Here is a 215,253-nt window from a genome sequence, read left to right as displayed (position 1 = left end):
CCGAGATCTACACCATACACTGTTCGTCGGCAGCGTCAGATGTGTATAAGAGACAGAGGTACGCTGTTGCACCTGTGGGAGCGAGCCTGCTCGCGAAGCTTTTTATGGCTTGCGCGGGCTTAAAACCATCTGCGCCGGCACTGTGCGCAAGATCTGCTTCTCGATCTGCAGATCAAAATCAGGATCGAGCTTCTTGACTCGCTTGCTCAGCAAGGTCGCCAGCCACGGGTAATCCGCGGTGCGCGGTGCCTGAATGCTGACGGCGCATTCGTAATTCACCACATCGGCGGCGATCGCATCGAGTTGTCGTTGCAGCTTGTGAATATCGCCGATGTTCAACGCAACGGTGGTGCTTTCGGCGGTCGGGTCGATGACCTTGGCTTTCGGCCTGGCTTCGGCAGCCAGCAGCGCGGCCTCAGCCTTTTCCAACTCGGCCTTGCGCGCTTCGGTGATCGCGCCATTGACGCCGCCGGTCAGCGCGGGCGCTTTGGGCATCAGGGCGCGAGCACGGCTTAATGCAGTGGCGGCAGCGTTGACATCGCCTTTCTGCAGGACGATCTGGCTGCGGCGCAGGTACGCCTCGGCCAGCTGCCGCTGGTATTGCTCAAGGGATTGATCATTGGGGGTTGCGGCCTGCAACGCGGCCAACTGGTCTTCGGCGGTGGCCAGTTCGCTGCTGGCCAGGCTTTGCTCCAGCTGTGCGATGGCCGTAGCCCGCGCATCCGGGACTTCAGCCACCGGCGGCGTGCTTTGGCAGGCGCCCAGCAGCACGGAAAATGCGACAAGGAGCAGATAACGGGAGGCGAACGGCTTCATTCCTGCGACTCTCTAATTGCGCAAAAAGCGGCCAAGTCTACACCCCACGACGGGGCAGAACAAAACTCAACAGAAACAGCGCGGCTGCCGTCACCACGATCGACGGCCCCGCCGGGGTGTCCTTGAACCACGACAACGCCAGCCCGCCGCACACCGCGAGCATGCCCAGCAGGCTCGCGCCCAGCGCCATCTGCTCCGGCGAACGGGCGTGACGCTGTGCCGCAGCCGCCGGGATGATCAGCAGCGAAGTGATCAGCAGCACCCCGACGATTTTCATCGCCACGGCGATCACCACCGCGATCAACAGCATCAGCGCCAAGCGCAAACCCGCAACCGGCAAGCCTTCGACCCGCGCCAGTTCTTCGTGCACGGTGACCGCCAGCAGCGGCCGCCACAGCGTCACCAGCAACACCAGCACCGCCGCGGTGCCACCGAGAATCCACGCCAGGTCGCTCGGACTGATCGCCAGCAAGTCGCCAAACAGATAGGCCATCAGGTCGATCCGCACTTCATGCATGAAGCTTAGTACCACCAGGCCGAGAGAGAGCGTGCTCGGTGCAAGAATTCCCAACAGCGTGTCGGACGCCAGCGGCTGACGCTGTTGCAGCGTCACCAAGAGCACCGCCAGCAGCAGGCAACCGACCGTCACCGCCACCGTCGGGCTGACGTCCAGCAAAAAGCCCAGCGCCACGCCGAGCAGTGCGGCGTGGGACAGGGTATCGCCGAAATAGGCCATGCGCCGCCACACCACAAACGAGCCGAGCGGTCCGGCCACCAGCGCCAGCGCCAGACCTGCAAGCAGGGCATACAAAAGAAAATCAGCCATGCTTGCAGCCGTCTCCATGAACATGAGGTTGCCCGCCGAGCGGGCCTTTGACCACCGAACCGTGCAGGTCGTGGGCGTGGTCGTGATGGTGGTGATAGATCGCCAGACTCGGCGCGTTCTTGCCGAACAGCTCGACGAATGCCGGGTCGCCGCTGACCTGCTCGGGGTGCCCGGAGCAGCAGACGTGGCGGTTGAGGCAGACCACCTGATCGGTGGTGCTCATCACCAGATGCAAATCGTGCGACACCATCAGCACGCCGCAACCGTGGCGGTCGCGCAGCCGGGTGATCAGGCTGTACAGCTCGGCCTGCCCGGCCACGTCGACGCCCTGCACCGGCTCATCGAGCACCAGCAGCTCAGGCTCACGCAGCAGTGCCCGAGCCAGCAGCACGCGCTGCATTTCGCCGCCGGAAACGCTCTGCACCGGGCTGTCGATCACGTGTTCGGCGCCGACTTCCTTCAACGCGGCCAGGGCACGCGAACGATCGACGCCAGGCACCAGGCGCAGGAAGCGCAGCACTGACAGCGGCAGGGTCGGGTCGACATGCAGTTTCTGCGGCATGTAACCGACGCGCAGCTTCGGCTTGCGCCAGACGCTGCCGCTGTTTGGCTTCAACAGCCCGAGCACGGCGCGTACCAGCGTGGTCTTGCCAGCGCCGTTGGGGCCGATCAGGGTGACGATCTGCCCCGGCTCGACGCTCAGCTCGATGTTGTCCAGCACGGTCTGCCCGGCAAACGTGACGGCGACCTGCTCCAGACGGATCAGCGCGTTGCTCATCAGGCCCCCTGGCAACCGGCGCACAGACCAACCACTTCGACGGTCTGCGCTTCGACGATGAAACCGACGTCTCTGGCGCTGCTGATGATCGCGTCGCTGATCACTTTTTGCTCAAGTTCGATGGCGGCGTGGCACTCGCGGCAGATCAGGAACTGGCCCTGATGCGCGTGTTCAGGATGCACGCAGCCAACGAAGGCGTTGAGCGACGAGATGCGATGGACCAGGCCGTTTTCCAGCAGGAAATCCAGTGCGCGGTACACGGTAGGCGGCGCGGCGCGGCGGCCGTCCTGCTCGCTGAGCACCGCAAGGATGTCGTAGGCACCCAGTGGCTTGTGACTCTGCCAGACCAGTTCCAGCACGCGGCGGCGCAGGGCAGTCAGACGCAAACCTTTCTGCGCGCACAAGGTATCGGCCTCGGACAGAGCGCTGTGCACGCAATGGGAGTGGTCGTGGGGACGGCTGGCAATCGGTGTAATAGGCATGAGCGGCGACGAGATTTGCTGGAGACGTTATTATGTTACCCGTTCTCGCTTCCTTGAGTGGTCATCGTGTCCCGACTTTTTTCTGTTTTTGTGGCTTTTGTTGCCAGTTTTGTGCTGATCGGTACGGCTCAGGCCGAGGTCAAAGTGCTCACCAGCATCAAACCGTTGCAGTTGATTGCCGCTGCCGTGCAGGATGGCGTGGCGATTCCCGAGGTGCTGCTGCCGCCGGGGGCCTCGCCGCACAATTACGCCTTGCGCCCGTCCGACGTACGGAAGGTGCAGTCGGTCGATCTGCTCTACTGGATCGGCCCGGACATGGAAGGCTTCCTGCCGCGCGTACTCGGCGGTCGCAGCCTGCCGAGCGTCGCGGTGCAGGATCTGCCAGGCCTGAAGCTGAGGCATTTCGGCGCGGACAACCATTCCCATGCCGAAGAAGCCGACGAGCATGATCACGATCATCGCCCCGGCTCGCTGGACGCGCACTTGTGGTTGTCACCGGTCAATGCGCGGGTGATCGCCGACAAAATGGCCGCCGACCTCAGCGCCGCCGACCCGGCCAATGCCCAGCGTTATCAGAGCAATGCCAAAGCCTTCGATGAACGTCTGGATGCGCTGGATCAGCGCTTGAAGAAGCGCCTGGCCAATGTCGAAGGCAAGCCGTACTTCGTCTTTCATGAGGCGTTTGATTATTTCGAAGACGCTTACGGCCTGAAGCACGCGGGCGTGTTCGCGGTGGCCGCGGAAGTACAGCCCGGCGCCCAGCATGTCGCGGCGATGCGCAAGCGTTTGCAGGACGTAGGCAAGACCTGTGTGTTCAGCGAGCCACCGTTGCGTCCCCGTCTGGCGGAAACGCTGGTGGCTGGCCTGCCGGTGAAGCTGGCGGAACTGGATGCGTTGGGCGGGTACACCCCGGCGACAGCTCAGGGGTATGAGCAGGTGCTGGAAAAACTCGGCAATGATCTGGCGGGATGCCTGGAATCGTTGTAACAACACAAAACCTGTGGGAGCGAGCCTGCTCGCGAAAGCGGTGGGTCAGTCAGCAAAAATGCTGAACGGGCCGCCGCCTTCGCGAGCAGGCTCGCTCCCACAGGTTCGTGTTTGCTTGGCGAATCTACTCAGAGGGCGAAGGGCAACGGTGTATTGACCTTCTGCCGCTGCGCCAGGCGCTGCTCGAACTCCTGCGGATCGTGAATCAACACATCCTGCCCGGCGAACTGCTCGGCGGCGATCAGGCGTGACAGCCAGAACCGCACACAAGCGACACGCAGCATCGTTGGCCACAATTCGGCTTCCGCCGCCGTGAACGGCCGCAGCGCCGCATAGGCACCGAGAAACGCACGCGCACGCGGGCCATCGATCACGCCCTCCTCGTCCGAACACCAGTCATTCAAGGCAATTGCCACGTCGTACAGCATCGGCCCCGAGCAGGCGTTGTAGAAGTCGATCAGCCCGGTCAGGTGGGTGCCTTCGAACATGGCGTTGTCGCGGAACAGGTCGGCGTGAATGTTCGCCCGAGGCAGCGCGAGGATCTTGTCTTTGCGCTCGGTGATCTCATCCAGCGCCTTTTGCAGCAAGGCACGCGGCTCATCGCTCAGGTGCGAGAGAAATTCAGTGCCCTCCTCCAGCATCCAGTCCAGACCACGATCGGTCTTGCGCTTGATCATGCGTTCGCCCTGAGTCGCCAGGTGCAGATGCGCCTGCAACTCGCCCACTTGCGCGCAATGCTGGGCGTTGGCGACTTTGATGTGCTTGCCGGACAGGCGCGGTTGCAGCAGCGCCGGTTTGCCTTTGAGCTCACGCAGGGCCAAGCCGTCGGTGGTGCGCAGGGCGTAAGGCACCGGCAGTTCGGCTTCGTGCAGCACGTCGAGCAGGTCGATGAAGAACGGCATCTCTTGCACCGGGCCGCGCTCGACCAGGGTCAGGACAAACTCGCCCTGCTCCAGACTGATGAAGAAATTGGTGTTTTCGCTGCCGGCGGCGATCCCCTGGAAATCAAGCAGGCGGCCGAGCCCGTAAGGGGCGAGAAAGGTTTCCAGCTCGGGCCGAGCCAGGGGAGTGAACACAGACATGTCTTAACTGCCAGTACGGGCGCCGCAGCGGCGGCGCCGGGTGAATTAAAAACCTACTTCCATTCGAATATCTTCCATGACGGGATCAGCATATCCGGCTGATCCGAACGGATGAAATTGGCATCCGTCCCGTCGGCGCGCACCAGAAAGTACGGCGGCGCGCCCTTTGGCGTGACTTTGATCGCATAGAGGAAACCGTTCTGGCGGTACTCCTGAATGGTCTTGTCGCCCTCCGTGCGGATAGTGACCTCGGGGTCGCCGCCCGGCGCATCATCCGCCGCCATCGCGGCCAGTGGTGAGACAGCGATCAACCCGACCAGCAGCAAGCGATTTAACGTACGCATGATAACCTTGTCCCTTTGTCGTCAACGGTCCCGCTATTCTAGCCCCGGACCCGCCGAAAAGGTTGATCCTGCTCATGAGCCAAGCCCCCCTCGTCCTGGTGGACGGTTCGTCTTACCTGTACCGCGCCTTTCATGCACTGCCGCCACTGACCACGTCCAAAGGCCTGCCGACCGGTGCGGTCAAAGGCGTGCTGAACATGCTCAAGAGTCTGCGCAAGCAGTACCCGGACAGCCCCTTCGCCGTAGTGTTCGACGCCAAGGGCGGGACATTTCGCGATGAGATGTACGCCGAATACAAGGCCAACCGGCCAAGCATGCCCGACGACATGCGCGTGCAGATCGAGCCGCTGCACCAGAGCGTGATCGCCCTCGGCTTCCCGCTGCTGTGCGTCGACGGCGTCGAGGCCGACGATGTGATCGGCACCCTCGCCCGCAGCAGCGCGGCGGCCGATCGCCCGGTGATCATCTCCACCGGTGACAAGGACATGGCGCAACTGGTCGATGGCCACATTACCTTGGTCAACACCATGTCCGGTAGCTCGATGGATGTGGAGGGCGTTAAGGAGAAATTTGGCGTCGCACCGGAGCAGATCATCGATTATCTCGCGCTGATGGGCGACTCGTCCGACAACATCCCGGGCGTGCCTGGCATCGGCCCGAAGACGGCGTCCGGCCTGCTGGTCGGCGTCAACGGCGGCCTGACCGAGCTGTACGCCAACCTCGACATCGTGCCGACCCTGCCGATCCGTGGCGCAAAAACCTTGCCGGCCAAGCTCGAAGAGCACCGGGAGATGGCTTTCCTGTCCTATCAACTGGCGACCATCAAGGTCGACGTGCCACTGGATATCGGCCTCGATGATCTGCAGATGGGCCAGGAGGATCCGGCCAAACTCTACGAGCTGTACACCCTGCTGGAATTCAAGAGCTGGCTCAATGATCTGGATCGCGATGCCAAGCGTCTGGAACTGAGCGCGGCGGCCGAACCTGCGCCGGCGGGCGATCTGTTCAGCGCCCCGCAAGCCGAGGCACCTGTTGCTCCTGTCGAGGCCGCATACGAAACCATCCTCGATCAAGCCCGCTTCGACGTCTGGCTGGAAAAACTGCGCAACGCCAAACTGATCGCCTTCGACACCGAGACCACCGGCATCGACGCGCAGCAGGCGCAACTGGTTGGCCTGTCGTTCGCCGTACAGGCCAACGAAGCCGCGTACATCCCGCTGACCCATTCCTACATCGGCGTGCCGGAGCAGCTGGATCGCGACACCGTGCTGCGCGCACTCAAGCCGATTCTGGAAGACCCGAGCAAACTCAAGGTCGGCCAGCACGCCAAGTTCGACATGAACATTCTGGCCAACTGCGCCATTGGCGGCGATCAGAGTGAAGGCATCAGCGTGCGCGGCATCGCCTTCGACACCATGCTCGAGTCCTACGTGCTCAATTCCACCGCGACCCGTCACGACATGGACAGCCTCGCGCAGAAGTACCTTGACCACACCACGGTGAGCTTCCAGGACATCGCCGGCAAAGGTGCCAAGCAACTGACCTTCGACCAGATCGCCTTGGAACAGGCCGGGCCGTACGCCGCCGAAGACGCCGACATCACCCTGCGCCTGCATCAAACGCTGTTCGACAAGCTCAGCGCGATTCCGAGCCTGGCCGGCGTGCTGACCGACATTGAGATCCCGCTGGTGCCAGTGCTGGCGCGCATCGAACGCCAGGGCGCGTTCGTCGATGCCGAGTTGCTGGGCATTCAGAGCATCGAGCTGGGCAACAAAATGGTCGCGCTGGAGCGTGAGGCCTTCGAAATTGCCGGGGAGGAATTCAACCTCGGATCGCCGAAGCAGCTGGGCGTGATTCTTTATGAAAAGCTCGGCCTGCCGGTGCTGAAGAAAACCGCCAAAGGCCAGCCGTCCACCGCTGAAGAAGTGTTGGCGAAACTCGCCGAAGACGATCACCGCTTGCCGAAGGTGCTGATGGAGCACCGCTCGATGAGCAAGCTGAAAAGCACCTACACCGATCGCCTGCCGGAGCAGATCAACCCGCGCACCGGGCGCATCCACACCTCGTATCACCAGGCTGTGGCCTCGACCGGGCGCCTGTCCTCCAGTGATCCGAACCTGCAGAACATTCCGGTGCGCACTGCCGAAGGCCGACGCATTCGTCAGGCGTTCGTCGCACCCAAAGGCTACAAACTGCTGGCGGCGGACTATTCGCAGATCGAACTGCGGATCATGGCGCACCTGTCCCGTGACGAAGGCCTGATGAACGCCTTCCGCAACAATCTCGACGTGCACACTGCAACCGCTGCCGAAGTATTCAAGGTCGAGCTTGATCAAGTGACATCCGACCAGCGTCGCAGCGCCAAGGCGATCAACTTCGGCCTGATCTACGGCATGGGCGCGCAGAAGCTCGGCAAGGACATCGGCGTCGACACCAAGACCGCCAAGGCTTACATCGACACCTACTTCGCCCGTTATCCAGGCGTGCGCGAATACATGGAGCGTACCCGCGCGCAAGCGGCGGATCAGGGTTACGTCGAAACCTTCTTCGGGCGTCGCCTGTATTTGCCGGAGATCAACTCGAACAAGCCGCAGGAACGCGCCGCCGCTGAACGCACGGCGATCAACGCGCCGATGCAGGGCACGGCCGCGGACATCATTAAGAAAGCCATGGTGGCTGTGGATAACTGGCTGGCGACGTCGGGTCTGGACGCGCGGGTCATCCTGCAAGTGCACGACGAACTGGTGCTGGAGGTTCGCGAGGATCTGGTCGAGCAGGTCAGCGCCGAAATTCGTACGCACATGAGCGAAGCGGCGAACCTGGATGTGCCGCTGCTGGTGGAAGTTGGCGTGGGCAACAACTGGGATGAGGCGCACTGAGTCATTGTTGCGCAACCGTCGCCGCGACCTACCGTCGCGGCAACTGCCGGGAATCCGGCTTAGATCGAAAGGCGCTTGAGGCTATTCCAAAGCTTTTTGAAAAAAATCTGAACTAATCTGTCGATCGAACACTCAGAGGTACTGAATGGCTGGTGAAGCCCTTCGATGCTCCTATGTTGTGTTAAGTGTTGGCAGATATCTGAACCCCGCCCTAGCGGTTCGGAACTTGAACCCCGGAATTTCTCCCTCCCCAATGAAATCCGGGGCTTTTTTTGCCAAAAAATCGGCTGTAGCGCGGCCATGCTGCGTTAAAAGCATCGCTAAAAATGCTCATTTAGGTCCCCTAAACTCCGCTTTTTAGCGCTACTTTTGCCTTGCCTGGCCACACTACAGCCAATTTTTCCCCATTCTGAATTTACTCGGCAGCGGCCTCGGCGCCTTTGTCTGCCAGTTCCATCCAGTCGGCCAACACAGTGTAGGCCTCTTCCAGGCCCATGCGTTTTGGTGCGGAGAACAACTGGATGGTGATCGAGTCGCCCCAGCCTTTGCGGATTTCCGACTGTACTTTCAGCAGGGTGTTCTTGGCTGCGCCGTAGGTGAGCTTGTCGGCCTTGGTCAGCAGGATGTGCATCGGCATGCCGGCGGCGACGGCCCAGTCGAGCATCAGCAGGTCGAAGTCGGTCATCGGATGGCGGATGTCCATCATCAGAATCAGACCTTTCAAACTCTCCCGACCACCGAGGTAAGCCTCGAGGTGGCGCTGCCAGTGTTGCTTGAGCGGGATCGGTACTTTTGCATAACCGTAGCCCGGCAGGTCGACCAGACGGCGATCATCGTCTAGCTTGAAGAAGTTCAACAGCTGTGTGCGACCCGGAGTTTTCGAGGTGCGCGCCAGGCTGGCGTGAGTCAGGGTGTTCAGCGCGCTGGATTTGCCAGCGTTGGAACGACCGGCAAACGCCACTTCGAAGCCTTCGTCGTCTGGGCATTGATCGACTTTGGCGGCACTGAGCATGAACGTGGACTGTTGGCACAGGCCGAGGATGGGATTCTTGAGTTGCATGGGATTTCCGATGTGGGCGGCGCCGGGATTGGGCGCGGAACGCGGTGTCGCTTCCGTTTCAGTGACGCCAGTATATAATGCCGCAGATTTTGTGTGTGCTTTGTCCCAGCGAAGGATGAAGTTCACGAGAGCGACAGACTTTGATTGCGCATTAGAACGCAGAACGCTCTCAACCCTGAAAAGGTCGTTTTATGACGAAATGGCTGCTGGCTGCCGGAGTCTTGATGCCGCTTTACAGCGCACAGGCTACACAGGATCCGGAAGCTGTGTACAACCGTGTTTGTGGTGCCTGTCATTCCGGCCAACTACCCATGGCGCCCGCAAGAGGCGATCAGGAAGCTTGGACGCCGAGGTTGGCGAAAGGTATGGGGACGCTGGTGCAACACGTGACCCAGGGTTTCAAGGCGATGCCGCCGCGTGGTTTGTGCATGGACTGCAGTGCCGAGGATTACCAGGCCATCATCCTTTGGATGAGCGAGAGTAAGCCCGGTCCATAACTTAACCCTTAGCCGTAGTTGGATTAGCTGATGAACAAATTGATCGTGAGTCTGCTGTTGACCGTGGGAATTTCAGGTGTCGCCCATGCTGCCGGCGATGCCGCAGCAGGCCAGGCCAAAGCTGCCGTGTGCGGAGCCTGCCATGGCCCGGACGGCAACAGCATGGCGCCAAACTTTCCGAAACTGGCAGGTCAAGGTGAACGCTACCTCGACAAGCAATTGCACGACATCAAGTCGGGCAAGCGCGTGGTGCTGGAAATGACCGGGCTGCTGACCAACCTGAATGACCAGGATCTGGCCGACATCGCTGCGTACTTCGCCAGCCAGAAAGGCAGCGTCGGCGCCGCCGATCCGAAGATCGTCGCTCGCGGTGAAGCGCTGTTCCGTGGCGGCAATCTGGAAAAAGGTCTGCCAGCCTGCACCGGCTGCCACTCGCCGAACGGCTCCGGCAATGCCGCCGCAGGCTTCCCACACTTGGGTGGCCAGCACGCTCAATACATCGCCAAGCAACTGACCGATTTCCGCAAGGAAGACGGCGGTCGCGCCAACGACGGCGACGCAATGACCATGCGCACCATCGCACGCAAGCTGAGCGACGAAGACATCGCTGCGGTTTCCAGCTACATCCAGGGCCTGCACTGAGGCCCTGATTCGAGTGTTGCACGAGGCGCGTAACGCCGGTCACGTTAACGCTCGATTAATCCTTCGCAGCAAGTATAAAAAGGGTGGCTTTGGCCGCCCTTTTTTGTGGCCGCTGCCGTTACACTACAGCACTCATGCCCGCCAGGATCTGTGTCGAAACAGGTCGAGCGAGGCGACCCAAATTGTTCAGGAGTAAAGCATGCGTAATCTGATCATCAGCGCCGCCCTCGTCGCTGCCAGCCTGTTCGGCGTCACCGCCCAGGCCGCTGAAGCCCCTGCCGCCCCTTACGTCGAACTGGCCAACCCGGTGCCGGTGGCAAAGCCTGGCAAAATCGAAGTGGTCGAGCTGTTCTGGTACGGCTGCCCGCATTGCTACGCTTTTGAGCCAGTGATCAATCCATGGGTTGAAAAACTGCCGTCCGACGTCAACTTCGTGCGCATTCCCGCCATGTTCGGCGGCCCATGGGACGCTCACGGCCAGATGTTCCTGACTCTGGAAGCCATGGGTGTCGAGCACCAGGTGCACAACGCCGTGTTCAACGCGATCCAGAAAGAACACAAGAAGCTCACCGACAAGAACGACATGGCTGACTTCCTCGCCACTCAAGGCGTGGACAAGGACAAGTTCCTCGCCACTTTCGACTCGTTCGCTATCAAAGGCCAGATCGTCAAGGCCCGTGAGCTGGCGAAGAAGTACGAAATCACTGGCGTGCCAACCATGATCGTCAATGGTAAATACCGCTTCGACATCGGCTCTGCCGGTGGTGCCGAGCAAGCCCTGAAACTGGCTGACGATCTGGTCGCCAAAGAGCGAGCGGCTAACAAGGCTGCTGCCAACTAAGCGCGGCATTCGCCATGCGCCGCTGGAAGTCCGAACGCATCGTTGGCCTGCATGATCCGCAGGTCAACGAGCATCATCTGGCGTCTACGGGCCTGCCCGCAGACCAGCGTCTGCGCTTGCTCAGTTTCAACATTCAGGTCGGCATCAGCACCGAGCGCTATCGGCATTACCTGACCCGCAGCTGGCAGCATCTGCTGCCCCACACCGGGCGTTCCGGCAATCTGCAGAAGATCGGTGACCTGCTCGGCGACTTCGATCTGGTCGCGCTGCAGGAAGCCGATGGCGGCAGCCTGCGCTCGGGCTACGTCAATCAGGTCGAACATCTGGCCCACCTCGGCGCCTTTCCCTACTGGTATCAACAACTCAATCGCAACCTCGGTCGACTGGCCCAGCACAGCAACGGCGTGCTCAGTCGCCTGAAGCCGTGGGCGATCGAGGATCACCCGCTGCCCGGCCCGAAAGGTCGCGGCGCGATCCTGCTGCGCTTCGGCGAAGGTCCGGAAGCGCTGGTGGTGGTGATGATGCACCTGGCCCTCGGCGCGCGGACGCGCAGCCTGCAACTGGCCTACATTCGTGATTTGATCAGCGGTTACAAGCATCAGGTGCTGATGGGCGACATGAATACCCATGCCAGCGATCTGCTCGAACACTCGCCGTTACGCGATCTCGGCCTGCTGGCCCCGCAGGTGGAAGCGACCTTCCCCAGCTGGCGCCCACAGCGTTGCCTTGATCATATTCTGCTCAGCCCGACCCTGACCCTGGAAAAGGTCGAGGTGCTGGCCCAGCCCATTTCCGATCACCTGCCGGTCGCGGTGGAAATTCGTCTGCCGGGTTCGCTCACGGCCGACGCATTGCCCGCGTTGAGCCCTGCCCCTCGCGGAACCTGTGAATGAGCGACGACGCCCAGCGCTGGAAAGAGAAGTACCTCAAGAGCATCGAACAGCAGGAAAAGCTCGAACGCCGCTGGGCCGCGCGACTCGACCTGCTGCGGCGCGGTCTGGTGCGCAGCACGCTGGCGGCCGAGGGCACCGACAAGGTCGTCGATCAGTGCATGAAGGAAATGCGCGAAGTCGTGCGCACCGATGACATGGACGCCGGCCTCGCCGCCCTGCTGCCGCGTCTGGAAAAAGCCGTGCTCGACTCCGAGCAGCGCCGTGAGACCCGCATTGATCAGGTCAGCACCGCGCTCACCGCGCTGGTCACCCAGTTGCAGGCCCTGCAACTGCCGCGCGAAGTCGCGCAACCGCTGAAGAAATTCGCCAAGCAACTGGACAGCCGCGTCGGTCAGGCACGGGAAATGCCGCTGCTGCTGAGCGAACTCAGTGGCTTGCAGGGCAAGGCCTTGAGTCAGTTGGAAACGCCAGCCGAGCCTGGCCGGCCGGGGCTGTTGCAGCGTTTGTTTGGCAGCCGTGACGGTGAGGAAGCCGTTGCACCGGCGGCCGACATACCAGCCACACCAGTGCCGCAACCGGTCGAAGCCCGGCAACCTGAACCGGAGCCTGCGCAATCGGCACCGGTGGCCAACGCGGAGCCAGCAATCGCAGCGCCCGAGACCGTCATCGAGGCGCCCGCCCAGACGCCGCCTGATGAGCCGCAAGTCGTTGCGTTCGCTGCGCCTGTGGTCGTCGTTGAAGCCGAGCCAGTGCAGGTTGAACCAGCCGCTGACGCCGAGATGACCGTCGCTGCGCCAGCAACCGAGGCGTTCAACCCCGATGAACTGATCCACCCCGGCGATACGTCGCCGCTGATCCTCGATAGCCTGCCCCTGCCCGAACCGATTGCTCAGGCCTTGGCCGCCATCGACCCGGAGCAGCCGGAACACGACATCCTCTTCGCTCTGCCGGATTCCCCGGAGCCGTCCTACAGCTCCGTAGCCAGACATATCGAAGACACGCTGATCGGCCTGCTCGACGACCTGACCCTGCCCGAGCGCCACCGGCCGCAAGCCGAAGCCATGCGCGAGCGGCTCAAACACGGGTTGAACTGGTACGAACTGTTGCCGATCCTCGACGATCTCGCGACTTTGATGCTGGCGATTACCGATAGCGGTCAGCACGAATTCGAAGCCTATCTGCAACAGCTCAACGAACGCCTTGAAGCGTTTCAGAGCAACCTGCAAGCGGCCAGCGAGGGGCATGCCGACAACAGCTCGGCGGCGCGGGCCATGGACACGCAGATTCGCGAGCAGGTCGACGGCTTGCAGAGCAGCGTCCAGCAAGCGGCGGACCTCGACGACCTCAAGCATGTGCTGGAGAATCATCTGGAAGGCCTGCTGGGAACGATGGACCAGCACCAGAAGCAGCGCGACGCCCGCGAACAGGAAGTCGCCGCCAGGCTGAAGAGCCTGTCGGAGCGGGTCGCGCATATGGAGCAGGAAGCCTTGGGTTTCCGCGAACACCTTGAGGAACAGCGGCAGAAAGCCCTGATCGATCCGTTGACCGGCCTGCCTAACCGCGCGGCGTGGAGTGAACGCCTCGAGCATGAAATCCAGCAATGGCAGCAGCACGGCAACACCCTTAGCCTGGCCATGCTTGACCTTGATCACTTCAAGCGGATCAACGACAGCTACGGCCATCTGGCCGGCGACAAAGTGCTGAAGATCATCGCCACGGTATTGCGCAAACGCCTGCGCGGCTCGGATTTCATCGCCCGTTTTGGTGGTGAAGAGTTCGTGCTGTTGCTGCCCGCGACGCCGCCAGCGGTGGGCGCGAAACTGCTGGAAACCCTGCGCGCGGCGATCGAAGCCTGCCCGTTTCACTTCAAGGGCGAGCGAGTGACCATCACCATATCGATGGGGCTGGCCTCGTTCAGGGTGGGAGAACATAGCGATCTGGTGCTGAAAAGAGCCGATCAGGCGCTGTACAGGGCAAAAAACGCCGGGCGCAACCGAGTGGAGCTCGGCTAAGGCAATTGTTCCATTTTGTTTAAATCCGCCCGCTGGCGGACTCTGGGCAAATCTGTACGTTACACTGTTGCATTATCGTCTTTTGCGTATCGTCCTCTGCCATGAAATTCCTTGCCCTTGTTGCTTCGCTGCTCGTCCTCGCCGGTTGCGCCAGCGGCCCGCGTTACGACACCAGCCACCCTTCGGCCAATTACGACAGCCGCATCCAGTTCGTTGTGGTGCATTACACCTCGGCGTCGCTGGAGCGTTCGCTGCAACTGCTGACCCATGGCGACGTCAGTAGCCATTACCTGATCGGCGATGACAAGAACGCCACCGTGTACAAGCTGATGGACGAAAACCAGCGCGCCTGGCACGCCGGCGAAAGTCAGTGGCAGGGCCGTACCTGGCTGAACTCCAGTTCCATCGGCATCGAAATCGTCAATCCCGGCTACAAGGACACCCCGACCGGGCGCCTGTGGTATCCGTACAGCGAAGCGCAGATCCAGTCGTTGATCACCCTGCTCAAGGACATCAGCAAACGCAACGGCATCAGCCCGCGGCACATCATCGGTCACAGCGACATCGCGCCGTTGCGCAAGCTTGATCCGGGGCCACTGTTCCCCTGGAAACGTCTCGCCGCCGAAGGCCTTGGCCTGTGGCCGAACGAGCAAGCGGTGGCGCGTCAGCAGGCTATTTTTGACAGCAACCCGTTGCCGGAGATCGGCTGGTTCCAGGCGCAACTCGCGCGTCTGGGTTACGACACGCCGCAGACTGGCGAACTGGACGTCGCCACGCGCCATGTCCTCGCCGCGTTCCAGATGCATTACCGCCCTGCCCGCTTCGACGGCACCCCGGATGCACAAACCGCAGCACTTCTGCTGGTTCTCAATCAGACAAAATAATGACGCCCGCCCGACGGTCAGGGCGAAATCGCAATCAGCAGCTATAACTCATGGTAATTCTTCGGAAAATCCCTGATGGCTGCGACCCGAGAGACGCTGCGTAGCTGGTTTTATCGCCCTGTTTTTTTGGCGATGATCGCGGCTGTCCTCAGCGCCAGCCTGCTGATCGCCGGCGGTATGTTCGCGGCGATGCGCCAGATGGAAATGCGCGAGAGCCAGGAAATGAACGCCCAAGGCGAGCGCTTCCTCGCGCGCCTCGAACAATTGTTCGGCCAGTTGCGCGAAAGTCTCGACGACCTTGAAGCCCAGCCGTTGCGCGGCTGCGACGAAGAAATGATCGCGACCCTGCAGCAAGTCACCTTCAACTACCGCTTCGTCTACGAAGCCGCGTACATGGACGCCTCGCGGTTCTGCTCCAACCGTCCGCGCCAGGAAGGTCTGTCGTTGGTGCGCGCGCCGGACATTCAGGGTCCGACCTACAGCTATTGGCTGAACACCACCACCGAACCCGATGAAAACCGCGCGGCGCTGATGCTCGGTCGCGGTAACTTTCGTGTCGCTACCTCGCGCGGGCATTTGACCGACATGGTCGATCTGTCACCCGGCAGCAGCCTGCTGGTGGTACTCGATCACGGCACTCGCGCGATTCCGGTGCTCGGCACCGCACAGGCCTGGCCACCGACCGAACCCTGGCCACCGAAGAGCCCTAATGCGCTGCAAGTCACGCAAACGCGGCTGATCTATCGCATGCCCACCGACAACCCGGAATATCAATTGGTGCTGATTACGCCGCGCACGGGCATGCACGTCCCGGCGGTGTGGTGGTGGCTGTTGCCGGTGTGCCTGATCGCCGGGGCCGTTGTCGGCTTTCTGACCTTGCTACTGGTGCGTCAGCGCCAGTCGCTGGATGCCGAGCTGCACGGGGCGATCCGCCGGGGTGAGTTGCAGGTGCTGTATCAGCCGATCTTCGATCTCGACAGCCGCAACTGCGTCGGCGCCGAAGCGCTGCTGCGCTGGCGGCGCCCGGACGGCACGCTGACCAGCCCCGACCTGTTTATTCCCATGGCGGAGAACACCGGGCAGATCAGGCAGATGACCGACTTCGTGTTGCAGCGTCTGCTCGAACAACTGGGGCAGTTACTGCGCGCCAATCCGCAGCTGTATATCTCGGTGAACCTCGCGGCCTGCGATGTCATGGTGCCGCGCATCGGCCAGGTCATGGCGCGGCTGCTCGCGCTGCACCGTGTCGCCGCGCGGCAGATAGCCTTCGAAGTCACTGAGCGGGGCCTGATTGATGTGGTGGTGGCGCGGGAAAACCTGCAAGCCTTGCGCGACGTCGGCCATCAGGTGCTGATCGATGATTTCGGCACCGGCTATTGCAGCCTCGCCTATCTGCAGACCTTGCCGGTGGACTGCCTGAAGATCGATAAGGCGTTCATCGATGCGCTCGGCCATGACGCGGCGAGCAGCGGCGTCGCTCCGCACATCATTCACATGGCGCAGGCGCTGGATCTGAAAGTGATTGCCGAAGGCATCGAGCTGGAATCCCAAGCCGCACTGCTCAGCAGTGAGGGGGTCAAGTTCGGTCAGGGCTGGCTGTTCGCCCACGCACTGAGCGCCGTGCAGTTCATCGAACTGATCACCCGTGGACGACGCCTGGCCGGACGGCGTATGGATGATGAAGCCTAGACGGCCAGCGCCATGTAGAACTGGGTGCCCTGCCCCGGCCGCGAATAAACGCCCATGCGCCCGCCGTGCAACTGGACGATTTCCTTGCACAGCGCCAGGCCAAGCCCGGCACCGCCCTTCTTGCGTCCAACTTGCACGAACGGTTCGAAGATCCGCCCCTGCTGGCCGTAGGCAATGCCCTCGCCATTGTCTTCGACGCTGATGATGACCCGCTCGCCATGGCGGCGTGCCTGCAAACGGATCTGCCCGTCGCGGGCGGTGTGCCGCAGGGCGTTGTCGATCAAGTTGTCGAGGACGCGATCAAGTTGCGCCTGATCAGCCTGCAACCTCGGCAGCGGCCCTTGAATCTCGACGTTCAGCGCAACACCTTTGGCCGCAGCCACGTCAGCAAAGCGCAGCTGCGCCTGCTCCAGCAAGTCTTCAATGGAACATGGCGCCAGGGTGAGTTTCTGTAGACCGTTCTGGTAGCGCGAGAAATTCAGCAAGTCGTTGATCAACTGCATCAGACGCTGCATTTCTTCGTTGACCGTATCCAGCAGGTCAGCTTCGCGCGATTCCGCCGGGAACTTGGCCCGCTCGCGAAACAGCCCGAAGGCCATGTGCATGCCGGTGACCGGCGTGCGCAGCTCGTGGGAAGCGCGCAAGACAAACTCACTGCGCACGCGCTCGAACGCGCGTTGCTCGGTGACATCGTGCAGCACCATCACCGCGCCGAGAATATGCCCCTGGGTATGACTGACCGGCGTCAGGCTGTAGGTCAGCAGGCGCGATTCGCCATCGACTTCGATACTCAGATCTTCCGGCGCGCGCTCCAGCGTGCCGCCGCGCAGGACCAATTGCAGTTGTGCATCCAGTTCCGGGCGGCCGAGCGCGGTGCCCAAGCCTTGGCCGAGCCGGTCGTCTTCCCAGCCCAACTGGCGCTGAGCCACCGGGTTGAGGTGTTCGAGCTGGCCTTGGCGGTCGATCATCAGCAAGCCGTCGTCGATGCTGTCGAGCACCGCTTGCAAGCGCTGCTGACCGGCCAACAGTTCGTCGACATTCATCGCCTGGTGTTCGCGCAACGCCTCGGCCATCAGGCCGAAGCGTCGCGACAGCAGGTTGACTTCCATGGCCGTGGAAATCGGCAGGGTCACGTCATAGTTGCCCTGGCCGATGTTGTCGGCAGCCTTGGCCAGCGCTTCGATCGGCGCGCCGAAGCGTCGGGCGATGCCTTGGGCGGTGACGAAACCGATGATCAGCACCGCCAGCCCGACCAGGCCAAGCAGCCCAGCAATCAGCAACGCGCGTTCACGGGCAGCGTGCTGGACCGCGTTAATGGTTTCCAGCGCATGTTTGTGCTCAGCAATCAGGCCATTACGAAGAATGTTGAAGCGCTCGCGGAAATCCGCGGTGGTACTGGCGTTCTTCGCCGCTTCGGCGGTCACGTCGAATGAGGCGAGGAAGTTCAGGTAATCGGCCTTGGCCTGGCGGAAACCGTAAGGCTGGTCATCGCCCTCCTGCTGCTGAGCGATGCCTTGGTCGAGCAACTCGAAGTAGTGCTGCCTGGACGCTTCGAACGCAACGGGATCAGGCTTTTCGGCGAGCATGATGATCAATTGATCACCGAGGGTCTGGCGCAGCTTGAGGCCCAGATCCAGGGTGACGAAGTTGCTGCGCACCAGCGCTTCCTGTGACCCGGCCATCTGCATCACGCTGACCAGCCCGAGCAAGAGCCCGAGCAAGGCCACAGTGATCAACGCAGAAATGCTCAGGAACAGGCGCGTGCGCAGCTTGATCGCCAGTTTCATCGCGCAGTGCTCACAGGTTGTACTGCTTGCGTTTGCGATACAGGGTCGAGGCGTCGATGCCGAGGGTTTTCGCCGCTTGGTCCAGGGTGCCGGCGGTGGCCAGCACCGCGCCGATGTGCGCTTTCTCCAGCTCGTCCAAGCTCAGCGCCGCGCCGACCCGTGGCGCGTTGTTGGCCGGTTGTTCGGCCATGCCCAGGTGGCTGATTTCCACGCGTTCCTGCGGGCAGATGATGCTCGCTCGCTCGACCACGTTGCGCAGTTCGCGAATATTGCCCGGCCAGCGATAACCGAGCAGCGCTTCGCGCGCCTCATCGCTGAAGCCGCGCGCCGGACGCGCGTACTCTTTGACGAAACGCGCAAGGAAACGATCGGCGAGGGTCAGGATGTCTTCGGCGCGCTCGCGCAATGGCGGTAGATGCAGGGTGATGACGTTGAGGCGATAGAGCAGGTCTTCACGGAAACGTCCGTCGCGGACCATGTCTTCGAGATTGAGGTTGGTGGCGGCGAGGATGCGCACATCGGCGCGGCGAGTGACCGGATCGCCGACCCGCTCGTATTCCTTGTCCTGGATGAAGCGCAGCAACTTGGGTTGCAAAGTCAGCGGAAAGTCGCCGATCTCGTCGAGAAACAGCGTACCGCCGTCCGCCTGGTTGACCCGACCCAAAGTACTCTCGCTGGCGCCGGTGAACGCGCCACGGCTGTGGCCAAACAGCTCGCTTTCCATCAGCTCGGCAGTCAGCGACGGGCAGTTGATAGTGACGCAGGATTTCTTCTCGCGCTTGCTCCAGCCGTGAATCGCACGGGCCAGTTCACCTTTACCCGTGCCGGACTCGCCAAGGATAAGAATGTTGGCGTCGGTGCTTGCGACCTGCCGGGCCGTTTCCAGCACGACTTTCATCGCCGGGCTGTGGGAATCGAGACCGTCTTTCGGTTTGCGGATCTCGCCTTCCAGCGCTTCAAGGCGCGCGGAGAGCTGGCGTACTTCCAGCTGCTTGGCGGTGGCCAGGCGCAGTTGATCAGGGCTGCACGGCTTGACCAGATAATCGGCGGCGCCAGCCTGAATGGCATCAACCGCGGTGTCGACCGCCGAGTGGGCGGTGACGATCACTACGCGCATCCACGGCGCCTGAATGCGCATCTGCGCGAGGACGTCGAGACCGTTGTCCTCGCCCAGGCGCAAATCAAGGAAGCACAGATCGAAGACCTGACGTTGCAGCAAAGCATCGGCCTGGGCTGCGCTATTGGCGGTGGCTACCGTATAGCCTTCGTCTTCGAGGCAATAACGAAACGTACGCAGGATGGCGGATTCATCGTCCACCAGCAGAATGCGGCCTTGTTGCTCAGTGGCAGATTCCATTTTTCCTACGCTCCATAGTGATTAGTCTTGGGTTAGTCCCGGAAAAATCGGGCAAGTTGCATGGTTGATTCTGAACGATACCAGCCATAGGAGGGTAGCTCTCTACTGCCATAACGGCCAATTCATTGATTTCGTTGGGTTTTAAAACATTCTGCGTTTTGCAGGGCAGATCCTGCGTCCTCTTCTGACATCTGCGTACCGGTAGCAATTCCATATCATCGAAATTTCCCACGAAATAATCGTGCATTGCGCACGACCGCAGAAGAGCCATCGTGCAGGATGCGTCTTAGGAAATTTCTCAACCACGTATAACTCATTGTTTTCATTGGTTTTTTCACAGATGAAAAAACTGGCATGCAGGCTGCAATACCTCACTCAGCCCGGGCAGAACAGCACTGCCCCAACCGAACAAGCGTGAGGAACACAGGATGACTCGCCCAATCGCCGCCCAAGTACGTATTTCGCCACTGCAGATCCAGCAAGGTCTGTTCGGTGTACTGGCGTTGCTGATCACCCTGATCGTTTGCCAGCAGTACATGAGCTGGGAAAACAGCCGCAAACCCGAGCCACTGATTTCGATGCAGCACAGCACTCAAACGCACTTCAGTGCCGTGAGCAGCAGCCAGGTTGAAAACGCTTCGATGCACATGATCGATGTCGACCAGCCGCAACCGCTGGATCAATTGCCACGGGAAGAGCGCTGGGTTTTCTAAGCCTTTGAATACATTCGGGCGCGTAGCGCCGGAAACCGGAAACACCCCTAAATAGAGAAGTAAGGAGAATCACCATGTTGAGCTGGGCAATTACATTCTTGATCATTGCCATCATCGCCGCCGTTCTGGGCTTCGGTGGTATCGCGGGCACCGCCACGGGTATCGCCAAGATTCTCTTTGTCGTGTTCCTGGTGATGTTCATCGCTTCCTTCTTCTTTGGCCGTCGCGGCCGAGGTTAACGATGATCGGTCTCAAGACATTGGCCGCCGCCCTGCTTCTGGGCGGCAGTGCCATGGCCATGGCGGCCAATGACGGCCAGACCCGGGTCAACGAACTGCTCGCCTCCGACGCGCAGTACCGTGAAACCTGGGAAGGCGTGATCAAAAAGGAAGAGCGCGTACCGGAATGGGTGATCAACCTGTCCGGCACCTCCGAACAACAGATGGATGCCGTTACGGAAGATGGCGATCAGTATCTGGTCGGCCCGCTCTGCGAGAGTCAGGACAAGTGTCTGAATCACCGTTTGATCGTGGCCTTCAGCTTCGACAAGGATGACGCCTACGCCATGCTGGTCGATGTGCCGGAAGGTCTGCCGCAGGACAAGTCGCCGACGCGACACGCGACTTATCGCTTCTTCGGCAAACCTGATCAGGGCATGCAGGATCTGCTGATGGAAACCCTGAAGAAAGATCCGAAGTGGTACTGACGCAGGATGCGCAACGGTTTCGAACACGAAAGCAGCGCCCCGCTGCTTTCCATTGCACCGCCCGATGAGGGTCGGTGCATGACCAGGGGGCCGGGATGTTCTGACTGATACAGGGTCGGAGTGACCTACGGGTACAGGGAGTACCTGCGCAAGGGCCGGGTCAGGGTAAAAGCTGCGCCGCAGGTTCGTCGACCCGGTGGTCTGACGAATCTGCGCTGGGCTTTGAATCCGCTAAAACATTGATCCAGCACGCCAAATTCCTTTTTTCAATCGTCGACACTGCGAGGAAAACATTTCGCGGTGTTTCCTGGCGACCGTATATCGATAAAGATCGCGCTCGTTCCGTGTGACTTCTAGTCTTGCGATTCAGACTTTTTCCGGAAATTTCCGCCGGTTTTGCCTGTGCGAAATTTAACCAGCCCACGCTGTAACGGCCGGTTCACGGCACTTATGCCGGCACAAATGTCACAATCGAACCGCTTGGGACGCCAGTTTCAAATGAAAAAGCTCATGCCGATTAGGCATAGGGTAGGCGTTTACGGCATTAGACGGCGCCACCTTGCATCGGAATAGTTGCGCCTTTTTTCGCCCGCCGAAGAGCCGTAAACAAGCGCTTCGGGGCACCTTATACGGAGGCAGATGCACAGACTTTTCCGCTGATGAGCGTTCCAGTTCCTGCATGTGCCTGAGTCAAACGCAAGTAAGGGTAAAGATAATGAAGAAGGCAAAAATCAGCCTCGCCTGGCAGATCCTCATCGGTCTGATTCTGGGGATTGCAATTGGTGCGTTGCTCAACCACTTCAGTGCTGAAAAGGCCTGGTGGATCAGCAATGTCCTGCAACCGGCAGGCGATATCTTTATCCGTCTGATCAAGATGATCGTGATCCCGATCGTCATTTCCTCGCTGATCGTCGGCATCGCTGGCGTCGGCGACGCCAAGAAACTCGGGCGTATCGGCCTGAAGACGATCATCTATTTCGAGATCGTCACCACCATCGCCATCGTTGTCGGCCTGGTGCTGGCCAACGTGTTCCATCCGGGCACCGGCATCGACATGAGCACCCTGGGCACGGTGGATATCTCCAAGTACCAGGCGACCGCCGCCGAAGTGCAGCATGAACATGCATTCATCGAAACCATCCTCAACCTGATCCCGTCGAACATCTTCGCGGCCATGGCTCGCGGCGAAATGCTGCCGATCATCTTCTTCTCCGTGCTGTTCGGTCTCGGCCTGTCGAGCCTGCAGTCGGACCTGCGCGAGCCGCTGGTGAAGATGTTCCAGGGCGTTTCGGAAAGCATGTTCAAAGTCACCCACATGATCATGAACTACGCCCCGATCGGCGTATTCGCACTGATCGCGGTGACCGTGGCCAACTTCGGCTTCGCCTCGCTGCTGCCGCTGGCGAAACTGGTGATCCTGGTTTACGTCGCCATCGCCTTCTTCGCCTTCGTCGTGCTGGGCCTGATCGCCAAGCTGTTCGGCTTCTCGGTGCTCAAGCTGATGCGCATCTTCAAGGATGAGCTGGTGCTGGCCTACTCCACCGCCTCCTCGGAAACCGTGCTGCCACGTGTCATCGAGAAGATGGAAGCCTACGGCGCGCCGAAAGCCATCTGCAGCTTTGTGGTACCGACCGGTTACTCGTTCAACCTCGACGGCTCGACCCTGTACCAGTCGATTGCGGCGATCTTCATTGCCCAGCTGTATGGCATTGACCTGTCGATCAGCCAGCAACTGCTGCTGGTGTTGACGCTGATGGTCACCTCCAAAGGCATCGCCGGCGTACCGGGCGTGTCCTTTGTAGTGCTGCTGGCGACTCTGGGCAGCGTCGGCATCCCGCTTGAAGGCCTGGCGTTCATCGCCGGTGTCGACCGCATCATGGACATGGCCCGTACCGCACTGAACGTGATCGGTAATGCTCTGGCGGTGCTGGTCATCGCGCGCTGGGAAGGCATGTACGACGACGCCAAGGGCGAGCGCTACTGGAACTCCCTGCCGCACTGGCGCAGCAAGGAAAAACTGCCGGCTGGCGAAATTTCCAAGAACTGATGCAAAACCCTGTGGGAGCGAGCCTGCTCGCGAAGACGGTGTATCAATCTACAGAGATATTGAATGTGCCGGCCTCTTCGCGAGCAGGCTCGCTCCCACAGTGATTGATGCACGCCCCACCAACGAACCCCGGACCAATCCGGGGTTTGTCGTTTCTGGCGACCCCGCTATCATTCGCCGCATTCTTCGGGGGATTTGACTGATGCTTAATGGCCTGTGGCTTGGCTTCTTCATCGTTGCAGCCGTGTCGGCGCTGGCGCAGTGGCTGATCGGCGGCAACGCCGGGATCTTCGCGGCGATGGTGGAAAGCATTTTCGCCATGGCCAAGCTATCGGTCGAAGTCATGGTGCTGCTGTTCGGCACCCTCACCCTGTGGCTGGGCTTTCTGCGCATCGCCGAGAAAGCCGGAATCGTCGAGTGGCTGGCCAAGGTCCTCGGCCCGCTGTTTCTGCGGCTGATGCCGGAAGTCCCGCCCGGCCACCCTGCCCTTGGCCTGATCACGCTGAATTTCGCCGCCAACGGCCTCGGCCTGGACAACGCCGCCACGCCGATTGGCCTGAAAGCCATGAAAGCGTTGCAGGAGCTCAATCCCAGCGCCACCATCGCCAGCAACGCGCAGATCCTCTTTCTGGTGCTCAACGCCTCGTCGCTGACCCTGCTGCCCGTGACCATCTTCATGTACCGCGCCCAGCAAGGCGCGCCGGATCCGACGCTGGTGTTCCTGCCGATTCTGCTGGCGACCAGTTGCTCGACTATCGTCGGTTTTCTCTCCGTAGCTTTCATGCAACGCCTGCGCATCTGGGACCCGGTGGTGCTCGCCTATCTGCTGCCCGGCGCGCTGATCCTTGGCGGCTTCATGGCGCTGCTCGGCACGCTTTCCGCGACAGCGCTGGCGGGATTATCGTCGATCCTCGGCAATCTCACGCTGTTCGGCCTGATCATGCTGTTTCTGCTGATCGGCGCGCTGCGCAAGGTCAAGGTGTACGAAGCGTTCGTCGAAGGCGCGAAAGAAGGCTTCGATGTGGCGAAGAACCTCTTGCCGTATCTGGTCGCGATGCTGTGTGCGGTTGGCGTGCTGCGCGCCTCTGGTGCGCTGGATTTCGGCCTGGACGGTATTCGTCATCTGGTCGAATGGGCCGGCTGGGACACGCGCTTCGTCGATGCGCTGCCTACGGCGATGGTCAAACCGTTCTCCGGCAGCGCCGCGCGGGCGATGCTCATCGAGACCATGCAGACTTCCGGCGTCGACAGCTTCCCGGCGCTGGTCGCGGCGACGGTGCAGGGCAGTACCGAAACCACGTTCTATGTGCTGGCGGTGTACTTCGGCGCGGTGGGGATTCAACGCGCACGGCACGCGGTGGGGTGTGCGTTGCTGGCCGAGTTTGCCGGAGTGGTGGGCGCTATCGGCGTCTGCTACTGGTTCTTTGGTTGAGCAAAATTCCCATGTGGGAGCGAGCCTGCTCGCGAAGACGGAGTGTCAGTCAACGCTTAAGTGACTGATACACCGCTTTCGCGAGCAGGCTCGCTCCCACAGGAGTTGTGGTGTGTCAGCGCGGTTGCGGGGCCAGTTTCTGCCCTTGCTCCACGGCCCAGGCCACAACCTTGGCCGTAAGGCGATCACTGGCCTGGCCAAACCCGGCAACCACCGCTGGCACCTGCACATCATTCAACGACTGGCGTTCTTCAAAACGGCGGCGGGCGAGGATGCGCTGGTCATAGCCGCGCACCAGCAACGCATCGACCCGCACCACAACGCCGGCCTGGGTGCCCTGATATTCGGTCTGAAACGCCTGCAAACTGCCGCCCAGTTCCAGATCCGCCTGGAAGTTGCTGTCGTCGGTGCTCAGCAGCGTCACCCGACCATCCCGCGCGAAGCCATCGAGCAGGCGATTGCGCAGCAGCACCGGCGCCGGATCACTCCAGCGCGAGCCTTTGTAGCTGCTGATCACATCGCCCTGCGGGATCACGGCAATGCTCGGCCGGTTCAGTGCTTCGCTGGCCTGCAACTTATTCAAGCGCAGCGACCACGACTGCGTCGCCGCCGGGCTGGCCGAGGCGGGCGCTTGCGCGGCGGGCAGGCGGTAGACGTCCGAAGGTTCCGACTTGGGCAAGATCGAGCACGCGCCGATCAGGGTCAGGCCAGCGCCGAGCAGGGCGATTCGAGTCAGCTTCATGGGGTGAATTCCTTGTTCTTGTCGCTGCCCAGCAGGTAGCCGCTGGGGTTGGCCTCAAGGCGTTGGGAAATGGCGCGCAGCGAGGTCAGCGTCTCGCGCAGTTCGCGAATCGCCGGGGCCAGACCGTTTAGGCCTTGCATGCCGTTATCCAGCGAATTCTGGTTTTTGCTGAGCAAGCCGTTGATGGTCACGCTGCTTTGCTCCAGCGACTTCATCGCCTGCTCGGCGCTGCCCAGGGCCTGTTTGCCCTGATCGTTGAGCAGGCCGTTGGCGTTGCGCATCAGCAGTGAAGTCTGCTCAAGCATGCTGCCGGCCTGTTTGCCGACGGTCGCCAGTTGCTGCATGGCTTGTTTGATGTCGCCGCGCTGGTCGTTGATGGTGCCCGTGGTCTGTTCCAGATGGGCAAGGGTCTTGCTCACGCGCTCGACGTTTTCCGCGGAGAACATGTTGTTGGCGTTTTGCAGCAGGGCGCTGATGCCGGTCATCAAGTCGCTGCTGTCGTTGAGCAGACGTGAGATAGGCGAGGGCGAGGCGACCAGAGTTGGCAGCTTGCCGTCATGCCCGCGCAGTTTCGGGCTCTCGGGTGTGCCGCCGCTGAGCTGGATGATCGAGGTGCCGGTGATGCCGGTCAGCGCCAGTTTGGCCTGGGTGTCTTCCTTGACCGGCGTGTCGCCCGCCAGACGAATCCGCGCCAGCACCCGGCGCGGGTCCTGCGGGTCGAGGCGCAGGCTGACCACGTCTCCGACCTTGATCCCGCTGTACTGCACCGAGCTGCCCTTGGACAGACCGCTGACCGCCTCGTTGAACACCACTTCGTAATCCTTGAACTCGGTGTCGACGCTGGACTTTGCCAGAAACAGGCCGAAGAGCAGGGCGCCGGCCACGACGATCACCGTGAACAGGCCGATCAACACATGATGGGCTCGGGTTTCCATATCAGACCTCGTTGAGCTGTTTGGCGGCGTCCAGCGCCGAGCGGCCGCGCGGGCCGTGGAAGTATTCGTGAATCCACGCGTCGGCGGTTTCAGAGACGTCGTCGATAGGGCCGGCAACCAGCACTTTCTTTTGCGCCAGCACCGCCACGCGATCGGTGATGGTGTACAGCGTGTCGAGGTCGTGGGTGACCAGAAACACACTCAGACCCAACGCATCACGCAGGGTCAGGATCAATTGATCGAACTGCGCCGCGCCAATCGGATCGAGGCCGGCGGTGGGTTCGTCGAGAAACAGAATGTCCGGATCCAGCGCCAGGGCCCGCGCCAACGCCGCGCGCTTGATCATGCCGCCGGACAGCGACGCCGGGTATTTGTCCGCCGCCGACAACGGCAGCCCGGCCAGCGCCAGTTTCACCGCCGCCAGATGCTCGGCGTCGTGACGGCTGAGGCCGGCGTGTTCGATAAGCGGCAGGGCGACATTCTCGGTCACGGTCAGCGAGGAAAACAGCGCGCCTTTCTGGAACAACACACCAAAGCGCCTTTCGATCAATGAGCGTTCATGCTCGGGCAGATTCGGCAGGTTCTGGCCGAAGACCTTGACCATGCCTTCGCTGGGCCGATTCAGCCCGACGATGCTGCGCAGCAGCACCGATTTACCGGTACCGGAGCCACCGACCACGGCGAGAATTTCGCCCTTGTACACGTCCAGATCAAGGTTTTCGTGCACGCTTTGCGGACCGAAGCGATTGCACAGGCCACGGACTTCGATCACCGCCTCCGAGGGCGCGCGGGGTAGACGACTCACCAGCCCATCTCCATGAAAAACAGCGCAGCCACCGCATCAAGTACGATCACCACGAAAATCGACTGGACCACGCTGGAGGTGGTGTGCGCGCCGACCGATTCGGCGCTGCCGCTGACCTTGAAACCTTCCAGGCAACCGATCGCCGCAATCAGGAAGGCGAAGATCGGCGCCTTCACCAGCCCGACCAGAAAATGCTGAATGCCGATGTCCGATTGCAGCAGCGAGAGGAACATCGCCGGCGAGATGTCCAGCGACACTGCGCAGACCACACCGCCGCCGACGATCCCCGAGAGCATCGCCAGAAACGTCAGCATCGGCAGCGCCACCAGCAGCGCCAGCACGCGCGGCACCACCAGCAATTCGATCGGGTCGAGGCCAAGGGTGCGGATCGCGTCGATTTCTTCGTTGGCCTTCATCGAGCCGATCTGTGCGGTAAAAGCACTGGCGGTGCGCCCGGCCATCAGGATCGCCGTGAGCAGCACGCCGAATTCGCGCAGGAACGAGAAGCCGACCAGGTCCACGGTGAAAATCGTCGCGCCGAAACTGGCCAGCACTGTGGCGCCAAGAAACGCCACCACCGCACCGACCAGAAACGTCAGCAAGGCCACGATCGGCGCAGCGTCGAGGCCGGTCTGCTCGATGTGCGCGATCATCGGCGTAATGCGCCAGCGCTTGGGCCGCAACAGACCACGGGCGATGACTTCGAGAATCAGGCCGACGAAGCCGAGCAGTTGCAGCGTGTCGGTCCAGACCTTGTCCACTGCGCGGCCGATGCGCGTCAGCAGTTGCACGCTGACGCTGACTTCCGGCTCCTTGATCGGCACACAGAAATCGCTCAGCGAGCAATACACGGTTTGCAGCAAGGCGCGGTCGGCAGTTGAAAGGGTGCAATCGGGGTGTTCGGCGGTTTTGCCCAAGCGCTCGGAACCGAGCAGCTCGACCAGCAACGACGCGCCAGCGGTGTCGAGGGCTCCGAGGCCGTTCAGATCGATGGAAGTGTTGGCGTCGTACTGGCCGCGGAGCTTTTCGCTCAGATGCTTGAGCGCAGTGTAGTGGGCGAGCGTCCAGTCGCCGCTGACCCGCAGACGGGCAGGGCTGAGCGCGGTGTCCAGATGGGCACTGCCGGGGGTTGGGCTGCTGGTCATAAGCTCCGTGCTTGTACGGCCGTTACGAGATCCTACGTAATAGCACGAACCGGATTACTTTTCTTTGGCCGGTGTGCTGTCGGTAATTGCGAAACGCAGCACGCCGATCAACTGCCCGTCCTCGGTCAACACCCGCACCTGCCATTTGCCCGCCGGGTTGCCGGGGAAGTTCTGCTTGTGCGTCCACGCCCTGTAGCCTTCCTTGCGCCCGCCATGGATGTCGAGGGCGATGCGGTCGACCTCTTTGCCGTTGAAGGTCCAGACGTGATAAATCCGCTCGTCGAGACCGCGCGGCGCGTTGATCGCAGTGTAGGCGTAGAGCCCGCCGCTGCGGATCTGCTCGGCGCTGACGGTATCGAGGCTGGCGCCGGGGGTGCGATCCTGCAGCTGCGTGCTGATCGCTACGTCGGTCATCCACAGCGTTGCCGGCGGCACCCACGAACGCAGCGCCCAACCGACGCCGCCGATGCCGACTGTGATGAACAGAATCGCCAGGGCATTGCGCACCGTGCGGATCGGGAAGATCGACGCCAGGCTCGGGAACGACAGCAGCACGGCAATCCCCAGCGCCCATTTGAAACTCTGCGCGGTGGTCAGGTGCATGATCACCGGCAACGCAGTGAGCAGGGCGGCGAACAGGGTCAGGGTGTGCAGCGCGAGAAACGCCCAGCGCCGTGGCGCCAGCCATTTGTAATACAGCGGATCGACGATAGAGATCAGTGCAGCAACGCTGAGCAGCCCCGTGAAGACAAACTGGCCGCTGTTCCACGTGGTGGTGATGAAGAAGAACGGCAGGACGAAAAACAGGCTTTCCTGATGGATCATCTGCGTCGCATAACGCAGCAGCGGCTGGGGAATCTCGCGCTTGAAGATCCGTGTGAACAGCCCGGTCAGGGTGTTTTCCAGCATCAGCCAGATCCAGCTGAGCAGCATGATCACCGTGATCCAGCTGGCCAGCCCCTGTTGGCGATCGACGAGGATGAAACTGCCGACCCCGGAGATGAAACCACCCGCCGCGATCACCCCGGGGTAGCGCTTCATCAGCTCGAGAATGCGCTGGATAAGGAGGGTCAGTTTTGGCATTTTGGCGGTTCACGACGATATGAGGAAAATCCCGGAAAGGTTAACGCTGCATGCCCCCTGTGGCGAGGGGATTTATCCCCGATCGGCGGCGCAGCCGTCGTAGATCCTGCAAGCGAATTTTGTCTGGCTATACCGAGCTGCCCTTATTGGGGCTGCTGCGCAGCCCATCAGGGATAAATCCCCTCGCCACAAGTGCTCACTCATCACAGGGTTAATGGCTTCCGGCAATTTTGTGGCGGCGATGCAGGCGCCAGCCGATCACGATCAGCAGCAACAACCCGATTCCACCAGCGACCAGCCACAACACCTGATCATCACTGATCAAAGGCTTCTCGATCCGGATATACCCCGGCTGCAGCAACAGCTCGCGCATCGCCTTGTTCGCCGCTTCCAGCGTCACCCCTTGCAGCTCCCGCGCGGGATTGGCAAAGCGGCCATCCTGATAGTCGGCCAGCGCGCTCCAGTAATAGTCCGCCAGTGCGCTGTTGCCCTGCACGGCCCAGGCCTGGTGGGCGATGGCGGCTTGTTTGATGCGGGCGAAGGTGCTCGGGTCGAGGCCGTTTTTCAGCAGGTCGGCCTTGAGGTCATCGAGTACCTGGATGGCTTCGTCGACGTCGTCGCGATCCAGGTCAGCGTTGAGGCTCATGAAGCCGACACCACCGAACACTTCGCGCTCGGCCCACGGCCCGTACGACAAGCCATGGTTGAGACGAATCTGCCGGTACAGCGCCCAGTCGAGGTAATCCTTGAGAATGTCGAACGTCTGGTCGTACTGATCGTCGAGCACCGGTTCCGGCACCAGCCAGTGCAGCTTGGCGCTGTCGCCGATAAAGCCACGGGTAAGGGTGCGTTCATGGGCGGCGCTGGTGCGGATGTCCGGCAGCGCGCGGTGTTCGGTGGGCTCGACCGGCTCCAGCTCACCCCAGGTACGCTCGAGATAGGCCGGCAGCAGTTTGTCGAGTTCGCCGACGACGATCAGGGTCATGTTGTTCGGCGCGTACCAGGCCTTGCGCACCGTCTCCAATTGCTCTTGGGTCAGATGGCCGACCTCGGCGCGCTGTGGGCATTTCAGACCCAACTCGACAGCCAGCTGATTGCTCGCAGTATGGCCGAGGTCCTGACGGTCGAGGAAACGTTGCAGCCTGGTGTAATGCCCGCCGTCCTCACGCTCGACCACCCGTTTCGCCGCGTTGATTGCGTTGTCGTCGATGCGTGTCTGGGTCAGCAGCGCGAGCAGCAGGTCAAGCACCTTGCGCTGGTTTTTCGCCGGGGCTTCGATGACGAACGTGGTGTCGGCATTGCTGGTGAACGCATTCCAGTCCCCGCCCAGCGCCTGCATGCGTTCTTCCAGACCGCCTTCGCCGGTGGCGTCGATACCGCTGAACAGCAGGTGTTCGAGCAAATGCGGCAGCTCTTTTTCATCGCAGTCGAAGTCATCGAGGCCAACGCCGACCACCAGCCGGATCGCCACATGCCCACGCTCGGTGCCGGGCTTGAGCATCAGTTGCAAACCGTTGGGCAGCGCATAGCCTTCGACCTGAAAGCGATCCAGGGCAAAGGCGGGCAGGGAACCGAGCAACAGACAGGCGAACAACAGGCAACGCATAACAGGCTTCCATACGGCTGATTTGGAGATCCGTGTCGTCAGTCAGGCCCCATCGCTGGCAAGCCAGCTCCCACAAGGATCTGCGGCGCTCACAAAACCCTGTGGGAGCTGGCTTGCCAGCGATGACGGTCTCAAGGCTGAACCACTGTAACTGACTGGCCCCAGCCCCAGACGTTCAAGGCGAATGCGTAATGTCGGCCATGTCATCCACCGCCAGCGCGCCGGTGTCCGCCGTTTCCAGCACGACATAGGCGCTGCTGCAGAACAACGAATTGAGCCGTTTCATGTCGGCGATCAATTCCAGATGCAGCGAGCTGGTCTCAAGGCTCTGCACGATCTTGCGTTGCAAACGGCTGACATGCGCATGGGCCAGACGCCGTTCCTGCGCACGAAAGCGGCGTTTCTCGCGCAACAACTGCCGCGCGCTTTCGCGGTCGCCGCTGAGAAACACCGACAGGCCCAGGCGCAGGTTGGCGATCAGTTGCTGTTGCAGCCCGGCAAGATCTTCCAGGCCCTCTTCGGAAAACGAACGGCGCTGCGACGTCTTCTGCTGCTGGATCTTGCGCAGCATTCGCTCGATCAGGTCGGCGGCGAGTTTGAGGTTGATCGCCAGTTCGATGATCTCGGCCCAGCGCCGACTGTCGTGCTCGCCGAGATCCTCGCGGGGCATCTGCGCCAGATACAGCTTGATCGCGCTGTACAGCGCCTCGACGTCGTCGGTCAGGCGGCGCATTTCCTGAGTGACGGCGGTCTGCTTGCCGCGCAGCACATCGAGGGAGGCATCGAGCATGTTGTCGAGCAGATCGCCCATGCGCAGGGTTTCCCGCGCGGCATTGGCCAGCGCCAGGCTCGGCGTGACCAGCGCGGTCGGGTCGAGATGGCGCGGCTTGGCGGCGCCGTTGACCTCCGGCCGCTCCGGCAGCAGCCACGCACAAAGCCGCGCCATCGGCCCGACGCTGGGCAGCAGGATCAGGCAGCGCGCGGTGTTGTAGAGCAGATGGAAGCCGATGACCATTTCCTGCGGGCTGAAATCAAGGCTGTCGATCCAGTGCACCAGCGGGTCGAGCACCGGGATGATCAGCAGCAAACCGATCAATTTGTACAACAGACTGCCCAGCGCAACCTGGCGGCCGGCAGCGTTCTGCATGCTGGTGCTCATGAACGCGAGAATGCCGCTGCCGATGTTGGCGCCGATCACCAGACCGATCGCCACCGGCAGGCTGATCACCGCAGCCCCGGCCAGCGTGGCGGTGAGCAGCACGGCGGCGAGGCTGGAGTAGGAAATCATCGCGAACAGTGCGCCGACCAGGGCGTCTAGAAGGATGTCGCCGGTCAGCGAGGCAAAAATCACCTTCACCCCTTGCGCGTGCGTAATCGGCGCGGCGGCCTCGACGATCAATTGCAGGGCGAGAATGATCAGCCCCAGCCCGATCGACACCCGGCCCATTTGCCCGAGCCGCGTCTGTTTGCGCGACAGAAAGAAAATCACCCCGAGGAAAATCAGCAGCGGCGACAGCCACGACAGATCGAGGGTCAGCACCCGCGCCATCAACGCGGTACCGACATCGGCGCCCAGCATGGTCGCCAGCGCCGGGGTCAGCGCCATCAAACCCTGCCCGACAAACGAAGTGACCAGCATCGCCGTAGCGTTGCTGCTCTGCACCATTGCGGTGACGAGAATACCGGCGATGAACGCCAGCCATTTCTTCGACATGTTCTGGCCGATGACATGTCGCAGATTGGTGCCATAAACCCGCAGGATGCCGGTTCGGACGATGTGCGTGCCCCAGATCAACAGGGCGACGGCGGACAGCAGATTGAGCAGGGTGAGCATGCAGACCCCCTGTAGTAGCAGCGCCCCAGAGGGGCAAGTGGACGGCACCGCGCGGTTTCTACGTTTTTGATACTTAAGCTGTAGTTGGCGAACGGTCTCGGCGCCAGCATTGCACAGCTAAAGAGTGGATTGAAACAAAAGTGTCATCAAAACGGCTTCACTCACATCGCTGAAACCGACACAGATACCTGTAGGAGTGAGCCTGCTCGCGATAAGGTCATCAGCTTCAACATCATCGTCGTCTGAGAGACCGCTATCGCGAGCAGGCTCACTCCTACGGGTTTGACCGTGCAGGATCAGCTTGTGGCGACTTTTCATGCCCCGCTTCGATCCCGACCCACACTAATATCAATCAAATATTTTGCAGTCCTCGGATCTTCCCTGTCACAGCTTGCGTAGCACTTGATCAAGAGCAGTAAGCTGTACTTTCCCGGTACGTACAAATCAATGCCCACAGGTTGATCGAAGAGTTTGGCCTGTAGTCGCCCGCGCTTGGCAGCGGAGTCAACGTTGAACCAATCATTGTCTTCCAAAGGCTCAATCTTCCACCCCCGCGATTTGAGGATATTTTGCGTAGCAATCAATCGATCCAGAGCTTCTGCAAACGGCAAGGTTTCTGTCATCGGCGATGTCGTCAGTGTCGAGACTTTCTGACTCGCATAAGTAACAGCACCGAACACGGTCGGGGGAAGTTTGAAACCATGAACGGGGTCGTCGAACTCAATGATCGTCGGGCTGCTAATCCATGTAGAGCCGGGACGAGGGGAATCCGTCGGGTCATGGGGATCACCAGGATAGATTGCCGTTTTGTCTTCAACCGAGAAGGTTGAGTCTTTGATCACCTGTTCGTAAGGTTTTCCAATATGAACGCATAGGGTCGTGGCGCCCCATGGCCACGCCATGACACCACCCAGCAAAATCGTAGCGGCGCCCATCGACAGCCAATGCTTACCTGCCAAAGCCGTCGACTTCCTCTGAGACGATTGAAAACGGTCAATCACTGAAGTGATCTTCACCAAAACCCACATCAATCAAATATTTGGCCGTATCAGGATTTCGTTCGTCGCAACGTGCGTAGCATTTGATGTGGAGGAACAGGCTGTACTTATGCGGAATCAACAGAATGACACCGTCCAACTGGTCAAAAAGTTTGGCTTGAAGGCGCACCTTGTCTTCTTGAGTTTCAGTCTTGAGCCAATCATTCCCTTCAACAGCTTCTGGCGACCAGCCTGCCTTTTTGAACGTCTGCTGCAGCACTCCCAGCAGATTCACTGCTTGCTCGAAAGGTAACGTTTCCAGCATTGGTGAGGTAGAAAGGGTGATCGCTTTGAAATCAGACCAGCCAATCGCACCGAATTTTGTAACGGGCAACGTGAACCCGTGTTGTTCGTCATCGAATGTGATGACCACTGGACTACTGATCCAAGTCGAACTTGGGTGAGGTGGATCACCGGGATAGATGGCAGTTTTATCCGTCACAGGAAATGATGAGTCGCGCACGACATCGTCATATGTTTTTCCAATGTGGAAAGAAATTTGTTGCGGACCTCTTCCGAAATACAATGTTAGCGCGATAGCTCCCAATACGGCGGCAGCAGCAACGTAGAAACTGCGTCTATGAATCACTTAACCCCCCCGCCAGCTGCAATTTCTTGGATAGATTGCTCAAGTTTTGCGCGAGAGGACGGCTGTTTAAGCAGTTCGTTAAATTGAGTGGCAGCGCGCAGTACGAACTCCATTCGCTGATCCTTATCGGCAAGGTTAGCCAGCGGATTGCTGCCAAACGCGACTTTTCGACTGTCGGGCGCTTTACATTGGCTAGCGAGAGTAAGCTGGATCTCCTCGGCAGCACCTGGCAACAATCCGGTCACAACAGAAATCACGTCACCGCCATGTGTGCCTCGCATCAACAGGGCAAAGTGGGTTTCGTCGTACATCGCCGGCTGAAGGATGTTGACTTGTTCATGGAGCGCCATTTGTTCAACGCTACCTGAAATGTTCCCTTGATCAATGGCTTTGAAGGTCGCGTAAATCTCAGGATTATCACGGCCAAACTCTACCTTCTCAGCAATCGGCCACATTACATCCTTCCCAATGCCACGCCGGCTTCTCAAACACTTTTCCATTTCCTTGTACCCCCGCACAATGAAAAACCGGTGCAACGGATAAACATCGAGAAACAGCGACGTATTACCCAGCGCCAACATCTCATACACATAGTCCAGTTGCTGCTGAACCACTGAGCGTGGGTTGTCGCCGAAGGTGATGTCCTCCGTCGGCATCGGATTGGCTGCCCGAGCCTTGGCCAACTCCTGCTCTGCCTCGGGATTGGTCTTGCTGAACTTGAATCCAAAGCCTTCGAACAGAGTTTCCGATGGTGCGGTTCGCAGCTTTTCCTGTGCCGCCTTCTGTGCAGCGATGGCGGTTTGCAGTTTGGTGGCGTGGATCAGCCCACACCCCACCTGCTTCGAAGCAAACGCCGCCAACCCCGCCCACTGAAAACGGTTATCCGCCAGCCACAATTGCGCGTACGCGGCGTTGATTTTGCGGTTGCGGGCCTGGGGGTCGGCGATGAGGACGCCGCCGGGGGCGACCCAGTCTTCGGCTTCTTTCTGGAAGCGGCGCCACAGGCAGTTGCAGGTCAGCAGCGGGACTTCGACGCGGGTTTTCGGGTTGGGACCGGCGGTGCTGGTTTCCCGTTTACAAGCGGGCAGCTCACAGGTGCTGTCCCAAAGTTTTTTCATGTCCAGGTCGTCTGGAGCGATGCATTGTCCGGTCATTGTTTCTTCCTTGAAGCTCAGGCGGTCCAGCGAACGATGGCGAGATCGGGCTGCAGGGTGGCGACGCTCTGGGTCATGCCCTGCGCATTGGTCAGGCCTGTGACGATACGGCCTTCGGCGGTTTCGATTTCATAACCCTGTTCGGCGATGGGTTCGCCATTGCCGACGCTGACTGCTTTGAATTCGACCAAGGGTTGGCCGATGATCGGCAACGGTGGAACGAACGGAGCAGGGGTGTGCGAGCTGCCGATAATCACATTACCTGAACCACCAATCACGACGCCGCCATGACTGGCGGTGCTGTCGAGGGTCATGGCGTTCTTGCCATTGATGAACACGGTGGACGAAAAGGCACCGCTGAGCGCTTGGCCGCAGGTGCATTTGTCGCCCAGGCGAGCGGCGGCGAGGCCGTTGAAGAAAACGTCGCCGGAACCGCTGGCAATCGGGTTGGTACCGTGGCCGGGAATCGGGCAAGTGGTCGGGTCCGTGACGCGCGCGGCGGGTTTTCCAGACATGAACGTTCCTTGTTTGTCGTTGAGGCGAGCGGGGGACGCTAACGAGCGAAGGTCGATGAGTCAACCTTTTCGGCCCGTTTCGAATGGATGCGATATGCCTCTGTGGGAGCGAGCCTGCTCGCGAAAGCGGTGCGTCAGACAGCCTCTTTTTTCGACCGATGTGACGCCTTCGCGAGCAGGCTCGCTCCCACAGGTTGTGTGTCTGATCCAAGAGAGGATAAACACGGATTGCGCAGGAGTGTTTATGCACACGCCGTGTTACGCGGCGACAGGCTACAAATCCTTGCGCCGTTGCCTACGGCTACGCCAGAATCCGCCGGCTTGTGCGCTTTGGGGCTGGTCTCTATCGTTTTGCTGGCCACTGCTCATCAGTGGTCGGGATTAGTAGCCCGGGTTGCTAGTTATTGTGCGCAAGCATCTTTGCGTCAGGTTATGCCTGATCCTGATGGTGGTTGTGCGCAGGGCACCTTCGGGTGCGCCGGAAAGCTAGCTCCCCGGTCTACTAACCTGCGTTCAGCCGCCTCCCTTCTTTTAGTAGAGAACGGCAGTGGCTTCATTCTATGTAGCAGCTGAACATGAAAAAGATAACGCCAGATCCACCGGTCGATGATCTTCCTCACCCTGAACTAGAAGCGCAAAGACTCAAACAAGCCGCCGACCGCGCCCTCGATTTCTACCTCTGTCCCGGTCTCAAACAAGACCCCGGCGCCGCGCGCAAGCCCAGCACCATTTTTCTCGTCGATCCGGCTGTGGATAACGAAACGCTGCTGGTGCACGCCTGCGAATCTTTGGCGTCGGCGAGCATCATGGCCAGTGATCTGGCCGGGTTTATTGATGGACCGCAGCGCAATTCACTGCTGGGGATCCAGCAAGTCATCATGTTGGGTGAGCTGGCCGTCAACCGCGTCCTCGACAACCTCGTTCCTCCTGCCTGAACGCAGAAACAAATGTAGGAGTGAGCCTGCTCGCGATAGGGCCATCAGCTTCAACATCATCGTTGGCTGACAGACCGCTATCGCGAGCAGGCTCACTCCTACAAGGGGTGTTGCCTGAAGACTACCGGGTTATTGCCCCGGCACATCCTTGCGCAGTTTCACCGGATCCTGCTGTTTCTTTTTCCGGGCCATCGCGCCGCGCAGTTTGATGTTGATCGCTTCCACCGCCAGCGAGAACGCCATGGCGAAGTAGACGTAGCCTTTTGGCACATGCACGTCGAACGATTCGGCGATCAGCACGGTACCGACCACCAGCAGGAAGGACAGGGCGAGCATTTTCAGCGACGGGTGCTTGTCGATGAATTCGCTGATCTTGCCCGACGCCAGCATCATCACCAGCACTGCCACGACGATCGCCGCGACCATGACCGGAACGTGGGAGACCATGCCGACGGCGGTGATCACCGAGTCCAGCGAGAAGACGATATCGATGATCGCGATCTGGATGATGGTGTAGAGGAAGTTGCCGCCCTTGCCCGATGGCGCGTCGTCGCTTTCATCTTCACCTTCCAGCGCGTGGTACATCTCCTGCGAGCTTTTCCACAGCAGGAACAGGCCACCGAAGAACAGGATCAGGTCGCGACCGGAGATGCCCTGGCCGAACACTTCGAACAGGTCGGCAGTGAGGCGCATGACCCAGGTGATCGACAGCAGCAACAGGATCCGCGTGACCATGGCCAGGCCAAGACCGAAGATCCGCGTGCGCTGCTGCATGTGTTTGGGCATGCGGCTGACCAGGATCGAAATCATGATGATGTTATCGATACCGAGGACGATTTCCAGGGCGGTCAGGGTAAAGAAGGCAACCCAGATTTCGGGGTTGGTCAGCCAATCCATGTGTATTCCTTTGAGCAATTGTTGAACCGAAAAAGGTCCGGGCTTCAAACCGCGAAGCCAGGACCCGTAACGGTGAGTCTTGGGCTTATAGAGTGCTGAACATCGGGAAAGTCCCCAACAGCAGTGCAGCAATCAGAATGCAGATACACACCAGGATCGCCCATTTCAGGGTGAAACGCTGGTGATCACCGAAATCGATGCCAGCCAGCGCCACCAACAGATAGGTCGACGGCACCAACGGGCTCAGCAAGTGGACGGGCTGGCCGACGATCGAGGCACGGGCCATTTCCACCGCAGTGATCCCATAGTGGCTGGCCGCTTCGGTCAGCACCGGCAATACACCGTAATAGAACGCATCGTTGGACATGAAGAAGGTGAACGGCATGCTCACCAGCGCCGTAATCACCGCCAGGTACGGGCCGAGGAAATCCGGAATCACCGCCAACAGGCTCTTCGACATCGCATCGACCATGCCGGTGCCCGACAGGATACCGGTGAAGATACCGGCCGCAAAGATCAGCCCGACCACTGCCAGCACGCTGCCGGAATGCGCGGCGACGCGATCCTTCTGCATTTGCAGGCATGGGTAGTTGACGATCATGGCAATACTGAAGGCCACCATGAACAGCACCGGCAGCGGCAACAGGCCGCCGATCAGTGTGCACATCAGGCCGAAAGTCAGTGCGGCGTTGAACCAGATCAGCTTCGGACGGCGTGCGTCAGGGAATTGCGAGACGCTGATTTCACTGTGATCGATCTCGTCGCCGACCAGATGCAGCTCGCCGAGACGGGCGCGTTCACGCTTGCCGTAGAAGTAGGCAATCACCAGGATCGCCACGACACCGGCGGCCATGGCCGGGATCATCGGTACGAAAATGTCCGACGGGTCGACATGCAGGGCACTCGCCGCGCGGGCGGTCGGGCCGCCCCACGGGGTCATGTTCATCACGCCACCGGCGAGGATGATCAGACCGGCCATGATCCGCGGGCTCATGCCGATGCGGCTGTACAGCGGCAGCATGGCGGCCACACAGATCATGTAAGTGGTCGCGCCGTCACCATCGAGGGAAACGACGAGCGCCAGAACGGCGGTACCGACCGAAACTTTCAACGGGTCGCCCTTGACCAGTTTGAGGATCTTGCGCACGGCCGGGTCGAACAGGCCGGAGTCGATCATCAGGGCGAAATACAGAATGGCGAACATCAACATCACGCCGGTCGGCGCCAGTTTGGTGATGCCTTCAAGCATCATCGGGCCGATCTTCGGCGCGAAACCACCGAACAGCGCGAACAGGATCGGGATGATGATCAGGGCGATCAGCGCGGACAGGCGCTTGGTCATGATCAGGAACATGAACGTGATGACCATGGCGAAGCCAAGGAAAGTCAGCATGGGAATACTCCAGGCGTAGCGCGGCTAATGGAATGAGCGGATCGGGCGGGATCAGCGCAGAACGGGAGGCGCGAGGCGTACGGGCGGAGTGACCAGCAGGAAGCGGGAGAAACGGCGGGTTGCAGAAGACATCAGAATCACCATTGTTGTTGTTAATTGGGCCGGGCCTGTGGAAAAAACACAGGGCTTGGGCCAACCGGTCTGTTGCCGGGAGTGGGGCGATCCTAATCGGGGAAGCTTTCAGCTACCTTTCGGGCGCGAAAGCGATGAATGAATGGTCAACCGGCGGTCGGATGCAACGACAGCCAATGAATACGGGACCAGTAGCGATGCGGATAAACGGACAGACAGCGCTGGCTGGCGGTCTGGACACATCCGTTATCAGTTCAGCGCAAGTAACTGGTTAAAAAATCGACAGATCCAGCGGCCGCACCGCGCCCATCCAGATCGCGTGTTCGGTGTGGTCAAGCAAGTCATCGCCAGTCTCCGGATGCAGGAATACCACCAGGCCCTTGCGGTTGAGCGCCAGCCATGGCAGCACTTCGCCGATCAGCTCGGGACCGAAAGCCAGTTGGCAGCTCCAGTCGGGGTGCGGCCCCACCGGGCGTTCGTGCACGCGGCCCATTTTCAGCGCAAACAACTGCGCGGCCTGTTCGCACAAGGCCCGCGCCTGGTCGATGGTTTGCGCGTCGAAATAGACATGGGCGTGATAGCCCTTGATCCCTTGCATCGTGTCGCCTCTCAATCGGTTCGAACCCTTGGCTGTTTCCACCGTCACAGGTCATATAGGACAACTATAAGGAAAACAGCCATGAAAAATGCCGAGACCCCAGTGGTCAAAGTGGTGCTTTATGGTGCCATGGCCAGCCTGGGCGGTGCATTGATGGCTGAATTGCTCCGTCGCCAACATGAAGTCATCGCCATTCTCGACGATCTCACCGCACTCGCGCCGCGTCCGGGGTTGCGCACCAAGACCGGCGATCTGTTCGATGCCGAGCGGGTCAATCAGAGCGTCGCCGGCAGTTCGGCGGTGATCTGCCTGCTGGACGCTCCGGGGTTGCCGTTCAGCAGCGACCACGTTGAGCGCTCGGTGACGCTGGGGCCGGTGGAACAAGTGCTGGCAGTCGACGCCTTGGTCGAAGGTTTGCAACTGGCCAGCGTGCCGCGCCTGTTTCTGGTCGGTAACTTCGGTGTGCTCGACGAGCCAGAAAATGACGAGCGTCTGCAACGTCACGCTGCCGAAGAAATTCTCGAGGCGGTACAAAGCAGCTCACTGCGCTGGACCTTGGTCAATGCGCCCCATGGCGTGGCCGGGTTGACCATCGAGCACTTCAGTCAGGTCGGCGGCAATCTCGAACCGGGGCTGGCCGAACCGCTGGAGCGATTGAACCGTGTCGCGGTGGGGATTGCCGATGAGCTGCGGTTGAATCTGCATGTGGGGCAGCATGTGAATTTTGTGGCGGCTTCTGATTCGTAAAAGATCGTCCGAAGGCTCGGGCCGCGATCGGATGATCTTTTGCTCTTCACACCGCAATCGAGGGCAGGGCCAGACCATTAAGCGATTCGGCACTGCTGGCCTGTTCCGCCATTAACCAATCAACAAATTCCTGAATCAACGCACCCCGACGCTTGCGTTGCGGCAACACCACGTAATACCCCAGCCGCGACAGCGTAGTTTCTGCCAGCGGCCGGCACAGCAAACCCTGCACCAGCAAGTTATCCACAAGGTGCCGCCAGCCAATCGCCACGCCTTGTCCGCCAATCGCCGCTTGAATCAGCAAGGTGTAATTGTCGAAGCGCAATTGCCCCGGCGCTGGCGGCGTAGTCAGGCCCAATTGACGAAACAAGCCACTCCAGTCGAACCAGTTGCTGCTGTTTTCCCCACGCAGATGCAACAGCGGAAATTCCAGCAATGCCTGCGCGGGCAACGGCAGTGACCGGTCCTTGAGCAGCAGCGGGCTGCACACCGGGAACACTTCTTCGCTGAACAGCCAGTGGCTCTCGCCCTGCTTGAATCGACCATCGCCAAACAGGATCGCCACGTCGATGTCGGTGCGCAGCATGTTGTGGTTGCGCTCGCTGGTGACCAGGCTGACATCGATGTGCGGATTGGCCTCGTGAAAGCGGTGCAGGCGCGGCATCAGCCAATAAGCGGCGAAAGCGAAATCCGTGGCCACTTGCAGCACTTCATGTTGCTGCTGCCTGCTGATTGCGCTCAATCCGGCGTCGATATTCTGCAAACCGAGGGTAACTTGCTCGAACAACAGGGCGCCAACCTCTGTCAACTCGATACCCCGGTAAATCCGGTCGAACAGGCGCGTACCGAGCTGCTCTTCCAGACGTTTCATTTGCTGGCTGATCGCCGGCTGCGTGGTGCCAAGCTCCACCGCAGCAGCGGTAAAACTGCGATGGCGCGCCGCCGCTTCAAAAGCGCGCAGCAGATCGAGGGAGAGGTCACCGAGGGCGTCATACATAAGCTGTACTTATCCTAGTCATTGTCCGGCGCGGGCTTTACCGGAACAGGCATGGAATCCATGCTCGATCGCAGCACTCTCGCATAAATATTCAACATGGAATGCCGCGATCACATGAAGCGCAAGAACATTCTTTTCATCATGGCCGATCAAATGGCCGCGCCAATGTTGCCGTTCTACGGCCCATCGCCGATCAAACTGCCGAATCTGTCCCGCCTCGCCGCCCAAGGCGTGGTGTTCGATGCTGCTTACTGCAACAGCCCGCTGTGCGCGCCGTCGCGCTTCACCCTGGTCAGTGGCCAGTTGCCGAGCAAAATCGGCGCCTACGACAACGCCGCTGATTTCCCCGCCGACATTCCAACTTACGCGCATTACCTGCGGCGTCTCGGCTACCGCACCGCGCTGTCCGGCAAAATGCACTTCTGCGGGCCGGACCAGTTGCACGGTTATGAAGAACGCTTGACCAGCGACATCTACCCGGCCGATTACGGTTGGGCGGTGAACTGGGACGAGCCGGACGTAAGGCCGAGCTGGTATCACAACATGTCTTCGGTATTGCAGGCCGGGCCGTGCGTGCGCACCAATCAGCTGGATTTCGACGAAGAGGTGGTGTTCAAGGCGCAGCAATACCTGTTCGATCACATCCGCGAGGACGGCGACCAGCCGTTCTGCCTGACTGTGTCGATGACCCACCCGCACGATCCGTACACGATTCCCAAGGCTTTCTGGGATCTGTATGACGATGCTGATATTCCGTTGCCTACAGCCTTGAACCAGGACGATCTCGATCCGCACTCGCAACGTCTGCTCAAGGTTTACGACCTGTGGGACAAGCCGCTGCCTGTGGATAAAATCCGCGATGCCCGTCGCGCCTACTTCGGCGCTTGCAGCTATATCGATGCCAATGTCGGCAAACTTGTGCAAACACTTGAGGAAACCGGGCTGATCGATGACACCATCATCGTCTTCTCCGGTGACCATGGCGACATGCTCGGCGAGAAGGGCCTCTGGTACAAAATGCACTGGTTCGAGATGGCCGCGCGAGTGCCGCTGCTGATCAGCGCCCCGGGACAATTCGAGGCCGGCCGAGTCAGCGCCGCCGTATCCACCGCCGACCTGCTGCCGACCTTCGTGGATCTGGCCGGCGGCACGCTTGAGCCCGGCTTGCCACTGGACGGTCGTTCGTTGCTGCCGCACCTGCAAGGGCAGGGCGGGCATGACGAGGTGTTCGGCGAATACATGGCCGAAGGCACTGTCAGCCCGCTGATGATGATTCGCCGGGGCGCCTACAAATTTATCTACAGCGAAAGCGACCCGTGCCTACTCTTCGATGTGGATAACGATCCGCGCGAAGAAGAGGAACTGAGCCAATCGCCGCAACATCGTCAGCTGTTCGAAGACTTTCTCGCTGAAGCGCGGGCCAAGTGGGACATTCCGGCGATCCACCGGGACGTACTGGCCAGCCAGCGCCGACGCCGTTTCGTCGCCGATGCGTTAACCATCGGCAAGCTGAAGAGCTGGGACCACCAGCCGCTGGTCGATGCCAGTCAGCAGTACATGCGCAACCACATCGACCTTGATGATCTGGAGCGCAAGGCCCGTTATCCACAACCCTGCCAAAACCAATAACGTTAAGGGGAAGTCCATGCGCAAGTTATCCACAGCTGTCACCGTTGGCCTGATCGCATTGAGCAGCGCCTCGGCCTTCGCCGAGCAAAGTTGCGAAACCGTGAAGATGGCCGATCCGGGCTGGAGCGACATCGCCGCGACCAATGCCATCACCGGATTTCTGCTCGACGGCATGGGCTACAAGGCCAAGGTCGACACCCTCGCGGTGCCGATCACCTTCGGCGGCTTGAAGGATGGCCAGGTGGACGTGTTCCTCGGCAACTGGATGCCGGCGCAGCAGGGCTTCTATGACAAGTTCGTCGCCACAGGCGATGTGACGCAATTGGCCAAAAACCTCGAAGGCACCGAATTCACTCTCGCCGTCCCCGACTATGTCTGGGAGGCGGGTGTGCATGATTTTGCCGACCTGAACAAATTCGCCGACAAGTTCGACAAGAAAATCTACGGCATCGGATCAGGCGCGCCGGCGAACATTTCGTTGCAGGAGATCATCAAGAAGAATGACTTCAACATGGGCCAGTGGAAGCTGATCGAGTCCAGCGAACAGGCGATGCTCGCCGAAGTGTCGCGGGCGGTGAAGAAACAGAAATTCGTCACCTTCCTCGGCTGGACCCCACACCCGATGAACGTGCAGCTGAAAATGCGTTACCTCAAGGGCGGCGAAAAATACTTCGGCGACACTGGCAACGTTTTCACCCTGACCCGCAAGGGCTACGCCGAGGCCTGCCCGAATGTGGGCAAGTTGCTGACCAATCTGGCGTTCACCCAGGACATGGAGAACAGCATCATGGCCGAGGTGGTGAACAAGAAGGTCAGCAATGCCGAAGCGGCGAAGGCGTGGATCAAAGCCAATCCGGCGGTGCTGGACAAGTGGCTGGATGGGGTGAAGACCGTGGATGGCAAGGATGCGCTGGCGGCGGTGAAGGCCAAACTGTAATGCTATCTGACTGTCGACCACATACCTGTGGCGAGGGGATTTATCCCCGATCGGCTGCGAAGCAGTCGCAAGATCCGTGAACTCGATATACCTGACTCACCGAGAACTCTGGGTTTGGGGCCGCTTCGCGGCCCATCGGGGATAAATCCCCTCGCCACAATGATTGCTGTGTCCTGATAGGCTTGCCTGCCCCCCCCAACCGCGAGGACCCATGGCCTTACCCAGCCGCCATTCACTGTTTCCTTTCCTGAGCTGGTTGCCACGGCAAACCCGCGCCAGCGTCGGGCGGGACCTGATCGTCGGCCTCAGCGGTGCGATACTCGCCTTACCCCAGTCGATTGCCTACGCACTGATTGCCGGGCTGCCACCGGAATACGGGCTGTATGCGGCGATCATCCCGGTATTGATCGCGTGCCTGTGGGGTTCGTCATGGCATCTGATCTGCGGCCCGACGGCGGCGATTTCGATCGTGCTGTACGCCAGCGTCAGCCCGCTCGCGGTGCCGGCGTCCGAGGACTACATCACCCTGATCCTGCTGCTGACGTTCCTTGCCGGGATTTTCCAGTGGCTGCTCGGTTTGCTGCGCTTCGGCGCGCTGGTGAATTTCGTTTCGCATTCGGTGGTGCTCGGCTTCACCCTCGGTGCCGCCGTGGTGATCGCCATCGGGCAATTGCCCAATCTGCTCGGGCTGGAGTTGCCGGCCAACACCACGGCGCTCGCCAGCCTGATGGACCTGCTGCGACATCTGGGGGCTGTGGATACGCCTTCGCTGATGCTCGGCGTCGCCACGGTAATCGTCGGCATGACCCTGAAAAAACTTCTGCCGCGCTGGCCGACGCTGTTGCTCACGCTGGTGCTGGCCAGTCTGCTGGTGTGGATCTGGCCAGCGATGTTCGGCCATGTGCATCTGGTCAGCGCTTTCGTCGGACGCCTGCCGCCGCTGAGCGCCTTGCCGCTGGATCTTGAAGTGGTCTTGCGCCTGCTGCCAAGCGCCGTGGCGGTGGGCATGCTCGGGCTGGTCACCAGTCTCTCGATCGCCCGTTCGATATCGGCGCGCTCGCAACAGTTGCTCGACGCCAATCAGGAAGTCCGCGCACAGGGTCTGTCGAATATCGTCGGTGCGTTCTTTTCCGGGTCGCTGTCCGCCGGATCGTTTACCCGCTCGGGATTGAGTTATGAGGCGGGTGCCTGCTCGCCACTGGCCGGAGTGTTCTCGGCGCTCTGGGTGGCGCTGTTTGCGGTGTTCGGCGCGGGGCTGATCGCGCATATTCCGATCCCCGCCATGGCAGGCAGCATCCTGTTGATCGCCTGGGGTCTGGTCGACCACCGGGGCATTCGCGCTTTGCTGCGGGTCAGCCGCGCCGAGTTCGTGGTGATGGCCCTGACCTGCCTCGCGACCTTGCTGCTGGAATTGCAGACGGCGATCTACGCCGGGGTGCTGGCGTCGCTGTTTTTCTACCTCAAGCGCACCTCGCAACCACGGGTGCAGCATTGGCGCGACGGTGACGACGATGTGCTGCGGGTGGGCGGTTCGATCTTTTTCGGCGCCAGCCATTACCTGCAGGTACGCCTGCAACGCCTGCATGGCGCGCGGGTGGTGATCGAGGCGCAACAGATCAACTTCATCGATTATTCGGGGGTGGAGATGCTGCACCAGGAAGCGCGGCGCCTGCTCGGCCAGGGTCGCAGCCTGACCTTGCGCCGGGCGCGGCCGCCGGTGGTGGAGGAGTTGCGCAAACTGGAAGGGGCGGAGAAGTGCCCAATCAGGTTTGAGGATTGAGCTGATATCGGTGGTGATGCGATTTGCGAGCAGGCTCGCTCCCACATTGATCGCATTTCAATGTGGGAGCAACGCTTAAAGGGCCAGTTGGCGGCGCAGCTCGGCGAGTACCGGCGCGGTATCCGGGCGTATGCCGCGCCACAGCCAGAATGCCTCGGCCGCCTGTTCGGCAAGCATGCCCAGACCATCCATCGCCAGCGCCGCGCCGTGCTCAGTGGCCCAGCGACAGAACGCGGTCGGTTCCTTGCCGTACATCATGTCGTAGCACAAGGTCTGGCCCGGCTCGATCAGGCTTGGCGCAATCGGCGGCACGTCGCCGGTCAGGCTGGCCGAAGTGGCGTTGATGATCACGTCCACCGGCTCGCGCAGCCAGTCGAAACCACTGGCCGACACCGGCCCCAGATCGCCGAACAATTCCGCCAGCAGTTCCGCCTTGTCCACCGTGCGATTGGCGATGATCACCGAGGCCGGTTTCTCCGCCAGCAAAGGCTCCAGCGCACCGCGTACAGCGCCACCGGCGCCGAGCAAGAGGATGCGCTTGCCGGTCAGGCTGAAACCGGCATTGACCGTCAGATCGCGGACCAGTCCTGCGCCATCGGTGTTGTCGCCGAGCAGCGAACCGTCGTCCAGTTTGCTCAAGGTGTTCACCGCACCGGCGCGCTGCGCGCGGGCGGTCAGGCTGTTGGCCAGCCGGTAAGCGTCTTCCTTGAACGGCACCGTCACGTTGGCGCCGCGGCCTTCGCGAAAGAACGCCGTGGCGCAGCCGGTAAAATCATCCAGCGGCGCGAGCAGCGTGCTGTAGTCGAGGCGTTGGCCGGTCTGTTCGGCGAACAACTGGTGAATCATCGGCGACTTGCTGTGGCCGATCGGGTTACCAAAAACAACGTAACGATCCATCACCCGTCCTCAGGCCTCGGCCAGCCAGTCGCGATCCTGCAGGAAGTACTCGGTCAGGCGCGCTTCTGCGCTGCCCGGCTCGGCCTTCCAGTCATAACCCCAGCGCACTTGCGGCGGCAGCGACATCAGGATCGATTCGGTGCGGCCACCCGACTGCAAGCCGAACAGCGTGCCACGGTCGTAAACCAGGTTGAATTCGACGTAGCGGCCACGACGGAATTCCTGGAATTCGCGTTGCTGGGCGGTGAAGGCGTCGTTCTTGCGCCGTTGCACGATCGGCAGGTAGGCCTCGATGTAGGCATCGCCGATGGCGCGCATGAAGGCGAAGCTGGTGTCGAAATCCCACTCGTTCAGATCATCGAAGAACAGACCGCCAATGCCGCGCGGCTCATGGCGATGCTTGATGTGGAAGTAGGTGTCGCACCAGGCCTTGTAGCGCGGATATACATCCGCACCAAACGGCGCACAGGCTTGCTCGGCGACGCGGTGCCAGTGAATGCAATCTTCCTCAACGCCGTAATACGGGGTCAGGTCGAAACCGCCGCCGAACCACCAGACCGGTTCTTCACCTTCTTTTTCAGCAATGAAAAAACGCACGTTGGCGTGGGAGGTCGGCACATGCGGGTTGTGCGGGTGGATCACCAGCGACACGCCGAGCGCCTCGAAGCCACGCCCGGCCAGTTCCGGCCGATGGGCGCTGGCCGAGGGCGGCAGGCCGCTGCCGAACACGTGGGAAAAATTGACGCCGCCCTTTTCGATCAGCGTGCCGTTGTCCAGCACGCGGGTGCGCCCGCCACCGCCCGCCGGCCGGGTCCAGGCGTCTTCGACGAAGCATTTGCCGCCGTCTTCGGTTTCCAGTGCAGCGCAGATGCGGTCTTGCAGATCGAGCAGATAGGCCTTTACGGCGTCGGTGCGGGTCGTCATGGCTTCACCTTGAATCGGGCGGCGCCCGGGCAGGCGGGCGGCGCAAATGGGCGCACAGCATACCATCGCAGACCGGCGCGCCGCAGTTGACGAAGATCAAGCAGGGGAGTTGGATAGAGGGCTTAGCAACGACCCAAGGAGAGCAGGCAGATGGCAAAGCGTATCCAGTTCCGCGCCCACGGCGGTCCCGAAGTGCTCGAATATGTTGACTACGAACCCGCTGCGCCCGGGCCGAATCAGGTGCGCGTGGCCAACCAGTCGATCGGCCTGAATTTCATCGACACCTATTACCGCAGCGGCCTCTACGCGCCACCGGCGTTGCCGTCCGGCCTGGGTTCGGAAGGCGCCGGCACGGTCGAAGCGGTGGGCAGCGAAGTCACCCGGTTCAAGGTCGGCGATCGCGTGGCATACGGCAGCGGCCCGCTCGGCGCCTACAGCCAGCTGCATGTTCTGCCGCAGGACAATCTCGTTCACCTGCCCGATGAAATCAGTTTCGAAACTGCCGCCGGGGTCATGCTCAAGGGCCTGACCGTGCAATACCTGTTGCGCCAGACCTACCAGCTGCAGGGCGGTGAAACCATCCTGTTCCACGCCGCAGCCGGCGGCGTCGGCTCGCTGGCCTGCCAATGGGCCAAAGCGCTGGGCGTGAAGCTGATCGGCACCGTCAGCTCGAAGGAAAAAGCAGAACTGGCCAAGGCCAACGGCGCCTGGGCGACCATCGACTACAGCCATGAAAACGTTGCCGAGCGCGTGCTGGCGCTGACTGACGGCAAGAAAGTCCCGGTGGTGTATGACGGCGTCGGCAAGGACACTTGGCTCACATCCCTGGACAGCGTCGCACCTCGGGGCCTGGTCGTGAGTTTCGGCAATGCTTCGGGCGCGGTCGACGGCGTCAATCTGGGCATTCTCGCCGCAAAGGGTTCGCTCTACGTCACCCGGCCTACGCTGGCGACCTACGCCAACAACGCCGAGAACCTGCAACGCATGGCCGACGAGCTGTTCGAGATGATCATCAGCGGCAAGCTGAAGGTCGACATCAAGCAGCGCCATGCACTGGCGGATGCGGCGAAAGCACAAACCGAACTGTCGGCACGGCGCACGACCGGTTCCACAATTCTGCTGCCATAACACCTCAAGTTGATACTCGGCGAACTCCTCCATGAGTTCGCCGAGCATCTTGCGGCTATATCAAGTACATCTTGCGGTGAAGTTTCTTCGCCGCTGGCCTACGACCGGCAAACTTCCTGCGCAACTTCTTCGATTCATATACGAGCCATTTCTCAGCCCACTCTTCAATCACTGGCGGATCAATACTGACGGTTAAAAACATCACGATACTCCGGCTGATGCGCGTTCATGTTCACAGGCTGATCCAGGGCCATCAGGATTTGCCGCCATTCGGCGGATAACAGCCAATAATCGCCCCGGGCGCGCTGCTCGATATGCATGGCGTGCGAGGCGATCGGTGTCAGGCCGAAACGCTGAAACAGTTGTCGCTGTGGCGATCTGCACAAGGCCGTCACCCCCTGATATCCGCGATCGATCGCCCATTCCGCAGCGGTGGCGAGCAGGCCATTGATCGACACCGGCCGGTGCTGCTGGGAATGGGTAATCAAGCGACTGAATTCGACATGCCGTGCCAATGCCACAGTGGGAGACACATGATGCTGCGCCAGTGAAGCCCATTCGAAGGGCGCCGGAGTTGCCCGCAGCACCGCAATAAGCTGATCACGCTGATACAACAGAAAGTGCGTGCTGCGTGAGGTGATCGCCAGTCGGGTTTCCAGCGCCCGGGCTCTGGAGGTGAGCATGTAATGCTGCAATCGCAGGCGAAACTGTCGATTGATGAAGCGTTCAAATTCCCCGGCATCCGATCCTGCCTCAAGAATGGCTACACGATAGTCGGCCTGTTGATTCTTGAGTGTCTCCTGAAAGCCCTGCAGATAATCCTTGAGGTGTAAATCCGTAATATCCATTACTTCTCCGCAGCCATTAATATTTCGAAGTTGCTTCAAGCACATTGAAAGAATGGATGCTTTTGGAAATATCGCCACTGCACGTGTTCTGATAAACATGTGGGAAAACTTACAGAAATTTCAGACTCGAAGATTCGTCTGACGCTCGCAAGAACAATGGCAACAGATAGGCTTTAACTAGCTGCAGAAAGAATCGCAGGCATGCGCAGAACTCCTCGTCGACGCCGAGGAGTCCGCAAAAAAATAAAAAGAATGGCGTCAGTCAGGACGAACGACGTTACCGGTGGCGAGGTCGCGGATCACGCTGGGATTCTTGCGCCCGCCAAGGCTGCCGCCGAGCACCAGATCGACCTGACCACGGAAATACTGCTCGATGCGCAAACGCGTGCGCGCCGGCGGTCGCCCCTGGGGGTTGGCCGATGTGGAAATCAATGGCCCGACCAGCGAGCACAGGTCGCGCACCTGCGGGTGATCGCTGACCCGCAGCGCCACGGTGTCATGCACGCCTGTGACCCATTCCGGCAACAGGTTCTGGTGCGGCACCAGCCAGGTGTTCGGCCCAGGCCAGGTGCTGGCCATGCGGTCGATCCAGTCCTGCGGGAAGTCCTCGAACAGGAAATCGAACTGGCGGATATTGTCGGCGACCAGGATCAGCCCTTTGCTCACCGAGCGATTCTTGATCGCCAGCAAGCGGTCCACTGCGTCTTCGTTCCACGGGTCGCAACCCAGCCCCCAGACGGCTTCCGTTGGATAGGCAATCACCGCGCCGGCGCGAACTTCACGCGCGGCTTGTTGCACACGCCAACTGTTGACCATGAAAAAACTCTCCACAAACAGGTTTCGCGCAGTTTACCGATCTTCATCGTAAAACCTAGCTCGACCGCGCCAGCCAGCGACCGTTTTCGCATACCGCACGGCCTTCGATTTCCAGCTCGGTCAACGTTGCCAGCACTTTCGGCAACGCCCAGCCACAGCTCGCGGCCAAGGCCTCGCTGGTGTGCGGCGCCGCGTGTAGCAGCGCCAGCAACGGGTGATCGGCCTGCGCCGCCGCTGTGGATAACAACGGCTGCTGCCAGCCGCGCAGGGCTTCGAGGATATGTTCGATAGTCTCCACCAACACCGCCCCGTCGCGAATCAACTGGTGACAACCGCGCGCGCCGGGGTGATGGATCGAGCCCGGAATCGCATAAACCTCGCGCCCTTGCTCTGCCGCCAGCCGCGCGGTAATCAACGAACCGCTGGCAACGCTGGCCTCGACCACCAGCACGCCGAGAGACAACCCGCTGATGATGCGGTTGCGCCGGGGGAAGTTGCTCGGGCTCGGCCCGGCGTCCAACGGAAACTCCGAGAGCACCGCGCTGCCCGAGGCGATCATCGCCTCGGCCAGGCGTTTATTGCGTTGTGGATAAAAATTTTCCAGCCCCGTGCCGAGCACACCCACGGTCAAGCCGCCAACATCCAGAGCAGCCTGATGGGCAGCGGCATCGATGCCCAGCGCCAGACCACTGTTGATGACAAAACCGGCCCCGGCCAGACTGCGGGAAAACGCCGCCGCCGTATCCATGCCCGGGCGCGAAGCGCGGCGGCTGCCGACCATCGCCAGTTGCGGTTTTTCCAGAATCGATGGATCGCCCGCGACGAATAACAGCGGCGGCGGATCGGCAATTTGCGCCAGCAACGCTGGGTAATCCGCTTGATCCCACATCAGCAAATGTTGATCGGGACGCTCTAGCCAGCGCATTGCGTGGCTGGCGCCGTCGCGCACCGTTGGACAACGCCGTGCTTCGGCACAGGCCGCCGGCAACCCGAGTGAGCGCCAGGCACTGGCCGGCGCGCTGAGGGCTTTGGACGCCGAGCCGAAGGCTTCGAGCAACTTGGCAAAACGCTTGGGACCGATATCCGGCATGCGGTGCAGGCGCAGACGCGCCTCCAGTTCCGCCGGGGAAATGGCCGTACTGACAGACAACATGAATGGATCATCCTTGATCGTTCTATGCTCCGAACCATTCGGAACAAGTTGTGGATAACTCTGTTGGTAACTTGTTAAGCAAGCTTACGGATTTCGCACCTTGTCGAGCACCGCCAGCGAGCGTGAAGCATTGAGGACCAGGCCGTAACTGAGTTTGTCGTAGGTGCGGAACACCATCAGCAGGCCGGCGCGTTCATCGGGAATTTTCAGCGGTTGGCCGGTGATCCGATCACGCACCGTTTCGCCGGTTTTCATCACCGCCAGAACATTGCCTTCGGCCAGACCGTCACGTTTGCCTTTGTTCAGCGTAACCACATCCATCACACCGATCTGCGTAACGCCGCGTGGCACGTCAATGATCAGCCCGTCGATGGAACGCTTCGGCGCGCTGGGCATGAAAGTCGAATTGATCGAACGTTCTTCACCGCCGAACAAGCGGTCACCGAGGCGCACTTCCTGGGTGGTGCGTTGCAGGGCGAGGGTGGCGACGTCGCCTTCGGTGGCAACAACCTCGCCGCCGCCGATATCGTCGGCGTTGATGCCGAGGAATTCCTTGGTCTGCGGGTCGGTGTAGACCTTGCCCTGGCGGAAGATGCCGTACACCGGTTGCTCCGGATCGAAATGGCCACGGGCGAAGATGCGGTCACCGGTACCGCTGAGCACCCGTTCGGCATCGCCGGCGACGATGTACGGGGCCTTGTCGAAGTCTTCGGCCTTGTCGACGATACGGTTGCTCAGCAGAAAGCTGTTGATCGATTTCAGCGGAATGCTCGGAATCGCCTCGGCCACCGGGCTGGTGCGAATCCGTGGCGAGAGCTTGATGGTACCGCGCGACTCGCCACGATGGACGGTCAGTTGCGGCTGGCCGTTGACGTAGCTGAGGGTCAGCGTGTCGCCAGGATAGATCAGGTTGGGGTTTTCGATCTGCGGGTTGGCCCGCCACAGTTGTGGCCACTGCCAGGGCTCGCGCAGGTATTTGCCGGAAATGTCCCAGAGCGTGTCCCCGGAAACCACCGTGTATTGCTGTGGAAAACCATCCCTGAGTTGCACTTGCCCTTGCGCGGCGCCAGCCGAAGCCAGAAGCAGCAGGGCGAGTAGTGTTTTCCTCATGCGGTGAATCCCTTTATCATGTGCATTCGCGTGAATCGTCAGAGCCCCCGTGGCTCGCTTCTGTTTTTCAGAAGCTACGCTTCACAACGGTAGCCTGCATCTTCGGACCCGCCAGGCCATCGACCCGACTTTACTCAACGTGTGCAGCAATCGAAGCCTATGGCCATTTTAAACATCCTCGAATTTCCGGACCCGCGTCTGCGCACTATCGCCAAACCAGTGGCTGTAGTGGACGACGAAGTGCGTCAGTTGGTCGACGACATGTTTGAAACAATGTATGAAGCGCCGGGCATCGGCCTCGCCGCGACCCAGGTCAACGTGCACAAACGTATCGTCGTGATGGACCTGTCCGAAGACCGTACCGAGCCACGGGTGTTCATCAACCCCGAGTTCGAACCGCTGACCGACGAGATGGACCAGTATCAGGAAGGCTGCCTCTCGGTACCGGGCTTCTACGAAAACGTCGACCGCCCGCAGAAGGTCAAAATCAAGGCGCTGGACCGCGACGGCAAGCCCTATGAGCTGATTGCCGAAGGCCTGCTCGCGGTGTGCATCCAGCACGAATGCGACCACCTCAACGGCAAATTGTTCGTCGATTACCTGTCCACGCTCAAACGCGACCGGATCAAGAAGAAGCTGGAAAAGCTGCACCGCCAGAACGCTTGATGCCCCTCTTCAAAGGCTTGCTGCGGCAAGCCTTTTTCTTTTTATGAGACGCCCTTCATGACTGAGCCACTGCGCATTGTTTTTGCCGGCACCCCGGAATTCGCCGCCGAACACCTCAAGGCCCTGCTGAGCAGCCCGTACGAGATCGTCGCGGTCTACACCCAGCCGGATCGGCCGGCCGGCCGTGGGCAAAAACTCATGCCAAGCCCGGTCAAACAACTGGCCCTGGAAAATAATATCCAGGTGTTGCAGCCGCCGACCTTGCGCAATGCCGACGCTCAGGCGGAGCTGGCCGCGCTGAAGCCGGATTTGATGGTGGTGGTCGCCTACGGTCTGATTCTGCCGCAAGTGGTGCTGGATATTCCGCGTCTCGGTTGCATCAACAGTCATGCATCGCTGCTGCCGCGCTGGCGCGGTGCGGCGCCGATCCAGCGCGCGGTCGAACACGGCGATGCCGAAAGCGGTGTGACCGTGATGCGCATGGAAGCCGGTCTCGACACCGGGCCGATGCTGCTCAAGGTCGTCACCCCGATCAGCGCCGATGACACTGGCGGCACCCTGCATGATCGCCTCGCCGAGATGGGTCCGCCCGCTGTGGTGCAGGCGATTGCCGGTCTGGCTGCCGGCACCCTGCAAGGTGAGGTGCAGAACGACGAGCTCGCCACTTACGCGCACAAACTCAACAAAGACGAAGCACGCATCGACTGGAGCCGTCCGGCGGTGGAGCTGGAACGTCTGGTGCGCGCCTTCAATCCATGGCCCATCACCCACAGCACGCTCAATGGCGAAGCGTTGAAAGTGCTGGCCGCGACCGTGGCCGACGGCAATGGCGCTCCGGGTGAAATCCTCAGCGCCAGCAAGGACGGCCTGATTGTCGCCTGCGGTACACAAGCGCTGTGTCTGACCCGCCTGCAATTGCCCGGCGGCAAGGCGCTGAACTTCAGCGACCTGTTCAACAGCCGCCGCGAGAAATTCGCCGTCGGCAGCGTGCTCGGCGCTGCGGTGGAAGCGCAATGAATCCGCGTCTGGCCGCCGCCAAGGCTCTCGCTGCCGTACTCAGCGGCAAGGCTTCGCTGAACAGCTCCCTGCCGACGCAACTGGACAAGGTCGAGGATCGCGATCGCGGTTTCACTCAGGACCTGGCCTTCGGCACCGCACGCTGGCAGCCACGCCTGTCGGCACTGGCGGAAAAACTCCTGCAGAAACCTTTCAAAGCCGCCGACGCTGATGTCGAGGCGTTGCTGCTGGTTGGTCTGTATCAACTGCTCTACACCCGCGTACCGGCCCATGCCGCGATCGGCGAAACCGTCGGTTGTGCCGACAAGCTGAAAAAGCCCTGGGCCAAAGGTCTGCTCAACGCCGTGCTGCGCAATGCCCAGCGCGAAAGCGAGACGATCTTCGCCGAACTGGAGCGCGACCCGGTGGTGCGCACGGCCCACCCGCGCTGGCTGCAAAAATCCCTAAAGGCCTTCTGGCCGCAACAGTGGGAAGCCATCTGCGCAGCGAACAACGCGCATCCGCCAATGATCCTGCGGGTCAACCGCCGTCATCACAGCCGCGATGCTTATCTTGCGTTGCTGGGCGAAGCCGGGATCGCCGCGACACCGTGCGTTTACAGCCGCGACGGCATCATCCTCGAAGCGGCTGCCGACGTGCGCAGTCTGCCGGGGTTCGCCGAAGGCTGGATCAGCGTGCAGGACGAAGCCGCGCAACTGGCCGCCGACTTGCTCGATCTGGCGCCGGGCCAGCGGGTGCTCGACGCCTGCTGCGCCCCCGGCGGCAAGACCTGCCACATCCTTGAAGCCGAACCGGCCTTGGCCGCGGTGGTGGCGGTGGATCTGGAGGCCAAGCGTCTGGTGCGGGTGAAGGAAAACCTCGAGCGCCTCGGCCTCGACGCTGAACTGATCGCCGCCGACGGTCGCGATATCGACAAATGGTGGGACGGCAAACCGTTCCAGCGCATCCTCCTCGATGCGCCATGCTCGGCCACCGGGGTAATTCGTCGCCATCCGGACATCAAGCTAACCCGCCAGCCCGACGACATCGTCGCGCTCGCGCAACTGCAAGGCGAACTGCTCGACGCCATGTGGAAAACCCTCGAAGTCGGCGGCATCCTGCTCTACGCCACCTGCTCGACGCTGCCGACCGAGAACACCGAAGTCATCGCTGCGTTTCTCGAACGCACGCCCGGCGCGCGGGAACTCGATCTGGCCACCGCGGCCGGCATCAAGCAGCCCCATGGTCGCCAGTTGCTGGCCCAGCAGGGCGGGCATGACGGCTTCTACTACGCCAAGCTGATCAAGATCGCCGCCGCGCGCGGCTAAACGGATTCATGGAGTGACTGGATGAAAATCATCATCCTCGGTGCGGGACAGGTCGGCGGTTCGCTGGCCGAACATCTGGCCAGCGAGGCCAACGACATTACTGTGGTCGACACCGATGGCGAGCGCCTGCGCGACCTCGGCGACCGCCTCGACATCCGCACCGTGCAGGGCCGGGGCTCGCTGCCGTCGGTGCTGCGCCAGGCCGGTGCCGACGACGCCGACATGCTGGTCGCGGTGACCAACAGCGACGAGACCAACATGGTCGCCTGCCAGGTCGCGCACACGCTGTTCCACACGCCGACCAAAATCGCCCGGGTGCGCGAAGCGTCGTACCTCAATCGCGAGGAACAGCTGTTCCAGAACGAAGCGATTCCGGTCGACGTGCTGATCAGCCCCGAGCAGGTCGTGACCAATTACATCAAGCGCCTGATCCAGCACCCCGGCGCCTTGCAGGTGATCGACTTCGCCGAAGGCGCGGCGCAACTGGTGGCGGTGCGCGCTTATTACGGCGGGCCGCTGGTCGGTCAGCAACTGCGCCAGTTGCGCGAGCACATGCCGAACGTCGAAACCCGCGTCGCGGCGATCTTCCGCCGTGACCGGCCGATCCTGCCTCAGGGCGACACGGTGATCGAAGCCGATGACGAAGTGTTCTTCATCGCCGCCCGCGAAGACATTCGCGCGGTGATGAGCGAAATGCGCCGCCTCGACGAAACCTACAAACGCATCGTCATCGCCGGTGGCGGACAGATCGGCGAGCGCCTGGCCGAGGCCATCGAAAGCCGTTATCAGGTGAAGATCATCGAGATGAGCCCGGCGCGCTGCCGCTACCTCTCCGACACCCTCGACAGCACCGTGGTGTTGCAGGGCAGTGCCTCGGACCGCGATCTGCTGCTGGAAGAGAACATCGCCGACGCCGATATCTTCCTCGCCCTGACCAACGATGACGAAGCCAACATCATGTCGTCGCTGCTGGCCAAACGGCTGGGGGCGAAGAAGGTCATGACGATCATCAACAACCCGGCCTACGTCGACCTGATCCAGGGCGGCGACATCGACATCGCCATCAGCCCGCAACTGGCAACCATCGGCACCTTGCTCGCCCATGTGCGCCGCGGCGATATCGTCAGCGTGCACTCACTGCGCCGCGGCGCGGCGGAAGCGATCGAGGCGATTGCCCACGGTGATGCGAAATCGAGCAAGGTCATCGGCAAGCCGATCGAGAAGATCGGCCTGCCACCGGGCACCACCATCGGCGCGGTGATCCGCAACGAGAAAGTGATCATCGCCCACGACGACACGGTGATCGAAGCGGGCGACCACGTGATTCTGTTCCTTGTGGATAAAAAGCATATTCGCGATGTGGAGAAACTGTTTCATGTGGGGTTGAGCTTTTTCTGACCTGAAAACAACGTTGCCCGTAATTGCCCCTTCGCGAGCAGGCTCGCTCCCACAGTGGAATGCATTCCAAAGGTGGGAGCGAGCCTGCTCGCGAAAGCGGTCTGACAGACTTGCAGGTTCTCTGACGAACAATAGAAAGGAATCCGCCAATGCTCGAATCCCTGGAAAAAATGCTCGCCAAGGGTGTGGATAACGCTCTGTTGCGCTTCGGTCTGGGCAAGGGTTATCTGGACTTGGGCGAAAACGCCAAGGCTGCCGAGCATTTTCAGCGTTGTGTCGCGTTCGATCCGAAATACTCGGCGGCGTGGAAGCTGCTGGGCAAGGCGCAGCTGGCGCTAGGCGATCACGCCGCTGCGCGTCAGGCCTGGGAACAGGGCCTCGAAGCGGCCCGCGCTCATGGGGACAAACAGGCCGAGAAGGAGATGACAGTGTTTCTGAGGAGGCTCGAGCGGCAGACGCCTTGAGCTACAGATAGCGCAAAGCGTCTGCATTTACCGTCACCACATGGAGGCGGCTCAGTACCAGCGCGCCTCGCCCGGCGGACGCTTCTTGAAGCGTTTCATGCTCCACATGTACTGGCTCGGATACGCCGCGACGTAACGCTCGACCACTTTGCTCATCGCCGCGCAGGACTCGGCGGTATCGGTGCTGTACATGGCTTCTGGCGCAGCTTCGAGAATGACTTTGTAGCCCGAGCCGTCAGGCAGGCGCAGGGCATGCAGGAACACACCGACCGCTTTGCCGCCGGCCAGCATGTTCGGCACGAATTTGCTGGTCAGCGCCTGAGTGGCGAAGAACGGCACGAAAATCCCGGCGGATTCGGCCGGTTCCGGGTCGGCGGGGATGCCCACGGCACCGCCCTTACGCACTTCCTTGATGACGCTGAGAATGCCTTCCTTGGTCGACGCCGCGACCTTGTTGCCCAGCTGCACGCGCTGTTTGCGCAGCAATTCATCCACTGCCTTGAGCTTCGGCGGACGGTAGAAAATGATCGGTTTGCACTGGCTGCAATAGAAGTGGTTGAGCACTTCCCAGTTGCCGAGGTGGCTGGTGATGCCGACCACGCCTTTGCCCGAGGCCAGCGCGTCTTTCAACACATCGAGGCCTTCAACTTCACGGACCAGATCGATCGAGCGCTGCGCCGGCCAGATCCACGCGCAGGCGCTTTCGGTCAGCGACTTGCCGATGTCCTTCAGACTCTGCCCGACCAGACGCTCACGTTCGGCCGCATCCATCTGGGGAAAACACTTGGACAGATTGATCCGCACCACGTCGCGGGAACGGTTGGGGGTTTTCCACATGATCCAGCCGATCGCCGAACCCACGGCCTGCACGGCTCGCCATGGCAGCAGGGCAAACAGCCGCAGAGCGCCTACCAGCAAGGCGCCTTTAAACTTTTCCACAGGTCACTCCTGATCTTTGTGCTGTGCGCAAGGCGGGCATTCTAACCGGCGTTGGCAAGCTGCGCGTAGCGGTCGCAATCCTGGGTGTGATCCATGACCATGCCCGAGGCCTGCATCAGCGCGTAGCAAATGGTCGGACCGACGAAGGTGAAGCCGGCTTTTTTCAGCGCCTTGCTCATCGCCAGCGCTTCGGGGGTGATCGCCGGGACTTCGCTGCGATCCTTGAAATGATTGATGATCGGTTGCTCGCCAACAAACGACCACAGAAATGCCACCGGATCCTCCAGCGCCAGCCACGCCTGGGCATTGCGCCGCGCGGCGTTGAGTTTCAGGCGATTGCGAATGATGCCCGGGTCGAGCATGAGCTCGTCGATTTCGGCATCGCTCATCTGCGCCACGCGCTGCACATCGAAGCCGAACAACACCTCGCGATAGCGCTCACGTTTGCGCAGCACCGTGATCCACGACAACCCGGCCTGGAACCCTTCGAGCAAAAGCAACTCGAACAAACCCTGCGCATCGCGCAGCGGCGTGCCCCACTCCTGATCGTGATAAGCCATGTACAGCGGATCTTCGGTACACCAAAAGCAGCGTGGCATAAGGCTCCAGGGGGCGTGCGCAGCAACGAATCGGGTATACTCCCGCTCTTTAAATCGCAGCCCAAGAAACAGGTGAATTTCGTGAGCCAGCCTACGCCAGCCGTGCGTACCTTCCAAGACTTGATCCTCGCGCTCCAGCAATACTGGGCCGAGCAAGGTTGTGTGGTACTTCAGCCCTACGATATGGAAGTAGGCGCCGGCACTTTCCACACCGCGACCTTCCTGCGCGCCATCGGCCCGGAAACCTGGAACGCCGCGTACGTGCAGCCAAGCCGCCGTCCGACTGACGGCCGTTACGGCGAAAACCCGAACCGTCTGCAGCACTACTACCAGTTCCAGGTCGTGCTCAAGCCGAACCCGGACAACTTCCAGGAACTTTACCTGGGCTCGCTCAAGCATGTCGGCCTCGACCCGCTGGTGCACGACATCCGCTTCGTCGAAGACAACTGGGAATCGCCGACCCTCGGCGCCTGGGGTCTGGGCTGGGAAGTCTGGCTCAACGGCATGGAAGTCACCCAGTTCACCTACTTCCAGCAAGCGGGCGGCATCGAGTGCTACCCGGTGACCGGCGAGATCACCTACGGTCTCGAGCGTCTGGCGATGTACCTGCAAGGCGTCGATTCGGTCTACGATCTGGTCTGGGCTGACGGCCCGTTCGGCAAAGTCACCTATGGCGATGTGTTCCACCAGAACGAAGTGGAGCAGTCCACCTACAACTTCGAACACGCCAACGTCGACAAACTGTTCGAGCTGTTCGACTTCTATGAAAGCGAAGCCAAGCGCCTGATCGAACTCGACCAGCAGCTGCCGTTGCCGAGCTACGAAATGGTGCTGAAGGCGTCGCACACCTTCAACCTGCTGGATGCGCGCCGGGCGATCTCGGTGACCGCGCGTCAGCAATACATTCTGCGCGTACGCACCCTGGCGCGTTCCGTTGCGCAAGCCTACCTGCTGGCCCGCGCCAAGCTGGGCTTCCCGATGGCGACCCCGGACCTGCGTGATGAAGTACTGGCCAAGCTGGAGGCTGCACAATGAGTGCGCAAGATTTTCTGGTTGAACTGGGCACCGAAGAACTGCCACCCAAAGCCCTGAACACTTTGGCTGATGCGTTCCTCGCCGGTATCGACAAGGGCCTGCAAGCCGCCGGCCTGAGCTACGAAAGCAAAACCGTGTATGCCGCGCCACGTCGTCTGGCCGTGCTGATCACTGCGCTGGCCACTCAGCAGCCGGATCGCAGCATCAACCTCGATGGCCCGCCACGTCAGGCCGCGTTCGACGCTGATGGCAATCCGACTCAGGCCGCCCTGGGCTTCGCCAAGAAGTGCGGCGTCGAGCTGAGCGAAATCGACCAGAGCGGTCCGAAACTGCGCTACAGCCAGAACATCGCCGGCAAGCCGACCGCGAGCCTGCTGCCGACCATCGTCGAAGATTCGCTGAACGACCTGCCGATCCCGAAACGCATGCGTTGGGGTGCGCGCAAGGAAGAATTCGTGCGTCCGACCCAGTGGCTGGTGATGCTGCTTGGTGACCAGGTCATCGATTGCACGATCCTCGCGCAGAAGGCTGGCCGTGAATCTCGTGGTCACCGTTTCCACCATCCGCAAGCCGTACGCATCGGTTCGCCGTCGAGCTACCTCGCCGACCTGCGTGCCGCTTACGTATTGGCCGATGCCAACGAGCGTCGCGAGATCATCAGCAAGCGCACCGAAGAGCTGGCCACTCGTCAGGAAGGCACGGCGATCGTGCCACCGGCGCTGCTCGACGAAGTGACCGCACTGGTCGAATGGCCGGTGCCACTGGTGTGCTCGTTTGAAGAACGCTTCCTCGACGTGCCGCAGGAAGCGCTGATCACCACCATGCAGGACAACCAGAAGTATTTCTGCCTGCTGGATGCCGACGGCAAGTTGCTGCCACGTTTCATTACCGTGGCCAACATCGAAAGCAAAGACCCGCAGCAGATCATCGCCGGTAACGAGAAAGTGGTTCGCCCACGCCTGACCGACGCCGAGTTCTTCTTCAAGCAGGACAAGAAGCAGAAGCTTGAAGACTTCAACCTGCGCCTGCAGAACGTGGTGTTCCAGGAAAAACTCGGCAGCGTCTACGACAAGGCCGAGCGCGTATCGAAACTGGCCGCGTACATAGCCGCACGTATCGGCGGCAACGCCTCGTGGGCTGCCCGCGCGGGCCTGCTGTCGAAGTGCGACCTGGCAACCGAAATGGTCGGCGAGTTCCCGGAGATGCAAGGTGTCGCCGGTTACTACTACGCCCTCAATGACGGCGAGCCGCAGGACGTCGCGCTGGCCTTGAACGAGCAGTACATGCCACGCGGTGCCGGTGCCGAATTGCCGGCGACCCTGACCGGTGCAGCCGTCGCCATCGCCGACAAGCTCGACACTCTGGTCGGCATCTTCGGTATCGGCATGCTGCCAACCGGCAGCAAAGACCCGTATGCCCTGCGCCGTGCAGCACTGGGCGTGCTGCGGATCCTGATCGAGAAACAACTGGATCTGGACCTGAACGACGCCGTGGCTTTCGCGGTGAATGCGTTCGGCGGCAAGGTCAAGGCTGCCGGCCTCAACGAAGCCGTGCTGGAATTCATCTTCGACCGTCTGCGTGCGCGTTATGAAGATGAAGGCGTCGACGTCGCCACTTACCTGTCGGTACGTGCGCTCAAGCCGGGCTCGGCGCTGGACTTCGACCAGCGTGTGCAGGCGGTGCAGGCCTTCCGCAAACTGCCGGAAGCGGCAGCGCTGGCGGCGGTGAACAAGCGTGTGTCGAACCTGTTGAGCAAGGTCGAAGGCTCGGTGCCGACCGTGGTCGAAGCCAAGTATTTCGACAACGCCAACGAGTTCTCGCTGTATTCGGCAATCCAGCAAGCGGATCAAGCGGTGCAGCCAATGGCCGCGGCGCGTCAGTACAACGAATCGCTGGCACGCCTGGCGGCACTGCGCGAGCCGGTCGATGCGTTTTTCGACGCAGTGATGGTCAATGCCGACGATGCCAATGTGCGGGCCAACCGTTACGCGCTGCTGGCGCGTCTGCGTGGGCTGTTCCTCGGTGTTGCCGACATTTCGCTGCTGGGTTGAGGGATTGCTGTTGAAACTGCTGATTCTCGATCGTGACGGCGTGATCAATTATGACTCCGATGCCTACATCAAGTCGGTGGAGGAGTGGATTCCGCTGCCCGGCTCGATCGAAGCGATTGCGCAGTTGAGCAAGGCCGGCTGGACGGTGGCGGTGGCCACCAACCAGTCGGGCATTGCTCGCGGCTATTACGACCTCGCCACCCTCGAGGCCATGCACGCGCGCCTGCGCGAGCTGGTCGCGGAGCAGGGCGGTGAAGTTGGCTTGATCGTGTATTGCCCGCATGGCCCGGATGAGGGTTGCGATTGCCGCAAACCGAAACCAGGAATGTTGAAAACCATTGCCGAGCATTACACGGTGCCGTTGACCAACGTCTGGTTCGTCGGCGACAGCCTTGGTGACCTGGAGGCCGCCAAAGCCGTCGATTCACAGCCAGTTTTGGTGAAGACCGGGAAAGGCGAGAAGACTCAGGGCAAAACCCTGCCGGTTGGCACTCTGATTTTTGACGATCTGGCGGCGATTGCCGCAGAACTTATCCACAACTAGAGTACTTCTGAATTTCCTGGCCAAGGATTGCTCGGGAGTGCGCTTGAACAGTCGGGGCATTGCCCCGTAACGGTAACCGTCGCCATGTCGATACTGCGGGCCTTCAGAATCTTTGTTTTTTATCTGCTGCTGGGCACAACAGCGTTGCTGTGGTGCAGCCTGAGCTTTTTCATCGCGCCGTTTCTGTCCTTCAAGGCGCGCTATCGTTTCATCAACGTGTACTGGTGCCGTTGCGCCCTGTGGCTGACCAAGGTTTTCCTCGGCATCCGCTACGAAATCAAAGGCGCGGAAAACGTGCCGGACCGGCCCTGCGTGATTCAATCGAACCACCAGAGCACATGGGAGACGTTCTTTCTCTCCGCTTATTTCTCGCCATTGAGCCAAGTGCTCAAGCGCGAACTGCTGTACGTGCCGTTCTTCGGCTGGGCCATGGCCATGCTGCGCCCGATCGCCATTGATCGCGACAACCCGAAAGCCGCGCTCAAACAGGTCGCGGCCAAAGGGGACGAGCTGCTCAAGGACAACGTCTGGGTGCTGATCTTTCCCGAAGGGACACGAGTCCCGTACGGCACCGTTGGGAAGTTCTCCCGCAGTGGCAGCGCGTTGGCTGTGAATGCGGCGCTTCCGGTGCTGCCGATTGCACACAATGCCGGCAAATTCTGGCCAAAAATCGGCTGGGGCAAACAGGCCGGAGTGATCACCGTGGTCATCGGCGAACCGATGTATGCCGAAGGCAGCGGGCCGCGCGCCATCGCTGATCTGAATGACCGTGTGCAGGCGTGGAACGAGAAAACCCAGCGCGATATGGGCTCGCTGCCACCGACGCCACCGGCACCGGCCGCGCGTGATCAACTTGCTGTCTGAATTTTGTGGATAACCTGTGTACGCTTTTGCTTCGAAAGTCCGTAATCGTTTTCTAACTTATTGATTTTAATAGATATTTATAAATCAATAAGTTGAACGAAATCCGTGCATAAGTTTTATTCGGATGTAAAAAAATCGGCTGTTATAGCCGGTTTTTTTGTGCCCGTTCATTCAGCAATCAGCGGCAACTCGATGCGGAATGTGGTTCCCGCATCGACCACGCTGCGACATTCGATCGTACCGCCATGATGATCGATAACGGCTTTAACCATCGACAGACCCAGACCCACGCCGTCGATGCCCTGAGCCGAGGAGAAACGCCGGTACTGACTGAACAGGTCAGGCAGTTCATCGGCAGCAATCCCCTTGCCCTGATCCGTCAACTCGCAACGCAGCCACGGCCCGTGACAACTGACCTTCAGTTGCACAGTGGTGTCTGCCGGGCTGTACTTGATCGCGTTCTCCAGCAGGTTGAACAGGGCGCGCGTCAGCAATCCCTGATCGGCCAGAAGCAGCCGCTCCTGACATTCTTCATCGACTTGATTCAGCAGTTCGATATGTTTCTGCTGCGCGATAGGCAAGGCCTGATCCAGCACGTCCAAAACCAGCATCGCGAATAACGTCGGGCGGAACTGGTACGTCTCGGACTCAGCTCGCGCCAACAGGACGAAACCATCGGTCAGATCCAGCGCGCGGCGCACTTGACGCTCGATCTGCTCGAACAATGGCGCATCAGCGCCCGCCTGATGGCGATGCACATCGAGCAAGGCGAGGATGGCCGAATGTGGCGCGCGCAGATCATGGGAGAGAAAGCGCAGCAGAACGCCGCGCTGCTCCTCGGCCGCACGCTCGGCACTCAAGTCAGTCAGGCTGAGCAACCAGCCGATTGGCGTATCGCCATCGACCGGCAGCAGCGCCGCTCTTTCCAAGCGCAGGCTGCGTTCCTTGTGATCGCGAAATTCCAGCAGCGGCAGGGTGGCCAGCGGCGGTCGCGGCGCTGTGGATAATTCCGGATAGCCGAGCCGCGCCAGTTGCTCGAGTACTTCAACGCCCACCAGCGGATCCTCGAACAACTCGCGCGCCTTGCGATTGCCCAGCAGGATCTTGCCCTGCGGATCACTGATCAGCGTCGCTACCGGCAGGTATTCCAGGCCATCGGCAATGAACCGCCGGGTGTCGCGGGTGCGGCTCATGGCTTGTTCGAGCGCCATGATCTGGCCTTGCAACTGATCGGCACCGGTGAAGCGGGTCCGGCGTCGTTCCGGGAAGACTTTCGGCTCACTGTCCAGGCGCGCCAGCTCCCAACCGAAGTAGGTCAGCACCACGCTCAGGCGTCGCCAGTTCCAGATCAGGTAACCGAACAACATCCCCAAGGCTGCTAGCGTTGGCGACCACCAATAGCGGACTTCGGCCAGCAGGGCGCTGGCGATCAGCGCACAGGCCATACCGACCAAGGTTACCCACAGCGCCCAACGCGGGCGCCACAGCAATAATCCCAGCACACCCGCGACCATCGCCACGGACAACAGCGCGCCGGGCGCTGGCGACGGATTGTGCAGATTGATCTGGGCGCGATAAGACAACAAGGCAGTCAGGGGCAACAGCACTAGACTTATCCACAACCACTCGCGCACCAGCCGGCGGAACAAACGCTGGACCTGACTCGGCTCACGACTTTCACGTCGGCGTTGAGTGTTATGCATGAGGCACAGGGCAGGGCAGTGGGAATGGTTTCATAGGTCTCAGGTCTGAGGCGTAGACCCGAAGAATCATAGCGGACGTCGACCACCGACGGGCTGCTTCTTTCATCGCGGCCGGGGAGTCGCTATTGTCGACATCCCAGCCCCAGCGACAAGGAACACCGCCGATGCGCGTTGCCATTCTGGACGACGAACCCGCCGAACTGCGCCGGGTCGAGCAAACCCTGGAGCAAATGGCCGAAGCTGGCGAACAGCCGTGGTCGCTGCACAGCTTCGAGCGCGGCGAAGACTTGTTGCGCCAGTTGCGTCGGGAGACTTTTGACCTGCTGATCCTCGATTGGCAACTGCCGGACCTCACAGGCCTGGCACTGCTGCGCTGGACCCGCGAACACATGGACGCGCCACCCGCTGCAATCATGCTCACCAGCCGCGACGGCGAAAGCGATATCGTTCAAGCCTTGAATGCCGGGGCTGACGATTATGTCAGCAAGCCGTTTCGCCCGAATGAGTTGAAGGCGAGGGTGGCAGCGGTATTGCGTCGGCATAGCCAACCGCGCAGCGCGGCGGGCGAAGTACAGACGTTCCACGATCTGACTTTCGACGACGCCGAACTGACCGTCACCCGTGAAGGCAAACCGATCCTGATGACCGAACGCGAATACCGCCTGGCGCGCTGCCTGTTCAGCAACCTGGGGCGGCCATTGTCGCGGGATTACCTGTACGAGCGCTTCTGGCCAAACGAGGAGACAACTTCCTCGCGGCCGCTGGATACGCATATATACCGATTGCGTAACAAGCTCGGGCTGACAGCGGATCGGGGTTGGCAGCTGCTGACGATTTATGGGTATGGGTATCGGTTGGAAAGTGTCGGCACTGGGAATGAGTGAGGCAAAAAAACCCCGGCATTGGCCGGGGTTTTTCATGAGCGGGCAGCAATCAGGATCAGAAATCCAGGTTGGAAACCGCCAATGCGTTGCTCTCGATGAAGTCTCGGCGAGGTTCGACCGCATCACCCATCAGGGTGTTGAAGATCTGGTCTGCACCGATGGCGTCTTCGATGGTGACTTTCAGCATGCGTCGCACGCTTGGGTCCATGGTAGTTTCCCAGAGCTGATCAGGGTTCATTTCGCCCAGACCTTTGTAGCGCTGGATGGTGTGGCGCTTGGTGCTTTCGGCCATCAGCCAGTCGAGGGCTTCCTTGAACTCGGTAACGGCTTTCTTGCGTTCGCCACGCTGGATGTACGCGCCTTCGTCGAGCAGGGTGCTCAGTTGCGCGCCCAGGGTGACCACGGTTTTGTAGTCGTTGCTGCCGAAGAAGTCGCGGTTGAAGGTGACATAGTTCGACAGGCCGTGGGAGATCAGTTCGACTTCTGGCAGCCAGACGCCACGTTCACGGTCTTCGCGCAGGCTGGCCTTGTAGACCAGGCCAGACTTCTCGTTGGTGCGCAGGCGAACTTCGTACTGGGCCAGCCACTCTTGCATCGCTGCGTGGTCGCCCAGGGTTTCCAGACTGACGGCCGGCAGATAGATGAAGTGCTCGGTCAGCTCCTGAGGGTATAGGCGCGACAGACGCTTGAGCGTCTTCATGACCATGCGGAAGTCGTTGACCAGACGTTCCAGCGCTTCACCGGAAATGCCCGGGGCTTCTTCGTTCAGGTGCAGGCTTGCATCTTCCAGGGCCGACTGCGTCATGTACTCTTCCATGGCGTCGTCGTCTTTGATGTATTGCTCTTGCTTGCCTTTCTTGACCTTGTACAGCGGTGGCTGGGCGATGTAGATGTAGCCACGCTCGATCAGCTCCGGCAGCTGACGGAAGAAGAAGGTCAGCAGCAGGGTGCGGATGTGCGAACCGTCGACGTCAGCATCGGTCATGATGATGATGTTGTGATAGCGCAACTTGTCGATGTTGTACTCTTCGCGACCGATGCCGCAGCCCAGCGCGGTGATCAGCGTGCCCACTTCCTGGGACGAGATCATCTTGTCGAAACGGGCTTTTTCGACGTTGAGGATCTTACCCTTCAACGGCAGGATCGCCTGGGTCTTGCGGTTACGTCCCTGCTTGGCAGAACCGCCCGCGGAGTCACCCTCCACCAGGTACAGTTCGGACAGCGCCGGGTCTTTTTCCTGGCAATCAGCGAGTTTGCCCGGCAGGCCGGCGATGTCCAGCGCGCCTTTGCGGCGGGTCATCTCACGTGCCTTGCGCGCGGCTTCACGGGCGCGGGCGGCGTCGATCATCTTGCCGACCACCAGCTTGGCTTCGTTCGGATTTTCCAGAAGGAAGTCAGAGAAGTATTTGCCCATCTCCTGCTCGACCGCAGTCTTCACTTCGGAAGACACCAGCTTGTCTTTGGTCTGCGAGCTGAACTTCGGATCCGGCACCTTCACCGAGATGATTGCGGTCAGGCCTTCACGGGCGTCGTCGCCGGTGGTGGCGACTTTGTGCTTCTTCGCCAGGCCTTCCTGCTCGATGTAGTTGTTCAGGTTACGCGTCAGTGCCGAGCGGAAGCCCACCAGGTGGGTGCCACCGTCGCGCTGCGGAATGTTGTTGGTGAAGCACAGCAGGTTCTCGTTGAAGCTGTCGTTCCACTGCAGGGCGATTTCCACGCCGATGCCATCTTCACGCTGGATGTTGAAGTGGAACACCTGGTTGACCGCGGTCTTGTTGGTGTTCAGGTATTCAACGAACGCACGCAGGCCGCCCTCGTACTTGAACAGCTCTTCCTTGCCGCTGCGCTCGTCCTTGAGGACGATGCCGACACCGGAGTTGAGGAAGGACAGTTCACGAATGCGCTTGGCGAGGATGTCCCAGCTGAAGTGAATATTCTTGAAGGTTTCGCTGGAAGCCTTGAAGTGGATCTGGGTACCGGTGGTTTCGCTGTCGCCAACGATGGCCATCGGTGCCTGAGGCACGCCGTGAACGTAAGTCTGTTCCCAGATCTTGCCACTGCGGCGAACAGTCAGGACCAGTTCTTCAGACAGTGCGTTCACTACCGAAACACCTACACCGTGCAGACCGCCGGAAACCTTGTAGGAGTTGTCGTCGAACTTACCGCCAGCGTGGAGGACGGTCATGATGACCTCGGCGGCGGAAACGCCTTCCTCTTTATGCACGTCTACCGGGATGCCACGACCGTTGTCTTTAACGGTGATGGACTCGTCCGGGTGGATGATGATGCTGATGTCGTCGCAATGGCCGGCGAGGGCTTCGTCGATCGAGTTGTCGACCACCTCGAACACCATGTGGTGCAGACCGCTGCCATCATCGGTGTCACCAATGTACATACCGGGACGTTTGCGTACGGCATCCAGGCCTTTCAGCACTTTAATGCTCGTTGAGTCGTACGTATTTTCTTCGCTCAATGCCTTCACTCCCGATGGTCGTGGGTCTGGGTGATACGGCCCTGTTCCACGTGGAACAAAGCGACTGGCGTTTCCGTCTGCCAGCCTTCCCTCAGTAATTCGTGATCTACACAGGTGATGAACACCTGGCAGCGTAAGTCTTCCAGCAAGCGGCACAGCGCGCGACGGTGGCTCTCGTCCAGCTCGGACGGCAAGTCATCCACCAGATAAATACACTGTCCGCGACGGGCCTGACTGACCAGGTGCCCTTGGGCAATCCGTAGTGCACAGACCACAAGCTTCTGCTGACCCCGGGACAGGATGTCCGCGGCATTGTGTGCGCCCAATCTGAGACGCAAATCAGCTCGTTGCGGTCCGGCCTGGGTGTGCCCCATCTGCTGGTCCCGTTGCACGGAACCGGCGAGTACGGCGCTCAATTCGCGGTCCTTGTCCCAGCCTCGGTAATAGCTGAGCGTCAAACCCTCGAGCTCAACCAGTTCGCTCAAGGTCTGTTCGAAGACCGGTTTCAAGGCTGTGATGTAAGCGCGGCGGTATTCATCGATTTCAGCGCTGGCCTGGCACAGTTCCCTGTCCCAAACCGCTTGCGAAACGGCGTCAAGTGTACCATGCCGCAGCCAGGAGTTTCTCTGGCGCAGCGCCTTCTGCAAACGCTGCCAAGTGGCCATGAAACGCGGTTCGACGTGGAACACACCCCAGTCGAGAAACTGCCGGCGAATCTTCGGCGCGCCTTCCAGCAGACGGAAGCTGTCCGGGTTGATCAACTGCAACGGCAGAATTTCCGCCAGCTGCGCAGCGCTACGGGCGTTCTGGCCATCGATGCGAATCTGGAACTCGCCCTGACGGTCGCGAGAAATCCCCAGCGCACTGTGTCCGCCTTCAGCGAGTTCAACCTGACCAAATACAGTACAGGCGAGCTGTTCGTACTGAATGACTGGCAACAGCCGCGTGCTGCGAAACGAACGGGCAAGCCCCAGCAGATGAATGGCTTCCAGAACACTGGTTTTGCCGCTGCCGTTGGCGCCGTAAAGAATGTTGATGCGGGGGGAGGGGGAGAAGGTCACCGGGTGCAGATTGCGCACCGCGGTGACCGAAACACGACTTAACGACATTCAGGATCAGCTGATTACAGACGCATCGGCATGACAACGTAAGCCGAATCGTCATTGTCGGACTCTTGCACCAGCGCACTGCTGTTGGAGTCGGACAGGATCAGGCGAACCTGCTCGGTGGTCATCACGCCCAGCACGTCGAGCAGGTAGCTGACGTTGAAACCGATCTCCAGCGAGCCGCCGTTGTACTCAACGCCCACTTCTTCTTCAGCTTCTTCCTGCTCCGGGTTGTTGGCCTGGATCTTCAACTGACCGCTGGCCAGTTGCAGACGGATACCGCGGTACTTCTCGTTGGACAGAATCGCGGTACGGCTGAACGCTTCACGCAATGCCTGACGATCGCCAAGTACCAGTTTGTCGCCACCTTTCGGCAGTACGCGCTCGTAATCCGGGAATTTACCGTCGACCAGTTTCGAGGTGAAAGTGAACTCGCCCGTGGTGGCGCGGATGTGGTGCTGGCCGAGGACGATGCTGACATTGCCGTCTGGCTCAGTGAGCAGACGCGCCAGTTCGAGGATACCTTTGCGCGGCACGATCACCTGATGACGATCCGGCTGACCGATATCGGCCTGCATCGAGCACATTGCCAGACGGTGACCGTCGGTGGCCACGGCGCGGATCACACCAGCGGAAACTTCCAGCAGCATGCCGTTGAGGTAGTAACGCACGTCCTGCTGGGCCATGGCGAAGCTGGTGCGTTCGATCAAGCGACGCAGTTTGCTTTGCTCCAGGCTGCAGGTCAGCGAGCCCGGGCCTTCTTCAACAGTCGGGAAGTCGTTGGCCGGCAGGGTCGACAGGGTGAAGCGGCTGCGGCCGGCCTTCACCACCAGTTTCTGCTCGTCGACCTTGATATCGATCAGCGCGTCGTTGGGCAGGCTTTTGCAGATGTCCATCAGCTTGCGCGCCGGCACGGTGATCGAGCCCGTTTCGGCCGGCTCTTCGAGTTGCACACGACCGACCAGCTCGACTTCCAGGTCGGTACCGGTCAGCGACAGTTGCTGGCCTTCGACGACCAACAGCACGTTGGACAGTACCGGCAAGGTCTGTCGGCGCTCGACGACGCCTGCGACCAGTTGCAGGGGTTTCAACAGGGCTTCGCGTTGAATGGTGAAATGCATGGTCTAGTCCCTTGCCTTAATAAGCTGCGCTGGTGTTCATCAAGTGGTCAGTGTACGCAGCAGGTTCTTGTAGTCCTCGCGGATGTCCGCGTCGGATTCCTTAAGTTCGTTGATCTTGCGGCAGGCGTGCAGCACGGTGGTGTGGTCGCGGCCGCCAAACACATCGCCGATTTCCGGCAGGCTGTGGTTGGTAAGTTCCTTGGACAACGCCATGGCCACCTGACGCGGACGAGCCACCGAGCGCGAACGGCGCTTGGACAGCAGGTCGGAAATCTTGATCTTGTAATACTCGGCGACGGTGCGCTGGATGTTATCCACAGAGACCAGTTTGTCCTGCAACGCCAGCAAGTCTTTCAGGGATTCGCGGATCAGCTCGATGGTGATGTCGCGGCCCATGAAGTGCGAGTGGGCGATTACGCGTTTCAGCGCACCTTCCAGCTCACGGACGTTGGAGCGAATGCGCTGGGCAATGAAGAATGCGGCATCGTGAGGCAACTCGACTTTGGCCTGATCGGCCTTCTTCATCAGGATCGCCACGCGGGTTTCCAGTTCCGGCGGCTCGACGGCAACCGTCAGGCCCCAACCGAAGCGGGATTTCAGGCGTTCTTCAAGGCCTTCGATTTCTTTCGGGTAGCGGTCACTGGTGAGAATGACCTGCTGACCACCTTCAAGCAACGCGTTGAAGGTGTGGAAAAACTCTTCCTGGGAACGCTCCTTGCGAGCGAAGAACTGAATATCGTCGATCAGCAAGGCGTCCACCGACCGGTAGAAACGCTTGAATTCGTTGATGGCGTTCAGTTGCAACGCCTTGACCATGTCGGCCACAAAGCGCTCGGAATGCAGGTACACGACCTTGGCATTCGGATTCTTCTTTAATAGATGGTTGCCCACCGCGTGCATCAAGTGGGTTTTACCCAGGCCGACGCCACCATAAAGGAAGAGCGGGTTGTAACCGTGCTTGGGATTGTCCGCCACCTGCCAGGCCGCCGCACGGGCGAGCTGGTTGGATTTACCTTCAACGAAGTTTTCGAAGGTGAACGTGCGATTCAGGTAACTGGTGTGCTTGAGCGCACCTTCTACCTGCACGGTGCGCTGCTCCGCGCGAACCGGGGCCTGCTGCGAAGCGGCGCCAGCCATCGGGTCGAAGCTGTCGCGGGAAGGTTCTTCGCTGACTTCAGCGGCCTTCTGTGTGGAACGTTTGGCCGGAGCAGGGGCTGGCGTCGGTGCCGGATTGCTCGCTGGCACATTATTCGCCTGCGCCTGAGCAACCTGCGCGGCCGCCAGCGGCGCATTGGGTGCAGCACGAGGTGCCGAGCTGCGTTTGCTGCCTATTAACAAGGACAGCGCCGGCGTCGAACCATTGCCGTGCTCATCCAGCAGTTCAAGGACGCGGCCCAGGTACTTTTCGTTGACCCAGTCCAACACGAAACGATTCGGTGCGTAGACGCGCAACTCGTCGCCTTCGGCTTCGACCTGTAGTGGACGGATCCAGGTGTTGAATTGTTGGGCAGGCAGCTCTTCGCGCAAAAGCTCCACGCACTGCTGCCAAAGTTCCACTGACACGGATATCCCCTAAGTTGAAAGCCGGTGAGGCAAAAACAAGCGGCCATTGTAGCGGCGAGCGATTCACTTATCCACATGCAGGTAGGTTCGTCACCATCATTTATCAACGCGTTAACGCATTAAAAGGCGACCAACGGCATGTGAATAAGCCCTGTGGATAAACGCCTCTGAGGGCACTGGACAACTGGGGGCTAAACCCGGTGGATAACCAGCCTGTGGATAACAGGCCATTCCACGCACAGCTTATCCGATAGCGCAGCACAGGCTGAACACGGTTTTCCACTGTAGTTGTCATTCTCTGTACATCCCGTGGAATAAGGCTTCATGGCAGTTATCCACAGAAGATGGCGTGCCTAGTTTTTACAAGCTTTACAGAAAAGCTTTAAATAATTCCCTTCTTTATTTCTATATCTGGCTGACAGGCGTTCAAGCTAAAAACCTGCCCGGATCTATTTATAAGGAAACGCTGGTTGGAAATTGACCTGAAGGCTTGCTTTCTCTAGAATCCCCGGTCTCTTAAAACGGGGGCCATTCCGGCCCGTTGTGGACGAACCAGGTAACACGACATGAAACGTACTTTCCAACCAAGCACTATCAAACGCGCTCGTACCCACGGTTTCCGTGCTCGCATGGCTACCAAGAACGGCCGCGCAGTCCTGTCGCGTCGTCGCGCCAAAGGTCGTGCGCGTCTGGCAGTTTGATAATCCGGTACTGGAGGTGAGTCAGGACTTCAGTCGGGAAAAGCGTCTGCTTACCCCCCGGCATTTCAAGGCAGTCTTTGACTCCCCTACCGGCAAGGTTCCGGGGAAAAATCTCCTGCTCCTTGCACGCAACAACGATCTTGATCACCCCCGTCTCGGGCTGGTTATCGGGAAAAAGAGCGTAAAGCTCTCCGTTGAGCGCAATCGCCTCAAACGTCTGATGCGCGAATCGTTCCGTCTGCACCAGGATTCACTGGTCGGCTGGGACATCGTTATCGTCGCGCGCAAAGGTTTGGGTGATGTAGAAAACCCCGAATTGATTCAGCATTTCGGCAAACTCTGGAAGCGTCTGGCACGCAACAAGCCCGTTCCGGCAGTCAAAACCGAAACTGTAGGGGTAGACAGTACCGATGCGTAAACTGGCCCTCGTTCCGATCCAGTTTTATCGCTATGCCATTAGTCCTTTAATGGCCAGCCACTGTCGCTTCTACCCCAGTTGTTCCTGCTACGCGTATGAAGCCATTGAAAATCATGGCCTTCTGCGCGGTGGCTGGCTGACCTTTCGTCGTTTAGGTCGCTGTCATCCGTGGAATCCCGGTGGTTATGACCCGGTTCCACCTGTCCCTACCTCCCGTTCTTCTTCGATGGCCGAGTAATCATGGATATCAAACGCACGATCCTGATCGTCGCCCTGGCAATCGTGTCCTACGTCATGGTTCTTAAATGGAACCAGGATTATGGCCAGGCTGCCCTGCCGACTCAGAATGTTGCTTCCAGTACGACTACATCCGGTTTGCCGGACACCGCCACTGGCACAAATGCTGCCAGTGACGATATTCCGCGCGCCGCCAGCGATACCAGCGCACCTGCCGAAACGCCGGTCGCCGCCAGCAAGGATCTGATTCAGGTCAAGACCGATGTGCTCGATCTGGCGATCGATCCACAGGGTGGCGACGTTGCGCAACTGACTCTGCCTTTGTATCCACGTCGTCAGGATCGTCCTGACGTTCCGTTCCAGCTGTTCGATAACGGCGGCGAACGTGTATATCTGGCGCAAAGCGGTCTGATCGGTACCAACGGCCCGGATGCAAACCCGGCCGGTCGTCCGGTTTATTCCTCGGAGAAGAAGGTTTACCAACTGGCTGACGGTCAGGATCAACTCGTTGTTGACCTGAAATTCAGCAAGGACGGCGTCAACTACATCAAGCGTTTCACCCTGAAACGTGGCTTGTATGACGTCGCTGTCTCCTACATTGTGGATAACCAGAGCGCTCAGCCCTGGAACGGCGCAATGTTTGCCCAGTTGAAGCGCGATGCCAGCGCTGATCCTTCGTCGACCACTGCTACTGGCACCGCGACTTACCTGGGCGCTGCCCTGTGGACAAGTTCCGAGCCGTACAAGAAAGTGTCGATGAAGGACATGGACAAGGCACAGCTCAAGGAAACCGTCACCGGTGGTTGGGTAGCCTGGCTGCAGCACTACTTCGTGACCGCGTGGATTCCGGCCAAGGGCGAAAACAACATCGTCCAGACCCGTAAAGACAGCAAAGGCAACTACATCATTGGTTACACCGGTCCTACTCTGACCGCTGCTCCAGGTGCAAAAGTTGAAACCAGCGCTGTGCTGTACGCAGGTCCGAAAAGCCAGGCTGTGCTGAAAGAGTTGTCCCCAGGTCTGGAACTGACCGTCGACTACGGCATTCTGTGGTTCATTGCCCAGCCGATCTTCTGGCTGCTGCAACACATCCACGCCATTGTCGGTAACTGGGGCTGGTCGATCATCTTCCTGACCATGCTGATCAAAGGGATTTTCTTCCCGCTGTCGGCTGCCAGCTACAAATCGATGGCGCGCATGCGTGCCGTGGCTCCGAAACTGGCTGCGCTGAAAGAGCAACATGGCGATGACCGGCAGAAAATGTCGCAAGCCATGATGGAGCTGTACAAGAAAGAGAAGATCAATCCACTGGGCGGCTGCTTGCCGATCCTCGTGCAGATGCCGGTCTTCCTGTCGCTGTACTGGGTTCTGCTTGAAAGCGTGGAAATGCGCCAGGCGCCGTTCATGCTGTGGATCACTGACCTGTCGATCAAGGATCCGTTCTTCATTCTGCCGATCATCATGGGCGCAACCATGTTCATCCAGCAGCAGTTGAACCCGACTCCTCCGGATCCGATGCAGGCGAAAGTGATGAAAATGATGCCAATCATCTTCACCTTCTTCTTCCTGTGGTTCCCTGCTGGTCTGGTGCTGTACTGGGTTGTGAACAACTGCCTGTCGATTGCACAACAGTGGTACATCACGCGTAAGATCGAAGCGGCGACGAAAAAAGCCGAGGCGTAACTTGCACTGTGGATAACACCACTCAAAACGCCCCCTAGTGGGGCGTTTTGCTATCTGCCACTTTTGTCTGGATGCCGCTTTATGAGCACACCCCGTGAAACCATCGCTGCTGTCGCCACTGCTCAAGGGCGCGGCGGTGTGGGCATCGTCCGTATTTCCGGGCCGTTGGCCAGCGTCGCGGCAAAAGCCATCAGCGGCCGAGAACTGAAACCGCGTTACGCCCATTACGGGCCGTTTTTCAGTGACGATCAGCAAGTGCTGGATGAAGGTCTGGCTTTGTATTTCCCGGGGCCGAACTCGTTTACCGGCGAAGACGTCCTGGAATTGCAGGGCCACGGTGGCCCGATCGTGCTGGACATGTTGCTCAAGCGTTGCCTGGAATTGGGTTGTCGTCTGGCCCGTCCCGGGGAATTCAGCGAGCGCGCTTTCCTCAATGACAAACTCGATCTGGCCCAGGCCGAGGCAATCGCCGATTTGATCGAAGCCAGTTCTGCCCAGGCTGCACGCAATGCGCTGCGTTCATTGCAGGGTGCGTTTTCTCAGCGTGTGCATAACCTGACCGAGCAACTGATCGGTTTGCGTATCTACGTTGAAGCCGCCATCGACTTCCCGGAAGAGGAAATCGACTTTCTCGCCGACGGCCATGTGCTGAGCATGCTCGACAAAGTACGCGATGAGTTATCCACAGTGCTGCGCGAAGCAGGGCAGGGCGCGTTATTGCGTGATGGCATGACGGTGGTGATTGCCGGCCGTCCCAACGCGGGCAAATCCAGCCTGTTGAATGCCTTGGCCGGTCGCGAGGCTGCCATCGTTACCGAGATTGCCGGCACCACGCGGGATATCCTGCGCGAGCATATCCACATCGACGGCATGCCGTTACACGTTGTCGATACCGCAGGCCTGCGTGACACCGATGATCATGTGGAAAAGATCGGTGTTGAACGGGCCTTGAAAGCCATTGGTGAAGCGGATCGGGTTTTACTGGTGGTCGATGCGACCGCACCAGAAGCACTGGATCCTTTTGCCTTATGGCCAGAATTCCTCGAGTCTCGACCGGATCCGGCGAAAGTGACGCTGATTCGTAACAAGTCCGATCTGACCGGTGAAGCGGTTTCTCTGGAAACCAGTGACGACGGCCACGTGACCATCAGTCTCAGCGCCAAATCCGCCGAAGGCCTCGATCTGCTGCGGGACCACCTCAAGGCGTGCATGGGTTACGAGCAGACTTCGGAAAGCAGCTTCAGCGCACGTCGCCGGCATCTGGAAGCACTGCGTCACGCCAGCGCGGCACTGGAACATGGCCGCGCGCAACTGACCCTGGCCGGGGCAGGCGAATTGCTCGCCGAAGATCTGCGCCAGGCTCAGCATTCCCTGGGTGAAATTACCGGGGCGTTCAGCTCTGATGATTTGCTCGGAAGGATTTTCTCCAGCTTCTGCATCGGCAAATAAAAGAAGGGGCTGTGGATAATTCACCCACAGCCCCTTTTTGTTCACCAGTTATAGGACACCGTACCGAGCAGCGTGCGGTCTTCGCCCCAATAGCAACGGCCGGCATCGTTGCATCCCGACACATATTCCTTGTCGAACAGATTCTTCGCGTTCAGATCGACACTCCAGTGTGTGTCGATCTGATATCCAACAGCCGCGTCGACCAATGTAACGTCTCCGGCATCCAGCTTTCCGTATAGAGAAGGCGAAGTGTAGGCAAACGCACTGTCGAAATAGCGCACGCCACCGGCGACATACAAGCCTTTCAAATCACTGTCGAGGAAGCGATATTTCGCCCAGACCGAGGCCTGATTACGCGGCACACCGGTCATTTGATGGCCTTTGACCAGCGATGTCGCTGCATCCTTGGTGATTTTGGCGTCGGTGTAGGTATAAGCCGCCGTGACATTGAGGTTCTGCGTCAGATTGCTGTTGAGTTCCAGTTCCACACCCTTGGCGCGACTTTCGCCCACCTGGCGATAGGTCGAAGTCGTTGCATCGAAATAGGTGTCGTCCTTCTTGCGCAGGTCATACACCGAAGCGGTGAAAGCGGTGTCCCAGCCGATCGGTTCGTACTTCAAGCCCACTTCGTACTGGCTGCTGGTGATCGGATCCAGCGGCGCACCGGCGTTGGAAATTTGCTGCACCGGCACGAACGCCGTGGAATAGCTGACATATGGCGTCATGCCGTTGTCGAACTGATACATCACGCCGCCCTGATAGGTGAACTTCTTGTCCTCGGAGCTGATGTTGCTGCCTCGGGCCACCTTGTCGCGGAAGTCACTGTCGACCCAGTCCTGGCGACCGCCGAGCAGAAACAGCCAGTTGTCGTACTTGCTCTGGATCTGTGCATAAACACCTTTCATCTGCTGCTCAAGCAAAGTGTTCTGCACAGCGATCGGGGTGGTCGGATCACGCAGGTAGACCGGGTTATACACATTGATCGGCCCGACAACGCCGGCATTCCAGTCCTGATTGAACGAGGTGCGATCGTAGCTGGCGCCGAACAGCACGGTGTTTTCCAGCTCGCCTGCCTGGAATTTGCCTTCCAGCTGATTATCCAGCGAATACACCATGGATTTGTTGAAGCGATCATAGGCGGTCACGTTCAACCGCGTGCCGAAACCGGCGTTGTTCAGATTGCCCGGCCAGGTTTCGTGGCGGGTGATACGCGACTGCATGTAGCGCGAGTTCTGGCGGAACTGCCAGTCATCGTTGAACGAGTGGCTGAACTCGTAACCGGTGCTCCAGGTTTCCCGTTCGAAGGTATTCCAGTCCGGGTCACCTAGCATGGTGTCTTTGGATAACTGGCCGTTGGGATTGCTCAGCAATGTGCCGGCGGCCGGCAGGCCAAGCTCCATGTTGGTGTGGTCTTTCTGATAGTTGGCCAGCAGCGTCAGCGTATTGAAATCGTCGAAATTCAGGGTCAGCGAAGGGGCGATATAAATACGGTCGTCAGGCACGTGATCTGTCTGGGTATCGGATTTGCGCCCCAGCATCACCACGCGTCCGAGAACGTTGCCGCTGTCATTGAGCGGGCCGGAGACATCTACGCCGATTTGCCGGCGATTGTTCGAGCCATAGCCCAGTTGCACTTCGCCCTGAGGCGCGGCGGTCGGGCGTTTGCTGACCAGGTTGACCAGACCGCCTGGCGCATTTTCGCCATACAGCAGCGAAGACGGGCCACGGAACACCTCGACCCGCTCAAGTCCGTACGGCTCGGTGCTGGTGTCATAGCGATTGCCCTGCACGCGCAGTCCATCGCGCAACAAACCGTAGCCGTAATCGGTGGCGTTGAAACCACGGATATAGAACAGGTCGCCAGCCAAGCTGTCGCCGGCGGCAAAAGGTGGGGCGAAGATCCCCGGCACGTAGCCGAGTACGTCGGTGAGTGTCTGGGATTTCTGATCCTTGATCCGCTGACCGGTCACCACTGACACCGAACGCGGTGTTTCCGACAGCGGCGTACTGGTTTTCGTACCGATCCGGCTGTTTTGCGCCTTGTAGCCGATGTCGGCGGCGTAATCGAGATTCATTGGATTGCCCAACTGCGCATTGATGTTGGTCGGCGCCAGTTCCAGGGAGTCACCGTTGGGCACGTTCTGCAGAATGTAACTGCCGGGTGCTTGTGGCACTGCCTGTAAACCCGAGCCTTGCAGCAGTTGAGCGAATCCTTGTTCGACGCTGTAGTCACCGTTCAACCCGGCACTGCGCAGGCGGCTGGTCTGTTGCGGCGAGAACGACAGAATCACATTGGCGGCAGCGGCGAACTCGCTCAAGGCACTATCCAGCGGGCCGGCGGCAATGGCGTAGCGCTGGGATGCCGACGCCGCGAAGGCGCTGTTGCTGATCACCAGACAAGACGCAGCGCTGGCCATCAATAAGCTGCATGCAATGCAATGTGGAGAAAAGCGCTGACGGAACGTGGGAAGACGCATGTGTGGATTAGCCCTGAAGGTGGCGAAGAGCCGCGTTTATCGCGATTACCTGTAGGGCCGGGTCAGGGCGAAAAAAGATAACCCTGCTTGAAATTATTTTTCCCCAGGCATTTTTTGATCAAGCGCTATGGCTGATCGAGACCCAGTAACGGCTGAAATAACGCACGTTGATTGGCAACGAGGCCTGAAGGTTGGCCAGCACTGCGTCGGTCGAATCGAGCCGGAAAGTCCCGGAGACCCGCAGATCCCGGGCGCGGCGATCACAATGCAATACACCACTGCGATAGCGTCCCAACTCCGCGATTACGTCGCCCAGGCGCGCGTCGATAACGATTAACTGGCCGTTGATCCAGCCGACGTCTGATGGTTGGAAGGGATGACTGAGGCCGATATGTCGACTATCGAAATCCGCGCCTTCGCCTGCTTTCAGAATGAGCGCAGCAGTGGATGACTGCGCGGGTTGAACGCTGACTCGATCCTCCAGCACGCCGACCCGGGTTGAGTCCGGCATCTGATGCACCGAGAACCGGGTGCCCAAAGCTTGAATCCGCCCGTCGCGGGTTTGCACATAAAACGGCCGCTGATCGCCAAGCTTGCCGGTTTGGATGAGGATTTCACCGGCACGCAGTTGAATCAGGCGTTGCGCTGCGTCGAAAGAAACATCGATGGCCGAGTCGGTGTTGAGCTGGATCTGGCTGCCATCGGCCAGGCTGATGGTGCGACGCTGACCCACACCGGTTTTATAGTCGGCCCAGACGTTGCCCAGGGATGTGTGTCGTTGAACGTTCCAGCCAACGAAACCTGTTCCCGCTGCAAGCAACAGCAGTTTGAGTACCTGGCGTCTTTGTTGGCCGCTATTGAGCGCACGTCGTTTCAGATCCTGCGGCAGCGTACCGAGGTGGCGCTGCAATTGTTCCATCTGGTTCCACGCCGCCAGATGCGCCGGATCGCTGTCTATCCACAGCTGCCAGGCCTTTTGTTCGGCAAGGCTCGGTGGCTGGGTTTGAAACTGCACATACCAGCTGGCGGCAGTTTCGAATACCTGACGATCTGCAGCGGCGGCCATCATGGTTGCGCCATGATGAGGGCGCATTCAGTCAGGGCGCGGATCATGTGTTTTTTTACTGTGGTCAGCGAGACCCTCAATTGCATGGCGATCTGTTGATAAGTCAGTCCGTCGACTTGCGAAAGCATGAAGATCTGCCGTGTGCGCGTGCCCAGGCCGGTCAATGCTTTATCCACAGCAACCAGGGTTTCAATGATCAGCGCTCTGTCTTCTTCGCTGACCATCGTCGGCTCCGGCCGAGCTGCGAGGGCCTGCAGATAAGCGCTTTCAATGGCCCTGCGTCTATAACGATCAATGACCAGCCCGCGTGCAATGGTCGTCAGGTAATCCCTCGGCTCGCGAATATGAGCTGCATTGCGCGCGGCCAGAACTCGCAAAAACGTGTCATGCGCCACATCGGCTGCATCGCAGCCGTTGTGCAGTCTGCCCTTGAGCCAACCATACAGCCACGAATGATGTTGCTCGTAGATTCGCTCGATCGCAGCGGTGTGGGCGGGTAGGGACATGGGGGAAAACTGACGAGTTAATGATAATGGCTATTATTAGCCTCTGTTACGTCCTCTCACAATAGCCTTTTCATTTTCCTGCCCTTGGCTTGCCAAGCGTCACCAATCCTTCGCTGGCGCTTTTTTTGCGTCCGGAAAAAGCCTTGTTGGCGATTTTCTGTGGATTAAGCCCTGTGAATAACTGCCACTGAGGGCAGTTGATAAATGGGGTTGAAAACTGGATATAACCTGACCTGTGGATAACAACCCCATTCATCCACAGGCTTAAACCGGTTATCCAATGGCCTCATTGCCACATGAGCACAGAGTTTTGAATCTCTGTACACTTTGAGAAATAAGGCCTGTAGCGATCTATCCACAGAAAGGTGGTTCAGTAAGAATAAACATAAAAACAAAGGTTTTATAAATTTCTCTCTTTTTTATTCTTTTAACCTCGAGTTCTCCACAGCTGGTTAAATTTTGTGCAAAGGGTTCTTTAGAAAGGGCGAAGTCCCTATACTTGCCGACCAGGTCCAGAAACCTGAGCTCAACTATTTCCTGAATGACCTACTTAAGCAGGCACGAGGTGCGTGGTGGATTTCCCTTCCCGTTTTGAAGTGATCGTCATCGGCGGCGGTCATGCCGGTACCGAGGCAGCACTGGCGTCAGCACGCATGGGGGCAAAAACCCTGTTGCTGACGCATAACGTGGAAACCCTCGGTGCCATGAGTTGCAACCCGGCCATCGGTGGCATCGGCAAAAGCCATCTGGTCAAGGAAATCGATGCCCTCGGAGGCGCGATGGCCATGGCTACCGATAAGGGCGGCATCCAGTTTCGCGTGTTGAACAGCCGCAAGGGTCCGGCCGTACGGGCCACCCGTGCACAAGCCGACCGGATTCTCTACAAGGCAGCTGTTCGCGAAATCCTGGAAAACCAGCCGAACCTGTGGATATTTCAACAGGCTGCTGACGACCTGATCGTCGAACAGGAGCAAGTCCGTGGTGTGGTTACACAGATGGGGCTGCGTTTCTTCGCCGTTTCCGTGGTGTTGACCACCGGTACATTCCTCGGCGGACTTATCCACATCGGTTTGCAGAATTTCTCCGGCGGTCGCGCCGGTGATCCACCGTCTATTGCTCTGGCCCACCGTCTGCGTGAGTTGCCATTGCGTGTCGGGCGTCTGAAAACCGGCACACCGCCGCGTATCGATGGCAAGTCGGTGGATTTCTCGGTGATGACCGAGCAACCGGGCGATACGCCGATTCCGGTGATGTCGTTCATGGGCAACAAGGAACAGCATCCCCGTCAGGTCAGCTGCTGGATCACCCATACCAATGCCCGCACCCACGAAATCATCGCGGCGAACCTCGATCGTTCGCCGATGTATTCCGCTGCCGGTGAAATCGAAGGCGTCGGCCCGCGTTATTGCCCGTCGATTGAAGACAAGATTCATCGCTTTGCCGACAAGGAAAGCCATCAGGTGTTCATCGAACCGGAAGGTCTGACCACCCATGAGCTGTATCCGAACGGAATATCCACAAGCCTGCCGTTCGACGTGCAATTGCAGATCGTGCAATCGATCCGCGGCATGGAAAACGCACACATCGTGCGTCCGGGCTATGCGATTGAGTACGACTACTTCGATCCGCGCGACCTGAAGTACAGCCTGGAAACCAAAGTCATCGGCGGTCTGTTCTTCGCCGGGCAGATCAACGGCACCACCGGTTACGAAGAAGCCGGCGCTCAAGGTCTGCTCGCCGGGGCCAACGCTGCGCTGCGTGCCAAGGGCAAAGAGGCCTGGTGTCCGCGCCGCGATGAAGCGTACATCGGCGTTCTGGTCGACGACCTGATCACCCTCGGCACCCAAGAGCCGTACCGCATGTTCACGTCTCGCGCCGAGTACCGCCTGATTCTGCGTGAAGACAATGCCGACCTGCGTCTGACCGAAAAAGGTCGCGAGCTCGGTCTGGTCGATGACGCGCGCTGGGCGGCCTTCTGCAAGAAACGCGAAAGCATCGAGCTTGAAGAACAGCGCCTGAAAAGCACCTGGGTGCGGCCGAACACCCCGCAGGGCGATGCGATTGCCGAGAAATTCGGCACGCCGCTGACCCACGAATACAACTTGCTCAACCTGTTGAGCCGTCCGGAAATCGATTACGCCGGTCTGGTCGAAGTGACCGGGCAGGGCGCCGAAGATCCACAGGTCGCCGAGCAGGTCGAGATCAAGACCAAATACGCCGGTTACATCGACCGCCAACAGGACGAGATCGCCCGTCTGCGCGCCAGCGAAGACACGAAATTGCCTGTGGATATCGATTACACCAACATCTCCGGTCTGTCCAAGGAGATCCAGAGCAAGCTCGGCGCCACACGTCCCGAAACGCTGGGCCAGGCTTCGCGGATCCCGGGCGTAACCCCGGCGGCGATTTCGCTGTTGATGATTCATTTGAAAAAACGCGGCGCGGGCCGTCAGTTGGAGCAAAGCGCTTGAGTGCCAAGATCACTTCGCAACACGCCGAAGAGTTATCCACAGGAGCCCGCGAGCTCGGTGTCAATCTCAGTCAAACCCAGCACGAATTGCTGCTGGGTTATCTGGCCCTGTTGATCAAATGGAACCAGGCCTACAACCTGACCGCCGTGCGCGATCCGGACGAAATGGTTTCGCGGCATTTGCTCGATAGTCTCAGCGTGATGTCGTTTATCGAAAACGGTCGCTGGCTCGATGTCGGCAGTGGCGGTGGCATGCCTGGTATCCCGCTGGCGATCCTGTACCCGGACTCGCAGGTGACCTGTCTGGACAGCAACGGCAAGAAAACCCGCTTCCTGACTCAGGTCAAACTGGAGCTGAAGCTGGATAACCTGCAAGTTATCCACAGTCGCGTCGAAGCCTTCCAGCCTGCGCAGCCGTTCAACGGGATCATTTCCCGGGCATTCAGCAGCATGGAAAACTTCACCAACTGGACTCGCCACTTGGGCGATGCCGATACACGCTGGCTGGCAATGAAGGGCGTTCATCCGGCCGATGAGCTGGTAGCATTGCCGGCAGATTTCAAACTCGATAGCGAACACGCCCTGGCCGTCCCCGGTTGCCAAGGCCAACGCCATCTGCTGATACTGCGCCGCACGGCATGATTGGGAACACAAGCAAGAATGGCTAAGGTATTCGCGATAGCGAACCAGAAGGGTGGTGTGGGCAAAACCACCACCTGCATCAACCTCGCAGCATCCCTGGTCGCGACCAAGCGCCGGGTGCTGTTGATCGATCTCGATCCACAGGGCAACGCCACCATGGGTAGCGGTGTGGATAAACATGGTCTGGAAAACTCGGTCTACGATCTGCTGATCGGTGAATGCGACCTCGGCCAGGCCATGCACTTCTCCGAGCACGGCGGTTATCAACTGCTGCCGGCCAACCGCGATCTGACCGCGGCCGAAGTGGTGCTGCTGGAAATGCAGATGAAGGAAAGCCGTCTGCGCAGCGCGCTGGCGCCGATCCGGGACAACTACGATTACATTCTGATCGACTGCCCACCGTCGCTGTCGATGCTCACACTCAACGCACTGGTCGCCGCTGACGGGGTGATTATCCCCATGCAATGCGAATACTTTGCGCTGGAAGGTTTGAGCGACCTTGTGGATAACATCAAGCGAATCGCTGAACTGCTCAATCCGAACCTGAAAGTCGAAGGCCTGCTGCGGACCATGTACGACCCGCGCCTGAGCCTGATGAACGATGTTTCGGCGCAGCTCAAGGAACACTTCGGCGATCAGCTGTACGACACGGTGATCCCGCGCAACATTCGCCTGGCCGAAGCACCGAGCTACGGCATGCCGGCGCTGGCTTACGACAAGCAATCGCGTGGCGCCCTGGCCTATCTGGCTCTGGCGGGCGAGATGGTTCGTCGTCAGCGCAAAAATTCACGCATTGCTGCTGCTCAGCCAACTTAAGGAATCCCCATGGCCGTCAAGAAACGAGGTCTCGGACGTGGACTGGATGCACTGCTGAGTGGTCCGACGGTCAGCGCGCTGGAAGAACAAGCCGCGCAGGCCGACACCCGCGAACTGCAACACCTGCCGCTGGACCTGCTGCAGCGCGGCAAATATCAGCCGCGCCGCGACATGGACCCGCAGGCCCTGGAAGAGCTGGCGCAGTCGATCAAGGCTCAGGGCGTGATGCAGCCGATCGTGGTACGCCCGATTGGCGGCGGTCGCTTCGAGATCATTGCCGGTGAACGCCGCTGGCGCGCCAGTCAGCAGGCCGGGCAGGAAACCATCCCGGCGATGGTTCGCGATGTGCCGGATGAAACCGCCATTGCGATTGCGCTGATCGAGAACATCCAGCGTGAAGACCTCAACCCGATCGAAGAAGCCGTCGCCTTGCAGCGCTTGCAGCAGGAATTCCAGCTGACTCAGCAGCAGGTTGCCGAGGCTGTGGGTAAGTCGCGGGTGACTGTGGCTAACCTGTTGCGACTTATTGCACTGCCCGAAGTGATCAAGACCATGCTGTCGCACGGTGACCTGGAAATGGGTCACGCACGTGCCTTGCTCGGTCTGCCGGACAATCAGCAGGTCGAAGGGGCGCGACATGTTGTCGCACGAGGACTGACTGTGCGCCAAACCGAGGCACTGGTTCGCCAGTGGTTGAGTGGCAAACCGGAGCCCGTGGAAGCTGCAAAACCCGACCCGGACATCGCTCGCCTCGAGCAGCGTTTGGCCGAGCGCCTAGGCTCTGCGGTGCAGATTCGCCATGGCAAGAAGGGCAAAGGCCAATTGGTGATTGGTTATAACTCGCTCGACGAGCTTCAAGGTGTGCTCGCACACATCCGCTGAAACATTTCCTCATGTAGCGCGCAGTCGGAAATCACTACCTGACAGTTGAATAGGGGCAGAACCGCCCCTATACTCTGCGCGCATTTTGTCGGCACAAATTATGCCAAGTTATTGAATTTCGGCAGCCGACCATTGGAGAGCAACTGTGATGGAAACCCGCACGCCAAACCGCTTGCCTTTCCATCGCCTGGCGGTTTTTCCGGTGTTGATGGCTCAATTTGTCATTCTGCTCATTGCCGCTTTGGCGCTCTGGCAATGGCATGGAGTCGTTGCCGGATACTCGGGACTTTGCGGAGGCCTGATAGCCTTGCTGCCCAATGTTTATTTCGCTCACAGGGCATTTCGGTTTTCCGGCGCCCGAGCAGCCCAGTCCATCGTCCGGTCTTTTTATGCCGGCGAGGCAGGCAAACTTATTTTGACGGCAGTGCTGTTTGCACTGGTGTTCGCAGGTGTGAAGCCACTGGCGCCGATCGCAGTATTCGGCGTGTTCGTGCTGACGCAGTCGGTCAGCTGGTTCGCTCCCCTGCTGATGAGAACAAGACTTTCGAGACCTTAGGGCGTTTGAGGCAACCATGGCAGAGACAACCGCTTCGGGCTATATCCAGCACCACTTGCAGAACCTGACTTTCGGTCAGCTACCTAACGGCGGCTGGGGCTTTGCCCACACCGCAGCAGAGGCCAAGGAAATGGGCTTCTGGGCTTTCCACGTCGATACCCTCGGCTGGTCGGTCGCGCTGGGTCTGATCTTCGTTCTTCTTTTCCGCATGGCGGCAAAGAAAGCGACGTCGGGTCAGCCGGGTGCCTTGCAGAACTTCGTTGAAGTATTGGTCGAATTCGTCGATGGCAGCGTGAAAGACAGCTTCCATGGCCGTAGCCCGGTGATTGCACCGCTGGCGCTGACCATCTTCGTCTGGGTGTTCCTGATGAACGCCGTCGACCTGGTACCGGTCGACTGGATTCCTCAGCTGGCCATCCTGATCTCCGGCGATGCCCACATCCCGTTCCGCGCCGTGTCGACCACCGACCCGAACGCGACTCTGGGCATGGCGTTCTCGGTGTTCGCACTGATCATTTTCTACAGCATCAAGGTCAAGGGCATCGGCGGCTTCATCGGCGAACTGACCCTGCACCCGTTCGGCAGCAAGAACATCTTCGTTCAGGCCCTGCTGATCCCGGTGAACTTCCTGCTGGAATTCGTCACCCTGATCGCCAAGCCGATCTCTCTGGCTCTGCGTCTGTTCGGCAACATGTATGCCGGCGAGCTGGTGTTCATTCTGATCGCTGTGATGTTCGGCAGCGGCCTGCTCTGGCTCAGCGGCCTGGGCGTTGTTCTGCAGTGGGCGTGGGCAGTGTTCCACATCCTGATCATCACCCTGCAGGCGTTCATCTTCATGATGCTGACCATCGTCTACCTGTCGATGGCGCACGAAGAAAACCATTAAGACCAGTCTCGACTAGTCTGATGTTCCTCCCGGTCAAACGGGAGGGAGCTCCTTGCGGGGCAGCTGAAACGATTTGTTTTACCGCTTTAATCTAAAAAACCTAAACCATACGACGTAAAAGTCGGGAGGAAAGATGGAAACTGTAGTTGGTCTAACCGCTATCGCTGTTGCACTGTTGATCGGCCTGGGCGCACTGGGTACCGCAATTGGTTTCGGCCTGCTGGGCGGCAAGTTCCTGGAAGGCGCAGCGCGTCAGCCAGAAATGGTTCCAATGCTGCAAGTGAAAATGTTCATCGTTGCCGGTCTGCTCGACGCCGTAACCATGATCGGTGTTGGTATCGCTCTGTTCTTCACCTTTGCGAACCCGTTCGTTGGTCAGATCGCTGGCTGATTACTCGGATCTTCCGGGTAATTTGGTGTGATGGACAACGTAACTGCGAGGTGTTGGCGTGAACATTAATGCGACCCTGATTGGCCAGTCCGTTGCGTTCCTGATTTTTGTACTGTTCTGCATGAAGTATGTATGGCCTCCGGTCATCGCTGCTCTGCACGAACGTCAAAAGAAGATCGCTGATGGTCTGGACGCTGCCAGCCGTGCAGCTCGCGACCTGGAGTTGGCCCAAGAGAAAGCGGGTCAGCAACTGCGCGAAGCGAAAGCTCAGGCAGCTGAAATCATCGAGCAAGCCAAGAAACGCGGTAACCAGATCGTCGAAGAGGCTGTTGAAAAAGCCCGTATCGACGCTGACCGTGTGAAGGTTCAGGCTCAAGCCGAGATCGAACAGGAACTGAACAGCGTCAAAGACAAGCTGCGTGCCCAAGTGGGCTTGCTGGCTGTTGGCGGCGCCGAGAAGATCCTGGGTGCCACAATCGATCAAAACGCGCACGCAGAGCTGGTTAACCAACTGGCTGCTGAAATCTAAGCGAGGGCGATCATGGCAGAACTGACCACGTTGGCCCGACCTTACGCTAAGGCGGCCTTCGAGCACGCTCAGGCCCACCAGCAACTGGCCAATTGGTCAGCCATGCTCGGCCTGGCAGCAGCGGTGTCGCAAGACGACACCCTGCAGCGCGTGCTCAAGGCCCCGCGACTGACGAGCGCAGAAAAGGCCGCCACGTTCATTGACGTGTGCGGCGACAAGTTTGATGAAAAGGCACGCAATTTCATCAACGTCGTTGCCGAGAACGACCGTCTCCTGCTTCTGCCGGAGATCGCCGCTCTGTTCGACCTGTACAAGGCCGAACAAGAGAAATCGGTAGACGTTGAAGTAACCAGTGCATTTGCATTGAACCAAGAACAGCAAGACAAACTCGCCAAGGTTCTCAGTGCACGACTCAACCGGGAAGTGCGCCTGCAAGTTGCGGAGGACGCTGCCTTGATTGGTGGTGTCGTGATCCGCGCCGGCGACCTGGTTATCGATGGCTCGATTCGCGGCAAAATCGCGAAACTTGCCGAAGCATTGAAATCTTGAGTTTGAAGGGGCAGCAGAGCAATGCAGCAACTCAATCCTTCCGAAATAAGTGAAATTATCAAGGGCCGCATCGACAAGCTCGATGTGACCTCCCAAGCCCGTAACGAAGGCACTGTCGTCAGCGTATCTGACGGCATCGTGCGGATTCACGGTCTGGCCGACGTCATGTACGGCGAGATGATCGAGTTTCCGGGCGGCGTCTACGGTATGGCCCTCAACCTGGAGCAGGACTCCGTAGGTGCCGTGGTATTGGGCTCCTACCAGTCGCTGGCTGAAGGCATGAGCGCCAAGTGCACCGGCCGCATCCTCGAAGTTCCTGTTGGTAAGGAATTGCTGGGCCGCGTAGTCGATGCTCTGGGTAACCCTGTTGACGGCAAAGGTCCACTGGGCAACACCGAGACCGACGCGGTCGAGAAAGTTGCTCCAGGCGTGATCTGGCGTAAGTCGGTAGACCAGCCTGTACAGACTGGCTACAAGGCTGTCGATGCCATGATCCCTGTCGGCCGTGGCCAGCGTGAGCTGATCATCGGTGACCGTCAGATCGGTAAAACCGCTCTGGCGATCGACGCGATCATCAACCAGAAAGACAGCGGCATTTTCTGCGTCTACGTTGCAATCGGTCAGAAGCAATCGACCATCGCCAACGTGGTTCGCAAGCTGGAAGAAAACGGCGCCCTGGCCAACACGATCATCGTGGCTGCCAGTGCTTCGGAATCTCCTGCGCTGCAATTCCTGGCACCGTACTCCGGTTGCACCATGGGTGAATTCTTCCGCGACCGCGGTGAAGACGCGCTGATCGTTTATGACGATCTGTCCAAGCAGGCAGTGGCTTACCGCCAGATTTCCCTGCTGCTGCGCCGTCCACCAGGCCGTGAAGCTTACCCAGGCGACGTGTTCTATCTCCACTCCCGTCTGCTGGAGCGCGCATCCCGCGTTTCGGAAGAATACGTAGAGAAGTTCACCAACGGCGCAGTGACCGGCAAAACCGGTTCCCTGACTGCACTGCCGATCATCGAAACCCAGGCTGGCGACGTTTCCGCGTTCGTTCCGACCAACGTGATTTCCATCACCGACGGTCAGATCTTCCTGGAATCGGCCATGTTCAACTCGGGCATCCGCCCTGCAGTGAACGCCGGTGTTTCGGTATCCCGTGTGGGTGGTGCCGCTCAGACCAAGATCATCAAGAAGCTCTCCGGTGGTATCCGTACCGCTCTGGCTCAGTACCGTGAACTGGCGGCATTCGCCCAGTTCGCTTCTGACCTGGACGAAGCGACCCGCAAGCAACTTGAGCATGGTCAGCGCGTTACCGAGCTGATGAAGCAGAAGCAATACGCACCAATGTCGATCGCTGACATGGCGCTGTCGCTGTATGCCGCTGAGCGTGGGTTCCTGACTGACATTGAAATCGCCAAGGTCGGCAGCTTCGAACAAGCGCTGATCGCTTTCTTCAACCGCGATCACGCCGATTTGATGGCCAAGATCAACGTTAAAGGTGACTTCAATGACGAAATCGACGCTGGCATGAAAGCCGGTATCGAGAAGTTCAAGGCCACCCAAACCTGGTAAGCCGCAGCGGGAGCCGCGAGGCTCCCGCTTGCTAACCTGATAGGTGTTACATGGCAGGCGCAAAAGAGATTCGCAGTAAGATTGCGAGCATCAAAAGCACGCAAAAGATTACCAGCGCCATGGAAAAAGTGGCGGTCAGCAAAATGCGCAAGGCACAAATGCGCATGGCTGCTAGCCGTCCTTATGCGGAGCGTATCCGCCAGGTAATTGGGCATCTGGCCAACGCCAACCCGGAATACCGCCACCCGTTCATGATCGACCGCGAAATCAAGCGCGTCGGTTATGTCGTCGTGAGCAGTGACCGTGGTCTGTGCGGCGGCTTGAACACCAACCTGTTCAAGGCCCTGGTCAAGGACATGGCGGTAAACCGCGAAAACGGCGTCGAGATTGATCTGTGTGTAGTCGGTAGCAAGGGTGCGGCCTTTTTCCGCAACTTCGGCGGTAACGTCGTTGCAGCTATCAGCCACCTGGGTGAAGAGCCGTCGATCAATGACCTGATCGGCAGCGTCAAGGTGATGCTGGATGCCTACCTGGACGGCCGTATCGACCGCCTGTCCGTGGTGTCCAACAAGTTCATCAACACCATGACGCAACAGCCTACCGTGGAGCAGTTGATTCCACTGGTGGCAACCCCGGATCAGGATCTCAAGCACCACTGGGACTATCTCTACGAACCGGACGCCAAAGAGCTGCTTGACGGCTTGATGGTCCGTTACGTCGAGTCGCAGGTCTACCAGGCGGTGGTCGAGAACAACGCGGCTGAACAGGCTGCGCGGATGATCGCGATGAAGAACGCTACCGACAACGCCGGTGATTTGATCAGCGATTTGCAGCTGATCTACAACAAGGCGCGTCAGGCTGCGATCACCCAAGAGATCTCGGAAATCGTCGGCGGCGCTGCCGCGGTTTAACGGTTCAAATATTCAGAGGATCCAGCTATGAGTAGCGGACGTATCGTTCAAATCATCGGCGCCGTTATCGACGTGGAATTTCCACGCGACAGCGTACCGAGCATCTACAACGCGCTGACTGTACAAAGCGCGGCCGCAACCACCCTGGAAGTTCAGCAGCAGCTGGGCGACGGCGTGGTGCGTACCATTGCGATGGGTTCCACCGAGGGCTTGAAGCGCGGTCTGGAAGTCACCGACTCTGGCGCAGCCATCTCCGTACCGGTCGGTAAAGCGACCCTGGGCCGGATCATGGACGTCCTCGGTAACCCGATCGACGAAGCTGGCCCGATCGACACCGAAGAGCGCTGGGGCATTCACCGCGCAGCACCTTCGTTCGCCGAGCAAGCAGGCGGCAACGACCTGCTGGAAACCGGCATCAAGGTTATCGACCTGGTCTGCCCGTTCGCCAAGGGCGGTAAAGTCGGTCTGTTCGGTGGTGCCGGTGTAGGCAAAACCGTAAACATGATGGAGCTGATCCGTAACATCGCCATCGAGCACAGCGGTTATTCCGTGTTCGCCGGTGTGGGTGAGCGTACTCGTGAGGGTAACGACTTCTACCACGAGATGAAGGACTCCAACGTTCTGGACAAAGTGGCACTGGTTTACGGTCAGATGAACGAGCCGCCGGGAAACCGTCTGCGCGTAGCACTGACTGGCCTGACCATGGCCGAGAAGTTCCGTGACGAAGGTAACGACGTTCTGCTGTTCGTCGACAACATCTATCGTTACACCCTGGCCGGTACTGAAGTATCCGCACTGCTGGGCCGTATGCCTTCGGCAGTAGGTTACCAGCCGACCCTGGCTGAAGAGATGGGCGTTCTGCAGGAACGTATCACTTCGACCAAGGAAGGTTCGATCACCTCGATCCAAGCGGTATACGTACCTGCGGACGACTTGACCGACCCGTCGCCAGCGACCACCTTCGCCCACTTGGACGCCACCGTCGTTCTGTCCCGTGACATCGCTTCCCTGGGTATCTACCCAGCGGTAGATCCACTGGATTCGACTTCGCGCCAGCTGGACCCGAACGTGATCGGTCAGGACCACTACGACACCGCTCGCGGCGTTCAGTATGTTCTGCAGCGTTACAAAGAGCTGAAAGACATCATCGCGATCCTGGGTATGGACGAGCTGTCGGAAGCCGACAAACAGTTGGTTAACCGTGCTCGTAAGATCCAGCGCTTCTTGTCGCAGCCGTTCTTCGTGGCTGAAGTCTTCACCGGTGCTTCGGGTAAATACGTTTCCCTGAAAGACACCATTGCTGGCTTCAAAGGCATCCTCAACGGTGACTACGACCACCTGCCAGAACAAGCGTTCTACATGGTTGGCGGCATCGAAGAAGCGATCGAGAAAGCCAAGAAACTGTAATCCCGGCGCCCGGCAACGGGCGCTAATTTAGGTTGAGGCAATCAGATGGCTATGACAGTCCATTGCGATATCGTCAGCGCGGAAGGGGAAATCTTTTCCGGCCTGGTCGAGATGGTGATTGCGCACGGTGCACTGGGTGATCTTGGTATCGCTCTGGGTCACGCGCCGCTGATCACTAATCTCAAGCCGGGTCCGATCCGCCTGATCAAGCAAGGCGGGGAAGCCGAGGTGTTCTACATCTCCGGTGGTTTCCTCGAGGTTCAGCCGAACATGGTCAAGGTACTTGCCGATACCGTGCAACGTGCCGCCGACCTGGATGAAGCTCAGGCTCAGGCAGCTCTCAAGGCTGCCGAGAATGCCCTGAACGAAAAAGGCGCGGACTTCGATTACGGCGCCGCTGCCACACGTCTGGCCGAGGCTGCAGCCCAGCTGCGCACCGTCCAGCAGATCCGCAAGAAGTTTGGCGGTTAATCCGTCAGCCGCTTGTTGTGCGATTGATAAAAAAGGGTAGCCTCGGCTACCCTTTTTTCTTTTCCGAATTCCCACAAACCGGTCGCAGTTGCTGACCACCCAGGATTGGTAGCAGTCATGTCTCTCGAAATCGTTATCCTCGCGGCCGGTCAAGGCACTCGCATGCGTTCGGCGCTGCCCAAAGTGCTGCACCCGATTGCCGGCAACTCCATGCTCGGCCATGTTATCCACAGCGCTCGGCAACTTGATCCACAGCGCATCCATGTGGTGATCGGTCACGGTGCCGATGTGGTGCGTGAGCGTCTGGCAGCTGATGATCTGAATTTCGTGTTGCAGGACAAGCAACTGGGCACTGGCCATGCCACCGCCCAGGCGGTGCCGTTCATTGACGCCGACACTGTGCTGATTCTTTACGGCGATGTGCCGCTGATTGAAGTCGAAACCCTGCAACGTCTGCTCAAGCATGTCGTGCCGGGCCAGATGGGTTTGCTCACTGTCGAGCTGGATGACCCGACCGGTTACGGCCGCATCGTGCGTGATGCTGACGGCAAGGTCGCGGCAATCGTCGAGCACAAAGACGCCAGCGAAGCGCAACGTGCGATCACCGAAGGCAACACCGGCATCCTCGCTGTGCCGGCCGATCGTCTGGCGGACTGGATGAGTCGCCTGTCGAACAACAATGCGCAGGGCGAGTACTACCTCACCGACGTGATCGAAATGGCGGTCAGCGATGGTTTGGTCGTGGCGACCGAACAACCGCAAGACCCGATGGAAGTGCAGGGCGCCAATGATCGCAAGCAGCTCTCTGAACTGGAGCGTCATTACCAGTTGCGCGCCGGCCGTCGCTTGATGGCTCAGGGCGTGACCCTGCGTGACCCGGCCCGTTTCGATGTGCGCGGCGAAGTGACTGTGGGCCGCGATGTGCTTATCGATATCAACGTGATCCTTGAAGGCAAGGTGATCATTGAAGACGATGTACAGATCGGCCCGAACTGCGTGATCAAGGACAGCACCCTGCGCAAAGGCGTGGTGATCAAGGCCAACAGTCATATCGAAGGCGCCGTTCTCGGTGAAGGCAGCGACGCCGGGCCGTTCGCGCGTTTGCGCCCGGGCACGGTGCTGGATGCGCGCGCTCATGTGGGTAACTTCGTCGAGCTCAAAAACGCCCACATGGGCGAGGGTGCCAAGGCTGGCCATCTGACCTATCTGGGCGATGCCGAGATCGGCGCACGCACCAACATCGGTGCCGGCACCATCACTTGCAACTACGATGGCGCCAACAAGTGGAAAACCGTGTTGGGCGCTGACGTATTCATCGGTTCCAACAACTCGCTGGTTGCGCCTGTGGATATCTCCAACGGTGCAACTACCGCTGCCGGCTCGACCATCACGCAAAATGTGGATAACGCTCAGCTTGCGGTGGGCCGAGCTCGTCAGAAGAACATTGACGGCTGGAAGCGGCCGGAAAAAATCAAAAAATCCTGATTTATCCACAACCACCTGTGGGAGCGAGCCTGCTCGCGAATGCGGTTTGTCAGTAACGTCTTCAGTGGCTGAGACTCCCTTTCGCGAGCGGGCTCGCTCCCACAATCATTCCAATCTTTCTGAATTTTTCTCCCCGCGTCTTGACGGCAACCTTTCGATAGAGTTTCATTGCTTGCGTTATCTTTCGAATCGAAACCTAAGCCGCCATGTCCAAACGCAACACTCCTCAGCGTCGTCATAACATCCTCGCCTTGCTCAACGAGCAGGGCGAAGTCAGTGTGGATGAGCTGGCCAAGCGCTTCGAAACTTCCGAAGTTACGATTCGCAAGGATCTTGCTGCGCTGGAAACCCATGGTCTTTTACTGCGTCGTTACGGCGGTGCGATCACCATGCCGCAAGAGCTGGTCGCAGAAACGGCGCAGAGTATTTCCAAGTACAAGCAGGCGATCGCCCGCGCGGCGGTCAAGCGCATCCGCGAGCACGCGCGCATCATCATCGACAGCGGCAGCACCACCGCCGCGATGATTCCCGAACTAGGCCAGCAACCGGGCCTGGTGGTGATGACCAACTCGCTGCATGTTGCCAACGCCTTGAGCGAACTGGAACACGAGCCGGTGCTGCTGATGACCGGTGGCACCTGGGATCCGCACTCGGAATCCTTTCAGGGCCAGGTCGCCGAGCAGGTACTACGCTCTTACGACTTCGATCAACTGTTCATCGGCGCTGACGGCATCGATCTGGTGCGCGGCACCACCACCTTCAATGAACTGCTCGGCCTCAGCCGGGTGATGGCCGACGTTGCGCGAGAAGTGATCGTCATGGTCGAGGCCGACAAGATCGGTCGCAAGATTCCCAACCTGGAGCTGCCCTGGAGCAGCATCCATACCCTCATTACCGATGATCGCCTGCCCGTCGAGGCACGCGATCAGCTTCAGGCCCGTGGGATCACTTTGATCTGTGCGGCTGTCAGTCAGGAGAAATAACCATGTGTGGCATTGTCGGCGCAGTAGCTGAACGTAATATCACCGCCATCCTTCTTGAAGGCCTGAAGCGCCTCGAATATCGCGGCTATGACAGCGCCGGTGTGGCGGTTTATACCAACGACCAGACCCTGGAGCGCATGCGCCGTCCGGGCAAGGTCAGTGAACTGGAAACCGCGCTGGCCGAACAGCCGCTGGCCGGGCGCCTCGGTATCGCCCACACCCGTTGGGCGACCCATGGCGCGCCGTGCGAGCGCAATGCCCACCCGCATTTTTCCGGTGACATTGCGGTGGTGCACAACGGCATCATCGAGAACCACGAAGCCCTGCGCGAACAGCTGAAAGCGCTGGGCTATGCGTTCAGCTCGGACACCGACACCGAAGTCATCGCGCACCTGCTGACCCACAAGCTCAAGGAACAACCGGACCTGACTGCCGCGCTCAAAGCGACCGTCAAGGAGCTGCATGGCGCCTACGGTCTGGCAGTGATCAACGCACAGCAACCGGATCGTCTGGTCGCCGCGCGCAGTGGCAGCCCATTGGTGATCGGCCTGGGCCTGGGCGAGAATTTCCTCGCTTCCGACCAGTTGGCTCTGCGTCAGGTCACTGACCGCTTCATGTATTTGGAAGAAGGCGATATCGCTGAAATCCGTCGCGACAGCGTGCAGATCTGGGACGTAAACGGCAACGCTGTCGAGCGTCAGACCGTGCAGTACACCGACGGTGCCGAAGCCGCCGACAAGGGCGAGTTCCGCCACTACATGCTCAAGGAAATCCACGAACAACCGGCCGTGGTCCAGCGCACCCTCGAAGGTCGCCTGGGCAACAATCAAGTGCTGGTTGAGGCCTTCGGTCCGCAAGCTGCCGAGCTGTTTGCCAAAGTGCGCAATGTGCAGATCGTCGCCTGCGGCACCAGTTATCACGCCGGCATGGTCGCGCGCTACTGGCTTGAGGAACTGGCCGGCATCCCGTGCCAGGTCGAAGTCGCCAGCGAATTCCGTTATCGCAAAGTGGTGGTGCAGCCAGACACGCTATTCGTGACCATCTCCCAGTCCGGTGAAACCGCTGACACCCTCGCGGCGCTGCGCAATGCCAAGGAACTGGGCTTTCTCGCCAGCCTGGCGATCTGCAACGTCGGCATCAGCTCGCTGGTGCGTGAATCCGATCTGACCCTGTTGACCCAGGCCGGTCGCGAAATCGGCGTGGCTTCGACCAAAGCCTTCACTACGCAACTGGTCGGCCTGTTGCTGCTGACTTTGTCGCTGGGTCAGGTGCGCGGGACTTTGGCCGACGGTGTTGAGGCCACGCTGGTCGAAGAGCTGCGTCGTCTGCCTACCCGCCTCGGCGAAGCATTGGCGATGGACAGCACGGTGGAAAAAATCGCCGAGCTGTTCGCCGAGAAAAACCACACTCTGTTCCTCGGCCGTGGCGCGCAATTCCCGGTCGCGATGGAAGGTGCCTTGAAACTCAAGGAAATCTCCTACATCCACGCCGAGGCCTACCCGGCCGGCGAGCTCAAGCACGGCCCGCTGGCACTTGTGGATAACGACATGCCGGTGGTCACTGTCGCGCCGAACAACGAACTGCTGGAGAAGCTCAAGTCCAACCTGCAGGAAGTCCGCGCCCGTGGCGGCGAGTTGATCGTGTTCGCGGATGAGAAGGCTGCGATGACCAACGGCGAAGGTACCCACGTGGTGCAAATGCCGCACATCCACGACATTCTTTCGCCGATCCTTTATACGATCCCGCTGCAACTGTTGTCGTACTACGTCGCCGTGCTCAAGGGCACCGACGTCGATCAACCGCGCAACCTGGCGAAATCGGTGACCGTGGAATAAGTTATCCACAGATGATCTACGCTTCCCCAATCGCAGCCTCGGCTGCGATTGTCGTATCCGCCGCCGAGGAATCCCATGGACCGCTTTCAGGAAATGCAGATCTTCGTTGTCGTCGCCCAAGAGCAAGGCTTTTCGGCGGCGTCGCGGCGTCTGGGTTTGTCGGCGGCGAGCGTCACCCGGGCGGTGGCGGCGCTGGAGCAGCATATCGGTACGCAGTTGCTGGTGCGTACCACGCGCACTGTGCATCTGACTGAAGCCGGGCAACGTTACTGCGATGACTGCCGGCGGATTCTTGCCGAGGTGCAGGAGGCCGAGGATTCGGCGGCAGGCAGCCATGCCTTGCCGCGCGGGCAGTTGACGATTACTGCGCCGGTGCTGTTCGGCGATCTGTTCGTCACGCCGGTGATGGCCGATTACCTCTGTCGTTACCCGGATGTGTCGATCAACGCGCTGTTGCTGGACCGGGTCGTCAACATGGTCGAGGAGGGCATTGATGTCGCGGTGCGCATCGGTGAGCTGCCGGACAGCAATCAGCATGCGATTCGCGTCGGGGAAGTGCGGCGGGTGATCTGCGCTTCGCCGGGGTTTCTGGCTGAACACGGCCGCCCGGAGCATCCGCAGGCTTTGGCCGGGTTGCCGGTGGTGGCGACATCGGCGATCGGTCAGCAACGCAACTGGCCGTTTCTCGACGGCGGTGAAGCACTCAGTGTGCGCACCGAACCGCGCCTGACCGTCACGGCCAATCAGTCGGCGATCACCGCCGCGCGAAAAGGCCTGGGCCTGACGCGAGTGCTGTCCTATCAAGTAGCGGACAAGGTCGCAGCGGGGGAGCTGGAAATCGTCCTCGCCGAGTTTGAACTGCCGCCGTTGCCGATCCATGTGGTGTATCAGGGCGGGCGCAAGGCACCGGCGCGGATCCGCAGTTTTGTCGACTTCGCCGTGAAGGCGCTGCGTGAGCATCCGGCCTTGAGCGCAGCGGCGTTATTGCACGAGATGAAATAATCGATTGCAGTGGCTGGTTATTCTGTAATTCCGGCAACCCATAGATGATGACTCCATCGGCGCGCTCATCCCCGTAGCGACGTCACTTTTCAGCGGAGTCGTCCATGCAAGCGATCAAACTCTACAACTTCCCCCGTTCCGGCCATGCCCATCGCGTCGAGTTGATGCTGTCGCTGCTGCAACTGCCGACCGAGCTGATCTTCGTCGATCTGGCCAAAGGTGAGCACAAGCAGCCACAGTACCTGGCGATCAACAGCTTTGGCCAAGTGCCGGCGATTGATGACAACGGCGTGGTGCTGGCCGATTCCAATGCGATTCTGGTTTATCTGGCGCAGAAATATGGCAACGGTCGCTGGCTACCGACCGATCCGATGGGCGCAGCGCATGTGCAGCGCTGGTTGTCGGCAGCGGCGGGATCGATTGCATTTGGCCCGGCGGCGGCACGCCTGATCACGGTGTTTGGTGCGCAACTGAATGCCGAGGAAGTCATTGGCCGTGCGCACAACCTGCTCAAGGTCATGGAGCTGGAGCTGGGCAAAACGGCGTATCTGGCGGGCGAAGAGCCGACCATCGCTGACGTGTCTGCCTACAGCTACATTGCCCACGCGCCGGAGGGCAATGTCTCGCTGGATGACTACGCCAACGTTCGCGCCTGGCTGACACGGATCGAAGCGTTGTCGGGTTTTGTCGCGATGCCGCGTACGGTGGCCGGGCTACAGAAAACTGCCTGACGGACGCAGTCGCGGATATTCGCCAAGCCCCGCCGGCTCATCTACCGCTTCACTTGCGCTCTCGCGGGTAACGCCGGCTTGCGTGGCCTGTCCCGCAAGGACACGTCGCGCAATGCGCTCAACCAGTTGCTGACTTGCTTCGCGCCAGTCAATCCAGCGCCATTCGTTGACATCCTTGCTGGCGGGGAACTGGCCGCTGGCCTCGAAGGCCTTGATCAGGTCGGTCAGGCTTTGCGGCTCCTGCAGATCGAAATAAGCCATGAACTCGCCGCCTATTTCACGAAAGGCCGCGATGTCACTTCCCATGGCCGGCAAGCCTCGTTGCATGGCTTCCACCAGAGGCAGGCCGAAGCCTTCGACAAATGATGGAAAGACCAATGAGCTGGCTCGCGTATAAGCATGCTCGAGGCTGGTGTCGCTCAGGTTGTTGAACATGAACAGGCGTCGGTTGAGCTCGGGATGATGCCGTATTCGCGATAGCAACTCGTCGCACTTCCAGCCGATGCGCCCTGCGATGCATAGCCTGGCGCCGGAACCGCCCGCCCAGGCACGCTCGAAAGCATCGAGCAGATACGCATGGTTCTTGCGCGGCTCGATCGTGCTGACCATCAGGAAAACCGGGCCGGGTGCCTCGAACATTTGGTGCAAAGCGGGTTCCACTGCTGCTGCCGAATTGTGCAAGTCCAGCTCGGAGCCCAAATGAAAGTAGTCGAACCAGCGCTTTTCAGCCTGCGCGGGGCCTAGTCGGCGCTGCAGTTCATGGCGCACCTCGTCGCGCACAGTGGCGGAAATGGCCATGTAACCGTCGGCAGTGCGGCACACCCAGTCAAACCACTCACTGAACACTCGCGCGGGCCGGGCTTCGTAGAAATGGGGATGCGTCAGGGGAATGAGGTCATAGATCACCGCAATGATTGCGACGCCTTCGCGCTTGAGCCGTTCGACATGGGGAAAGAAATCCGAATGCCACGACGAGTCCAGCAACACCAGTTGATCATCAGGCTGGTGCTGCAACGGTGAACAGCGCTTGAGTAACTGGAAATGCCGCAGGCGGGTGAACAATCGCAGCGGCACACCAAATACGGCGAATGAGGTCAGGCGATACGCCACATACAGCGCCCTCCGTGTCAGCTTCGACGGGCATTTGGCGTCGCGGCGCTGATGCCATTGCCAGAAGCGATGAGCAAGGCGTTCCAAGCGATCAGCGAATGTCGCGAGGGCGTTGAACACCGGCGTGTTCAGGGGCGCCAGGCGCAAGACCCGATAGAGCTGGCCATTGAGCAATACCACCGGTATGCACTCGCTATCACCAGCACTGGAGGGCAGTTTGTTAATGACATTGCGCACCACCCGCTGAATCCCCGAATTGAGTTTCGGGTGGTTGAATACGTGTGTGCACTCCACCAACAGTCGAGTCATAGCGCGCGCTCCGTGTTCGCCGCTCCTGCGGACACCAAACTCAGGCGCGGAGAGTGATGTGCGAAACTGGCGAGACCCGTGACAAGCAGGCAATTTTTCAAAACCACGACCCCTTGGGCTGATCTTTCGCCATTTCCTACACGCGGTGTAGAAGGGGCTGTCAGACCGAGAGAAAGACCCGGTAGGACAACAGGCGAAACAGTTGTTGTATTTGTTCTGCGATCAATCTGTGCCAATTGCACGACAATTTCAACAGGCCAAACCGTGACCGGTCAGTTCTGGATAGCGTAGACCGATTTATTCACGCGGGACGGTTCCCGAACCCTCGATGGATGTGTTTAGAATGCCCCTTGTCGCGATAATCCGAACGGTGTTTCGGGGTTGCGGCGCAGAGTGAAACTGACCACTAAAACAAGAACTAAGACGTGCCTGATGAAGGACGCGTGCCGGTACTACCGGGCCGATCCAGTGTCTGCTCGTCACAGCATGAAGTTGCCGGTATGGCTGCTTTATCGTGGGATGCCATGAATTTCATTCTTTACTCAGACGTCAACGACAACTCCATCAGCCAGAGTCTTGGTCGTCCCGAATACAGTTATTACTTTGTGCTCAAGGCTTATCGTCCATTGCTGGAAAGCCTCGGTCGTGTGCACGTCGTATCCACGGTGGCAGAAGTCGACCCGCTCTATCGGCGACTGCTCGCCGCTGGCGAAGACAGCGTATTCCTGTCGTTCGCCCCACCGCAGAAAACCCCGGCCGATCTTCATTGCCCGACGATGTGCGTCGTGGCGTGGGAGTTCGATTCGATTCCCGACGAACAGTGGGACAACGACCCACGACAGGACTGGAGGCAAATGCTTGCGCGCCAGGGTCGGGTCATCACGCTGTCGAGCCACACGGCCCGGTCAATCTGGAGAGCCATGGGTGAGGATTTTCCGGTGCTGGTGTTGCCGACAGCGCTATGGGAAAAGTTTTCTGATATTCGTCAGGCGCATGTCCCGACATCGATCAACGCGGGCGCAACCTTGGCGATCAAAGGCTGTATTTTCGATAGCCGCGAACTCGACTTGTCGGCCGATGCGCTGATCCCCGTTCCGTTGACGCCTGAAGAAGAGGCTGCGCTAGCGGCTGAAATAGAAGCCGCGCGTCCACCTCCGCTGACACTGAAGCGCCGTTACGTCATCGCCCGGCACTATCTGCGCCTGTGGGCGCTGGATCTCGGGCGTGACATGGCAGAGCCAGTACCGCGGGTGAAATTCCTGCAGAACTGGTACTGGGAAGGCATCCGGGATCGGATCCCGGACACCCTTCACGTCTGGCTCGAACAGCGCCTGCCGGCTATTTGCGGTGCGCAACCGATCCCGGCCAACGAACCACTACCGCTGAATCTGCCGCCCACCGATGCGATCATCGAAACGCGCGTCGACGGTGTGGTTTACGTCTCGGTGTTCAATCCCAAGGATGGTCGCAAGAACTGGCATCAATTGATCACAGCGTTTTGCTGGGCATTTCGCGAAACGCCGGACGCTACGTTGGTGGTGAAAATCACCCAGAACGACCTGGCCTCTTACTACAATGAACTGATGACATTGCTCGCGCAGTTGAGTCCGTTCGCTTGCCGCGTTGTGGTGATGCACGGGTATCTTGACGATGCGCAGTATGCCGAGCTCTACAAGGCAGCCACTTTTTACGTCAATGCTTCCAGGTGCGAAGGTTTGTGCCTGCCGTTGATGGAATTCATGTCGAGCGGCAAACCGGTGATCGCGCCTGCCCATACGGCCATGGAAGATTACATCGATGAGTCGGTCGCATTCGTGGTCAAGTCCAGTGAAGAGTTGACGATCTGGCCTCAGGACACGCGCATCGTCTACCGCACTCTGCGATACCGGCCGGACTGGGGCTCGCTGAAAAACGCCTACGAAGACAGCTACCGCATGGCGACCACGCAACCGCAGGACTATCAGAAGATGTCGGCCGCCGCGATCGCGCGCATGCACGATTACTGCGCATTCGGCCTGCTGCAAAAGCGCATGGCGGATTTCCTTACCCTGACAACCAATGCCGCTGAAAACGCGCATGTCCTGGATAACGCCTCATGCTGATCATCATTCACTCCGAAACCAATCAGCACACCATTACGCAAAATCTGGGGCGGTCGGAGTACAGCTATTACTTCGTGCTCAAGGAATATCGACCGGTTCTCGAACGAATCGGGCGCGTTATCGAAGTGGCTGACCCATTGACCGAAGTCGATGCGTTGTATGGCGAATGCCTGGCTCGGGGCGAGCCTTGTGTATTCCTCTCGTTTTCCCCACCGCACCGCACTCCAGTCGATCTGGCATGTCCGACGGTGCCAGTGTTCGCCTGGGAATTCAGCACGATCCCGAACGAGCCGTTTGCCGGCGAACCGCTCAATGACTGGCGCAGCGTTTTGCAAGCCTGCGGCGCGGCCATCACGCATTCCAGCTATACAGTCCAGGCGGTCCGCGAAGCCATGTCGGCGGACTACCCGATCTGCGCCATAGCGGCGCCAGTGTGGGATCGCTTCGCCGCGCGAGGCGCGCAGGCGCAAGGTCAATCGCTCGACGAGCCGCTGCGCTTGACTATCAAGGGACTGGTCGCCGACAGCCGCAAGCTCGAGCTTGATGCTTTTGGCCCGCCGCATTTGCGCAGCGGCGAGGGCATTGACTTCGCTGCACCGGTAACCGAGAAGACGTTATGGCTCGACGGCGTGGTTTACACCTCGGTGTTCAATCCCGGCGACGGGCGCAAGAATTGGGAGGACATGCTCAGCGCTTTCTGCGTGAGCTTTCGCGATGTCGAGGACGCCACCCTGGTGCTGAAACTCACGCACTTCGATGCTGAGCAGGCCCTGACCGACATTCTTCATCATTTGTACAAAAACCAGCCCTATCGTTGCCGCATCGTGTTGATTCATGGCTACCTCGCCGATCCTGACTACGAGCGGCTCGTGCAGGCGACCAGTTACGTGGTCAATACTTCCTACGGTGAAGGCCAGTGTTTGCCGCTGATGGAGTTCATGTCTTGCGGCAAGCCTGCAGTGGCGCCTCGAACCACGGCCATGATCGATTACCTGAGCGCTGAAAATGCTTTTCTGATCGAGTCCACCGACGAACTTACAGCCTGGCCACATGACCCGCGCAAAGCGTTTCGCACGCTGCGTTACGTGACCAACTGGGCATCGTTATGCGAGGCCTATCAAGCCAGTTATGGGGTTGCGAAAAATCAGCCGCAACACTATGTGGCAATGTCTGCGCAAGCCGTCGCCAGCCTCCGGGCATTTTGCAGTCAGGCTGTGGCTGAGCAACGTCTGCGGGCATTTCTTGCGCAGTTGTTCGAACACCGTGCCGCTGCTGGAGAAGCCTGCCAAGCATGAACGGCAAGCGCATCATGGACATCGAAGTGCTACGCGCGATCGCAGTGCTTGGGGTGTTGTTCCATCATTTGCAGGGCAGTCTGTTTACCGATCCGGTGCCTTTGCTGAACGCGATCCCTGCCAGCGTACAAACGTGGTGGGGAGTGGACCTGTTTTTCGCCATCTCCGGATTCGTCATCGCTCGCAGCCTGATTCCGCTGCTGCAAGGTTGTACCAATCGCCAGCAACGCTGGCAGCAGACGCGCTATTTCTCGCTGCGACGGGCGTTTCGCCTGTTGTCTTCAGCCTGGCTATGGCTGGCGCTAATGCTGCTGAGCTGCCTGTTTTTCAATCGCTCCGGCGCCTTCGGCACGCTCTCCGCCAACCTCCAGGCCACCCTGGCCGGTGTGTTGCACTATGCCAATTTCCTTTTCGCCGACAGTTTCTTCCATTACGAGTACGGCAGCAGTTTCGTCTACTGGAGCCTGGCGCTGGAGGAACAGTTTTATCTGCTGTTTCCGCTGCTGATTTTGCTGTTTCGCCAGCGGCTGGTCTGGGCATTGCTGGCCTTGGTCGCCGTGCAGATTCTGACGGTGCGCACGCCGTTGCTGATGATGGTGCGCACTGTCGCTCTGGCGCTTGGCGTGCTGTTAGCGATCTGGAGTTCGCAGCCAGGTTATGAACGCTGGCAGCCGACGTTCCTGCGGCGGCCATGGGCAGGGATCACTGCGCTGATTGCCATCGCTTCGGTGCTGAGCTTCATGGCTACCGACCGTTTCACCTTCGCTCCCCATCGCATCGGCTCGATCGCTGTACTCAGTGCGGTGCTGGTCTGGATCGCTTCATACAATCGCGATTACCTGATACCTGCCGGTGCTGTGCAAAGTTTGCTGGTATGGGTCGGCAGTCGGTCGTATGGCATTTACCTGATTCATATTCCGGCTTATCAACTGGTGCGCGAACTGATTTTCCGTCTGCAGAGCAGCGGTTTGCCGGGTCCTTCCGGGCATTCGGTGCTCACGCTGTTGCTGGCGTGCGCACTTATCGTGCTGCTCAGTGAACTGAACTACCGCTTGATCGAAATGCCGATGCGCAACCGCGGCGCCGTGCTGGTCAAACGCCTCGGCACGTCCCGATCCGCCATCCCTTCCTCTGGAGCCATCTCATGCTGAGTCTTTTGAAGAAACTCACGGCGGCGACGCCGGTTACGCCGGTTGCCGAAAAGATCGATCCGTTCATTCTGGGGCTGCATGATGCGATGCTCAGTGGCTGGTTCAATCAGCAGACCGGCGAGCTGTTCAAAGGCTTCCCGGTGAGTGCCGAGGATACGCTGCTCGACGTTGGCTGCGGTGACGGCGGCAACGTGCATTTCTGCGGCATGCGCGGGGCGAAGATCATCATTGCCGACATTGATGCCGCCAAGGTCGAAGCCACCCGCCAGCGTCTGAGCGACACGCCGGCCCGGGACATCGAATGCCACATTACCGACTGCAACCCGCTACCGATCGCCGACGCAACGGCGACGCGTGTGGTCTCCACCGAGGTGATCGAGCATGTTGATGATCCCGCGCAGTTTCTTGCCGAACTGGTGCGTGTCGGCAAGCCGGGCGCTTTGTATCTGCTGAGCGTGCCGCATCCCAGCTCCGAGGACCTGCAAAAGGACATCGCCGCGCCGGAGTATTTCCAGAAACCCAATCACATACGCATTATCAGCGAAGACCAGTTCAAGGCCATGGTCAGCGACGCCGGGCTGGAGATCATCAGCCACAGTAAATATGGCTTCTACTGGTCGATGTGGATGATGTTGTTCTGGGAAGCCAGGGTCGATCTCAGCAACCCCGATCACCCGATGCTCGAGCACTGGGCCAATACTTGGCAAGCGGTGCTGGATTCCCCGCGCGGTGCACAGATCAAGCAGGCGCTGGATGCGGTGGTGGCCAAGAGTCAGGTGATTATCGCGCGCAAGCCAGCGGCATCCCTGTAGGCGCTGCGGCACGCTGCGATCTTTTGATCTGGAGCATTGAAGCAAGATCAAAAGATCGCAGCCTCGTTTCACTCGTCAGCTCCTACACGGTTTTTGTGTAACCTTGCGGCCTGTGGTTTCGGGGATTTTCAAGGTATGCGGTTTATTGTGGGTCTGTTTCTCGGCGTCTTGCTTGCGGGTTGCGAGCAACACGTCGCGCCGCCTCTCGACCAACAACTTTACGTCTGGCAACGGCAATGGACACCTGCCCATGAACCGGCACTGCGTAACAGCCACGACGATTTCTCGACGCTGCGTGTGCTGGCATTGCAGGCCCTTCCTGGCGAGCGCTGGAGCCGGGCGCGGGTTGATCCGGCATTGTTGAAAGCCGATGGTCGCCCTCTGATCGCAGTGATTCGCCTCGATGGTCAGCTGCAGCCACTGGACCAGCAGCAGGTCACCACGCAGATTCTGCAGATCATTGCCGATTGGCAAGCGCAAGGCCTTACGCCGAACGGTATCGAAATCGACCACGATGCCGGCACCGCGCGGCTGCCGGCGTACGCTGAATTCCTCAAACATTTGCGTGCGGCCTTGCCGCCATCGTTGCCTTTGAGCATCACCGCGCTGCCGGCCTGGCTCGATAGCGCGCAGTTGCCGGCGCTGTTGCGAAGCGTCGACAGCAGCGTGCTGCAAGTCCACGCCGTGAGCGATCCGCGACTGGGTCTGTTCGATCCCGGGCAGGCGTTGAAATGGGCCAAGGCCTGGGCACGTATCAGCGACAAACCCTTCTATCTGGCGCTGCCGGCCTACGGCGTTGCGCTGTTGAGCGATGACGGTGGCGCGCCGGTAGTGGAAAGCGAAGTGCAACTGGAGCGCGGCGGGCAGCGCCGGGAATTGCTCGCCGATCCTCTGCAACTCAGCCAACTGAGCCAGACCTTGCGTGAGGATCCGCCCGAGCATCTGGCTGGATTGATCTGGTTTCGCCTGCCGCTGGCCAGCGATCGTCGCGCCTGGAGCCTGACTACTTTGCGCGCAGTGGCTCGCGGCGATGTGCTGAACAGTCAGTTGCGCCTGTCATTCAAAGAGCAGGGCGGTCTCTATGACATCCAGCTCGAAAACCGCGGCAATCTCGACAGCCCGTGGCCTGCGCAAATCACGCTTAAGGCGCAGGGTTGTGCTGGCGCCGATGCGCTCGCCGGTTACTCGTTGCAACAAAGTGCCAATCTGCTTACCTTCACCCGCCTGCGTGACGGTCGCTTGCCGGCGGGCGGACAGCGCGCTGTCGGTTGGGCGCGTTGTGCACATATTGATCAAGGAGGTTCGCATGTTGACCCGTAACTGGCCCCGCCATCTGCTTTGCCTGAGCCTCAGTCTGCCGCTGGGTTCGGCGCTGGCGTGCGGCCCGGACTTCCCGATGCGCCTGCTCGACAACCGCGCGCAGACCCTGGCGGATTTGCCCGAAGGCAGTTTCAGCTTCGAAGTCAGTCGCCTGGGTAAAACCATTGCCGGGCTGAAAAATGTCACTGCTGCGACCCACAACCCCAACGATTATGCCGAAGATAACGCGTCAGAGCTGGCGCGCGAACAGGCTGAGCAGGTGGGCCTGAGCGTCGAGCACTACACTTTGGTCAAGCGCCTGCGCGGGCTCAGCGATGCCCATCAGGCCGAGGAGCAGGGCGCCAGTCTGCCGGCGGAAATCCGCTTGTATGTCGCCGGCGCCGTGGCCTTTGCCACCGGCGATCATCAATTGGCTACGGCATATTTCAACAAGGTGCTGGCGCTGCCGGCAGACCAGCGTCCGTTGCGCAGCACGTGGGCGGCGTATTCCCTCGGGCGCATCGCCTTCGCCATGAGCAACGAGGCGCACGATCGCATCGAAGCGCTGGAAGAAGCGCGCGATGCATTCCGCCAGGCCCGGCAACTGAGCATCGACGGCTTCAGCGATCCACTGGAACTGGGCGTTGCCAGCCTTGGTGAAGAGGCCCGGGTGTTGCGCAGCGCGGGCGACTGGAGCGGCGCCATCGAACTGTACGAAGCACAGAACCTGCACGGTTCGGCCGTCGGTTACACCTCGCTCAAGCAACTGATGAACGAGCTGGCCGAATTGCCGGAATCTCAGCTGGCCAAACTGCTGCAGCAGCCAGCGGTGCAGCAACTGGTCACGGCATCGCTGGTCAGCCGTCAGGGCTGGTCATTTGGTGAGCAGCCGCCGAATGAAAAGAAACTGGTAACTCTGTTGCAGAACAGCACCCGTGGCAGCCTCGACAATGCCGATCGAATGGCGGCGATGAGTTATCAACAGGGCGACTACGCGTCCGCCAAGGCCTTTCTGGTAAACGCCGGGGACGGCGGGCTGGCCTGGTGGCTGCGGGCAAAACTGGCAGTGCGTGACGGCGACACGACTGCCGCTGCCGCCGCCTACGCCAAAGCCGCCCAGGCTTTTCCGCAGAATGAAGACTGGGGCTATCGCCGCACGCCGGACTGGGCGTTTGAAACGGTGCAGCCAAAATGCCGGGTGGAGGGCGAAAGCGCGATCCTGGCGTTGCAGCGCGGCGAATACCTTCAAGCGTTCGTGCAGCTGTATCGCAGCAACAGCCTTTACTGGTTCGATGCCGCCACCGTTGCCGAGCGGGTGCTGACGGTCGATGAGCTCAAGCAGTACGTCGATGAGAACGTGCCGGCGCCGCCGCCATTGACGCAGCAGGAGCGCGACAACTATGTGCCGCTGTCGGTGGCCGCCAATCTGCGCAATCTGCTCGGTCGGCGCTTGCTGCGTGAGGGGCGATACGAGGAAGCGGTCGGTTATTTCGCCAGTGACGATCTGCAGCACAAGGCCCGGCTCTATGGCGAGCAACGGCTCAAGGCCGAGTCGGCGTGGTGGCCGAGCAAACGCGCCAGTGCGTTGTACAACGCCGCGTGGACGGCCCGGGAGTGGGGCATGGACATCCTCGGTTATGAGATGGCGCCTGATTACGCCACCTTCGGCGGCAATTACACGCTGGAGAGCACGAAGCTGGATGTCGGCCCGCTGATCTCCACTGCGGAAGTGCAGCGCCAGCAGGCCAGCGCCGCGCAACCGGATCAGCGTTATCACTATCGTTTCGTCGCCACGGCACTGGCCAGTCGCGCCGCCGATAACCTGCCGCACACCAGTCAGGCGTTTGCTGCGGTGTTGTGCAATGCCGCCGGCTGGAACAGCAGCCTTGAGGACCAGAGCGCGCTGTATCAGCGCTACGTCAAGGAAGGCCCTTATGTGCCGTGGGCGCAAGACTTCGGCAATCAATGCCCGTATCCGGACTTCGAAAATGTCGACAAGCGCTACGTCACCCAAGTGACCGACGCGGTGCGTGCGACGCTGCGGCCGTACAAGTGGCCGGTGCAGATCGGCGCGGTGCTGCTGGTCGCTGTTGCTGCGTTAATGCTGATTACCCGTCGTCAGCGCAAGGTGCGCAAAGGCTAGGCCTGTTGAATAAAACCCAGGCGTACGGCGAAGCCAATCAACAGGCTGCCGAACAGCCATTGCTGAATGCGCTGGGCGGTCGGACTGTGTTGCAGCCAACGGCCTAGGGCCGCGCCGGTCATGGCGACAACACTGTCGAACAGCAGGCCGACGCTGACCAGCACCAGGCCGAGCACGGCGAACTGTGTCAGCACCGGCGCGCCGCCGCTGACGATAAACTGTGGCAATAGCACTGAGCAGAACAGCAACGCCTTGGGATTAAGCAGGTTGGTCAGCAAACCGCGACGGATCGCACCGCGCCACTGGTCTTGGGCAGGCGCCTGCTCTTGGGCTTGCAGGCTCGGCACCAGCGAGCTGCGCAAACACTGGATGCCGATCCACAGCAGATAGGCCGCGCCAGCGATGCGCACCACGTCAAACGTCCACGGCGCCGTTTTGAACAGCGCCGCCAGCCCCAATGCTGCCAGTCCCACGTGGCAGGCGCGGGCGATGGCCAGGCCCAGCGCGGTGGCCAGCGCCGGAGCTCGACCTTGCCGCGCACCGGTTTGCAACAGCAGGATCATGTCCGGTCCCGGCAGTAGCAGGACCACAGCCAGGGTCAGGATAAACAGCCACAGACTTGCCACATCACACCCCCATTCGTTGTTTATATGCTCGCGCCAGTCTAGAGCGAGGGGGCGGGGCAGGTGCTTGCGTAGTCAGCTTCAAACCATGGCGGTTTTGGCATAACCTGCTGGTTTCCAACCGTCAGACTATCGGAATCTGCCAAAGATGAAACTCGACGCCTATGACCGCAAGATTCTCGCCGCGCTGCAGCGCAACGGACGCCTGAGCAATGTCGAGCTGGCAGAAGAAATCGGCCTGTCGGCCTCGCCGTGCCTGCGCCGGGTGCGTATGCTGGAAGAGGCGGGGGTGATTCGAGGCTACCAGGCCAATCTGGATCGCGATGAAGTCGGGCTGGGGCTGACGGTGTTTGTCGGGGTCAAGGTCGAGCGGCACAACGAAGAACGCGCCGAAGCTTTTTATGCCGCTGTTACTGCATTGCCTGAAGTGGTCTCAGCATTTCTGGTGTCCGGCGAATCGGACTTTTTGTTGCAGGTAGTGGTGCCTGATTTGCGCGCTTATGACCGCTTTGTCAGCGGCCATCTGCTCAAGCTTCCGGGTGTGAGCGATATTCGCAGCAACTTTGCCATTCACACGGTGAAAGCGCCGGGGGCGTTGCCGTTGGGCCATCTGCCGCTGTAGACCGGGTGGCGCCATTCGCGAGCAGGCTCGCTCCCACAGGGGGAACGCATTCCAAAGTGGGAGCGAGCCTGCTCGCGAAGACGGCGGAAAGGTTTGGAACCTACATCTGCGTCGCCATCCCCTCGACATTCATCGCTGCCTGACGCAATGCTTCCGAACGCGTCGGGTGCGGATGGCAGGTCAGGGCAATGTCCTCGGCCGAGGCGCTGAACTCCATCGCCACACAGAACTCGCCGATCATCTCGCTCACGCTCGGCCCGACCAGATGCACGCCGAGCACTTCGTCCGTGCGCTCGTCGGCGAGGACTTTGGCAAAGCCTTCTGTTTCGTGATTGATCTTCGCCCGGCTGTTGGCAGTGAAGGGAAACTTGCCGACCTTGTAGGCACGGCCCTCGGCCTTGAGCTGTTCTTCGGTCTGGCCGACGCTGGCCAGTTCCGGTTGGGTGTAGATGACGTTAGGGATCAGCGCGTAATTGACCTCGCCGGCCTTGCCGTGGATCTGCTCGACGCAGGCCATGGCTTCGTCTTCAGCCTTGTGCGCAAGCATCGGCCCGGACGTGACGTCGCCGATCACCCAGACCCCGGCGGCTTCGGTGCGATGTTGCTTGTTGGCGAGCATGCCGCGTTTGTCGGTACTCAGGCCGACGTTCTCCAGCCCCAGGCCTTGGGTGTACGGACGGCGCCCGATGGCCACCAGCACATAGTCGGCTTCGATCAGCTCAGCCGTGCCACCGGCGGCAGGCTCGACGCTAAGCTGCACGCCTGTGGCGGAGCTGGTGGCACTGGTGACCTTCGAGCTCAGTTTGAAGGCGATGCCTTGCTTGCTCAGCGCGCGCTGCAAGGTTTTGCCGGCCTCGCCATCGACGCCGGGGCAGATACGATCAAGGTATTCGACCACGGTGACCTGCGCGCCGAGTCGGCGCCATACCGAACCCAGCTCCAGGCCGATTACCCCGGCACCAATCACTACCAGATGTTTGGGCACTTCACTCAACGACAGCGCGCCGGTGGAATCGAGGATGCGCTGGTTGTCGATCTCGACGCCGGGCAGGGGAGTGGGCTCGGAACCGGTGGCGATGATGATGTCCTTGGCGCTGAGCTCGCTCTTGTTGCCTTGAGCGTCGGTCACCGTCACTTTGCCCGGGCCGTCGATATGGCCCCAACCCTTGATCCAGTCGACTTTATTCTTGCGAAACAGAAACTCGATGCCCTTGGTCAGGCCGGCGACGCTCTCGTCTTTCTGTTTCATCATCTGCGCAAGGTTCAGCGTCGGTTTGACCTCGATGCCGAGATTGGCGAACTCCGTGCCCACCGCAGCGGCGTACAGCTCTGACGCATGCAACAAGGCTTTGGACGGCATGCAGCCGACATTCAGGCAGGTGCCGCCGAGGGTTGCACGTCCTTCGACGCAAGCGGCCTTGAGCCCGAGCTGGCCGGCGCGGATCGCCGCGTTATAACCGCCGGGGCCACCGCCCAGAATCACTACGTCATAGTTGCTCATGCGCTTGCTCCAGATTGCTCGAAGGGGATAGCCAAGATTAGTCGCGATAAAAATTATGTGCGTAATATGAGCTTCGCCGAACATTTCGGTCAAGGCTTCAGGCAAGCGACAGCTGCGGGATTTTTGAATAAGCACAATTGTGTACGAATATTTCACAGTTTGCGTTATATCGTAACGCTATGAACGCGGGGGCCTACATTTTCGGGGTGTTATGCAAGTCGATCTTGAGTTGGACGCCACGCCAGTCACCGGGCTGCCGCGCTTTCAGCAGGCAGCCGTGCAGTCACGCAAATTGCGTCGGTTGGCGTATGGACTCGGCGCAGTGGCGGGGTCGGGCTGGGTGCTGGCGTTTTTCGTCTGCCTGTTTGCGCCGCAGTCCCTGTGGTTGCCGTTGTTGGTCAATCAGGGCGCAGCGTTGCTGGTGCTGGTCGCCGGTCTGCAATCGGCGTGGTGGGTGACGCGCTGGCGCGCGCGGGTGATGCATCCGCCCGCTTCGCAATCGACCGTCGTGGAGGAGGGCGCTGCAGCCGAAGGCTGGTACGAAAGGCTGCTGGAGCGATTGAGTCAGCAGAGCCGCCATCTGCTTGGACAAATCGGTGCGCCGACGTTGTGGCTCGGCGGCTGGGCGTTGCTGGTTCTGCTTGGTATTGAGCAGGTGTGGAATCTCACGTTGCCTGCGGCGGCCTTGGGGCTGGCGGCGAGCATCGGTGCGGCATTGGCGTTGTTGCTGGCGTTTGCCCTGCTGGTGCTGGAACGGCAACTGGCGCAGGAACCGCCGGCGCAATGGCCGGAAGCGGCTGCCCTGGCGCAACTGACCCGGGTGGTGATCATCATTCTGTTGATTGGTGCGCTGTGTCTGTTGTTTGCCAGCGAAAACGCAGTCTGGCCGGTACGCGTGGCGGTGCTCAGCGCAGTCCTGCCAATATTGGTTGCCGGCGAACTGCTGTTGCGCGCGTTACTGTCTGTCTTCAGCCCGCGGCGTGAACAACTGGAACCGACCCTGCTGGCGCGCAGTTTTATCGCCGATATGCTGCGCTGGCCGCCGCAGCCCTGGCTGGCGTTGCAGCATGAAATGCACAATCGGTTCGGCATCGATCTGCGCCAGATCTGGGCCTTCAGTTACATGCGCCGGGCCTTGTTGCCGGTGTTGGCGGTGGTCGCCCTGAGCGGTTGGCTGCTGAGCGGCGTACATGAGATTCCCCTGCAAGGTCGCGGCATCTACGAGCGCTTCGGTAAACCGGTACAGGTTTTCGGCCCGGGTTTGCATGCCGGTTTGCCTTGGCCATTGGGGCGTGTGATTTCCGTTGAAAACGGTGTGGTTCATGAACTGGCAACCAGTGTCGGCGACAAGCCAATCGCCGTGCAGTCCGATTCCGCTGAAGGCCCGGCGCCGCTGACCGCCAACCGTTTGTGGGACGCCAGCCACGTCAACGACAAATCCCAGGTCATCGCCAGCAGCCGCGGCGCGCAACAGGGCCTGCAAATCGTCAACATGGACGTGCGCTTTGTTTATCGCATCGGTTTGAACGACGAGGCGGCACTCGCCGCGACTTATAACAGCGCAGATGTACCGACACTGATTCGCAGCACCGCCAGCCGCATCCTGGTTCACGATTTTGCCTCGCGCACCCTCGACGGTCTGCTCGGCGACGACAGGGCAGGGCTGGCCGAGGAAATCGGTCGCGCAGTACAAAGTGATCTGAACAGATTGAACAGTGGTGTGGAAATCCTCGCCACAGTCGTCGAAGCGATTCATCCACCGGCCGGCGCGGCGAATGCCTATCACAGTGTGCAAGCGGCGCAGATCGGCGCGCAGGCGTTGATCGCTCGCGAACGCGGGGCGGCTGCGCAGGCCACTAACGAGGCGCAGTTGCAGGCGAGCACGGCGCGGGATCAGGCAATGGCCAATGCGCGGGAGATCAACGCCGCTGCGCAAACCGCCGACCTGAAATTCAGCGCCGAACAGAAAGCCTTTGCCAGTGCTGGCCAGGCCTTCGTGCTGGAGCAATATCTCAGCCAGCTCAGTCAGGGCTTGAGTAAAGCCAGGTTGCTGGTGCTCGATCATCGACTCGGCGGCAGCGCAAATGCGCCAACCATTGATCTGCGCACTTTTACGTTGCCGGCTGATCCGTCGCCCGCCCGTACCACCGCTCAACCAGGAGCCACCCATTGAGCCAGTCGCCTGTTCATGACGTTCACGACCACAGCAACCACGACCATGGCCACGGCGGGCATCACCATCATCATGGTCATCACCACCATCACGGCGAGGTGCCAGAAGTCGGACCATTTCCTTGGCGGCGTATGAGCTGGGCTGCGTTGCTGGTGGCGTTTGCCATTGCCGCCGCGAGTCTGGTGCAAGTGCGCTCCGGTGAAGCCACGGTCATCACCCGTTTCGGTAATCCTTCGCGGGTATTGCTTGATCCCGGTTTGAGCTGGCGCTGGCCGGCACCGTTAGAAGCGGCGATCCCGGTGGACTTGCGTCTACGTACCACCTCAAGTGGTTTGCAGGACGTCGGCACCAAGGATGGTTTGCGCATCATCGTTCAGGCCTACGTGGCGTGGCAGGTGCAGGGTGATCCTGAACATGTGCAGCGTTTCATGCGTGCCGTGCAGAATCAGCCGGACGAAGCGGCGCGGCAGATTCGCACCTTTGTCGGCTCAGCGCTGGAGACCACGGCCAGCAGCTTTGACCTGGCCAATCTGGTCAACACTGATGCCAAACAAGTGCGCATCGGCGATTTTGAAACGCAGTTGCGTCAGCAGATCGACCAACAGTTGCTCGCTACATATGGCGTGCGCGTGGTGCAGGTGGGTGTCGAGCGTTTGACTTTGCCATCGGTCACGCTCAGCGCCACGGTCGACCGCATGCGTGCCGAGCGTGAAACCATTGCTACCGAACGCACGGCTGTTGGCAAACGCGAAGCGGCGCAAATCCGTTCCGCCGCCGAGCGCGATGCGCGGATCGTCCAGGCTGATGCGACGGTGAAAGCCGCTGAAATTGAAGCGCGATCGCGAGTCGAGGCTGCGCAGATTTATGGGCGCGCCTACGCCAGCTCGCCGCAGCTTTACAACCTGCTGCGCTCCCTCGATACCCTCGGCACGATTGTCACACCGGACACCAAATTGATTCTGCGCACCGATGCCGCACCTTTCCGCGTATTGGTCGACGGCCCACCGATGCTCGACAACAAAGCCGGATCGCAGCCATGAGCGAAGAAGTTCCACGTGGAACACATGCGTTGAACAGTCCGTGGATCCAGGCCGGACGTCTGACCTTCATCGCCCTGTATGCGATCACTGTGCTGGCGGCGCTGGCATGGGCGTTCTCGAATGTCCGGCAGATTGATCCGCAAAACCGCGCGGTGGTGCTGCACTTCGGCGCGCTCGATCGCGTTCAGAATGCCGGGCTGTTATGGGCGTGGCCGCAACCCTTTGAGCAGGTTGTTCTGTTGCCGGCGGCTGACCGGGTGATCGAGCGTCGAGTGGAAAATCTGTTGCGCAGTGACGAAGCTCTGAAGGCTGATCGGGTAGCGTCCTTCGCCACGCCATTGAGCGATGCACTCGCCGGGTCTGGTTATTTATTGACCGGTGACGCCGGTGTAGTGCAACTGGACGTGCGAGTGTTTTACCAAGTCTCCGATCCGTACGAATTCGTGTTGCAAGGCGAGCATGTGCTGCCAGCACTCGATCGGCTGGTGACGCGCAGCGCCGTGGCCCTGGCCGCCGCGCGAGATCTCGACACCATCCTGGTCGCTCGCCCGGAATTGATCGGCGCCGACAATCAGGCGGCCGAGCGCCGTGAGCGATTGCGCGGTGATCTGCTGCAAGGCATTAACGCGCGTCTCGCTGAACTGAAGGCGAGCGGCCAGGGCATCGGCATCGAGGTGTCGCGGGTGGATGTGCAATCAAGTCTGCCGGAGCCGGCGGTCAGTGCCTTCAATGCGGTTCTGACCGCCAGTCAGCAAGCCGATAAGGCCGTGGCCAATGCGCGGACCGAGGCGGAAAAACTCACTCAGTCGGCCAACGAACAGGCTGACCGCACACTCCAGGTGGCTCACGCGCAGGCGGGCGAGCGTCTTGCAAAAGCCTCGGCCGATACCGCAACCGTTTCGGGTCTGGCCACATCTACCGACCCGCAAATGCTCCTGCGTCTGTATCGCGAACGCCTGCCGAAAATTTTCGGTCAGGCCGGGTCGGTCACCACCGTCAACCCGAAAGACGATTCCCGGTTGATCATTCAAGGAGCCAGTCAATGACGGCGACCACCGCTGCTCCGAGTCTGTTGTCCTCGGCTGAACAACGTCGCGCCGCGCGTCAGTTGACCCTGGCGATGCTTGCGCTCGGGTTGCTGGGTCTGGGTTTGATCTGGCGCTGGATGCTCCCGGAGCAAACCGGTGTCAGCCAGTTGCTGCTCGGTTTCGCCTCGTTGCTGGTAGCGGTTCCGGTGATGCGTTCGGCTTGGTACAGCCTGCGTTACCCGAGCCTGCACGGCATCACCGATCAGTTGATCGCGCTGGCCATGCTCGGTGCCTGGGCGACCGGTGATCTGCTCACTGCGGCGTTGTTGCCGATCATCATGATCTTCGGCCATGTGCTTGAGGAGCGCAGCGTGATCGGCTCCCAGGAAGCGATCAATGCGCTTGGCCAGTTGACCCGCAGCCATGCGCGCAAGCTGCAAGCAGATGGTTCGATCATTGAAGTGGACAACGGCACGCTCAGCGCTGGCGATGTTGTCGAGGTGCGGGCCGGTGATCGGGTGCCGGCGGACGGTCGGGTCTTATCGGGGCAGGCGAGCCTTGATACCGCGTCGATTACCGGTGAGTCGGTTCCGGTGGAAGCGGGCGTCGGCATGCTGGTGTTTGGCGGCGCGATCAACCTCGATGGATTGCTGCGCGTCGAAGTCACCCGCACCGGCGGCGAATCCACCTTGGGCAAAGTCATCGCCCTGATGCAAAACGCCGAGCGCTCGAAACCGCCGATCACGCGATTGCTCGAACGCTATGCCGGCAGCTACATGGTGCTGGTCTTGTTGCTGGCGGCGGTGACCTGGTTCGTCACCCATGATGCACAGGCGATGGTCGCGGTGTTGGTGGCGGCGTGTCCGTGTGCGTTGGTGCTGTCGGCGCCGGCCACGGCGATTGCCGGTGTCGCCGTCGCCGCGCGTCACGGGATTCTGATTCGCAGCTCGGCGTTCCTCGAAGAACTCGCCGATCTGACCTCGCTGGTGGTCGACAAAACCGGCACGCTGACGTACGGCACCTTGCGTTTGCAGTCGATCGACAGCCTGAATGCGGACACCGCCGAAGTGCAGACACTGGCCGCCAGTCTCGGCGCGGCGAGCAGTCATCCGGTGAGCCGGGCACTCGCCGGGATGGCCGATCAGGAAGCCTATTGGCCTCTGACCGACATCCATGAGCGCCAAGGCCTGGGCGTAGTGGCGACGACAGAGAAGGGCGAAGCTGCGCTCGGTCGTCCAGAGTTGTTCGCGCAACTGGGTATCACAACCACCCTTGTTCCTGAGCACGATGGCCCGATCGCCGGGTTGGCCCTGAACGGCGAATTCCTCGCCTGGCTGCTGCTAGCAGACAGCATCAAACCGGAAGCGCGCTTTGCCTTGAACGAGTTACGCGAATTGGGGCTGGGACGCCAACTCCTGTTGACCGGTGATCGTCAGAGCGTTGCCCTGACCCTGGCACAGGAAGTCGGGCTGAACGAAGTCCAGGCGCAAGCGCTTCCGGAGGACAAACTCAATCGCGTGCTCAAGGAAATCGATCACGGCTTTCGTCCGATGGTGGTAGGCGACGGTATCAACGATTCACTCGCGCTCAAGGCCGGCGTGGTCGGCGTGGCAATGGGTGCTGGCGGCGCTGACATTGCCCTGGCGTCGGCGGACATTGTCTTGATCGGCAGCGATTTGCGCCGCCTCGGTACTTGCGTGCGCTTGAGTCGTCAGTGCCGGCGTACATTGCAGGTCAATGTGATCATCGGCCTCGGCTGGACGCTGGCTATCGTGGTCTTCGCGGCGTTCGGCTGGCTTGGTGCGGCCGGGGCGATGATCGCGGCGCTGCTGCATAACCTGAGTACGCTGTTGGTGTTGGGCAACGCCGGACGTTTGCTGCGCTTTCAGGAGCCCTTGCTCAGGCTCGACGCTCAGAATAAATGAAAGAAAATTCATCGAACCGCCGAGTGCGCAGGCAGTCATCTATCGTAAGACGCGTCGTCTGTGGCGTTCAGCCGATGTGCCGATCACGATAGACAAGGCCGATCGAATCGATAGCCTGCTATTTTTCCAGGTTGGTCTACCCTCAGATCAGACGTCTGAAACAAGGGGGGATTTTCCATGCTCGCGCAACTTCCACCGGCCTTACAGAATCTGCAGTTACCGCTTCGCCTGCGACTCTGGGACGGCCACGAGTTCAATCTGGGCCCGACGCCCAGCGTAACCATCGTCGTCAAGGACCCGCAGATGGTTACTCAATTCACCCACCCAAGCCTGGATGCGCTGGGTGCGGCGTTCGTCGAAGGCAAGCTGGAACTGGAGGGCTCGATCAGCGAGGTCATTCGGGTTTGCGACGAGTTGAGCAATGCGCTGCTCGACGAAGACGAAGGCAGTCAGCCGGTGCGTGCGCATCACGACAAAGACACCGATGCCAAAGCCATTTCCTATCACTACGACCTGTCGAATGCGTTCTACCAGCTCTGGCTGGATAGCGACATGGCGTATTCCTGTGCCTATTTCGAAACCGGTAGCGAAACCCTCGAACAGGCGCAGCAAGCCAAATTCCGCCATCTGTGCCGCAAGCTGCGCTTGCAGCCGGGCGAGTATTTGCTGGATGTCGGCTGCGGTTGGGGCGGTCTGGCGCGGTATGCGGCGCGAGAGTTCGGCGTAAAGGTGTTCGGTATTACTTTGAGCAAGGAGCAGTTGGCGCTGGCGCAGGAGCGGGTCAGGGCCGAGGGTCTGGAAGATCAGGTCGAACTGCAATTGCTCGACTATCGCGATCTGCCGCAGGACGGCCGCTTCGACAAGGTTGTCAGCGTCGGCATGTTCGAACACGTTGGTCATGCCAATCTCGCCGAGTATTGCGCAACGCTGTTTGGCGCGGTGAAAGAGGGCGGCCTGGTGATGAACCACGGCATCACCGCCAAACACACCGATGGCCGCCCGGTTGGACGCGGCGCTGGCGACTTTATCGAAAAATACGTGTTCCCCAACGGCGAGTTGCCGCATCTGGCGATGATCTCAGCCGAGATCAGTGAAGCCGGGCTGGAAATCGTCGATGTCGAAAGCTTGCGCCTGCACTACGCGCGCACGCTCGATCACTGGAGTGAGCGACTGGAGGATAACCTCGAAGCTGCGGCGAAACTGGTGCCTGAGCAAGCACTGCGTATCTGGCGTCTGTATCTGGCCGGTTGCGCGTACGCCTTTGCCCGGGGCTGGATCAATCTGCATCAGATCCTCGCCGTGAAAGCGCATCCGGATGGCAGCCACGAACTGCCCTGGACCCGCGACGACATCTACCACCCCTGAAACGGGGCGCTCAGAGTATCGGCGAAATCAGCCGGGCGATCCGCATGCCGACCTGTTGCATGCGGTGGATCTCCCGGCTTTCTTCTTTGGCCACTTCATCGGCCAGGGCGAAATCGTCATTGAGCATGTGTTCCACGGCGGCGGCGAACTGGCTGTCGACGGTCAGCAACATCACTTCGAAATTCAGACGGAACGAGCGATTGTCCAGATTGGCGCTGCCGATGGCGCTGATTTCGCTGTCGATCAGCACCACTTTCTGATGCAGAAAACCCGGACGATAGCGGAACACCCGCACGCCGGCACGCACCGCCTCGAAGGCATACAGGCTGGACGCGGCATAGACGATGCGGTGATCAGGCCGCGACGGCAACAGCAGTCGAACATCGACCCCGCGTAACACTGCCAGCCTCAGCGCGGCGAATACGGCTTCGTCAGGCACGAAGTAAGGGCTGGTGATCCATACCCGCTGCGTCGCTGCGTGAATGGCTTCGACGAAAAACAGCGAGCAGGTTTCATAAGCATCGGCCGGACCGCTGGCAAGCAATTGGCAAAGCACGCCATCCTCCGGATACGCATCCGGAAGGATCAACGGCGGCAGAGTACGAGCAGCCCAGAACCAATCTTCGGCGAACGATTCCTGCATGCAGGCCACCACCGGCCCGCGGACTTTCACGTGGGTGTCACGCCACGGCGCCAATGGTGGCTTCTCACCCATGTATTCATCGCCGACGTTATGCCCGCCGACAAAGCCGACTACGCCATCGACCACAACGATTTTGCGGTGGTTGCGGAAGTTGACTTGAAAGCGGTTGAGCCAGCCGCTGCGCGTGGCAAAGGCTTTGACCTCGACGCCGGCATCACGCAGCGCCTGCACGTAATGATGGGGCAGGGCATGGCTGCCGATGCGGTCGTAGAGCAAATGAATCGACACGCCTTCGGCGGCTTTCTTCAACAGCAAATCACGCAAGCGCTGGCCGAGCCGATCGTCGTGAATGATGAAGAACTGGACCAGCACTGCTTCCCTGGCTTGTTCGATCGCCTGAAATATTGCATCGAAGGTCGCGGTGCCGTTCACCAGCAGTTGCACCTCGTTGTTCGCCAGGCACGGCATGCGCCCCAGTTTCGGCATCGCGCGCAATGAGGCATAGGCACTCGACGCGCGAGCGGCCAGGGCTTCTTCAACCCATGGGCGCCAGTTCAATTCGGAAATGGCCAAGCGCATCTGCTCGTTGGCCTGGCGCCGCGCCTTGATGTAGCCATCGAAGGTGCTGCGACCAAAGACCAGATACGGAATAAGCGTGAGGTAGGGAATGAAGATCAGCGACAATGCCCAGGCGATCGAGCCCTGCGCTGTGCGCACGGTGAGCACCGCATGGATCGCAGCGATCGAACCGAGTGTGTGCAACAGGGCGATCAGATAACCGAAAATGTGCGGTCCGAAAAAATCCATGGGGCAGCCTTGCTCCGTGAGATGCAATGCTTAACAGACCATGTTCTGCGGCGAATGTCTCTATTTAATCGGCGCATGAACCGACACAATCGGCCGGCGTCTAACGGCCACAACTGATCAGGAGTTACTCGATGAACGTTCGTCTGCTGGGTTTGGCGCTGGGCCTGGGTTTGGCATTGCCGGTGGTTGCGCAGGCGCAAATGCTGCAGCCGGGGTTGTGGGAAATGTCTTCGAGCAATCTGAAGGTCGATGATCAGGCCATGGATGTGCAATCGATCCTTGGCCAGATTCAAGGCCAGATCACCCCGCAGCAGCGCGCGGCGCTGGAGAAGAACGGCATCAACATCGGCGGCAAAGGCATCCGCGCTTGCCTGACGCCGCAGCAGGTGGCGACCAACGACATCCCGCTGGCCGATCCGCAATCGGGCTGCAAGCAGCAGATCACCGAGCGCACCGGCAACCAATGGAAATTCCGCTTCAGCTGCCCGAAAGCCCAGGGCACAGGCGTGGCGACATTCCTCAGTGACCGCGAATTCACCACCGTCGCCAATGGCACCTTCAACGCTATCGGCATCAACCAGAAGGGCAGCCTGGAAACCCGGGCAGTCTGGCTGGGTCAGGATTGCGGCACGGTAAAACCCCGCGCTTGAAACCTCTGTGACGCCCACAGTTGGAAGCCATTCTAACTGTGGGAGCGAGCCTGCTCGCGAATAGATCGAAAGCGCACCTCAGGTCATGGCTGACTCAACGCCTTGTACAGCGTATTAAGGTTGTACTCGAACAGCCCGGTAAAAGTGCTCGCAGGCCCGGTGGAAGCCAGTGCATCCGAGTACAGCGTGCCACCGATGTGTGCGCCGCTTTCATCCGCGATCTGCTTGAGCAGACGCGCGTCCTTGATGTTTTCCATGAACACCGCCTTGACCTTGGCCTGGCGAATCTGCGTGATCAGCGCAGCGACTTCGGCGGCGGAGGGTTCGCGTTCGGTGGATAAACCCTGTGGCGCGATAAAGTCGATGCCATAGGCCTGACCCAGATAGCCAAAGGCATCGTGGCTGGTGACGATCTTGCGATTACCCGGCGGCAGCGCGCCGAGTTTGTTTTTGGCTTCGGCGAGCAGGGCATAGATCTGCTTGAGGTAGGTCTGGCTGTTGCGCTCGTAGTCAGCCTTGTTGGCCGGGTCGGCGGCGATCAGCGCCTTGGTGATGTTGGCGACGTACAACTCAGCGTTCGCCAGATTGTGCCAGGCGTGTGGATCCGGAACGGTTTCGCCATCTTCATCGAGCGAACGTGGAATCACCCCGCGACTGGCACTGATCACCGTTGCCTTGCTGTCGGTGCTGGTCACCAGGCGATCCAGCCAAGGTTCGAAACCGAGGCCGTTCTTGATGATTACTTTGGCTTTGAGCAACGCCTTGGCATCGTCCGGTGTCGGCTCGTAGGTGTGCGCATCAGCGTCCGCGCCGACCATGCTGGTGATCTCAACGTGCTCGCCGCCGACCTGATGAACCATGTCGGCAAGGATGCTGAAGCTGGTGACCACCGGCAGTTTTTCGGCGGCTGACAAGGACATCGACAGCATCAGGCTGAACAGCACGAGTAGAGCGCGCATCGGGAAACACCTCATTGGGATGTGAGCAAAGGCGGGCGGCGCAGCAAACCGTGAACCGGTCCGAACACCACCGACAGCAGATAGCCGACCCCCGCGACCAGCACGATGGCCGGGCCGCTGGGCAGCGAGTAGTAGAACGACAGCAGCAAGCCGAGCCACACAGACACGCAGCCCATGACCGCGGCGATGGCGATCAGTAGCGGTAGGCGGCGACTCCAAAATCTCGACGCAGCAGCCGGAAGCATCATCAGGCCGACAACCATAAGTGCGCCGATGGCCTGAAAGCCGATCACCAGATTCAGCACGACCAGAGTCAGGAACACGCCATGAGCCAGTGGTCCGAGACGACTGACCGTGCGCAAGAACAATGGGTCCAGTGTGTCCAGCAGCAGAGGTTTGTAGATCGCCGCCATCGCCATGAGGCTGACCGCCGAGACCCACAGCATGCCGGTCAGCGTCGGTCCATCCACGGCTAGCGCCGAACCGAACAGCAAGTGCAGAAGGTCGAGGCGCTTGCCGGCGATGCCAAGGATCAAAACGCCGCTGGCCAGTGAGATCGGATAGATCGCGGCGAGGCTGGCATCTTCTCTCAACCCCGTTCGCCGGGTGATCCAGGCCGCGAGTCCGGCCATGCTCAGCCCGGCTCCCAAGCCACCGAGGGTGAGTGCGGGAAGACTCAAACCGGCAAACCAGAATCCCAGCGCTGCACCAGGGAGAATGCCGTGGGCGACGGCGTCACCGATCAAGCTCATACGTCTGAGAATCAGAAAAACACCCAAGGGCGCCGTGCTGCACGCCAGCACCAGGCCACCGAGCAGGGCGCGGCGCATGAACACAAATTCGCTGAACGGCTGCCAGAAATGGCTGACGGTGGCGAGCATCAGGCGACCTGCATGTGCGGTGTTGGCTGGATCAGTTCTCTGCTGGTTCCGTACACGCAGTGGCCGTTTTTGATCAGCAGGGTATTCGGAATGTGTTGGCGGACAGCCGCCAGGTCGTGGCAGACGACGACCAGTGTCCGGCCTTCGGCGTGCCAGTGGTGAATGTGCTGCCAGAGCAATTGCTGGCCGAGTTCGTCGAGTGCGGCGTGCGGTTCGTCCAGCAACAGCACCGGGGCGTCAGCAAGGCTCAGTCGCGCGAGCAGGGCACGTTGTAGCTCACCGCCGGACAGGGCCATCAACGGGCGCTGTTCGAGTCCACTCAAATGCCAGTCTTCCAATGCGTTTTTCAGTCGCTGCGTGCGCAGCTGTGTCGAGAGCCGACGGCCCCAGAAACCTGCGGCGATGAGCTCTTCGAGGCTGATTGGAAACTGCCGATCCAAATGTTGCTGTTGCGGCAGAAAGGAAATGCCGCTTTGGCGTGGAACAGCCATTTCCACCTTGCCGGCCAAGGGCTTCTGCAAACCGGCGATGACTTTCAGCAGACTGCTTTTGCCGCAGCCGTTGGCGCCGATGATTGCGGTCAGGCTGGCGCTTTCGAACTCAAGACTCAAAGGCGTCGTCAGCGGTTGGCCGGGTGCGCCCCATACCAAGGATTGGCAGCGGATCATTTTTGCTCCCGTCGCCAGCTGCTTTCGGCGACGGCGTCATGGGCATGCAGGCTTTCGGCGTGGATCACGCGGATGTGGAATTGGTTGATGCCGGGCGTGCGCTGCAGTGCCAGATTGAGGCGGCGCGCGGCGTCTTCACAGAACATAAGGTTTTGCCCATTGGCGAGTGCGAAGGCTTGCTCGTCGGGGCGCTTTACTGCGGTCTGCACGGCGGTGCCGAGGGCTGCTTCAGCGTCATTGATGATCGCGGTCAGCGGTAGCTCGTCGATGAAATTGTCGAGATGCAGGTGCAGTTGCGCATAGCTGCGCTGGCTGTGCGGAGTGGCTACGATCCCTTTGGTTGAGCCAAGCCATGCCAAAACATCTGCGTGTTGCAGAGCCTTGTTGGCGAAATCGTCGACGAATTGCTGCTGGATCAATTGCCTTGCCAAGGCTGCGGAGCATGGGCACGTCGAGGAATAGGGCAGTTCAATTTTTAGTTCCACGTGGAACATTTGCTGTTTCAGGCTCGCTGAAATGGACGCCGGATAGGATTTCCAGCCGGCCAAGGGGCTGACCAACGCGGGTCGTTTCAGCAACAATTCGGTGTGAATATTCAGATACGCGCAGGCGGATAGACCTTGATGGCTTGTCAGAAAACACTTGAGTACCTGATGCAGCAAAGCGGGAGAAAGGCTTCGCTGTTCGAGGGTTTCGAGTGCCAGATACAAGCGCGACATGTGAATACCACGCGCTTCACCATCATCGAGACTCACGCCAGCGTCGACTCTGGCGCTGAGGCATTGGCCTTCAAGCACAACGGGTAGAGCAATCCCACGCATGCCTACCCAGTCGAGGGGCAGTGCCAAGCGTGCAGATTGGGCGGCGATATCCGGGAGAGTAAGAGCATTCATGGTTGAGACCGTCGTATTGATCTCTATTTACGTTACATTATAACAATCCATTCAGCGATGCTTTTTTCATGAAAAGGATTTCACTAGCAGCCCGTCATCCGGCTGCAAGTGAACCTTGCGCTGCTCCCTCCCGAGCTGGAGAAGCGGTTGATGGTTGTCCAGCCGACACGGCGGGTATAGCCAACCCAAGCCTCGCCATCGGAGGCAATACCGGTAAAAAAGGTTAATTGGCCGAAGCGGCTGTTGGTCTGCGCCCAATAGCGATGGTCGTCCTTCTCGAATCCGCGCAGGTAAAGCGTGGTGCCTACCGTATTGACGCTATAGGCATTGCCGTCGACGTCTACACACGCCAGCAGATTAGCGCTGCGTGTGCAGTGCGCCGGCCCCGGCATGTGCGCCTGTGCTTGGCTGGCCAGCGACATGGCAAAGCTCAAAAGCAGGCATTTCAACCCCTTGTTCATTGCGAGTTTCCACGATCGGTGGTGCAGCAATTTGCGAAATCTTCTGTGTCGGACTGGCAAACTTAGGTTGTTATACTATAACATAAATCGCAACCAGCCTGAGCTGCCGATCACAATCGTATGCCTTCTTTGACCCGGTTAAATGAAGCGCAACACGCCAAGCGCACACCTAAAAGCGTAAATCGGCTGCCATTTATGAGGATTATCCAATGTCAGCCAAATTGCCCGTCACCGTACTTTCAGGATTTCTCGGCGCCGGAAAAAGTACACTTTTGAATTACGTACTACGTAACCGAGACGGCTTGCGCGTAGCGGTGATCGTCAACGATATGAGCGAGATCAACATCGATGGCAGTGAAGTCCAGCGCGATGTCAGCCTGAACCGCGCTGAGGAAAAACTCATCGAAATGAGCAATGGCTGTATCTGCTGTACGTTACGTGAAGATTTACTGGAAGAAGTCAGCAAACTTGCCCGTGAGGATCGTTTCGATTACCTGCTCATCGAATCAACCGGCATTTCCGAACCGCTTCCGGTCGCTGAAACCTTCACCTTCCGCGATGAACAGGGGCAAAGCCTCGCCGACATCGCTCGCCTCGATACCATGGTCACCGTGGTCGACGGTGTGAATTTCCTGGTGGATTACCAGGCGGCCGAAAGCCTTGCCTCTCGCGGCGAGATTCTCGGTGAAGAAGACGAGCGCTCCATCACCGATCTGTTGATCGAACAGATCGAGTTCGCCGACGTCCTGCTGATCAGCAAAATCGACATGATCAGCCAGCACGAGCGTGAAGAACTCACCGCCATCCTCAAGCGCCTCAATGCTCAGGCTGAAATCATTCCAATGGTGATGGGCGAAATCCCCCTGGAGAAAATTCTCAACACCGGTCGTTTCGATTTCGAGAAAGCCGCACAAGCCCCGGGATGGCTGCAGGAATTGCGCGGTGAGCACGTCCCGGAAACACAGGAATACGGCATCGCCTCGACGGCCTACCGCGCCCGCCGGCCATTTCACCCGCAACGTTTTTTCAGCTTCATCGATCGGCCTTGGCTGAACGGCAAGCTGCTGCGCTCCAAAGGCTTCTTCTGGCTCGCCAGCAAACCCACCGACGCCGGTAGCTGGTCGCAGGCCGGTGGCTTGATGCGGCATGGATTCGCCGGGCGTTGGTGGCGTTTCGTGCCAAAAAATCAATGGCCCGAAGATCAGGAAAGCGCCCAGGCGATCATGGGAAACTGGATTCCAAGCGTAGGAGATTGCCGCCAGGAGCTGGTTTTCATCGGTCAGAACATAGATTTCCTACAGCTCTCCGCCGAACTCGATGCCTGTCTGCTGACCGACGAAGAAATGGCAACGGGTGTAGAAGGCTGGCGCTTGCTGCCTGATCCATTCGGTCCTTGGCACGAAGAGGCCGCCTGATGCTCGCACTCCAAGATCAGCCGCTGCTGACCCGTCATCAGCACCAGGGCCTGACACCGGAAACGTTGACGCGAATCCTCGAAGACCAGACCAATCTCGCCGTCTGGCAACGTCAGCTGCCCGTGCACATTGCCGATTTTGCGCAATTGGTGCTGTCGCTCAACGAGCCCTTGGCCGAGTCGCTATGTGTGGAATTGCCCGACGAAGATGCCGAACCGGATCTCGCCGGTCTGGCTGCAGGGCTGCATGATCTGCAAGGTTTCGAAGGTTTCATCAGCGACCTCAAATGGCTGATCAGTGCCTTCTCCTGCCTGCTGGGGGCGCGGCGTATTGGCGTGCGTTTGCGTGTGCTGGACAAGGCCATGTGTCCGCGCTTCCACGTCGATCACGTGCCGGTGCGCTTGATCACTACTTACGCTGGCATCGGCAGCCAATGGCTTGAGGAGGGCGCGATGGATCGCCTGCAACTTGGCCAGGCCGATGCCGAACCGCAAGGTGCAGCGTCGATTCGCCAGCTCAACAGCGGCGACGTCGCGTTGCTCAAAGGCGAAAAGTGGCACGGCAATGAAGGCTTCGGCCTGATCCATCGATCGCCGCAACCGGCGCCCGGTGAACGCCGTCTGCTGCTGACCCTCGACTGGCTCGGCTGAAATTCAGGGCTTGCGCCAGGCGCCCTGGCTCTGGCCTTCGCAATACGGCTTGAGATACGCCGCATCAGTGGCCACGCCGTAATAGTGGATATCCTGGCGATAGGGCATATTGGCGACTTGCGCGTTGCTGCACACGCCGAAAGCGCCGCTGGGGCACTGATCGACGTATTGCACCTCGACTATCTGCCCGGCCAGCGTCGGTTGGCAGAAGCCGTCATTGAACAATTTCTGCGGAATCGTCCTGTTCTGCTGACAGACTTTGACGTCGAGCCGTTCGCCCTGTGTGTGCACCACGCAGGCCTGAGCCCACGCTTCACTCGACAGCAGCGCCAACAGCAACGACCATCCCGACCAGCGCATCTTCGATCTCCTCAATAACTGTCCGCAGAAAGTACCCGCCATGTTGCAGAACATTCCGACCCACGTCATCGCCGGTTCGTTGGGCGCCGGCAAGACCAGCCTGATTCGCCAGTTGCTGGCGCAACGGCCTGCGGACGAGCGCTGGGCGGTGCTGATCAACGAGTTCGGCCAGATCGGTCTGGATGCTGCATTGCTGACGAATGACGCCGATGGTATCGCACTGGGTGAGGTGGCCGGGGGCTGTCTGTGTTGCGTCAATGGCGCGCCATTCCAGATCGGCCTCGGCCGCCTGCTGCGAAAGGCCAGGCCGGATCGACTGTTTATCGAGCCATCCGGGCTGGGCCATCCGGGGCAGTTGCTCAAGCAACTCAACGAGGCGCCGTGGCTGGGCGTGCTGGCGGTTCAGCCCTGTGTTCTGGTTTTGGACGCTCAGGCATTGCACGCAGGTAGGGACTTGCCGGACGCCCAGCTGCAAGCGTTGGCCAGCGCGGGGTTGTTGCTGTTGAACAAGGCCGAAGATCTTGATGAAACGGCTCGAGACAGAATCGCCAGCCAGTTGCCGCCCGTCAGGCTGATCTGGACGCAGCAAGCGCAACTGCCTCTGAGCGAGCTGCCGGGGGGGAAAGTAAAAGCAAACGAAGGCGCAGGGCATCTGCCGCTGCCCACTGGATTGGCACAGCTGCCAGCGGTCTGGAGCGATCCGGCCGAACCGATTTGCCTGAGTCAGGCACAGGAGGGTGGGTGGAGCATCGGTTGGCGCTGGCATCCGCGGCAGGTCTTTGATCAAGCTCGCATCGCCGATTGGCTGAGCTCACTCGACTGGAAGCGGGCGAAACTGGTTATCCACAGCACGGATGGCTGGGTTTCGGGGAATGCGCTGGAGCATGCCGGGCTGGAATGGCAGGTAAGTGAATGGCGAAGAGATTCGCGGATCGAGCTGATTTTCAGTGGTCTTGAGGAAGTTGAAGTGCTTCAGGCGGGCCTCGCTGCTTGCCGCAAGCTTTAGGAAGCAAAAGATCGCAGCCTTCGGCAGCTCCTACAGGACTTGGATGTACGCGCCGGTGTTGTGGCGTTTCAAGGCTTCCACTTGGTATGTTCCTGGCGCCACTGGCTCAGCTCGATGACTTCCGCCCGAGGCTTGTGGACTTCGACCACCGGCGGCGTGTCGTCGAACGGCGCAGGGTAGGGCGCCAGTTCAATCTGCGCACTGTGCGCGCCGAACTGGGTGACGGTGCCGTTGTGGCGGCTTTCGCCAGTCACGGTGAACTCGAAGTTGTAGACCCGCGCCAGTCGTCGGCGACCGTTGGCATCCCTGATCAGACCGATCTTTTTCAGCGCGACGTTACCGTCCAGCAATTCCACGCCAACGTTGGTGCAATGTTGCTTGACCCGCTCCAGCGCGCGCTCGCGCAAGCCGTGGTTGTGCCATAGCCAGGCACCAGCGGCGGCGAACAGCATCAGCACGAAGATGTTTTCCAGGGTCAGCATCTACATCGAACTCCAAATGATGGCGTCAGCTTAACTGTCTCGCCGGTCTGTCGTACAGGCTGTGTTTCGTCGCATACTGCGCGGCTTGAATTTCAATCGTTTTACGGAATGACCCGAATGAAACGTACGCCTCATCTGCTCGCCATCCAGTCCCACGTGGTGTTTGGCCACGCCGGCAACAGCGCTGCGGTTTTTCCGATGCAGCGCGTCGGGGTCAATGTCTGGCCGCTCAACACCGTGCAGTTCTCCAACCACACCCAGTATGGTCAGTGGGCCGGTGAAGTGCTGGCGCCGCAGCAGATTCCCGAGCTGATCGAAGGCATCGCCGCAATTGGCGAGCTGGGCAATTGCGACGCGGTGCTGTCCGGCTACCTCGGCAGCGCCGCGCAGGGACGGGCGATTCTCAGCGGTGTGGCGCGGATCAAAGCGGTCAATCCGAAGATGCTGTATCTGTGTGATCCGGTCATGGGTCATCCGGAAAAGGGTTGCAGCGTGCCCACCGAGGTCAGCGATTTCCTTCTTGATGAGGCCGCGGCCGTGGCGGACATCATGTGCCCGAACCAGTTGGAGCTGGACAGTTTTTCCGGGCGCAAGCCGCAGTCGCTGTTCGATTGCCTGGCGATGGCACGGGCGCTGCTGGCGCGCGGACCGAAAGCGGTACTGGTCAAGCATCTGGATTATCCGGGCAAACCGGCGGATGGCTTCGAAATGCTGTTGGTGACCGCCGAGGGCAGCTGGCATCTGCGCCGTCCGTTGCTGGCGTTTCCACGTCAGCCAGTGGGCGTCGGCGATCTGACCTCTGGTCTGTTCCTGGCGCGGGTGTTGCTGGGCGACAGCCTGCTGGCAGCGTTCGAATTCACCGCAGCGGCAGTGCATGAGGTGTTGCTGGAAACCCAGGCATGCGCCAGTTACGAGCTGCAACTGGTGCGGGCGCAGGATCGCATTGCGCATCCGCGGGTGAAGTTCGAGGCTACCGCGATCAGTCTCTGAGACCGGGTCGTCTTTATTCGCGAGCAGGCTCGTTCCCACAGGAAGAATGCATTCCAAATGTGGGAGCGAGCCTGCTCGCGAAAGCGATCAATCAAGGCTGATCAGGCGTCGCCCTTGATCTCCTGATAACGCTTCTCCAGTTCCTGACGAATCTGCCGGCGCTGTTGCGCCTGCATGAAGCGGCGCTTGTCTTCGCTGTTCTGCGGTTGCAGCGGCGGCACGGCGGCCGGTTTGCGCTGGTCATCCACCGCGACCATGGTGAAGAAGCAGCTGTTGGTGTGGCGCACCGAGCGTTCGCGGATGTTTTCGGTGACCACTTTGATGCCGACTTCCATCGACGTGTTGCCGGTGTAGTTGACCGAGGCAAGGAAGGTCACCAGTTCGCCGACATGAATCGGCTCGCGGAAAATCACCTGATCCACCGACAGGGTCACCACGTAGCGCCCGGCATAACGGCTGGCGCAGGCGTAAGCCACTTCGTCGAGGTATTTGAGCAGGGTGCCGCCATGGACATTGCCAGAGAAGTTGGCCATGTCGGGGGTCATCAGTACCGTCATCGACAGCTGGGCGTTTCCGGGTTCCATAACGTTCTCACGGATCAAGGCTGATTGCAGGAAGCGCCTCTGCGGGCACCTGGTGGCTTTTCAAAAAGCACCGTTATCGGGACGCCGCGCGGCGGGCCGCCGTCACGCCGGTAGCGATCTGTTTCCATATATTGCACCGGCTTCCAGAGCGAAGTCGCGGTGTTAACCTGCAAAAGCCCTGTCCAAGGGCAATTCCTACATTAAAAGCGGATTTTTACCCTGCTCGCGCAGAACGTCTGACGTCTGTCCGCGCGCCTCGTCATCAAGGAGCCCACGCCATGCATGCCATCAGTTTTATTCAGGATCTGGCAGTGATCATGCTGGTCGCGGGCGTGGTGACCGTACTGTTTCATCGTTTCAAACAGCCGGTGGTGCTCGGCTATATCGTCGCCGGCTTCATCATCGGCCCGCATACGCCACCGTTCGGCCTGATTCACGACGAAGAAACCATCAAGACCCTGGCCGAACTCGGCGTGATCTTCCTGATGTTCTGCCTCGGCCTGGAGTTCAGCCTGCGCAAGTTGTTCAAGGTTGGGGCAACGGCGTTCATTGCCGCATTTCTCGAAATCATCCTGATGATCTGGATCGGCTACGAAATCGGTCGCTGGTTCGACTGGAACACCATGGATTCGTTGTTCCTCGGCGCGATTCTGGCGATCTCCTCAACCACCATCATCGTCAAAGCGCTGAACGATCTGAAGATGAAGAACGAGCGCTTTGCGCAGTTGATCTTCGGTGTGCTGATTGTCGAGGACATACTTGGCATCGGCATCATCGCGCTGCTGTCGAGCATCGCCGTCAGCGGCACGGTGAGCTCGGGGGAAGTGTTTTCCACGGTCGGCAAGCTGTCGCTGTTCATGATCGTCGCGCTGGTCATCGGCATTCTGTTGGTGCCGCGTCTGCTGGCTTATGTGGCGAAATTCGAAAGCAACGAGATGCTGTTGATCACCGTGCTCGGCCTGTGTTTCGGCTTCTGCCTGCTGGTGGTCAAGCTTGAATACAGCATGGTGCTCGGCGCTTTCCTGATCGGTGCGATCATGGCCGAGTCGAAGCAGTTGTTGAAAATCGAGCAGTTGGTCGAGCCGGTTCGCGACTTGTTCAGTGCGATCTTTTTTGTCGCCATCGGCTTGATGCTCGACCCGCTGATTCTCATCGAATACGCCTGGCCGATCGCGGTGATCACCGTGGCCGTGGTGCTGGGCAAGATGTTGTCCTGCGGCCTCGGTGCGTTTATCGCTGGCAACGACGGACGGACCTCACTGCGGGTCGGCATGGGTCTGTCACAGATTGGCGAATTTTCCTTCATCATCGCCGCGCTGGGCATGACCTTGCAGGTCACCAGCAACTTCCTCTATCCGGTCGCTGTAGCCGTGTCGGTGATCACCACGCTGCTGACGCCGTACCTGATTCGCGCGGCGGATCCGTTGTCGATCAAGCTCTCGGCCGCTGTGCCCAAGCGGCTCGGGCGGGTGCTCGGCATGTATGGCGAATGGTTGCGCAGTATTCAACCGCAGGGCGAGGGTGCGCTGCTGGCGTCGATGATCCGGCGGATCCTGTTGCAGGTCGGGGTCAATCTGGCGCTGGTGATTGCGATCTTCTTTGCCGGCGCATACTTCGCCGAGCGCATGTCGTTGTGGCTGCAGGACTGGATCAGCGATCCGAGCTGGCAGAAGGCATTGATCTGGGGCGGTGCGTTGCTGGTCTCGCTACCGTTCCTGATTGCGGCTTATCGCAAGCTCAAGGCGCTGTCGATGCTGTTGGCGGAGATGGGCGTCAAGCCGGAGATGGCCGGGCGTCACACGCAGCGAGTGCGCCGGGTGATCGCCGAAGTGATCCCGATTCTCTCGCTGCTGGTGATTTTCCTGCTGTTGGCAGCCTTGTCGGCCAGTATCCTGCCGACCAACAAGCTGCTGGTGCTGATCGCCGTCGTCGCGGCCGCCGTAGCGGCGCTGCTGTGGCGCTGGTTCATCCGCGTGCATACGCGGATGCAGGTGGCCTTGCTGGAAACCCTCGACAATCACAAGGAGTCGTCGGGGCATTGACCAGCCGGGGCGTGTGGCGGATCAGCTTTCCAGCCAGACGTCCCGCGCCCAGTGCCACACCGATTCCCAGGTTTCTTCGGCAATCAGTTCTTCTTCGGCCTGCCACAGCACCACGGTGCCGTCTTCTTCGACACAGTAGTAGTCATCGCCGTCCTGACAGATCGGGATCAGGCTGCGATCAACACCCACGTCCCATGCATTGGCCGCCACGTCCGGCAGATAGGTGTGCGATTGCGGATCAGTGACGGTCACCGGCTCGAGGCTGCCATAGACCACATCGCTGACGGTCAGCAAAAATTCTTTGAAGACGAATGGAATGTCGATGAACAGTTGTTCTTCGATTTCCACCAGCAGGTCTTCGTCAGGCAATTCCAAAGGAACCGGTACGGGTTCGTTGGCTTCGCGCAGTTGTTCGATGATTTCTTCCACGTCCGGGATCCTCTTGCTGAATGGCGCGGTTTATATGGGCCGGTTTATACAGTAGCTCGCCATAGATGCAACCGTGAAATGAAAAACCCCGGCCGAGGCCGGGGTTCTGTTACCGCAAGTGAAGCGCAGCAGGGATCAGCCGTTCTGGCGGATACCGGCGACCAGCCAAGGCTGGTTGTCGCCCTGCGGACGTTCCATGTTCCAGCTTTCGCTGAACACTTCGCCCTGATCGAAACGCGAGGTTTTCGACACGCCGGTGAAGGTCAGGGTGGCGATGGTCTTGTCGGCACGATCGTCGACGCCGTCCAGTTGTACCTGCAGGTTGTCGATGTAGGTCGACTGGAAGCCGTCGCCCAGATCCGCACGCTCACGCTTGAGGAACTCAAGCATTTGCGGGGTCACGAACTCGGCGATCTTGTCCATTTCGTTGGCGTCCCAGTGCTGCTGCAGCGACTGGAAGTGGCTGCGCGCAGCTTCAAGGAAGCGCTGTTCGTTGAACCAGGCCGGTGCATTGATCACCGGACGGGCAGCAGCCGGAGCGGCCGAACCACCGAAGATCGAACCCATGGCGGCAGGCTTCTGCTCGAACACTTCACGCTGCATCGGCGCGCCGGCCGGAGCGAATTGCTCCTGCTGCTTGCGACGACGGGCGGCGATGAAGCGGAAGATCACGAACGCGATCAGGGCCATGATCAGGATGTCGAAGATCTGCATGCCCTGGAAGCCGTCGCCCATGAACATCGATGCGAGCAGGCCGCCGGCGGCGATGCCCGCCAGCGGGCCGAGCCAGCGCGAAGCACCGCCGGCCTTGGCCGCGGCGCCAGCAGCACCGGCAGCGCCAGCGGTCGCTGCTGCGCCGCCCACGCCTGGAGAAGAAGGAGCCATCTGGCTGGTCTGGTGCGTCGGCGCAGCGCCGGCGCTTTTGCCACCACCAAAGCGCTTGGCGTTGGCGTCGAGGCTCATCGTCAGGCCGATGCACAACGCCATGGCGATGCTAAGAAAACGTTTCATAAAGGGTATTCCCGTTTTGTGGAGACACGCGCGCCATGTTGCACAGCTGAAGTGTTACTGGCTAGCGAGAGAGTGTTTCGGGCTTTTGCCTGACAGGTCGCGTTCAGCTTGGCGAGGCAATCAGCCGATGTACTTTTGTCTGTAGGAAAAGGCGATAGGTTCAGAGGGATTGATGTACTTGCGCCGCATAACCTGTGGGAGCGAGCAGGCTCGCTCCCACATGGGTTCAGTGCCGGTGGTTAGATCGCTTCCAGCTTGGCATAGCCGAGCATCAGCCACTTGCTGCCTTCGCTGAAGTTCACCTGCACCCGGGCCTGGGCGCCGGAACCTTCGAAGTTGAGGATCACCCCTTCGCCGAAGATCGAGTGACGTACGGCCTGACCGAGCACAAAACCGGTTTCCGGAATCTCGCTGCCGCTGAACAGGCTGCTGCCGCTCATCGACTGGTTGCCGCCGAACGGTCGGCTGACGCTGTTGGACAGGCGCACTTCCTGAATCAGGCCTTTGGGCACTTCGCGGACGAAACGCGACACCTTGTTATAGGTTTCGCTGCCGTACAGGCGCCGGGTTTCCGCGTAGGTCATGACCAGATTCTGCATCGCCCGGGTGATACCGACGTAAGCCAGACGCCGTTCCTCTTCAAGACGCCCCGGTTCTTCCAGGCTCATTTTGTGCGGGAACAGGCCTTCTTCCATGCCCACGAGGAACACGTAAGGGAATTCCAGGCCTTTGGCGCTGTGCAGGGTCATCAGCTGAACGCTGTCTTCGTGCTCGTCAGCCTGAGTGTCGCCGGCCTCCAGCGAAGCGTGGCCGAGGAACGCCGCCAGTGGCGTCAGTTCTTCGTCTTCTTCGGTGTTCTCGAAGTTGCGCGCGGCGCTGACCAGTTCCTCAAGGTTTTCCACCCGGGCCTGGCCTTTTTCGCCTTTTTCCGCTTCGTGATAAGCGATCAGACCGGACTGCTCGATGACGGTTTGCGTCATCAGGTGCAGCGGCATCTCGGCGCACTTGGCAGCGAGGTTCTCGATCAGTTCGATGAACGCACCGAGCGCACTCGCGGCGCGACCGGTCAGACCTTTGTTGGCCACCAGTAGGCGCATCGCTTCCCACATCGACACGTCGCTGTGCCGCGCATGCTCGCGAATGGCCTCGACAGTTTTCTCGCCGATGCCCCGCGCCGGTACGTTGATCACCCGCTCCAGCGCCGCGTCGTTGCCGCGACCCTCAAGCAAACGCAGATACGCCATGGCGTTCTTGATTTCCGCGCGTTCGAAGAAGCGCTGACCGCCATAGATGCGGTACGGGATGCGCTCGCGCAGCAGGGCTTCTTCAAGCACCCGCGACTGGGCGTTGGAGCGGTACAGAATCGCAATATCGCTGCGGGCAAGGCCGGTTTTCAGCGCGCTTTCGATGGTTTCCACCACGTAACGCGCTTCGTCGTGTTCGTTGAACGCGGCGTACAGATTGATCGCTTCGCCGTCGCCACCGTCGGTCCACAGCTCTTTACCGAGACGCCCGGTGTTGTTGGCGATCAGCGCGTTGGCGGCTTTGAGGATACCGGCGGTGGAGCGGTAGTTCTGCTCCAGGCGAATCGTCTCGGAGTCCGGGAAATCGGAAGAGTACTGATGGATGTTCTCGATCTTCGCCCCGCGCCAGCCGTAAATCGACTGGTCGTCGTCGCCGACCACCATCAGGCTGTCGCCGCCTTTGCCGAGCAGGCGCAACCAAGCGTACTGCACGGCGTTGGTGTCCTGGAACTCGTCGACCAGAATATGCCGGAAGCGTTTCTGATAATGCGCCAGCAGGCCCGGGTGATCGCGCCACAGATCGAGGGCGCGCAGCAGCAGTTCGGAGAAATCGATCACGCCAGCCCGCAGGCACGCCGCCTCGTAGGCTTCGTAGATGCCGCGCATGGTGGCCAGGAACAGGTCGCCGCTGGCCTGAATGTGTTGCGGCCGCAGACCTTCGTCTTTCTGGCCGTTGATGAACCACTGCGCCTGTCGCGCCGGCCAGCGTTGCTCGTCCAGGCCCAGCTCGCGGATCACCCGCTTGACCAGACGCTGCTGGTCATCGCTGTCGAGAATCTGGAAGGTCTGGCTCAGGCCCGCTTCCTGCCAATGCGCCCGCAGCAAGCGGTGCGCGAGGCCGTGGAAGGTGCCGACCCACATGCCGGCCGGGTTGATGCCCAGCAACTGCTCGATGCGATGGCGCATCTCGGCAGCGGCCTTGTTGGTGAAGGTCACCGACAGGATGGAGTGAGGCGAGGCGTTTTCGACCTGGATCAACCAGGCGATACGGTGCACCAGCACTCGGGTTTTACCGGAACCGGCGCCGGCCAGGACCAACTGACGACCAACGGGGGCTGCTACGGCCTGGCGTTGGGCATCGTTGAGGGAGTTCAGCAGAAGGGAGAGATCATCGCGCATCGGGGCATTCTAGGGTGCGCCGCAGGCCCGGGCAAACCGTGCGTTGCATTAGCCGATGAAAGTGCTGCCGATGACGACCGGTCGGTCACTGGCTGCAGGCTTCGGCCCGTCTCGCCTGAGGGGTTGCAGCGGTGCGCAAGCGGCGGGAAATTCCCCCTCAATTGTGATCGGCAGCAGTTTGGCATCGGGATCGGCTTGTGTATGCTCCGTCCACGTTTCGGGCGCACGCCCTCCTATAAGAACAAGAACGTTGCCCATGATCCTCAGTGCCGAACTGTCGGGGCCCTCCGTGGACCCCCGGGTGATCCGCAAGCACTATGCCGTCGAAATGGCGGTGGAGCGCACGCGTCTGCTGTATCAGGGCTCGCTGTTGCCCACGCTGTTCATGTTGATCAATGGTCTGGTCTGCGCCGCTTTGCTCTGGAGCCCGCAGCGCTACTTCGTGGTCAGCGTCTGGCTGGTGTGGCTGCTGTCGCTGGTCGCGCTGCGGGTGATTCAGGTGGCCGCGTTCGATTCGGCGATTCCTGATCGTCAGGCCCAGCCGATCTGGTTCCGCATGTTCCTGCTCGGTTCGACCATGACCGGCCTGACGCTGGCCGGAGCCGGCATCGCTCTGGTACCCGCTGACAACTTCATGCAGCAAGCCTGGGTGTTCGGCCTGATCGGCGCGGCAACGCTGTCGGCCAGTGTCGCCTACGCGGTGAGCCTGCCGGCGTTCCTGTCGTTTACCTTGCCGTGCCTGCTGCCAGCGATCGGCTACCTGTTCTGGGGCGGCGACGATCAGGCACGGGGCTGGGGCTGGCTGGGGCTGATCCTGCTCGGTTCGCTGAGTGTGGTGGCATGGCAGGTCAATCGGCTGATCGACCGTGGATTGCTGCGGCGCTTCCAGAATCAGCACCTGATCGAGCATTTGCAGCAAGCGCAAACGCGCAGCGAACAACTCAATCAGGAGCTGGGCAAAGAGATCGAGCAGCGCCGATGTGCCGAGGCGCAATTGCGTGAAGCGCAGGTCGATCTCGAAGATCGCGTCGCCCAGCGCAGCCGCGAACTGGATGCCGCCAATCAGGCCCTGAGCAAAAGCGAAGCGCGCCTGGCGCTGGCGCTCAAGGCCAGTGAACTCGGATTGTGGGACTGGAACCTGCAGACCGACGAAGTCCACCACACGCAGATTCAGGAACTGTTCGGCCTCGCCCCGGAATACGTCACGGCGCTGCTGCGCGACCTCAAGCCGCGACTGCATCCTGAAGATGTGCCGTCACTCAAGTTCGCCCTGGTCGAGCATCTGAAGGGGCGCACCGAGGATTATCAGGTCGAATATCGCCTGCGCCACGGCGACGGTCACTGGGTGTGGATCGAGGACCGTGGTCGCGCCGTAGAGCGCAGCGCCAACGGCCGGGTGATCCGCATGGTCGGCACTCGCCGCGATATCAGCGCCAGTAAAAGTCTCGAAGAACAGCAACGACTGGCGGCCACGGTGTTCGAGGCGGCCAGCGAAGGCATCGTGATTCTCGACCCGGATTACGCGCTGATCGCGATCAACCAGGCTTTCAGCCGGGTCACCGGCTACGAGATCGACGACATGCTCGGGCGCAACGTCGTCGAGTTGCCGTGCAGCCGCGATGCCCGTCGTCACTATGTGGCGATCCGTCATGCGCTGGAGCAGTACGGCAGTTGGCAGGGCGAACTGGTGGAAACCCGCAAGAACGGCGAGCTGTATCCGCAGTGGCTGCAACTCAATGCCGTGCGTGATAGCCGTGGCAATGTCAGCCACATCGTCGGCTTCTTCGCCGATCTCTCGGCGCGGCGGGCCTCGGAAGAGCGCATGCGCTATTTGACCCATTACGACGAGCTCACCGGCCTGGCCAACCGTTCACTGTTCCGCGAACGTCTGCACGAAGCCCATCAGCGGGTGCGCCAGGGCGGGCGCCGCAGTCTGGCGTTGCTGCACATCAATCTCGATCGCTTCAAATTGCTCAATGACAGCCTCGGCCACGAAGTCGCCGATCAGCTTCTGCAGAAGATGGCCCGGCGGCTGGTCAATGCCTTGCCGGAAGCCGACACCATTGCGCGCCTGTCCGGTGACGAATTTGCCGTGCTGTTCGATGCCTACGGCAATCTGTCGAGCCTGGCACGGGTAGCGACGCGGTTGTCGGCCAAGCTGCGGTTGCCGCTGAGCGTTGACGGGCATGAACTGGTGGTCAGCGCTTCGATGGGCATCAGCCTGTTGCCGGACAACGCGCGTGAGATCTCGGCGTTGGTCAGCCAGTCGAACATGGCCATGCAGCATGCCAAACATCTGGGCGGCAACAATTTCCAGTTCTTCACCGACAGCCTGCAAGCCAGCACACTCGAACGTTTGCAGCTGGAAAACCACCTGCGCAGGGCCATTGAAGAACAGCAACTGACGGTGTTCTACCAACCGAAACTGTGCCTGCAAACCGGCCGCATGAATGCCGCTGAAGCGCTGGTGCGCTGGGATCATCCGAGCATGGGCCAGGTGCCGCCGGCGGATTTCATTGGCCTGGCCGAAGAGACCGGTCTGATCGGGCCGATCGGTGAATTCGTCTTGCGTCAGGCGTGTTGGCAAGCGTGCGAATGGCAGCGCCAGGGCCTGGCGCCGATCCGCGTGTCGGTGAACCTGTCGGTGCATCAGCTGCGCCAGGGCAAGCTGGTCAGTCTGGTCCGGCAGGTGCTGGAAGAAACCGGGCTGGCGCCGCACTACCTCGAGCTGGAGCTGACCGAAAGTCATTTGCTCGACAGCGTCGAACACATCATTGCAACGTTCCAGCAACTGCGCGATCTGGGAGTGAAACTGGCGATTGATGATTTCGGTACCGGGTATTCGTCGTTGAGTTACCTCAAGCGCATTCCGGTGGATTACGTGAAGATCGATCAGGCGTTCATTCGCGGCTTGAGCGAGGGCAGTGCGGACGCAGCGATCACTCGCGCGATCATCGCCATGGCCCACGGACTGGCCCTGAAAGTCGTGGCCGAGGGCGTCGAGCGTGAGGATCAGCTGGCATTTCTGCGCGCCGAACACTGCGACGAGGTGCAGGGTTATCTGATCAGCCGGCCGGTAGACGCTGCTTGTCTGGCCGGGCTTTTGCGTGATCAGAAAAACCCGCAGTAAGGGCTACATGCTCCTCAGCGTGCCTGATGCCGGGACATCGAGTTACGCATTGAGCAGGCAAAATGCCCATTCATGTAGTATAACTACAAGCTTGCTACATCCTTGCCCACAAGAAGAGTCCAGCCCCTTGAATCTGCTGCAACACATCGCCCAGTCACGTCACCTGTTACGCAAGTCGGAGCTCAAGGTCGCCGACCACGTGCTGCTTGACCCTGCGGCAGTGATGCACAGTTCCATGGCCGACCTGGCTCACAGCGTCGGCATCAGCGAGCCGACCATCGTGCGTTTCTGCCGCGCGATCGGTTGTTCCGGCTTTCAGGACCTCAAACTGAAACTGGCGCAAAGCCTGGCCGCCGGCGCCAGCTTCGGCCAGTTCGCGATCCACGAAGACGACTCCGTCGCCGACTACAGCCTGAAGATTTTCGACACCACGCTGCACACCCTGATGGAAGTGCGCGAGAAGCTCGACCCGGTCGAGTTGCAGCGCGCGGTGACGCTGATGTCCCAGGCGCAGCGTGTCGAGTTCTACGGCTTCGGTGCTTCCGGTGCGGTGGCCGCGGATGCACAGCACAAGTTCTTCCGCCTGCTGCTGACCGCAGCGGCGTATTCCGATCCGCACATGCAGGCGATGTCGGCTGTGACGCTGAAGCCTACCGATGTGGCGATCTGTATTTCCCAGTCGGGGCGCTCCAAGGATTTGCTGATCACCGCCAACCTCGTTCGCGAAAGCGGGGCGTCGTTGATCACCCTGTGTCCGAGCCAGACGCCGTTGGCCGAACTGTCGACCGTCAATCTAGCGATCGATGTGCACGAAGACACCGAGATCTACACGCCGCTGACCTCGCGAATCGCCCACCTGGTGGTGATCGACGTGCTGGCGATGGGCGTGGCCATGGCGCGCGGGCCGAGCCTGGTCAATCACCTCAAGAGCGTCAAGCGCAGTCTGCGCAGTTTGCGTTTGTCTCCGAAAGCCGTGAAAGCGCTGGACGATTAAGATCAAAAGATCGCAGCCTTCGGCAGCTCCTACATTTGGAATGCGTTCCCTGTAGGAGCTGCCGAAGGCTGCGATCTTTTACTTTTTGACGGAAACTTTCATCAAACCGTCATCCCCCACGCCTATCGTGAAACTCCCGTACTCGCCCTGGGAGACTCGAAATGGCTCAGCCCTACGAAGAACGCAACAGCGCCGCGAAAACCCGTCGTCAGCAGGAAGATCAGCGCCGCATGGAATTTCGCCGCGCAATCGAAGATCGCTTCGAACTTCGCCAGCTTCAGGCTGAGATCGGCGATTTTCCCGAAATTACGCACTGGCAGGCGACGCCCGCAGCTTCCCGTCGAAACGCTCAACCAACGCAATAATCTGCGCCCGCTCGCTGCGGATAAACGCCAGGAAGGCGTGCGCCACCGGTGACAGCCGCTTGGCTTTGGCCTGCACCAGACACCAACTGCGCAGCAGCGGCAACTCTTCGACCGGCAGCTCGACCAGGCCGCCGGTCGCCAGCTCCAGGTTCAGGGCGTGGCGCGTCAACAGCGCCAGGCCCAGACCCGCCACCACGCATTCGCGCTGGGCTTCGGCCGAGGCTACCTCCTGGGTCTGGGTGAAGTGCACGCGCTTTTCCTTGAAATATTCTTCGCAGGCCAGACGTGTGCCAGAACCCGGCTCGCGGATCAGCAGCGTATACGGCTCCAGATCCTGCAAGCGCAACGGGCCCATGTGCGCCAGCGGGTGATCCGGGCGCGCCACGGCGACAATCGGATTGTTGAGGAACGGCAGAAATTCCAGGCCCATGTCCTGCGGCACCATCGACATGATCACCAGATCATCGCGATTGTCCGAGAGGCGGCGAATGACCTGGCCACGGTTGACCACCGTCAGCTGCAAATTGACTTCCGGATGCTGGCGCTTGAACGCGGCGAACAGATGCGGCACGAAATATTTGGCGCTCGATTCCACTGCCAGTTTCAGCTGACCCTGCAGCGAACCCTGCATGTCCGACAGTTGCATATCGAGATTTTCCAGTCGTCCGAAAATGTCGCGGCTGGCGCGCTGAAGCGCTTCGGCCGCCTCGGTCATGTAGAGTTTTTTGCCGACATAGTCGAACAGCGGCTGGCCGATCAGCTCTTCAAGCTGACGAATCTGTAGGCTCACGGCTGGTTGTGTGAGGGACATTTCCTCGGCGGCGCGGCTGTAGGAACGTAAATCACACACCTCATTGAAGATCTGCAACTGACGCAACGTCATACGCATCAATGACTTACGCATTTTATTCAGGCTCTCACGGCACACGGATGTTCCGACTATAAGTGTTTACTTATGCCTGACCCAATTTTTATTCATTTTTGTTAATCCCTCAGCAGCGCTAGTGTGGACCTGCGACTGAATTGAAACATTTGGTCACGCGTCGACCTGGGTCTAGCAGGTCGTGGTGCCACCGGCTCAAGGGAACCTCCAAGTGATAAAAAAGATCCTGATCGCCAACCGTGGTGAGATTGCCGTACGCATCGTACGAGCCTGCGCCGAAATGGGCATTCGCTCGGTTGCGATTTTCTCCGATGCCGATCGCCATGCCTTGCATGTGAAGCGTGCGGACGAGGCCCACAGCGTCGGAGCCGAGCCACTGGCCGGCTACCTGAACCCGCGCAAGCTGGTGAACCTGGCGGTGGAAACCGGCTGCGATGCGCTGCACCCCGGCTACGGTTTCCTGTCGGAAAACGCCGAGCTGGCGGAAATCTGCGCCGAGCGCGGCATCAAATTCATCGGCCCGTCGGCGGAAGTCATCCGGCGCATGGGCGACAAGACCGAAGCGCGGCGCAGCATGATCAAGGCCGGCGTGCCGGTGACGCCCGGCACCGAGGGCAACGTCTCCGGCATCGAAGAAGCCTTGGTTGAGGGCGACCGCATCGGTTACCCGGTAATGCTCAAGGCCACCTCTGGTGGTGGCGGTCGCGGTATCCGTCGCTGCAACAGCCGCGAAGAACTTGAACAGAACTTCCCTCGTGTCATATCGGAAGCCACCAAAGCATTCGGTTCGGCGGAAGTGTTCCTGGAAAAATGCATCGTCAATCCCAAGCACATCGAAGCGCAGATCCTTGGCGACAGCTTCGGCAACGTTGTGCACCTGTTCGAACGTGACTGCTCGATCCAGCGCCGCAATCAGAAGCTGATCGAGATCGCGCCGAGTCCGCAGCTGACCCCGGAACAACGCGCCTACATCGGCGACCTGTCGGTGCGTGCGGCCAAGGCAGTGGGTTATGAGAATGCCGGTACCGTGGAGTTCCTGCTCGCCGAGGGCGAGGTGTACTTCATGGAAATGAACACGCGGGTGCAGGTGGAACACACCATCACCGAAGAAATCACCGGCATCGACATCGTCCGCGAGCAGATTCGCATCGCTTCCGGCCTGCCGCTGTCGGTGAAGCAGGAAGACATTCAGCACCGTGGCTTTGCGTTGCAGTTCCGTATCAACGCTGAAGACCCGAAGAACAACTTCCTGCCGAGCTTCGGCAAGATCACCCGTTACTACGCCCCCGGCGGCCCGGGCGTGCGCACCGACACGGCGATCTACACCGGCTACACCATTCCACCGTTCTACGACTCGATGTGCCTGAAACTGGTGGTCTGGGCGCTGACTTGGGAAGAGGCGATGGACCGTGGTCTGCGGGCGCTGGACGACATGCGTCTGCAGGGCGTGAAGACCACCGCCGCGTACTACCAGGAAATCCTGCGCAACCCGGAATTCCGTAGCGGCCAGTTCAACACCAGCTTCGTTGAAAGCCACCCGGAACTGACCAACTACTCGATCAAGCGCAAACCCGAAGAGCTGGCCCTGGCCATCGCCGCCGCCATCGCCGCCCACGCAGGCCTATGAATGAAGCAGCTGCGAGCTTTCAGCTGCAAGCGGCAAGTAAAAGCAGATTGGCTTTTTCTTGCAGCTCGTAGCTTGAAGCTTGCCGCTATGAGGAGATACCAATGACTAAGAAGATCTTCGTTACCGACACCATCCTGCGCGACGCTCACCAATCGCTGCTCGCCACCCGCATGCGCACCGAAGACATGCTGCCGATCTGCGACAAGCTCGACAAGGTCGGCTACTGGTCGCTGGAATGCTGGGGCGGCGCGACGTTCGACGCCTGTGTGCGCTTTCTCAAGGAAGACCCGTGGGAGCGCCTGCGCCAACTGCGTGCGGCGTTGCCCAACACCCGTCTGCAAATGCTCCTGCGCGGGCAGAATCTGCTCGGCTATCGCCACTACAGCGATGATGTGGTCAAAGCCTTCGTCGCCAAAGCAGCGGTGAACGGCATCGACGTGTTCCGCATTTTCGATGCGATGAACGATGTGCGTAACCTGCGCGTGGCCATCGAAGCGGTGAAGGCTGCCGGCAAACACGCACAGGGCACCATCGCCTATACCACCAGTCCGGTGCACACCATCGAGGCCTTCGTCACCCAGGCCAGGCAAATGGAGTCCATGGGTTGCGACTCGGTGGCGATCAAGGACATGGCCGGTCTGCTGACTCCATACGCCACCGGTGAACTGGTGCGCGCGTTGAAAGCCGAGCAGTCGCTGCCGGTGTTCATCCACTCCCACGACACCGCTGGCCTGGCCGCCATGTGCCAGCTCAAGGCGATCGAAAACGGTGCCGACCACATCGACACCGCGATCTCCAGCTTCGCCTCGGGCACCAGCCACCCGGGCACCGAATCAATGGTCGCTGCGCTCAAGGGCACCGAGTACGACACCGGCCTGAATCTGGAGCTGCTCCAGGAAATCGGCCTGTACTTCTATGCCGTGCGCAAGAAGTACCACCAGTTCGAAAGCGAATTCACCGCCGTCGATACCCGTGTGCAGGTCAACCAGGTGCCGGGCGGGATGATTTCCAACCTCGCCAACCAGTTGAAAGAGCAGGGCGCTCTGAACCGCATGAGCGAAGTGCTCGCAGAAATCCCGCGCGTGCGTGAAGACCTTGGCTTCCCGCCGCTGGTGACTCCAACCTCGCAGATCGTCGGCACCCAGGCATTTTTCAACGTACTGGCCGGCGAGCGCTACAAGACCATCACCAACGAAGTGAAGCTGTATCTGCAGGGCGGCTACGGCAAGGCACCGGGCGTGGTCAATGAAAAACTGCGCCGTCAGGCGATCGGCAGCGAAGACGTCATCGACGTGCGCCCGGCCGATCTGCTCAAGCCGGAAATGACCAAGCTGCGTGCCGATATCGGTGCACTGGCCAAGTCCGAAGAAGACGTACTGACCTTCGCCATGTTCCCGGACATCGGCCGCAAGTTCCTCGAGGAGCGTGCCGCCGGCACCCTCACGCCGGAAGTGCTGTTGCCAATCCCGGAAGCGGGCGCCGTTGCTTCGGCGGGCGGCGAAGGCGTGCCGACCGAGTTCGTCATCGACGTCCACGGCGAGACCTATCGCGTCGATATCACTGGTGTCGGCGTCAAGGCTGAAGGCAAGCGCCACTTCTATCTGTCCATCGACGGCATGCCGGAAGAAGTGGTGTTCGAGCCGCTCAACGAATTCGTTGGCGGCGGCAGCAGCAAACGCAAACAGGCCTCGGCACCAGGCCATGTCAGCACCACCATGCCGGGCAACATCGTCGACGTGCTGGTCAAGGAGGGCGACACCGTCAAGGCTGGCCAGGCGGTACTGATCACCGAAGCGATGAAGATGGAAACCGAAGTCCAGGCCGCCATTGCCGGCAAGGTCACCGCGATTCATGTGGCCAAGGGCGACCGGGTCAACCCGGGCGAAATCCTCATCGAGATCGAAGGCTGAGGTAACAGTCGCGATCCAACGCTTTAAACCTCGGGGGAGCACGTGCTCCCCTTTTTTTTTCTGTGATTTTCGACCTTGTCAGGTCATTGTCTGGGACCACATGTGAGAGCGAGCCTGCTCGCGAATGCGCCAGGTCAGCCAATAGCATCTTTGAATGATGCACCGCTTTCGCGAGCAGGCTCGCTCCCACAGGAGGCGTGCTTGATCCATCAGAACGCCATGCGCCATTGACCCGCTACGCCATACGTTCGGCTGTCATTACCCAGCTCACCTGTTAAACCCACGCCCAGTGTGTGCGCCGCCGAAAGACCAAGGTCGAGCCCCGCATCCACCGACAGTGCGTTCCGATCCAGTGCCGCGCCGGTTACTTCGAAGCGCCTGCCGCCCTTGCGCAGTTGCTGGCGGGTGTCACTGTCGATGTCACCGTAGGTATGTTTCCAGCCTGCGCTCAAGCGCGGGGTCAAATGCATGCCGTTATCCAGCGTATTGACCTGCGCAAGCCGCAGGCCCAAGGTGCTGCTGAAGTTGTCGCGGGTCTGCCCGAAGACTTTCAGCGCCGCATCGCCGCCCTTTTCGTTGTAGCTGTCGCGTTGATAGCGCTGATAGCCGAGGCTGGCGTAGGGCTCGAGGGTTACGCTATCCCGGCCCAGATTGAATCCGGCTTCGGCGAATGCCTGTTGAGTATTGGCGTCGTAGTTTCCCTTAAGACGATCGCTGAAACCCTTGAACGCCACCCTCCGTGTGCTGCTGCCGTCATGGCTGGCGTAGGTCGCGCCGAGACGCAGCGACAGCGGGCCGTCCTGACGCACGGCATAGGCGCCAAGATGCCAGCTATTGAGATCGCCGTCGTACTGGCGGGCATCGAGTTTGGTCTGCGATTTGCCGCCAAGCAGGCCGACATGCCAGTGCTCGTCGAGTCGCCAGTCAGCGCCCACGACCAGCCCTTGCGTGGCATGTCGGAGGATGCCGTCAGCGTCGCGGTCAACCTTGCCACCGTGGCCCAGCGCCTGAATCCACACCCGCCCGGAGTCTTCGCTGCCTGCGGCCTGACGCGGTGAACTGCGCGAGCCGTAGGTCGAGGCGGAATGATTGTCCAGCTGCCGCATCGCCGAAAGCATGCTCGCACTGACGGGTGTGACACTGCTCAGCGTGGCTTTGGCGAGGTTGGCGTTGTTGCCGGCGGCAAGTTGATCGAGCGCGATGGGTGCGGTGGTTTTATCGCTGGTCAGCAGTGCGGCGACGGCCCTGTTGGTGCCGATATCGAAAGCTCGAGTGGAAGCCCCTCGATTATCCAAGCTCTGCGCAATCGAACGAGCACTGCGCGTTCGGGCCAGTTGTTCGAACCCTACATCGTTGCGCACGTAGTGCAGGTTCACCGCGTTTGGCTCATAGGAGAGCGTTGGTGTCATGTAGGCCAGATTGGTGGTGACCTCACCGAACTCGCCATCAATGACGTTTGCAGACAACAGCCGATACTCATTGGTACGAGCGTAGTCGCCCGGTACGCCATAAATCTCGACACGCGCACCTCCCAGGCTCGCGGTGCCCTGAACATGCACGGGATCTGAGCCGCGGTCGGCAGATACGGCGTAAGAAAACACAGCGTCCTGATGGAGCGTCAGATTGCCTTTGATATTGGGAGAGCCGTGTTGCTGGCTGGCAAGCAGGGTTCCTGCGACATATAGCCCCGTCACGTGTCCATAACCGCCAAAAACCGCTCCCGGGTCGACATCGACACCATTGATCGATGCGTAGTTGAGCAGCACGGCGTCGGCTTTGACGTCAGCATCACCCTCGAAAGCGTGACGCAGGGTCCACTGTCCACGTGCGATACGCATGGCTGAGAAATTGCGCGTCTCACCGATCTCGCCGCCTTCTACGGCATTGAACAGCAGCCCGTTCGCACCTTTGCCACCGTCCAGGCGACCGTCCCAACGGGCGCCCTTATTGATCACCAGCAGGTCATCTCCATCGCCCAGTTGCAGGGATACGCCGTCGATATTCTCGAGCGGGCTCGAGACAAAGGAGCGCTGCGTCGTGATCGCCAACATGTCGCGTTCAAACGGGTCGACGAGATCGAATTCCTCATCGCCGGTTTCCTCCACCACGAACTCTGGAAACTCCAGCCCTTCATAAAAGGCCGGACTGAAATCCTCGATCGCAACCGTCGCGCGTATGGCATCGACCGAAGGCGCCTCAGAGGCCTGCCCGGGCGACGGAGAAGTGTGCTCCAGCGGGCCGATGAATTCCTTGATCGCAAACAAGTCATCAGGATCCACTTTCGGTGTGGGTGTTTTCTTCTTTCGAGGCTTGGCGGTTTTGTCTTCGCTGATCTGCGCAGAAACCTGGACGTCGGGCAGCTGTTCGATGGACGCCTCGGCAGATCCGATCGTCAGCGCGATCGCCAGAGCGAGGTGATGGGGACGGTATTTGTGTAGGGCAGGCATCGAGTTCAACCTCCTTGTATGAAAGGCTCAACTCTATTGCTGCGTTGAAAAAAACGATGTCGGTCGGTTCCTGATGCTGTGCAGGCGACGTCGGATCGTTCTGTCGAAAATCCTCACGGGATTTCGCAAACAGAGCTTTTACGCAGCATCGCCGGTTCTTTTTCCTACGGCTTGGTACTGTTGGCGCATTCTTATCGGAGTGAGGTCAGGCGCTTACCTGCATTATTTTGCATGCACCTTGCCAATGGCTAAGATAGAACTGCATTTTGTTGCAGATATCCTGCAACTGAAACTCCGCGAATGCACTATATTGCATTTATTGACGGTTTTCTCTCGTCCAGCTGCATTTAAATGCATACGGAATCAACATGTACAACCTGACACTCCAGATCTTCACCGCCGGGCAATGGCGCGACGCGATGATTCTTGACTTCGATGATCCGGAAAAAGGCTTCGAAAGCCGCTGCAGTTTTGGCTATGAAGCGGACTATCTGGTGGAAAACATCGAGTTGATCGGGTCGCCTTTTTCCCAAGCCGTGAGTGCCCTGTATCCGCTGGATTGGGAAGGTCGGCGCGCGAAGACACCAGCCTTTGTCCACGACATCGCACCGGCCGGCGCAGCCAAGCGGTTTCTGCTCGCCCGCCTGGGTCAGGAAAGACCCGCCGAGATCAGCGCCGATCTGTTTCTGCTGGGGCGCAGTACACCGGCTCCCATTGGCAACATGCGAATAAAGGAATCGGCGGAAGCAGTCGATGAGAGGAAGCCGATCGGATTCAAGCGCGAGGAGGTCATTAGCCGCGACAACCGCTTTCTTGAATATGCCTACGAGCTAGGCGCGGCCATCGGTGGCGCGACGGGGGCAGGTGGGGAAGCTCCGAAGCTATTACTGGCAGAAAACAGCGCCGGGCTTCTGTATCCCGACGCGGTATTGGACGATGAAGAAGTGCGACAGCACTGGTTCGTGAAATTCGCCAGAAACAGGGGCGGGCAGACCGACCAGGACATCCTGCGCAGCGAATTCCATTACTACAAAGCGCTGCAGACATTGGGCATCGAAACGGTCGCGGCAGAAGGCCTGGGCTTGGAAGAGGCGAACAAACCGAGTTTGTGGATGCGGCGTTTTGATCGACAAGTGAAAGATGGGGCGGTGTCGCGTTTTGCCGTCGAATCGATTTATTCGCTGGCAGAAGTGACGACGCCAGGCAGCGCCATGAATCATCTGGAAGTGATCCGCATGCTCGCCGGGCTCTGGCGCAAAGCGGGTCAGGCCAGCCAGATTCCCGGCCTCGTCGCCGATTATCTGCGTCGCGACCTGATCAATAAAATCCTCGGAAACTCAGATAACCACGGTCGTAACACGGCGATCATCCGGCAAGAGAACGCTTTCCAACTCGCGCCGATTTATGACCTCGCCCCGATGGTCATGGATGACGAAGGCGTGACTCGTACGACCAAATGGCCAAGAGAATTGGAGCGGGCGGGAGATGTCGATTGGCGAGGTGTCTGCCGCGTATTGGCCGATAGCGCAGATCCGCACGATTCGTTGGCGGGGCTGGATGCCTCGGCGCTGTTCGAAGGCCTGCGCGCGGATGCCCGCCGTCTGGCCGCACTGCCGGATATTCTTGCCGCCAGCGGTTTGCCCGCCAGAACCATGAATCACCCGAGCGTTCATCTGAAAAACCTCGAGCAACGTTTGAAAGAGTGGGACCTGCAATGAGTCTGACCGTCCTCGAGCGCACGGCGCTCATCGAAAGCATTCAGCAAGCGCTGGCCGAAGGCACTCTGGAAATCGGTGACGCCGTGCGCCGTTTACGGGTCGAAGTCACCGGTCTGCATCAGACTCAGTTCGCGAAGATGTGCAAGATCTCAGTGCGCACGCTGGTGCATATCGAACATGGCGAAGGCAATCAGACGCTGAAGTCGCTGAACGCTGTGTTCCGCCCGTTCGGCATGAAAATGGGCGTTGTGCGGATACGTCGGGACACCGTTTGAATACGCTTCAGCCACGCCGCACATACGCCTTGCCGTAATGCCGCTCCATCCGTGCCTGAATCAGCTCCAGCCCGATCGACATCAGCCAGTAGATGATCGCCGCCGTGGTGAGCATTTCGATGTAGCGATAGCTTGAGCGCCCGTAGGACTGGGCGAGAAACATGACTTCCCAGACACCCATCACCGAGATCAGCGACGAGTCCTTGAGCATCGAGATGAACTGGTTGGTAGTCGGCGGGATAATCGTGCGCATGGCCTGGGGCAGGGTGATGCGCCAGAAGATCACGCTTTCGCGCAGGCCCAGTGCCAGGGATGCTTCGCGTTGGCCGTGATCAACGCCGAGGATACCGGCGCGGAAGATTTCGCTCAGGTAGGCGCCATAGTTCAGCGACAGGGCAATGATGCCGGCGACGATGGCGCCGGGGACGATGCCCAGTTGCGGCAGGCCGAGGTAGATCAGCAGGATCTGGATCAGCAATGGCGTGCCGCGAAAGAACGAGGTGTAGAAACTGGCGATGCCAAACGCCACGGCGCTGCTCGACAGGCGCGCCAGCGCGGTGATGAAACCGAGCAGCGACGAGGCGATGATCGAGCAGGCGCAGAGAAACAGGGTCAGCGCTGCGCCTTGCAGGAAGCCGTTTGGCGCCAGCTTCAGGCCAACGAGGTTGGGCAGTTTGTCGAGGATGATCGCGAACTTCAGGTCGAAGCTGAGGAAGAATCCGGCGAACAGGCAGAACAGCGCCGCCCACGTCAGGTACAGGCGCGTGCGGAAACCAAAGAGCTTTTGCAGGCGTGTTTCAGCCACCGGTTGCGGTGGCTGTGGCGGGGTCGGAAAAGAAGTCATTGGCTGATATCGGCGCCGATCCATTTCTGCGACAGCTTGCTCAGGGTGCCGTCCTGTTTCAGTTGTGCGAACACCTCGCGTACCTTGGCGTCCCATTGCGGGTCACCCTTTTCGATGGCCACCGAGTTCGGTTCCGAGTACAGCGGTTCGCCGGCCAATTTGAAGCGCTGGTCCTGATTCAGGCGCGGCTGCGCGGTGACCAGATTGGTGAGGATCGCATCCAGGCGCACGCCGGCGCCCAGGCCCAGATCCTGGAAGGCGACGTTGTCGGTGTCGTACGGAGCGATCTGCACATCCTCGAACGGATACTGCAACTGCGTATCCTCGGCGCCTTCGATGACCAGGTTCTTGTTCAGATAACTTTCGTAGCTGGAGGCGCTGGTGAGGCCAACCTTTTTGCCGCTCAGGTCCTTGGCGCTGTGAATGCGATCGTCCTTGGCGTTGACCACGATCACCGCTGGCGAAGCGTAATACTCGACCGGGAAGTCGAACACTTCGGCGCGGGCCTTGCTCGGGGTCATCGAGCAGATGCAGATGTCGTAGCGCCCGCTCCAGCGGCCGGCGGCGATCACGTCCCAGGACGGCGTTTCGAGACGCAGTTTGACGCCAAGCTTGTCCGCCACCGCTTTGGCAACGTCGACATCGAAACCGTCGAGTTGATTCTGCTCATTGAGAAACGAGAAGGGCGGATAGCTTTCCATGAGCACGCCGACCAGCTCTTTTTTCTGCTCGACGCGGTCCAGCGTCGCGCCGCCGAAGGCTTGGGTGGAGGCCAGAATGGTCAGGCCCAGGGCCAATAGCGGTTGGAGTTTCACAGTCGCTTCCTGTTGAAAAAAGAGGTTGTTATTAACTGAGTGGTGCGTATTAAATAGTTATAAGAACGACTCTGATAGTGAGTTATTTTCATAAGCATATGAGTGAAAAGCATATGGGCGCAGCGAACAGGGTCATTCTCGACGGCGGCATGGGACGCGAGTTGCAACGCGCCGGCGCGCCGTTTCGCCAACCGGAGTGGTCGGCACTGGCGCTGAGTGAAGCGCCGCAGGCGGTCGAAGCGGTGCATGCCGCGTACATCAACAGCGGCGCCGACGTGATCACCAGCAACAGTTACGCGGTGGTGCCGTTTCACATTGGCGAGGCGCGCTTTGCGGCTGAGGGCCAAGCGCTCGCGGCACTGGCGGGGGAGTTGGCACGGCGGGCGGTGCAGGCATCGGGCAAACCAGTGCGTGTTGCCGGTTCGTTGCCGCCGCTGTTTGGTTCGTATCGTCCGGATCTGTTCGAAGCGGATCGCGTGAGCGAGCTGCTGACGCCGCTGGTCAATGGGCTGGCCTCGCATGTTGATCTGTGGCTGGCGGAAACCCAGAGTTCGATTATCGAGGCGCGGGCCATTCACGCCGGGTTGCCGAAGGACGGCAAACCGTTCTGGCTGTCGTTCACCCTCAAGGATGAAGACACCGATGAAGTGCCACGCCTGCGCTCCGGTGAGCCGGTAGCCGAAGCGGCTGCGCTGGCGGCTGAACTTGGCGTCGAGACCCTGCTGTTCAACTGCAGTCAGCCCGAAGTGATTGGCGCGGCCATCGACGCGGCGCGCGCAACCTTTGAGCGTCTCGGCGTCACGATCAACATCGGCGCGTATGCCAATGCCTTTCCTCCGCAACCGAAGGAAGCCACGGCCAACGACGGGCTCGACCCGTTGCGCGATGATCTCGATCCGCCGGGGTATCTGCACTGGGCGCTGGACTGGCAACAGCGCGGCGCCAGTCATCTGGGGGGTTGCTGCGGGATCGGCCCGGAGCACATTGCGGTGCTGGCGCAAGAACTGCGTCGTTAAGAAAGAACCCGCCAATTGTGGGAGCGAGCCTGCTCGCGAAAGCGGTCAGTCAGTCAATATTTCAGTGACTGACACAGCGCCTTCGCGAGCAGGCTCGCTCCCACAGGGGCTTTGTGACGATCAGCTACGGCACTCGGCCAAGCCTTTCACCTGGCCACCAGGCGTCTGGTTTTCATTGCTCAGCCAGCGCTCGAACCCGGCACCAATCGCTGGCCATTCCCCATCCAGAATCGAATACCACGCGGTGTCGCGGTTCTGCCCCTTGACCACCATGTGCTGGCGAAACACCCCTTCGAAACTGAAGCCCAGACGCTCCGCCGCGTATTTGGAGCGGGCGTTGCCGTTGTTGCACTTCCATTCCAGGCGCCGGTAACCCAGCTCGAACGAATACTTGGCCAGCAGGTACACCGCCTCGGTGCTTTTCGGCGAGCGCTGCATTGGAGCACCGAAAGTGACGTGGCCGATTTCGATGCGGCCCTGCGCCGGGACGATCGACATCAGGCTGAGGATGCCTTGGACCTGACCAGTCGCGCGGTCGATGACGCTGAAGAAATACGGGTCGCTGTTGGCCGCATGATTGTTCAGCCAGTCGTTGAACGCGCTGCGCTCGCGAAACGGACCGTAAGGCAAGTAATCCCAGAGCTTCGGATCGGCACCCGGCCCTTCGAGGGCGGCGTACAGTTGCTCGGCATGCCGCGCCGGGTCGAGTTTTTCCAGACGAATGAAACGGCCCTCGAGCAGGGTGGCGGAGGGGGCGGGGACGCCTTTCCAGTCAGCGAGTGAAGCGGTCATGTGCGCGTCTCCTTAAAGGGCTTTACGAAACTGGATGAATCCCGGACGTTCGGCAATGCGCTCGTAGAGCTGGATCGCCGTGGCGTTGGTTTCATGGGTCAGCCAGTGGACTTTGCAGCAACCATCAGCCTTGGCGGTAGCGTAGACATGCTCGATCAACAGCCGACCGACACCGGTGCCACGGGCTTCCGGCACCACCAGCAGATCCTGCAGATAGCAGGAATTCTCGATGCTCCAGTTCGAGCGATGATAGATGTAATGCACCATGCCCAGCGCTTTGCCTTCAGCCCAGGCGAGGGCGGCGTGGGTCGGTTCATTCGGGTCGAGAAAACGCTGCCAGGTGCTCTGGGTGACGACGTCCGGCAGTTCCGTGTTGTAGAAGCGCAGGTACGCCTGCCACAGCGGCAGCCAAGCGGCGTGGTCGTTGGCGCTGACCGGGCGAATGTCGATCTCAGTCATGGCGATTTCCTTAGCGCATCAGGCGGGCGAGGGTTTGATCGTTGGCGTCGGGGCTGGCGGCGAGGCCTTCGCGCACCCCGGCGATATCTTCGGCGCTGCGGTTCTGGCTGAGCTTGCGTTTGCCTTCGAGGCGGTCGATGGGAATGGCAAACCCGACGATGGCCCTGAGCATGCCGTCGATGTAATCGGCAGGTGCATCTTCGACCGACCATGGCTGGGCGCGGCCCGCTTCGTGACGGTCAGTGAGGGTGCTGACGATGTCGAGCAGGCGCCCGCCATCGCTGAAAGTCTCGGCATGACCGTAGGCGTGCACGGCGATGTAGTTCCAGGTCGGCACGACCTTGCCGTGCTCGGCCTTGCTCGGATAGAAGCCGGGGCTTACGTAGGCGTCCGGGCCGGCGAAGATCAGCATGGCTTCGGCGCCGTCACGCAGGTCTTTCCACTGCGGATTGGCTTTGGCCAGATGGCCGTAGAGCGTGCCGTATTCGCCCTGTTCACGATGCAGCAGCACCGGCACGTGGCTGGCTTGCAGGCCGCTGTCACCGTGGCTGACCAGAATGGCCAGGCGCGTGGCGAGGATCAGTTCGTGCAATTGGGACAAGTCTTCGATGGCAAAGGCGCGTGGCGTGTACATGGACAGATTTTCCTTGGCGAATGCGTGCATCCTAGGCAGGCTATTGGTCCGTTGTAAGAGCCATTGCTGAGCCATTTCATAGGTCCATTCGCCATGCCTGATCTGCCACCCTTGTCGATGCCTTTCAATCCGGCCGGTATCGAACTTGATCGCCGTCAGGGCCTGAGCCGCCAGCTCTATCAGGCTCTGCGCCTGCGGGTGCTGGATGGACGTCTGGCCAGTGGCACGCGATTGCCGGCCAGCCGAGACCTGGCCTCGGCGCTGGGCATTTCCCGCAACAGCGTGGTGCGCGCCTACGATCAGTTGTATGCCGAGGGCTTTATCGAAGGGCGCGTCGGCGACGGTACTTACGTGGCGCAATTGGCTCATGCGTCCACGCCTGAGAAAAAACTATCCACAAATTCATCCACAGGCTTTTCAACAAGCTTACCCACAGCCTTATCCACAAATTGGCTGGATTTACCTGTGAATTCATCCAGCGAAGTTATCCACAGCGACGGATTTTCCCGCATTGAAAAGCATCATTTGCCGCGACCACCGAGCGGTCCGCCGCGCGCTTTTCGGGTGGGAGTGCCGGCCTTCGATCTGTTTCCGTTCGAGGTCTGGGCCAAGCTCAACGCGGCTTTCTGGCGTAAACCGGATCTGCAGCAGCTGTGTTACGGCGACCCGGCCGGTGACGCGCGGCTGCGCGGCATGATTGCTGCGTATTTGCGCAGCTCGCGCGGCATGCAGTGCACGGCTGAGCAAATTGTGATCACCAGTGGCGCGCAGCAGGGCATCAGCCTTTGTGCACAGCTGCTGGTCGAGCCGGGGGACGGCGTGGCGATCGAGAATCCGGGCTATCGCGCCGCCGGGCATGCCTTCGCTGTAGCGGGGGCGCAATTGCATGGGGTGGCGGTAGACAGCGACGGCATCGATTGCAGCACCATGGCTCAGCTCAGCGATTGTCGGGTGGCTTACGTCACGCCGTCTCATCAGTACCCGACCGGTGTGGTGATGAGCCTGGCCCGGCGTCTGGAGCTGCTCGCCTGGGCCGAACGTGTCGGCGGCTGGATCGTCGAGGATGATTACGACGGCGAGTATCGCTACACCGGCGCACCGCTGGCACCGTTGGCGGCACTTGATCGTCAGGGGCGTGTGCTCTACGTCGGTACGTTCGGCAAGGTCGCGTTTCCGGCGTTGCGCCTGGGCTATCTGGTGCTGCCGCCCGCGCTGGTCGAGGCGTTCGCGCAACGCCGCGCCGTCGATGTGCGGCACTCGGAGGTCAGCACGCAAGCGGTGATGGCCGAATTCATGGCCGCCGGGCATTTCCAGCGGCATATCCGCCGCATGCGCCGGGCTGCGCTGAGCCGACGCAACTGCCTGCTCGAAGGCTGGCCGACGGTCGCCGGCGTCGGTCAACTGCCCGCCGTGCCGGCCGGGCTGCACTTGACCGTCGCCGTGGACAGCATCGAGCGCGAGCAGCAATTGATCGCTCAGGCCGCTGAGGTCGATGTAGAAATCAACGGCCTGAGCAGCTACTGGCTCCCCGATTCGACTACGCCCATGGATAAGCGCGCCGGCCTGGTGCTGGGTTTCGCTGCTGTACCAGAGCCAGCAATCAAAGCGGCGCTGTCGCGTCTGCGGCAGGCTTGGCGAGATTGAAGAACAGCGTTTCGGCGCTGCGACTGGAAATTTCGCTGCGATGGATTTCAATCAGTCTCTGATTATCCACATCGGTTATTTCAGAGGTGCCTCCGAGGCGGTGCTGGGCAACTGTCTTCATGTGTCCACGCAAAAATGCGCCATCGGGCGCGTCGGCGCTGCTGTAATGGAAATGCGCATAGCAGAGGACCTTGTCGGTATGCGCATCACGAATCTGATACTCGTCGAGGAAGTCATTCTTATGGCGCCTCAGGCGCCGTCGGGTCAGGGTTTTCGAAATGTTCACTTCGCCCTTGTCCTTGAGCCACTCGACCCCGGCGGCTGTTGGTAGTTGTTGCTTGACCAGACGGATTCGCGTGCTGGTGCCCTTTTCCTCCAGCGTCGTAGCCGCAGCATCGAGCTTGTGGTTGAGCGTTTCGGACGGTTCATGCAGAGCAGCGGTGAGGTTACTCGCCGTCAACGCTTCATCGATGGCGGCACCGGCCTTGCGCAACAGGGCGGCGTGATTGTGGTATTCCTCTTCGACTTCCACCGGAATGCGCGAGCCGCGTTTGAGGCGCGCCTCGATGCGCCGATGAAACGCCGCCAGCCCGTCGATCAAAGCCTGCCCTGCGCTGATGCTGTTGTTGAGGTTGGGCCCGGCTTTTGGCGACGGTGCCGGCCGTGCGCTCTGCTCGACCCAGATACCCGGCGACTCCTCCTTGAATGTCGCGATGACTCTCGTCAGTACTGTACTGACTTCGACCAGATCGGTGTCTTTGCCGTCGATGCTTTTTTTCCGTTCGCCGACCAGGATGCCCTTGTTGCGCGTCTTGATGATCTGCCGATTCGAAGATGACGTGGAAGGTCTCGACGGACCGGCTTGCGGCACCAGTAAATGCCGGTAGCGCAACAGATCGGCGAGTCGATTGTCGGCGCTTGCCTTGAATGCGGCCACGCGCGCCTGCAACTGCTTGAGTCGCTCCGTGTGTATGTGTTCGGAATATTCACTCGCCAGGTCATCGAATCGCTTGTCCACGGAAGCAAACTGTTCGCTCACCTGGCTCAGGGCGTCGATGCGCATGCGCAGATCACTGAGGCTTTCATCGGCGCTCAGGTCCCGTGAACTCTGAACGTTCAGTGCGGCATCTTCGAACAGACCGGCCAGCGCTTGTTGTGCCTCGACATGAGCGGTGGAATCGCCGGGCTTGATGCAAGTGTACTGGCCGAGACTGATTTGCAGAGTCTTCAGATCATCCAACGAATAGGGCGCCAGGCTGATGTTGTATTTCTGCTTTATCTCCACGCCATCCGCTCCCAGCTTGGTCAGTTCCTCCATGCAGGCTTCAGCCGACTCCATTTTCTCGATAGTGGATTGAGTGACATCATTCAACTGCTCGAACGCAGAGCTGACTGCCTGCGATTCGCCGCGCAGTGCGTCGTCCAATATCGCCTGCACCGCCAGTAGCCGCTGCTGGTAATCCGAAGCGTTATTACTCAGCCACTCCTGTCCCAGAAACAACTGCATGTCCAACCGCTCCGGCATTACCGTGCGGTAGTTGGGAATCGACTGCTTGCGGTTGAGTTTCTTGATCAGCTTAATGTTTGCGGCATATTCGTTGTGCTGTGAATCGAGCGTGGCAAGGTACTGCGCAAGCGCTTGCTCGCGTGCCTGCGCAGGGGCATCGTGCAAGCTGTTGCGGTCTGCATCGAGACGGCTCCCTTTGCTCTCCATCGTCAAATCGAACGCAGTAATCTGCTCGGCCAATACGGCCACCTCCTTGTTTCTTATGTCTTGCGCAGCTTGGCGACCTTCTTCCAATCCGCCGCCGCGCAGACGCAGGCGCAGATCGATTACCCACTGGCCGTCGGCGGTATAGGCCAGCCTGGGCCCGGCAGGTCGGATGGGCTGACGCGTATCGACGATGTGCACATCGCCATGCGGGTTGCGCGCGACTTCGAACCAGCGCTCACCGACGCGGGCGTACCATTTGTCTGCGTGGGCGTAGAGGCCTCGCTGCGCACCCTCCCTGGTGGCAGCGCCAAGCGCTTTGGGCTTGCCGACCTTGAACGTATCCAACAGCTTGGCGAGGGCCAACGGAGATCGTTTCAGCGCCGTGATGCTGTCGATCGATGTGCCATGGGCTTCGGTCAATTGCGGGCCGGTGATGTCCGGCTGGCGCAGCGCTTTGACGATTCTGGCGGCAGGTTTGCTCGTCGCTGTGTCCTCTTCGAGCGTTGTGGCCACGGGCGTCGATGGCGCATCACCGATTGCCGCACGATGGGCGAGCACCATGCCCAGCGCCAGGAGGATATCGGCGATGGCCGTCCAGGCGACTTTCGCCGATTGCTCGTTGGCGCCGTCGGTGATTTCCTGCAGATCATCCATGATCTGCCAGATCCACGCCGCTGTGCCTACGCTGCGGCCCAGAAACGGCAGTGCGGCATTGAGCATCACCCAGCCGCCCTGTTTCAGCGAGGCCCAGCGTGCTTCTGCATCGGAGACCGATTGCCGGTCGGCTTGAGTGACAAGCGCCTTGACGTTGCGTTCGTGCAGGGTGGCGAGGACATCGCTGGCGATCACCTGAGTGCCCAGCGCGACCGCGCCTGACATGTCCAGTGCTGTGGTCGGGTTGATCATCAGTTGCGGGATCGTCCACACCGAGGGCAGCCTGGCGGTGAAGACGAACTGGCTGTAATTGAAGCGCACATCGTCCGGCAACCAGGCCAGTACCGAATCGCGCAGATGTCGCGAATGCTGGATCGCAAAGAGCAGATTGGCAAATCCCGGATATTGCAGCAGAGCCTTGTCGAACAACGGTCGATACAGCACGCACGGCCCTTTGTCGGCATCGCGCGGGCCGATGACATACATGTTGTCGACAGTGTCTGCGGTGGAGCGGCTGCGATGGGCCACGAACGCCAAAGGGCGAATGACGATTTCCTCGCCATCGACGTAGCGTTCTGCGTCAGTCGTGGCCAATGCGGCAACCACGTATCGATAACCCGACTCGTCAATGCCGGCTCTGCCCTGGATCTTGTGCTGCAATGCCAGCAATGGCAGCTCGACGCGTAGCTGACTGGTATAGAGCCTTTCCAACCGTGACGCTTGCACTGAGTCGTCTATGAGTACGGCCTTGAGATGCGCCGGGTAGGTCTTGCCGATGTCGACCGTGCTGACCAGCTTCTCCAGAAAAGTCGCGCTCATCCACTCGGGTACGGGGCTGCCATCCTTGTACCGCACAGTCTTGTTGCCCAAGGGCAGGCCTGCGAGGTTTTGCAGGGCAAGCTCGGTCAGCGTCCATGTCTGAGTCTGAGTATTTCCCGGCAACACAAACGTGCCCCAGACCACGAGACTGGTGATGGTGATTTCGATGTTGTCGATGTCCAGGTCTTTGGCGTCGGGCTGCTCCTTGAGAATCTGTTTGATCAGCGCTGCCCGAGTGAACGCCTGCAGGCTGGTGATTTCGTTCTGAAAGGATTTGCCGTTGTTCTCGTGCTGCAGCGTCGTCAGGTCCAGCAGGTGCCGGCTGTAACGTGTCTGATCGATGGGCAGGGCGTCGTTCAGCCAGTCCGGAAGCATCGGCTGCAAACGCTCGAAGTGCGCTTCGAGGCGCGGTGTCGGTTGTGCGGGTTTGCCGGCCGTGCCGGTATGCGGATAGACGCGTTTATCAGGGGAGTCCTGAAAAAAACTGATTTTGCCCAAGGCATCCGCTTCCAGGGAAATCAGGGTGCAGGCCTGCTGGTCGAAGAAATTGCCCTGGGGTTCGACCAGCCGCCACTTGAGATCTTCGCCCGAGGCGTTTGCGCCATATATCCGCAGCAGAGCCTCGCCGAGTTCATCCAGTGAATCGAAACGCTGAAAGCCCTGAGTAATCGCGTGGGTGAGAATCAATGTACGGTCTGCGATGCTGCCGACCAACACTGCGGCGTCGAGCAGGGTCAAGTGGCTTTGCGTGTCGGCGTTCCCCCGATCGAGATCAATCAGATATGCCTTTGCCGAGTACGGGTCGGGGGCCAGGCGTTGTTGCGGGTCGGGCTGTTTGAAAATCGCCTGGGCCATGGCGATTTCATCGGCATCCCAGCCGACGCTGGCATCGACGTTCCACAGGTTGCGCAGTGCCTCGGACAATTGCTGCCAGCGCGGTTGCCCGGGATAGGTGAACTCGTCCCAGTAGTCGACGTGCTGCTCCTTGTAGGCGATGAACAGCAGCGGTGCCAGTTCGTTGAGCAACAGGCCGATCGCATCGATCTTCACCGGCAGATGCGCAGGGGCGGGCACGCCGGGTTGCAGGGTCAGATAATGCTCGCCATCGAGGTACGTCACCATGGTACCGGACAGGCCGAGCCGCACCAGGGCGTTGGTCAGCGATCCAGCCTGATACCCGTCGGGTACCACTCGACCATCCACAATGGCCCAGGCGGGTTGCACGACCATCGCCAGACGCGGGTCAATGTCGAGATTCGGATACAACGTCTTGAGGGCTTCGCGCAGCGTTTTTGATGCGACTTCTTGCAGCGAGGGGCCGGTAACCAGCTGAGTCACGATATCGACGGCACTGGCTTTGGGAATGGCGGTCATGGTGGTTTCCTGCTCTGTCGGGACGCCGCAAGGGCGGCGGAGCAGAGCAAGTTAAAAGGCGCGACGGTGACCCGTGCGGTAGATAAAGCTGCCAGGCAAAAAAAAGACCCGCCGAGGCGGGTCTTGAGCAAACGAGGCGGTTTCAGGTCCCGGACTTGATTTTCGTCCAGGCCCGCGTGCGTGCGCGTTCGGCATCCCGAGGCAGCGGCTGCAAGGTGTAGAGCGTGCTCATTGCCGCGTCGGTCGGGTACAGGTTCGGGTTGTTGCGAATGGCTGGATCGACCAGGCCGGTGGCGTCCTTGTTCGGGTTTGGATAACCGACAAAGTCGCTGACCGGGGCAATCACCGCAGGTTGCAGCAGATAGTTGATGAAGGTGTAGGCGTCTTCGGTGTTCTTCGCGCCCTTGGGAATCGCGAGCATGTCGAACCAGATCGGTGCGCCTTCTTTGGGCAAGCGCATATCGACCACCACGCCGTTTTTCGCTTCCTTGGCGCGGTTGGCCGCTTGCGAGAAGCTGCCGGAATAACCGACGGCCACGCAGATGTCGCCGTTGGCAATGTCAGCCATGTACTTGGAGGAATGGAAGTACGTCACGTAAGGGCGGATCTTCATCAGCAGCGCTTCGGCCTTGGCGTAATCCGCTGGCTTCTTGCTGTTGGGGTCGAGGCCGAGGTGTTGCAGAGCCAGCGGCAGAATTTCCGACGGCGAGTCGAGCAGGGCGACGCCGCACTGCTTGAGCTTGCTGATGTTCTCCTCTTTGAAGATCAGATCCCAACTGTCCACGGGCGCGTTGTCGCCCAGCGCCGCCTTGATCCTGGCCGGGTTGAAACCAATCAGGATGGTGCCGTACATGTATGGCACGGCGAACTTGTTCCCCGGGTCGTTGGCCTCGATCAGCTTCATCAGTTTCGGATCAAGGTGATTCCAGTTCGGCAGTTTGCTGCGATCCAGCGGCTGGAACACCCCGGCCTCGATCTGCTTGGCGAGGAACACGTTGGACGGCACCACCACGTCGTAGCCGGAATTGCCGGTGAGCAGCTTGGCCTCGAGTGCTTCGTTGGTGTCGAAGATGTCGTAGATCAGTTTGGTCTGGGTGTTCTGTGCCTTGAAGTCGTCCAGCGCCTTGGGCGTGATGTAGTCGAACCAGTTGTAGACGCGCAGCGTGCGTTCTTCGGCGTGGGCACCAGCGCTCAGCAGGACCGCGCACAGCGCCGAGACGATCAGTCGCTTTTTCATTGTTCAAAACCTTCCAGCACGTTCACTGCGTTGATGCCGATTTCTTCTACCGCGTAGCCACCTTCCATGACGAACAGGGTCGGCTTGCCGAGTGCGGCGATGCGTTTGCCCATAGCCAGATAATCCGGGCTGTCGAGTTTGAACTGCGAGATCGGGTCGTCCTTGAACGTGTCGACGCCGAGGGAGACGACGATGATGTCCGCGCCATAGCGATCGATCTCGTCGCAGGCCTGATCCAGCGCCGCGCTCCAGACATCCCAGCCGGAACCGGCCGGCAGCGGATAGTTGAAATTGAAGCCTTCACCGGCACCTTCGCCGCGCTCGTCGTCGTAGCCGAGGAAGAACGGAAACTCCGCTTCCGGGTGGCCGTGGATCGAAGTGAACAGGACGTCGCTGCGTTCGTAGAAAATCGACTGAGTGCCGTTGCCATGGTGGTAGTCGACGTCAAGAATCGCGACTTTCTTGTGGCCCTGATCGAGAAAGGCCTGAGCGGCGATGGCGGCGTTGTTGAGGTAGCAATAACCGCCCATCAAGTCGCTGGCGGCGTGATGTCCCGGCGGACGGCACAGGGCGAAGGCCGCGCGTGCGCCACGCTGGATTTCTGCTTGTGCGGTCAGGGCCACTTGCGCCGCGCTGTAGGCCGCTTGCCAGGTGCCGGCGGTAATCGGCGCGCCGCCGTCGAAGCTGTAATAACCGAGCTGGCCATGCAGGCTGGTCGGTTTGATCGCACGCAGCGTGCGCGCCGGCCAGGTGTAGGGCAGCAAGTCGCCGTCGGTGTTGAACTCGGTCCAGCGCTGCCACGCACCTTTGAAAAATTCCAGATAGTCACGGCTGTGAATGCGCGCGATCGGCTCCAGGCCGAAATCCTTCGGCGCTTCGACCGCACCGAGGTTTTGCTTGTGCACGCGTTGCAGCACATGGTCGGCACGCGACGGCATCTCGAAGCACGGCTTGAGCTGGCCATCGATAAGTTCGCAGCGGCCATGGTGCAAGTGGTGATCGTCTGAGTAGATCGTCAGCATTTGTTGTTCTCCGCAAGGCTGATTCGGTGGCCTTCAGTGTTGCGGCGCAACTTGAATCGGAGAACGTCGGGAGCGGCCAAAAGGGGATCGATATGGCCAAAACCTCTGACCGCAATTCGCCCCTTGTTCATGCAGGCTCATGCCTGGAGCAGCCATCAATGCGGTCGGAACTGACTCGGCGCCACGCCGCTCCAGCGCACAAACGCATGGCGAAAACTCGCGGTCTCGCTGAAACCCAAAGTTTCGGCGATGCGGTAGATCGGCAACTGGTCCTCACACAACATCTGCTTGGCCCGTTCGAAGCGCAGTTCATCGAGCAGCTCCTGATAGCTGCTGCCCATGTCTTTCAAATGCCGGCGGAGGGTGCGCGGTGAGCACTTCATCTGCTGCGCCAGCCCCTCCAGCCCCGGCGCGGCATTCAATTGCGCGCTGAGCAACTGCCGAATCCGCCCCAGCCAGGCCTGGCGTCCGGTGAACTCCAGATTCTGCTTGCGGCAGCGCTCTGCCATGGCCTGATGGGTGATCGCGTCGGCCAGCGGCAGCGGCTGATCGAGCCAATGGCGGTCGAAGGCGAAGGCGTTGTCCTTGGCCGAAAAGTGCAGCGGCGAGTCGAAGGGTTCGGCGTAGCTGTCGCGATAGTCCGGCGCTGCATGTTCGAAGCGCGTGGCGCGCAGCGGCAGCGGATGGCCGAGCAAGTCGTCGCAGATGACTTTCAGTGACACCAGACAGAATTCGGCGTTGAACACCGCCATCGCCGGGCTTTCACGGTAATCAGCAGCGACGAACCAGACCTGCTCGCCATCGTCTTCCAGGCTCAGTTCGAACAACGTGCCCAACAGCGCCGGATAACGGATCGCCAGACGCAAAGCGTCACCGAAGGTGGCACAGGTCAGCAGGGCGTAACCGAGCATGCCGTAACAGGACACGTGCATGCGCCGGCCCAATTCGAGACCGATGTCACGCTTGAGCGCGACTGCGTTGGTGCAGACCTGCATCTCTTGATGGGTGGTGATGCGCGTATCGGCACGCTGCAGATCCGCCGCCACGATGCCGCTGCCAGCCAGCAGCGCCTCGCTCGACAGACCTTCGGCCTTGAACGTGTTGAGGATCAGCGAGACCGCGTTGAGGGTGGTGAGGTGGGAGTGGAGCATGGGATCTTCCAGCCTGGAGGTGGCTGGAACGCAGCAATTTATATGCCGTACAAAAATCCCTGGTGGGAGCGAGCCTGCTCGCGAAAGCGGTGTGTCAGCCACACGGATGCCGAATGTGTCATGGCTTTCGCGAGCAGGCTCGCTCCCACAGGGGGATTTGCGTTGTGACAGATCAGCTCAGTTCGCCGCAGAGATCCAGCTCAATCAGTCGGCGCACTTCAGCCGTTTCCAGCCCGGCCCCCAGCAACCCATGCAACTTGCCAAACGCTGCTTCCCGGGTCATACCGCCACCGGACAACACGCCAACACCGCGCAAGCGGCTGCCGGCCTCGTAGACATCCAGCTCGACCCCACCTTCATGGCATTGCGTCACTGCAACCACCACCACGCCGTTATCCCGTACGCGGGCAAGGCTGGCGAGGAACTCGGGGTTATCGCTCGGCCCGGTCCCGCTGCCGTAGCATTCCAGCACCAGACCTTGAATGCCGCTGTCGAGCAGACCGTCGAGAACCTCGGCACTGATCCCGGGAAACAGCGGCAACACCGCCACTTTCGCCAGTTGCTTCGGCTGGTTGTAGTTCAGCGCGACTGGGATCGACGGCGCCTTCACACCACCGCCCTGACGCTCCAGGCGTTTGAACGGATGGCGGCCGAAGCTGCGCACTTTCGCGCAGCGCGTCGGCGCCAGCAGTTCGCCGTGGAAGTACAGGTGCACGCCCGGCGCCAGGCCCTGGCCGAGGGCGACCAGCGCGCCGCCGAGGTTTTCCCAGGCATCGCTGTCAGTCACACCCGCCGGCAGCATCGAGCCGGTGAAACACACGCGGGCATGCAGGCCGAGCAACTGAAAACTCATGGCCGCCGCGCTGTACGCCAGCGTGTCGGTGCCGTGCAGGATCAGCACGCTGTCGCAGCCTTGCACGTCCACGGCATCGACCACCGCTTCGCGCAGTTGCTGCCAGTAGGCCGGGGTCATGTTGGCGCTGTCGATCAGCGGCGACATTTCCCGAAACTGCCACTGCGGCACTACCAGCTCAGGCTGGCTGTGCAGGTAGTCGCGCATCCGCGCTTCGAAACCGGACGCCGGGGCCAGACCATTGGCGCTGGCCTGCATGCCGATGGTGCCACCGGTGTAGAGCACCATGACGTGTTGAGCGGCGGGGTAGGTCGACGAGCTCATAGGATTCTCCGAAACGATGAGGGCCTTGCAGGAGCGAGCAGGCTCAATCCTGCAGGTTATTGCATCACAATAACTGACGGGCGCGGGGGATGCGCCCGTCATTCACCTGTCAGCGTTGCGCTGCAGGTACGCCTTGCGGCGCAGTTTCAGTCTGGCCCGCCGCTGCTGGCGGATTGACCGGCCAGGCGTTGCGATCCAGATCCAGGTCGGCGAATTTGCTCGAGTCGAACACTGGCTGTTTGACGCCGGCGCGACGCTGCTCGTCGTAGTCGCGCATTACCCGCAGGCCGACCTTGAACAGCATGGCCAGGGCCACCAGGTTGACGAAGGCCAGGCAGGTCATGGTGATGTCGGCGAAGGCGAATACCGTCGTCAGGTCCTGCATCGAACCCCACACCACCAGCGCCAGCACCAGGCCGCGGAACAGCATCAGCAGGGCGCGGTTGCGGCTGAGGAACTGCAAGCTGTTCTCGCCCAGGTAGTAGTTGTAGAGGATGCAGGTGAAGACGAACAGCGACAGCGCGACGCTGACGAACATGCGACCCCAGTCACCGACCACGGCGGCCAGCGAGTTCTGGGTCAGGACGATGCCGTCACCTTCGAAGCCCGGGGTGTAGAAGCCCGACAGCAGAATCAGCAGCGCGGTGCAGGTGCAGATCACGAAGGTGTCGAGGAACACGCTGAAAGCCTGAACCACGCCCTGCGCGCCCGGGTGTTTCACCGCAGCCACAGCGGCGACGTTCGGCGCACTGCCCAGGCCCGCTTCGTTGGCGAACACGCCACGCTTCACGCCCATGACAATGGCGCTGCCGAGCAGACCGGCAAAGGCCGGGTCGAGGCCGAAGGCGCTCTTGAAGATGGTTTCCAGCATGGCCGGTACGTGTTCGATCTGGGTGCCGATCACGTACAGGGTCACGCCGATGTAGGCCAGGGTCTTGATCGGTACCAGCAGGTCGGAGACCGAAGCGATGCGCTTGATCCCGCCGATAAAGGTGATGGCCAGCAGCACCGCGAGGACGATCCCGGTGTGTTGTGGGTTGAAGTCAAAGGCGTTCTGCAGCGAGTGGGTCACGGTGTAGGACTGCAGGCCGATGAAGGCGAAGCCGTAGGTGACCAGCAGCAGAACGGAGAAGACTATCGCCATGCCCTTGAGCTTGAGCCCGTGCTGGATGTAATACGCCGGGCCACCACGGTACAGGCCGTCGCCATCGGCGCGCTTGTAGACCTGGGCCAGGGTGCACTCGAAGAAGCTGCTGGACATACCGACCAGTGCGGTCACCCACATCCAGAACACCGCACCAGGACCACCGAGGGTCACGGCGATGCCGACACCGGCAATGTTGCCTGCACCGACGCGGCCGGCGAGGCTGAGCATCAAGGCCTGAAACGAGCTGAGCTGCCCGGCGCTGCCTTTGAGGCTGTCGCGGAAAACCGCGAACATGTGGAAGAAATGACGCAGTTGAACGAAACGCGAGCGAATCGTGAAGTAGCTACCGAGCCCGACAATGAGCACGATCAGTACTTTCCCTGAGAGGAAGTCGTTGATGACTTCGAGCATGGATTTATCCTCGCTGTTTTTTGTGGGTGCAAATGCTGGAGCGGAGAAACATCGTGTTACACCGGTCTGCGCGCGGCACGACGGGTGAGGCGAAGGTTTCGTCCCGGATCCATATCGCGGGTTTTGTTATTAGTTCGGGTTTCGCATGGGTTATGGCCTCGTTACCGACGACCGCTCACGCGAAGAGGGGCGGCACTATACCGATCAGTGGCGCGCCCGTCTGCACGGTAGTGGTGCAAGCGACGAAACGAAGCTTTGAAACACTTGGCGTTTGTGGCGAGGGGATTTATCCCCGTTCGGCTGCGAAGCAGTCGTAAACCATTGCACGCGGTGTTTCTGGTACATCTTTATTGTTGGTATCGGGGCCGCTTCGCAGCCCAACGGGGATAAATCCCCTCGCCACAAGGGCTCACCTCCATATTGTTCAGTCCCCCTACGTTCGGGTCTCAGGATCAAACAGTTAAAAAAAAGGGCCCGGGGACAAAATCCCCAAGCCCTCAAAAGGTGAGAGGTGTCTAGTCCCTCGACCTGGTGAGCGGTGCTACAAGTTCGCGTCGGCTCAGGCTTTGAGCGGAACCAGACGCGGGGCAATCATGTTTTCCGGGCGCAGGATGTCGGCGAGCATGGCTTCGTCGAGCAGACCTTCTTCGCGCACCAGTTCCAGCACGCCGCGGCCGCTTTCAAGGGCGATACGGGCGATGCGGGTGGCGTTTTTGTAGCCGATGTACGGGTTCAGTGCGGTGACCAGACCGATCGAATGCTCGACCAGTTCGCGGCAGCGCGCTTCGTTGGCGGTGATGCCGACGATGCAGTGCTCGCGCAGCATGTCCATGGCACGTTGCAGCAGGCGGATCGAATCGAGGATCTTGAAAGCGATCAGCGGCTCCATCACGTTCAGTTGCAGCTGGCCGCCTTCGGCTGCCATGGTCAGCGCCAAGTCGTTACCGATGACCTGGAACGCGACCTGGTTCACGGCTTCCGGGATCACCGGGTTGACCTTGCCGGGCATGATCGAGCTGCCTGGCTGACGCGCCGGCAGGTTGATTTCATTGATGCCGGTGCGTGGGCCGCTGGACAGCAGACGCAGGTCGTTGCAGATCTTCGACAGCTTGACCGCGGTGCGCTTGAGCATGCCGGAGAACAGCACGAAGGCGCCCATGTCGGAGGTCGCTTCGATCAGGTCGGCGGCCGGTACCAGCGGTTGGCCGCTGATCAAAGCCAGACGTTGAACAGCCAGTGCCTGATAGCGCGGGTCGGCGTTGATGCCGGTGCCGATCGCGGTGCCGCCGAGGTTGACTTCGGTCAGCAGTTCCGGGGCCAGCGTCTTCAGTCGCGCGAGGTCTTCGCCCATGGTGGTGGCGAACGCGCGGAATTCCTGGCCGAGGGTCATCGGCACGGCGTCTTGCAGCTGGGTACGGCCCATTTTCAGGACGTGGTCGAACTCTTTGCCCTTGGCCGCGAAGGCCTGGATCAGGCTGTCGAGGCTGGCCAGCAGCGCGTCGTGGCCGAGCAGCAGACCCAGACGGATCGCCGTCGGATAGGCGTCGTTGGTCGACTGCGCCATGTTCACGTCGTCGTTCGGGTGCAGGTACTGGTATTCGCCTTTCTCGTGGCCCATCGCTTCCAGAGCAATGTTGGCGATCACTTCGTTGGCGTTCATGTTGGTAGAGGTGCCGGCGCCACCTTGAATCATGTCGACCACGAACTCTTCGTGGTAATCGCCGCGGATCAATCGCGCACAGGCTTCGCTGATGGCAGCGTGCTTGGCTTCGCTCAGGTGACCCAGCTCGCGGTTGGCGTCAGCGGCGGCCTGTTTGACCATCGCCAGGCCCACAACCAGTTTCGGGTAATGCGAAATCGGAACGCCCGAGAGGCGGAAGTTGTTCACCGCTCGCAGGGTCTGGATGCCGTAATACGCATGGGCCGGTACTTCGAGGGCGCCAAGCAGGTCGGTTTCTGTGCGGAAAGATGCAGCGGAGGACATGATAGAAATCATCTCGATAAGGACCCGGTCTGTGCCGGAACGCTGCGAATGCTAGGCTTGTGGGGATTTTTGGGCCAATGCTGTTCAGCACTGCCCTATGCACATTCGGCATAATGCCCATGTGACGCCGCCTGTGCGGCAGACGTGTGACCTGTTTTGGTGCGTGTCCGGGAGGACGTGATGAATCTGGAAAGCAAATGGCTCGAGGACTTCAGTGCCCTGGCCGCCACCCGCAGCTTCTCGCAGGCGGCCGAACGGCGCTTCGTGACCCAGCCGGCATTCAGTCGGCGGATCCGCAGCCTCGAAGCGGCGCTGGGGCTGACCCTGGTCAATCGCTCGCGCACGCCGGTCGAACTGACGGCGGCGGGGCAGTTGTTCCTGGTGACCGCGCGCACCGTGGTCGAACAACTTGGTGAAGTGCTGCGCCATCTGCATCATCTGGAAGGCGGGCAGGGCGAGGTGATGCAGGTGGCGGCGGCACACTCGCTGGCGCTGGGCTTTTTTCCGCGCTGGATCGCCCAGTTGCGTAACGAAGGGCTGAACATCGCCACACGGCTGGTGGCGACCAACGTTGGCGACGCCGTGCACGCTTTGCGAGAAGGTGGCTGCGATCTGATGCTGGCGTTCTACGATCCGGATTCGGCGATGCGGATGGACCCGGAAATCTTCCCGTCGCTGCATTTAGGCCAGACCGAGATGCTGCCGGTGTGCGCGGCAGATCTGGATGGCAAACCGCTGTTCGATCTGGAAGGCGAGGCGAGTGTGCCGTTGCTGGCGTACAGCGCCGGGGCGTTTCTCGGCCGTTCGGTGAATGGATTGTTGCGCCAGCGCCAGTTGCGCTTCACCACGATCTACGAAACCGCCATGGCCGACAGCCTGAAAAGCATGGCGCTGGAAGGCCTCGGCATCGCCTGGGTGCCGCAACTGAGCGTACGCGCAGAGCTGGCCCGCGGTGAACTGGTGGTGTGCGGCGGCCCGCAATGGCATGTGCCGCTGGAGATCCGCCTGTACCGCTGCGCCCTGGTACGCAAGGCCAACGTGCGGTTGCTGTGGCGCAAGCTTGAGGGCGGCGCTGCGCAAGCCTCCTGAAAAGATCGCAGCCTTCGGCAGCTCCTACATTGGAATGCATATCCCTGTAGGAGCTGCCGAAGGCTGCGATCTTTTGATCTTTTTGGCTGACCTTCAGGTCAATAAAACCGGGCTTTTGCGGCAGATGACAGATGGTCGTTTCGGGGGCTGTTTATTGCTTTCTTTGCGGTATACTGCGCGGCCTTCGGCCGGCACGTCCGGCCATTTTTCGTACAATCAAGCCACGCAACCTGCGTGGCTTGTTGTTTTATGACGCGCCTGCGGGCGCTCCAGAGAGAAGAGGCGCGACGATGAGTGCACTGGTTGGCGTGATCATGGGCTCCAAGTCCGATTGGTCCACCCTTAGCCACACCGCCGATATGCTGGAAAAGCTCGGCATCCCGTACGAGGTCAAGGTGGTCTCTGCCCACCGCACCCCGGATCTGCTGTTCCAGTACGCCGAAGAGGCTGAAAGCCGCGGCATCGAGGTGATCATCGCCGGTGCCGGTGGCGCAGCCCACCTGCCAGGCATGTGTGCGGCCAAGACCCACCTGCCGGTGCTGGGCGTGCCGGTGCAGTCGGCCATGCTCTCGGGCGTCGATTCGCTGCTGTCGATCGTGCAGATGCCGGCGGGCATTCCGGTTGCCACCCTGGCCATCGGCAAGGCTGGCGCGATCAACGCCGCCCTGCTCTCGGCGAGCATCCTCGGCGCCAAGCACCCGCAATTTCACGCGGTACTGAAAACCTTCCGTGCCGAGCAGACAGACAGCGTCCTGGACAATCCAGACCCACGTATTGCCTGAGGTTGTTGAAATGAAGATCGGTGTAATCGGTGGCGGCCAGTTGGGTCGCATGTTGGCCCTGGCGGGCACTCCGCTGGGGATGAACTTCGCTTTTCTCGACCCTGCGCCGGACGCCTGTGCGGCCGCGCTGGGCGAACACCTGCGGGCCGATTACGGCGATCAGGATCATCTGCGCCAACTGGCCGATGAAGTCGATCTGGTGACCTTCGAATTCGAAAGCGTCCCAGCCGAAACCGTGGCGTTTCTTTCGCAATTCGTGCCGGTGTACCCGAGCGCCGAAGCCCTGCGCATCGCTCGTGATCGCTGGTTCGAAAAGAGCATGTTCAAGGACCTCGGCATTCCGACCCCGGCCTTCGCCGACATCCAGTCACAAGCCGACCTGGACGCCGCCGTCGCTTTGATCGGTCTGCCGGCCGTGCTGAAAACCCGCACCCTGGGTTACGACGGCAAGGGCCAGAAAGTCCTGCGCAAGCCGGAAGATGTTGCCGGTACTTTCGCCGAACTGGGCAGCGTTGCCTGCCTGCTGGAAGGCTTCGTGCCGTTCACCGGCGAAGTGTCGCTGATCGCCGTGCGTGCCCGCGATGGTGAAACGAAGTTCTATCCACTGGTGCACAACACCCACGACAGCGGCATCCTCAAGCTGTCGGTGGCCAGCACCGATCACCCGTTGCAGGAGCTGGCGGAAGATTATTCCAGCCGTGTGCTCAAACATCTCGACTACGTCGGCGTGATGGCTTTCGAGTTCTTCGAAGTCGACGGTGGCCTGAAAGCCAACGAAATCGCCCCGCGCGTGCACAACTCCGGGCACTGGACCACCGAAGGTGCCGAGTGCAGCCAGTTCGAAAACCACCTGCGTGCCGTGGCCGGCCTGCCGCTGGGTTCGACCGCCAAGGTCGGCGAGAGCGCGATGCTCAACTTCATCGGCGTAGTGCCGCCGGTGGAAAAAGTCATCGCCATCGAAGACTGCCATCTGCATCACTACGGCAAAGCTTTCAAGGCCGGGCGCAAGGTCGGCCATGCCAACCTGCGCTGCGCCGACATGGCCACGCTGCAAGCGCAGATCATCAAGGTCCAAGCGCTGATCGCCGAGTAAACCAGTTTCATGTGGCAGCGGCGGAACCATTCAGGGGCCGCCGTTCTCTCATGGCAGGATGCCAAAGTCTGTCTAGGCTTTGGCATATCTACCAAATCAGAGGGAAATGCCATGGGAATTATCGGAACCATCTTTATCGGCTTGATCGTCGGCCTGCTGGCTCGGTTCCTGAAACCGGGCGATGACAGCATGGGCTGGATCATGACCATCCTGCTCGGTATCGGCGGTTCGCTGGCAGCCACCTACGGCGGCCAGGCTCTGGGCATCTATCAGGCGGGCGAGGGCGCGGGTTTCCTCGGCGCACTGGTCGGCGCTGTCGTGTTGCTGGTGATCTACGGTCTGATCAAAAAGAACTGATCGAAAGCGACCAAGCCCTCTCGGCCAGCGCGGCCGGGAGGGCTAGAATGCACGGCGACTCACCGTCCATTCCTTTGCCTGCCGAGCACCTTCATGCGCCGTCTTCTGTTGACTCTCCTCTTACTGGGCAGCTATCTCGCCCACGCCGGCGAACTGCCGGAAACCGACTGGCTGGAACTGATGCCCAAGTCGGATCAAAAGGCCCTCGAGGCCATGCCGGAAATCGACCACAACTCCCCCGAAGCCACCGGCACCTTCACCGAGAAAGGCGGGATGAAGCAGGCCAAAGGTCTGCCGGCGGTGATGTATTCGACGAAAACCGTGGCGTCGATGAACGACAAGCACATCCGCATCGGTGGTTACCCGGTGCCGCTGGAGTCCGATGCCAAGGGCCGCAGCACGTTGTTCTTCCTCGTGCCGTATCCGGGCGCCTGCATCCACGTACCGCCACCGCCGCCCAATCAACTGGTGCTGGTGCGATATCCGAAGGGTTTGAAGCTGGACGATATCTACACACCGCTGTGGGTGACCGGCACGCTGAAGATCGAGAAGGTCAGCAATGACCTCGCTGATGCAGCGTATGCGCTGGAGGCGGAAAAGGTGCGGGTGGTGCAGGAGGCTGACCTCTAAAGCGCGCCGCACATAAATTTAGGAGCGAGCCTTTTTGGTGAGGGGATTTATCTGTGGCGAGGGGATTTATCTGTGGCGAGGGGATTTATCCCCGCTGGACTGCGCAGCAGGCCCCAGCTTTTGATTTAAAAAAAGCGGGGGCCTGCTGCGCGACCCAGCGGGGATAAATCCCCTCACCACAGGGCTCTTTGCCCTTTTGTATGGTGCTAGAGCTTAGAGCGGCGTAGCAGCTACGCTGACACCCATCGTATGGCTCGCCCCCGACGCCAGGGTCACCAGATCATCCATCACATTCGCCGTTTCGATGCACAGCATGCGCTGCCAGCCATCGTTGTCCATGTCCGGCAGGGCGGCGGCGCGGTCGATCCACGGGTTCCAGATCACCGCCGTGCGCGAGCCGGTAGAGGTCAGCCCGATGCGTCGTTCCCAGGTTGGATCAACGATGGTCAATTGCGGCGGAACGTCGAGGTAGATGCGGTCGGTCTCGCCGGCGAAATGCAGATCGCCGCTCTGGCTGGCCGTGTTCCAGTCATCCAGGGTCTCGATGTAGTTGAGCCCGGCCACGCCGTCGACATGCACATTGCGCACGTCACTCACGGCGAAATAGGTGTGCAGCGCCTGACTCAGCGTGACGCTGTCAGTACCACGGTTATGGCTGGTCAGGCTGTAATGCAGTTGATCCGCCAGATGCAGGGTCAGGGTCAGATCGACTTCGTGGGGCCAGCCCGGCAGGCCACCTTCCGGATAGGGCAGCTTGAACTCGACCTTGATGCCGTCAGCCTCTGATTCGATGTTGCCCAACTGCCAATCCATCGCCCGCACCAGACCGTGCGCGGGAGCCGGTTGCGCGCCGGTGTACATGGCCTGCACGCTGCTCGGATTGCGTTCGAATTTGCCAAACCACGGCCAGCACACCGGCACGCCGGCGCGGATGCTTTTGCCGGTCTTGAACTCGGCCTTGTCGTTGAGCCAGATGATCGGCGGCTGGCCGTCGATCTGATAACTGAGGATGTGCGCGCCTTGCTGGGCCACCAGCACTTCGGCCTTGCCGTGGCGGATGCGCCAGCAGTTCAGTTCATCCTGTTTCACGGCTTCAACGTTGGGCGTGTTCATGGGCAACTCTCGATCAGACACTGGGGACGACTATCGACCGCAAAACGGCCGCGAGGTTTAACGCGCGCGTGGCGGCACCGAACGGGTGCGACCGCTGCCGTCGATGGCGACGAAAACGAAAACCGCTTCGGTGACCTTGCGCCATTCGCTGGACAGTGGGTCATCGCTCCACACTTCGACCATCATCTGGATCGAGCTGCGGCCGATTTCCAGGGTCTGGGTATAAAAGGACAACTGCGCGCCGACCGCGACCGGGACGAGAAACGCCATGCGGTCGATGGCGACAGTGGCAACGCGGCCACCGGCCACCCGGCTGGCCATGGCGGTGCCGGCCAGATCCATCTGCGCGACCAGCCAGCCGCCGAAAATATCGCCAAAGCCGTTGGTTTCGCGCGGGAGTGCGGTGATTTGCAGGGCCAGGTCGCCCTGTGGGATCGGATCTTCTTGTTCGAGCTCTATCATGCCGAGGGGCCTCTGACCCGTGACTCTTCGTGGGTATTGCGGGTGGTAGCCGTCTTCAAGAAAAACGATTCAACACCGAACACACTGCGTTCGTCACGTTTTCCATCAGGCGCCTAAAGGGAAACTCTGCGAAAAAGGCTAAATCCCGAGCAAAGGACGGGCCAACAACGTTTTCGCACAGCAACCTCTTACAAATCCTGCGCAGGTGGCGAGTATATCGGTCGATAGACCCCGCGACGACCACCCGGTTCTGATTTCGACCGTCAATTACGCGCCTCTATGTGCTTTTTCGAACAATTTGCTATGGTGCCGAACCTGTCCGAGCCACCGCCAGCGTTGTTGTGGCGACAGATTCGACTATAAGAGAAGCCCTTGCCATGACCACAGCGCCTTCGAGCCTCGCGCAGCCCGAGCAACCCGCACGACCGTTGACCCGCAATGACTACAAGACTCTGTCGCTGTCCGCCCTCGGCGGGGCGCTGGAGTTCTACGATTTCATCATCTTCGTCTTCTTCGCCACCGTCGTCGGCAAGCTGTTCTTCCCGGCCGACATGCCCGAGTGGCTGCGCTTGATGCAGACGTTCGGCATCTTTGCTGCCGGCTATCTGGCGCGCCCTTTGGGCGGCATCGTCATGGCGCACTTCGGTGACCTGCTGGGGCGCAAGAAGATGTTCACCCTGAGCATTTTCATGATGGCCGTGCCGACGCTGATCATGGGCCTGCTGCCGACCTACGCGCAGATCGGCATCTGGGCGCCGATCCTGTTGCTGCTGATGCGGGTGATCCAGGGCGCGGCGATTGGCGGCGAAGTGCCGGGGGCGTGGGTCTTCGTTTCCGAACACGTACCGCAAAAGCACATCGGTTATGCCTGCGGCACGCTCACCAGCGGCCTGACTGCCGGCATCCTCCTCGGCTCGCTGGTCGCCACGGCGATCAACAGCATTTATACGCCAGCCGAAGTGTCGGATTACGCCTGGCGGATCCCGTTCCTGCTCGGCGGCGTGTTCGGCCTGTTCTCTGTGTACCTGCGCCGCTGGCTGCACGAAACTCCGGTGTTCGCCGAACTGCAACTGCGTAAAGCGCTGGCCGAAGAAGTGCCGTTGCGCGCGGTGCTGCGGGATCATCGCGGCGCCATCGCCATTTCGATGCTGCTGACCTGGCTGCTGTCGGCCGGCGTCGTCGTAGTGATCCTGATGACCCCGACCGTGCTGCAAACGGTCTACCACTTCTCGCCGACCACGGCGCTGCAAGCCAACAGCCTGGCCATCGTGTTCCTCAGCCTCGGCTGCATTGGCGCCGGCGCGCTGGCCGATCGCTTCGGCGCCGGTCGCGTCTTCGTCTTTGGCTGCCTCGGTCTGCTGATCAGCTCCTGGACCTTCTACCACAGCCTCGCCGACCACCCGGACTGGCTGTTCCCGCTGTACGCATTGACCGGTTTGCTGGTCGGTACCATCGGTGCGGTGCCGTACGTGATGGTCAAGGCGTTCCCGCCGGTGGTTCGCTTCAGTGGCTTGTCGTTCTCGTACAACGTCGCGTACGCGATCTTCGGTGGCTTGACGCCGATGGTGGTGAGCCTGCTACTGAAGGAAAGCGCGATGGGACCGGCTTACTATGTAGCGGTGCTGTGCGGGATGGGGATTGTGGTCGGGGCGTGGCTGTGGAAGAAGGGGCGCTAAAGCCCAGGATCTACTCCACCAATACCGGCCACTTCGCGAGCAGGCTCGCTCCCACAGTTGGAATGCATTTCAATTGTGGGAGCGAGCCTGCTCGCGAATGGGGACGCCACAAATCATCCAGCAAAACCCGATGCTGGCCTTTCATCCAATTGTCATATTTCAGCCATAGAGTGTTCACATGGCCTGCTGATACTTGGCCCCGACTTAACACACCCTATCTGCTAGGAGTAAGGCATGAAACTGAAGCGTTTGATGGCGGCAATGACTTTTGTCGCTGCTGGCGTTGCGACTGCCAACGCGTTCGCCGCTGTTGACCCTGCTATCCCGAGCTACACCAAGACCACTGGTGTGTCGGGCAACCTGTCCAGCGTCGGTTCCGATACCCTGGCCAACCTCATGACCCTGTGGGCTGAGAACTACAAAAAAGAATACCCGAACGTCAACATCCAGATTCAGGCTGCCGGTTCTTCCACCGCGCCACCTGCACTCACCGAAGGCACCGCCAACCTGGGCCCGATGAGCCGCAAGATGAAGGACAACGAGCTGCAGGCTTTCGAGCAGAAGTACGGCTACAAGCCGACCGCAATCCCGGTTGCCGTGGATGCCCTGGCCGTGTTCGTGCACAAGGACAACCCGATCAAGCACCTGACCATGGCTCAGGTCGATGCGATCTTCTCCTCGACGCGCCTGTGCGGTGCCAAAGCTGACGTCAAGACCTGGGGTGACCTGGGCGTGACCGGTGACCTGGCCAACAAGCCAGTCCAGCTGTTCGGCCGTAACTCGGTGTCCGGTACCTACGGCTACTTCAAGGAAGAAGCCCTGTGCAAAGGCGACTACAAGCCAAACGTCAACGAACAGCCAGGTTCGGCGTCGGTGGTGCAGTCGATCAGCAGCTCGCTTAACGGTGTCGGCTACTCGGGCATCGGCTACAAGACCGCCAGCGTGAAAACCGTCGCCCTGGCCAAGAAAGAAGGCGGCGAGTTCATCGAAGACACCGAAGAAAACGCCCTGAACGGCAAGTATCCGCTGTCGCGCTTCCTCTACGTTTACGTCAACAAAGCCCCGAACAAGCCTCTGGCTCCGCTGGAAGCCGAGTTCGTGAAACTGGTGCTGTCGAAGCAGGGCCAGGAAGTGGTAGTGAAAGACGGCTACATCCCGCTGCCAGCCAAGGTTGCCGCCAAGGCACTGGCTGACCTCGGTCTGCAGGAAGGCGGCGCTGTCGCCAAGAAGTAACACCCTGAGGCCGGCCTGAAGCCGGACTCCTGTGGGAGCGAGCCTGCTCGCGAAGGGGGGGTCACATGCTCTATCGATGTGACTGAACCCGACGCCTTGGCGAGCAGACGCGCTCCTGCAACCACCAAATTTTCGACTCCGCTGCCGGACTTCCGGCTGGCGGATTTGCTGCGTCACTGCACTGTCATCTTTCTGTCATACAGGATCGCTAGGGTGTGCGCATGAATGATCTGGCCAATTCCCCAATGACTACGTCCCCTCCCAAGCGCATTGATTTCAATACGCCTGAGCTGCAACGCAAGCGCCGCATCCGCGCGCTCAAGGATCGCTTCACCCGTTGGTACGTCCTCGTCGGCGGCCTCGCGGTGCTGGCGGCCATCACCCTGATCTTCTTCTTCCTCGCTTACGTTGTAGCGCCGTTGTTTCAAGGTGCCGACCTGACCGCGAAAGACTCGATCACCCCGGCCTGGATGCAGGACGCGGGCAAGCCGCTGATGATCTCGCTCGAAGAGCAGAATCAGGTGGCCATGCGTGTATCCGACAAGGGCCAGGCGCTGTTCTTCGATCTCGACAGTGGCGCTGAATTGAGGCGTGTCGATCTGCCGCTGCCTGCGGGCGCTACCGTGACATCTATTGGCGAAGACCAGCCGGGTCATCCGCTGGTGGCCGTGGGGCTGTCCAACGGTCAGGCGCTGGTGTTCCGTCATACCTATAAAGTCAGCTACCCCGATGGCAAGAAAACCATCAGCCCGGCCATCGAATATCCCTATGGCGAAGCACCGATCGCGCTGAACGAAAGCGGCGGCGCGCTGGAGCATGTCAGCCTCAATGCCACCGACTCGACGCTGATGCTGGTCGGCTCCACCGGCTCGCAACTCAATGTGCTGTCGCTGACCAGCGAAGAAAACATGATGACCGGCGAGGTCACCAACGAGCAGACGCGCATCGATCTGCCGCAGATGACCGAGCCGGTGAAAAACATCTTCGTCGACCCGCGCCAGCAGTGGCTGTACGTGGTCAACGGGCGAGCTCAGGCCGACGTGTTCAGCCTGCGCGACAAGAGCCTCAACGGGCGCTACAAACTGCTGGAAAACGCTGACGCCCAAGTCACTGCCACCGCGCAGCTGGTCGGCGGTATCTCGCTGATCGTCGGCGATTCCAAGGGCGGTCTGGCCCAGTGGTTCATGGCTCGCGATACCGATGGCGAGCAGCGTCTGAAGCAGATCCGCACCTTCCAGATGGGCACCACGCCGATCGTTGAAATCGCTGCCGAAGAGCGCCGCAAAGGCTTCCTCGCCCTTGATGCCAGCGGCAAGCTCGGCGTGTTCCACAGCACCGCACACCGCACGTTGCTGGTCGATCAGGTGGTTGAAGGCCAGGGCCTGTTCGGTCTGTCGCCACGCGCCAACCGAGTGATCGTCGAAGCCGGCGGCAAGCTGCAACCGCTGCTGCTCGACAACCCGCACCCGGAAGTATCGTGGAGCGCGCTGTGGAGCAAGGTCTGGTACGAGAACTACGACGAGCCTAAATACGTCTGGCAATCGACTGCGGCCAACACTGATTTCGAACCGAAACTGAGCCTCTCGCCACTGACCTTCGGCACTCTGAAGGCCGCGTTCTACGCCATGCTGCTGGCCGCGCCACTGGCCGTCGCTGCGGCGATCTACACCGCGTACTTCATGGCCCCGGGCATGCGCCGCAAGGTCAAACCGGTGATCGAGCTGATGGAAGCGATGCCGACGGTGATCCTCGGTTTCTTCGCCGGTCTGTTCTTGGCTCCATATGTAGAAGGGCATCTGCCGGGCATCTTCAGCCTGCTGATGTTGCTGCCGATCGGCATTCTGGTCGCCGGCTTCACCTTCAGCCGCCTGCCCGAATCGATCCGCCTGAAAGTCCCGGACGGTTGGGAAAGTGCGCTGCTGATTCCGGTGATCCTGTTTGTGGGCTGGCTCTCGCTGTACATGAGCCCGTTCATGGAGAACTGGTTCTTCGGCGGCGACATGCGCATGTGGATCTCCCATGACCTGGGCATCACCTACGACCAGCGCAACGCTCTGGTGGTCGGTCTGGCCATGGGTTTTGCGGTGATCCCGAACATCTACTCGATCGCCGAAGACGCCGTGTTCAGCGTGCCGCGCGGTCTGACCCTGGGTTCGCTGGCGCTCGGCGCCACGCCATGGCAGACCATGACTCGCGTGGTGATCCTGACCGCCAGCCCGGGCATCTTCTCGGCGCTGATGATCGGCATGGGCCGCGCGGTCGGCGAAACCATGATCGTGCTGATGGCCACCGGCAACACCCCGGTCATGGAGATGAACCTGTTCGAAGGCCTGCGCACCCTGGCCGCCAACGTCGCGGTGGAAATGCCCGAGTCGGAAGTCGGCGGCAGCCACTACCGCGTGCTGTTCCTCTCGGCGCTGGTGCTGCTGTTGTTCACCTTCGTCATGAACACCCTGGCAGAACTGATTCGTCAGCGTCTGCGCAAGAAATACTCGTCGCTTTAAGCAAAGGTAGAAGTCTGTGAAACAGAACTCCCTGAAAGGATGGTTCAAGAGCGGCGCCCCGGGCGTCTGGATCAGCGGTGGCGCGGTGTCCATCGCGGTCATCATGACCATTGGCCTGTTGGCGGTGATTGCCGTGCGCGGTCTCGGTCACTTCTGGCCGGCGGACCTGATCCACGCCCATTACGACGTACCGGGCCAGGCCAATCACCTGGTGATCGGCGAAGTGGTGCAGAAAGAAGAAGTGCCGCGCGCACGTCTGAAGAGCGCCGGTCTGCCGGTGCCTGACGAAGGCCCGGAATTCATGACCCGCGAGCTGATCAAGGTCGGCAACCGTGACCTGAACGGCAACGACTTCACGTGGATCGTCGGCGAGTGGCTGACCAAGCAGACCACACCGCCAGAATTGATGGCGATCGAGCGTCGCGAGTGGGGCAACTTCTACGGCTATCTGGTCAACGTCAAACAGGATGGCAAGGTCATCGCCGAGGGCGAGGCCGCATGGCCTGAACTGCAAGCGCGCATCGATCGGGTGAACGATCTCGCGGCTCAACTGAAGACGCTGGAAAAAACCGACATCGGCGCGATCAACGCCGGTCTTGAACGCATCCGATTGCATGGGCGCAAACTCGAGCTGGAAGGCAAACTCGACGCCACCGCACAAGCGGACATGGAATCCGAGCGCGCCGAACTGGACGCGCGCTACAAGGACATCGAAGCACGTCTGTCTGATTTGCATGCTCAGTTCAACCGCGACGCCTTGACCGCCCGTGACGCCAACGGCAAGGAAATCGAAATCGGTCTGGGCAAAGTCGTGCATGCCTACCAGCCAAACGGCATGAGCACCTTGACCAAGGTTGGTTTCTACTTCAGCAAGATCTGGGAATTCCTCTCCGACGACCCGCGTGAAGCGAACACCGAAGGCGGGATCTTCCCGGCGATCTTCGGCACCGTGATGATGACCCTGATCATGGCGATGATCGTCACCCCGTTCGGCGTGCTGGCTGCGGTGTACCTGCGCGAATACGCCAAGCAGAACACCCTGACCCGGGTCATTCGCATTGCGGTGAACAACCTCGCTGGCGTACCGGCGATCGTTTACGGCGTGTTCGGTCTGGGCTTCTTCGTCTACGTGCTGGGTGGCTCGGTCGACCGCTTGTTCTTCCCTGAAGCTCTGCCGGCGCCGACGTTCGGTACGCCGGGCCTGCTCTGGGCTTCGCTGACCCTCGCGCTGCTGGCAGTGCCGGTGGTGATTGTGGCGACCGAAGAAGGTCTGGCGCGGATTCCCCGCACTGTGCGTGAAGGTTCGTTGGCCCTCGGCGCGACCAAAGCGGAAACGCTGTGGAAAATCGTTATCCCGATGGCCAGCCCGGCCATGATGACCGGCATGATCCTCGCCGTGGCCCGTGCCGCCGGTGAAGTGGCGCCGCTGATGCTGGTGGGTGTGGTGAAACTGGCGCCGTCGCTGCCGGTGGACGGCAACTACCCATATCTGCACCTGGACCAGAAGATCATGCACCTGGGCTTCCACATCTATGACGTCGGCTTCCAGAGCCCCAACGTCGAAGCAGCCCGCCCGCTGGTGTACGCCACCGCGCTGCTGCTGGTGCTGGTGATCGCGACGCTGAACCTGTCGGCGGTGTATATCCGCAACCACCTGCGCGAAAAGTACAAAGCACTGGACAGCTAAAGCCATTAGCCACAAGCGGCAAGCTACAAGCCGCTTTTGCTCAAACTTGCAGCTTGCAGCTAGAAGCTTGCAGCTACGAACGGAGTGAGACCCATGCAGCACGAAACACACAGCCACGGCATCAACATGTCTGCCCTGGGCCGCGACAAGCAGAGCCTGGACCTGGCGCAGGAAACCGTCGCCATCGAAGTGCCGGGCCTGAGCCTGTACTACGGCGACAAACAGGCACTGTTCGACGTCAGCATGAACATCCCGAAGCAGCGTGTGACCGCGTTCATCGGCCCGTCCGGCTGCGGTAAGTCGACGCTGCTGCGTACCTTCAACCGGATGAACGATCTGGTCGACGGCTGCCGTGTCGAGGGCGCGATCAACCTGTACGGCAACAACATCTATCGCAAGGGCGAAGACGTTGCCGAACTGCGTCGTCGCGTCGGCATGGTGTTCCAGAAGCCCAACCCGTTCCCGAAGACCATCTACGAGAACGTGGTCTATGGCCTGCGCATCCAGGGCATCAACAAGAAGCGCATCCTCGACGAAGCCGTTGAATGGGCGTTGAAAGGCGCGGCATTGTGGGACGAGGTCAAAGACCGTCTGCACGACTCGGCCCTCGGTCTGTCCGGTGGTCAGCAACAGCGTCTGGTGATCGCGCGCACCATCGCGGTTGAGCCGGAAGTGCTGCTGCTCGACGAACCGTGCTCGGCTCTCGACCCGATCTCGACGCTGAAAGTCGAAGAGCTGATCTACGAGCTGAAGTCCAAGTTCACCATCGTCATCGTTACCCACAACATGCAACAGGCGGCACGGGTGTCCGACTACACCGCGTTCATGTACATGGGCAAACTGGTGGAATTCGGCGACACCGATACCCTGTTCACCAATCCGGCGAAGAAGCAGACCGAAGACTACATCACCGGTCGCTATGGCTGATTGGGGCAGCTGCAAGCCGCAAGCTACAAGCGGCAAGAAAGATGCGGTGCGATATCAGGACTTACACATAACTGCTTGAAGCTTGCAGCTTGAAGCTTGCAACTTTCGCGGAGCGAACAATGATTTCCAAAGAAGGCCTTACCCATCACATTTCCGCGCAGTTCAACGCTGAACTGGAGGAAGTGCGCAGCCACCTCCTTGCCATGGGCGGGCTGGTCGAGAAGCAGGTCAATGACGCGGTCACGGCGCTGATCGAGGCCGATTCCGGCCTGGCTCAGCAGGTCCGTGAGATCGATGACCAGATCAACCAGATGGAACGCAACATCGACGAAGAATGCCTGCGCATTCTCGCCCGTCGGCAGCCGGCGGCGTCTGACCTGCGTTTGATCATCAGCATTTCCAAGTCGGTGATCGACCTTGAGCGTATCGGCGACGAAGCCACCAAGATCGCCCGTCGTGCCATCCAGTTGTGCGAAGAAGGCGAAGCGCCGCGCGGTTACGTCGAGGTGCGCCACATTGGCGACCAGGTACGCAACATGGTGCGCGATGCGCTGGACGCGTTCGCCCGTTTCGATGCCGATCTGGCCTTGTCGGTGGCGCAGTACGACAAGATCATCGACCGCGAATACAAAACCGCCCTGCGTGAGCTGGCCACCTACATGATGGAAGACCCGCGCTCGATCTCGCGGGTGCTGAGCATCATCTGGGTCCTGCGTTCGCTGGAGCGCATCGGCGATCATGCGCGCAACATCTCCGAACTGGTGATCTATCTGGTGCGCGGCACCGACGTGCGCCACATGGGCCTCAAGCGCATGAAAGAAGAAGTTGAAGGCACAAGCGCTGAAACCGCTAATGTTCCGGGCGAAGCTGACGATAAGTAAGATTGCCTGAGAAAAGCGCCCGGCCCTCTGGCCGGGCGTTTTTGTTTCTGCTTTTCGAAGGCAGATACGGATTGGAAAGCGAATTAAAAAGCAGCACCCGCGAACGAAAAGTCCCGGCGTGACTGAAGAGTTTTGGCAATGTGCCATCAGCCAGCGTTATGCTTGCCGGGATTTTAATAGGGGTGTTGGATGAGCAAGATCAGTGTGTTGGTCGTGGACGATGCTTCGTTCATTCGTGACCTGGTGAAAAAGTGCCTGCGTAATTACTTCCCGGGGATCCGCACCGAGGACGCCATCAACGGCAAAAAGGCCCAGGCGATGCTGGCCAAAGAGGCTTTCGACCTGGTGCTGTGTGACTGGGAAATGCCGGAAATGTCCGGCCTCGAACTGCTGACCTGGTGCCGCGAGCAGGACAACCTCAAGACCATGCCGTTTGTCATGGTCACCAGCCGTGGCGACAAGGAAAACGTCGTGCAGGCGATTCAGGCCGGCGTTTCCGGCTACGTCAGCAAGCCGTTCACCAACGAGCAGCTGCTGACCAAGGTCAAGCAGGCACTGAACAAGGTCGGCAAGCTCGACACCTTGATGAACAGCGCGCCGACCAAGATGAATTCGGCATTCGGCAACGATTCCCTGAGCGCACTGACCGGCGGCAAGCCGGCCGTGGTCGGCGGCGCTGCGGCCAGGCCTGCCGCTGCTGCCCCCGCTCCAGCCGCTGCACCGTCGCGCGGTTTGCTCAACAGCCCGCCAGTTCAGGCGCCCGGTGCATCCAAGGCGCCGGTCGGCGGTCGTGGTCAGGGCCAATTGCGCCTGCCGAGCGGTACTCAGCAATGCGTGATCAAGGCCTTGAGCATCAAGGAAGCCCTTCTGGTAGTAAAGCGCACCGAAACCCTGCCGCAGATCCTCGACAGCGCCGTGCTCGATCTGGAGCAGGGCGATAACGCCGAGATCGCGCGCCTCAATGGTTACCTGCACGCCATCGTCGCCCACGAGCAGAAAGCCGACAGCGACTGGCTGCAACTGACCTTCCGCTTTGTCGACCAGGATGCGCAGAAGCTCGACTACATCTCGCGCCTGATCGCCCGTGGCACGGCGCAGAAGCATTTCGTACCGGGCGCGTAACCGCAGCGGTCCAAAAGATCGCAGCCTTCGGCAGCTCCTACAGGAGATCGCATTCTCATGTTGGAGCTGCCGAAGGCTGCGATCTTTTGCTTTGTGCGCTGAGCAATTTGAAACATCCGTCGACTAGCCTGGTCTGTCTCAGCTGCTAGGCTGATTCCCAGGCCTTCCTTCGACAGACTTTTGCCCATGCTCGCGCGCCTGCTGTTTTTCTGCGGTCTCTGCCTGGCCTCCCAGCTGGCGATGGCCATGACCATCTACAAATCCACCGACGCCAACGGCGTGGTCTCGTACAGCGACCGCCCGAGCAAAGGTGCGAAGGTGTTCGTGTTTCAGGATCGCATGGTCGAGCGCCTCGACCGCCAGGTGTACTTGGACATCAAGAAGCAGAAGGGCGTCGACGTAGTGTTTGCGCGCAACGATCTGTACGCGCCGGTCGAGGTTGCCCTGGCCTTCATCGGCACGAGCAATGTGCGTGGCGCGCCGTCGCGAGCGATCCGTCGTGTGCTGCCACCGCGCAGCAACACGCGGCTGGCGCTGCTGACGGCGATCAGTCGTGACCAGCCGCTGGTGTATTCGCCGCAGTTCCAGTATTCGCTGGGCGACCCCGCAGGCACCGCGCAGAGCTATCGCTATCCGCTGCCCTGGCGTGGCGGGCCGTTTCGCCTGAGCCAGGGCGCCAACGGCCAATACAGCCACTACGGGCCGAAAAACCGCTACGCCATGGACATTGCCATGCCGGTGGGCACGCCGATCATCGCCGCGCGAGCGGGTGTGGTAGTCAAGACCGAGAACTCCCAGAGCGGGCGCGGCACCGATGCCTCCGGCAATTTCGTCCGGGTGCTGCACGACGACGGCACCATGGGCGTGTACCTGCATTTGAAACAGGGTTCGGTGAGCGTGCGCGAAGGCCAGCGGGTCAAGGTCGGCAGCCCGCTGGCGCTGTCCGGCAACACCGGCAACAGCAGCGGCCCGCACCTGCACTTCGTGGTGCAGCGCAATACCGGCGAAGGACTGGTGTCGATTCCCTATCAGTTCAACCAGCCGCTGGGGGCGTTGCCCAACTTTGCGTTGGGCAAACAGTAGGCGCGATAGGGTGTTGAGGGTTTTTGTGGCGAGGGGATTTATCCCCGTTGGGCCGCGAAGCGGCCCCAAATATTGCAACGTACTAACTGACTGCATTCAATGGTTTTGGGACGGCTGCGCCGTCCAACGGGGATAAATCCCCTCGCCACAAGAGCCCCCCAAACTCCCATCAATCCAGCATCAACACCTTGGCCAGAACAATCTTCGGCCCTTTCATCTTCTTGATGATGATCCGCAGGCCTTCGACTTCCAGCACTTCTTCCTCTTCCGGCACCCGTTTCAGAGTTTCGTAGACCAGCCCGGCGAGGGTTTCCGCTTCGATGTGATCCAGATCGATGCCGAGCAGACGTTCAACCTTGAACAACGGCGTATCGCCACGCACCAGCAACTTGCCCGGCTGATAGGCGAGGATGCCGCGCTCTGCCTTGCGGTGTTCGTCCTGAATGTCGCCGACCAGCACTTCCAGCACGTCTTCCATGGTCAGGTAGCCGATGATGTTGCCGTCAGCCTCCTCGACCACGGCGAAGTGCGAGCCACCCTTGCGGAACTGCTCCAGCAGCTGCGACAGCGGCATGTGCCGCGATACGCGCTCCAGCGGGCGGGTCAGCTCGGCGAGGTTGAACGACTCGGGAATGTGGTCCAGCGCGGCCAGTTCCAGCAGCAGATCCTTGATGTGCAGCAGGCCGACGAACTCCTGGCGCTCGCTGTCGTACACCGGATAACGGCTGAACTTGTGGCGACGGAACATCGCCAGGATTTCCTTCAGCGGCGCGTTGAATTCCAGAGTGATCAGGTCTTCGCGGGAGTTGGCCCAGTCGACCACTTCCAGCTCGCCCATTTCCACTGCCGAGGCCAATACGCGCATGCCCTGATCGCTGGGATCCTGGCCACGGCTGGAGTGCAGGATCAGTTTCAGTTCTTCGCGGCTGTAATGGTGTTCATGGTGCGGGCCGGGTTCACCTTGCCCGGCGATACGCAGAATCGCGTTGGCGCTGGCGTTGAGCAGGTAGATCGCCGGGTACATCGCCCAGTAGAACAGGTACAGCGGCACCGCCGTCCACAGCGACAGCAGCTCGGGTTTGCGGATCGCCCACGACTTGGGCGCCAGCTCGCCGACCACGATGTGCAAGTACGAAATGATGAAGAACGCGGTGAAGAACGACACGCCTTTGATGATCTCGGGCGATTCGACGCCGACCGCGCTCAGCAGCGGTTCGAGAATATGCGCGAACGCCGGCTCACCGACCCAGCCCAGACCGAGAGAGGCGAGGGTGATGCCGAGCTGGCACGCCGACAGGTAGGCATCGAGCTGACTGTGCACGGTGCGCAGGATGTGCCCGCGCCAGCCGTGTTGTTCAGCGATGGCCTCGACCCGGGTCGAGCGCAGTTTGACCATGGCGAATTCCGCCGCAACGAAAAAGCCGTTGAGCAACACCAGGATCAGAGCAAAAAGGATCATGCCGAAGTCGGCGAAAATGGTAGCGAGGGACAAGCCAGGGGAAGGGTCCATGATGGAGTTTTGCGGGTTCCGTGTGATTCGAAAGTAGGTAGAAACAGCGCCTGAAAGGCAGGCACAAGTCAGCCAATGTAGCGGCTGACCGTGCGATTGCCTAGTGGCGTGTGCCGGGCGGCATCACTCGGCGGCGCTGATCGCCCGTGCGCTGGCCACCTGGGCCGGGGCGAAATGGCAGGTGAAGGTGCTGCCGTGGCCGGGCACGCTGCTGATCTCCATCCGCGCGCGGTGGCGCAGCAGCACGTGCTTGACGATGGCCAGGCCGAGGCCGGTGCCGCCGGTATTGGAGTTGCGGCTGGAGTCGACACGGTAGAAACGTTCGGTCAGGCGCGGCAGATGTTTGCTGTCGATGCCGATGCCGGAATCCTGCACGCTCAGGTGCGCGCCCTGATCGTCGCCCCACCAGCGAATGCGGATGTTGCCCTCGGCCGGGGTGTACTTGACCGCGTTGAACACCAGATTGGAGAACGCGCTGCGCAACTCCGCTTCGCTGCCCTTGAGCAGCACTCCGGCATTGGCCTCGAGGCTGATGCGCTGGTTCTTCGCCCCGGACAACTGCTGCGCATCGCTGGTGATCGATTGCAGCAGCGTGTCGATCTGTACCGGTTGGTTGTCCGACGGGTAGTCGGTGGCTTCCAGTTTCGCCAGCAGCAACAGGTCGTTGAGCAGCGTCTGCATGCGCCCGCCCTGTTGCTGCATCTGCTGCAGGGCACGGCTCCAGCGCGGGTTCACTTCCTCGACATTGTCGAGCAGGGTTTCCAGATAGCCGCAGATCACCGTCAGCGGGGTGCGCAGCTCGTGGGAGACGTTGGCGATGAAATCCTTGCGCATCTGTTCCAGCTGATGAATGCGCGTCACGTCGCGGACCAGCATCAGGTGTTCATTGTTGCCGTAGCGGGTCAGGTACAGCTGAATGCGCACGCGATCGTTGGTCGGCGAAGGGATTTCCAATGGCTCGGCGAAGCTGTCCTGCTCGAAGTATTCCTTGAAGCGCGGATGGCGCACCAGGTTGGTCACCGGTTGGCCGCTGTCCTGCGGAGTCTTCAGACCGAGCAGGGTTTCGGCGGCGCAGTTCCACCATTCGAGATTGCCGTCGCTGTCGAGCATGATGACTGCATCTTTCAGCGCGGCGGTGGATTCCTGCACCCGGTCGATCACCGCTTGCAGACGCCCGCGCACCCGTTGGTCGCGGCGTTGCAGGTGATAGATGCTGTCGAACACCTCGCCCCACAGACCATAGCCATCGGGCGGCGCTTCGTCGGGTTGATGCTGGCGCAGCCATTCGTGCAGACGCAGCAATTGCTTGAGCGTCCAGGCCAGATAAAGCCCCAGACCCGCCGCGAGGCTCCAGCCGTAATGGCCGGTGATCAGGCCGATCACCAGGCAGGCGGTGACCAGCAACAGCATGTGGCGAATCAGGGTGCCATGCCAGTTTTGATTCACAGAGGCGTCCTTAGCCGCAGCTTCAAGTTTCAAGCCGCAAGTTCCAAGCTAAAACGGATCGGCTTTCACTTGCCGCTTGTAGCTGGAAACTTGCAGCTGCTTTTACGCTTTTGTAGAGAACCGATAACCGGTGCCGCGCACGGTTTGTACCAGATTTTCGTAAGCGTCGCCGAGGGCCTTGCGCAGGCGGCGGATGTGCACGTCGACGGTGCGCTCTTCGACATACACGTTGCCGCCCCAGACCTGATCGAGCAACTGGCCACGGGTGTACGCGCGTTCCTGATGGGTCATGAAGAATTGCAGCAGGCGGTATTCGGTCGGGCCCATCTCGGCGGGTTTGCCGTCGATGGTCACGCGATGGCTGATCGGGTCGAGCAGCAGGCCGCCGACTTCGATCGGCGCTTCGCCATCGGTCGGTCCGGCGCGGCGCAGCACTGCCTTGAGGCGGGCGACCAGTTCACGCGGCGAAAACGGTTTGGTGATGTAGTCGTCGGCGCCGACTTCCAGGCCCTGAATCTTGTTGTCCTCTTCGCCCTTGGCGGTGAGCATGATGATCGGGATGTCCCCGGTCAGCTCGTCACGCTTGAGGCGCCGGGCCAGTTCGATGCCCGAGGTACCGGGCAGCATCCAGTCGAGCAGGATCAGGTCCGGTTTGCGGTCGACGATGATGGCGTGGGCCTGCTGCGAGTTCTCTGCCTCGAGGCAGTCATAGCCGGCCATTTCCAACGCCACGGCGATCATTTCGCGAATGGGCGCTTCGTCGTCGACGATCAGAATGCTCCTGCCAACCATGCCTTAATCCTCTTGTCATTTAACTGTCTTGCGCCGCATTAGATAACGGAATTATTGCAGTCGTGTGACAGTATTTCAGGTCCGCAACATTTGCACCCATCCTCGACTAAGCTCTAAGTCCGAATCCTGACAACCACAAAAGAAGGTTTCCATGACTCAGATGACTGCTTCGTTCAAAGCCCTGCTGCTGGCCGCCGCCCTGACATTGCCGGGGCTGGCCATGGCGGCCGATCCGGCGATGGAAAAGGACGGCATGTACACCGATCAAAAGGGCATGACCCTGTACACCTTTGCCAAGGACTCCGCTGGCAAGTCCGCGTGCAACGACAAGTGCGCGGCAAACTGGCCGCCGCTAATGGCGACAGCGAATGACAAGTCGATGGGGGACTGGACGGTAATCACTCGTGATGATGGCAGCAAGCAGTGGGCCTACCAGGGCATGCCGCTGTACACCTTTGTGATGGACAAGAAGGCCGGCGACATGACCGGCGACGGCAAAATGGACGGCGCGTGGAAAGTCGCCAAGGCCAAATAACGCAAAAGATCGCAGCCTTCGGCAGCTCCTACACTGGAATGTGTACGACCTGTAGGAGCTGCCGCAGGCTGCGATCTTTTCAGTCAGCGCAGTGCGTAATCCAGCACGATCCCGACAAATATCGCCAACCCTGCCCAATGGTTGTGCAAGAAGGCCTGGAAGCAACGCATACGGTCCTTGCTGCGCGTGTACCAGAACTCCCACGCATAACACCCGGCAGCCACCAGCAAGCCGAGGTGGAACCAGATCCCCAGCTCGAACTTCGACCCGGCCAGAATCAGGCAGCCCAATGACAGCGCCTGCAAGCTGAGGATGATCACCCGATCCGCCTCGCCAAACAGGATCGCCGTGGATTTCACGCCGATCTTCAGGTCGTCATCGCGATCGGTCATTGCGTAATAAGTGTCATAACCCACCGTCCACAGCAGATTGGCGATCCACAGCAGCCACGCCGCTGCTGGCAACTCGCCGGTCTCAGCGGTAAAGGCCATTGGCATGCCCCAGGAGAACGCCGCGCCCAGCACCACTTGCGGGTAGTAGGTGTAGCGCTTCATGAACGGATACGTGAATGCCAGCGCCAAGCCGCCCAGCGACAGCCAGATCGTCGGCGCATTGGTGCACAGCACCAGCAGAAAACTGATGCCCATCAGCACGGCAAAGAACACCAGCGCTTCCTTCGAGCTGATGCGGCCAGCAGCGAGCGGCCGTTGCGCGGTGCGTTTGACGTGGCCGTCGACCTTGCGGTCAGCCCAGTCGTTGATCACGCAACCACCGGCGCGGGTCAGCACTACGCCAAGAACAAAAATCACCACGTTGGCCAGCGACGGCGAACCCTTGCCGGCAATCCACAACGCCCACAGCGTTGGCCACAGCAGCAGGTAAATGCCGATCGGCTTGTCCATGCGCGTCAGCTGAACGAAATCCCAGGCGCGCGGGTTCAGACGGTTGAGGGACTTGAGCAGGCTTTGATACATCAGCAGTTCTCCGGATGGGCGCGGGCGGCGTCCCACAGGCTCGGCAGGAAGATTTCCGCTACCAGCACACTCAGCGCACCACGGTCGAAACGCGAACGCCGGCCCCACAATTCAGGGGCTTGCACCGCTGGCGGCAACCATTGTTCAGGGTAGTGGCAGACTTCAATTGCGCGGCGCTGGAACGCCTGATCACAAAACAACAGTTCACCCAGCGAGCGACTGCCCAGTTCATCCATGTGCAAACCATCACCTTGCAGGGCCGCCCGCGAGGCGACGCTGCGGGCAAACACCCAGGCTTCGCCATGACCACGCAAATACACCTCACGCACCCAGCCTTCGCTGCCCTCGGCCAGCTCCAGTGCCGCGCATTCATCAGCGCGCAAGGTGTCCCAGCCTTCGAACAGCGGCGACACGCTGAAGCCATCCTCGGACAAACGGGTCAAACGGCGGGTCAGCGAACCTTCGTCGAGCAGCCAGTCGAGGGTCAACGGATCGGGGCGGGGCGTCAGGCGGTTTTGGGTCAGCCAGAGCGGGGCGGGGCAGGCATTTGAATGTTGCACAATGAGTCATTATTGGCCGCAAGTGAGGCGGCGAGCTTACCATGGCGGGCGACAGGATTGAGCGGCGCCGGCCGCCGTTGCGCCGAACAGGCTTGCATCTGCGCGGCACCCTCAGTACAAAACGCCCTGAGCCGGATGGCAACGCAGCACCCATCGACCGTCCGCGCCGGCATTACGCCTGAACCCTGAGGAAGTACCTGAATGAAGAAGTGGCAATGTATCGTCTGTGGCCTGATCTATAACGAAGCCGATGGCTGGCCGGATGACGGCATCGCGCCGGGCACCCGCTGGGAAGACGTACCGGCAGACTGGCTGTGCCCCGACTGCGGCGTCGGCAAGATGGACTTCGAAATGATCGAAATCAACTAAGCAAATCAGAGGAGTAAGGCATGAGCGCACCAGTCGTCATCATCGGCACCGGGCTTGCGGGCTACAACCTGGCCCGCGAGTTTCGCAAGCTCGACAGCGAAACCCCGCTGCTGCTGATCACCGCCGATGACGGCCGCTCTTACTCCAAGCCGATGCTCTCCACCGGTTTCGGCAAGAACAAGGACGCCGACGGCCTGAGCATGGCCGAACCCGGCGCCATGGCCGAGCAGTTGAACGCCGAAGTGCGCACCCACACGCGCATCAGCGGTATCGACGCCGGCCACAAACGCTTGTGGATCGGTGAAGAAGCCGTGCCCTATCGCGACCTGATTCTGGCCTGGGGCGCGGAAACCGTGCGCGTGCCGATCGAAGGCGACGGCGCGGAACTGGTGTTCCCGATCAACGATCTCGAAGACTACGCGCGCTTCCGTGCCGCAGCGGCGGGCAAGCGTCGGGTGTTGTTGCTCGGCGCCGGGTTGATCGGCTGCGAATTCGCCAATGACCTGATTCTCGGCGGCTACGAAGTGCAACTGGTCGCGCCGTGCGAACAGGTCATGCCGATGCTCTTGCATCCCGCCGCTGCGGCGGCCGTGCAGGCCGGGCTGGAAAGTATCGGGGCGAAGTTTCACCTCGGCCCGGTGCTGACCCGGCTGGAGAAAGTCGCCGATGGCCTCGAAGCGCACCTGTCCGACGGCCAGATCATCCCGTGCGATGTCGTGGTCTCGGCGATCGGCCTGCGCCCGCGCATCGATCTGGCGGCCGCAGCCGGCGTGCAGGTCAATCGCGGCGTGATGGTCGATCGTTACCTGAAGACTTCCCACGCCAACATTTACGCCTTGGGCGATTGCGCCGAAGTCGACGGGCTCAATCTGCTTTACGTGATGCCACTGATGAGCTGCGCGCGTGCCTTGGCGCAAACCCTCGCTGGAAAACCGACCGCGGTCAGCTACGGGCCGATGCCGATTACCGTGAAAACCCCGGTGTGCCCGCTAGTGGTTTCGCCGCCGCCGCGCGGTAGCGAAGGTGTCTGGAGCGTGGAAGGGCAGGGCGCCGACATCAAAGCGCTGTGCCACGGTGCCGACGGTCAGTTGCTCGGTTACGCCCTGACCGGCGGGGCGGTCATGGAAAAACTGGCCCTGAACAAACAGCTGCCGCCACTGCTGGCGTAAATGCCGGTCGTTCTGTCGTAAACACCGCTCTTTTGCCCCGACAAAGGTCGTGGGGAGACTGGCGCCGCCGTTGGCGGCGTGCCATTCTCACTCCCGTCTGCCGCAGAGTAGAGCCTGCGGCGCCTTGGGCGCTGTTCCAACGAGAACAGCACGGACATAACAACAAAAAACCGTCAAAGGGGCTTCACTAATGCGTAAACCAGAACTCGCCGCTGCAATCGCCGAAAAGGCAGACTTGACCAAAGAACAGGCCAACCGCGTCCTGAACGCTGTCCTCGAAGAAATCACCGGCGCCCTGCACCGCAAGGACAGCGTGACGCTGGTCGGCTTCGGCACCTTCCTGCAACGCCACCGCGGCGCCCGCACCGGCAAAAACCCGCAGACCGGCGAACCGGTCAAGATCAAGGCCAGCAACACCGTGGCATTCAAGCCAGGCAAATCGTTGAAAGACAGCGTCAATCCTTGATGGCGGCGTGCTCCCCTGAATGACGGGGAGAACCGCAAATGAGAAATGGGCACACCGATTGCGGTCGGGTGCCCATTTTTTTGTGGCTGTCTGTTGGCTTACTGGCGTCGGAAGCAGGCCTTGCCGTTGCCGAAATCCACGGCCAGGCAGTTTGGCTCGATCGCCAGTTGCAGGTCCTGGAACAGTCCGCCCAGATCGCTGTTGGAGGCAGGCTTGGTTTTGCTTTCCAGCACTACTGTCTGTTTCTCGACTTTCCAGGTGCCTTTGGCAAAGCCATCGGCGCTGCCATACGCCACACCGGCATCAAAGGTGCCGTCCTTTCGCAACAGCAACTCGCCGCCCATTTCCATTGCGCCGGTCAGGTAGTAATGGCCGTCCAATGGTGGGGTTTCCGCTGACGCGTGGGTGATGGGCAGCCACATGAGCGCGGCGAAAAACAGTGGTTTCAGTTCCATGAAGTAAAGCTCCAGACCTGCGTTTCAAGGGGATTTGCTTGGGCTCGGATCTTTAACCAAGCCTGCAGGATATGAATTATGTAAGAAGTATCCCTGAGTTTTGTCAGAGTATTTTCTGGCATGAGGTGAAGGCATTGCCGGGGAAAAGTACATCAATAACTATCGAGTTCGCTGTGGAGCGGCGTATATGTTGAACATACAAGTTTCAATTATGTGAAATGCCATCATTTTGCTAGCACTCTTTTCGTTGCTCGTTGTCGTCTGCGAAAGGTTAAAAGATGCCGGTCTTTATTCAGAAGTGTCCTACTTCTATTTTTTTCCGGATTTGTCATGCTGCACGCCGCTCAAGGACATGAGCGTCCGGTAAACTCGCCCGTCTGCAACGGGAGGCTCTGGATCAATGGTTTCGCAGGACCATGCTGAATGCGCTGTATATCAATCGGCCTCAGGGAAACCCCTGCGACATATAGGGCGATCTCCTACAGACCGCTATGAACAGTTCGTCTTGTTGTTTAATCAGATGCTTGCTAGTGGCCATCATAGTGATTACGATGCGCCCACTTGAAAGAGCACATCTCAATTGGATGAGTCGCTGAACTGCTCTTCGATACTGTCCCGCGTTGCTGAAACTCCATTCGCGCGCATGACTGTAATCCTTAATAAAGGCCATGGATGTCCTACTCAAGCAAACTTTCCGCCCATTACCTCGAACTCGCAAAAGTCTCTGTTTCCAAAGAGAATTTCGCGGGCGAAGACGTTCGTTTTTCGAGCGAGTTCGAGGCGCTGGAAAGTGAGCTGGCCAAGGCTTCGTCGATGCACGAAAGCGGGCAGATCGACTGGCTGAAAATCCGCGAAAACAGCGAAAATCTGCTGCGTACCCAATCCAAGGATCTGCGTGTCGGCGCCTGGCTGACCTGGTCGCTGTACCAGCGCGAATCCTTCCCCGGGCTGCTCGCCGGCCTCGGTCTGCTGCACCATCTGTCGGAAAACAACTGGGCCGACGTTCACCCGCTCAAACCCCGCACCCGTGCCGCCGCGATCGGCTGGCTGGTGCCGCGTCTCGAGCAGGTCATCACCGAAAACATTGCGATCAAAGAGCAGTTGCCGATGTTCCGGCAGCTCTCCGAGCACCTGGCCGGCCTTGAGGCCGCGTGCACTGAGCATCTGGGCGATGACGCGCCGCTGCTGCTGCCGATCTCCCGCCGCCTGAAAACCATGATTCAGCGCGCCGCCGACAACCAGCCGGCGCCCGGCGTGGTGGGCGCGGCGGTGGCGCAGGTCAAGCAGGCCGCGACCCAGCTGCTCACCCCCGGCGCGCCGATCGACAACGAACGTGATGCGCACAAAGCCCTGCGCGCCCAGCAGGAAAGCGCGCGCCCGTTGTGTGCCTGGTGGCTGAAACAGAAAGCCACCGACCTGCGTGCCCTGCGCCTCAATCGCACGCTGCTGTGGATGACCATCGACGCGGTGCCCGAGCGCAACGCCGAGCAGATCACCGTGCTGCGCGGTCTGCCGCTGGAAAAGCTCAAGCTCTATCAGGACCGTTTCGATCAGGGCAAATACGCCGACCTGCTGGTGGAACTGGAGGCGAGCCTGGCGAAGGCGCCGTTCTGGTTCGATGGCCAGAGGATGGTCTGGGAATGTCTCCAGAGCCTCAACGCCGAATTGGCAATGCGCGAAGTGGAAATCCACTTCGCGCTTTTGATTCAGCGCCTGCCGGGCATCATCGAATTGCGCTTCCATGACGGCGCGCCGTTTGCCGATCCGTCCACTCGGGCGTGGATCGCCGCCAATGTCATGCCGCACCTGCAAAGCGCCAGCGCGCCGCGCAAGGTCGAAAGCGAGAACGTCGAAACCCAGCCGGCGTGGGAAAAAGCCCTCGAGGAAGTCCAGCCGATCCTGCGCAAGGAAGGCTTGAAGCCGGCCGTGCAGATTCTCAAGCAGGGTCTGCAATCGGCCCACGGTGGCCGTGAACGCTTCTTCTGGCAGTTCACCCTCGCGCGGCTGTGTTTCCTGGCCAAGAAATACGAACTGGCCAAGAACCAGCTCGAAACCCTCGATCAGACATTACAGGACTCAGGCCTGCACGCCTGGGAGCCCGATCTTGCATTGCAAGTGCTGCACCTGCTGCACAGTTGCTGCGAGTTGTTGCCGCAGAACCACGCCGTACGTGAAAGCAAGGAAGAGATTTATCGCAGGCTGTGCCACCTCGACCTCGAAGTGGTACTCGAATAGGCCCCAGGGCCACAACCGCAAGGAGAAAAGCCATGGCCAAAGAAGGCTCGGTAGCCCCCAAGGAACGCATCAACGTCACCTTCAAACCCGCCACCGGCGGAGCTCAGGAAGAGATTGAACTGCCGCTGAAGCTGCTGGCAATCGGTGACTACACCCACCGCAAGGACGATCGCAAAATCGAAGATCGCAAGCCGATCAGCATCGACAAGATGACCTTCGACGAAGTGTTGGCCAAGCAAGAGCTGGGTCTGACGCTGAGCGTGCCGAACCGTCTGCAGGAAGATGGCGAGGCTGAAGAGCTGGCCGTGCAATTGCGCGTCAATTCGATGAAGGACTTCAACCCGGCCAGCCTGGTCGAGCAAGTGCCTGAGCTGAAAAAACTGATGGAACTGCGCGATGCGCTGGTGGCCCTCAAAGGCCCGCTGGGTAACGCACCTGCGTTCCGTAAAGCGATCGAAGGCGTGCTCGCCGACGACGAATCCCGCGGTCGCGTACTCGGTGAGCTGGGCCTGAACGCCGCAGCCCCGGACGCCTGAGACTCTTGCCAAGGAAGCCAACACAATGAGCACTAGCGCAGCACAAGAGAAGAGCGCCGCCAGCGGCGAATACAGCATTCTCGACAGCATCATCGCCGAAACCCGTCTGACCCCGGACGACGAAGCCTACGACATCGCCAAGCGTGGCGTGTCGGCGTTCATCGAAGAGCTGCTCAAGCCGCAGAACAACGGTGAGCCGGTCAAGAAAGCCATGGTTGACCGCATGATCGCCGAGATCGATGCCAAGCTCAGCCGTCAGATGGACGAGATCCTGCACCACCCGGATTTCCAGGCGCTGGAATCGTCGTGGCGTGGTCTGCAGTTGCTGGTCGACCGCACCAACTTCCGCGAAAACATCAAGATCGAAATCCTCAACGTCTCCAAAGAAGACCTGCTGGACGATTTCGAAGATTCGCCGGAAGTCATGCAGTCGGGCCTGTACAAGCACATCTACACCGCTGAATACGGCCAGTTCGGTGGTCAGCCGGTGGGCGCGATCATCGCCAACTACTACATGTCGCCAAGCTCGCCAGACGTCAAGCTGATGCAGTACGTGGCCAGCGTTTCGTGCATGTCCCACGCGCCGTTCATCGCTGCCGCCGGGCCGAAATTCTTCGGTCTGGAAAGCTTCACCGGCCTGCCGGATTTGAAGGATCTGAAAGACCACTTCGAAGGCCCGCAATTCGCCAAATGGCAGAGCTTCCGTACCTCCGAAGACTCGCGCTACGTTGGCCTGACCGTGCCGCGTTTCCTGCTGCGTAACCCGTACGATCCGGAAGAAAACCCGGTCAAGTCGTTCGTGTACAAGGAAACCGTTGCCAACAGCCACGAGCACTACCTGTGGGGCAACACCGCTTACGCGTTCGGCACCAAGCTGACCGACAGCTTCGCCAAATTCCGCTGGTGCCCGAACATCATCGGCCCGCAGAGCGGTGGCGCGGTTGAAGACCTGCCGTTGCACCACTTCGAAAGCATGGGCGAAATCGAAACCAAGATCCCTACTGAAGTTCTGGTTTCCGACCGTCGTGAATACGAACTGGCCGAGGAAGGCTTCATCTCCCTGACCATGCGCAAAGGCTCCGACAACGCGGCGTTCTTCTCCGCAAGCTCGGTGCAGAAGCCGAAGTTCTTCGGCATCAGCGCAGAAGGCAAGGCGGCAGAGCTGAACTACAAGCTCGGCACCCAACTGCCGTACATGATGATCGTCAACCGTCTGGCTCACTACTTGAAAGTGCTGCAGCGCGAGCAACTCGGTTCGTGGAAAGAGCGTACCGACCTCGAGCTGGAACTGAACAAGTGGATCCGTCAGTACGTGGCCGACCAGGAAAACCCGAGCGCCGAAGTCCGTGGCCGTCGTCCGCTGCGTGCTGCGCAAGTGATCGTCAGCGACGTTGAAGGCGAGCCGGGCTGGTACCGCGTGAGCTTGAACGTGCGTCCGCACTTCAAGTACATGGGTGCCGATTTCACCCTGTCGCTGGTTGGCAAGCTGGACAAAGAGTAAGAGCGACTCATGGACGGATACGGCAGCCTGTTCGAACGCCTCAACGGCGACGCACAACTACGCAAGGGCAACAGCCTTGAGGCTTGTGCCATGGCGTCAGTGGCTGCCCATCTGGCCAAAATGCTCAGCACCCGGGCCGGCAGCGTGCAAACGCTGGCCGACTACGGGTTGCCCGATCTCAATGACATGCGCCTGAGCCTGCACGACTCCCTGAGTCAGGCCCGTCTGGCTATCGAAAACTTCATCGAAGCCTACGAGCCACGCCTGAGCAACGTGCGTGTCATTTCCCTGCCGCGTGACCACGATCAACTTCGCCTGGCCTTCAGTATCGAAGGCCTGCTGGAAGTCGAGGGTTTCAAGCGTCAGGTCAGTTTCTCCGCGCGCCTGGATGGCAGCGGTCAAGTCAAGGTCACCTAAGGAGATCCCCGATGTCTGGCAAACCCGCAGCACGCGTATCCGACCCCACCGCTTGCCCGCTCCCCGGCCACGGCACCAACCCGATCGCCGCCGGTTCCGGCGACGTGTTCTTCGACGGCCTCGCGGCCGCCCGCCAAGGCGATGTCTCGGCGTGTGGTGGTGCGATGGTCGGCGATCTTGCGACAACCGTGTTGATCAACGGCAAACCGGCTGCGACCGTAGGTTCGGTTGGATCTCACGGCAATAAGGTCACGGCCGGATCCGGGACGGTGATTATTGGCAATTCGCATACGCCGGCGCCGTTTGTGCCGCCGGAGCCGGTCATCATTCCTGGAATATTCAATCGTGTCTTTGAATTCAAAACCGCAGATGGAAGAACGGTTGAAAATTTAAACTACATCATGCGCTCTGATAGCGGGATTGAGAAAACAGGCTCAACGTCAACAGGCATGTCAGGTGGTTTTTCAACTGGAAAGACGGCAGAGCCTGTAACTATATATATTTCGGCGGACTAGTAGGTATGGAGACCGTAATCAACATCGATGGTGTCGCTTACACGTTTGTGACTCAGGACGAGGTGACTACACTTAAAGTTCTTACCGAAACAACTGAGAGCAAGGATACAAAGCCTAAGAAAGTTGACCTTCCGTTGGTCTGGATTATTACGCGAAAAAGTGGTGTGCCGCTCTTCGCCTTGAAACCGGGTAAGGATGACTCTCCATTCAGAATTATCACTGCGGAGAAACTCTACGCAGAAAAGGGTCAGTGGTTCGAACCGTTGGCCAGATATTATAGAGAGCTTGTCTGGATCAACCCGGAAACAACGCAGGCCGGATCAGAATCGCATGCGGCTTATAAACATGTTACTTGGCAGGAGCTGATCGACTTCGCAATCGTCGACCGGTTTTCATTCACTTTTCACTCTGGAATGCCGGGTGACTGGAAATTCCGTGCCGTGGGCGGTGCTGAGTTCTTGATGGTGTTCATGGAGGATAAACCGTATTGGACTGATGGCATTGGCCAGGTGCCGTTTGCGGTTAACACTTATAGAAAATATCTGCGAGAAACAAAGCAGGTAGAACTCGCAATAAAGCTGGCTGGTGAAACGGGTGTGACCTGGGGCGACGGCAAAGCCTATACCGGAGCAGAGCGAGGACCGAAAGACGTTTACGATAACTTCATCATATTGCGAGGGATATTGTGGGCAAAAGAAAACTGCAAGTTGGTTGTGAAAAAAGACACGGTATACGATAAAGGTATCCCGCACACAATTGAACTTACTGACGCACCTTATGTGCCTGTATCGAATGCGAAGTTAATAAATCCAATTTCGCAAGGCGATATGGATCAGTACGGGGCATGGAATAAATGAAAGCTCGTCGCTTAGTTGCCTGTATTCCACACCTGATAGTATGTGCCCTGTATATTCCTTTGCATAACTACGGTGTCGACGTATATATCGATATGTATGGCGGGTTGACATCGAGAGGTATCGGCATCGGTATGACGCCGGATCTAATGGTTCAGTATTTTGTGGTGATGAACGCTATAGCGTTTTTTGTCCCCAAGCTGAAATTAAAGGTCCTGTCTGTCTCATTAATGCTGGGACTTATTTTGTACTATTTTTTGCCTCACTACCCCGTCCGTGCGATGGCTTACACCTCGATGGGTGGTGTCCTGACTTTTGCGGCGATATTTGCTGGCCAATTGATTGATCGCGTTTTTTTTTCAAATCGAGAAGTTAAAGCATGACTGTAGGGCGTTATGGCCGACATTGCCCGCGGGGAGTTTCTTACCCGCATGAACTGTTCTGCTGTTTTTTTAAATGAGTTCCACTACCAGGCAGGTACCCCGTGTCCTTTAACCACTACTACCAAAGCGAACTCACCGCACTGCGCCAGCTCGGTCGCCGTTTCGCCGAGCGTAGTCCGGCGCTGGCGCCGTATCTGGGGCAGGCCGGGCGGGATCCGGATGTAGAGCGGTTGCTCGAAGGCTTTGCATTCCTCACCGGGCGCCTGCGCCAGAAGCTCGATGACGAACTGCCGGAGCTCAGCCATTCGCTGATGCAGTTGCTGTGGCCGAACTACATGCGCCCGCTGCCGGCGTTCAGCATTTTGCAGTTTGATCCGCTCAAGCGTTCCGGGCCGGCGCTGCTGGTCGAGCGCGATACGCCGATCGAGAGCAAGCCGATAGAAGACGTGCGCTGCCGTTTCCGCACCTGTTACCCGACCGAAGTCTTGCCGCTGGATCTGGCCGCACTGAATTACTCGGTGAAGGGCGATGGCTCGCTGCTCAGCCTGCGCCTGGAAATGAGCGCTGACGGCCACCTCGGCGAATTGGAGCTGAGCAAGTTGCGCCTGCACTTTGCCGGTGAGCGCTACATCAGCCAGATGCTCTACCTGAGCCTGCTGCGCAACCTCGACGGCATCGAACTGATCCCGCTCGACGGCGCCGGCAAGCCGATTGATGGCGTCAGCGGCAAGCCGATGGCGTTCAAGATTCCCGGTGACCGGGTGAAACCGGTGGGCTTTGCCGAAGAAGAAGCGTTGATCCCGTATCCGCTGAACACCTTTCGTGGCTATCGCTACCTGCAGGAATACTTCGCCTTCCAGGACAAGTTCCTGTTCGTCGACGTCAACGGTCTGGACATTCTCAAGGCGCTGCCGGAAGACACCCTCAAGCAGATGCGTGGCCTCGAACTGCGTTTCGACATTCGCAAGAGCGGCATCATGCGCATGCGCCCGACGCTTGATAACGTGAAGCTGTTCTGCACGCCGATCGTCAATCTGTTCGAGCACGACGCGCTGCCGATCCGTCTCGATGGCAAGCAGGATGAGTACCTGTTGCTGCCGGCGGAATACGACCTGGAAAACTGCGGCGTGTTCTCGGTGGAAACCGTCACTGGCTGGAAGCCCGGCGGTCTCGGTTATCAGGAATACGTGCCATTCGAGTCCTTCGAGCACGACCCGAGTTTCGACGTGCCCAACAGCCGTCCGCATTACAGCATTCGCCAGCGTTCGTCCTTATTGCATGACGGCCTCGACACTTACCTGAGCTTCGGCATCCGCCACACCGAAGCCCACGAAACCCTGTCGATCGAGCTGATGTGCACCAACCAGAACCTGCCGAAAAAGCTCAAGCTCGGCGACATCTGCATGGCCAGCGAGCAGACTCCGGAATTCCTCAGTTTCCGCAACATCACCCCGGCCACGTCGAGCTTCGCGCCGCCGCTGAACCGCGACTTCCTGTGGAAGCTGATCAGCAACATGTCGCTTAACTATCTGTCGCTGGCCGACGTCAATGCGTTGAAGGTGATTCTGGAAACCTACGACCTGCCGCGCTACTACGACCAGCACGCGGAAAAGGTCAGCAAGCGCCTGCTCGGCGGCCTCAAGCACATCAAGCATCACCACGTCGACCGACTGCATCGTGGTCTGCCGGTGCGCGGTTTGCGCACCGAGTTGACCATCGACCCGGAAGGCTATATCGGCGAGGGCGACCTGTTCGTCTTCGCTTCGGTTCTCAACGAGTTTTTCGCGCTTTACGCCAGTCTCAATTCATTCCATGAGCTGCGGGTAAAAAGCACACAGGGAGAGGTGTACCAATGGACACCACGTATGGGCCTGCAGCCCCTGCTTTAAGCGGGCTGACCAAGGTAATACGCGAGTACTCGCTGTTTCAGGCCGTGCTGCTGGTGATCGACCGGCTGCGCGAGGCACACCCGCATCTGAGCGAAGACGATCTGTACGACCAGGTCGAGTTCCAGGCCAACCCGAGCCTGGGCTTTCCGCGCAGCGACGTCGATCGCGTCGAGTTTTTCGAAGAACACGGCAAGATGCGCGCGCGCATGCGCTTCAACCTGATCGGTCTGGTCGGCTCCGGTTCGCCGCTGCCGGCGTTCTACGGCGAACAAGCCCTGGGCGACAGCGAGGACGGCAACCCGACGCGCAATTTCCTCGACCTGTTCCACCATCGCCTGCAACGGCTGATGCTGCCCATCTGGCGCAAGTACCGCTACCGCGCGAGCTTCCAGAGCGGCGCGATTGACCCGTTCTCGGCGCAACTTTTTGCGCTGATCGGCCTGGGTGGCGACGAGATCCGCAAGGCCAAGGAACTCAACTGGAAACGCTTGCTGCCGTACCTCGGCCTGCTCAGTTTGCGCGCGCACTCGGCGGCGCTGATCGAAGCCGTGCTGCGTTACTACTTCAAGCACGAAGACCTGGTCATCGAGCAGTGCATCGAGCGCCGCGTGGAAATTCTCGACGAGCAGCGCAATCGTTTGGGCCGTGCCAACAGCGTACTCGGCGAAGACCTGGTGCTGGGCGAACACGTGCGCGATCGCAGCGGCAAATTCCGCATTCACATCACCGAACTCGACTGGCAGCGATTCCATGAATTCCTGCCGATCGGTTTCGGTTACCAGCCGCTCTGCGCGCTGGTGCGGTTCACCTTGCGTGACCCGCTCGATTACGACATTCGCCTGGTCCTGCGCCAGGAAGAAATCCGCGAACTGCGCATCGGTGAGCAGAACGCCTGTCGCCTCGGTTGGACCAGTTGGCTGGGCCGCGAAAAAGCGGACGGCGTGGTGACCCTGGGCAGCAAAATTCATTAAGGACGTGAGCCATGATCAACGTAGACCTGCAACAACTCATCCAGGCGCTGGACGCCGAAACCCGTCGTGATCTGGAACGTTCGGCCGAGCGTTGCGTCGCCCGTGGCGGCAGCAAGATCCTCGTCGAAGACTTGCTGCTGGGCTTGCTCGAGCGCCCGAACGGCTTGCTGTCGCGCGCGCTGCAAGATGCTGACGTCGACGCCGGTGAACTGACCGCTGCATTGCAATCGCGGGTCGAGCACAGCGCTTCGCGCAACCCGGTATTCGCTCCGGAACTGGTGCAATGGCTGCAAGACGCGCTGCTGGTGGCCAACCTCGAGCTGGGCCAGACCCAGGTCGAAGACGCCGCGCTGATCCTGGCGTTGCTGCGCAACCCGATGCGTTATGCCGGCAGCCGCTATCAACCGCTGCTCGCCAAACTGAACATTGATCGCCTGAAAGAATTTGCCCTGTCGCAACAGGAGCAACCGGCGGCCAACGGCAAGCCGGCGGCGCAAGGCGAATCGCTGTTGCAGCGCTTCACCCACAACCTGACCCAACAGGCCCGCGACGGCAAACTCGACCCGGTGCTGTGCCGTGACGGCGCGATCCGGCAGATGGTCGACATCCTCGCCCGTCGCCGCAAGAACAACCCGATCGTCGTCGGTGAGGCCGGTGTCGGTAAGACCGCCATCGTCGAAGGCCTCGCCTCGCGCATCGCTGCCGGTGAAGTGCCGCAGGTACTCAAAGGCGTTGAATTACTCTCGCTGGACATGGGCCTGTTGCAGGCCGGCGCCAGCGTCAAAGGTGAATTCGAGCGTCGTTTGAAAGGCGTGATCGATGAAGTCAAAGCCTCGCCGAAACCGATCATCCTGTTCATCGACGAAGCCCACACGCTGATCGGTGCTGGCGGCAACGCTGGCGGTTCCGACGCGGCCAACCTGCTGAAACCGGCGCTGGCCCGTGGCGAACTGCGCACCATCGCCGCGACGACCTGGGCCGAGTACAAGAAATACTTCGAGAAAGACCCGGCGCTGGCCCGTCGTTTCCAGCCCGTGCAACTGCACGAACCGACTGTCAGCGAAGCAGTGACCATTCTGCGTGGTCTGGCTCAGGTCTACGAGAAGAGCCACGGCATCTACCTGCGCGATGACGCGGTGGTGTCCGCTGCTGAATTGTCCGCGCGTTACCTGGCCGGTCGGCAACTGCCGGACAAGGCCGTCGACGTCCTCGACACCGCGTGCGCCCGCGTGCGCATCAGCCTCGCTGCGGCCCCGGAAAGTCTCGAGCGCCTGCGTGGCGAACTGGCGGAAGGTGGCCGTCAGCGCCAGGCCCTGCGCCGCGATGCCGAAGCTGGCTTGCTGATCGACCACGAAGCGCTGGAGGCACTGGAAGCGCGGCTGGACGAAGCCGAAAGCGAGATGCTCGTGCTGGAATCCCTGTGGACTGAGCAGAAAGAACTGGCCGAGCGTCTGCTCGAACTGCGTCAGCAACTGGCCAATGCCCGCGAGGCTGCAGCTGTCGAGCCGACCGTCAGCGTGGAAGAAGACGCCGAAGGCACCGTGATTGAAACCATGGTCGCCGAAGTCGAAGAAGGCCAAAGCGTCGAAGCGCTGGAAGCCCAATTGCATGAAACCCACGCCGCGTTGACCGCTGCGCAAGTCAAAGAACGCCTGGTCAGCTTCGAAGTGTGCCCGCGTCTGGTCGCCGAAGTGATCAGCGCCTGGACCGGCGTGCCATTGGCGCAACTGGCCCGCGAGCACAACGCCAAGGTCGCCAGTTTCGCCACCGATCTGCGCACACGCATCCGTGGTCAGGAGCAAGCCGTGCACGCGCTGGATCGTTCGATGCGCGCAACCGCTGCCGGTCTGAACAAGCCTGATGCACCGGTCGGTGTGTTCCTGCTGGTCGGCCCGAGCGGCGTCGGCAAGACCGAAACCGCGCTGGCCCTGGCTGACCTGCTGTACGGCGGCGACCGCTTCATCACCACCATCAACATGTCCGAGTTCCAGGAAAAGCACACCGTCTCGCGTCTGATCGGTGCACCACCGGGCTACGTCGGTTACGGCGAGGGCGGCATGCTCACCGAAGCGGTACGCCAGAAGCCGTACTCGGTGGTGCTGCTCGATGAAGTCGAGAAGGCCGATCCGGACGTGCTCAACCTGTTCTACCAAATCTTCGATAAAGGCGTGGCCAACGACGGCGAAGGTCGCGAGATCGACTTCCGCAACACGTTGATCCTGATGACCTCGAACCTTGGCAGCGACAAGATCAGCGAACTCTGCGAAGACGGCGCGCGGCCGACCGCCGAAGTGCTCGAAGAAACCATTCGCCCGGTACTCAGCAAACACTTCAAACCGGCGCTGCTGGCGCGGATGAAAGTGGTGCCGTACTACCCGGTGGGCGGCCCGGTGCTGCGCGAGCTGATCGAGATCAAACTCGGCCGTCTCGGCGAGCGCCTGAACCGTCGTCAGCTGGACTTCAGCTGGTGCCAGAACCTCGTCGATCACCTGTCCGAGCGTTGCACGCAAAGCGAAAGCGGTGCGCGCCTGATCGATCATCTGCTCGATCAACACGTGCTGCCGTTGGTGGCCGATCGTCTGCTCGATGCGATGGCGACCGGCGAAAGCCTCAAGCGTGTGCATGCCACGCTCGACGGCAACTCCAGCGTGACCTGCGAGTTCGTCTGAGGTGGGCGTGATGTTCACTCAAGTGCCGCAGCCACTGGTCTATGCCGAAGCGTTGCTGGCGCAGTTCGCCAGTCTGTCGCGGGCGGCGGACAGTGCTGCGCTGCTGGGTGAATTCGTCCGTGGCCTGGCCGAGCTGAGTGGCTGCGAACTGACGCAGCTGTATCTGCTCGACGCCACCCACACCTGCCTGGGGATGAACGCCGAGTGCCTCGACGGCGCGCTGCAACCGCGTCAGGCGGCGAGCCTGCCGGCGGATTACAACGGTGAACAACTGCTGCAATTCGCCCTGTGCCAGAACCGCGTGGTGTGCCTCGACGACCTGACCGGCAGCCTGCACGAAACCAGTTTTCTGCCGGCGGCGAGCACGCCGTGGCAGTCGCTGTTGTGCGTGCCGCTGGTCAATCAGCACAAGTCGGTTGAGGGCTTGCTGCTGTGTGCCAGTCGTCGTCGCACTGACTTGCAGGGTTTCGCCGACTCCCTCGGCCAGCTCGGTTCGTTTGTGCTCGGCCAGCTGCATCTGCTGCAACGCCTGCGTCAGCCAGCCGCCGAATCGGCCACCGTCACTCGCAGTGTGCCGAGCATCAGCGGCTACGGCCTGATCGGCAAAAGCGCGGCGATGCGCCAGACCTACTCGCTGATCAGCAAGATCCTCCACAGCCCGTACACCGTGCTGTTGCGTGGCGAGACCGGCACCGGCAAGGAAGTGGTGGCGCGGGCGATCCACGATTGCGGCCCGCGTCGCTCCCAGGCGTTCATCGTGCAGAACTGCGCGGCGTTCCCGGAAAACCTGCTGGAAAGCGAACTGTTCGGCTATCGCAAAGGCGCCTTCACTGGTGCCGATCGCGATCGTGCCGGGCTGTTCGACGCGGCCAATGGCGGCACGCTGTTGCTCGATGAAATCGGTGACATGCCGTTGTCGCTGCAAGCGAAGATTCTGCGCGTGTTGCAGGAAGGCGAGATCCGTCCGCTGGGTTCCAACGACACGCACAAGATCGACGTGCGCATCATCGCCGCGACGCACCGTGATCTGGCGGCGCTGGTCAGCGAAGGCAAGTTCCGCGAGGACTTGTACTACCGCCTCGCGCAGTTCCCGATCGAGCTGCCGGCCCTGCGTCAGCGCGAAGGCGACATCCTCGATCTGGCCCGGCATTTCGCCGAGAAGACCTGCACGTTTTTGCAGCGTGATCCGGTGCGCTGGTCGGATTCGGCGCTGGAGCATCTGTGCGGCTACAACTTCCCCGGCAACGTTCGCGAACTCAAGGCACTGGTCGAGCGCGCGGTGTTGCTCTGCGAGGGCGGCGAGTTGCTCGCCGAGCATTTTTCCCTGCGCCTGGAAGCGATGCCCGAGGACAACAGCGGCCTGAATCTGCGCGAACGCCTAGAGCAGGTCGAGCGCACTTTGCTGCTCGATTGCCTGCGCAAGAACGACGGCAACCAGACCCTCGCGGCCCGCGAACTGGGCCTGCCACGGCGCACGCTGCTGTACCGCCTCGGGCGCCTGAATATCAATTTGGGTGACTTTGATGGTTGAGCTACAGCACTTCTCCGAACCCAACACATACCCTGTGGCGAGGGGATTTATCCCCGTCCGGCTGCGCAGCACTCGCAGTCCGGCAAATACGGTTTCACTGAGAAATCGCGCTGGCAGGTTATGGGGGCGCTGCGCACCCCAACGGGGACAAGTCCCCTCGCCACGGGAGGTCGCCGTACCTCCAGGCTATGGCGCAAGGCCCCGATCTAGAGGCTTTGAGCCCACCTCAAAAACTTATTTCAGCGCCGCCCGCAAGGGTCGGCGCTTTGTGCTTTGTCTACACCTGGAGACCCTCTGATGTCTGTTCGTCACTGGCACGCTGTCCTGCTGACCCTCGTCGTTCTATGCGGCCTTGGCGGCTGTAGCGGCAATTACAAATTCAACGACAACGACTATCGCCCGTTGGGTGATCCGCAAGCGGTCAATCGCGGCAAGTGACCGCAAGGAGCATCAAACATGGAATTGGTTTTCGAAATGCTGAACACCAAGCAGTTCGTGCCCACCGAGCTGTGCCAGCGGACCTTCAAACAGGCCGGTGGCGTGATCGGGCGCGGCGAGGACTGCGACTGGATCATCCCTGACCGCAAGCGGCACCTGTCCAATCACCACGCGATTGTCAGCTACCGCGAGGGCTCGTTCTTCCTTACCGACACCAGCAGCAACGGTGTCCAGGACGGCAGCAGCGGCGCGCGCCTGCACAAGGGCGAGCCGGTGCGCATCGAGCACGGCAGCACCTACATTCTCGGCGACTTCGAGATCCGTGCGCGGCTGGTTCGTGACCCGGCGACCTTCGACGGCGAAGTCGGCCGCCCGCGCGCCGCTGGCAGCATCATTCCGGACGACGCGTTCCTCGACCTCGACCCGCTCAACGCCCTCGAACAGCAAGAGCGCGTGTACTCGGAAATCGACGAACTGCTGTCGCCCACCGCCAAGCCGGAAGACTCCCGTCAGCGTGCCGACTACGCGCGCATCGACATGGAAAGCCTGATGGTCCCGGAGCTGATTGCCGCCCCGGTCGAACCTGAGCCGGCGCCTGCGCCGAAAGCTGTCGAGCGTCAGAGCGAAGGTTTCTGGGAGCACTTCGGCGCGGCGCTCGGCGTCGACGTCAAAGGCCTCAGCCACGACGAACGCGAAGCGCTGGCGCTCAACGCTGCGCGCTTGCTGCGCCAGAGCATCGGCGGTTTGCAGCAGAGCCTGCGCACCCGCTCCGAGCTGAAAAACGAACTGCGTCTGGCCCAGACCACCGTGCAAGGCACCAACAAGAACCCGCTGAAATTCGCCGTCGATCCGAGCGAAGCACTGCAGATTCTGTTGCAGCCAAGCAAGCCTGGCCATCTGCCCGCCGAGCAAGCGATCTCCCGTGCATTCCGCGACCTGCAGGCGCATCAAGTGGCACTGCTGACCGCCAGCCGCGCCGCCGTGCGCGGCACGCTGGAGCACTTCTCGCCAGAGCAACTGACCCTGCGTTTCGAGCGTGACAGCAAGCCGTTGATCGCCACCTCGGGCGGGCGCTGGAGAGCGTTCGGCCGTTATCACCAGGCCCTGCGTCAGGACGATGACTGGAGCGAGCGTCTGCTGGCCCGCGATTTCGCCCAGGCCTACGAAGAACAGATCCGCCTGATCTCCACCCTCCACACCGACCACCAAGGATGATGCGCATGTCTCGCCGCTCGACCGCTTTTTTCAAGACGCTGACTGCGCTCACCGTGCTGGTGCTGCTTGCCGGTTGCTCGTCGCTGTCGCCGTACTCGAAAGTGACCAAGATCAATCTGAAACTGACCGGCAGCGATCAGCTCAACCCGGACCTCAATGGTCGGCCGTCGCCGATCGTCGTGCGCCTGTTCGAACTCAAGCACCCGGTGACCTTCGAGAACGCTGATTTCTTCAGCCTCTACGAGCGCGCCAAGGAATCCCTCAACCCGGATCTGGTGGCCAGCGAAGAACTCGAACTGCGCCCGGGTGAAACCGTGGAACTGAAACTCAGCGTGGAGGAGGGCAGCCGTTACGTGGGCATCCTTGCTGCCTATCGCGACCTGCCGGATACGCAATGGCGGCACACCGTGCAGATCACTCCGCTGGAACTCACCGAGGCTGATCTGACCCTCGATCAGGCCGGTATCCGCAATACCCAACAAGTGCTCGCCAAGGCGGATGACTGATCATGAACACCCATAAAGTCATTTGGCAGGAAGGCATGTTGCTGCGGCCGCAGCACTTCCAGCACAACGATCGTTACTACGATCACCAGATGAAAACCCGCACGCAATTGCTCGGTGGCTACACCTGGGGTTTTCTCAATCTGGAAATCGACTTGCAGTTCCTCAACATGGGCAAACTGGTGATCAGTGAAGCCTCGGGGATTCTGCCGGACGGCAGCCTGTTCGAGCTCGGTGGCAACACCGAGCCGCTGGCGCTGGACGTGCCGCCGAACACCGGCAACACGCCGATCTATCTGGCGCTGCCGCTGGTCACCGGCAACCACATCGAGGCCCGGCGCCCGGAGCAATCCGACGTGCTTGCGCGCTACACCGCATATGACGCCGAAGTCGCCGACTCCAACGCCGGCGATGATTCCGCCAGTCAGGTCAGCTGCGGTCGTCCGGACTTCAAACTGTTGCTCGGCGAGCAGCAGAGCGATCAGGCCTACGTGAAGCTGAAAATCTGCGACGTGCTCGATACCACGCCCGACGGCGTGATCAGCCTCGACCCGGATTTCGTCCCGACCTACATTCAGGCCCACGCCTCCAGCTACCTGCTGTCGTGCCTGAAAGAAGTCATCAGCATGCTCAGCCACCGTGGCGACACGATTGCCGAGCGGATTCGCTCCAATGGCAAGGTTGGCGGCGCAGAAGTCGGCGACTTCATGATGCTGCAACTGATCAACCGTACCGAACTGCTGCTGCGCCATTACCTCGGTCTGGAACAAGTGCATCCGGAAGAGTTGTACCGCACGCTGCTGACCATGCTCGGCGATCTGGCGACCTTCTCCGGCGAGAGCAAACGCCCGCGTCTGGACAGCCGCTATTCCCACGCCGATCAGGGCGCAAGCTTCCGCAAACTGATGGAAGCGATCCGTCAGGTGCTGTCGATGGTGCTCGAACAGCACGCCATCGAACTGATCCTGCAGGCGCGTCAGTACGGCATCATCGTCTCGCCCTTGCACGATCACAAACTGCTCGGCTCGGCCTCGTTCGTGCTGGCAGCCAGTGCCAACTGCGACTCCGAAGAACTGCGTCAGCGTTTGCCGCAGCACCTCAAGGTCGGACCGGTGGAGCGCATCCGCCAACTGGTCAACCTGCACTTGCCGGGGATCAAGGTCAAACCGTTGCCGGTGGCCCCACGGCAGATCGCGTTCCACTCGAACAAAACCTATTTCATCCTCGAACTCAGTTCCGAAGACCTGGCACAACTCGAACGCTCCGGCGGTTTCGCGTTCCACGTGTCCGGCGAATTCGCCGAGCTTGAACTGAAATTCTGGGCCATCAGGAACTGACCGACATGATCAAGGAAACGGATTACAACCAGGACGACAAAACCGTCCTGCTCGACCGTCAGGGCCACGGACCGGCATCGAGTCCGCTGACCGATTTCGCCGCGCCGCCGCGTTTCGAGCAACTGGAAGAACGCATGATCTACGCCGCGCGCCTGCGTCCGGCGGAGGCGTTCAACATCAGCCTCAACTCGCTGGTCGCGGCCTCGTCCGATCTGCTCTCGGAAGTGGTGCGTCTCAAGCACAGCGAAACACGCGAAGACCTGTATGCGCTGAATGAGCGGCTGACTGCCGGGCTGAAATTGTTTGAAGTACGCGCCCTGCACAACGGCGCCGAAAGCAGCCAGGTGATGGCCGCGCGTTACGTGCTCTGCACCGTGGTCGACGAAGCCGTCGTGACCACGCCGTGGGGCAACGAAAGCGAGTGGTCGCAGATGAGCCTGCTGAGCAGCTTCCACAACGAAACCTTCGGCGGCGAGAAGTTTTTCCAGCTGCTCGATCGGCTGTCGAAAAACCCGGTCAAGCACCTGCCAATGCTCGAACTGATGTATCTGTGCCTGTCCCTCGGTTTCGAGGGCAAGTACCGCGTGCAGGCGCGCGGCATGCTTGAGCTTGAAGGCATCCGCGACGCCTTGTACCGGCAGATCCGTCAGTTGCGTGGCGACGTGCCGCGCGAGTTGTCGCCGCACTGGGAAGGCCTCAACGATCAGCGCCGCAACCTGGTGCGCATCGTGCCGGCGTGGATGGTGGTGCTCTTTACTCTGGTCTGCCTGGTGGTGATGTATTCGGGCTTCGCCTGGGTCCTGAGCGAACAACGCGACACCGTTCTGCATCCTTATCAGCCGCTTGATCCAGCCGCGGTACAACCGCAGGCGCAGCCGTAAAACAGGGACGTGTGATGAAAAAGTTTTTCAAGAAAGTCGGCGCCTTCCTGCGCCAGACCTGGGTCTGGACTCTGCTGCTGGTGCTGTTCGTGGCGCTGCTGGTGTGGTTCGTCGGCCCGTTGTTGGCGGTCGATGATTACAAGTTCTGGGAAAGCGCGACCTCGCGCCTGCTGACCATCAGCGTGCTGTTCCTGATCTGGGGCCTGACCATGGTCTTCGTCAGCTGGCGCGCGGGTATCCGCAAGAAAGCCGAGGAAGAAAGCGAGGACGGCCAGGACCGCATTCGCCGCGAAGAGCTGATCGACGAAGAACAGAAAGAGTTAAAGGTGCGTTTCAAGGACGCGCTGAAAACCCTGAAGACCTCGAGCCTGTATCGCGGTCGCAGCGAGCGCTGGCGCAGTGACTTGCCGTGGTACCTGCTGATCGGTCCGCAGGCCTCGGGCAAAACCAGCCTGCTGGACTTCTCCGGTCTGGAATTCCCGATCAACAAGATCGACCGCAAGCTGACCCGCGACACCCTCGGCACTCGTCATTGCGACTGGTATTTCGCCGATCACGGTGTCCTGATCGACACCGCCGGGCGCTACACCACTCAACCGGACGCGGAAGTCGACGGCAACGCCTGGACAACCCTGCTGGAACTGCTGCGCAAGCGTCGTCGCGGCCGTCCGTTGAACGGCGTGCTGGTGACCATTCCGGTGGAAACCCTCACCGGCGGCAGCGAGCAGGACATCGAGACCCTCGCGCGCCAGGTGCGCAGCCGTCTGCAGGACGTGCATCAGAAACTTCACGTCGATGTGCCGGTGTATCTGGTCCTGAGCAAGGCTGACAAGCTGCTCGGCTTCGACGAGTTCTTCGATCAACTGACCCGCGAAGAAAGCGATCAAGTGCTCGGCACCAGTTTCCGCAAGGATCAGGTCGGCACCGACGTCACGGTCCTGCGCAACGAGTTCGAAGAGCTGCTGCGCCGCCTCAACAGCCAAGTGATCATGCGCATGCACTCCGAGCGCGACACTCAGCGCCGTGGCCGCATCCTCGATTTCCCGCATCAGCTCGGGCAGATCGGCGAGCGCCTGTGCCTGTTCGTCGACATGGCGTTCACCGGCAACCGTTATCAGCGTGCCACGCAACTGCGCGGTTTCTACCTGACCAGCGCGCCACACCTGACCCAGGAAATGGATTCGACCACCGCCGGCATCGGCGCCAGCCTGGGCATGAACGCCGGCGTGCTGCCGACTCTGCGCAGCGGCCGTTCGCGGTTCATCCACCACTTGCTCAGCCAAGTGATTTTCCCCGAGGCCGATCTGGCCGGTCTGGACAAGCGCGAGCGCAGCCGCATTCATTGGGGCCAGCGTGCGCTGTACGTCGGTGCACTGGCGGCACTGGCACTGTTCGGCATGCTCTGGGCCGGTGGTTTCTCGGCCAACTACGAGCGTCTGGAAAACCTGCGCACGCTGGCGCAGAACTGGACCCAGCAACGCTCGGCCGTGACGCCGCGCGATGACGCCATGGGCGTGCTGAAAGTGCTCGACACCAGCTACGCCGCGACCCAGGTGTTCCCGAGCAAGGGCGACGTGTCGTACCACGAGCGTGGCGGCCTGTATCAGGGCGAAGAGATCAACCCGGTGGTGAAAACCGCTTACGAGCGTGAGCTGGAAGCGCAGTTGCTGCCACGGGTGGCGACCATGCTCGAGGGGCAGATCCGCGCCAACATGAAGGACCGCGATCGCCTGCTCAACAGCCTGCGCGCGTACCTGATGCTGAACATGAAGGATCGTCGCGACGCGGCATGGCTCAAGGACTGGGTCGCCACTGACTGGTCGCAGCGCTACACCGGCAACACCGCGGTGCAGAACGGTCTGAACACGCACCTCGAGCGCTTGCTCAAGCAGCCGTTCATTTATCCGCTGAACGATCAACTGGTGACGCAGGCGCGTCAGGTCCTGCGCAGCGAATCTCTGGCCAACGTGGTGTATCGCATGCTCCGCGAGCAGGCGCGCAACCTGCCGGACTACCGTTTCAGCCAACACCTCGGCCCGCAAGGCTCGTTGTTCATCGGCACTGAATACGTGATCCCGGGTTTCTACACCCAGCAGGGTTATCAGCAGTATTTCTCGGTGCAGGGCGCCGCGCTGGTCACCGATATCCTCCGCGACAACTGGGTGCTGGGCGAAGGCGCGGGCATCAGCGACATGGACTTGCGTCGCCTGATGGTCGAACTCGAGCAGCTGTACTTCCGCGACTACGCCAACTACTGGAGCGAAGCCGTTGGCCAGGTCGCGTTGCCACCAATCAGCGACGCTGGCGAAGGCGCCGAGCAACTGGCGGGCCTGACGTCGGCCAACTCGCCGGTCCTCGCATTGCTCACCGAAGTGCGTGAAAACACTCGCTTCGAAGCTGCGGCTGATCCGGTCGATGAAGCCGGCGAAGCTGCCGATGCGCTGGCCGGGCAGAAAGGCAAACTGGGCAAGGTCGGCAAACTCGCTGCGGCTGCCGCCGATAAGGCTTCGGCGCTGAACGTCGCGAAGAATCTGCCGGACACCGCGAAGAAATCCCTGCAGCGCCGCTTCGAACCGCTGCATCGTCTGCTCGATGACAACAACGGCCCGGGCGCCGACCTGACGCCAGCGTTCAGCGCGCTCAACGACCTGCAACTGCAACTGGCCGGCCTGGCCCGTTCCAGCACGCCGGAGCAAGCCGCGTTCGAGATGGCCAAGACGCGCATGAGCGGCCAGCGTGATGCGCTGACCAACCTGCGCAATGCCTCCGGTCGTCTGCCACGTCCACTGAGCGTGTGGTTCAACGTGCTGGCCGAAGACTCGTGGCGCCTGGTGCTCAACGATGCCTACCAATACCTGAACGGCC

Annotated in this window: 191 protein-coding genes (1 of these 191 only partly in view); 114 read left to right on the top strand and 77 right to left on the bottom strand. The window is 60.3% G+C overall.

What is annotated here, in order from left to right; genetic code table 11:
- Window positions 1–102: 102 nt before the first annotated feature.
- From AC0IXA_RS10145 to AC0IXA_RS10130, 4 genes are read right to left on the bottom strand one after another with little or no spacing between them, the layout of a single operon-like run.
- Window positions 103–816: a PA5502 family lipoprotein gene (locus tag AC0IXA_RS10145; RefSeq protein WP_016772339.1), complete on the bottom strand. Its 714-nt coding sequence runs from the start codon at window positions 814–816 to the stop codon at window positions 103–105.
- 37 nt (window positions 817–853) lie between these two features.
- Window positions 854–1,642: a zinc ABC transporter permease subunit ZnuB gene (znuB, locus tag AC0IXA_RS10140; protein ID WP_016772340.1), complete on the bottom strand. Its 789-nt coding sequence runs from the start codon at window positions 1,640–1,642 to the stop codon at window positions 854–856.
- The gene (gene znuC / locus AC0IXA_RS10135; protein WP_024014991.1) at window positions 1,635–2,420 is read right to left on the bottom strand and encodes a zinc ABC transporter ATP-binding protein ZnuC; all 786 of its coding nucleotides are present in this window, start codon (window positions 2,418–2,420) and stop codon (window positions 1,635–1,637) included. The genes znuB and znuC overlap by 8 nt, the downstream gene beginning before the upstream one ends.
- Entirely contained in the window at window positions 2,420–2,902 is a 483-nt protein-coding gene (locus tag AC0IXA_RS10130; protein ID WP_016772342.1) for a Fur family transcriptional regulator, read from the bottom strand. The genes znuC and AC0IXA_RS10130 overlap by 1 nt, the downstream gene beginning before the upstream one ends.
- Before the next feature lie 66 nt (window positions 2,903–2,968).
- On the opposite strand from AC0IXA_RS10130, the gene AC0IXA_RS10125 reads away from it, so the two are divergent.
- Complete coding sequence (locus AC0IXA_RS10125) at window positions 2,969–3,889, top strand: zinc ABC transporter substrate-binding protein (protein WP_341638267.1); 921 nt, start codon at window positions 2,969–2,971, stop codon at window positions 3,887–3,889.
- Window positions 3,890–4,017: 128 nt separating this feature from the next.
- Here the strand turns inward: AC0IXA_RS10125 and AC0IXA_RS10120 are convergent, their stop codons facing one another.
- Both AC0IXA_RS10120 and AC0IXA_RS10115 read right to left on the bottom strand, forming a co-directional pair.
- Window positions 4,018–4,971 carry a homoserine kinase gene (locus tag AC0IXA_RS10120; RefSeq protein WP_110644676.1) on the bottom strand — a complete coding sequence of 318 codons (954 nt, stop codon included), beginning with the start codon at window positions 4,969–4,971 and terminating at the stop codon, window positions 4,018–4,020.
- A 53-nt stretch (window positions 4,972–5,024) separates the two neighbouring features.
- Complete coding sequence (locus AC0IXA_RS10115) at window positions 5,025–5,315, bottom strand: DUF2782 domain-containing protein (protein ID WP_039757137.1); 291 nt, start codon at window positions 5,313–5,315, stop codon at window positions 5,025–5,027.
- 74 nt (window positions 5,316–5,389) lie between these two features.
- Between AC0IXA_RS10115 and polA the strand changes: the two genes are divergently transcribed.
- A complete protein-coding gene (gene polA / locus AC0IXA_RS10110; RefSeq protein ID WP_341638266.1) occupies window positions 5,390–8,194 on the top strand; it encodes a DNA polymerase I in 2,805 nt (934 codons plus the stop codon).
- Window positions 8,195–8,609: 415 nt separating this feature from the next.
- Here the strand turns inward: polA and yihA are convergent, their stop codons facing one another.
- Window positions 8,610–9,254, bottom strand: coding sequence for a ribosome biogenesis GTP-binding protein YihA/YsxC (yihA, locus tag AC0IXA_RS10105; RefSeq protein WP_039757139.1), 645 nt, complete (start codon window positions 9,252–9,254; stop codon window positions 8,610–8,612).
- Window positions 9,255–9,445: 191 nt separating this feature from the next.
- Here yihA and AC0IXA_RS10100 point away from each other — a divergent pair, with 191 nt between their 5' ends.
- From AC0IXA_RS10100 to AC0IXA_RS10070, 7 genes are all read left to right on the top strand, one after another.
- A complete protein-coding gene (locus AC0IXA_RS10100) occupies window positions 9,446–9,751 on the top strand; it encodes a c-type cytochrome (RefSeq protein ID WP_016772347.1) in 306 nt (101 codons plus the stop codon).
- Between the two features lie 30 nt (window positions 9,752–9,781).
- Window positions 9,782–10,393, top strand: a complete 612-nt coding sequence (locus AC0IXA_RS10095; protein WP_016772348.1) for a c-type cytochrome — start codon at window positions 9,782–9,784, stop codon at window positions 10,391–10,393.
- Between the two features lie 199 nt (window positions 10,394–10,592).
- Window positions 10,593–11,234 (top strand): thiol:disulfide interchange protein DsbA/DsbL, encoded by a 642-nt coding sequence (locus tag AC0IXA_RS10090; RefSeq protein ID WP_016772349.1) that lies wholly within the window; start codon window positions 10,593–10,595, stop codon window positions 11,232–11,234.
- Window positions 11,235–11,248: 14 nt separating this feature from the next.
- Window positions 11,249–12,127: an endonuclease/exonuclease/phosphatase family protein gene (locus AC0IXA_RS10085; protein ID WP_024014985.1), complete on the top strand. Its 879-nt coding sequence runs from the start codon at window positions 11,249–11,251 to the stop codon at window positions 12,125–12,127.
- Window positions 12,124–14,139: a GGDEF domain-containing protein gene (locus AC0IXA_RS10080; RefSeq protein ID WP_471812864.1), complete on the top strand. Its 2,016-nt coding sequence runs from the start codon at window positions 12,124–12,126 to the stop codon at window positions 14,137–14,139. Before AC0IXA_RS10085 ends, AC0IXA_RS10080 begins: the two co-directional genes overlap by 4 nt.
- A gap of 101 nt (window positions 14,140–14,240) precedes the next feature.
- Complete coding sequence (locus tag AC0IXA_RS10075) at window positions 14,241–15,023, top strand: N-acetylmuramoyl-L-alanine amidase (protein WP_471812862.1); 783 nt, start codon at window positions 14,241–14,243, stop codon at window positions 15,021–15,023.
- 75 nt (window positions 15,024–15,098) lie between these two features.
- Window positions 15,099–16,712: an EAL domain-containing protein gene (locus AC0IXA_RS10070; RefSeq protein WP_471812860.1), complete on the top strand. Its 1,614-nt coding sequence runs from the start codon at window positions 15,099–15,101 to the stop codon at window positions 16,710–16,712.
- On the opposite strand, the gene AC0IXA_RS10065 is transcribed toward AC0IXA_RS10070, so the two are convergent.
- The gene (locus AC0IXA_RS10065; protein WP_471812858.1) at window positions 16,709–18,499 is read right to left on the bottom strand and encodes an ATP-binding protein; all 1,791 of its coding nucleotides are present in this window, start codon (window positions 18,497–18,499) and stop codon (window positions 16,709–16,711) included. The genes AC0IXA_RS10070 and AC0IXA_RS10065 overlap by 4 nt on opposite strands.
- 10 nt (window positions 18,500–18,509) lie before the next feature.
- Window positions 18,510–19,856: a sigma-54-dependent response regulator transcription factor AlgB gene (gene algB / locus AC0IXA_RS10060; RefSeq protein WP_024014980.1), complete on the bottom strand. Its 1,347-nt coding sequence runs from the start codon at window positions 19,854–19,856 to the stop codon at window positions 18,510–18,512.
- Between the two features lie 428 nt (window positions 19,857–20,284).
- Here algB and AC0IXA_RS10055 point away from each other — a divergent pair, with 428 nt between their 5' ends.
- From AC0IXA_RS10055 to AC0IXA_RS10035, 5 genes are all read left to right on the top strand, one after another.
- Window positions 20,285–20,569 (top strand): hypothetical protein, encoded by a 285-nt coding sequence (locus AC0IXA_RS10055; protein WP_471812856.1) that lies wholly within the window; start codon window positions 20,285–20,287, stop codon window positions 20,567–20,569.
- Window positions 20,570–20,643: 74 nt separating this feature from the next.
- Window positions 20,644–20,808 (top strand): DUF1328 domain-containing protein, encoded by a 165-nt coding sequence (locus AC0IXA_RS10050; protein ID WP_003177151.1) that lies wholly within the window; start codon window positions 20,644–20,646, stop codon window positions 20,806–20,808.
- A 2-nt stretch (window positions 20,809–20,810) separates the two neighbouring features.
- Complete coding sequence (locus AC0IXA_RS10045) at window positions 20,811–21,275, top strand: inhibitor of vertebrate lysozyme family protein (protein WP_471812852.1); 465 nt, start codon at window positions 20,811–20,813, stop codon at window positions 21,273–21,275.
- A gap of 715 nt (window positions 21,276–21,990) precedes the next feature.
- Entirely contained in the window at window positions 21,991–23,322 is a 1,332-nt protein-coding gene (gene gltP / locus AC0IXA_RS10040; protein WP_024014978.1) for a glutamate/aspartate:proton symporter GltP, read from the top strand.
- Window positions 23,323–23,524: 202 nt separating this feature from the next.
- Window positions 23,525–24,754 (top strand): nucleoside recognition domain-containing protein, encoded by a 1,230-nt coding sequence (locus AC0IXA_RS10035; RefSeq protein WP_122880234.1) that lies wholly within the window; start codon window positions 23,525–23,527, stop codon window positions 24,752–24,754.
- 115 nt (window positions 24,755–24,869) lie between these two features.
- On the opposite strand, the gene AC0IXA_RS10030 is transcribed toward AC0IXA_RS10035, so the two are convergent.
- From AC0IXA_RS10030 to AC0IXA_RS09980, 11 genes are all read right to left on the bottom strand, one after another.
- Window positions 24,870–25,496: an ABC-type transport auxiliary lipoprotein family protein gene (locus AC0IXA_RS10030; protein ID WP_471812850.1), complete on the bottom strand. Its 627-nt coding sequence runs from the start codon at window positions 25,494–25,496 to the stop codon at window positions 24,870–24,872.
- Window positions 25,493–26,431 carry an MlaD family protein gene (locus tag AC0IXA_RS10025; RefSeq protein ID WP_150637292.1) on the bottom strand — a complete coding sequence of 313 codons (939 nt, stop codon included), beginning with the start codon at window positions 26,429–26,431 and terminating at the stop codon, window positions 25,493–25,495. Before AC0IXA_RS10025 ends, AC0IXA_RS10030 begins: the two co-directional genes overlap by 4 nt.
- Before the next feature lies 1 nt (window position 26,432).
- Window positions 26,433–27,236, bottom strand: a complete 804-nt coding sequence (locus tag AC0IXA_RS10020; RefSeq protein WP_016772360.1) for an ABC transporter ATP-binding protein — start codon at window positions 27,234–27,236, stop codon at window positions 26,433–26,435.
- The gene (locus AC0IXA_RS10015; RefSeq protein WP_076564805.1) at window positions 27,233–28,381 is read right to left on the bottom strand and encodes an ABC transporter permease; all 1,149 of its coding nucleotides are present in this window, start codon (window positions 28,379–28,381) and stop codon (window positions 27,233–27,235) included. The genes AC0IXA_RS10020 and AC0IXA_RS10015 overlap by 4 nt, the downstream gene beginning before the upstream one ends.
- Before the next feature lie 54 nt (window positions 28,382–28,435).
- A complete protein-coding gene (locus tag AC0IXA_RS10010; protein WP_471812848.1) occupies window positions 28,436–29,464 on the bottom strand; it encodes a DUF5924 family protein in 1,029 nt (342 codons plus the stop codon).
- Between the two features lie 211 nt (window positions 29,465–29,675).
- Window positions 29,676–31,070, bottom strand: a complete 1,395-nt coding sequence (locus AC0IXA_RS10005; RefSeq protein ID WP_341638259.1) for a M16 family metallopeptidase — start codon at window positions 31,068–31,070, stop codon at window positions 29,676–29,678.
- 175 nt (window positions 31,071–31,245) lie between these two features.
- Entirely contained in the window at window positions 31,246–32,904 is a 1,659-nt protein-coding gene (locus AC0IXA_RS10000; protein WP_110599651.1) for a Na/Pi cotransporter family protein, read from the bottom strand.
- Window positions 32,905–33,218: 314 nt separating this feature from the next.
- Window positions 33,219–33,920: a hypothetical protein gene (locus AC0IXA_RS09995; protein WP_341638258.1), complete on the bottom strand. Its 702-nt coding sequence runs from the start codon at window positions 33,918–33,920 to the stop codon at window positions 33,219–33,221.
- Window positions 33,898–34,530 (bottom strand): hypothetical protein, encoded by a 633-nt coding sequence (locus AC0IXA_RS09990; protein ID WP_282387731.1) that lies wholly within the window; start codon window positions 34,528–34,530, stop codon window positions 33,898–33,900. The genes AC0IXA_RS09995 and AC0IXA_RS09990 overlap by 23 nt, the downstream gene beginning before the upstream one ends.
- Window positions 34,527–35,684 (bottom strand): DUF2515 family protein, encoded by a 1,158-nt coding sequence (locus AC0IXA_RS09985; RefSeq protein ID WP_471812845.1) that lies wholly within the window; start codon window positions 35,682–35,684, stop codon window positions 34,527–34,529. Before AC0IXA_RS09985 ends, AC0IXA_RS09990 begins: the two co-directional genes overlap by 4 nt.
- A gap of 17 nt (window positions 35,685–35,701) precedes the next feature.
- Window positions 35,702–36,199 carry a PAAR domain-containing protein gene (locus tag AC0IXA_RS09980; RefSeq protein ID WP_110599653.1) on the bottom strand — a complete coding sequence of 166 codons (498 nt, stop codon included), beginning with the start codon at window positions 36,197–36,199 and terminating at the stop codon, window positions 35,702–35,704.
- A gap of 575 nt (window positions 36,200–36,774) precedes the next feature.
- Here AC0IXA_RS09980 and AC0IXA_RS09975 point away from each other — a divergent pair.
- A complete protein-coding gene (locus AC0IXA_RS09975) occupies window positions 36,775–37,134 on the top strand; it encodes a DUF6124 family protein (RefSeq protein ID WP_471812843.1) in 360 nt (119 codons plus the stop codon).
- A 129-nt stretch (window positions 37,135–37,263) separates the two neighbouring features.
- On the opposite strand, the gene AC0IXA_RS09970 is transcribed toward AC0IXA_RS09975, so the two are convergent.
- The 3 genes from AC0IXA_RS09970 to AC0IXA_RS09960 form a co-directional block, all read right to left on the bottom strand.
- Complete coding sequence (locus tag AC0IXA_RS09970) at window positions 37,264–38,031, bottom strand: TerC family protein (protein WP_056791183.1); 768 nt, start codon at window positions 38,029–38,031, stop codon at window positions 37,264–37,266.
- A gap of 85 nt (window positions 38,032–38,116) precedes the next feature.
- The gene (locus AC0IXA_RS09965) at window positions 38,117–39,424 is read right to left on the bottom strand and encodes a CitMHS family transporter (RefSeq protein WP_073470799.1); all 1,308 of its coding nucleotides are present in this window, start codon (window positions 39,422–39,424) and stop codon (window positions 38,117–38,119) included.
- Between the two features lie 403 nt (window positions 39,425–39,827).
- The gene (locus AC0IXA_RS09960) at window positions 39,828–40,154 is read right to left on the bottom strand and encodes a DOPA 4,5-dioxygenase family protein (protein ID WP_016772366.1); all 327 of its coding nucleotides are present in this window, start codon (window positions 40,152–40,154) and stop codon (window positions 39,828–39,830) included.
- An 81-nt stretch (window positions 40,155–40,235) separates the two neighbouring features.
- On the opposite strand from AC0IXA_RS09960, the gene AC0IXA_RS09955 reads away from it, so the two are divergent.
- Entirely contained in the window at window positions 40,236–40,901 is a 666-nt protein-coding gene (locus tag AC0IXA_RS09955; RefSeq protein WP_016772367.1) for an NAD(P)-dependent oxidoreductase, read from the top strand.
- Window positions 40,902–40,947: 46 nt separating this feature from the next.
- On the opposite strand, the gene AC0IXA_RS09950 is transcribed toward AC0IXA_RS09955, so the two are convergent.
- Window positions 40,948–41,898 (bottom strand): choline sulfate utilization transcriptional regulator, encoded by a 951-nt coding sequence (locus tag AC0IXA_RS09950; RefSeq protein WP_471812840.1) that lies wholly within the window; start codon window positions 41,896–41,898, stop codon window positions 40,948–40,950.
- A 114-nt stretch (window positions 41,899–42,012) separates the two neighbouring features.
- On the opposite strand from AC0IXA_RS09950, the gene betC reads away from it, so the two are divergent.
- The 3 genes from betC to AC0IXA_RS09935 all read left to right on the top strand — a co-directional run bounded on the left by betC (window position 42,013) and on the right by AC0IXA_RS09935 (window position 46,244).
- Entirely contained in the window at window positions 42,013–43,527 is a 1,515-nt protein-coding gene (gene betC, locus AC0IXA_RS09945; RefSeq protein WP_471812838.1) for a choline-sulfatase, read from the top strand.
- Window positions 43,528–43,543: 16 nt separating this feature from the next.
- The gene (gene choX, locus AC0IXA_RS09940; protein WP_341638251.1) at window positions 43,544–44,464 is read left to right on the top strand and encodes a choline ABC transporter substrate-binding protein; all 921 of its coding nucleotides are present in this window, start codon (window positions 43,544–43,546) and stop codon (window positions 44,462–44,464) included.
- Window positions 44,465–44,675: 211 nt separating this feature from the next.
- On the top strand, window positions 44,676–46,244 hold the full coding sequence (locus tag AC0IXA_RS09935; protein ID WP_341638250.1) for a SulP family inorganic anion transporter: 1,569 nt from the start codon (window positions 44,676–44,678) through the stop codon (window positions 46,242–46,244).
- 75 nt (window positions 46,245–46,319) lie between these two features.
- Here the strand turns inward: AC0IXA_RS09935 and aroE are convergent, their stop codons facing one another.
- On the bottom strand, window positions 46,320–47,141 hold the full coding sequence (gene aroE / locus AC0IXA_RS09930; RefSeq protein ID WP_341638249.1) for a shikimate dehydrogenase: 822 nt from the start codon (window positions 47,139–47,141) through the stop codon (window positions 46,320–46,322).
- A 9-nt stretch (window positions 47,142–47,150) separates the two neighbouring features.
- Complete coding sequence (gene hemF / locus AC0IXA_RS09925; RefSeq protein ID WP_016772373.1) at window positions 47,151–48,065, bottom strand: oxygen-dependent coproporphyrinogen oxidase; 915 nt, start codon at window positions 48,063–48,065, stop codon at window positions 47,151–47,153.
- A 150-nt stretch (window positions 48,066–48,215) separates the two neighbouring features.
- On the opposite strand from hemF, the gene AC0IXA_RS09920 reads away from it, so the two are divergent.
- On the top strand, window positions 48,216–49,193 hold the full coding sequence (locus tag AC0IXA_RS09920) for a quinone oxidoreductase family protein (RefSeq protein ID WP_341638248.1): 978 nt from the start codon (window positions 48,216–48,218) through the stop codon (window positions 49,191–49,193).
- Window positions 49,194–49,372: 179 nt separating this feature from the next.
- Here AC0IXA_RS09920 and AC0IXA_RS09915 read toward each other — a convergent pair whose 3' ends face one another.
- The 4 genes from AC0IXA_RS09915 to AC0IXA_RS09900 all read right to left on the bottom strand — a co-directional run bounded on the left by AC0IXA_RS09915 (window position 49,373) and on the right by AC0IXA_RS09900 (window position 53,120).
- Window positions 49,373–50,140, bottom strand: a complete 768-nt coding sequence (locus AC0IXA_RS09915) for a hypothetical protein (RefSeq protein ID WP_341638247.1) — start codon at window positions 50,138–50,140, stop codon at window positions 49,373–49,375.
- A gap of 159 nt (window positions 50,141–50,299) precedes the next feature.
- On the bottom strand, window positions 50,300–50,857 hold the full coding sequence (tsaC, locus tag AC0IXA_RS09910; RefSeq protein WP_039757175.1) for an L-threonylcarbamoyladenylate synthase type 1 TsaC: 558 nt from the start codon (window positions 50,855–50,857) through the stop codon (window positions 50,300–50,302).
- A 55-nt stretch (window positions 50,858–50,912) separates the two neighbouring features.
- Window positions 50,913–52,010, bottom strand: a complete 1,098-nt coding sequence (gene dprA, locus AC0IXA_RS09905) for a DNA-processing protein DprA (RefSeq protein WP_341638246.1) — start codon at window positions 52,008–52,010, stop codon at window positions 50,913–50,915.
- A gap of 84 nt (window positions 52,011–52,094) precedes the next feature.
- A complete protein-coding gene (locus AC0IXA_RS09900) occupies window positions 52,095–53,120 on the bottom strand; it encodes a LysM peptidoglycan-binding domain-containing protein (protein WP_071173929.1) in 1,026 nt (341 codons plus the stop codon).
- A gap of 159 nt (window positions 53,121–53,279) precedes the next feature.
- Here AC0IXA_RS09900 and def point away from each other — a divergent pair, with 159 nt between their 5' ends.
- The 5 genes from def to AC0IXA_RS09875 all read left to right on the top strand — a co-directional run bounded on the left by def (window position 53,280) and on the right by AC0IXA_RS09875 (window position 57,972).
- Window positions 53,280–53,786, top strand: a complete 507-nt coding sequence (gene def, locus AC0IXA_RS09895; RefSeq protein WP_016772378.1) for a peptide deformylase — start codon at window positions 53,280–53,282, stop codon at window positions 53,784–53,786.
- Between the two features lie 57 nt (window positions 53,787–53,843).
- Window positions 53,844–54,803 (top strand): methionyl-tRNA formyltransferase, encoded by a 960-nt coding sequence (fmt, locus tag AC0IXA_RS09890; protein WP_341638245.1) that lies wholly within the window; start codon window positions 53,844–53,846, stop codon window positions 54,801–54,803.
- Window positions 54,800–56,110: a 16S rRNA (cytosine(967)-C(5))-methyltransferase RsmB gene (gene rsmB, locus AC0IXA_RS09885; RefSeq protein WP_471812833.1), complete on the top strand. Its 1,311-nt coding sequence runs from the start codon at window positions 54,800–54,802 to the stop codon at window positions 56,108–56,110. Before fmt ends, rsmB begins: the two co-directional genes overlap by 4 nt.
- A 21-nt stretch (window positions 56,111–56,131) precedes the next feature.
- On the top strand, window positions 56,132–57,508 hold the full coding sequence (trkA, locus tag AC0IXA_RS09880) for a Trk system potassium transporter TrkA (RefSeq protein WP_016772381.1): 1,377 nt from the start codon (window positions 56,132–56,134) through the stop codon (window positions 57,506–57,508).
- A 149-nt stretch (window positions 57,509–57,657) separates the two neighbouring features.
- Window positions 57,658–57,972, top strand: a complete 315-nt coding sequence (locus tag AC0IXA_RS09875; protein ID WP_471812831.1) for a tetratricopeptide repeat protein — start codon at window positions 57,658–57,660, stop codon at window positions 57,970–57,972.
- Window positions 57,973–58,023: 51 nt separating this feature from the next.
- Here the strand turns inward: AC0IXA_RS09875 and AC0IXA_RS09870 are convergent, their stop codons facing one another.
- Both AC0IXA_RS09870 and AC0IXA_RS09865 read right to left on the bottom strand, forming a co-directional pair.
- On the bottom strand, window positions 58,024–58,911 hold the full coding sequence (locus tag AC0IXA_RS09870; protein WP_039757181.1) for a lysophospholipid acyltransferase: 888 nt from the start codon (window positions 58,909–58,911) through the stop codon (window positions 58,024–58,026).
- Window positions 58,912–58,952: 41 nt separating this feature from the next.
- Window positions 58,953–59,510 carry a DNA-3-methyladenine glycosylase I gene (locus tag AC0IXA_RS09865; protein ID WP_217864775.1) on the bottom strand — a complete coding sequence of 186 codons (558 nt, stop codon included), beginning with the start codon at window positions 59,508–59,510 and terminating at the stop codon, window positions 58,953–58,955.
- 81 nt (window positions 59,511–59,591) lie between these two features.
- Between AC0IXA_RS09865 and glyQ the strand changes: the two genes are divergently transcribed.
- The 4 genes from glyQ to AC0IXA_RS09845 all read left to right on the top strand — a co-directional run bounded on the left by glyQ (window position 59,592) and on the right by AC0IXA_RS09845 (window position 64,004).
- Window positions 59,592–60,545 (top strand): glycine--tRNA ligase subunit alpha, encoded by a 954-nt coding sequence (glyQ, locus tag AC0IXA_RS09860; RefSeq protein WP_471812828.1) that lies wholly within the window; start codon window positions 59,592–59,594, stop codon window positions 60,543–60,545.
- Window positions 60,542–62,596 (top strand): glycine--tRNA ligase subunit beta, encoded by a 2,055-nt coding sequence (gene glyS, locus AC0IXA_RS09855; protein WP_024014953.1) that lies wholly within the window; start codon window positions 60,542–60,544, stop codon window positions 62,594–62,596. The genes glyQ and glyS overlap by 4 nt, the downstream gene beginning before the upstream one ends.
- 4 nt (window positions 62,597–62,600) lie before the next feature.
- Window positions 62,601–63,140, top strand: a complete 540-nt coding sequence (gmhB, locus tag AC0IXA_RS09850; protein ID WP_164488352.1) for a D-glycero-beta-D-manno-heptose 1,7-bisphosphate 7-phosphatase — start codon at window positions 62,601–62,603, stop codon at window positions 63,138–63,140.
- Between the two features lie 84 nt (window positions 63,141–63,224).
- Window positions 63,225–64,004 carry a lysophospholipid acyltransferase family protein gene (locus tag AC0IXA_RS09845; protein ID WP_341638243.1) on the top strand — a complete coding sequence of 260 codons (780 nt, stop codon included), beginning with the start codon at window positions 63,225–63,227 and terminating at the stop codon, window positions 64,002–64,004.
- Between the two features lie 167 nt (window positions 64,005–64,171).
- On the opposite strand, the gene AC0IXA_RS09840 is transcribed toward AC0IXA_RS09845, so the two are convergent.
- Window positions 64,172–65,707 carry a sensor histidine kinase gene (locus tag AC0IXA_RS09840; RefSeq protein ID WP_471812826.1) on the bottom strand — a complete coding sequence of 512 codons (1,536 nt, stop codon included), beginning with the start codon at window positions 65,705–65,707 and terminating at the stop codon, window positions 64,172–64,174.
- Window positions 65,708–65,871: 164 nt separating this feature from the next.
- Between AC0IXA_RS09840 and AC0IXA_RS09835 the strand changes: the two genes are divergently transcribed.
- Window positions 65,872–66,591 (top strand): response regulator transcription factor, encoded by a 720-nt coding sequence (locus AC0IXA_RS09835; protein ID WP_024014949.1) that lies wholly within the window; start codon window positions 65,872–65,874, stop codon window positions 66,589–66,591.
- Between the two features lie 55 nt (window positions 66,592–66,646).
- Here AC0IXA_RS09835 and gyrB read toward each other — a convergent pair whose 3' ends face one another.
- From gyrB to dnaA, 4 genes are read right to left on the bottom strand one after another with little or no spacing between them, the layout of a single operon-like run.
- Entirely contained in the window at window positions 66,647–69,064 is a 2,418-nt protein-coding gene (gyrB, locus tag AC0IXA_RS09830) for a DNA topoisomerase (ATP-hydrolyzing) subunit B (protein ID WP_024014948.1), read from the bottom strand.
- 5 nt (window positions 69,065–69,069) lie between these two features.
- On the bottom strand, window positions 69,070–70,173 hold the full coding sequence (recF, locus tag AC0IXA_RS09825; protein ID WP_016772389.1) for a DNA replication/repair protein RecF: 1,104 nt from the start codon (window positions 70,171–70,173) through the stop codon (window positions 69,070–69,072).
- 14 nt (window positions 70,174–70,187) lie between these two features.
- Window positions 70,188–71,291, bottom strand: coding sequence for a DNA polymerase III subunit beta (gene dnaN, locus AC0IXA_RS09820; RefSeq protein WP_016772390.1), 1,104 nt, complete (start codon window positions 71,289–71,291; stop codon window positions 70,188–70,190).
- 39 nt (window positions 71,292–71,330) lie between these two features.
- Window positions 71,331–72,854 (bottom strand): chromosomal replication initiator protein DnaA, encoded by a 1,524-nt coding sequence (gene dnaA, locus AC0IXA_RS09815; RefSeq protein WP_024014947.1) that lies wholly within the window; start codon window positions 72,852–72,854, stop codon window positions 71,331–71,333.
- A 566-nt stretch (window positions 72,855–73,420) separates the two neighbouring features.
- Between dnaA and rpmH the strand changes: the two genes are divergently transcribed.
- The 5 genes from rpmH to mnmE all read left to right on the top strand — a co-directional run bounded on the left by rpmH (window position 73,421) and on the right by mnmE (window position 77,342).
- Window positions 73,421–73,555 (top strand): 50S ribosomal protein L34, encoded by a 135-nt coding sequence (rpmH, locus tag AC0IXA_RS09810; RefSeq protein WP_003213577.1) that lies wholly within the window; start codon window positions 73,421–73,423, stop codon window positions 73,553–73,555.
- A 16-nt stretch (window positions 73,556–73,571) separates the two neighbouring features.
- On the top strand, window positions 73,572–73,973 hold the full coding sequence (gene rnpA, locus AC0IXA_RS09805) for a ribonuclease P protein component (RefSeq protein ID WP_024014946.1): 402 nt from the start codon (window positions 73,572–73,574) through the stop codon (window positions 73,971–73,973).
- Window positions 73,966–74,211, top strand: coding sequence for a membrane protein insertion efficiency factor YidD (yidD, locus tag AC0IXA_RS09800; RefSeq protein WP_027901580.1), 246 nt, complete (start codon window positions 73,966–73,968; stop codon window positions 74,209–74,211). The genes rnpA and yidD overlap by 8 nt, the downstream gene beginning before the upstream one ends.
- A gap of 2 nt (window positions 74,212–74,213) precedes the next feature.
- Window positions 74,214–75,893 (top strand): membrane protein insertase YidC, encoded by a 1,680-nt coding sequence (gene yidC / locus AC0IXA_RS09795; RefSeq protein ID WP_071173916.1) that lies wholly within the window; start codon window positions 74,214–74,216, stop codon window positions 75,891–75,893.
- An 81-nt stretch (window positions 75,894–75,974) separates the two neighbouring features.
- Window positions 75,975–77,342: a tRNA uridine-5-carboxymethylaminomethyl(34) synthesis GTPase MnmE gene (gene mnmE, locus AC0IXA_RS09790; RefSeq protein ID WP_071173915.1), complete on the top strand. Its 1,368-nt coding sequence runs from the start codon at window positions 75,975–75,977 to the stop codon at window positions 77,340–77,342.
- 41 nt (window positions 77,343–77,383) lie between these two features.
- Here mnmE and AC0IXA_RS09785 read toward each other — a convergent pair whose 3' ends face one another.
- From AC0IXA_RS09785 to AC0IXA_RS09775, 3 genes are all read right to left on the bottom strand, one after another.
- Complete coding sequence (locus AC0IXA_RS09785) at window positions 77,384–79,819, bottom strand: TonB-dependent siderophore receptor (RefSeq protein ID WP_471812819.1); 2,436 nt, start codon at window positions 79,817–79,819, stop codon at window positions 77,384–77,386.
- A 118-nt stretch (window positions 79,820–79,937) separates the two neighbouring features.
- A complete protein-coding gene (locus AC0IXA_RS09780; protein ID WP_471812817.1) occupies window positions 79,938–80,885 on the bottom strand; it encodes a FecR domain-containing protein in 948 nt (315 codons plus the stop codon).
- A complete protein-coding gene (locus tag AC0IXA_RS09775; RefSeq protein ID WP_341638237.1) occupies window positions 80,885–81,391 on the bottom strand; it encodes a sigma-70 family RNA polymerase sigma factor in 507 nt (168 codons plus the stop codon). Before AC0IXA_RS09775 ends, AC0IXA_RS09780 begins: the two co-directional genes overlap by 1 nt.
- Window positions 81,392–81,963: 572 nt before the next feature.
- Here AC0IXA_RS09775 and mnmG point away from each other — a divergent pair.
- The 18 genes from mnmG to AC0IXA_RS09685 all read left to right on the top strand — a co-directional run bounded on the left by mnmG (window position 81,964) and on the right by AC0IXA_RS09685 (window position 99,503).
- Window positions 81,964–83,862, top strand: coding sequence for a tRNA uridine-5-carboxymethylaminomethyl(34) synthesis enzyme MnmG (mnmG, locus tag AC0IXA_RS09770; RefSeq protein ID WP_471812815.1), 1,899 nt, complete (start codon window positions 81,964–81,966; stop codon window positions 83,860–83,862).
- Window positions 83,859–84,503 carry a 16S rRNA (guanine(527)-N(7))-methyltransferase RsmG gene (gene rsmG, locus AC0IXA_RS09765; protein ID WP_471812813.1) on the top strand — a complete coding sequence of 215 codons (645 nt, stop codon included), beginning with the start codon at window positions 83,859–83,861 and terminating at the stop codon, window positions 84,501–84,503. The genes mnmG and rsmG overlap by 4 nt, the downstream gene beginning before the upstream one ends.
- Window positions 84,504–84,521: 18 nt before the next feature.
- The gene (locus AC0IXA_RS09760) at window positions 84,522–85,319 is read left to right on the top strand and encodes a ParA family protein (protein WP_016772400.1); all 798 of its coding nucleotides are present in this window, start codon (window positions 84,522–84,524) and stop codon (window positions 85,317–85,319) included.
- 9 nt (window positions 85,320–85,328) lie between these two features.
- Window positions 85,329–86,201: a ParB/RepB/Spo0J family partition protein gene (locus AC0IXA_RS09755; RefSeq protein WP_007960777.1), complete on the top strand. Its 873-nt coding sequence runs from the start codon at window positions 85,329–85,331 to the stop codon at window positions 86,199–86,201.
- A 148-nt stretch (window positions 86,202–86,349) separates the two neighbouring features.
- Window positions 86,350–86,757 carry a F0F1 ATP synthase subunit I gene (locus AC0IXA_RS09750; RefSeq protein ID WP_016772401.1) on the top strand — a complete coding sequence of 136 codons (408 nt, stop codon included), beginning with the start codon at window positions 86,350–86,352 and terminating at the stop codon, window positions 86,755–86,757.
- Between the two features lie 16 nt (window positions 86,758–86,773).
- Window positions 86,774–87,643 (top strand): F0F1 ATP synthase subunit A, encoded by an 870-nt coding sequence (atpB, locus tag AC0IXA_RS09745; RefSeq protein WP_016772402.1) that lies wholly within the window; start codon window positions 86,774–86,776, stop codon window positions 87,641–87,643.
- Between the two features lie 133 nt (window positions 87,644–87,776).
- Window positions 87,777–88,034 carry a F0F1 ATP synthase subunit C gene (atpE, locus tag AC0IXA_RS09740; protein ID WP_003097235.1) on the top strand — a complete coding sequence of 86 codons (258 nt, stop codon included), beginning with the start codon at window positions 87,777–87,779 and terminating at the stop codon, window positions 88,032–88,034.
- A gap of 58 nt (window positions 88,035–88,092) precedes the next feature.
- Complete coding sequence (locus tag AC0IXA_RS09735; protein WP_016772403.1) at window positions 88,093–88,563, top strand: F0F1 ATP synthase subunit B; 471 nt, start codon at window positions 88,093–88,095, stop codon at window positions 88,561–88,563.
- A gap of 12 nt (window positions 88,564–88,575) precedes the next feature.
- Window positions 88,576–89,112 (top strand): F0F1 ATP synthase subunit delta, encoded by a 537-nt coding sequence (locus AC0IXA_RS09730; RefSeq protein WP_016772404.1) that lies wholly within the window; start codon window positions 88,576–88,578, stop codon window positions 89,110–89,112.
- Between the two features lie 21 nt (window positions 89,113–89,133).
- The gene (atpA, locus tag AC0IXA_RS09725) at window positions 89,134–90,678 is read left to right on the top strand and encodes a F0F1 ATP synthase subunit alpha (protein ID WP_016772405.1); all 1,545 of its coding nucleotides are present in this window, start codon (window positions 89,134–89,136) and stop codon (window positions 90,676–90,678) included.
- Window positions 90,679–90,728: 50 nt separating this feature from the next.
- Window positions 90,729–91,589: a F0F1 ATP synthase subunit gamma gene (gene atpG, locus AC0IXA_RS09720; RefSeq protein ID WP_007911960.1), complete on the top strand. Its 861-nt coding sequence runs from the start codon at window positions 90,729–90,731 to the stop codon at window positions 91,587–91,589.
- 27 nt (window positions 91,590–91,616) lie between these two features.
- Window positions 91,617–92,996, top strand: a complete 1,380-nt coding sequence (atpD, locus tag AC0IXA_RS09715) for a F0F1 ATP synthase subunit beta (RefSeq protein ID WP_016772406.1) — start codon at window positions 91,617–91,619, stop codon at window positions 92,994–92,996.
- Window positions 92,997–93,041: 45 nt separating this feature from the next.
- Window positions 93,042–93,467: a F0F1 ATP synthase subunit epsilon gene (locus AC0IXA_RS09710; RefSeq protein ID WP_016772407.1), complete on the top strand. Its 426-nt coding sequence runs from the start codon at window positions 93,042–93,044 to the stop codon at window positions 93,465–93,467.
- A 117-nt stretch (window positions 93,468–93,584) separates the two neighbouring features.
- The gene (gene glmU, locus AC0IXA_RS09705; RefSeq protein WP_471812807.1) at window positions 93,585–94,952 is read left to right on the top strand and encodes a bifunctional UDP-N-acetylglucosamine diphosphorylase/glucosamine-1-phosphate N-acetyltransferase GlmU; all 1,368 of its coding nucleotides are present in this window, start codon (window positions 93,585–93,587) and stop codon (window positions 94,950–94,952) included.
- 206 nt (window positions 94,953–95,158) lie between these two features.
- Window positions 95,159–95,935 carry a DeoR/GlpR family DNA-binding transcription regulator gene (locus AC0IXA_RS09700; protein WP_041476528.1) on the top strand — a complete coding sequence of 259 codons (777 nt, stop codon included), beginning with the start codon at window positions 95,159–95,161 and terminating at the stop codon, window positions 95,933–95,935.
- 2 nt (window positions 95,936–95,937) lie between these two features.
- Complete coding sequence (gene glmS, locus AC0IXA_RS09695) at window positions 95,938–97,770, top strand: glutamine--fructose-6-phosphate transaminase (isomerizing) (protein WP_471812805.1); 1,833 nt, start codon at window positions 95,938–95,940, stop codon at window positions 97,768–97,770.
- A gap of 75 nt (window positions 97,771–97,845) precedes the next feature.
- Window positions 97,846–98,772 (top strand): LysR family transcriptional regulator, encoded by a 927-nt coding sequence (locus AC0IXA_RS09690; RefSeq protein ID WP_056791087.1) that lies wholly within the window; start codon window positions 97,846–97,848, stop codon window positions 98,770–98,772.
- 104 nt (window positions 98,773–98,876) lie between these two features.
- Window positions 98,877–99,503: a glutathione S-transferase family protein gene (locus tag AC0IXA_RS09685; protein WP_471812803.1), complete on the top strand. Its 627-nt coding sequence runs from the start codon at window positions 98,877–98,879 to the stop codon at window positions 99,501–99,503.
- Here the strand turns inward: AC0IXA_RS09685 and AC0IXA_RS09680 are convergent.
- Complete coding sequence (locus AC0IXA_RS09680) at window positions 99,486–100,922, bottom strand: glycosyltransferase family 4 protein (protein WP_471812801.1); 1,437 nt, start codon at window positions 100,920–100,922, stop codon at window positions 99,486–99,488. The genes AC0IXA_RS09685 and AC0IXA_RS09680 overlap by 18 nt on opposite strands.
- Before the next feature lie 524 nt (window positions 100,923–101,446).
- Between AC0IXA_RS09680 and AC0IXA_RS09675 the strand changes: the two genes are divergently transcribed.
- From AC0IXA_RS09675 to AC0IXA_RS09650, 6 genes are all read left to right on the top strand, one after another.
- Window positions 101,447–103,024 (top strand): glycosyltransferase, encoded by a 1,578-nt coding sequence (locus AC0IXA_RS09675; RefSeq protein ID WP_471812799.1) that lies wholly within the window; start codon window positions 101,447–101,449, stop codon window positions 103,022–103,024.
- On the top strand, window positions 103,018–104,319 hold the full coding sequence (locus tag AC0IXA_RS09670) for a glycosyltransferase (protein WP_341638229.1): 1,302 nt from the start codon (window positions 103,018–103,020) through the stop codon (window positions 104,317–104,319). The genes AC0IXA_RS09675 and AC0IXA_RS09670 overlap by 7 nt, the downstream gene beginning before the upstream one ends.
- On the top strand, window positions 104,316–105,470 hold the full coding sequence (locus AC0IXA_RS09665; RefSeq protein WP_471812797.1) for an acyltransferase family protein: 1,155 nt from the start codon (window positions 104,316–104,318) through the stop codon (window positions 105,468–105,470). Before AC0IXA_RS09670 ends, AC0IXA_RS09665 begins: the two co-directional genes overlap by 4 nt.
- On the top strand, window positions 105,464–106,282 hold the full coding sequence (locus AC0IXA_RS09660) for a class I SAM-dependent methyltransferase (RefSeq protein ID WP_471812795.1): 819 nt from the start codon (window positions 105,464–105,466) through the stop codon (window positions 106,280–106,282). Before AC0IXA_RS09665 ends, AC0IXA_RS09660 begins: the two co-directional genes overlap by 7 nt.
- A 135-nt stretch (window positions 106,283–106,417) precedes the next feature.
- The gene (locus tag AC0IXA_RS09655) at window positions 106,418–107,602 is read left to right on the top strand and encodes a DUF3142 domain-containing protein (protein ID WP_471812793.1); all 1,185 of its coding nucleotides are present in this window, start codon (window positions 106,418–106,420) and stop codon (window positions 107,600–107,602) included.
- Window positions 107,589–109,724, top strand: a complete 2,136-nt coding sequence (locus AC0IXA_RS09650; RefSeq protein ID WP_471812791.1) for a hypothetical protein — start codon at window positions 107,589–107,591, stop codon at window positions 109,722–109,724. Before AC0IXA_RS09655 ends, AC0IXA_RS09650 begins: the two co-directional genes overlap by 14 nt.
- Here the strand turns inward: AC0IXA_RS09650 and AC0IXA_RS09645 are convergent.
- Window positions 109,721–110,350 carry a LysE family translocator gene (locus AC0IXA_RS09645; protein WP_471812789.1) on the bottom strand — a complete coding sequence of 210 codons (630 nt, stop codon included), beginning with the start codon at window positions 110,348–110,350 and terminating at the stop codon, window positions 109,721–109,723. The genes AC0IXA_RS09650 and AC0IXA_RS09645 overlap by 4 nt on opposite strands.
- Before the next feature lie 145 nt (window positions 110,351–110,495).
- Between AC0IXA_RS09645 and AC0IXA_RS09640 the strand changes: the two genes are divergently transcribed.
- Window positions 110,496–110,969, top strand: a complete 474-nt coding sequence (locus AC0IXA_RS09640) for an Lrp/AsnC family transcriptional regulator (RefSeq protein WP_041476556.1) — start codon at window positions 110,496–110,498, stop codon at window positions 110,967–110,969.
- A 100-nt stretch (window positions 110,970–111,069) separates the two neighbouring features.
- Here AC0IXA_RS09640 and lpdA read toward each other — a convergent pair whose 3' ends face one another.
- Window positions 111,070–112,470 carry a dihydrolipoyl dehydrogenase gene (gene lpdA, locus AC0IXA_RS09635; protein WP_016772429.1) on the bottom strand — a complete coding sequence of 467 codons (1,401 nt, stop codon included), beginning with the start codon at window positions 112,468–112,470 and terminating at the stop codon, window positions 111,070–111,072.
- Between the two features lie 211 nt (window positions 112,471–112,681).
- Here lpdA and hflK (AC0IXA_RS09630) point away from each other — a divergent pair, with 211 nt between their 5' ends.
- From hflK (AC0IXA_RS09630) to cfaB, 5 genes are all read left to right on the top strand, one after another.
- Window positions 112,682–114,643: a protease modulator HflK gene (gene hflK, locus AC0IXA_RS09630; RefSeq protein WP_341638223.1), complete on the top strand. Its 1,962-nt coding sequence runs from the start codon at window positions 112,682–112,684 to the stop codon at window positions 114,641–114,643.
- On the top strand, window positions 114,640–115,683 hold the full coding sequence (hflC, locus tag AC0IXA_RS09625) for a protease modulator HflC (RefSeq protein ID WP_471812786.1): 1,044 nt from the start codon (window positions 114,640–114,642) through the stop codon (window positions 115,681–115,683). The genes hflK (AC0IXA_RS09630) and hflC overlap by 4 nt, the downstream gene beginning before the upstream one ends.
- Window positions 115,680–116,729 carry a protease modulator HflK gene (gene hflK, locus AC0IXA_RS09620; protein WP_341638221.1) on the top strand — a complete coding sequence of 350 codons (1,050 nt, stop codon included), beginning with the start codon at window positions 115,680–115,682 and terminating at the stop codon, window positions 116,727–116,729. Before hflC ends, hflK (AC0IXA_RS09620) begins: the two co-directional genes overlap by 4 nt.
- Complete coding sequence (locus tag AC0IXA_RS09615; protein WP_471812784.1) at window positions 116,726–118,636, top strand: cation-translocating P-type ATPase; 1,911 nt, start codon at window positions 116,726–116,728, stop codon at window positions 118,634–118,636. Before hflK (AC0IXA_RS09620) ends, AC0IXA_RS09615 begins: the two co-directional genes overlap by 4 nt.
- Window positions 118,637–118,813: 177 nt before the next feature.
- Complete coding sequence (cfaB, locus tag AC0IXA_RS09610) at window positions 118,814–120,001, top strand: C17 cyclopropane fatty acid synthase CfaB (RefSeq protein ID WP_471812782.1); 1,188 nt, start codon at window positions 118,814–118,816, stop codon at window positions 119,999–120,001.
- A gap of 10 nt (window positions 120,002–120,011) precedes the next feature.
- Here the strand turns inward: cfaB and cls are convergent, their stop codons facing one another.
- Complete coding sequence (gene cls, locus AC0IXA_RS09605) at window positions 120,012–121,451, bottom strand: cardiolipin synthase (protein ID WP_471812780.1); 1,440 nt, start codon at window positions 121,449–121,451, stop codon at window positions 120,012–120,014.
- 131 nt (window positions 121,452–121,582) lie between these two features.
- Between cls and AC0IXA_RS09600 the strand changes: the two genes are divergently transcribed.
- On the top strand, window positions 121,583–122,101 hold the full coding sequence (locus tag AC0IXA_RS09600; protein ID WP_016772436.1) for a DUF3617 domain-containing protein: 519 nt from the start codon (window positions 121,583–121,585) through the stop codon (window positions 122,099–122,101).
- Between the two features lie 83 nt (window positions 122,102–122,184).
- On the opposite strand, the gene AC0IXA_RS09595 is transcribed toward AC0IXA_RS09600, so the two are convergent.
- The 5 genes from AC0IXA_RS09595 to AC0IXA_RS09575 form a co-directional block, all read right to left on the bottom strand.
- Window positions 122,185–123,060, bottom strand: a complete 876-nt coding sequence (locus tag AC0IXA_RS09595) for a metal ABC transporter substrate-binding protein (RefSeq protein WP_471812777.1) — start codon at window positions 123,058–123,060, stop codon at window positions 122,185–122,187.
- An 11-nt stretch (window positions 123,061–123,071) separates the two neighbouring features.
- Window positions 123,072–123,941: a metal ABC transporter permease gene (locus AC0IXA_RS09590; RefSeq protein ID WP_024014863.1), complete on the bottom strand. Its 870-nt coding sequence runs from the start codon at window positions 123,939–123,941 to the stop codon at window positions 123,072–123,074.
- Window positions 123,941–124,609, bottom strand: a complete 669-nt coding sequence (locus AC0IXA_RS09585) for a metal ABC transporter ATP-binding protein (RefSeq protein WP_471812774.1) — start codon at window positions 124,607–124,609, stop codon at window positions 123,941–123,943. Before AC0IXA_RS09585 ends, AC0IXA_RS09590 begins: the two co-directional genes overlap by 1 nt.
- Window positions 124,606–125,502 carry a GTP cyclohydrolase FolE2 gene (folE2, locus tag AC0IXA_RS09580; protein WP_123441888.1) on the bottom strand — a complete coding sequence of 299 codons (897 nt, stop codon included), beginning with the start codon at window positions 125,500–125,502 and terminating at the stop codon, window positions 124,606–124,608. Before folE2 ends, AC0IXA_RS09585 begins: the two co-directional genes overlap by 4 nt.
- Window positions 125,503–125,585: 83 nt before the next feature.
- Entirely contained in the window at window positions 125,586–125,963 is a 378-nt protein-coding gene (locus AC0IXA_RS09575; RefSeq protein WP_341638217.1) for a glutamine synthetase, read from the bottom strand.
- Between the two features lie 209 nt (window positions 125,964–126,172).
- Between AC0IXA_RS09575 and zigA the strand changes: the two genes are divergently transcribed.
- Together zigA and AC0IXA_RS09565 are read left to right on the top strand one after the other, a co-directional pair.
- Window positions 126,173–127,378: a zinc metallochaperone GTPase ZigA gene (gene zigA / locus AC0IXA_RS09570; RefSeq protein WP_471812771.1), complete on the top strand. Its 1,206-nt coding sequence runs from the start codon at window positions 126,173–126,175 to the stop codon at window positions 127,376–127,378.
- Window positions 127,378–128,028, top strand: a complete 651-nt coding sequence (locus tag AC0IXA_RS09565; protein ID WP_471812769.1) for a DUF1826 domain-containing protein — start codon at window positions 127,378–127,380, stop codon at window positions 128,026–128,028. The genes zigA and AC0IXA_RS09565 overlap by 1 nt, the downstream gene beginning before the upstream one ends.
- Before the next feature lie 3 nt (window positions 128,029–128,031).
- Here the strand turns inward: AC0IXA_RS09565 and AC0IXA_RS09560 are convergent, their stop codons facing one another.
- Window positions 128,032–128,388, bottom strand: coding sequence for an NADH:ubiquinone oxidoreductase (locus tag AC0IXA_RS09560; protein WP_341638214.1), 357 nt, complete (start codon window positions 128,386–128,388; stop codon window positions 128,032–128,034).
- A 40-nt stretch (window positions 128,389–128,428) separates the two neighbouring features.
- On the opposite strand from AC0IXA_RS09560, the gene AC0IXA_RS09555 reads away from it, so the two are divergent.
- Entirely contained in the window at window positions 128,429–129,394 is a 966-nt protein-coding gene (locus AC0IXA_RS09555) for a CobW family GTP-binding protein (protein ID WP_471812767.1), read from the top strand.
- A gap of 68 nt (window positions 129,395–129,462) precedes the next feature.
- On the opposite strand, the gene AC0IXA_RS09550 is transcribed toward AC0IXA_RS09555, so the two are convergent.
- A complete protein-coding gene (locus AC0IXA_RS09550) occupies window positions 129,463–129,876 on the bottom strand; it encodes a DUF3301 domain-containing protein (RefSeq protein ID WP_038861179.1) in 414 nt (137 codons plus the stop codon).
- A gap of 117 nt (window positions 129,877–129,993) precedes the next feature.
- Here AC0IXA_RS09550 and pdxY point away from each other — a divergent pair, with 117 nt between their 5' ends.
- Complete coding sequence (gene pdxY / locus AC0IXA_RS09545) at window positions 129,994–130,866, top strand: pyridoxal kinase PdxY (RefSeq protein WP_042608042.1); 873 nt, start codon at window positions 129,994–129,996, stop codon at window positions 130,864–130,866.
- 101 nt (window positions 130,867–130,967) lie between these two features.
- Here pdxY and AC0IXA_RS09540 read toward each other — a convergent pair whose 3' ends face one another.
- Complete coding sequence (locus tag AC0IXA_RS09540; RefSeq protein WP_016772447.1) at window positions 130,968–131,450, bottom strand: acyl-CoA thioesterase; 483 nt, start codon at window positions 131,448–131,450, stop codon at window positions 130,968–130,970.
- A 278-nt stretch (window positions 131,451–131,728) separates the two neighbouring features.
- Here AC0IXA_RS09540 and AC0IXA_RS09535 point away from each other — a divergent pair, with 278 nt between their 5' ends.
- A complete protein-coding gene (locus tag AC0IXA_RS09535; protein WP_258604240.1) occupies window positions 131,729–133,492 on the top strand; it encodes a cation:proton antiporter in 1,764 nt (587 codons plus the stop codon).
- Between the two features lie 21 nt (window positions 133,493–133,513).
- On the opposite strand, the gene AC0IXA_RS09530 is transcribed toward AC0IXA_RS09535, so the two are convergent.
- The 3 genes from AC0IXA_RS09530 to uvrD form a co-directional block, all read right to left on the bottom strand.
- Window positions 133,514–133,921, bottom strand: coding sequence for an SMI1/KNR4 family protein (locus tag AC0IXA_RS09530; protein WP_038359443.1), 408 nt, complete (start codon window positions 133,919–133,921; stop codon window positions 133,514–133,516).
- Window positions 133,922–134,056: 135 nt separating this feature from the next.
- On the bottom strand, window positions 134,057–134,932 hold the full coding sequence (locus AC0IXA_RS09525; protein WP_122506273.1) for a Tim44 domain-containing protein: 876 nt from the start codon (window positions 134,930–134,932) through the stop codon (window positions 134,057–134,059).
- A 239-nt stretch (window positions 134,933–135,171) separates the two neighbouring features.
- On the bottom strand, window positions 135,172–137,355 hold the full coding sequence (gene uvrD / locus AC0IXA_RS09520; protein ID WP_016772450.1) for a DNA helicase II: 2,184 nt from the start codon (window positions 137,353–137,355) through the stop codon (window positions 135,172–135,174).
- Between the two features lie 256 nt (window positions 137,356–137,611).
- On the opposite strand from uvrD, the gene AC0IXA_RS09515 reads away from it, so the two are divergent.
- The 3 genes from AC0IXA_RS09515 (at window position 137,612) to AC0IXA_RS09505 (ending at window position 141,844) form a co-directional block, all read left to right on the top strand.
- Window positions 137,612–140,485, top strand: coding sequence for a putative bifunctional diguanylate cyclase/phosphodiesterase (locus tag AC0IXA_RS09515; protein WP_471812762.1), 2,874 nt, complete (start codon window positions 137,612–137,614; stop codon window positions 140,483–140,485).
- A 127-nt stretch (window positions 140,486–140,612) separates the two neighbouring features.
- Entirely contained in the window at window positions 140,613–141,479 is an 867-nt protein-coding gene (gene hexR, locus AC0IXA_RS09510; RefSeq protein ID WP_007962240.1) for a transcriptional regulator HexR, read from the top strand.
- 161 nt (window positions 141,480–141,640) lie between these two features.
- Window positions 141,641–141,844, top strand: coding sequence for a PA3496 family putative envelope integrity protein (locus AC0IXA_RS09505; protein ID WP_081932351.1), 204 nt, complete (start codon window positions 141,641–141,643; stop codon window positions 141,842–141,844).
- On the opposite strand, the gene AC0IXA_RS09500 is transcribed toward AC0IXA_RS09505, so the two are convergent.
- Entirely contained in the window at window positions 141,786–142,748 is a 963-nt protein-coding gene (locus AC0IXA_RS09500) for a LysR family transcriptional regulator (RefSeq protein ID WP_122612790.1), read from the bottom strand. The two genes, AC0IXA_RS09505 and AC0IXA_RS09500, sit on opposite strands and share 59 nt — an antisense overlap.
- Before the next feature lie 190 nt (window positions 142,749–142,938).
- On the opposite strand from AC0IXA_RS09500, the gene AC0IXA_RS09495 reads away from it, so the two are divergent.
- Window positions 142,939–144,354: an acetyl-CoA carboxylase biotin carboxylase subunit gene (locus tag AC0IXA_RS09495; RefSeq protein WP_024014853.1), complete on the top strand. Its 1,416-nt coding sequence runs from the start codon at window positions 142,939–142,941 to the stop codon at window positions 144,352–144,354.
- Between the two features lie 101 nt (window positions 144,355–144,455).
- A complete protein-coding gene (gene oadA, locus AC0IXA_RS09490) occupies window positions 144,456–146,264 on the top strand; it encodes a sodium-extruding oxaloacetate decarboxylase subunit alpha (protein ID WP_471812758.1) in 1,809 nt (602 codons plus the stop codon).
- Window positions 146,265–146,473: 209 nt separating this feature from the next.
- Here oadA and AC0IXA_RS09485 read toward each other — a convergent pair whose 3' ends face one another.
- The gene (locus tag AC0IXA_RS09485; RefSeq protein WP_471812926.1) at window positions 146,474–148,711 is read right to left on the bottom strand and encodes an autotransporter outer membrane beta-barrel domain-containing protein; all 2,238 of its coding nucleotides are present in this window, start codon (window positions 148,709–148,711) and stop codon (window positions 146,474–146,476) included.
- 368 nt (window positions 148,712–149,079) lie between these two features.
- Here AC0IXA_RS09485 and AC0IXA_RS09480 point away from each other — a divergent pair, with 368 nt between their 5' ends.
- Both AC0IXA_RS09480 and AC0IXA_RS09475 read left to right on the top strand, forming a co-directional pair.
- Complete coding sequence (locus tag AC0IXA_RS09480; RefSeq protein ID WP_471812756.1) at window positions 149,080–150,429, top strand: HipA domain-containing protein; 1,350 nt, start codon at window positions 149,080–149,082, stop codon at window positions 150,427–150,429.
- Window positions 150,426–150,704, top strand: a complete 279-nt coding sequence (locus tag AC0IXA_RS09475; protein ID WP_133335567.1) for a helix-turn-helix domain-containing protein — start codon at window positions 150,426–150,428, stop codon at window positions 150,702–150,704. Before AC0IXA_RS09480 ends, AC0IXA_RS09475 begins: the two co-directional genes overlap by 4 nt.
- A 7-nt stretch (window positions 150,705–150,711) precedes the next feature.
- Here AC0IXA_RS09475 and AC0IXA_RS09470 read toward each other — a convergent pair whose 3' ends face one another.
- Window positions 150,712–151,548 (bottom strand): amino acid ABC transporter permease, encoded by an 837-nt coding sequence (locus AC0IXA_RS09470; protein WP_076564638.1) that lies wholly within the window; start codon window positions 151,546–151,548, stop codon window positions 150,712–150,714.
- On the bottom strand, window positions 151,545–152,363 hold the full coding sequence (locus AC0IXA_RS09465; RefSeq protein WP_016772458.1) for an ABC transporter substrate-binding protein: 819 nt from the start codon (window positions 152,361–152,363) through the stop codon (window positions 151,545–151,547). Before AC0IXA_RS09465 ends, AC0IXA_RS09470 begins: the two co-directional genes overlap by 4 nt.
- Before the next feature lie 113 nt (window positions 152,364–152,476).
- On the opposite strand from AC0IXA_RS09465, the gene AC0IXA_RS09460 reads away from it, so the two are divergent.
- Window positions 152,477–153,379, top strand: coding sequence for a homocysteine S-methyltransferase family protein (locus AC0IXA_RS09460; protein WP_460154358.1), 903 nt, complete (start codon window positions 152,477–152,479; stop codon window positions 153,377–153,379).
- A gap of 120 nt (window positions 153,380–153,499) precedes the next feature.
- Here AC0IXA_RS09460 and AC0IXA_RS09455 read toward each other — a convergent pair whose 3' ends face one another.
- From AC0IXA_RS09455 to AC0IXA_RS09445, 3 genes are read right to left on the bottom strand one after another with little or no spacing between them, the layout of a single operon-like run.
- Complete coding sequence (locus tag AC0IXA_RS09455; RefSeq protein WP_341638207.1) at window positions 153,500–154,171, bottom strand: GNAT family N-acetyltransferase; 672 nt, start codon at window positions 154,169–154,171, stop codon at window positions 153,500–153,502.
- Between the two features lie 12 nt (window positions 154,172–154,183).
- A complete protein-coding gene (locus tag AC0IXA_RS09450) occupies window positions 154,184–154,630 on the bottom strand; it encodes a GNAT family N-acetyltransferase (RefSeq protein ID WP_471812752.1) in 447 nt (148 codons plus the stop codon).
- Window positions 154,631–154,640: 10 nt separating this feature from the next.
- Window positions 154,641–155,264 (bottom strand): FMN-binding negative transcriptional regulator, encoded by a 624-nt coding sequence (locus AC0IXA_RS09445; protein ID WP_341638205.1) that lies wholly within the window; start codon window positions 155,262–155,264, stop codon window positions 154,641–154,643.
- A gap of 93 nt (window positions 155,265–155,357) precedes the next feature.
- On the opposite strand from AC0IXA_RS09445, the gene pdxR reads away from it, so the two are divergent.
- Window positions 155,358–156,908 carry a MocR-like pyridoxine biosynthesis transcription factor PdxR gene (gene pdxR / locus AC0IXA_RS09440; RefSeq protein ID WP_341638204.1) on the top strand — a complete coding sequence of 517 codons (1,551 nt, stop codon included), beginning with the start codon at window positions 155,358–155,360 and terminating at the stop codon, window positions 156,906–156,908.
- Here pdxR and AC0IXA_RS09435 read toward each other — a convergent pair.
- The 7 genes from AC0IXA_RS09435 to aspA form a co-directional block, all read right to left on the bottom strand.
- Window positions 156,865–161,469, bottom strand: coding sequence for a dermonecrotic toxin domain-containing protein (locus AC0IXA_RS09435; RefSeq protein WP_471812749.1), 4,605 nt, complete (start codon window positions 161,467–161,469; stop codon window positions 156,865–156,867). The two genes, pdxR and AC0IXA_RS09435, sit on opposite strands and share 44 nt — an antisense overlap.
- 142 nt (window positions 161,470–161,611) lie before the next feature.
- Window positions 161,612–162,706 carry a polyamine ABC transporter substrate-binding protein gene (locus AC0IXA_RS09430; protein ID WP_341638202.1) on the bottom strand — a complete coding sequence of 365 codons (1,095 nt, stop codon included), beginning with the start codon at window positions 162,704–162,706 and terminating at the stop codon, window positions 161,612–161,614.
- Window positions 162,703–163,728 (bottom strand): histone deacetylase family protein, encoded by a 1,026-nt coding sequence (locus AC0IXA_RS09425; RefSeq protein WP_197889925.1) that lies wholly within the window; start codon window positions 163,726–163,728, stop codon window positions 162,703–162,705. Before AC0IXA_RS09425 ends, AC0IXA_RS09430 begins: the two co-directional genes overlap by 4 nt.
- 155 nt (window positions 163,729–163,883) lie before the next feature.
- Window positions 163,884–164,879 (bottom strand): AraC family transcriptional regulator, encoded by a 996-nt coding sequence (locus AC0IXA_RS09420; protein ID WP_122705513.1) that lies wholly within the window; start codon window positions 164,877–164,879, stop codon window positions 163,884–163,886.
- A gap of 172 nt (window positions 164,880–165,051) precedes the next feature.
- A complete protein-coding gene (locus tag AC0IXA_RS09415) occupies window positions 165,052–166,056 on the bottom strand; it encodes an asparaginase (RefSeq protein WP_071171384.1) in 1,005 nt (334 codons plus the stop codon).
- Between the two features lie 109 nt (window positions 166,057–166,165).
- Window positions 166,166–167,614 (bottom strand): alanine/glycine:cation symporter family protein, encoded by a 1,449-nt coding sequence (locus AC0IXA_RS09410; RefSeq protein ID WP_016772471.1) that lies wholly within the window; start codon window positions 167,612–167,614, stop codon window positions 166,166–166,168.
- 559 nt (window positions 167,615–168,173) lie between these two features.
- The gene (aspA, locus tag AC0IXA_RS09405) at window positions 168,174–169,598 is read right to left on the bottom strand and encodes an aspartate ammonia-lyase (protein WP_016772472.1); all 1,425 of its coding nucleotides are present in this window, start codon (window positions 169,596–169,598) and stop codon (window positions 168,174–168,176) included.
- A 180-nt stretch (window positions 169,599–169,778) separates the two neighbouring features.
- On the opposite strand from aspA, the gene AC0IXA_RS09400 reads away from it, so the two are divergent.
- From AC0IXA_RS09400 to AC0IXA_RS09380, 5 genes are all read left to right on the top strand, one after another.
- A complete protein-coding gene (locus AC0IXA_RS09400) occupies window positions 169,779–170,687 on the top strand; it encodes a LysR substrate-binding domain-containing protein (RefSeq protein ID WP_341638201.1) in 909 nt (302 codons plus the stop codon).
- Window positions 170,688–170,977: 290 nt separating this feature from the next.
- A complete protein-coding gene (gene purE, locus AC0IXA_RS09395; protein ID WP_007920220.1) occupies window positions 170,978–171,469 on the top strand; it encodes a 5-(carboxyamino)imidazole ribonucleotide mutase in 492 nt (163 codons plus the stop codon).
- A gap of 10 nt (window positions 171,470–171,479) precedes the next feature.
- Window positions 171,480–172,562 (top strand): 5-(carboxyamino)imidazole ribonucleotide synthase, encoded by a 1,083-nt coding sequence (locus AC0IXA_RS09390; RefSeq protein WP_341638200.1) that lies wholly within the window; start codon window positions 171,480–171,482, stop codon window positions 172,560–172,562.
- A 111-nt stretch (window positions 172,563–172,673) separates the two neighbouring features.
- Window positions 172,674–172,919 (top strand): GlsB/YeaQ/YmgE family stress response membrane protein, encoded by a 246-nt coding sequence (locus tag AC0IXA_RS09385; protein WP_016772475.1) that lies wholly within the window; start codon window positions 172,674–172,676, stop codon window positions 172,917–172,919.
- 93 nt (window positions 172,920–173,012) lie between these two features.
- On the top strand, window positions 173,013–173,549 hold the full coding sequence (locus tag AC0IXA_RS09380) for a DUF3299 domain-containing protein (protein ID WP_016772476.1): 537 nt from the start codon (window positions 173,013–173,015) through the stop codon (window positions 173,547–173,549).
- Window positions 173,550–173,762: 213 nt separating this feature from the next.
- On the opposite strand, the gene AC0IXA_RS09375 is transcribed toward AC0IXA_RS09380, so the two are convergent.
- Together AC0IXA_RS09375 and AC0IXA_RS09370 are read right to left on the bottom strand one after the other, a co-directional pair.
- The gene (locus tag AC0IXA_RS09375) at window positions 173,763–174,662 is read right to left on the bottom strand and encodes a D-hexose-6-phosphate mutarotase (RefSeq protein ID WP_471812744.1); all 900 of its coding nucleotides are present in this window, start codon (window positions 174,660–174,662) and stop codon (window positions 173,763–173,765) included.
- A gap of 57 nt (window positions 174,663–174,719) precedes the next feature.
- Complete coding sequence (locus tag AC0IXA_RS09370; protein WP_003229628.1) at window positions 174,720–175,124, bottom strand: acyl-CoA thioesterase; 405 nt, start codon at window positions 175,122–175,124, stop codon at window positions 174,720–174,722.
- Between the two features lie 377 nt (window positions 175,125–175,501).
- Here AC0IXA_RS09370 and AC0IXA_RS09365 point away from each other — a divergent pair, with 377 nt between their 5' ends.
- From AC0IXA_RS09365 to AC0IXA_RS09330, 8 genes are all read left to right on the top strand, one after another.
- Complete coding sequence (locus tag AC0IXA_RS09365) at window positions 175,502–176,800, top strand: MFS transporter (RefSeq protein WP_073470879.1); 1,299 nt, start codon at window positions 175,502–175,504, stop codon at window positions 176,798–176,800.
- Window positions 176,801–177,034: 234 nt separating this feature from the next.
- A complete protein-coding gene (locus AC0IXA_RS09360) occupies window positions 177,035–178,033 on the top strand; it encodes a phosphate ABC transporter substrate-binding protein PstS (protein WP_016772480.1) in 999 nt (332 codons plus the stop codon).
- Window positions 178,034–178,254: 221 nt separating this feature from the next.
- Entirely contained in the window at window positions 178,255–180,537 is a 2,283-nt protein-coding gene (locus tag AC0IXA_RS09355) for an ABC transporter permease subunit (protein WP_471812740.1), read from the top strand.
- Window positions 180,538–180,553: 16 nt separating this feature from the next.
- The gene (gene pstA, locus AC0IXA_RS09350) at window positions 180,554–182,224 is read left to right on the top strand and encodes a phosphate ABC transporter permease PstA (protein WP_016772481.1); all 1,671 of its coding nucleotides are present in this window, start codon (window positions 180,554–180,556) and stop codon (window positions 182,222–182,224) included.
- Between the two features lie 93 nt (window positions 182,225–182,317).
- Window positions 182,318–183,151 carry a phosphate ABC transporter ATP-binding protein PstB gene (gene pstB / locus AC0IXA_RS09345; RefSeq protein ID WP_071172078.1) on the top strand — a complete coding sequence of 278 codons (834 nt, stop codon included), beginning with the start codon at window positions 182,318–182,320 and terminating at the stop codon, window positions 183,149–183,151.
- A 119-nt stretch (window positions 183,152–183,270) separates the two neighbouring features.
- Window positions 183,271–184,032 carry a phosphate signaling complex protein PhoU gene (gene phoU, locus AC0IXA_RS09340; protein ID WP_016772483.1) on the top strand — a complete coding sequence of 254 codons (762 nt, stop codon included), beginning with the start codon at window positions 183,271–183,273 and terminating at the stop codon, window positions 184,030–184,032.
- 189 nt (window positions 184,033–184,221) lie between these two features.
- The gene (locus AC0IXA_RS09335; protein WP_041476598.1) at window positions 184,222–185,154 is read left to right on the top strand and encodes a response regulator; all 933 of its coding nucleotides are present in this window, start codon (window positions 184,222–184,224) and stop codon (window positions 185,152–185,154) included.
- Between the two features lie 186 nt (window positions 185,155–185,340).
- Window positions 185,341–186,237: a peptidoglycan DD-metalloendopeptidase family protein gene (locus tag AC0IXA_RS09330; protein ID WP_016772485.1), complete on the top strand. Its 897-nt coding sequence runs from the start codon at window positions 185,341–185,343 to the stop codon at window positions 186,235–186,237.
- A gap of 169 nt (window positions 186,238–186,406) precedes the next feature.
- Here the strand turns inward: AC0IXA_RS09330 and AC0IXA_RS09325 are convergent, their stop codons facing one another.
- The 3 genes from AC0IXA_RS09325 to phoB all read right to left on the bottom strand — a co-directional run bounded on the left by AC0IXA_RS09325 (window position 186,407) and on the right by phoB (window position 189,985).
- A complete protein-coding gene (locus AC0IXA_RS09325) occupies window positions 186,407–187,747 on the bottom strand; it encodes a hemolysin family protein (RefSeq protein WP_110644534.1) in 1,341 nt (446 codons plus the stop codon).
- Between the two features lie 123 nt (window positions 187,748–187,870).
- Complete coding sequence (gene phoR, locus AC0IXA_RS09320) at window positions 187,871–189,157, bottom strand: phosphate regulon sensor histidine kinase PhoR (RefSeq protein ID WP_471812924.1); 1,287 nt, start codon at window positions 189,155–189,157, stop codon at window positions 187,871–187,873.
- A gap of 138 nt (window positions 189,158–189,295) precedes the next feature.
- The gene (gene phoB / locus AC0IXA_RS09315; protein ID WP_007896474.1) at window positions 189,296–189,985 is read right to left on the bottom strand and encodes a phosphate regulon transcriptional regulator PhoB; all 690 of its coding nucleotides are present in this window, start codon (window positions 189,983–189,985) and stop codon (window positions 189,296–189,298) included.
- Window positions 189,986–190,136: 151 nt separating this feature from the next.
- Between phoB and AC0IXA_RS09310 the strand changes: the two genes are divergently transcribed.
- Window positions 190,137–190,520, top strand: coding sequence for a COG4315 family predicted lipoprotein (locus AC0IXA_RS09310; RefSeq protein WP_016772488.1), 384 nt, complete (start codon window positions 190,137–190,139; stop codon window positions 190,518–190,520).
- Between the two features lie 83 nt (window positions 190,521–190,603).
- Here the strand turns inward: AC0IXA_RS09310 and ubiA are convergent, their stop codons facing one another.
- Both ubiA and AC0IXA_RS09300 read right to left on the bottom strand, forming a co-directional pair.
- Window positions 190,604–191,494 (bottom strand): 4-hydroxybenzoate octaprenyltransferase, encoded by an 891-nt coding sequence (ubiA, locus tag AC0IXA_RS09305; RefSeq protein ID WP_122506247.1) that lies wholly within the window; start codon window positions 191,492–191,494, stop codon window positions 190,604–190,606.
- Entirely contained in the window at window positions 191,494–192,054 is a 561-nt protein-coding gene (locus AC0IXA_RS09300) for a chorismate--pyruvate lyase family protein (RefSeq protein ID WP_341638194.1), read from the bottom strand. Before AC0IXA_RS09300 ends, ubiA begins: the two co-directional genes overlap by 1 nt.
- 201 nt (window positions 192,055–192,255) lie before the next feature.
- On the opposite strand from AC0IXA_RS09300, the gene AC0IXA_RS09295 reads away from it, so the two are divergent.
- The 3 genes from AC0IXA_RS09295 to AC0IXA_RS09285 all read left to right on the top strand — a co-directional run bounded on the left by AC0IXA_RS09295 (window position 192,256) and on the right by AC0IXA_RS09285 (window position 194,058).
- A complete protein-coding gene (locus tag AC0IXA_RS09295) occupies window positions 192,256–192,423 on the top strand; it encodes a rubredoxin (RefSeq protein ID WP_003177199.1) in 168 nt (55 codons plus the stop codon).
- Between the two features lie 20 nt (window positions 192,424–192,443).
- Window positions 192,444–193,592 (top strand): NAD(P)/FAD-dependent oxidoreductase, encoded by a 1,149-nt coding sequence (locus tag AC0IXA_RS09290; protein ID WP_471812734.1) that lies wholly within the window; start codon window positions 192,444–192,446, stop codon window positions 193,590–193,592.
- Between the two features lie 190 nt (window positions 193,593–193,782).
- On the top strand, window positions 193,783–194,058 hold the full coding sequence (locus tag AC0IXA_RS09285) for an HU family DNA-binding protein (RefSeq protein ID WP_003213368.1): 276 nt from the start codon (window positions 193,783–193,785) through the stop codon (window positions 194,056–194,058).
- A 98-nt stretch (window positions 194,059–194,156) separates the two neighbouring features.
- On the opposite strand, the gene AC0IXA_RS09280 is transcribed toward AC0IXA_RS09285, so the two are convergent.
- Window positions 194,157–194,513: a hypothetical protein gene (locus AC0IXA_RS09280; RefSeq protein ID WP_471812731.1), complete on the bottom strand. Its 357-nt coding sequence runs from the start codon at window positions 194,511–194,513 to the stop codon at window positions 194,157–194,159.
- 672 nt (window positions 194,514–195,185) lie between these two features.
- Between AC0IXA_RS09280 and tssA the strand changes: the two genes are divergently transcribed.
- From tssA to tssM, 17 genes are all read left to right on the top strand, one after another.
- Window positions 195,186–196,748 carry a type VI secretion system protein TssA gene (gene tssA, locus AC0IXA_RS09275; protein ID WP_471812729.1) on the top strand — a complete coding sequence of 521 codons (1,563 nt, stop codon included), beginning with the start codon at window positions 195,186–195,188 and terminating at the stop codon, window positions 196,746–196,748.
- Window positions 196,749–196,780: 32 nt separating this feature from the next.
- A complete protein-coding gene (tssB, locus tag AC0IXA_RS09270) occupies window positions 196,781–197,284 on the top strand; it encodes a type VI secretion system contractile sheath small subunit (protein WP_016772498.1) in 504 nt (167 codons plus the stop codon).
- 25 nt (window positions 197,285–197,309) lie between these two features.
- Window positions 197,310–198,785 carry a type VI secretion system contractile sheath large subunit gene (gene tssC / locus AC0IXA_RS09265; protein ID WP_016772499.1) on the top strand — a complete coding sequence of 492 codons (1,476 nt, stop codon included), beginning with the start codon at window positions 197,310–197,312 and terminating at the stop codon, window positions 198,783–198,785.
- Between the two features lie 9 nt (window positions 198,786–198,794).
- Window positions 198,795–199,202, top strand: a complete 408-nt coding sequence (gene tssE / locus AC0IXA_RS09260) for a type VI secretion system baseplate subunit TssE (protein ID WP_007920274.1) — start codon at window positions 198,795–198,797, stop codon at window positions 199,200–199,202.
- 11 nt (window positions 199,203–199,213) lie between these two features.
- Window positions 199,214–199,717, top strand: a complete 504-nt coding sequence (locus AC0IXA_RS09255; protein ID WP_076564582.1) for a PAAR domain-containing protein — start codon at window positions 199,214–199,216, stop codon at window positions 199,715–199,717.
- A 5-nt stretch (window positions 199,718–199,722) separates the two neighbouring features.
- Window positions 199,723–200,574 (top strand): hypothetical protein, encoded by an 852-nt coding sequence (locus tag AC0IXA_RS09250; RefSeq protein ID WP_471812726.1) that lies wholly within the window; start codon window positions 199,723–199,725, stop codon window positions 200,572–200,574.
- On the top strand, window positions 200,571–200,954 hold the full coding sequence (locus AC0IXA_RS09245) for a hypothetical protein (RefSeq protein WP_110599800.1): 384 nt from the start codon (window positions 200,571–200,573) through the stop codon (window positions 200,952–200,954). Before AC0IXA_RS09250 ends, AC0IXA_RS09245 begins: the two co-directional genes overlap by 4 nt.
- A 101-nt stretch (window positions 200,955–201,055) precedes the next feature.
- Entirely contained in the window at window positions 201,056–202,843 is a 1,788-nt protein-coding gene (gene tssF, locus AC0IXA_RS09240) for a type VI secretion system baseplate subunit TssF (RefSeq protein ID WP_039757337.1), read from the top strand.
- Window positions 202,807–203,814, top strand: coding sequence for a type VI secretion system baseplate subunit TssG (gene tssG, locus AC0IXA_RS09235; protein ID WP_056790879.1), 1,008 nt, complete (start codon window positions 202,807–202,809; stop codon window positions 203,812–203,814). Before tssF ends, tssG begins: the two co-directional genes overlap by 37 nt.
- An 11-nt stretch (window positions 203,815–203,825) precedes the next feature.
- Window positions 203,826–206,483 carry a type VI secretion system ATPase TssH gene (gene tssH, locus AC0IXA_RS09230; RefSeq protein ID WP_471812723.1) on the top strand — a complete coding sequence of 886 codons (2,658 nt, stop codon included), beginning with the start codon at window positions 203,826–203,828 and terminating at the stop codon, window positions 206,481–206,483.
- Window positions 206,484–206,493: 10 nt separating this feature from the next.
- On the top strand, window positions 206,494–208,014 hold the full coding sequence (locus AC0IXA_RS09225; protein WP_471812721.1) for a sigma-54 interaction domain-containing protein: 1,521 nt from the start codon (window positions 206,494–206,496) through the stop codon (window positions 208,012–208,014).
- Between the two features lie 297 nt (window positions 208,015–208,311).
- Complete coding sequence (locus AC0IXA_RS09220; RefSeq protein WP_003229566.1) at window positions 208,312–208,452, top strand: hypothetical protein; 141 nt, start codon at window positions 208,312–208,314, stop codon at window positions 208,450–208,452.
- Between the two features lie 18 nt (window positions 208,453–208,470).
- On the top strand, window positions 208,471–209,667 hold the full coding sequence (tagH, locus tag AC0IXA_RS09215) for a type VI secretion system-associated FHA domain protein TagH (protein ID WP_016772508.1): 1,197 nt from the start codon (window positions 208,471–208,473) through the stop codon (window positions 209,665–209,667).
- Between the two features lie 5 nt (window positions 209,668–209,672).
- Window positions 209,673–210,173 carry a type VI secretion system lipoprotein TssJ gene (gene tssJ, locus AC0IXA_RS09210; RefSeq protein WP_016772509.1) on the top strand — a complete coding sequence of 167 codons (501 nt, stop codon included), beginning with the start codon at window positions 209,673–209,675 and terminating at the stop codon, window positions 210,171–210,173.
- Between the two features lie 2 nt (window positions 210,174–210,175).
- The gene (gene tssK, locus AC0IXA_RS09205; protein ID WP_016772510.1) at window positions 210,176–211,507 is read left to right on the top strand and encodes a type VI secretion system baseplate subunit TssK; all 1,332 of its coding nucleotides are present in this window, start codon (window positions 210,176–210,178) and stop codon (window positions 211,505–211,507) included.
- A 5-nt stretch (window positions 211,508–211,512) separates the two neighbouring features.
- Window positions 211,513–212,388, top strand: a complete 876-nt coding sequence (gene icmH, locus AC0IXA_RS09200; RefSeq protein ID WP_016772511.1) for a type IVB secretion system protein IcmH/DotU — start codon at window positions 211,513–211,515, stop codon at window positions 212,386–212,388.
- Between the two features lie 14 nt (window positions 212,389–212,402).
- On the top strand, window positions 212,403–215,253 hold the 5' portion of the coding sequence (gene tssM / locus AC0IXA_RS09195) for a type VI secretion system membrane subunit TssM (protein ID WP_471812717.1). 689 nt of this gene lie beyond the right edge of the window; 2,851 of the gene's 3,540 nt are visible here — the first part of the coding sequence; the start codon lies at window positions 212,403–212,405; the stop codon falls past the right edge of the window.

It is taken from the genome of Pseudomonas sp. AC083, from assembly GCF_979253165.1.
The sequence above is the reverse complement of the archived record's forward strand: the minus strand, read 5'-3'. Positions and strand labels throughout refer to the sequence as shown.

Excerpts from the sequence above, each read along its gene's own strand:
- dprA (WP_341638246.1), bottom strand. The coding sequence starts at position 52,010 with ATGTTGTCTGTCAGTACGGCCATTTCCCCGGCGGAACTGGAGGCGCGT.
- AC0IXA_RS09555 (WP_471812767.1), top strand. The coding sequence starts at position 128,429 with ATGTTGCAGAACATTCCGACCCACGTCATCGCCGGTTCGTTGGGCGCC.
- AC0IXA_RS09840 (WP_471812826.1), bottom strand. The coding sequence starts at position 65,707 with ATGCATAACACTCAACGCCGACGTGAAAGTCGTGAGCCGAGTCAGGTC.
- gltP (WP_024014978.1), top strand. The coding sequence starts at position 21,991 with ATGAAGAAGGCAAAAATCAGCCTCGCCTGGCAGATCCTCATCGGTCTG.
- AC0IXA_RS09450 (WP_471812752.1), bottom strand. The coding sequence starts at position 154,630 with ATGACTGAGATCGACATTCGCCCGGTCAGCGCCAACGACCACGCCGCT.
- algB (WP_024014980.1), bottom strand. The coding sequence starts at position 19,856 with ATGGAATCTGCCACTGAGCAACAAGGCCGCATTCTGCTGGTGGACGAT.
- AC0IXA_RS10090 (WP_016772349.1), top strand. The coding sequence starts at position 10,593 with ATGCGTAATCTGATCATCAGCGCCGCCCTCGTCGCTGCCAGCCTGTTC.
- AC0IXA_RS09980 (WP_110599653.1), bottom strand. The coding sequence starts at position 36,199 with ATGTCTGGAAAACCCGCCGCGCGCGTCACGGACCCGACCACTTGCCCG.
- AC0IXA_RS09585 (WP_471812774.1), bottom strand. The coding sequence starts at position 124,609 with ATGATCCGCTGCCAATCCTTGGTATGGGGCGCACCCGGCCAACCGCTG.
- AC0IXA_RS09220 (WP_003229566.1), top strand. The coding sequence starts at position 208,312 with ATGTCTGTTCGTCACTGGCACGCTGTCCTGCTGACCCTCGTCGTTCTA.
- AC0IXA_RS09575 (WP_341638217.1), bottom strand. The coding sequence starts at position 125,963 with ATGAACAAGGGGTTGAAATGCCTGCTTTTGAGCTTTGCCATGTCGCTG.
- AC0IXA_RS09445 (WP_341638205.1), bottom strand. The coding sequence starts at position 155,264 with ATGTACACGCCACGCGCCTTTGCCATCGAAGACTTGTCCCAATTGCAC.
- tsaC (WP_039757175.1), bottom strand. The coding sequence starts at position 50,857 with ATGGTCAACAGTTGGCGTGTGCAACAAGCCGCGCGTGAAGTTCGCGCC.
- AC0IXA_RS09515 (WP_471812762.1), top strand. The coding sequence starts at position 137,612 with ATGATCCTCAGTGCCGAACTGTCGGGGCCCTCCGTGGACCCCCGGGTG.
- AC0IXA_RS09965 (WP_073470799.1), bottom strand. The coding sequence starts at position 39,424 with ATGCTGACTTTCCTTGGCTTCGCCATGGTCATCACGTTCATGTTCCTG.
- AC0IXA_RS09245 (WP_110599800.1), top strand. The coding sequence starts at position 200,571 with ATGAAAGCTCGTCGCTTAGTTGCCTGTATTCCACACCTGATAGTATGT.
- AC0IXA_RS09385 (WP_016772475.1), top strand. The coding sequence starts at position 172,674 with ATGGGAATTATCGGAACCATCTTTATCGGCTTGATCGTCGGCCTGCTG.
- tssA (WP_471812729.1), top strand. The coding sequence starts at position 195,186 with ATGTCCTACTCAAGCAAACTTTCCGCCCATTACCTCGAACTCGCAAAA.
- AC0IXA_RS09550 (WP_038861179.1), bottom strand. The coding sequence starts at position 129,876 with ATGCTGACCCTGGAAAACATCTTCGTGCTGATGCTGTTCGCCGCCGCT.
- tssG (WP_056790879.1), top strand. The coding sequence starts at position 202,807 with ATGGACACCACGTATGGGCCTGCAGCCCCTGCTTTAAGCGGGCTGACC.
- AC0IXA_RS09660 (WP_471812795.1), top strand. The coding sequence starts at position 105,464 with ATGCTGAGTCTTTTGAAGAAACTCACGGCGGCGACGCCGGTTACGCCG.
- icmH (WP_016772511.1), top strand. The coding sequence starts at position 211,513 with ATGATCAAGGAAACGGATTACAACCAGGACGACAAAACCGTCCTGCTC.
- def (WP_016772378.1), top strand. The coding sequence starts at position 53,280 with ATGGCCATTTTAAACATCCTCGAATTTCCGGACCCGCGTCTGCGCACT.
- AC0IXA_RS09920 (WP_341638248.1), top strand. The coding sequence starts at position 48,216 with ATGGCAAAGCGTATCCAGTTCCGCGCCCACGGCGGTCCCGAAGTGCTC.
- AC0IXA_RS10075 (WP_471812862.1), top strand. The coding sequence starts at position 14,241 with ATGAAATTCCTTGCCCTTGTTGCTTCGCTGCTCGTCCTCGCCGGTTGC.
- AC0IXA_RS10010 (WP_471812848.1), bottom strand. The coding sequence starts at position 29,464 with ATGCCAAAACTGACCCTCCTTATCCAGCGCATTCTCGAGCTGATGAAG.
- atpD (WP_016772406.1), top strand. The coding sequence starts at position 91,617 with ATGAGTAGCGGACGTATCGTTCAAATCATCGGCGCCGTTATCGACGTG.
- tagH (WP_016772508.1), top strand. The coding sequence starts at position 208,471 with ATGGAATTGGTTTTCGAAATGCTGAACACCAAGCAGTTCGTGCCCACC.
- AC0IXA_RS09960 (WP_016772366.1), bottom strand. The coding sequence starts at position 40,154 with ATGCAAGGGATCAAGGGCTATCACGCCCATGTCTATTTCGACGCGCAA.
- AC0IXA_RS10080 (WP_471812864.1), top strand. The coding sequence starts at position 12,124 with ATGAGCGACGACGCCCAGCGCTGGAAAGAGAAGTACCTCAAGAGCATC.
- phoR (WP_471812924.1), bottom strand. The coding sequence starts at position 189,157 with ATGCTGTTGCTGGTCACCGCCTGCCTGGTGATCGGCCTGATCACCGGC.
- fmt (WP_341638245.1), top strand. The coding sequence starts at position 53,844 with ATGACTGAGCCACTGCGCATTGTTTTTGCCGGCACCCCGGAATTCGCC.
- AC0IXA_RS10025 (WP_150637292.1), bottom strand. The coding sequence starts at position 26,431 with ATGGAAACCCGAGCCCATCATGTGTTGATCGGCCTGTTCACGGTGATC.
- recF (WP_016772389.1), bottom strand. The coding sequence starts at position 70,173 with ATGTCGTTAAGTCGTGTTTCGGTCACCGCGGTGCGCAATCTGCACCCG.
- uvrD (WP_016772450.1), bottom strand. The coding sequence starts at position 137,355 with ATGCGCGATGATCTCTCCCTTCTGCTGAACTCCCTCAACGATGCCCAA.
- AC0IXA_RS09415 (WP_071171384.1), bottom strand. The coding sequence starts at position 166,056 with ATGAGCTCGTCGACCTACCCCGCCGCTCAACACGTCATGGTGCTCTAC.
- yidC (WP_071173916.1), top strand. The coding sequence starts at position 74,214 with ATGGATATCAAACGCACGATCCTGATCGTCGCCCTGGCAATCGTGTCC.
- AC0IXA_RS09250 (WP_471812726.1), top strand. The coding sequence starts at position 199,723 with ATGGAGACCGTAATCAACATCGATGGTGTCGCTTACACGTTTGTGACT.
- trkA (WP_016772381.1), top strand. The coding sequence starts at position 56,132 with ATGAAAATCATCATCCTCGGTGCGGGACAGGTCGGCGGTTCGCTGGCC.
- AC0IXA_RS10035 (WP_122880234.1), top strand. The coding sequence starts at position 23,525 with ATGCTTAATGGCCTGTGGCTTGGCTTCTTCATCGTTGCAGCCGTGTCG.
- cls (WP_471812780.1), bottom strand. The coding sequence starts at position 121,451 with ATGGATTTTTTCGGACCGCACATTTTCGGTTATCTGATCGCCCTGTTG.
- AC0IXA_RS09970 (WP_056791183.1), bottom strand. The coding sequence starts at position 38,031 with ATGGATTGGCTGACCAACCCCGAAATCTGGGTTGCCTTCTTTACCCTG.
- AC0IXA_RS10120 (WP_110644676.1), bottom strand. The coding sequence starts at position 4,971 with ATGTCTGTGTTCACTCCCCTGGCTCGGCCCGAGCTGGAAACCTTTCTC.
- AC0IXA_RS09255 (WP_076564582.1), top strand. The coding sequence starts at position 199,214 with ATGTCTGGCAAACCCGCAGCACGCGTATCCGACCCCACCGCTTGCCCG.
- oadA (WP_471812758.1), top strand. The coding sequence starts at position 144,456 with ATGACTAAGAAGATCTTCGTTACCGACACCATCCTGCGCGACGCTCAC.
- glmS (WP_471812805.1), top strand. The coding sequence starts at position 95,938 with ATGTGTGGCATTGTCGGCGCAGTAGCTGAACGTAATATCACCGCCATC.
- dnaN (WP_016772390.1), bottom strand. The coding sequence starts at position 71,291 with ATGCATTTCACCATTCAACGCGAAGCCCTGTTGAAACCCCTGCAACTG.
- glmU (WP_471812807.1), top strand. The coding sequence starts at position 93,585 with ATGTCTCTCGAAATCGTTATCCTCGCGGCCGGTCAAGGCACTCGCATG.
- AC0IXA_RS09295 (WP_003177199.1), top strand. The coding sequence starts at position 192,256 with ATGAAGAAGTGGCAATGTATCGTCTGTGGCCTGATCTATAACGAAGCC.
- zigA (WP_471812771.1), top strand. The coding sequence starts at position 126,173 with ATGTCAGCCAAATTGCCCGTCACCGTACTTTCAGGATTTCTCGGCGCC.
- AC0IXA_RS09775 (WP_341638237.1), bottom strand. The coding sequence starts at position 81,391 with ATGTCCCTACCCGCCCACACCGCTGCGATCGAGCGAATCTACGAGCAA.
- AC0IXA_RS09950 (WP_471812840.1), bottom strand. The coding sequence starts at position 41,898 with ATGTATGACGCCCTCGGTGACCTCTCCCTCGATCTGCTGCGCGCTTTT.
- AC0IXA_RS09355 (WP_471812740.1), top strand. The coding sequence starts at position 178,255 with ATGAATGATCTGGCCAATTCCCCAATGACTACGTCCCCTCCCAAGCGC.
- AC0IXA_RS09335 (WP_041476598.1), top strand. The coding sequence starts at position 184,222 with ATGAGCAAGATCAGTGTGTTGGTCGTGGACGATGCTTCGTTCATTCGT.
- hflK (WP_341638223.1), top strand. The coding sequence starts at position 112,682 with ATGCAAGTCGATCTTGAGTTGGACGCCACGCCAGTCACCGGGCTGCCG.
- AC0IXA_RS09280 (WP_471812731.1), bottom strand. The coding sequence starts at position 194,513 with ATGGAACTGAAACCACTGTTTTTCGCCGCGCTCATGTGGCTGCCCATC.
- znuC (WP_024014991.1), bottom strand. The coding sequence starts at position 2,420 with ATGAGCAACGCGCTGATCCGTCTGGAGCAGGTCGCCGTCACGTTTGCC.
- tssC (WP_016772499.1), top strand. The coding sequence starts at position 197,310 with ATGAGCACTAGCGCAGCACAAGAGAAGAGCGCCGCCAGCGGCGAATAC.
- AC0IXA_RS09780 (WP_471812817.1), bottom strand. The coding sequence starts at position 80,885 with ATGGCCGCCGCTGCAGATCGTCAGGTATTCGAAACTGCCGCCAGCTGG.
- AC0IXA_RS10000 (WP_110599651.1), bottom strand. The coding sequence starts at position 32,904 with ATGCTCACCCTGCTCAATCTGCTGTCCGCCGTCGCCCTGTTGATCTGG.
- ubiA (WP_122506247.1), bottom strand. The coding sequence starts at position 191,494 with ATGTATCAAAGCCTGCTCAAGTCCCTCAACCGTCTGAACCCGCGCGCC.
- tssE (WP_007920274.1), top strand. The coding sequence starts at position 198,795 with ATGGACGGATACGGCAGCCTGTTCGAACGCCTCAACGGCGACGCACAA.
- aspA (WP_016772472.1), bottom strand. The coding sequence starts at position 169,598 with ATGTCCTCCGCTGCATCTTTCCGCACAGAAACCGACCTGCTTGGCGCC.
- choX (WP_341638251.1), top strand. The coding sequence starts at position 43,544 with ATGCGCAAGTTATCCACAGCTGTCACCGTTGGCCTGATCGCATTGAGC.
- AC0IXA_RS09525 (WP_122506273.1), bottom strand. The coding sequence starts at position 134,932 with ATGAAACGTTTTCTTAGCATCGCCATGGCGTTGTGCATCGGCCTGACG.
- AC0IXA_RS09435 (WP_471812749.1), bottom strand. The coding sequence starts at position 161,469 with ATGACCGCCATTCCCAAAGCCAGTGCCGTCGATATCGTGACTCAGCTG.
- AC0IXA_RS09365 (WP_073470879.1), top strand. The coding sequence starts at position 175,502 with ATGACCACAGCGCCTTCGAGCCTCGCGCAGCCCGAGCAACCCGCACGA.
- AC0IXA_RS09430 (WP_341638202.1), bottom strand. The coding sequence starts at position 162,706 with ATGAAAAAGCGACTGATCGTCTCGGCGCTGTGCGCGGTCCTGCTGAGC.
- AC0IXA_RS09690 (WP_056791087.1), top strand. The coding sequence starts at position 97,846 with ATGGACCGCTTTCAGGAAATGCAGATCTTCGTTGTCGTCGCCCAAGAG.
- AC0IXA_RS09755 (WP_007960777.1), top strand. The coding sequence starts at position 85,329 with ATGGCCGTCAAGAAACGAGGTCTCGGACGTGGACTGGATGCACTGCTG.
- AC0IXA_RS10030 (WP_471812850.1), bottom strand. The coding sequence starts at position 25,496 with ATGAAGCTGACTCGAATCGCCCTGCTCGGCGCTGGCCTGACCCTGATC.
- AC0IXA_RS09400 (WP_341638201.1), top strand. The coding sequence starts at position 169,779 with ATGAATCTGGAAAGCAAATGGCTCGAGGACTTCAGTGCCCTGGCCGCC.
- folE2 (WP_123441888.1), bottom strand. The coding sequence starts at position 125,502 with ATGAATGCTCTTACTCTCCCGGATATCGCCGCCCAATCTGCACGCTTG.
- AC0IXA_RS09750 (WP_016772401.1), top strand. The coding sequence starts at position 86,350 with ATGGAAACCCGCACGCCAAACCGCTTGCCTTTCCATCGCCTGGCGGTT.
- AC0IXA_RS09375 (WP_471812744.1), bottom strand. The coding sequence starts at position 174,662 with ATGAACACGCCCAACGTTGAAGCCGTGAAACAGGATGAACTGAACTGC.
- AC0IXA_RS10130 (WP_016772342.1), bottom strand. The coding sequence starts at position 2,902 with ATGCCTATTACACCGATTGCCAGCCGTCCCCACGACCACTCCCATTGC.
- tssB (WP_016772498.1), top strand. The coding sequence starts at position 196,781 with ATGGCCAAAGAAGGCTCGGTAGCCCCCAAGGAACGCATCAACGTCACC.
- AC0IXA_RS10015 (WP_076564805.1), bottom strand. The coding sequence starts at position 28,381 with ATGACCAGCAGCCCAACCCCCGGCAGTGCCCATCTGGACACCGCGCTC.
- AC0IXA_RS09325 (WP_110644534.1), bottom strand. The coding sequence starts at position 187,747 with ATGGACCCTTCCCCTGGCTTGTCCCTCGCTACCATTTTCGCCGACTTC.
- AC0IXA_RS10100 (WP_016772347.1), top strand. The coding sequence starts at position 9,446 with ATGACGAAATGGCTGCTGGCTGCCGGAGTCTTGATGCCGCTTTACAGC.
- AC0IXA_RS09475 (WP_133335567.1), top strand. The coding sequence starts at position 150,426 with ATGAGTCTGACCGTCCTCGAGCGCACGGCGCTCATCGAAAGCATTCAG.
- AC0IXA_RS10095 (WP_016772348.1), top strand. The coding sequence starts at position 9,782 with ATGAACAAATTGATCGTGAGTCTGCTGTTGACCGTGGGAATTTCAGGT.
- AC0IXA_RS09565 (WP_471812769.1), top strand. The coding sequence starts at position 127,378 with ATGCTCGCACTCCAAGATCAGCCGCTGCTGACCCGTCATCAGCACCAG.
- pdxY (WP_042608042.1), top strand. The coding sequence starts at position 129,994 with ATGAAACGTACGCCTCATCTGCTCGCCATCCAGTCCCACGTGGTGTTT.
- AC0IXA_RS09380 (WP_016772476.1), top strand. The coding sequence starts at position 173,013 with ATGCGCCGTCTTCTGTTGACTCTCCTCTTACTGGGCAGCTATCTCGCC.
- AC0IXA_RS09370 (WP_003229628.1), bottom strand. The coding sequence starts at position 175,124 with ATGATAGAGCTCGAACAAGAAGATCCGATCCCACAGGGCGACCTGGCC.
- AC0IXA_RS09640 (WP_041476556.1), top strand. The coding sequence starts at position 110,496 with ATGAAACTCGACGCCTATGACCGCAAGATTCTCGCCGCGCTGCAGCGC.
- AC0IXA_RS09500 (WP_122612790.1), bottom strand. The coding sequence starts at position 142,748 with ATGCGTAAGTCATTGATGCGTATGACGTTGCGTCAGTTGCAGATCTTC.
- AC0IXA_RS09955 (WP_016772367.1), top strand. The coding sequence starts at position 40,236 with ATGAAAAATGCCGAGACCCCAGTGGTCAAAGTGGTGCTTTATGGTGCC.
- AC0IXA_RS09600 (WP_016772436.1), top strand. The coding sequence starts at position 121,583 with ATGAACGTTCGTCTGCTGGGTTTGGCGCTGGGCCTGGGTTTGGCATTG.
- znuB (WP_016772340.1), bottom strand. The coding sequence starts at position 1,642 with ATGGCTGATTTTCTTTTGTATGCCCTGCTTGCAGGTCTGGCGCTGGCG.
- AC0IXA_RS09290 (WP_471812734.1), top strand. The coding sequence starts at position 192,444 with ATGAGCGCACCAGTCGTCATCATCGGCACCGGGCTTGCGGGCTACAAC.
- AC0IXA_RS09915 (WP_341638247.1), bottom strand. The coding sequence starts at position 50,140 with ATGTTTATCAGAACACGTGCAGTGGCGATATTTCCAAAAGCATCCATT.
- AC0IXA_RS10005 (WP_341638259.1), bottom strand. The coding sequence starts at position 31,070 with ATGCGTTGCCTGTTGTTCGCCTGTCTGTTGCTCGGTTCCCTGCCCGCC.
- tssH (WP_471812723.1), top strand. The coding sequence starts at position 203,826 with ATGATCAACGTAGACCTGCAACAACTCATCCAGGCGCTGGACGCCGAA.
- rpmH (WP_003213577.1), top strand. The coding sequence starts at position 73,421 with ATGAAACGTACTTTCCAACCAAGCACTATCAAACGCGCTCGTACCCAC.
- AC0IXA_RS10065 (WP_471812858.1), bottom strand. The coding sequence starts at position 18,499 with ATGAAACTGGCGATCAAGCTGCGCACGCGCCTGTTCCTGAGCATTTCT.
- atpE (WP_003097235.1), top strand. The coding sequence starts at position 87,777 with ATGGAAACTGTAGTTGGTCTAACCGCTATCGCTGTTGCACTGTTGATC.
- AC0IXA_RS09540 (WP_016772447.1), bottom strand. The coding sequence starts at position 131,450 with ATGGAACCCGGAAACGCCCAGCTGTCGATGACGGTACTGATGACCCCC.
- AC0IXA_RS09670 (WP_341638229.1), top strand. The coding sequence starts at position 103,018 with ATGCTGATCATCATTCACTCCGAAACCAATCAGCACACCATTACGCAA.
- AC0IXA_RS09650 (WP_471812791.1), top strand. The coding sequence starts at position 107,589 with ATGTTGACCCGTAACTGGCCCCGCCATCTGCTTTGCCTGAGCCTCAGT.
- AC0IXA_RS09875 (WP_471812831.1), top strand. The coding sequence starts at position 57,658 with ATGCTCGAATCCCTGGAAAAAATGCTCGCCAAGGGTGTGGATAACGCT.
- atpA (WP_016772405.1), top strand. The coding sequence starts at position 89,134 with ATGCAGCAACTCAATCCTTCCGAAATAAGTGAAATTATCAAGGGCCGC.
- AC0IXA_RS09425 (WP_197889925.1), bottom strand. The coding sequence starts at position 163,728 with ATGCTGACGATCTACTCAGACGATCACCACTTGCACCATGGCCGCTGC.
- glyS (WP_024014953.1), top strand. The coding sequence starts at position 60,542 with ATGAGTGCGCAAGATTTTCTGGTTGAACTGGGCACCGAAGAACTGCCA.
- hemF (WP_016772373.1), bottom strand. The coding sequence starts at position 48,065 with ATGACGACCCGCACCGACGCCGTAAAGGCCTATCTGCTCGATCTGCAA.
- AC0IXA_RS09535 (WP_258604240.1), top strand. The coding sequence starts at position 131,729 with ATGCATGCCATCAGTTTTATTCAGGATCTGGCAGTGATCATGCTGGTC.
- AC0IXA_RS09835 (WP_024014949.1), top strand. The coding sequence starts at position 65,872 with ATGCGCGTTGCCATTCTGGACGACGAACCCGCCGAACTGCGCCGGGTC.
- AC0IXA_RS09935 (WP_341638250.1), top strand. The coding sequence starts at position 44,676 with ATGGCCTTACCCAGCCGCCATTCACTGTTTCCTTTCCTGAGCTGGTTG.
- AC0IXA_RS09785 (WP_471812819.1), bottom strand. The coding sequence starts at position 79,819 with ATGCGTCTTCCCACGTTCCGTCAGCGCTTTTCTCCACATTGCATTGCA.
- AC0IXA_RS10045 (WP_471812852.1), top strand. The coding sequence starts at position 20,811 with ATGATCGGTCTCAAGACATTGGCCGCCGCCCTGCTTCTGGGCGGCAGT.
- aroE (WP_341638249.1), bottom strand. The coding sequence starts at position 47,141 with ATGGATCGTTACGTTGTTTTTGGTAACCCGATCGGCCACAGCAAGTCG.
- AC0IXA_RS10055 (WP_471812856.1), top strand. The coding sequence starts at position 20,285 with ATGACTCGCCCAATCGCCGCCCAAGTACGTATTTCGCCACTGCAGATC.
- AC0IXA_RS09730 (WP_016772404.1), top strand. The coding sequence starts at position 88,576 with ATGGCAGAACTGACCACGTTGGCCCGACCTTACGCTAAGGCGGCCTTC.
- tssJ (WP_016772509.1), top strand. The coding sequence starts at position 209,673 with ATGTCTCGCCGCTCGACCGCTTTTTTCAAGACGCTGACTGCGCTCACC.
- AC0IXA_RS09845 (WP_341638243.1), top strand. The coding sequence starts at position 63,225 with ATGTCGATACTGCGGGCCTTCAGAATCTTTGTTTTTTATCTGCTGCTG.
- AC0IXA_RS09225 (WP_471812721.1), top strand. The coding sequence starts at position 206,494 with ATGTTCACTCAAGTGCCGCAGCCACTGGTCTATGCCGAAGCGTTGCTG.
- AC0IXA_RS10145 (WP_016772339.1), bottom strand. The coding sequence starts at position 816 with ATGAAGCCGTTCGCCTCCCGTTATCTGCTCCTTGTCGCATTTTCCGTG.
- atpB (WP_016772402.1), top strand. The coding sequence starts at position 86,774 with ATGGCAGAGACAACCGCTTCGGGCTATATCCAGCACCACTTGCAGAAC.
- AC0IXA_RS09760 (WP_016772400.1), top strand. The coding sequence starts at position 84,522 with ATGGCTAAGGTATTCGCGATAGCGAACCAGAAGGGTGGTGTGGGCAAA.
- polA (WP_341638266.1), top strand. The coding sequence starts at position 5,390 with ATGAGCCAAGCCCCCCTCGTCCTGGTGGACGGTTCGTCTTACCTGTAC.
- hflK (WP_341638221.1), top strand. The coding sequence starts at position 115,680 with ATGAGCGAAGAAGTTCCACGTGGAACACATGCGTTGAACAGTCCGTGG.
- AC0IXA_RS09710 (WP_016772407.1), top strand. The coding sequence starts at position 93,042 with ATGGCTATGACAGTCCATTGCGATATCGTCAGCGCGGAAGGGGAAATC.
- cfaB (WP_471812782.1), top strand. The coding sequence starts at position 118,814 with ATGCTCGCGCAACTTCCACCGGCCTTACAGAATCTGCAGTTACCGCTT.
- AC0IXA_RS09410 (WP_016772471.1), bottom strand. The coding sequence starts at position 167,614 with ATGCTCGAAGTCATCAACGACTTCCTCTCAGGGAAAGTACTGATCGTG.
- yihA (WP_039757139.1), bottom strand. The coding sequence starts at position 9,254 with ATGCAACTCAAGAATCCCATCCTCGGCCTGTGCCAACAGTCCACGTTC.
- AC0IXA_RS09330 (WP_016772485.1), top strand. The coding sequence starts at position 185,341 with ATGCTCGCGCGCCTGCTGTTTTTCTGCGGTCTCTGCCTGGCCTCCCAG.
- AC0IXA_RS09655 (WP_471812793.1), top strand. The coding sequence starts at position 106,418 with ATGCGGTTTATTGTGGGTCTGTTTCTCGGCGTCTTGCTTGCGGGTTGC.
- AC0IXA_RS10070 (WP_471812860.1), top strand. The coding sequence starts at position 15,099 with ATGGCTGCGACCCGAGAGACGCTGCGTAGCTGGTTTTATCGCCCTGTT.
- betC (WP_471812838.1), top strand. The coding sequence starts at position 42,013 with ATGAAGCGCAAGAACATTCTTTTCATCATGGCCGATCAAATGGCCGCG.
- mnmE (WP_071173915.1), top strand. The coding sequence starts at position 75,975 with ATGAGCACACCCCGTGAAACCATCGCTGCTGTCGCCACTGCTCAAGGG.
- AC0IXA_RS09985 (WP_471812845.1), bottom strand. The coding sequence starts at position 35,684 with ATGACCGGACAATGCATCGCTCCAGACGACCTGGACATGAAAAAACTT.
- AC0IXA_RS09420 (WP_122705513.1), bottom strand. The coding sequence starts at position 164,879 with ATGCTCCACTCCCACCTCACCACCCTCAACGCGGTCTCGCTGATCCTC.
- yidD (WP_027901580.1), top strand. The coding sequence starts at position 73,966 with ATGCGTAAACTGGCCCTCGTTCCGATCCAGTTTTATCGCTATGCCATT.
- AC0IXA_RS09700 (WP_041476528.1), top strand. The coding sequence starts at position 95,159 with ATGTCCAAACGCAACACTCCTCAGCGTCGTCATAACATCCTCGCCTTG.
- rsmB (WP_471812833.1), top strand. The coding sequence starts at position 54,800 with ATGAATCCGCGTCTGGCCGCCGCCAAGGCTCTCGCTGCCGTACTCAGC.
- AC0IXA_RS09285 (WP_003213368.1), top strand. The coding sequence starts at position 193,783 with ATGCGTAAACCAGAACTCGCCGCTGCAATCGCCGAAAAGGCAGACTTG.
- pstB (WP_071172078.1), top strand. The coding sequence starts at position 182,318 with ATGCAGCACGAAACACACAGCCACGGCATCAACATGTCTGCCCTGGGC.
- AC0IXA_RS09975 (WP_471812843.1), top strand. The coding sequence starts at position 36,775 with ATGAAAAAGATAACGCCAGATCCACCGGTCGATGATCTTCCTCACCCT.
- tssK (WP_016772510.1), top strand. The coding sequence starts at position 210,176 with ATGAACACCCATAAAGTCATTTGGCAGGAAGGCATGTTGCTGCGGCCG.
- AC0IXA_RS09665 (WP_471812797.1), top strand. The coding sequence starts at position 104,316 with ATGAACGGCAAGCGCATCATGGACATCGAAGTGCTACGCGCGATCGCA.
- AC0IXA_RS09680 (WP_471812801.1), bottom strand. The coding sequence starts at position 100,922 with ATGACTCGACTGTTGGTGGAGTGCACACACGTATTCAACCACCCGAAA.
- phoB (WP_007896474.1), bottom strand. The coding sequence starts at position 189,985 with ATGGTTGGCAGGAGCATTCTGATCGTCGACGACGAAGCGCCCATTCGC.
- AC0IXA_RS09480 (WP_471812756.1), top strand. The coding sequence starts at position 149,080 with ATGTACAACCTGACACTCCAGATCTTCACCGCCGGGCAATGGCGCGAC.
- lpdA (WP_016772429.1), bottom strand. The coding sequence starts at position 112,470 with ATGAGCAACTATGACGTAGTGATTCTGGGCGGTGGCCCCGGCGGTTAT.
- AC0IXA_RS09505 (WP_081932351.1), top strand. The coding sequence starts at position 141,641 with ATGGCTCAGCCCTACGAAGAACGCAACAGCGCCGCGAAAACCCGTCGT.
- AC0IXA_RS09470 (WP_076564638.1), bottom strand. The coding sequence starts at position 151,548 with ATGACTTCTTTTCCGACCCCGCCACAGCCACCGCAACCGGTGGCTGAA.
- AC0IXA_RS09390 (WP_341638200.1), top strand. The coding sequence starts at position 171,480 with ATGAAGATCGGTGTAATCGGTGGCGGCCAGTTGGGTCGCATGTTGGCC.
- AC0IXA_RS10115 (WP_039757137.1), bottom strand. The coding sequence starts at position 5,315 with ATGCGTACGTTAAATCGCTTGCTGCTGGTCGGGTTGATCGCTGTCTCA.
- AC0IXA_RS10085 (WP_024014985.1), top strand. The coding sequence starts at position 11,249 with ATGCGCCGCTGGAAGTCCGAACGCATCGTTGGCCTGCATGATCCGCAG.
- AC0IXA_RS10050 (WP_003177151.1), top strand. The coding sequence starts at position 20,644 with ATGTTGAGCTGGGCAATTACATTCTTGATCATTGCCATCATCGCCGCC.
- AC0IXA_RS09485 (WP_471812926.1), bottom strand. The coding sequence starts at position 148,711 with ATGCCTGCCCTACACAAATACCGTCCCCATCACCTCGCTCTGGCGATC.
- AC0IXA_RS09595 (WP_471812777.1), bottom strand. The coding sequence starts at position 123,060 with ATGCGCGCTCTACTCGTGCTGTTCAGCCTGATGCTGTCGATGTCCTTG.
- AC0IXA_RS09675 (WP_471812799.1), top strand. The coding sequence starts at position 101,447 with ATGAATTTCATTCTTTACTCAGACGTCAACGACAACTCCATCAGCCAG.
- AC0IXA_RS09865 (WP_217864775.1), bottom strand. The coding sequence starts at position 59,510 with ATGCCACGCTGCTTTTGGTGTACCGAAGATCCGCTGTACATGGCTTAT.
- AC0IXA_RS09615 (WP_471812784.1), top strand. The coding sequence starts at position 116,726 with ATGACGGCGACCACCGCTGCTCCGAGTCTGTTGTCCTCGGCTGAACAA.
- atpG (WP_007911960.1), top strand. The coding sequence starts at position 90,729 with ATGGCAGGCGCAAAAGAGATTCGCAGTAAGATTGCGAGCATCAAAAGC.
- AC0IXA_RS09455 (WP_341638207.1), bottom strand. The coding sequence starts at position 154,171 with ATGACCGCTTCACTCGCTGACTGGAAAGGCGTCCCCGCCCCCTCCGCC.
- AC0IXA_RS09310 (WP_016772488.1), top strand. The coding sequence starts at position 190,137 with ATGACTCAGATGACTGCTTCGTTCAAAGCCCTGCTGCTGGCCGCCGCC.
- phoU (WP_016772483.1), top strand. The coding sequence starts at position 183,271 with ATGATTTCCAAAGAAGGCCTTACCCATCACATTTCCGCGCAGTTCAAC.
- AC0IXA_RS09685 (WP_471812803.1), top strand. The coding sequence starts at position 98,877 with ATGCAAGCGATCAAACTCTACAACTTCCCCCGTTCCGGCCATGCCCAT.
- AC0IXA_RS09590 (WP_024014863.1), bottom strand. The coding sequence starts at position 123,941 with ATGCTCGCCACCGTCAGCCATTTCTGGCAGCCGTTCAGCGAATTTGTG.
- AC0IXA_RS09900 (WP_071173929.1), bottom strand. The coding sequence starts at position 53,120 with ATGAGGAAAACACTACTCGCCCTGCTGCTTCTGGCTTCGGCTGGCGCC.
- pdxR (WP_341638204.1), top strand. The coding sequence starts at position 155,358 with ATGCCTGATCTGCCACCCTTGTCGATGCCTTTCAATCCGGCCGGTATC.
- AC0IXA_RS09560 (WP_341638214.1), bottom strand. The coding sequence starts at position 128,388 with ATGCGCTGGTCGGGATGGTCGTTGCTGTTGGCGCTGCTGTCGAGTGAA.
- purE (WP_007920220.1), top strand. The coding sequence starts at position 170,978 with ATGAGTGCACTGGTTGGCGTGATCATGGGCTCCAAGTCCGATTGGTCC.
- AC0IXA_RS09460 (WP_460154358.1), top strand. The coding sequence starts at position 152,477 with ATGGGCGCAGCGAACAGGGTCATTCTCGACGGCGGCATGGGACGCGAG.
- AC0IXA_RS09360 (WP_016772480.1), top strand. The coding sequence starts at position 177,035 with ATGAAACTGAAGCGTTTGATGGCGGCAATGACTTTTGTCGCTGCTGGC.